A 228,042-nucleotide genomic window follows, 5' to 3' on the forward strand; every position below is an offset into this window, starting at 1 on the left:
CACCGGGGTCTCGCTCTCGAGGCCCCGGAGAACACCCTGCTCGCCTTTCTCGCGGCGGTCGGACTCGGCATCGACCACGTCGAGACCGACGTGCACGCGTCGAAAGACGGCGTCGCGGTCATCAGCCACGACCCCGACCTGAGGCGCGTCGCCGGCGTCGACGGCAGGGTGGGCGACCTCTCGCTCGCGCGGCTGCAGAAGGTCGACCTGGGTAGAGACCAGACCTTCTGCACTCTCGCCGAGGCGCTCGACGCCTTCCCCGACGCCCGCTTCAACATCGATATCAAATCCGCGGATGCCGTGGGCCCGACTGTCCGCGCCATCCGCGACCTCCGCGCGGTCGACCGGGTGCTCGTCACTTCGTTCAGCGAGAGCCGCCGCCGCGCGGCCGTGCGCGAACTGCCGGGCGTCGCGACATCCGCCTCGTCATCGGTCTTTGCCGCGGCTCTCGTCGCCGGCAAGCTGCGGGCCGCTCCCCTGCTGCGCGCCGCGCTACGCGGGGTCGACGCCGTGCAGATCCCCGAAAGCTATCGGGGCGTGTCGATCGTCACCGAACGCATGGTGGAGCTGCTGCACTCCGCTAAGGTCGAGGTGCACGTCTGGACCGTCAACGACGCTCCGGCCATGCACCGGCTCCTCGATATCGGGGTAGACGGCATCGTCACGGATCGCGCCGACATCGCACTCGGCGTCCTGACCACCCGCGCGCGATAGCGCTTCACGCCTCATCCGGCGTGCGCCGATCGAAGCTGTGACTGTCCTGTGAATGGCCCCCGTTCAGGGATCTGTTGGAAGGTTACGTCCAGCCAGCGGGTTTATAAATTCGTATGTATCGCGAGAGTGCAATTCCGTCTCGCGAGTGAAGTTTTTCTAAAGGAGGCCACACAATGGCAGACCGTAGTTTGCGCGGCATGAGGCTCGGCACCCAGAGCCTGCAGAGCGAAGTCGGCGTGGAGTTCTCTCCGCGCAAGAAGAGCGTGTACCGCACCGCCGACGGCGAGACCTTCGAAATGGTTTTCGCCGCCGACGCCGAGGTTCCCGGAGTCTGGGAGTCGGCGAAGAGCGGACTCGAGGGCGTTCTGCTCGACGATGACGGCGTCGCCGTCGTCTCCGAGGCCGTCGAGACGAAGATCCCCCGCAGCCACTGGGACATGCTGCTCGAGCGCCGCACCCGCCCCGAGCTCGAGGAACTGCTCCAGGAGCGCCTCGACTTCCTGCGGGCCCGTCGTGGACAGCAGAAGATCGGCGCGTAACGCGTAGCTCTCGCAAAAAAGGCCGACCCTCGCGGGTCGGCCTTTTTTATGCCCGCGACCTGCCGAAGCGCTCCGCGAGCCCCCACTGGGTGACGCGCACCAACGCTTCGCCGACGATGCCGGCGTGCATTTTCGAGGTGCCGGTGGTGCGCTCGACGAACTCGATCGGGTGCTCGACGACGATGAGGCCGGCCTGCTCGACGCGCCACGCCATCTCGACCTGGAAGCAGTAGCCCTGCGACGAGACGGTGGTCGACGCGAGCCACTCGAGCGCAGTCATGCGGAAGACCCGGAACCCCGAGGTGATGTCGTGGATGCCGGACCGCAGCGCGATGCGCGAGTACGCGTTGCCGGCGCGCGAGATGGCCTGGCGACGACGCGGCCAGTTGCGCACGCTGCCGCCCGGGACCCAGCGCGAACCGAGCACGAGGTCGCCGCCGCCGCGGGCCAGCTGGATCATCACGGGCAACTCGGCCGGGTCGTGCGAGCCGTCCGCGTCGATCTCGACCACGAACGCGTAGCCGCGGCTCGCGGCGATCGCGAAGCCGGCGAGGTAGGCACGGCCGAGACCGTCCTTCTCGGTGCGGTGGAGAACGGTGATCGCGGCGTCCTCGGCCGCGCGCTCGTCGGCGAGGCGCCCGGTGCCGTCGGGGCTGCCGTCGTCGACGACGAGGATGTCGGCTGACGGGACCGCCGCGCGGATGCGATCGAGTATCGGGCCGAGACTCTCGATCTCGTTGTAGGTGGGCACGACGACGAGGACGTCGGCCGCGTCATCCACGGGTCTTCTCCCGGCGGTCGCGGCGCACGAGGACTCCCGCGAGCACCATGCCGAGCAGGCCGATGCCGCTCACGAGCCACTCGAACTGGCGGCCGAGCAGCACGGCGGGGGTAGTGACCGAGCTGAGCGGGACGTCCTCGATCATCGTTCCCGGGGTGAAGGTGGGCAGCTGGACCATGGTCGACCCGTCGGGCGCGATGATCGCGCTCGTGCCGACCGTCGAGATGTTCACGACGCTGCGGCCGAGCTCGATGGCGCGCGCCCGGGCGATGGCGAGCTGCTGCACGCTCTCGTCGGTGCGGCCGAAGTCGGCGTTGTTGGTCTGGGCGAAGATGATCTGCGCGCCCTGGTCGACGGCGTCGGTCATCAGCTGGTCGTCGACGATGTCGAAGCAGATGTTGATGCCCGCGATGATGCCGTCGATGTCGAACACCGCGTCGGTGGTGCCGGGGGTGTACTCGCGGCCGATGAGGTCGATCAGGTCGGGGGCGAACGGACGCCAGAACGCGCGGTCGGGCACGTACTCGCCGAACGGCACGGGGTGCTTCTTGTCGTAGAAGTCCTGCTGGCCCTCACCCGCCTCCCAGAGCATCGAGGTGTTGTAGTAGGTCTCGACGCCGTCGACCTCGCGCGTGGTCACCGCCCAGGAGACGAACGGGGCGTCGAGCTTCTCGCTCACGTAGTCGAAGACCTGCGCGGTGTACCTCGAGTCGAGCGGGCTCGAGTCGGAGCCGCCCTCGGGCCAGACGACCACGTCGACGTCCTCTTCGTCGAGGATCGGCAGGGTCGCGTCGACCTGCGCGGCGAGGAGGTCGCCGGCCTCGTGGGGGTCGAAGTACCCGGCAGGGCCGGAGCCCTGTACCGCGGCGACCTTCATGGTGCCGTCGATCACGGTGGGGAACGCGGGGACGAGCAGCACGAGCAGCGTGAGCCCGACGGCGACGATGCCGCGCAGAGCCCGGTCAGCGCTCCGCAGACGGAGGCACTCGACCACCACGGCCACGAGGAACACCATGATGAAACTCGTGCCGGAGACGCCCACCCAGCCGAACAGTGCGGAGAACGGGCTCTCCGACTGGGAGAGCGAGACGCGGCCCCAGGCGAACCCGCCGTAGGGCCAGACGCTCGCGATCGCCTCGCGCGCGGTCCAGAGGCCGGCGACGACCACCGGGAGGAAGAGCAGGCGTGCCCGGGTCGACCGCCAGACCCGCGGCACCCAGCGGTAGGCGAGCGTGATGGCGATCGCGCCGACGCCGAAGAACAGGGACTCGAGCGTGGAGAGCGCGATCATCGGCAGGAGGCCGAGGAACGTCGAGGCCCACTCGATGTGGATCAGGTAGAAACTGAGGCCCGCGACGAGTCCCACGAGGAAGCCGCCCTTCGCGGTGCGGCCGATGAGGGCCGCGATCACGAGGCCGATACCGACGAAGGTGGCGGGCCAGAATCCGCGGTCCGGGAAGCCCGCGTCGAGGATGGGACCGGCCGCGAGTGCCACGAGGAGCGCCGCCCACGTGGGCAGCGCGCGGCGGGCGGGTGGATGCACGGATCGAGCTTAGGCGACGGAACTGTAGGCGACGATTCCACGGCGGATGGAGTCGAGCGCCTTCCGCGCGGTCGCTCCGACGGGAGAATCGGCGACCACGGAGAGCTGGTCGAGGAGGTCGATCGTCTGCTTGGTCCAGCGCACGAAGTCGCCCGCCGCGAGGTCGGTCTCTTTGAGCACGGCGTCGAGCCGCCCGCCCCTCGCCCACTGGTACATGCCGAGGCACAGGCCGGTGGCGAGCGGGTTGGTGCCGGGCAGGCGCTTGTCGCGCTCGAGGTCGTCGAGGTTGCTCCACAGGTCGCCGGTGGCGTCGAATGCGGCGCGGAACGGCCCGTGCGGCAGGTTGCGCTCGTCGGCCTGGCCCTCGTCGCGGCGGGGCTCGTAGATGAGGGATGCCGCCATCGAGGCGAGCGCCGGGGCGTCGAGGTCGTTCCACAGTCCGAGTCGCAGAGACTCGGCCACGAGCAGGTCACGCTCGCCGTAGATGCGGCGCAGCATACGGCCGGCGGGCGCCAGCGTGACCGTGCCGTTCTCATCGGTCTCGAGGTAGCCGAGGATCGTGAGCACGTCGGTGACGCGGTCGAAGACCTTGGCGACGGCTCCCGTGCGGGTGCGGATCTCGGCGGTCAGCTGGTCGGTCTGCTTCTTCAGCTTCCAGTACCGTTCGGCCCAGCGCGCGTGGTTCTCGCGGTCGGGGCAGAGGTGGCACGGGTGCTGCTTGAGGCGCTTGCGCAGGGAGTTGAGTTGGTTCTGGCGCTTCTCGCGCTCGCCCCGGCTGGAGTACTCCGAGCGTCCGGCGCCCTTCTTCTCCAGGTCGCTGAGCTCGCGCCGGATCGACGAGTACTCGGCGAAGTCGCCGAGGTGGCAGGTCATCGACTTCTTGTAGCCGTCGAGCGACTCCTGTTGGCTGCGCACCTTCTGGGCGAGGTCGACGACGGCGCGGTCGGCCTGAAACTGCGCGAAGCTCGATTCGAGGATCTCGCGCGTGCGCTGGCGGCCGAACTGGTCGATGAGGTTGACGGCCATGTTGTACGTCGGCTTGAAGCTGGAGTTGAGCGGGTAGGTGCGCCGGGAGGCGAGGGAGGCGACGGCCTGCGGGTCGAGGCCGTCGGCCCACTGGATGACCGAGTGCCCCTCGACGTCGATGCCGCGGCGGCCGGCGCGGCCGGTGAGCTGGGTGAACTCGCCGGAGGTGATCGGTACGCGGGCTTCGCCGTTGTACTTCTCGAGCTTCTCGAGCACCACGGTGCGGGCGGGCATGTTGATGCCGAGGGCGAGGGTCTCGGTCGCGAAGACGACCTTCACGAGCTTCTTGCGGAAGAGTTCCTCCACGACCTCCTTGAAGGCGGGAAGCATGCCCGCGTGGTGCGCGGCGACGCCGCGTTCGAGGCCGTCGAGCCACTCGAAGTAGCCGAGCACGCCGAGGTCTTCGTCGAGCAGGGTGCGGCAGCGTTCCTCGACGATCGCGCGGATCTCGTCGCGCTCGTGCTTCTGGGTGAGTCGCACGCCGGCGCGCAGCACCTGCTGCACGGCGGCGTCGCAGCCGACGCGGCTGAAGACGAAGAAGATGGCGGGAAGCAGGTTGCGTCCGTCGAGCAGCTCGACCAGGGCCGCGCGGTCGGTGCGGGCACCGCCGCCTGCCCCGCCGAACCCGTTGCCCTGCGGCTTGCCGTGGGGCTTGTTCGCGCGTCCCCCGCGCTTCGTGCCCTCCCAGCCGTTCGGCTGCTGGCCGCGGCCGCCGGAACCGTACGACAGGCGCACGAGCTCGGGGTTGACGCGTGTGGTGGCGAGACCGGCAACGGGCGGCTGCCCGGAACGCTGACCGGTGCGCTGCCCGTCGCGGGCGCGGCGGTCGCGGTTCTTGCGGTCGCCGTACGACTGCACGGCGGGCTCCGACGCCACCTCGGCGGTGGTCGTCAGCACGGCGGGCATGCGGGAGCGGGCCTCGTTCGGTCCGCCGGCCGCGTCGAACAGGTCGAGCAGTTTGCCGCGCACGAGAACGTGCTGCTCGAGCGGCACCGGACGCTCCTCGGAGACGATCACCTCGGTGTCGCCGCGCACGGCCTGCAGCCAGTCGCCGAACTCCTCGGCGTTCGACACCGTGGCGCTCAACGACACCATCCGCACCGAGCGCGGCAGGTGGATGATGACCTCTTCCCAGACGGCGCCGCGGAACTTGTCGGCGAGGAAGTGCACCTCGTCCATCACGACGTAGGAGAGGTCCTTGAGCAGGTCGGAGTCCGCGTAGAGCATGTTGCGCAGCACCTCGGTGGTCATCACGACGATGCGCGCCTGCGAGTTGACGTTGGTGTCGCCGGTGAGCAGGCCGACCGACTCGGCGCCGTACTCGGCCACGAGCTCTTGGAACTTCTGGTTGCTGAGCGCCTTCATCGGCGCGGTGTAGAAGACCTTGGCGTGGCTCTCCTGCATGGCCTTGAAGATCGCGAACTCGGCGATGATCGTTTTGCCGGCGCCGGTGGGGGCCGCGACGAGCACACTCTTGCCCTGTTCGACGAGAGAGCAGGCCTCGCGCTGGAACGGGTCGAGGTCGATCGCCAGTTTGTCGGTGAATGCGTCGAGGATCGGCAGGTGGCGCTTCGACTTGGCGAGGGCGAACCGCTCGGCCGGGGAGAGCTGTTCAGTCGTCATGGTCAAACCGCCGGTTCGGGATCGGGATTGCTGGAGGGGTGCTCGTACGAGGCGATGCGTCGGGCGACGCTCCGGTCGTGCAGCCAGGCGATGCCGGCGGCGATGTAGTACAGCGCGACCATCGGCACCGCGAGCAGGAGCATCGCGAACGGGTCGGCGGCCGGGGTGGCGAGCGCCGTGAAGATCACGATGCAGAGCACGGCGATGCGCCAGCCCTTGAGGATGCCCTTGGCCGAGAGGATGCCGATGAAGTTGAACAGCACGAGGAACACCGGCAGCACGAACGCGATGCCGACCGCGAGCACGAGTTTGATGAAGAAGTCGAGGAAGTAGCGGGCCGTGAGGAACGTGGAGAAGTCGTCGGGGGCGAAGCTGAGCAGCAGAGTCACGGTGCGCGGGAAGATCAGCGCCCCGAAGGTGGCCCCGGCGAGGAACAGCGGGATGGCGCTGCCGATGAACGACAGGGCGTACCGGCGCTCTTTGCGCAGCAGGGCCGGCACGATGAACGCCCAGATCTGGTACAGCCAGACGGGGCTGGTACCCACGATGCCGACGAGGAACGCGATCTGGAGGTTGGTGTCGAACGCCTCGGTGATGCCGGTGTAGTTGATCGTCGCGTTCTGCGAGTCCGCGATCGCGTTGATCGGCGCGCTGAGCGCCTCCCAGATGTTGGGGGCGAAGATGAAGCCGCCGATGGTGCCCGCGGCGATCGCCAGACCGCTGATTATCAGGCGTTTGCGCAGTTCGATGAGGTGCGCGCCGAGCGACATCCGCCTCTCGTCCACCTTGGGCGTGCGGCGTTTTCTGCCCGTCGGCCTATCCCCTGTCGAAGTCGACTCGGTCACGAAACCTAGGGCTTTGTGGTGGTGTCGCTCGACTCGGCCGGCTTGGTCTCACCGTCGTCGTCTTTGGTCCTCATCTCGCTCTTGAAGATCCGCATCGACTGGCCCATGCTGCGCGCGAGCGCCGGCAGCTTCGGCGCGCCGAACAGCAGCACGACAATGATCAGAATGACCCACCAGTGCGCGCCAAGATTTCCCAAGCTCATGAGGTCACTCCTTTAGAAAGCTGTAGTCCGCCGGGTTGACCTCGGCGGTAGTGATCATTTTAGCCCTCTGGATGCGGGCCTGCCTGCGAACGGCCTTACGATTCGCCCGTCTCTCCATCCGCGCGCCGAACCGCTCCCGCACGACCGCGGCGTCTTCGGCGATCGCGTTCGCCGGCCGCGGGTCGTCGGACTGCGTGACGGCGTCGAGGATCGCCGCTTTGTCGGTGAGCGCCATCAGGTCGTCGAGAAGCGCGAAGAAACGCTTCACGAGCCGCCAGCCGAGCAGCGCGACGACGCCGAGCAGCAGCAGCACGAGGCCGACCCAGATCAGCAGCCACCCCCACCAGGCGATCATCGCGGTGCCTCGTCGTAGCGCGCGGCGCCCGCGGCCGCCCACTCGGCGACGACGCGGCGGGCCTCCGCCGGTTCGACGACGGTCGCGACGCCGGGCATGCTCGCCATCAGCCGTTTGAGGCCGTGGTAGTGCGAGACCCGCACGGTGGTGCGCACGCGTCCCTCGAGCTGCTCGCGGGCAGCGCCATCCGGAATGTAGTCGGCGAGGAGCGCGGCGGCCGAGTTCAGCACGTCCACGGTGACGACGAGGTCGTCGGCCGAGCTCTCGAACAGGGTGTCGGGCAGCGCGACGTCGGACGCGCGGTGGCTGATCGGCTCGGTCGACACGCTCGGGTGCGAGATGCGGTCGAGGCGGAAGGTGCGCACGGCGCTGCGCAGGTGGTCCCAGCCGCGGAGGTACCAGTCGGCGTCCATGGACTCGACGCGCAGGGGGTCGACCCGGCGGCGTTCGCGTTCGCCGCGGGCACCGAGGTAGTCGAACTCGAGCTGCACTCCGGCCGCCACGGACTGACGGATGAGTGCGAGCGTCTCGTCGGACTCGGTGCGCTCGACCGCGAGCGGGCTCGGGCTCGCAGAGGCGCCGCGGGAGAGCTTGGTCATCAGCGAGGCCACGGCGTCGCGGTCGGCGTTCTCGGGCAGCGACGACAGGTACTGCAGGCCGGCTATGAGCGCGGACGCCTCGCGGGCCGAGAAGCGGGGCGAGTCGTCGATCGCGACCTGGTTGGTGAGCACGATCTGGTCGTTCTCTTCGAAGTCGTCCCAGGCGATGTCGAAGAGGTCCTCGTACTGGTAGGTGTTCGTCTCCCCCGGCACGCCGGAGACGGCGATGAGCCGCACGGCCTCGCGGATCTGCTCGGGGTCGACCCGGAAGTGGTCGGCGACCTCGGTGACGCTCACGCGCTCGCGCTCGATCAGGAACGGGACGAGCGAGAGCAGGAAGGTGAGCTTCTCCTGCGCCTGCATCGGCTTCGCCTTCTTCACCCTAGCCATGGTCGGCCGCCGTCCTGATCAGTCGGTCGCGCACCGCGGCGCGCAGTTCGGGCGGGGAGACGACGAGCACTTCGGGGCCGAAACCCGCCAGCTCGTCGGCGACGATGTTGATGTCGGAGTAGTGCAGGCTCAACCGGTCGCCGTCCGCGACGGTGCCGCGGCGTTTGCCCAGACGGGTCGCCGCGTCGGACTCCGGCTCGACCTCGACGACGGCGGTGTGGGCGTCCCAGACCTCGTCGAGTTCGAGGAGCGCGCGGGCCGACTCGTCGCCCGCGGGTGGCTCGAAGGTCTTGCCCGTGGTCTGGATGCGGCCGACGATGCGGCGCAGCAGGAAGGTCTTGCGCACACCGGTGCCCTCCTCCTCGGCGGCGAGGTGCCACCGGCCCTGGTGCTGCACGAGGGCGAGCGGGGCGACGGTGCGCAGCCGCGCCTTCTCCTCCCCCGGCTTGAGGTAGTCGAAGCGCACGTAGGCGTTGCGGCCGAGTGCGGCGTTGAGCGCGTCGAAGGCGGCGTCGCGCACCCGCACGCGCGGGGCGTAGCCGAGCACGGGCTCGTCGGTGCTGACGCCGAGCGAGCGGAGTTTGAGCAGGGCGCGCCGGGACTCGGCGGAGAGCGACCCCTCGCGCCAGACCATGGCGGCGAGGTTGAGCAGGGTGGTCTCCTCGGCCGAGAAGGTGATGTCGGCGGGCAGCTCGTAGGCACCGCGCGGGATCCGGTAGCGCAGGTTCTGGTTGTTGCCGGGGTCGCCGGGCGACTGCACCGTCTCGAGCGGCACGCCGAGTTCGCGCAGGTCGTCCTTGTCGCGCTCGAACTTGCGCTCCAGATTGGCGTTGTCGCCCCCGGTGTCGAAGTCCTGACGGTAACCCTGCACCGTCGAGAGCACCTCGGCCTTGGTCAGGCCGTTCTCGGTCGCGAGCAAGGCGAGGACGAGGCTGAACAGCCTCTCCTCGACGGGGATCCTGGTCTGGCCAGTGACGGGAGTATCGAGCGACACGAATCGATCCTATGGTGAGGACACCCGGCCAGTGTCGGTGGTTGCGAAGCGGGAGTGGCGCGCCGCTACTCGGTGTCGAGCACTCCGAGCACGTCGACCACGTAGACGAGGGTGTCCTCGGCGGTGACGCCGGTGGGCAGCGTGGCGGTCTCGTCGTAGCTGTCGTCTCCCGGCGGGATCACGACGACGAGCTGGCTGCCGATCGTCGCGCCGACGAGGGCGTCGGCGAGGCCGGGCAGCACGCCGCCGGTGGCTCCGGTGCGGTCCGCCGTGGCGAGGACCGTGCTGGGCTGGGTCTCCCACGTCGAACTGAGGATGTCGTCCGCGCCCCAGACGATCGAGGCGGACTGGATGACGACCGCGTCGTCCTCCTTGATCTTCGCGCCGTCGCCCTTTTTCGTGGTCGAGCTGAGCGTCTCGGTGGGTGCGTCGGAGTTCGGGACGACGATGCCGGGCTGGCCGCTGGGCGCGAGTACCACGGCGGGCATGCCGTTCACGGGCAGTTGTGTGGCGCCGGTCGCACGGCCGGGGAAGCCGCGGATGACATCGACGACGGCCACGAGGGTGTCCTCGTTCGCGTAGGCGCTCGAGCCTTCGGCCTGGGCCCCGAAGAGGTCCTGGAACTCGAGGGTCACGGCGACGCGCGAGCCGACGGTGGCGCAGCCGAGGGCGGTACCGAGCTCGTTGGTCTGGGTGTTGCTCTTGCCGGCGGAGGCGCGCAGGAACGAGTCGGGCTCGAGGCCGGTGTCGAGTACTTCGCCGGTGGCCGCGTCGAGCACGGTGAGGTGGAAGTCAGCGACGTCGCCCTCTTCGAGCGTCATGCCGTCGCCGGCGCTGATCGTCGTCGCCTCGAGGCCCTCGGTGATGAGGGGCGTGGGGAACGTGACGCTCAGCTCGGTGCCGGCGTCACCCGTGACGTCGACGAGCGCCGATGCGTCGCCCGACGTCGCCGTCGTGTCGCACGACGCCGCAGCGTCGGTCGAAGCGCAGGCAGACAGTGAAGCTACCAGTCCGACGGTAATGATGGCCGCGGTGAGAGTGCGCACGAATCCTCTTTCTTGGGTGCCCGGGGGTACCGGACGATCTTACCCTTGTCGAAACTGGCCGCTTGCTCCGAGGAGGAAGCTCCCTACTCGGATGCCTCGGCGGAGACGGCCGCGTCGGCCACGGCCTGCGCGTGCCTGGCCGTCTTGCGCAGGCGCTTGTCGCTCGTCGACCGCTCGCCGAGCGACCCGGGGGTCCAGGCCTCGACGTCCTCGTCGCTGAAGTCGCTCTTCGAGGCGCGGCGCTTGAGCTCGGGCAGGACCGCGCCGGGTGCCAGGCGACGGGCGGTGAGCAGGAATCCGGTGTGGCCGATCATGCGGTGGTCAGGGCGTACGGCGAGACCCTCGACGTGCCAGCCGCGGATCATCGTCTCGCTCGATTCGGGATTCGTGAACAGGCCCGTGCGGCGGATCGCCTCGCTGACGCGCGAGAGCTGGGTGACGGTGGCGATGTAGCAGACGATCACGCCTCCGGGGGTGAGGGCGTCGGCCGCGACATCCAAGCACTCCCAGGGGGCGAGCATGTCGAGCACGATGCGGTCGACGGTTCCGGGCTCGGTGACCTCGGGAAGCGTGTCGGCGAGGTCGCCGATAGTGATGTCCCAGTTGGCGGGTGTCGCGCCGAGGAAGGCCGTGACGTTCGCGCTGGCGACGGCGGAGAACTCCTCGCGGCGTTCGAACGAGTGCAGCGTGCCCTCGGGGCCGATCGCGCGCAGCAGCCAGAGCGACAGCGCGCCCGACCCGACGCCAGCCTCGACGACGGTGGCGCCCGGGAAGATGTCGGCGGACGCGAGGATCTGCGCCGCGTCCTTCGGGTAGATGATCGCCGCACCGCGGGGCATCGACATCACGAAGTCGGTGAGCAGCGGGCGCAGCGCCAGATATTCGATCTCGTTCGTCGAGAGCACGACCGAGGCGTCGGGCTGGCCGATGATCGAGTTGTGCGGCAGCACGCCGCGGTGGGTATGGAACTCACCGTCGGTCTCGAGGGTGATCGTGTTCATGCGGCCCTTGGGACCGGTGAGCTGTACGCGGTCGCCCGCACGGAATGGACCGCTCTGGCGGCGGAGGCCGCCGGCGGGGGCGCTGGTTTCGTTAGACATTGCTGGTTCCTGCTTTGCTGGCGGCGAAAACGCCGGAGAGGTCGGAGAGGGTGCGGCCGTCGAGCGTCGGCCAGATGGTGTGACCGTCGGATTCGGCGATCGGCACCATCAGGGGAATGCCGATGGAGACGGCGCCGGAGGCGACGGCAGAGGCGAGGCCGGGCTGCGAGTCTTCGAGGGCGACGCAGTCGGCGATGTCGACGCCGAGTAACGACGCCCCCGTCAGATACGGCTCGGGGTGCGGCTTCGCGTGGGTGACGTCGTCGCCCGAGACGATCGCGTCGAACGCGTCGAACGGGATGGAATCGACCACGAGCTGCGCCATCGTGCGCAACGACATGGTGACGAGGGCGGTGGGCACGCCGGCCTCGCGCAGTTCGGCGAGCAGCTCCATCGCACCGGGACGCCACGGTACGGACGCGCGGATCTGGTCTTTGACGCTCTCGGTGAGCGAGTTGATGATCTCGTCTTCGGTGAGGTCCACTCCCCTCGCCTTGAGCAGGCGGGCCGAGTGCCAGAGGCCCTGGCCGACGAGGCCGAGGGCGTCGTCGTGCGTCCAGGTTCCGCCGTACGACTCGACGAGGAGCGTCTCGGCTCGCATCCAGTACGGTTCGGTGTCGACGATGGTGCCGTCCATGTCCCAGAGAACGGCTGCCGGTTGGAGAGAAGTCACAACGGGCGAGTCTACGCGGCGTCCAGCCGCAGGCCCAGCGCGTGGGGTGCACGGGCCGTGGAGCAAAGTTCTATCCTTGACGTTACGGTTGCCCTCACAGGCAGCCTCGAACGAAGGATGTATCGGTGGCAGACAGCGCGGGCTTTGCAAGAGGGCGTCTCCTCGTCGTGGCCTTCGAAGGCTGGAACGACGCGGGTGAAGCGGCGAGCAACGCCGTGCGCACGCTGCAGGAACAGCTCGAGCTCGCCCCGCTGATGCGGATCGATCCCGAGGACTACTTCGACTACCAGTTCAACCGGCCGACGATGGTCATCGACGACGACGGCAACCGGGTGCTCGAGTGGCCGGGCGTCGCCATGTACGGCCCGGCGGACCCCGACGCCGTCACGCTCGCCGGCCTCGCCGACGACGCGGAACTCGCGGTGACCGGCGACAACGACAGCAACGTCTACATGCTCATCGGCACCGAGCCGTCCCGCGGCTGGAAGACTTTCGTCGCCGAGGTGCTCGAGTCGGTCGAGGCCCACGGCATCACGTCGATGATCTTCCTTGGATCGATGCTCGCCGACGTGCCCCACACCCGTCCCATCTCCGTCTTCGTCAGCAGCGAGAACCCGGGAGTGCGCGACGCGCTCTCGGTCGAACGCTCGACCTACGAGGGACCGGTGGGCATCCTCTCCGCCCTTGCCGACGCGGCCGAGAAGGCCGGCATCCCCACGCTCTCCATCTGGGCCTCGGTGCCGCACTACGTGCACAACGCCCCGTCCCCCAAGGCGACGCTCGCCCTCATCGACAAGCTCGAGGAGATCATCGACGTCGTGATCCCGCGCGGCGAGCTCGTGGACGAAGCGGCGGCGTGGGAGACCGGCATCGACGCCCTCGCCTCGGACGACGACGACATGACGTCGTACATCGAACAGCTCGAGCAGGCCCGCGACACCGTCGACTCCCCCGAGGCGAGCGGCGAGGCGATCGCCCACGAGTTCGAGAAGTACCTGCGCCGCGAAGACGGCAAGCCCGACAGCGGCGGCAAGGCCGGCGGCAGCTAGGTTTCGACACGGCGCCGGCGCGCGTGCTCGATCACCGGGGTACGGGTTAGAGAGCGATGCCCAGTAGCGCGTCGATCGCCGCGATGTCCGTCGCCGTCGCGACCGCTCCCCCGGCGATGTAGTCCTGCACGACCGCGATCGCGCGCGGGGTGTCGAGGTCGTCGGCGACGGCGGCACGCAGGTCGGCCAGTAGCGGGCTCTCCGTCGCGGTTCCCACGGCGGCGGCCCAGGCGTCCCACTCGCCGAGAGTGCACTGCGCGGTGGTCAGTTCGCCCCGCGTCCACTCCCAGTCGGTGCGGTAGTGGTGCGAGAGAAGGGCGAGCCGGATGGCGCGGGGATCCGTGTTCTCGTCGAGCAGCCGTGACACGAGCACGAGGTTGCCGAGCGACTTGCTCATCTTCTCCCCGTCGTACGCGACCATTCCGGCGTGCGCGTACTGGGCAGCCAACGGCAGGCCGGTGAGCGCGGCGGCGTGCCCCGCGCTGAACTCGTGGTGCGGGAAGACCAGGTCGCTCCCGCCGCCCTGCACGGTGATCGGCGTGCCGAGGAACCGCTGTGCGATCACCGAGCACTCGATGTGCCAGCCGGGGCGGCCGCTCCCGCAGGACGCCGTCCACGACGGTTCGCCCTCGCGGGGGCCGCGCCAGAGCAGCGGGTCGAGCGGGTCGCGCTTGCCCGGGCGCTCGGGGTCTCCCCCGCGTTCCGCACTCAGCGCGAGCATGGTCGCGCGGTCGAATCCGCTCTCGTCGCCGAGGGTCCAGGCCGCCGACGCGGCGGCGGTGTTGTCGAAGTAGATGTCGGTATCGACGCGGTAGGCGACGCCGGCATCGAGGAGCCGGCCCACGGCATCCGCCACGTCGTCGATCGTGTCGGTGACGGCGACGTAGTCGTCCGGGGGCACGATGCGGAGAGCCTCCATGTCGCCGCGGAACAGGTCGATCTGGCTGGCGGCGAGCTCGCGCCAGTCGACGCCGGTCGCGGCGGCTCGCTCGAGCAGCGGGTCGTCGATATCCGTGACGTTCTGCGCGTAGCGCACCGTGACTCCGCCGTCGAGCCAGAGGCGCACGAGGGTGTCGAACGCGAGGTACGTGTTGGCGTGCCCCAGGTGGGTCGCGTCGTACGGGGTGATTCCGCAGACGTACAGCTTCGCCTCGTCGGCCGCTCGTGCTTCACGCACGGCGCGGGTGGCGGAGTCGTACAGCCGAGGTACCGGGCCCGTTCCGGGAAGACGGGGGATGACGGGCCGGGTCCACGATTTCACTCCCGTAGTTTAGGCGAGAGCGGCTGGGAGCGGATTCTGATTCCCGCGATCAGTCGAGCCCCGGGTGCTCGCCCGACTCCGAGAAGTCGACCAGGTCGGCCTCGGTGAACGGATGCGCGGTCGTCATGATGCCCGACGATGTCCCGTGCAGCACCGTTACGCCGGAGTCGTCCAGCCCGGTCTCCACGTCGAAAATGACTGCGTCGATGTCGTTTGCGCCGAAATTGTTGGCCATAGTGGCCTCCTCGAGATTCTCACTTGTCGAAAAGTAAGCCGAGGTCTAGGGCCAGATTGTTTAAATGGTAGCGGCTGTCGCTGGGGATTCACAGGGTGATGGAGCGATTCACCACGAGTTCTGCGACATCTCGCAGATTGAGGTTATTGCTGCGCGCGTGGCTGCGCAGCGTGCGGAACGCCTGGTCCATGTCGACGTTGCGCGTGTGCGCTATGACGCCCTTCGCCTGTTCGATCAGCACTCGGCTGTCGAGGGCGTGTTGAAGCTGGTTCTTGGCCGAGTCTGCCTCGCGGATGGCGCGTTCCTGCAGGATGCCGATCGTGGCGACGTCGGCGAGCCCCTGTGCCACCGAGAGGTCTTCGGGGCTCAGGACGCCGGTCTCGGTGCCGAAGAGGTTGAGGGTTCCGATGACGGAGCCGCGCAGTCGCAACGGCACCCCGTGTACGGAGCGGAAGCCCTGCTGGAGGGCGGAGGCGCTGAAGTCCGGCCACTTGTCGACGACGTCGGTGACGTCGCGCACGGTGACCGCCGCGCCTTTCTCGAAGCATTCGACGCACGGGCCGAGGCCCGAGCTGAGCTGCATCATCTCGACGAGACGGCTCCGCTCGCTCGTCGACGCGACGACGGAGAGTTCCCCGGTCGAGTCGGCGAGCATGATACCGGCGGCCGAGGCGTCGAGCAGCTCGGCGCAGGTATCGACGAGGGTCTGCAGGAGGTCGACCACGTCGAATCCCGCTACCAGGGTGTCTGCGAGGGTGACGAACGCTTCGGTGAGTCGTCGCTCTCGGGTTTTGCTCGCCATGGGGTGAGTTTACTCCGTGGTCGTCAGCGTTCGCGATCGGTCGCGAAGTTGAGGCGCCGTTCGACCACGTCGTTGGCTACTTCGGCTACTGTCCGCCCGCTCGCGTAGGCGTGGGCGCGCAGCAGCAGCGACGCCTCCTCCACGGTGACGTCGAGTTGGGCGAGGATCATGCCCGTCGCCTGGTGGACCTCGCTGCGGTTGAATGTGCTGGGTCCTTCCGCGTCGTCGGTCGCGGCATCCCCCAGCACTCGTCTCAGCACCTGCCAGGAGGTGATCGAGGCGAGTTCGGTGGCGAACTCGATCTCTTCGCGGTCGAGTGTGTCGCGGGTCAGCGAGTAGAGGTCGATGGCGCCGATGTCGAGAGAGCCGACGTAGAGCGGGAACGCGAACAGTGCGCTCACCGAGGAGCCGAGCTCGTCGTCGAACACCGCGTGCGAGAACAGCGGCCACGAGCTTGCGCCGTCGAGGCGGAAGTCGGGCGTCAGCACCGGCATCCTCGACCCCATCGCGTCCCAGCACGGGCCTTCGCCGAGGTCGAACTGCATCTCGTCGAGACGGCTCGCCGTCTCGTTCGTCGAGCAGATCGTCGATTGACCCGCGGTCGAGGCGAGGATCGACACCGCGGCGCCCGCCACGGGCAGCACGGAGACGAACGGCGCGCAGAGGCTCGTGTTGCGCTCGTGCGCGTAGAGCAGCTCCCGCTTCGCCTCGCGAAAACTCTTGTTCTTCGGCATAACGCCCACCCTCATCGGTCGCAGGGTCAGGGCGATTCAACGGATCAAGTTAGGGCGAGCCTACTCGTGCAGCGGAACCGCCGCTGGCTTGCGGGGGAATCGTCCGATCAGGAGGGCAGCAGCACGCCGGTCGAGAGCAGCACGATCACGGCGATACCGAGCGCGATGCGGTAGATCACGAAGGGCAGGAAGCTGTGCGTGGAGATGTAGCGCATCAGGAACGCGATGACCACGTAGCCGACGACGAAGGCGATGGCGGTGGCGACCGCGGTCTCCGCGTAGCCGTAGGCGCCCTCGGGCTCGCCGAAGCTGTGCACGAGCTCGTAGAGCCCGCTGCCGAACACCGCCGGGATGGCGAGCAGGAACGCGAAGCGCGCGGTGGCGGGGCGCGAGTAGCCGAGCGCGAGGCCGGCGCTCGTCGTGGCACCCGATCGCGAGACTCCGGGAATCAGCGCGAGCATCTGGGCCAGACCGATGGTGATGCCGCTGCGGTAGCTCATCGCCTCGATCGGCTTTGTCTTTTTACCGAGCCAGTCGGCGATACCGAGGACGATACCGAACACGATCAGCACCGTCGCGGTGATCCAGAGGGAACGCCACTGGTCACGGATGTACGACTGCGCGAAGAACCCGAGCAGCACGATCGGAACGGTGCCGATGATGATGAGCCAGCCGAGGCGCACATCGGGATCGTTCTTCGGGATGCCGGTGGTGTGCGATCCGCCGCGGCTGCCGAACGACCGGAACCACCGCCCGATGATCCGGGTGATGTCCTTCCAGAAGTAGATGATGACCGCGGCCTCCGTGCCGAGCTGGGTGATCGCGGTGAAGGTCGCCCCCGGGTCGGTCTTCGACGGGAGGAACTCGCCGACGATACGCAGGTGGGCGCTCGAGGAGATGGGGAGGAACTCGGTTAGTCCCTGTACAAGGCCAAGGATGATCGCCTCGATAAAGCTCATGGTGCTCCAGCTCAGTAGTTGGTGAGCAGGTTGCCGAGAACCTGCCTGCCAAAGACTAGTGCGTCGAGCGGGACGCGCTCGTCGACACCGTGGAACATTCCGGGGAAGTCGAGTTCGGCCGGCAGCTTGAGCGGGGCGAAGCCGTAGCCGGTGATGCCGAGCAGGCTGAGGGCCTTATTGTCGGTGCCGCCGCTGAGCAGGTACGGCAGCACGGGGATGCCCGGGTCGTGCACACCGAGCGACGCGACCATGGCCTCGACCAGATCGCCCTGGAACGGGTTCTCGAGCCCGATGTCGCGGTGCATGACCTCGATCTCGATGTCCGGCCCGACCAGCTCGCGGATCTCGGCGAGCACGGCCTCCTCCTCGCCGGCCAGGGTGCGGACGTCGACGAGCGCCTCGGCGGTGTCGGGGATCACGTTGTGCTTGTAGCCCGCCTTGAGCAGTGTCGGGTTGGTGGTGGTGCGAAGGGTGCCCTGGATGAAGCCGCCCGCCGATCCGGTGGCGAGCACGATCTCCTCGGGGCCCACGCGCTGCGGGTCGACGTCGAGCAGTCGGGCGAGTTCCACGATCAGCTGCTCGGTGGTGTCGGTGAGGTGCACCGGCCACTCGCGACGACCGACCGCGACGACCGCCTCGGCGAGTTTCGTGACGGCGTTGTTATGCATCACCCGGCTGCCGTGCGCAGCGGTGCCGCGGGCGATGAGCTTGATCCAGACGAGGGCCTTCTCGCCGGTTTGCAGCAGGTAGGCGCGTTGGTCGTTGATGGTGACCGAGTAGCCGCCCACCTCGCTGATCGCCTCGGTGGCGCCGGCGAACAGGTCGGGGCGCTGGGTGACGAGGTGGTGCGACCCGCGCACTCCCCCGGCCTCCTCGTCGGCGAAGAACGCGATGACGAGGTCGCGCTTCGGCTGCTTGCCCGCGCCGAGGATGTCCTGCAGCGCGGTGATGATCATCGCGTCCATGTTCTTCATGTCCACGGCGCCGCGCCCCCAGAGCATGCCGTCCTTGATCTCGCCGCCGAACGGGTCGACGGTCCAGTTGGCCGGATCGGCGGGCACCACGTCGGTGTGGCCGTGCACGACGAGCGCGGGCAGGCTCGGGTCGGAACCAGTGACCCGGGCGACGACGCTCGTGCGGCCGGGATCGGAGTCGACGTACGTCGTTGTCAAACCGAGATCTTCGAGGAGCGAACCCAGATATTCGGCCGCGATTTTTTCTCCGGAAGAAATTCCTTCACCGTAGTTCGAGGTGTCGAACCTAATGAGTTGCTGGGCAATCCGGGCTGTCGCTTCGAGCTCTGGTTCGGTTGTCATGGCTCCACGGTACCCGTCGGATACGGCGTGTCGGGACTCGATGGCGCCAAGTGACAAAAGCACCTCTCAGAGCATGCTATTCTCGTTTCTCGGCGGTCAACGCAGTGTAAAAAACTGCAGAGACGGGCCATGCGCGCGGATGGCGGAATTGGTAGACGCGCTAGCTTGAGGTGCTAGTGCCCGTAAGGGCGTGGGGGTTCAAGTCCCCCTTCGCGCACTGTGGCTATTTCAGTGAAAATAGCAGTCAAAAGGCCCGCCGCACAGAAATGTGCGGCGGGCCTTTTGCGTTCCTTGACTGCGTGTGTCGCCGCGGCCGTCACGACACGGAGAGAAAGCCGCGGTCATCAGGCCATGCGACATTCCCCCCGGGTCGGGAGGCCGGGGATCGAAGGTGTTCGCCCCCGTCGTTTCGAGGGTCACCCGTGTTCGTTATGCCTGGATGAATGCCAGCAGGTCGGGGTTGATCACCTCGGCGTGGGTGGTGAGCATGCCGTGGGGGTAGCCTTCGTAGATCTTGAGGGTCGAGTTGCTGAGCAGTTCGTGCTGCTTCAACGCCGCGTCTTTGTAGGGAACGACTTGGTCGTCGTCGCCCTGCGTGACCAGGACAGGAACGGTGATGGCCCGCAGGTCGTCGGTCTGGTCGGTCTCGGAGAACGCCTTGATACCTTCGTAGTGGGCAAGCGCGCTGCCCGTCATGCCCTGCCGCCACCAGTTGGCGACCACGGGCTCGGACAGCGTGACGCCCTCCCGGTTGTAGCCGTAGAAGGGCCCGGATGCGACGGCCTGGAAGAACTCGGCGCGGTTCGCGGCCAGAGCGCTGCGGAACCCGTCGAAGACCTCGATGGGGGTTCCGTCGGGGTTGGCGTCGGTCTGCACCATCAGCGGGGGCACTGCCGACACCAGGACGGCCTTCGCTACGCGGCCCTGGGGCTCGCCGTACTGGGCAACGTAGCGGGCGACCTGACCGCCGCCGGTGGAGTGTCCGATATGGATGGCAGCATGCAGGTCGAGGTGCTGCACGACGGCGTCGACGTCGCTGGCGTAGTGGTCCATGTCGTGACCGGTGCCCACCTGGGACGAACGGCCGTGACCGCGACGGTCGCTGGCGATAACGCGGTAGCCCTTGGAGAGGAAGTAGAGCATCTGCGCGTCCCAGTCGTCGGACGAGAGCGGCCAGCCGTGGTGGAAGTAGATTGGCTGGGCGTCGACGGCGCCCCAGTCCTTGTAGTAGATCTCGACGCCGTCGGCTGTGGTTACGAATGCCATTTCTCATCTCCCATATTCCTGTTGAACCAAGCGGGTCCTGGCTCGACGATTTGCGTACTTCCGGCTCACGTGCGGGTGAGCCGTCTTCGTGTCGTCTCCGACGCTCGGGCCCATGCGGACCCTCAGCTCGTGGCGGTCACGGATCAGGTGCTAGGCGGTGGCGGTTTCCCGTACCGCGGTTTCGATGACGTCGGCGACTGCGGCAGGGTGCGTGTGCATGACGAGGTGAGGGGCATCAAGTTCGACTACCTCGCGAAGCTGGGCGCGCTGGTAGCCGAAGCGCTCCACCTCGGGGTTGATGGTGTGGTCGGCGGTGGAAACGATTCCCCACCCGGGCGTGGTCTTCCATGCCGCGACGGACGCCGGTTCCCCGAAGGCGGCGCCCGTCAACGGACGTTGGGATACGGCGAGGACCTCGGCGGTGGCGCCGTCGACTCCGTCGGCGAAGATGCGCGGAAATGCATCGATGCGGACCGACACGTCCACTCCGTCGTCGGCACCGTCGATCGGGAACGGGGTGTACACGAGATTCGCGGCGAGATCAGAGTCGGGGAAGCCGCCCTGCAGTTGCCCGAGGCTCTCGCCGACCTCGAGCACGTAGCCCGAAACGAACACGAGACCGACGACGTTCTCGGCTGCGCCGGCGACGCTGATCACAGCCCCGCCATACGAGTGCCCGGCTAACACGACCGGCCCGTCAACCTGCTCCGCGACAGCCCGGATCGACGCGGCGTCAGCCGCAAGGCTGCGGTTGTAGACCGGCGGGACCAGGACGGTGTAGCCGCGGTCCAGCAGCTCGCGGGTGACCGGTGCCCACGACGCGGAATCTGCAAACGCACCGTGTACGAGGATGACGGTTGGAGTTGTAGACAAAGCGGCCTCCATTTTCAGTCGGGGCGCCACGGTTGTGGAGCCTTCACACGACCAGCAACAGAATGGCGCATCGCGGTGTACGGCGCGAGAACTGCGCGCATTGTCACGTTCTCGTTCGTCTCAGAGCGCATGCGAAGACAAACTAGTCGGCGGAAACCGTGGACTCGCCGGCACGCCAGTCCCGAGGGGAACGACCATAGCGTTGGGCGAAAGCCCTGCTGAATGCCGACGCAGACCCGAACCCGCTCCGTTCGGCGATCTCGCGGATGCTGAAAGCCGTCGGTGTCGACCGTTCCAGCATCGTGCGCGCGTGTGTGAGGCGGACACGATGTATCTCCTCAGCGACCGTGGATCCGTCTCGTTCGAACAGCTTCTGCAGGGTTCGAACTGACACGCCTACCCGTTCCGCAACCATCGACGGTGTCGTCGATGGGTTGACGGCCCAGCGGCCGATATAGTCGCGTGCGCGGCCCAGCAGCATCCGCCGCTCGACGGCAGGATCGGTGCGCTGATCGAGGACGTCGTCGACGAAGGCACGAGTCAGATCGATGACAGATTGGGCGAAAGCGGCCTCGGAGGCCGCTCCCAAGGGGTCTCGAAGAGCCATGACATACGACCCCATAGAGCCGAGAAGCCGCGGCGCACCCTCCTGCAGAATGAACGTCGTCGTCGATATCGCCTGCACCTCGGCAGCCGTCAACGGCAGGGCCGTCCGCGCGATGCGGATTGACAGACACCGGAAATCCGGCGTGATCTCGAATCCGGAAACCTGCGGCATATGACTGACCGCGAGATGCCCGGCGTCGCACGGAATCGCCAGCGAACCCCGATGGCTGACTATCGCCCCCGATGTTACGAACGCCCACACGAAGGCATCCTTCGGATCGGTGTAGCCCGCCCCGGCGTCGTCCCTGTCCGCGGGTGCTCTCACCTGCGCCAGTTGTACCGGTCCGAGCGTCTTCGAGCTCACCATGGTGGCTGCAGCAGGAGAAAACCCGTCCGATGTGCGCTGAGCGCGCTGAAGAAAAACCACCTCAACCACCTTTTTCGTGTTCAAGCAGAGCTCACATAACAAAGGATGCCTCACGCGAACCACGGACGGCGACCCCACGCGTCGCGCGGATGCCCACCGGACCCCGCGCGGTCTCGACGGCGACGGCCTGAAAGCCGTCGAAGCAGGTTCGTCGAGCGTCCACAGGGCCCGGAAATCGACCTGTCGACCCCTGCCGGACTCCGTCTCCCGAGGTCTACCCTGTCGGCATGGACGAGCACGGCGCTGAACTCGCAGACACGATCGTCGTCGGGCACGATGGTTCGAAGGACGGGGATGCCGCGTTCGAGGTCGCGCTCGGGCTCGCCGCGCGGCTCGGCTGCGCGCTGCGGCTGGTGCGCGCGTGGTCGGCCGAGACGGCCCCGCACGGGACGCTGATGGCCGGCGGGTACGTAGCGTCGCTCGCCGAGGCGTCGGCGTCGATCGCACGGGTGGTGGAACGGGATGCAGCGTCGCGGGCCGCCGACCACCCCGAGGTGCGGATCGACTATCTCGCGCGATTCGGTCAGGCGGAGGCGGTGCTGATCGCCGCGTCATCCGGAGCCCTCATGCTCGTCGTCGGCGGCCGGGGCCGCGGCGGATTCGCGAGCATGCTGCTCGGGTCGGTGAGCGAGCAGTGCGTGCGGCACGCGCACTGCCCGGTGCTCGTCGTGCGGACCGAGAAACACGGCCGGGCCGACAGGAACAAGGAGAGAGTCACCTCATGACGGGCGACAACCGAGGACGCGTCGTGCGGGACGGGCAGTGGGGGTTCGTCTTCCTGCTCGCCTACATCGGCGCCGCGGTCTACTTTGTATCGGTCTCGGACGGGTCGTTCTGGGGCGTCGTGCTCGGCCTGCTGCAGGCGATCGTCTGGCCGGCGTACGTCGTCTACTACTCGCTGGCGGGGCTCGGCGCATGAACCCGCTCCGCCACGCTAGACTGGACTTTCTGCAAATGAGACAGCAGGACCCGACTGTGTCGGGGCAGGATGACCCTCGGGAGTGCAATCCCAGGGGTCATTTTTGTTTTCCCGGCGGTGACGTATGACTCCCGTCGTCGTCGCCGTCTTCGGCTCGAACAGCCCGTTGGCGGTCGAGCTCGAGGCAGCCCGCTTCCTCGCCGCCGCGATCGCCGCCGAGGGCGCGACCCTGCTCACCGGGGGTGACGGCTCGGACCCGTCCACGGTCAAGGACGCGGCGATCATCATGGCGAAGACCATCCCGGATGCGAGCTGGATCGGCGTGCTCAACGAACCCGAAACCGCCGACCCCGTCGTGGTCGGCTCCTACGGCCTCCTCGTCACCCCCGGCTTCGGCCACCGGCGCAACTTCGTCGAGGCCTGTCTGTGCGACGCCGCCGTCGCGATCGGGCACTCGCCGGGCACCTCGTCGGAGGCGCTGTTCGCCATGTTCCTTCGTCGCCCGGTCGTCCTCGTCGACGCGGATCCGGTCGAGATGCCCGACCTACGGCGAATCGCGCTCGACCGCGTGCCCAAGCCGCACAACCCGGCCACGGCCCTCGACCGCGGCATCGCCCACGCCTACCACTGGGCGAAAACGAGCGATCACACCCCCGAGCGCCGCCGCCTCCCCCTCGACGCCTGGCAGGCCGCGGGACTCGTGCGCGGCCTGATCGACGGCACTGTGCCGGGCGGCCTCGATCCGACCGCGCCGCGGACCGCCGCCGACTGGGACGCGCTGGTCGGCGGCGTGCTCCACTCGCTCTGATCGCTGACACTCCGGTCAGCGGACCGGAGCGCTTGCCCGCCGACAGCGCCCCCGCATGCTTGACTGATCCTCGTTGAGGGCCGACGAGCGACGGGGATCAGGTGACGACAGCGGGGATCGTGATTCACCGATCGCGCAATTCCCTCGCCGTGCTGCTCTCGCTCGCGGTGGTCGTGCTCGTCTCGGCCCTCTCGCTCGCCGCGAGCATCGGCCTCGTCACCGCCGGATCCGCCTCGGGCGCCCGCACCGTGCTCTCCGACGCCGCCCCTCGGGCCGCGGCCGTGCAGCTCACCACGCACCTCGCCGACGACCCGCCGGTTCAGGATGCCGCGGCGCGCACTCTCTTCGACGGGCTGTTCCCCGCGGGCACCGTCGCGGTCGACTACTCGTGGCGCAGCGGCTCCGTTCCGCTCCGCCTGCTCGGCGACGCGGCGGCACCGGCCGACAGCACCGTCGTCGTCGGCGTCGTGCCGGCACTCGACGACCGGGTCTCGTTCACCGCGGGCGACTGGGAAGGGGACGTCGGGACGGTGGCCGTCCAGGCGGATGCCGCGGCCGAGCTCGGCCTCGCCCCCGGGGACTCGCTCACGGTCGGCAGCGACAGCCGACCCGTCACGCTGACCGTCGCCGCCCTCTGGCGCGCGACCGACGCGGGCGACCCCGCCTGGTTCGGCGACTCTGCGGTCGCGTCGGGCCGGTCGGGCGACTCCGTGGGGTTGCTCGTCGTCGACGCGGAGACCGCCCTCACCCTGCGCACCCGGTACACCGCCGCGTGGACGGTCGTCGGGACACCGGCCGCGACTCTGCCTGCGAACCGCGCCGATCTCGTGCGCGGACTCGACCGGCTGGGCGACGACGTGCGTGGCCCGGTCGGCGTGATGGTCGAGTCGTCGGGCGTGAAAGGGTCGCTCGCCGCGACGATCGAGCGCATCGACGTCGCGAGCCGCGCGGCCGCGGCCGTCGCGACATCCGCCGCCTTCATCGTCGGGGTCCTGGCCCTCGTCGCCCTGCTGCAGCTGAGCACGGTACTCGCCACGTCGCGTCGCCGGGAGACCCTGCTACTGCGGGCCCGAGGGCTGTCGACTCTGCAGCTCGCGGCGCTCGCGGTCGGCGAGGCCGCTGTCGTAGCCCTTCCGGCGGGCGTGGCCGGCGTCGGCATCGCCGCGCTCGTTCCCGGGGTGGCGACGGACGTCGTCGTCGCCGCGGCTGTCGTCGGCCTGCTCGCCCTGGCGACCATCGGCGCCGTGGCAGCGACAGCCCTCGTCGACGCCCGATCGGTCGCGCCCGACGCGCCGCCGCGCGACTCCCCCGTCGTGGTGGTCGTCACCGGCGCGCTGCTCGTCGTCGCCGCAGCCCTCGCGGTCTGGCAGCTGCATACCCGCGGAACGCCCGTCGTCGCCGGCGGCGCCCCGGCCGACCTCGTGGCCGCGGCGAGCCCCGCGCTCGCCCTCGTCGCCCTCGCGGTGATCGGGGCGGTGCTGCTCGTCCCCGTCTCGGGATGGTTGGCGGCTGCGGCCGCCCGCCGCGGATCGCTGCCGCTCGTGCTCGCCACCCGCCAGCTCGCGCGTCGCACCGGCCGCTACCTCGTGCCCGTGCTCGCGATCGCGATCGCCCTGGCCGGCGGCGTCTTCGCCGCGGGACTCGCCGCGACCGCGGTCGATACCCAGCGGTCGGCGCTTTTCGTGCGCACGGGAGCCGCCGTCGCCCTCGACCTCGGCCAGCCCCGCCCCGACGACGACGGCACCCGGCCGACGACAGCGGAGACGTACCGGCAGATCGACGGGGTCGACGCTGCCGCGGCCGTCGCGCTCGGTTCGGCCGGGATCGGCGCCGACACCGTCGCGTTCGTCGGTCTGCGTCCGGACGGCGCTTCGGCCGTTCTCGGCGACGACGGGCGGGCATTCGCGGACGCGCTCGCCACGACGTCGACCCCGGACACGTCCCTCGCGCTGGCCGCGGGCGCCTCCACGATCGCCGCCACCGTGACCGTCACGGGGCGCGAGCCGGCCACCACCGAGTTCGCGATCTCCGTCTGGGTGTCCGACGCCGACGGTGCCCTCGCCCGGGTGCCGCTCGTCGCCACGCCCGATCCCGGGGTCCGCGCGGGCGCGCTGCCGGCCGGTGTGCAGCCGTGGCGCCTGCTGGCGCTGGAGAGCGACCGGACCGGACCGGCCGACCCGCGACATCCCACCGTCGTGGTCAGCGACCTGACCCTTGACGGAGCCGCCCTCAACCTCGCGCCCGTCACACTCGCCGTGGCGACGACGGCGGCGACGGCGCGGGAGCCCGTCGGCGAGACCGGCGAGGGCCTGCCGGTCGTCGTCTCCAGCGCCCTCGCCGCCCGCATCGGTCTCTCCGTGGGCGACGAGCTCGAGCTCGAATACGTGCCGACGAACGGCGACTACACCGCCACCGTGACGGCGATCGTCGACCGCGTCCCCGGCTCGGCGTCCCGGCTCGCCGTCGCGACCGACCTCGACACGCTCGGCGCTCGCTCCCTCGCCACCGGCCGCGTCCCCGTCGTCACGACCGGCGTCTGGTACGCCACGGCGACACCGGACGCGGTCGCCGCCGAGGTGCCGCTGCTCGCGACCCGGGACGCCGCCGTCTCCACCGCGTCGACCACGAGCTCGGCGCCGGTCGTCGCCGCGTCGCTGTCGACCTTCTGGATCGCCGCCGGCACCGCCGGGTTGCTCGCGCTCATCGCCCTCGCGGCCTTCCTCCTCGCCGACGCCCGGGCGCGGCGCGACGACCTCGGTGTCCTGCGCGCGCTCGGCCTCACTCCGCGCGAGCAGGGCGCGGTGCGCGGTTGGGAACAGACCGTCGCGATCGGCACGGCCGTCGTCGTCGGTGCGGCGGGCGGCCTCGTCGCGACCCTCGTGACCGTCACCCCGTTCGCCGCGGCCGCCGTGCCGGGGGCGGTCGCGCTCGTACGCATCGACCCGGTTTTCGATATCGTCCCCTGGCTGGTCTTCGCCGGAATCGTCGTAGCCGGGGTGGTCGTGATCGTGGGTCTCGCCCTGCTGCGTGTGCGGCGGGCCGCGGCCGTCGCGCTCGACGAGAGGGGCGCGTGATGCCTCACCGCACGACTCTCGGCCCGGCGCGGATCGCCCGGCGCGCCGCGGGCGCGTTTGCCGGCCTCGCCGCGATGGTCGCGATCGTCACGGTGCTGATGGCGTTGCTCGCCACCGGCCTCCCGCGCGCCGTCGACGGGATTCTCGCCGCCGGTGTGCGCTACGAGACGGAGTCGACCCCCGCGACGCAGATCGATCTGGGCGCCGACTTGCCGCCCGGCAGCGTGGGGTGGTCGTGGTCCTCGCTCGACACCGACCTCGAAGCGCTCCGCGACGGGATGCCCGAGCCGCTGCGGTCGACGCTCTCCCCCGCCGAGTTCCTCACGGTCGCGGCTCCCGCGCCCTACGACGCCGAGACCCAGCCGGACGCCGCGCTCTCCGTCGCCTACGACCCGCGCGTGCTGTCGCGGATCACCCTCGTCGAGGGCGACGAACCGGCGCGGGTGGACTCGCGCGAGCTCCCGTCGGAGGAGCCGCTCGACGTGGTCGCCTCCACCGTCGTCGCCGACCGGCTGGAGTGGGTCGTGGGCGACACACGGCAACTCGCACTTCCCGACCGTCTCACGCAGCTGGTCCGGCTCTCCGGCACCTTCGAGCCCGTCGATGCCGACGACGCGTACTGGGAACACACCAGCGCGACCCTCGAGCCGGCCGTCGACTCGCGCACGCTCCCTCCCGTGATCACCGCGACGGTGTACGCGAACCCCGCCGTCCTGGCCGCGGCGCAGAACTCGCTCGTCACGAACCTGCACACCGCCGTCTGGTACCCGACGGCCACCGACGCCCTCGACGGGGCGTCGGCGGCGGAGGTCGCGCAGCAGACCCGCAAGTTCGTCAGTTCGACCCAACGTGTCGGCGGCGCGGCCGTCACGTTCGAGAGCGGCCTGCCCGAGGTTCTGGATGCCGCGGCGGACCGCACCGCGAGCTCCCAGTCGATTCTCGCCACGATCGTCGCCGGTCCGCTCGGGGTGGCCCTCGCCATCGAGATCCTCATCGCCCGGCTCGCGGCCTCACGCCTCCGTGAGAGCCTCGCGCTCATCGAGGCCAGGGGCGCGTCACTGGCGCAACGGCGGCTCGTTTTGCTCGTCCCCGCTCTCGTCGTCGGCGTCGTGGCCGCTGCGGCGGGGGCCGCGGTCGGCTTCCTCGTGCCCGCGGCACCGCCCGGCGTGCCGGCGATCCTCGCGATCGTCGTCACCGCGGTGCTCCCCGCCGCGCTCATCGCCGCCTTCGCCACCGGGCGCCGGGAACGCGCCGGGAGTGTCACGAGGTCGGGGCTGTGGCGCGTGATCGGCGAGGTGGTGGTCGTTCTCGCGTCCGCGGCCTCGCTCACCGCCATCCTGCAGCGCACGGGCACGACGACGGCCACCGGCTCGATCGACCTGCTCGCCGCGGCCACCCCGCTCGTGCTCACCCTGCTCGGCTGCGTCGTGGCCCTGCGCATCTACCCGCTGCTACTGCGTCGTGTCGTCGCGGCGAGCCACCGCGGCCCGGGCATCAGCGCCTTCTACGGCACGGCGCGCGCCCTCCGCGGCGGCGGCGCCGGTCTCGTCCCCGTGCTCACCGTCGTCGTCGGCGTCTCGGTAGCGGTGTTCTCGGGAGTGCTCTCCGCGACCCTCGCGACCGGGCTCGACGACGCCGCGCGCACCCGGGTCGGTGCCGACGTGTCGGTGCGCGAGGTGCGGCTCGAGGCAGACGCCGTCGACCGGGTGCGGGCCGTCGACGGCGTCGAGGCGGTCGCCGCCGTCGCGCAGCGGCTCAACGACCGGCTCTCGTACGAGGGCGGCAGCCCGGTGACGCTCACCCTGCTGCTCGTCGACGCCGAGGAGCTCGCGGCCGTGCAGCGCGGGGTCCCTGGTGCGCTCGACCTGGGCGCCCTGCGCCGCGACGGCGCCGAGCCCCTGACGATCGCCGTGTCCGCGGGAGTCGCGGCGACAACGCGCGACGCCACCGAGGCGCGACTGGACTTCGTCGACGTCGACATCGTGCCACCCGCGATCGACGCCAACCCGTTCCGTATTCCCGGCCGGTTCGTCGTGGCCGACGACACGGCCGCCGAGACCCTGTCGGTCGCGCAAGCCGGGCTCGCGCAGCAGCTGCTCGTGCGCCTCGACCCCGGCGCCGACGTGGATGCCGTTACCACCGACATCCGGGCTCTCGTCGGCGACGATGCGATCGTGGAGACTCCGGGCGACGCAGCGGCCGTGCTCGCCGAGAACCCGGCCGTCGGCGGTATCCGCACCGCAGCCCTGCTCGCCATCGTCGGCGCGGGAATCCTCACCACGGCCGCGCTCGTGCTGACGACCGTGCTCGACGGGCGCACGCGGCGGGACGACATCGCGCTGCTTTCGACGCTCGGGCTCCGCCGCCGGCAAGCCCGCGCCGCCGTGATCTGGGAACTCGCCCCGCTCTCCGTCGTCGGACTTGTCGTCGGGGTGCTGCTCGGGGCGGGGCTGTCGGCCCTCGTGCTCGGAACCGTCGACCTCCGCCCGTTCACCGCCGGGCTCGTGCAGCCGGCGGTCACCATTGACCCGCTGCTCAGCGCCGTCATCGTCGGCGGCTTCGTCGTCGTGCTCGCGACCACGGCCGTCGCCGCGGCCCAGGCTGCGACCCGCTCTAGAGCCGACACCGGCCAGAAGAACACCCGCAAGAAGAGAGAGAACCCATGACCAGTGCAGACATCGACTGCGTCGACCTCGTGCGCATCTTCCGCAGCAAGGACGTCGAGGTGCAGGCGCTGCAGGGCCTGACCCTGCGCGTGGAGGCCGGGGACATGGTCGCGGTGGTCGGCGCGTCCGGGTCGGGCAAGTCGACGCTGCTCAACGTGCTCTCCGGTCTGGACCGGCCGTCGGCGGGACGCGCCATGGTCGCCGGCCACGACATGCTCGCCATGTCGAGGGCCGAGCGGGTGACGTTCCAGCGCTCGAGCGTCGGCTTCGTCTGGCAGCAGACCTCCCGCAACCTGCTCCCCTACCTCTCGGCCGGCGAGAACATCGCCGCGGTGCTGGCCATCGCCAAGGGACCGCGCGGCACGGCGCGGGAGAAGCGCGTCGACGAACTGCTCGACCTGGTGCAGATCGGCGACCTGCGCGACCGGCGTCCGTCCGAGCTGTCGGGCGGCCAGCAGCAGCGCGTGGCGATCGCCGTCGCGATCGCGAACGACCCTACCGTCCTACTCGCCGACGAACCCACCGGCGAGCTCGACGAGGCGACCAGCGAAGAGGTGCTCGGCGCCATGCGCCGGGTGAACGAGGAGCGCGGGGTCACCACCCTGATCGTGACGCACGACCCCACGGTGGCCACGCAGGTGCGCCGCACCGTGCAGATCCGCGACGGACGGACGTCGACCGAGGTCGTGCGCAGCACGAGGCGCGACGAACTCGGCGACGAGTACGCCGTTGCCGAGGAGTTCGCCGTGCTCGACCGCGTCGGCCGCATGCAGTTGCCCGCCGCGTTCACCGAGGCGCTGGGGCTGCGCGACCGCGTACGCCTCACCCTCGAACCCGACCAGGTGAGTGTAAAACCGGGCAGCGATGCCCCGGTGACCACCGAGGGGCAGGACCAGCCGTGAACGCCCTGCACACCGCCGCCATCGACATCGTCGCCGACCCGGTCCTGCGCGCCGAGGGCCTCGGCCGGGTCTTCCCCTCGCGTGCGGGCGACGTGGTGGCGCTCGACGGCATCGACCTCGAGGTCTACCCCGGCGAACTCGTCGTGGTGCGCGGACCGTCGGGTGCCGGCAAGTCGACGCTGTTGCGTCTGCTCGGCGGCCTCGACTCCCCCACGACCGGCGAGATCTGGGTGCACGGCACCTCGTTCGCCTCGCTCAGCGAAGACGAGGCCGCGCTGCTGCGTCGCGACGACCTCGGCTTCATCTTCCAGTCGTTCGGGCTCATCCCGGTGCTGAGCGCCGCCGAGAACGTCGAACTGCCGTTGAGAATGACGAAGACGGATGCCGCGGCCCGCGCCGCCCGCGTCGCCGAAGTGCTCGCGCTCGTCGGGCTCAGCGACCACGCCGCCCAGCGGCCCGACGAACTCTCGGGCGGCCAGCAGCAGCGCGTGGGCATCGCGCGGGCCTTGGCGGTACCGCCGCGCATCCTCATCGCGGACGAACCCACCGCCCAGCTCGACAGCGTCAACGCCGCGGTCGTGATGGACCTGCTGGCGAGCCTCGTCGACACCGACGGCCTCTCGGTCGTCATCGCGACACACGACCCCGACCTCGCCGCCCGCGCACACCGGGTGATCGAGCTGCACGACGGGCGCCAGCGGCGCCCCGCGGGGCGCCACAAAGCGCAGGGTTAGGCCGCTGCGGCCTTCGCGATCGACGCCGCGTTGACCAGGATCGGCAGGTGGTCGGACGCGCCGATCGGCAGCGTTTCGACGCTCTCGATGGCCATGCCGACGCTCGTGACGAAGTCGAAGTGGCCGGTGAAGATCTTGTAGCGCGTGTAGGTGCGGCGGTCGCTCAGCGACAGGTCGTAGCCCGTCTTGCCGATGTGCTTGCCGAGGCCCTTCTGGAAGAGCGGGTAGTTGTAGTCGCCCACCATCACGGTCGGCAGGTCTTCGCCCATCTCCCTGAGCGACGCGTGTGCCGCCTTGATCTGGTTGCGACGCAGCGAGTTGGTGGCCGTGAGCGGCGCCGCGTGGAATGAGGCGGCGATGAACTCGTGCCCCGTCTCGTCGTCGAAGAAGCGGGTGCCGATGAGGCGCTCGTGGGTCGGCGACGCGATCATGTCGTGCAGCGACTTCTTGAGCATAAAAGTCTTGGTCTCGAGCGGTGTGAAGCGGCTCTCGCGGTAGTAGATCGCGAGACCGAGGCGGTTGAGCTTGGTCGCGTCGGCGAGCTTGAGGTCGCCGAGAACGGCGGGCAGCAGCTTGGTGTCGCACTCTTGGAGGCAGAGCAGGTCGAGGTCGTGGCGTTCGGCCAGACCGCCCAGCTCGGCGCTGGCCATGTTTTTCCGGAGGTTGTAGCTGACGATTTTAATTCTGAGTCCCCACTCTGACAGTCCAGAAAATCCACGATTGACTCGCAAAGTCTACGACGGCTGCGTCGAGTCTCCTCCGAAAACCGGGGCAACGGCGTGGCGTTACCCCGGTGTTCGCTGAAAGTCTGTCGCCCGGCCCGACGGCTCGCGGGCCTCGAGCGCGGGTCTACAGGACGTACTTGCCGATCAGCTTGTTGAACCCCTTGATGTCGAAGCGGGATGTGAACTGGAAGGTGACCTGGCCGAGGCCCGCGAACCAGAGGATCATCTCGGAGTCGAAGTCCAGAAGGCCGGCGGTCTCGACCGAGAAGGCCTGGATCTTGCTGTAGGGCAGCGACGTGAAGTCCTTGCTCGTGCCGGTCACGCCCTTGACGTTGATCGCGATGAGGCGGCGGTTGGTGAAGATGACCTGGTCGCGCACGCTCTTGAAGGCGGCGAAGACGTGCTCGTCGTCGATGAGCATCGGTTCGAGGAGTTTGGCGGCGTCCTCCGCGTCGGCGGGCCCGAGGTTGAAGACCGTGTCGGCCTGGAAGTCGATCATGAGTGTCCTTGCGTGGGAAGCCGGGCCCTCCCTGCGGTGGAAAGGTCACCCGAGGGTAGCAGTGTTAGCCACCCTTGCCGCTCCCCCAGTTCAGGGCTGCTGTCCGGCGGTCTTCTCGACGTTTCTGCTTCTCGTCATGCGCCTGACCGTCTAGCGTGGCGGGATGACCGACCGAATTCGCCGCAGGGCCGTCGTGACCGGCAGTGTGCAGGGCGTGGGCTTCCGCTGGAGCGCCCGGCTCGAGGCCCAGCGCCTCGGGGTGACCGGCTACGCCAGAAACCGGGTGGATGGCGCGGTGCAGGTCGAAGCCGAGGGAGAACCCGCCGCGGTCGACGCCTTCGTCGCGTGGCTGCGCACCGGTCCCCCGAGTGCCGCCGTCGCCGGGGTCGAGGTCGGCGAGCTCGAACCCACGGGCTCGGCCGGGTTCGAGGTGGCCTAGCTGCCCGACGAACCGTCTACTCGACGAACCGTCTACTCGACGAACCGGATGCCGGCGAGCAACCGGGTGCGTACGTCGAAGACCTCGTTGCCGCCGCTGAGCGCGGAGCCGGGCAGGCCCTCGCGCAACAGCGCGGGCAGGTAGGAGTGGCGCACGACCGCGGCCGAGGCGCCGCGCACCTTGCCCAGGTCGATGATCGGCTCGGCGAGGTCGTCGTCGGGCACGACGATGACGAGGCCGGTGAACTTGAGGCGCAGGCCGCGCTGCAGCGCTTTCACGCGGTGACCGAGGTCGTTGACGGGACGTTCGCCGCCCACGGCCTCGCCGATGAGCTCGCCGCCCTTGACGCGCACCTGGCCGCCGAAGTCTTCGGAGAGCACAGCGAAGAGGCCGCTCGCGCCGAGCACGACGTGGTCGATCTTCTCGTCGGGGTACCCGGTGGAGACGTCGTGCCAGACCGTGTACGCGATGCCGAGCGCCGAGATGGTGCGGGCGGTCGCTTCTTCGGCGAGGGCGTCGGCGAGCAGGTGGCGGATCTCGCGCGGGGCACTGCGCACGAGCGCGGGGTCGTACGGGTCGGGCAGCGGTGCGCCGAGTCCGACCCACTCGCGCATCAGGCCGAGGAAGCGTTCACGACGCCAGCCGCCGGGGTGACCGTAGGCGCGGGCCGGCGGGCGGGTGTCCTGGGCGGGCGCGCGACCGCTCGGGGCTGCCCAGGACTCGTGCGGTTCGTCGTAGGCGCGCGTCGTCGGCCGGCCGCGGTCGTACGCGGCACGGTCCTCGGGGGTGCCGATGCGTTCCCAGGCGAGCTGGACCGCGACGAATCGCGCGGCGTTGCCGCCCGTGTCGGGATGGGTCTCGCGGGCGAGCTTGCGGTAGGCGCGCCGGAGCTCGTCGTGGGTCGCGGTGGAGCTCACGCCGAGCACCTCGTAGGGTGTCGCGGAGATCGGGCTGTCGGCCATCCGTTCGCTTTCGGATCCGGTGGAGTGTGGACTCCCGAGAATACCTAACAGAAACTGCGAACCGGCTTCGTGCGTCGGTGGCACCTGTCAGGCTGTAGCGGTGACTGACACCCGAGAATCCGCCCTTGCCGTCCTCCGCACCCTCGTCGGTCGCGAGGACGCCGACTTCCACGAGGGCCAGTTCGAGGCGATCTCGGCCCTCGTCGACGACCGTCGCCGCGCCCTCGTGGTGCAGCGCACCGGATGGGGCAAGTCGGCGGTCTACTTCGTCGCGACCCTGTTGCTGCGGCAGCGCGGCGCCGGTCCGACCATCCTCGTTTCGCCTCTGCTCGCCCTGATGCGCGACCAGGTGGCGGCCGCCGCCCGCGCCGGCGTGCGCGCCGTGTCGATCAACTCGTCGAACGCGCACGAGTGGGCCGAGGTGCAGCAGAAACTGCGCGACGACGAGGTCGACGTGCTGCTCGTCTCGCCCGAGCGGCTGAACAACCCCGGCTTCCGCGACGAGCAGTTGCCCGCCCTCGTCGCGCGGGCCGGCCTGCTCGTGGTCGACGAGGCGCACTGCATCTCCGACTGGGGCCACGACTTCCGTCCCGACTACCGCCGGCTGCGCGACCTCATCGCCGAGCTGCCCGACGGCATCCCGGTGCTCGCCACCACCGCGACCGCCAACAGCCGCGTGGTCGCCGACGTCGCCGAGCAGCTGGCCGGGCATACCACCGACGTCCTCACCATCCGCGGCCCGCTCGCCCGCGCCTCGCTGCGCCTCGGCGTGCTGCGGCTGCCGAACGCGCAGGCGCGACTGGCCTGGCTGCTCAGCCACCTCTCCGAGCTGCCGGGCAGCGGCATCATCTACGCCCTCACCGTCTCCGCCGCCGAGGACACCGCGCGCCTGCTGCGCGAAGCCGGGCACGAAGTGCACGCCTACACCGGCCGCACCGACACGGTCGAACGCGAGCAGCTCGAGGGACGGCTCAAGGCCAACGACCTGAAGGCCCTCGTCGCCACGAGCGCGCTCGGCATGGGGTTCGACAAGCCCGACCTCGGTTTTGTCCTCCACCTCGGAGCGCCCTCGTCCCCCGTCGCCTACTACCAGCAGGTCGGCCGCGCCGGACGTGCCACCGACAATGCCGACGTGCTGCTGCTGCCTGGCAGCGAGGATGCCGCGATCTGGAACTACTTCGCCACGGCGTCGATGCCCAACCAGGCGAAGGCCCTCGCGGTGATCGCCGAGCTCGGCCCCGACCCGCTCTCCACCCCAGCGCTCGAGGCGCGGGTCGACCTCCGCCGCACACCGCTCGAGCTGCTGCTCAAGGTGCTCGACGTCGACGGTGCCGTGCGCAAGGTGCAGGGCGGCTGGATCGCGACCGGCGAACCGTGGGTCTACGACGCCGAGCGCTACGGGCGCATCGCCGCCGCGCGCGAGAACGAGCAGCAGTCGATGCTCGACTACGAGGTCCTGCCGGGCGACGAAACCGGATGCCGCATGGAGTTCCTGCAGCGCGCCCTCGACGACGACACCGCCGTGCCCTGCGGCCGCTGCGACAACTGCGCCGGCGCCTGGTACCCCACCGGCATCGAGACGGATGCCGCGGCCGCCGCCGCGCAGTCGCTCGAGCGCGTCGGAGTGGCCGTCGAACCGCGCGCCCAGTGGCCCAACGGCATGGCGAACCTCGGCGTGCCGGTCAAGGGCAATATCGCCGTCGGCGACCGCAACGAACCGGGCCGCGCCCTCGCCCGTCTCACCGACCTCGGCTGGGGCGGCACGCTGCGCGATGCCTTCGCGCCCGGCGCCGTCGACGCGCCCGCCTCCCCCGCGATGATCGCCGCGTGTGTCCGGGTCCTCGCCGACTGGGGCTGGGCCGATCGCCCCGTCGCCGTCGCGAGTGTGCCGTCGAAGCGGCATCCACTGCTCGTCGAATCGATCGCCCGAGGACTCAGCACCGCCGGCCGGCTGACCTATCTCGGCGAACTCTCCACGCACGGCGGAGGCCCGAGCGGCGAGGCAGGCGGCAACAGCGCCTACCGGCTCGCGAGCGTCTGGGAGAAATTCGGCACCGAGTCGCTCGACGTGCCGCAGGGCCAGCCCGTGCTGCTGGTCGACGACCTCGTCGACAGCCGTTGGACGATCACTGTCGCGGGCCGCGCGCTGCGGCAGGCCGGCGCCTCCGCCGTGCTGCCGTTCGTGCTCGCGCTGCGCGGGTAGCGGGCGCTGCACGGCGGGGCGCGCGCTTCAGCCCCGCTTCAGTTGCCGTGAACCACAATGGGGACATGCGCGTACTGGTAGTCGAAGACGAAACCCGCCTCGCCGAGGGACTGCGCCGCGGGTTCGAGGCCGAGGGGTTCGCCGTCGACGTGGCTGCGAACGGCACCGACGGGCTCTGGTACGCCCGCGAGAACGAGTACTCCGTGATCGTGCTCGACATCATGCTGCCCGGCATCAGCGGCTACCGCATCTGCGAGACGCTCCGCGCCGAGCGCAACTGGACGCCGATCCTGATGCTGACCGCCAAGGACGGCGAGTGGGACCAGGTCGAGGCGCTCGACACTGGTGCCGACGACTACCTGACCAAACCCTTCTCGTACGCGGTGCTGCTCGCCCGGGTGCGCGCGCTGCTGCGGCGGCGCTCGTCCGACCGGCCGAGCGTTCTCGAGGCCGGCGACGTGCGGCTCGACCCCGCGTCGAAGAGCGTCTGGCGCGGCGACGAGCCGATCGACCTCACCGCCCGCGAGTTCTCGGTGCTCGAATACCTGATGCGCCGCAAGGGCGAGGTGGTGTCGAAGCGCGAAGTGCTCGACAACGTCTGGGACTCCGACTTCGAGGGCGATCCCAACATCGTCGAGGTGTACGTGCGCCACCTGCGCAACAAAGTCGACCGCCCGTTCGACCGCGACGCGATCGAGACGCTGCGGGGTTCCGGCTACCGGTTGGCGAGCAACGGTGGCTGAGCGGCGGCGCAGCATCTCGCTCCGGGTGCGGATCACCCTCGTCGCGACGGCGGTGGTGGCTGCCGCGCTCGTCGTGGGGGCCGTGCTGTTCGCCTCGGTGCTGCGGATCTCCCTGCTCGACGGCGCCACCGCCTCCGCCGAGACCTACGCGTCGTCGCTCGCCGCCGCGCTCGACAGCGGAGCCGCGCTCGACGGAGACGTCGACGACCGCTTCTTCCAGGTGCAGAACGACGACGGCCAGGTCACCGCCGCGAGCGAGGACGCCGAACGGCTCGGCGCGATCGCCGAGGACGACTACGACCGCAACAACACCGTGACGGTCGAGGGCGACGCGTACCTGCTCGTCGGCGAAGACTACGACGACGGCGTCGTGGTGGTCGGGCAGAACGTCGACGACGTGACGGAGACCCTCGGCACGGTGACCACCCTGCTGGTCGCGGCCGTGCCGGTCGTGGCTCTGCTCGTCGCGCTCACGACCTGGATCGTCGTCGGCCGCGCCCTGCGCCCGGTCGAGCGTATGCGCCGGGAGGTCGACGACGTGTCGGCGAGCCGGCTCGACAGGAGGCTCGCCGAGCCCGGCAGCGCCGACGAGATCGGCCGCCTCGCCGTCACCCTGAACAGCATGCTCGACCGGCTCGACGAGTCGCAGTCCGCCCAGAAGCGGTTCATCTCGGACGCCTCGCACGAGCTGCGGTCGCCCCTCGCGTCGCTGCGGCAGTTCGCCGAGGTCGCACAGGCGCACCCCGACCGGGTGACGGCGGGCGAGCTGTCCGACGCGATCCTCGACGAGGGCGCCCGGCTGGAGCGTCTCGTCGACGGGATGCTGACGCTCGCGCGCTCCGACGAGCACGGGCTCGTCGTGGTGCCGCGCGCCGTCGACCTCGACGACCTCGTGCTCGCCGAGGCGAAGCGGCTGCGCGCGTCGACGACCCTGACCGTCGACGCCTCGGGGGTCGGCCCTGCTCGGATCTCCGGCGACGCCCCGCTGCTCGCGGGGCTGGTGCGCAACCTGGTCGACAACGCCGCCCGCCACGCGCATACGACCGTCGGGATCTCGCTGACCGAGACCGCCGACGGCATCGTGCTCACGGTGGACGACGACGGCGACGGCATTCCGGCCGACCAGCGCGAGCGCGTGTTCGACCGCTTCGTGCGCCTCGACGACGCCCGTGGACGGGAGAGCGGCGGCAGCGGGCTCGGGCTCTCGATCGTCCGGGAGATCGCCGTCGCCCACGGCGGACGCGTCGCTGCATCGCAGAGTCCGCTGGGCGGCGCCCGCGTCGAAGTGCGTATCCCCGTCTAGAACCGGCTAGCTGAAAACCCCTTCAGCCGGCTTCAGGTTCGCTTCAGTGCCCCTCGCGCACACTGATTCCAGGTCCGAACGGGCCGAGAGAATCAAGGAGAACACCGTGAACAAGAAGACCATCTGGATCGTCGCAGGCGCAGCAGCCGTTCTCGTCATCGGAGGTGCCGGCGTCGCCGTCGCGGCCACCGATCCCTTCGACCAGGACAACGACCGCCTCACCGGATCCGCGCTCACCAGCGCCACCGAGGCAGCCCTCGCCGAGGTTGGAGAAGGAACCGTGTCGGAGGCCGAGCGCTCCGACGACCTCGACCACGCGTACACGGTCGAGGTGCGCCTCGACAACGGCGACGACGTGGACGTCGAGCTCGACGAGGACTTCGACGTCGTGCGGGTCGACGGCGTGGTGCCGGGTACCTCGACCGGCTCCGGCTCGAGCGAGTCGAACACCGCCGCCCCGAGCGACGGCGCGACGAACGACGCGACGAACGGCGTGACGAACGGCGCGGTCGACGACAACGCCCCGATCAGCGACGCCGACCGTGCGAGCGCCGAGCAGGCCGCGCTGGCCGAGATCGGCTCGGGCACCGTGACCGACCTCGACCGTAGCGACGATGCCGACCACGCCTGGGAGGTCGAGATCACGAACGCCGACGGCACCGACGTCGACGTCGAGCTCGACGCCGACTTCACCGTCGTGCGCGTCGACGACGACCAGCGCTAGGCACCGCGGGGGTAACAGGGCGTAGGGTCAGAAGCATGACGATCGCGGACATCCCCCTCACCACCATCCGAGGCGAGCAGACCAGCCTCGCGGATTTCGACGACAAGGTCATCCTCGTCGTCAACGTCGCCTCCCGCTGCGGCCTCGCGCCGCAGTACGAGAAGCTCGAGGCGTTGCAGAAGACCTACGGAGAACGCGGCTTCACCGTGCTCGGATTCCCGAGCAACCAGTTCCTGCAGGAACTCGGCACCGAAGAGAAGATCGCGGAGTACTGTTCGGCGACCTGGGGCGTGACCTTCCCGATGTTCGAGAAGATCCGTGTCAACGGCAAGCAGCAGCACCCGCTCTACGCGGAGCTGACCAAGACGCCCGACTCCGAGGGCAAGGCGGGCAAGGTGAGCTGGAACTTCGAGAAGTTCCTGATCACCCCCGCCGGCAGCATCCACCGGTTCCGCCCGCGGACCGAACCGGATGCCCCCGAGATCATCTCGCTGATCGAGACCTCGCTGCCGATCTAACCTCCTCCCCGGTACTCCCCGTCGGAGACCAGTCGCACTCCGCGGCGGTGGCTGAGCGCCACCGCCCGGAGCGGCACTCCGGCCTGGCGGCATCCGTCGCTCACGAACCGCGCCCAGGCGCGGTCGTTGTCGTTGAGGCGTGTGCCCGCGAACCGTTCGATCACCACGATCAGGCTCGTGGCGCCCGCTGCCTCGGTGGTCTCGGTGATGAAGTAGGACCAGTTGTCCAGATCGTCGGCCGTGGGCGTGGCGGGCAGGTCCGAGATCGGCATCACGAGCGGCGATTGCACCGCGTCGGCGTGCAGGAACAGCAGCCAGACCTGCCGGTTGACCGCGCGGCCGACTAACGACGACACCCGCTGCTCGATCAGCTCGTCGGTGGTGAGGGGCTCGAGATCTGCGATATGCCGGTCGATGGGATCCATGTGCCCAGCGTCCCGCTTCGGCCGATGCGACGGAACGCGAACCCGTCTTCTGTGGACAGATCTGCCCTGTGGACATCGCCGCGCACGCGGTTCACACTGGTTGCACCTGCCGTCTACGTCGAGGGGAAAGACCATGAGCGATATCTACCCGATCGGGCTGCCGTCGAACAACGACCCGTTCAGCGAGGACGATCTGATCAGCGGCGAGGAGTTGACGGAACTCGCCAGCCGCACGGACTCCGACTACGTCGCCGACGACGACGTGGTCGACTACGACGAGGAAGACCTCGAGGAACTCGACCGGGGCCGCGGCAGCGAGTCCGAGTAGTCGTCAGCGGACCGAAAACCAGCGTCCCTTGACGCGCTCGGTCACGGAGTACCGCGCGACCTCCGCCACCGACTGCGTGACGGCGGCGACGTGGTCGGCGATCTGCGTCGCCAGTTCGCCGTCCTCGGCCTCGAACCGCACCCGGATGCGCGCCTCCCCGGCGACGATGGCCAGGTCCGAGGCCTCGACCATTGAGAGTTCGGATGCCGCGGCCGACGCCGTCGGCAGAACCGTGTCCGGCGCGACACCGGGGCGTAGCGCTCCGATGGACAGCGTCACGCGGTAGTCGGGCACTCCCCCACGATAACCGCTGCAGCGCGTCCGGCCGCGGTTACGCGAGCTCGAAGCTCTCCTCCACCGAGCTGTCGCCGCGCGGCGACACCGTGATGCGCAGCTTGGCCGGGATCTGCTCCTTCATCGCCTCGACGTGGCTGATCAGGCCGATCGTGCGGCCACCCTCGCGTAGCCCGTCGAGGGTGCTCATGGCGATGTCGAGCGTTTCGGAGTCGAGCGACCCGAAGCCCTCGTCGATGAAGAGCGTGTCGAGCGTGATGCCGCCGGTCTGGTTGGTGACGACCTCGGCGAGACCGAGGGCCAGCGCGAGCGAGGCGAGGAAGGTCTCGCCGCCGGAGAGCGAGTGCGTCGGCCGGGTGCGGCCGGTGTGCTCGTCACGGATTGCGAGGCCGAGCCCCGACTTCGTATTGCGGTATTGCAGCGCGTCGTCGTGCTCGAGCGAGTAGCGCCCGGCGCTCATCGTTCGTAGGCGGGTGTTCGCCGCCGCGACGATCTCCTCGAGCTGCGCGGCGAGCACGAATGTCTCGAGGCGCATGCGTCGGGTGTTGGGCTCGTCGCCGCGGACGACGCTGGCGAGCTCGCGGAGCTGCTCGAACTCGAGGCGCCGCGTGCGGGTGGACTCGCGGTACACGGCGGCCTCGTCGACGAGGTCGCCGAGGCGGTCGACCCGCTCGGACAGCGCGGCCTGCGCGGCGCGTGCGTCGTCGCGCGCGGCGAGGGCCGCGACGCGGGCGAGCCGCGCCGGTTCGGCGTCGACCGGAGCTTCGGGGGCGTCGGCGATGCCGGGCTCGGCGAGGGTCGCGGACGCCGTGGCGCGCGCCTCGTCGTGCCGGCGGATCTCGGCCTCGAGCGTCGCGATCTCCGACGCGGGACGCCGTGCCGACCGCGCCTCCTCGACGTCGGCGAAGTCGTTCTCGCGGAGCTGGGCGACCAATGCCGCCTCGGCCCGGGCCTGCGCCTCGGCGCGCGTCACCGCGGTGGCTGCAGCGTCGACTGCCGCCCGGGCGACCGTGAGCCGGTCGGAGAGCTGGCGCACACGCGCGGTGACGCTCTCCGCATCGCCACGGCTGGCGTCGACGCGCGCGCTGATCCCGTCGCGCCGGCTCGTCGCCTCGGTGAGCAGCTTGACGGTGGCGTCGCGTCCGGAGCGGAGCGCGGCGACCCGGTCGTCGGCGGAGGCCAGTTCGGCGCGCAGCCGGTCTCGGTCCGCTTCCCGCTCCGCGAGCTCACGGGCGGCGTCGGTGGCCGCCGTGAGCGACTCCTGCGCGGTCCGCAGTTCGGCGTCGAGATCGTCGAGGGTCTTACCCTGTGTGCGACCGCGGGCCTCGGCCAGCGAGGCGGCGATCGTGCCGGCGAGGTCGTGCGCGACATCCATCGCACTGCGTCGTTCGGCGACCGTCTGCCGGGCAGCCTCGATGTCGTCCGCCGTGACCGGTGTGCCGTCGTGGCTGGCCGGGGCGGGATGCTCGAGCGAACCGCAGACCGCGCAGGGTTCGCCCGGCGTGAGTGTCGTCGCGAGTTCTGCCGCGAACCCGCCGAGACGGCGCTCGTACAGCGCGTCGAGCGCGGCGCCGGCTGCGGTGTGGGCGGCGCTCGTCTCCTTCTCGGCGACGCGGGCGAGCTCGAGGCGCACGTCGAGGTCGAGCGCGGACTGTTCCGAATCGCGGGCCTCGCGGATGCGGGCGACCTGCTCGGTGGCCTCGGTGACGCGGGCGGCGCGCACCGCTGTCTCGGTGATCTGCACACCGACGGCGTCGATCTCGGCGGGCAGCGCGTCGCGACGCTCGACCGACGCGGCCAGTGCGGTTTCGTCGAGGTCGAGCGCGACCGCGAGGCGGTCGATGTCGGCGGCGACGGACGGCAGCTGCTTCTCGTCGGCGAGAACGTCGGCGAGGGCGCCGATCGTCGCGGTGAGCGCGTCGACCTCGGCGAGCGGATCGGCATCGGACCCGAACGCGGCACGCGCCGCCTCGTGCCGGGCGGCAGCGCTCTCGAGCGCGGCCGTCGCCTTGTCGAGTTCCCCGATGAGCGGCCAGACCGGAGCGGCCCGTCGGGCGGCTGCGACGACGGCGCGGTGCCCGGCGACGGTCACGGCGGAACCCTCGAGGTCGGCGATTGTCTCGAGCGCGACGCCGCGACGCTCCTGGAGCGCGACGACGGCGAGCACCCCCTGGTAGTCGATGTCGGCGGCGGTGAAGGCGACGTCGGCGGAGCCCGAGATCACCTTCGCGAACGAGCGCTCCCCCGCGAGCGACGCGTACCCGGACTCGAACCAAGCGGCATCGGTCACCGCGGGGACCTCGTCGAGCTCGAGCAGGCGCGCGGCCTCGACCGCGTGCTGCCGCAGTACCGCGTCGGCCTCGGCGAGTTCGGTCTGGAGCAGTTTGCGACGGTCGTCGAGCGCGGTCTCGAGCGAGAGGAAGCGCTGCGAGCCGAACAGGGTGCGCAGCACCGCCTGTCGGTCGTCGTTGCGCGCGAGCAGGAACTGCTGGAAACGGTTCTGCGCGAGCAGCACCACCTGCAGGAACTGGTCTTTGGTGAGTGCGACGATGTCGGCGAGCTCGTGCGCGACGTCGACGGGCTTCGCCGCGATCACCTCGCCCGCGCGGCTGAGCGACGCGTCGTGGGCCTGCTTGGTCGTGCCGGTGCCGCTCTTCTTGGCGCGCAGGTACTCGGGCGTGCGGTGCACGGAGTAGGCGACGCCGCCGACGGTGAACTCCAGCTCGACATAGGTCGGGTCGTCGACCTCGCAGTGGTCGCTGCGCAGCTGGGCCTGCGTGCCGTCGTAGCGCGGCACGCTGCCGTAGAGCGCGAAACAGATGGCGTCGAGGATGCTCGACTTGCCGGCGCCGGTCTTGCCGGTGATGAGGAACAACCCGGCCTCGTCGAACCGGGCGAAGTCGACGACCTGCTGGTTCTTGTACGGGCCGAACCCGGCGAGGGTGAGCTTGGTGATTCTCACGAGGACACCTGCTGTTCGGTCAGCACGCTCGCGACGAGGGCGGTCTCGTACTCGGTCGGCCCCACGCCGTTGCGCACGTGGGTGAGGAAGTCGGCGACGATCTCGGTGTCACTGCGCCCGGCGATGCGTTCGCCGTAGGTCGCCGCGCTGGTCTCGGCCGTGACGCTGGGACGGAACTCGAGGGTGGCGCAGTGCGGGAACCGGTCTTGCAGGCGGCGCATGGCGTCCATCGGCCGCACCTGGTCGGTGATGACGGCAGCGACCCAGTCGTCCTCGAACCCCGCGAAAGCGTCGGAGCCGAGCAGGTCGTCGAGCTCGCCGGTGAGCACCGACAGCCGCCGGGGAATCGGCAGGTCGAGCCAGCCGACCGTATCGAGGCCGCCCGCGTCGAGCTCGACCAGCCACCCGCCGCGCGGTTTGCCCGCCTCGCCGAACGAGTAGTGCAGCGGCGCGCCCGAGTAGCGCACCCGGTCGGAGATCGTGCTGCGTCCGTGGATGTGGCCGAGCGCCACGTAGTCCGGCCCGTCGAACACGCTCGCCGGCACGAGGTTCAGTCCGCCCGAGGTGATGTCGCGCTCCACGTCGCTGGCTTCCTCCTGAGCCGCGACGCCCGAGGCGAAGCAGTGCGAGACGACGACCGACCGCGATTCGCGGGCCGCGGCATCCGCCCGCACCGCCGTCATCGCGAAGGTCAGGGCCTGCTCGTGCGTGCGCAGCTCGGCCTCGGGGTGGTGGTGGCGCAGCATCGAGGGCTCGAGGTACGGGATCCCGTAGAAGTCGACGGGCCCGTATTCGTCGTCGATCGTGACCGGCTCGAGGTACTGGTCGTGACGGGTGAAGATGTGGATGCCGGCGAGGCCGGCCCACTCGGACTGGAATCCGAGGCGCGTGGCAGAGTCGTGGTTGCCGCTCGTCATCACCACGGCGGCGCCGGCGGCACGGATGTCGCGGAGTACACCCGACAGCACCGAGAAGCACTCGGCCGAGGGCATCGACGAGTCGAAGACGTCGCCCGCGACCACCACGACGTCGACGTCGTTCTCGCGCACCAGCTCGACGAGTGCGGCGAACACCTGACGCAGGTGTTCGAGGGTCGAGTGCCCGTGGAAGGTGCGCCCGATGTGCCAGTCGGAGGTGTGCAGGATCTTCATGCTTGCACGCTACCCGCGACCGCCGACGTGGCCGGACACCTCCCCGGCGGGGCGGCCTGTGGAGGAGAAGACCCGCCTAGGCTGGAGGCATCATGCGCCTCATCCTCATTCGCCACGGTCAGACTCCCGCCAACGTCCTCGGACAACTCGACACCGCCCACCCGGGCCCCGGCCTCACCGAACTCGGCTTCGAGCAGGCCGCGCGTATCCCCGAGGCGATCCGCGACGAGAGAATCGACGCCCTGTTCGCATCGACCCTGCTGCGCACCCAGCTGACCATCGCGCCGCTCGCCGCCGACCTCGGCCTCGCGGTCACGATCCTCGGCGGCATCCACGAGATCGAGGCCGGCGACCTCGAGGGCAAGAGCGACCGCGCTTCGGTCATCCGCTACATGGAGACCGCGTTCGCCTGGGGCGCGGGTGACCTCGACGCCGAGATGCCGGGAGGCACCGACGGCCACAACTTCTTCGGACGCTACAACGCCGACATCGCGGAGATCGTCGATTCCGGCGCCGAGACCGCGGTCGTGGTCAGCCACGGTGCTGCGATCCGCGTCTGGGTCGCGGGCACGGTCGGCAACGTTCCGCGCGAATTCGTGGGCGAACGGGACCTGATGAACACCGGCATCGTCATTCTCGAGGGCTCTTTCGACGAGGGCTGGCGACTGATCGAGTGGGAGAGCACGCCTGTCGGCGGTTCAGACCTCGTGGATGCCGCGGCCGACGACCCGACCGGTGAGACCCTCGACGAGGCGACCCGGTAACCACGGCGCTCAGCCTGTCGAAGGGCTTCCGCTCGCTCCCCGCCGCCCCTACCATCGGCCTCACGGAAGCGGAGGTCCTCCATGCATCTCGTCACCTACACAATGGGCGTCTCGCTCGACGGCTACGTCGTCGGTCCCGACGGCACCTTCGACTGGATTCCCCTCGACGACGAGTTCTCACACCACGTCGTCGACGAGATCCGGGATGTCGGCGTCCACCTGCTCGGGCGGAAGCTCTACGACGACATGCTGTACTGGGAGTCTGCCGACGAGGACCCCGAGCTCGACCCGGTGATGCGGGAGTGGAACTCGTACTGGAAGCCGCTGCCGAAGGTGGTCTTCTCTACGACGCTGACCGAGGTGCGCGGCGAGGCCCGCCTCGCCACCGGCGGTCTGGCCGAGGAGATCGAGCGCTTGCGAGCCGAACCGGGCGACGGGGAGATCGCGATCGGCGGTGCGACTCTCGCGGCGGAAGCCGCCGCCCTCGACCTGATCGACGAGTACCGCGTGCGGTTCGCTCCCGTGCTCGTCGGCGGCGGACTCCCCTTCTTCGCGCACGAGGAGCGTCGCGTCGATCTCGAGCTCGTCGACTCGCACACGTTCGCGTCGGGACTCGTCTATCTGCGCTACCGCGTGCGTCGCTAGCGGGCCGTGCTCAGTCGCATTCCACCGTGTACCCGAGCTCGTAGACGTCGAGGCCCCCACTAATACCTTCGTCCGCGAGTTGGTCGAGCGCTGAGAACTGGAGGGCGGTGGCCAGAGCGTAGGTCTCGAACCGCAGGCGGTCGTCGGCGTCGGGGTCGCCGAACTCGTCGCGGAACTCTGTGGCCAGCAGGTCGCGAGCCGCATCGACCTCGTCCGCGGTCGGTTCGGCGGTGCCGAATGCTTCGCGCACGTTCTCGATCGGGCCCTCCTCGGTATCGAGGCTGTTGATGACGACGAGAGTCCAGCGGGTGGTGCAGGCTGCACCGTCGGAGCGGGTCCAGGTCTCCTCGCGCAGCACTTCTGCGCCGTTGAGTCCAGCGAAGATCCGGGCGCACCCCGAGAGCGCGACGACGGTAAGGAGCAGGAGAGCCAGGACACGGGCGGAGCGCATGACTCGACCCTACGAACTGGAGTCGCGCCGGACATCGCCCGCGCGACGGACTCCCGTCATCATTGCGACGGCGATTCTCCCCAGTATCGTGATCCCGTGACCGTCGATCCCGTGCATGCCGCGTATACGAACCGAGCCGGCGAATACATCGAGGCCGTCGGGAAGATCGAGCACGCGGCCGTCGCCGACCGCGACTACGTGCTCGCGTGGGCGCAATCCGTCGACGGCCCGCTGCTCGACGTGGGGTGCGGCCCCGGGCAGTGGACGGAGTTCCTTCGCGAGGCAGGACTCGACGTCGAAGGGGTGGATCTGGTGGAGGCGTTCATCGACGACGCCCGCCAGCGCTATCCGTCGGCACGGTACCGCGTCGGTCGCGCTGAGGCCCTGGGAGTGCCAGCCGGCAGCCTCGGAGGCGTGCTGGCCTGGTACTCGCTCATCCACACCGACCCCGAGAGGCTCGACGAACCGTTGAAAGAGTTCGCCCGCGCCATCCGGCCCGGCGGCAGTCTCGTCATCGGCTTCTTCGACGGCGTGGCCGGTGAGTCATTCGACCACGCCGTCGCGACGGCCTACTACTGGTCGGTCGGATCGCTCGCAGAGTGGCTCGTGCGAGCCGGATTCACGGTGACCGACGCGCGAACGCGCCAGGATCCGGGCGTGCGCCGCCACGGTGTGATCGCGGCGACGAAGGCCTAGCGCCAGCCCGCCGCCGGCGCCACGTGCTTGACGATGCTCTCGAGCAGCGCGGCGTTGTACTCCACGCCCAGCTGGTTCGGAACGGTGATCAGCACCGTATCCGCGGCCTGCACCGCGGCATCCCGAGCAAGCTCTTCGGCGATCACGTCGGGCTCGCCGATGAAGCTGCGCCCGAACCGGGCGAGGCCGCCGTCGAGGTGGCCGACCTGGTCCTTGCCCTCGACCTGGCCGCGCAGCCCGAAGTAGGCGCGGTCGGCGTCGGACACCAGCGGGATGATGCTGCGGCTCACTGAGACGCGCGGCTCGAAGTCGTGGCCGTGCTCCTTCCACTCGTCGCGGAAGATCTGGATCTGCTCGGCCTGCAGCTCGTCGAACGGCACGCCGGTGTCTTCGGTGAGCAGCGTCGAGCTCATCAGGTTCATTCCCTGCTCGGCGGTCCACTTCGCGGTCGCGCGGGTGCCGCTCCCCCACCAGATGCGCTCGTTGAGTCCGGGCGACTGCGGGTCGATCGCGAGCGCGCCGCCCATGCCCCGTGTCATCTGCGGGTTCGCCTGGGCGACGCCGGCGCCGTCGATCGCGGCGCGGAAGATCGCCGTGTGCCGGCGCGCGAGGTCGGCGTCGGTCTCGCCCTCGGCTGCCACGTAGCCGAACGACTCGTAGCCGCGCAGGGCCGTCTCGGGCGAGCCGCGGCTGAGGCCGAGCTGCAGGCGGCGGTTGCTGATCAGGTCGGTGATCGCGGCCTCTTCGGCCATGTACAGCGGATTCTCGTAGCGCATGTCGATCACGCCGGTGCCGAGTTCGATGCGGCTGGTGCGCGCCGCCATCGCCGCGAGCAGCGGGTAGGGCGAGGCGTGCTGCGGTGCGAAGTGGTGCACGCGCAGGTACGCACCGTCGACTCCGACCTCTTCTGCGGCGACGGCGAGCTCGATCGCCTGGACGAGCGCGTCCTGCGCCGTGGTGACGAGAGATCCGGGCACGTCCTGGTAGTGGCCGAAAGAGAGGTATCCGATGCGCTTCATAGTGATTGCAGCGTACCGCGGGCCTCTCGTATTCCCGATGCGAACGCATGGAAAGTGCGGGCCCGCCTGAACCCCGCACGGGGGTCTCGTCGGTATTCATTACGGTGTGTAGCCTTGCGCCGAACGCACGATTCCCCCACTGAGAAAGAAGAACCATGAACTACGTCGTCCTCCAGGTCATTCTGAAAGAAAAGATGTTCGGCACCGGGTCGGGGAACCTCACCGAGCTGGAGGGCGTTCTCAACGAGAAGGCAGCCCTGGGCTACCGCCTCCACACCATCACCACCGCGTCGTCCGGCAGCAAGGGACTCGGCGGCGGCGACCGCATCCAGGCGACGCTCGTGTTCGAGAAGCTGTAATCGCCGAACGAAAGTTCTAGGCTCTAACGTGTGACGAGAACCTTCGAAAACCAGCCCGACTCCAACCGATACGCGCTCCGCGACGGTGACGAGCTGGTCGCGGTTCTCGACTACGCGAGCAACGGCACCGCCATTTCCCTGACGCGCGCGTTCACGACACCCGCGCGTCGGGGAAAAGGGTTCGCGGCGGAACTCGTCGAATACGCGGTCGACGACATCGAGGCGACCAGCGACCTGCGCATCATCCCGATGTGCTGGTACGTCGGCGAGTGGTTCGACAAGCACCCGGAGCGACACGGCCTCCTCGAGAGGTAACTCTCGTGGCACGACCGTTATTCGAAGACCGGGCCGACGCTGGTCGGCAGCTCGCCGCGGTGCTGGTGCAGACACCACGGGCGCCGAAGCCTACCGTGGTGCTCGGCCTCCCCCGAGGCGGAGTGCCTGTCGCGGCCGTGGTCGCCGCCGCGCTGGATGCGCCGCTCGACGTCGTCGCCGTGCGCAAACTCGGCGGCCCGCGCCATCCCGAACTGGCACTCGGAGCCATCGGCGAGGGTGGGGCGCGCGTCGTCGACACCGATCTCCAGCGGCGTACCGGCGTCAGCGACACCGAGCTCGCCGCGGTCGAGGCCGCGGAAATCGCGGAACTCGACCGCCGGCTCGCGGTGTACCGATCGGGACGCCCGCGTCTCGCGCTCGACGGCGCGCGCGCGGTCGTCGTCGATGACGGGGTTGCCACCGGGGCGACCGCCGAGGTCGCGTGCCGGGTGATCCGCCAGCTCGGCGCGGAGGAGATCGTGCTCGCCGTGCCCGTCGCTCCGGCCGACTGGACCCTGCGGCTCGCGGGCGCGGCCGACGAATTCGTCGCCGTCGCCGCACCCAGAGACTTCTGGGCGGTCGGCCAGTGGTACGCCCGCTTCGACCAGACCTCGGACGCGGAGGTCATCGCGCTACTCGGCGGCGCAGACTCCCGGCTGAGTATGCCATGAGAGTTGTTGAGGGAAGCTACGAATGTGAGCGGGTGGCGCGTTCCGGTCGTAGACTGCGGTTTGTGAGCAAGGAGGAGGTGTGACGATGACGCTTCTGGACGACAGCTCCACAATGTCCGGTACTCCCGCCGCCTGGTACCCCTGCCCGCAGTTCGATGGCCTGCTGCGTTGGTGGGACGGCTCCGCCTGGACCGTGCACACCCTTCTGCCGCCACCCTCGGTCGCCGCCGACGCGCTCGCCGCTCAGGCCGCCGCCGCCCAGGCGCGTGTCGCCCAGTTCCCGATCGTTCAGGAGCGAGTCGAGCAGGCCCGCGTTGCCGAGGCCCGCGTCGAGGACAGATTCGCTGCCTACGACTTCAACTCGATGCCGTACGAGCCCATGAAGGACACCGCTCCGCGCTACGGCGACGGCACCCGCCGCTCGGCGATGCTGACGCCCGATCGCGGATCGGTCACGCCCTGGGCGTGGTTCGTCGCCGTGGTGCCGCCGCTGCTCACCGCTGGCCTCGTGCTCATCGCGTTCGAACTCGCCGACCAGTCGGCGGTATGGCAGCTGTACATCTGGGTGCTCGTGACGGTGCTGGTGTCGCTCGTGCTCGCATCGGGCGACGGATACGAGCTGCGTCGCCGCGGCCACCCTGCGCCGGGCTGGGGCTGGGGACTCCTGCCGCCGGTCTACCTCATCGTGCGTGCCGTGATGTTCGGATCGTCGTCGGTGTGGGTCCTGTTCGGCTGGGTCGTGGTGCAGGTGGCGTCGATCGGCGCGGTGCTCGTGCTCGACCCCCTCCTGTAGCCGCGTCACAGGATCGTGCCCGCAGACGTCTGAGACACTGGGGGCATCGATACTTCCTTCTTCACCACCCTGTTCCAGCGCTCGGCGCCGCTCGATGTCTCGACGCCCGTGCTCCTCGTCATCGTCGCGGCGGCCGCTCTGCTGAGCGTGCCCCGCGTCACCTGGCAGTGGTTCGGCCTGTTCGCCACGCTCGTCCACGAGCTCGGGCACGCGGTCGCCGCGATCCTGAGCGGGCGGGTGGTGAACGGCATCCGCATCCGGCGCAACCACTCGGGCGACGCCATGAGCACGGGGCGCGGCGTCTTCGGTACCGTGCTCAGCGGAATCTTCGGCTACCCGGCTCCGGCGATCGTGGGCGCCGCGCTGCTGTGGAGCGTGTTCAACGGCTATACCGCCATCGCCTTTTTCGTCGGCGGCGTCATCCTGATTCTCACGGTCCTGGTGATCCGCAACCTGTTCGGTGTTCTCGTCGTTGTCGTCTCGGCCGGGATCGCGGCGCTGCTCTGGTTCTTCGCGACGCCGGAGGTGCAGGGCTACGCGCTGCTCGTGCTCGGGGTCGCGCTGCTCGTCGGCTCGGTGCGCGGGCTACTCACCGTGGTCGGGGTACACACGTCGCGGCGCGGACAGCTGCAGACGTCGGACGCGTACCTGCTCTACAAGCGCACGGGTGTGCCGTCGCCGTTTTGGCTGCTGCTGTTCGCCGCGCTCATCGCCGCGAGTGTCGTGTTCGCGGCGTGGAGCTACGTCGGCCGCTAGCACTCGTTTGCGGGGTGTGACCATGGCTCGTCGGGCCTTCTGCAGCGGGCGGTTCTGCGGCCTACGGTTCGGGACCCGACATGTACCGCGCGCGAGCTAGGCGGTGGGTAATCGTGCTCGTGGTGACGGCCATCGGGCGCGCATCGTTCAGCCTGCTGTATGCCGTGGGGGTTGCCGAGTAGTCGCGGCCCCCACTCGAGGGCTACTGGTGCTCGAGCAATCCCACTACATTCAGCAAACACGACAAATTGGAGCAAAAGTCAATGAGGCCTCAGCACCTTTCCCGTCAATGGCGCGATGTCGCCGCCGTAGTTCTTCTAGCGTCAGTGGTCGCGACGAGTGCGGGCTGTGCGTCCGCCGAATCCCCATCCGCTGACTCGGCAGACGCCACGACCCAAGAAGTCGCGGACGTTCAGATCACTCCGACGCCGAGTCCGACACCGACGCCGAGCCCGACACCGCGAGTCACGACAAAGGACGAGATAGCGACGACGGAGATCCCGTTTGCTGCACTGACGCAGAACGACGGCAACTTCTACGTGGGTACAAACGTGGTGACGGTCGCCGGCATCAATGGGGTTCAGACGACCACAGTCCGAGTCACCTACACTGACGGTGTGGAGACCGGGCGCACCCAGGTGTCACAGGTGGTCACTACGCCGCCGGTGGATCAGATGACCAACATCGGTGTCACCCCGGTCCCGATTCCCGTTGCCGCACCGGTCGCATCAGGGTGCGACTCCAACTACAGCGGTTGCGTACCCATTTCTAGCGACGTCGACTGTGCGGGCGGCAGCGGAAACGGACCGGCCTATCAGGAGGGCATCGTTCAGGTTCTGGGCAGCGACATCTACGACCTGGACCGCGACGGAGACGGGTGGGGCTGCGACTAGCCCGGATGACGCTGCCGTCCTGCACCCACTGCGACGGCGGCATCGGAAAGGGCGGCTCGGCGTCGCACTGCCCGTGTAGCCCTATCAAGCTGGCAATGGCACTGCAATAGCCGCGCCGCGGTGCGTGTGCCGCGGTACACCGGTTAGCGTGGGGCCATGACCGAATACGACGCGATCATCGTCGGATCTGGCCCCAACGGGCTCTCCGCCGCCGTCACCCTCGCCCGCGCGGGCCTCCGGGTTGCGGTGTACGAGCGCAATCCCACCATCGGTGGCGGCGCCCGCACGGCGGAACTCACCCTCCCCGGTTTCCTCCACGACGCCTGCTCGGCCGTGCACCCGATGGCGCTCGCCTCCGGGTTCTTCCGCCGCTTCGGCCTCGACCGCCGGATCGACCTCCGGGTACCCGAGATCTCGTACGGACACCCGCTCGACGGCGGCCGCGCCGGTATCGCCTGGCGCGACCTCGAGCGCACGGTCGACGGACTCGGCGTCGACGGTCCGGCGTTCCGCAGCCTGATGGCGCCGCTCGTCGCCAACGCGAATCGCGTGGCGCAGTTCACCGGCTCGCAATTGCTGCAGCTTCCGCGTCATCCACTCACCGCCCTCGCTTTCGGACTGCGGTCTCTCGAGCAGGGTTCGCCCGCCTGGAACCTGCGGTTCCGCCAGGACGTGGCGCCCGCGATGCTCAGCGGGGTCGCGGCCCATTCGATCCGGCCGATGCCCAGCCTCGCGACCGCGGGTGCCGCCCTCTCGCTCGGCACCTACGCGCACGCGCACGGCTGGCCGATCCCGGTCGGCGGCAGCCAGTCGATCGTGAACGCGCTCGCCGACGACCTGCGCGCCCACGGCGGCGTGATCCACACCGACACGGAGATCACCTCCCTCGACGAACTGCCGAGCTCGAGGGCCGTGCTGCTCGACGTCAGCGCCAAGGCCATGCTCAAGCTCGCCACCCTGCCCGCCGCGTACCGCGCCAAGGTCGAGCGCTTCCGCTTCGGCAACGCGGTCGCGAAGGTCGATTTCGCGCTCTCCGGCCCCGTGCCGTGGACCAACGACGACCTGCGCCGCGCGGGAACCCTGCACGTCGGCGGCACCCGTGCCGAGATCGCCGGTGCCGAGGCGGATGTCGCGGCCGGCCGTCACAGCGACAACCCCTACGTGCTCGTGGCGCAGCCGTCGTTCGCCGATCCGTCGCGCGCGCCCGAGGGGAAGCACGTTCTCTGGGCGTACACGCACGTGCCGCGCAACTCGACGCTGGACCAGACCGAGGCGATCACCCGGCAGATCGAGCGCTTCGCCCCGGGCTTCCGCGACCAGATCCTCGCCAGTTCGAGCATGACGGCCCGCGACATGGAGAACTACAACCCCAACTACGTGGGCGGCGACATCGCATCGGGCGGGGCGAACCTGCGCCAGCTGCTCGTGCGACCGACGCTCTCGACCGAGCCGTGGCGCACGCCGGCCCGCGGGGTGTACCTGTGCTCGTCGTCGACCCCGCCCGGGCCCGGCGTGCACGGACTGCCCGGCTACTACGCCGCCCGCAGTGCCCTCCGCCACGAGTTCGGCATTCTCACCGCTCCCCCGCTAGCGCCCTAAGGAAACGATGTCTATCAACGTCCGCGAGTTCACCTGTTCACCCGAGGCCGTCTTCGCCGTGCTGGCCGACGGCTGGGTCTTCCCCACCTGGGTGGTGGGTGCGTCGAGAATGCGAGACGTGGATGACGCGTGGCCGGCGGTCGGATCGAAGCTGCAGCACTCCTTCGGTGTCTGGCCGGTTCTGATCAACGACGAGACGCGGGTGCTCGAGTGGGACCCGCCGCGCCGCATGGTGATCCAGCCGCACGGCTGGCCGCTCGGCGAGGCGCGCGTCACGCTCGACGTCAAGCCGCGCGGCGACGGCTGCGTCGTGCGCATCACCGAGAAGGCGGTCAAGGGGCCGGGCGCGCTCGTGCCGCCGTTCCTTCTCGATCCCCCGCTCTACCTCCGCAATGTGGAGACTCTGCGGCGTCTCGCGTACATCGCGGAGGGCAAGCAGGACAACGGCGACGCCTGAGCGTTACTTCTTCTTCGCGACAACGCTGAGCACGGCGGCACCGAGAGCCGCGGCGGTCGCCCCGGCGAGCCCCCAGGCGAGACCGCGGTTGCGGATCGCCCAGACCTGCGGCGACACCGTGTGCGCCTGGTCGCTGAAGATGCCGGTCGACCCCTGGTCGCCGGGAACGGGCTCATAGAGGTTGGTGGGCAGCATCGGCTCGGTCTTCTCCGGAGCCTGCTGGCCGTCGTAGCCGGTCTTCGCCATAAACCAGTCGAGGAATCCGGCACCGAAGCGGTTGCCGAGCACGGTCGCGACGGTCGGCTCGCCGACCCAGGTGCGACGGCGGGGCTTCTCGGCGACGGCGGCGATCGCGCGGGCGCCGACCTCGGGCTCGAAGATCGGGGCCACGGGCATCGGGTGGTGCGGAAGCTGCGACTTCACCCAGTTGAACTGGATGGTGTTGAGGGCCGGCATGTCGACGGTCGAGATCGTCACCGCGCTGCCGTTGTGGATCAGCTCGGTCGTGACCGACTCGGTGAAGCCCTGCACGGCGTGCTTCGACGCGCAGTAGGCGGCCTGGAGCGGGATTCCGCGGTGTGCGAGCGCCGACCCGACCTGGATGACGTGTCCGCTGTTGCGCGGCACCATACGGCTGAGCGCGGCACGGGTGCCGTTGACGAAGCCGAAGTAGTTCACCTGGGTCGCGCGCTCGAAGTCGGCGGGGTCGGTGCTGAGGAACTCGCCGAACACCCCGACCATCGCGCCGTTGACCCAGAGGTCGATCGGTCCGAGTTCGGCCTCGGTGCGGTCGGCGGCGCGCTCGACCGCTTCCCTGTCTGCGACATCGGTCGAAATGCCGATGGCGCGCTGGCCGAGGGCCTCGATGTCGGCGACGGCGCCCGCGAGGCCGTCTTCGCCGCGGGCGAGGACCGCGATGTCCCAGCCCTTGCTGGCGAGCTCTCGGACGACGGCGCGGCCGAGACCCGCTGATCCTCCGGTGACGACTGCGACTCTGGGCATGGTGCTCCTTCGTTGGGTGGAGGCCCCACTCGCGAGAGTGGAGTCCCCACCCTGACTGGGTGGAGTCCCCACCCTACGAAGATGAACCTGAATCGCAGCTTCGCGTGCGGAGGCTTGACCGGCGGGGCGTTAGTGCCTAGGCGTGTGTCGCGGTCGTGCCGGCGTGCTGTCGGCGCCTCGCCCGTGCCGATCGCCGATTCTCGCTTCTACTCGCCGAACGCCTCGATCGACACCGGCTGCCACTCGTTCCACGTCTTCAGGCGCGACTCGTAATCGGCGGTCGCCACCGACAGTGGCGTCTTACCGAAGAAAATGCGCAGCGGCGGGTTCTCGGCGTCGACGATCTTCAGCATCGCGCTGCGAGTGCCGACGGGGTTGCCGCGGTTCTGAGCCGACGGGCGGTTGCGGGACGTCTCATGCTGCTCGGCGTAGGCGTCGAGTTCGGCGCTGTGCGAGGCCGACGGGCCGGCCCAGTCGGTGGAGAACCCGCCCGGCTCGACCAGTGTGACGGAGATGCCGAACGGCGCGACCTCCTGCGCGAGCGCCTGCGAGAAGCCCTCGAGGGCCCACTTCGACGCGTGGTACGCCCCGATGCCGGGGAACGCGCTGATCCCGCCGATACTCGAGATCTGGATGATGTGGCCCGAACCCTGCGCACGCAGGATCGGCAGCGCGGCCTGGGTGATCCAGAGGGCGCCGAACACGTTGGTCTCGAGCTGCGCGCGAACCTCGTCCTCGGTGAGTTCCTCGATCATGCCGAAGTGCCCGTAGCCGGCGTTGTTGATAACGACGTCGAGCGAACCGAAGTGGTCAGCGGCCTGCTGCACGGCGGCGAATCCCGCGTCGCGGTCGGTCACGTCAAGTGCGATGGGCAGGATGGCGCTGCCGAACCGCTCCACGAGGTCGTCGAGCGAGGCCACATTGCGGGCGGTCGCGGCCACACGGTCGCCGCGCTCGAGGGCCGCCTCCGTCCACTCGCGGCCGAAACCCTTGGACGTGCCGGTGATAAACCATGTCTTAGTCATGCCGGGTTCAACGCTCGTGCGGTCCCGGATATGCCCCGTCGTCCACACTCCATCGCCGCACCCGGCACCGTTCGTCCACACTGCCACGCCGCCGGCATTTCTCCACAGTTCCCGCCGTCTGTCCCATCGCGTCGCCGCCGGAGAATACCGTCGCCCGCATGATTATCGAATCCGGAGACGATGTCCTCCAAGTGCTGTGCGGCAACGGCGACGAACCCCCGCGCGGGTTATGGCTGGTGACGATGGACGCGAACCTGCGGCTGCTCGCGGTCGACCCGGTCGCGAAGAACGTCGACGGCGACGTCGAGACCTACATAGACGACATCGTCGCGGAGCTCTCCTCGGCGTTGCGACCGGTCGAGTACTTCGCGATCGCTTGGTCGGTCGACGGCGAGCTCGACCCTGACGGAGCGTGGCTGCCCGAACTCGACGCTCGGCTGAGCTTCCATCCCGATTTCGGCGGCTTCCGGTTCCTCGGCTTCGTCGTGTTCGACCGCACGACGATGTTCGGCAGTATTCCGCGCTGCGAGTTCAGCCTGTACCCGGAGCTCGCGGGCCTCCCCCGCGCGGTGTCGATCCCGGGGCCACACGGCCCGACCTGCCCGTGCCCCGCGTGCGCCGCCGACCGTCGGGAGTTCGGCAGCGAATTCGGACTGTCGGAGGACGAAACGTACGGTACGTCCGCCGATTCGTATGGACGTGACGCGCTCTACGCCGGAATCCCCGGCTACACCGATGTGAGCGACCCCTCGCTGTTCGAGGACCCGGATGCGTCGCGATCACGGCGGTGGGGACCACGCACCCGCCACCTGCGTATCGAGGACTCGCAGTTGCCGTACCTCGAACCCGAGACTCCGGGGGCGGCCCGGTACGACCCGTTCGCGAAGCGCTGGTGGCCCCAGCCGGCGCGTGCCTTCAAGCGCTGGACCGAGGACGAAGAGGAGGCCGTGCTCAAGGCGCACGGCGACGGACTGAGCTGTTTCGACATCTCGCTGATCGTGCAGCGTCAACCCACCGCGATCGCCAAGCGCCTGTACAAGATGGGCTACTCCGCGCGTACCGCGGTGCCGGGGAGGCCGTTCTGACACGTAGTCGCGCTCTACCTGCCCTCGCCTACTCGTCGCCCTCGACCCGGTCGCGGAGCGCGTCGTTCATCGCGTGGAAGGACGGTGCAACCTCGTCGTGCAGCGTGTCGGTGACGAAGAGCACGGTCACGCCGCGGAAGAGCTCGCTCTGCGTGAACCGGGTGCGCCCGTCGGCCAGCTCTTCCAACGTGAAGGTACGTTCCCCGTCGAAGACGCCGATCACGCCGGCGTGGGTCTCCCACCGGAGTTCCTCGTTCTCGACGACCTCGACAACCCTCCCGGTGACGTCCGAGCCATCCTCCTGGTAGACCACGGTGCCGCCCTCCGCCAGGTCGCCGCGGATGCCGCCCACGCTCGGATTCCACTCCGGATAGGCCTCGAGATCGGTCAGGGCCGCCCACACCTCCCGCGGGCTCGCGTCGATGTCGACGCTCGTCTCGATCGAATACGGATGGGTGCGTTGCCAGAGCGCGGCGATGACGAGCACCGCCACGATCGTCGCTCCGCCGACGACCGCTCTCGTCCAGTCGAAGCGCCGCTTCTGTCCCGTCGCGGTCGTCATGCCGTGCCTTCCGCATCGCGCGGGCCGACTACGGCGCGCACGAGTCCACGGGAGTACTCCGCGTCGAGGGTCTCCCCCGTGATCAGCGCCCGGTAGTACACCGCCCCGACCAGCTGGTCGACGATCAGCGCCGAATCGCCGCTCAACGTCCCCGCGCTGACCCCACGCTCGACGACCACTGCGACCGCGTCGCGTCTCCGCGCCCAGAGCCGGTCGACTTCGCTTCGCAGTGCCGGGTCCCGCGAGCTCGCCGCCGCGAGTTCGGCGACCAGCCGGCGCATGGGTGCCGGGTCGAGCGTCGAACACAGCGCGGCTACGGCCGAGGTCAGGTCGCGCACGTCGTCGCCGCTATCGGCAGCCGCCGCGTCCGGTTCCCCATCCTCGAGCACACTCACCACGAGGTGGTTCTTGGTGGGCCAGCGTCGGTACACCGTTGTCTTCGCGACGCCGACGCTCCTCGCGATCTCGTCGACGATGAGTCCGTCGTACCCGCGCTCCCCGAGCACGGCGGATGCCGCCGCCAGGATTGCGGCGTCGGACTCTGCATTGCGTGGACGCGCCATGGGGATCCCTCCGGTAAAGCAACAGAGGTATCGTAAACCGCGTCAGTCTGGGAATGCCCGAGCGCGATTTCGCTCAGGCGTCGACGAGCTCGATGAACGCGCTCAGCTGGGCGAGCGCCGTCGGGTTCGTCGGCAGGTAGTCGACGAGCGCCGGCGAGTAGAGCAGGTACGCCGCCCACTGAGCGCGCGAGATCGCCACGTTCAGCCGGTTCGCGAGGAGCAAAAACTCCAGCCCGCGCGGAACTTCCTCGGCCGAGGACGCTGCGAGTGAGACGATCGCGATCGCGGCCTCCCGTCCCTGGAACTTGTCGACCGTGCCGACCGGTACCGCGCCGAGGCCCGCCGCCGCCAGCTTCTCGCCGATCAACTCCACCTGCGCGTTGTACGGCGCGACCACGATCACGTCGTCCTGCGTGAGCGTCCGTGTCGTTCCGCCCTCGGTCCAGTCGCGGCCGGAGCCGTGCAGATTGAGCGTGTCACGCACGAGGGCGACGACGCGGTCGGCCTCTTCCGGCGAGGATGTCGCGTTGAGCTGGTGGTCGACCGGGATCGGGTGCAGCCCCGGTTCGATGCCGACGAGCAACCGTTGCTCGGCGCGCGACTCGAGTTTTCCCTCGTACGACAGCTTCGACACAGGGGCGCAGACGTCTGGGTGCATGCGCCAGCTCTTAGCGAGGAAGAAGCCGAACTCCGGGGGAAGAACGTCGTGCCCGTCGCTCAACCAGCCGAGCGCCGAGACGTCGACGGGTTCCGGGTGCGACCCCTGGCTCACCTGCGGAAGCTGTTGAGGGTCGCCGAGCAGCAGCAGGCGCTCCGCCGAGACCGCCGCGGCGATCGTCGACGCGAGCGAGAATTGCCCCGCCTCGTCGACGACGAGCAGGTCGAGCGACTCGCGCGGGATCGTCGTCGCGTTCGCGAACGTCCAGGCTGTTCCGCCGATGACCCAGCCGTCCTCCTGCGCGGTGAACTCGGCGGTGTTGCCGGGGGTCAGCGTGACCCAGGGGTGATCCTCGATGTCGCCCTTCTTCGGCCTCTTGCCGATGAGCTTCGGATCGAGGCCGGCCGCGGCGATCGCCCGCATCATGTTCTTGACTGTCTCGTGCGACTGCGCGACGATCCCGACTCTCCATCCGTGGTTCTTCACGAGATCGGCGATCACGCGGGAGCCGGTGTATGTCTTGCCCGTTCCGGGAGGCCCCTGCACGGCGAGGTACGAGTGGTCGAGCGTCAGCAGGGTGTCGCGGATAGCCTCGATCGTCGAACCCGACGCGTCCTCCGCGGCGATGGTGCCGCGCGGTGCCACGCGCCGCAGCACGTCGAGCGCCGCGTTCGGCAGCAGCTCGGGCAGCGCGTTCAGCACGCGCGAGCCCCACTCCTCGATCGCCTCGGGCTGGGGTGTCGCGCGCGGGGGTGCCGGCGGCGTCAGAGCCGCGGGAAGCTGGTAGAACTGGTCGGCTCCCGTCTCCAGCAGCTCTTGGATCACATACGTCACGTGACCGCCCTCGTCGATGACGTCGATGATCTCGCCCTCGCTCGAGGCCCGGGCGCCGGGTGACCGCCGCGCGGAGATCGGCGGCTGCGGGTCGTCGTACACGAGGTACGGGTTCTGCTCGATCTTGAACGAGCTGCCGGGCGACAGCGTGCCCGACACCTCGATGATGCGACGGTCCTTCTTCTGCCGGCCCTCGCGATGCCAGTCTTTGACGACCTCGGCGTGTTCGACGACGAGCACGTTGCGGGTGTCGGCCCACTCGTCGAGCGGCGACACCAGCCGGTCGAAGTGGTCCTGCCAGAATTTCTTGCCCTCGCGACGGTGGTAGTCGATCGCTGCGGACGCGAGTGCGATCGCCGTGTCGTCGGGGGTGCGGTCCCCCGGCGCGACATCGGCGACGTGGGCCGCCAGCGCCAGGTACACCGGGCTCGGCTCGCGCACGACCGGCAGATCGAGCTCGAGGTCGCGGGCGGGAGTCGGCGCGACGCCGTTCTCGGCCGCCCGGGCGAGCAGCCAGTCGCGCAGCCGCAGCGTCGACACGCAGTCGTACTCGTTGTAACTCGCGATGGCGTCGAGCTTGGCCTGCCCGTCGGCGATTAGTCCGTCGCGGATCAGCTGCCGCGCCTCGGCGTACTCGGAAACGGAGTCTGCGGCGTTTGCGACCCCGTCGCGGTGGGTGTCCATGTACAGCGGCTCGAGCTTCTTGATCGAGTAACTGTGCGATCCGACGCGCGTGCTCTTCTTCACGAGCGGGTACAGATCGACGAGCACGTCGTCGCGGAGCAGCTCGTCCACGGCATCCTCGCCCACACCATGCCTCGCCGCGAGCGACAGCAGGTGGGTGCGTTCGTATGCCGCGTAGTGGTAGATGTGCATTGCCGGATGCCGCGTCCGGCGCTCCGCGACGTATGCGAGGAACTGCTCGAGGGCGACGCGCTCTTCGGCATAGTCGTGCGCCCAGAACGTGACGAACGTGGTGTCGGGTTCGACGAGGCCGAAAAGGTAGTCGAGTCCCCACTCTGCGCCGTCCCCGCCGGTGGTCTCGGAATAGAGCGGGTCGCCCTCGAAGTCGAAGAAGATGTCGCCGGCGTCGGGCAGCGGGAGCGCGGCCAGCGCCTGCGGGTTGTACACGTCGAAGGCAGGTGCCTCGCCGTCGTGCGGCGACACCTGAATGCGTGCCTGGGAGCGGAGCCCGGCGAGCGTGGCGGAACTGAGTCCGTCGATCGATTCGGGAGCGACGGCGAGCTGGTCGATCGTCGTGATGCCGGCGGCGTTGAGTTTGCGGCGCTGGGTGAGTTTCATCCCGGCGACGAGCAACACGTCGCGGTGTTCCTCCACCTGGGCAGTGCATGCCGCGCAGCGGCCGCAGACGCTGTATCTCGGGTCTCCCCAGGGTGTGGCCGCGGCATCCGTCAGCCGTTCGTCGAGGATCGACTGCAGTCGTGCCCGGCGCCGTCGATAGACGGGCAGGATGTCGCGAAGTGCGTGTGTGCTCGTGCGGCCGTCGCCGAGGATCAGGTGCACGTTGTCGCCGACCTCGACGCCGAGCGCCATGACCTGGTCGCTGTAGGCGGCGAGCTGGAGCAGCGCGGTGATTTTGGCGCTGCGCGCGAGCTTGGTGTCGTAGACCTCGTAGATGCCGTCGTCGTTCAGCATGATGAAATCGGCGAATCCGAGAAGTCGTCCGTCGAAGAAGGTGGCCTGGAACAGGACGTCTGCTTTGTCGCGCAGCGCTTGGGCGGTCAGGGCCGCCGCCTCGGCGTACTCGCCGAAGGGCGGGTGGTCGAATTCGACGACGTGGCGGGTCTCCTTCAGTGACTCGAGGACGCGCAGTTCATGCGCGGTCCCGAGCAGGCCTGCGCGCACGAGCATGTCGTCTTCGACATCGTCCACGCGTTCGACCCGGCCAAGCTTGGCGTCGAGTTTGCGCATGAGCGCCCACTCGCACTTGGCCGCGGCGGTGAGATCGCTCGCCGAATAGATGACTGTCGTCGGGTCGATCAGAATCACTGTGCTCCCTGCGCTTATGGCACTCGTCAGGCTAGCGCGAGGGTGCGACGTTCGGATCCCGCTGGCGCGCAACGGTGACTTTTCCACAGGTGCGCGTCGAACTGGCGGACTGGTTGTGCGGCGGGTGGCGCTGATGGAGCTCGCGGTCGCCGTGTCATGGGTATCGGGCGCGTGGGCCAGCGGTGTGCTTGCGTGACGTGGCGCGTTGCTTCGCTCTAGAAGGGCATGTCGTCTCCGTCGGTGAGCGGGGTGTCCCAGTTCTGCGGGGCGTCGGCCGCGGTTGCTTCGCCGGTTGGTTCCTTGGCTGCGTCCTTCGCCGCTTCGAGGAAGCCGGGTGCGAGGCGGCGTTGGGGTGGGATGACGTATCGGCGTCCGCAGGGGCTGATCCATTCTTTGTCGCCGTCGGGGAGCCGGTTCATCAGCCACCGGGTGTTGTGGATGAGCCGGTGGTCGGGTGCGCAGGCGAGGGCGGAGTTGGCGAGGGAGGTGTCGTGGCTGTCGGACCATTCGACCGGGTGGTGGCCGTGGGATTCGTTCGCGGTGGCGTCGCACCAGGGTCCGGTGCATTTCCCGTCGATGAGTCTCACCGCCCGTCGGAGGGAGGGTGGGAGGTGTCGGAACCGGTCGTCGAAGGAGACGATGCTGCCGGTGACCGGGTCGGTCAGCAGCCGGTAGAACCCGGGTGCGTCCGCGACCAGGGTGCGGGCGGTGGCCGGGTCGACCGGGATGCTGCCCTCCAGGGTCGCCGGCGCGGTGTCTTTGCCGAGGAGGGTGAGGATGGGGATCTCGATGTGGATCTGGGCGACGACGCCGTGGCCGAGGCGCTTCCCGTCCTTGCCGGTGCCGTCGCCCGGGTCGCCGTCGGCCTCTGCAGAACTACCGCCGGCGCCGGGAGCACCGTCACCGGCGCCCTCGCCGGCCCCGTCGCCGCACAGGTCGCCTTTCAGCAGGATCTCCGTGGCGACATCGGCGCGTCGTTGGGCGAGGGTGCGGTTGTCGTCGGCGGTTTTGGGGAGGGCGATGTCGGTGATCCGGTTGTAGATCCCGGCCAGGTCCTCGTTCGCGGCGTGCAGGGTGAGGTAGCCCATCCCGTTCTCGCCCGGGTCGAAGATCAGAGCCCTGGAGACGACGGCTTTCTGGTGCCGTTCGTCCAACGTCTGCTGGTGCAGGCGTTCCTTCACCTGGACCGCCCGTTTGCGGAATGTCGGGACGATCATCCGTCCGGCGAGCGGCACCAGTTCCCGCTCGAACACGGCCCGGGTCGGGGCGTCCAGATCCGCGGCGGTCGACGCCATGACTTTCGCGTGCTCGTACCGCATCGCCCCGGCCGCCAGCGCGTCCAAGGTGAGGGGCAGGCCGGTGACGAGGGTCTTCGACTCGACGACCAGGTGCTCGGCCATGGTCCGGGTGAGGGTGAACGCGGCCGCGATCTCGGTCGCCAGCTCCGCCTGGGCGCGGTGCTTCACCGTCCAGCCGGAATCGGTCCGGCGGGGACGCCCGAACGCGGCCCTGCGCACGCTTTCTTCTTCGGCTTCTTCGGCGGCGATCTGCTCCGACAGCACCCGCAGCTCGTCGATCCTGCGGGCCCGCCGGGCCGCCGCCACGGCGAGCTGCCGGTCTTCGGTCTCGGCGTCGTCGAGGTAGAGGCCGAACAGGGCCTGCCGGCGCTCCACCGGCGACAGGGACGCATCCAGCAGGGAGGTGTCGACCAAATCCGACGGGAGGACCGTCAGGGGGTCGGGCGGCGGCTCGAACAGCAGCCCGCCGGGCGGGGAAAACTCATCGAAGTTACTCATGGCAGAACCCCAATCCCACCCACCGACATTGGGGTGCACCACAGCGGCCGGCTGTGGAGAACGGCCGAAAGAGCCGATTGTGGAGGAAATGGCACGACGAAAGCGAGTGCACGTGCAGGTGAAGCGGCCCCAAGACGTTCGGTAGTCATAACAAAACCCCAATACCCACCACCGACATTGCGACTCCCACTACTGGCTACCTGTGGAGAACCGGCCCTCACCCGGATTCCAACCGCCCTGTGGAGGAGAAGACCCGAACGGGAATCGCCCACAAACCCCACCCCCACGACTACCCTCTACATCGTGCAGATCACCGTGCGCTCCGCCTCCGAGGTGCCATGGGCCGACGTCGTCACCGTGATGTCGACGCCAGGCGATCCGCGCACGTGCTGGTGCCAGTACTTCAAGGTCACGAACGCGGTATTCGAGTCGACGTCCACCGCGGACAAGACCGAGGCCCTACGCGCCCAGAAAGAGCGCGGCCCGACTCCCGGCCTCATCGCCTACGCCGACGGTGAACCGGCGGGCTGGGTGTCGGTGGAACCGCGGGTCAACTTCCCGCGACTCTTCCGCAGCCGCGTCGCCGCGTCGATGGCGCAGCCGCCGGACGCGGCATCCATCTGGTCGATCGTCTGTTTTGTCGTGGCGAAGGCCCACCGCCGACAGGGTGTGGGCAACGCCCTGCTCGACGCGGCGGTCGAGCACGCGCGGGCATCGGGGGCGACATCCATCGAGGCATACCCGGTGGATGTCGCGGAGATCACGGGCTCGCCCGGTGGCTACCTCTATCACGGCACGGTGTCGATGTTCCGGACGGCCGGGTTCGAGGATGCCGCGGACGAACCGGCGATCCGTCACGTGATGACGCTGTCGCTCTGACCGGGCGCGACGTGCGCCGAAATGCGGGCCACGACAGCGTCGACCTGTTCGTGCGACCAGAAGCGAAGCACGGTCCAGCCGAGCGCCTCGAGCGCCAGCGTCGACTCGGCGTCGCGTTCGACGTTGCGGGCGAGCTTGGGCGTCCAGTACTCGACGTTCGACTTCGGCGTGGTGCCGTGATCCGGGCAGCCGTGCCAGAAGCAGCCGTCGATGTAGACGGCGATGCGGCGCCGGGTGAAGACGATGTCCGCGCGCGTGCGCAGCGCGGACTCGGGCCGCAGATCGACGCGGAACCGCATCCCCCGCGCGTGCAGCGCCCGCCGCACCAGCAGCTCGGGGTGCGTGTCGCGACTGCGGTTGCCGAGCATCGACTTGCGCGTGGCTTCGTTGGTCGCCCAGGACATGCCTCCACGCTAACCGCGCAGAGGTCAGCCGTCGAGCAGCTCCCGGGCCGCGTCGAGATCGCCGCGTAGCTGCAGGGCGTCCTCGTCCGAGAATCGCATATCGAGAATCTCCAGCAGCATTCCGCGGGCCTTCGCGGCATTGCCGGTGCGTGCCTCGAGTTCGGCCCGGTAGACCAGCGCCGGCACCCGCTCGACCGCCGGCGCGTCCGCGTATCGAACCAGTCCTGCCTCGAGGATCTCGATCGCCCGCGCATCGTCGCCGCGGGCATCTCCCTGCCGCGCCGCGCTCTCGAGCACGCGCGGCAGTCCCCGGTCGGTCTCGTGTTGCTCGCTCTCACCGCGGCGGAACACCCGCAGCCAGTTGCCGCCCGGGTCGACCAGGCTGAATCCCCCGGCCGTGCCCTGCTTGCGCCGCGGCCGGGTGATGCGCGGTATGCCCGCGATCGGCAACTTTCCGAGCCCGCTCCGAAGACCGGCGGCGAACTCCTCGAACAGCGACTCGGTGTCGGACGTCATGATGAGGATGCTGCCGTAGGAGTCCTCCGGTACGAATCCGGGAATCTCGAACAGCTGCAGCTCGAGGCCGCCCCGCGTGAGCGCGGCGAGCGGATTCGGGCGATCCTGACGATAGGTCTGCTCGAAGCCGAGAAGCGTGTAGAACGCGAGCGATTCGTCGAGCGAGCGGCACGGCAGGAGCGGAACGGCGGTCTCCGTTGACATGCCTCCACCGTAGTCGCCGGGTTACGACTTATCGACGGTTGTACAGAAGGCCGAGTGGATGCCGCGAGCCGCTGCCGCGCCCGAACACGGCCCGGCGTCAGCGCCGCCGCCGCGCCTCGAGCCAGTAGTTCGTGAACCCCGCGTCCTCGGGGTTGAGGTTGGTGCCGGGCGGCACGATCGCGTCGATGCGGTCGAGTGTCTCGTCGCTGAGCTCGAGCGACGCGGCATCCAACTGGGATTCGAGCTGTTCCATCGTTCGGGGGCCGATGATGGCACTCGTGACACCCGGATGACGCAGCACGAACGCCAGCGCCAGATGCACGAGCGGCACACCGAGGTCGTCGGCCAGCTCGCCGAGGGCCGACGCCGCCTCGAATTTCGCGGCGATGCCCGGCTTGGAGAGGTCGTAGCGGCCCGGATCGCGATCGCTGCGGTGCGTGGCCGGCAGGTCCTGGCCGACGCGGAAGCGCCCGCTCAGCCAGCCGCCGGCGAGCGGGCTCCAGACGAGCGTGCCCATACCGTGGCGGTGCGTGGTCGGCAGCAGGTCGGCCTCGATGCCGCGGGCCAGCATGGAGTATGGCGGCTGCTCGGTGACGAAGTGCGCCGTGTGGTTGCTGCGGGCGCTCCACTGCGCCTCGACCACCTGCGACGGCTGGAACGTCGACGACCCGATGTAGCGCACCTTGCCCTGCGTGACGAGGTCGCTCAGCGCGCCGAGGCTCTCGTCGATGTCGGTGTGCTCGTCGGGACGGTGCATCTGGTAGAGGTCGATGTAGTCCGTGCCCAAACGGCGCAGCGAGTCCTCGACCGCGCGCATGATCCAGCGCCGGGATCCGCCGCGGTAGTTCGGCTGCTGCTTCATCCCGTTGAAAAATTTGGTCGCGAGAACGATGTCGTCGCGGCGCCCCTTGATGGCCTTGCCGACGATCTCCTCCGACTCGCCGAACGAGTAGATGTCGGCGGTGTCGACGAAGTTGATGCCGGCGTCGAGTGCCCGGTGGATGATGCGCACGCTGTCGTCGTGGTCTTTGTTGCCCCAGTCGCCGAACATCATGGTGCCGAGCGCCAGGCGGCTGACCTCGACTCCCGTGCGACCGAGGTGGGTGGTGGGCTGCTGGTTCTGCGCTGAATCCGTCATGCTCTCCACGCTACGCCCGCCGCGCCGCGCGTGCGAAAGCCGCGCACAGATCGATCGGCAATAATCGGGTGTCTCACGCCCGTGGTCGTATGGGTGCTCTAACCGTGGAGGTCCACCCGTGGAACTGACCGTCGTGATCGACGCCGTGCCCGTACTCAGCTACGCCGCAGCACACAACCGCCTTCCCGTCATCAACGGGATCACCATCGCCAACCCCGGCGACGCCCGGCCCGGCGCCGTGCTCCGCGTCGGAGCGCGCAGCGCCCTGGGAGTGCTCAGCGTTCCGTTCGAGCGGCTCATCGACCTCGGAGCAGCCGACACCGTGCGGCTGACCGACGTGCCTCTGGTTCTGGATGCCGCGGCGATGCTGTCGGTCGAAGAACGCCGTCCCGCTTCCATCACCGCGGTCATCGAGCACGACGGTGTCGAGATCGCGAGTTCGCGCGTAGAGGTCGACCTCCTCGCCGCCCACCAGTGGGTGCGCAACCCGCCGAACCTGTCGCTCGAGCTGTTGGCCGCCTACGTGCAGCCGAACCACCCGGCCATCGCGCGGCTGCTCGCCGCGGCATCCGACCGCTTGGAAGCCACGACCGGCAGCGGTTCGCTGCAGGGCTATCAGGCGGGCGAGGAGCGCGTCGACGAGATCGTGCGCGCGGTGTTCGAGAGCATGCAGGCGGTGGGTGTCCGCTACTCGGAGCCGCCCGCGAGTTGGGGCGACGACGGCCAGAAGGTACGGACGCCCGGCGAGGTGCTCGACGGTCGAGTGGGAACCTGCCTCGACACCACCCTCGTGATGGCCGCGGCACTCGAGCAGGCCGGCATCAACCCGCTGCTCTGGCTCGTCGACGGCCACGCGTTCCTCGGCTACTGGCGCACCGAGTCGCACTCCGGCGTCGCCGCGACCACCGAGTACATGGACGCGGTCAACCTCGTCGACCTCGGGTCGATCGGTCTGGTCGAGACGACGATGGTGACCGATGCGGGCGCGACCTTCGAGGCCGCCCGTCGCCGTCCCGTCGTCGAGCACACGCAGGGGCGACCCGAGCACATCCTCGGGATCACGGACGTGGCAGCCGCGCGCCGGTCGACGGTGTTCCCGCTGCCGGCGCGTACGAACAACCCCGACGGCACGGTCACGGTGACCATGTACCAGCCCGCCGCGGCGGCCCAGCGCGAGTACGAGGAGTACGAGCGGCTCGCGGCCGAGTCGCCCGAGCGTGCCACGGTGCCGTACCGGGTGGCGCAGTGGAAAAACGCCCTGCTCGACCTGAGCCTGCGCAACCGGCTGATCAACTTCAGCGACGCGGCCCGGTTGACACTCGCGGTGCCCGACTCCGACGTCGCGTTCCTCGAAGATCTGGTGACCGACGGCAAGCCGATCAGCCTCAAGCCGTCCGACGACCTCGCGGCCATCCAGCAGCAGCGCGGCATCCGCTTCGGGCGCGACCTGCCCGAGGAGGAGCGCACCGAGCTGCTGCGCGACAAGCGCGAGGTCTTCTCCGACATCACCACCGCGGCCTACACCGCCAAGCTGCGTGCCCTCGCCTACAAGGCGAAGACCATCGAGGAGGAGACGGGCGCGAACAACCTGTACCTGGCCTTCGGCACCCTGGTCTGGAACCTCAACGGCAAAGATCTCCGGTCGCCGCTCGTGCTCGTGCCGGTGAAGATCGATCCCGGCCGTGGCGGCCGGTACCGCATCTCGCAGGACGAGTCCGGCACCTCGACACCCAACTACTGCCTGCTCGAGAAGCTCAAGCAGTCGTTCGGGCTCGAGATTCCCGGGCTTGCCGAGCCGGAGGAAGACGCCGCCGGCATCGACCTCGCCGCCGCGTTCCAGGCCACCCGGCTCGCGATCGCGGAGGCCGGGTTGCCGTTCCGCGTCGAGTCGACCATCGACCTGTCGATCCTGCAGTTCGCGAAGTTCCGCCTCTGGAAGGACCTCGACGAGAACTGGGAGGAGTTCGCCAAGAACCCGCTGGTCCGGCACCTGATCGAGTCGCCCACCGAGGAGTTCGTCGACCCCGTCGCGGGGCAGCCCGACCTGGATCTCGACGGGCTCGGCGCCCTCTCGCCGATTCCCGCCGACGCCTCCCAGCTCGGGGCGATCGCCGCCGCCGTCTCCGACCAGACGTTCGTACTCGAGGGCCCTCCCGGCACCGGCAAGTCGCAGACCATCACCAACCTGCTCGTGCGCGCCATCGCCGAGGGCAAAAAGGTCTTGTTCGTCGCCGAGAAGCGCGCCGCCCTGCAGGTGGTGCAGCGCCGCCTCGACGAGGTGGGCCTCGGCGCCTTCACCCTCGACCTGCACGACAAGGGCAGCCGGCCGCTCGCCGTGCGCGCCCAGATCAAGGACGCGCTGCAGCACCGAGTGACAGCCGACCGCGACGGCATCCAGGCCGCCCGCGACACCCTCGACGGCAGCCGCCGCAGCCTCGCCCGCTACGCCACACGCCTGCACGAGAAGAACGCCGCCGGCCTCTCGCTCTACAGCGCGCGCACGCGCCTGCTCGCCGCCGACCCGCTCACCCCGACCATGGACGTTCCCGACGCGATCGTCACGGCGGCGCCGAGCGACTCCCTGCGGGCGCTTTTCCGACTGCTTCCGGATGTCGCCGACAACGCCCGCCCCGCTCCGAACCACCCGTGGTCGCTCGTCGACAGCGCGGTCGGCGTCGACGGCGCGCCGGTCGACCAGGCGCGGCTGCTCGCCGCGCTGGCGGCGGTCGACGAGAGCGTCGCCGCTCTGCCCACGACGGGATTGCTCGCCGCTCCCCTCGACCGTGCGACCTCGCTCGAGGGACTGCGCGCCATCGCCGGGGTGGTGGCGGCGCCGACCGTGCCGCTCGCGGCACTCGACGGATCGCTCGACCCGGCGTGGTCGTCGTCGGCCGCACGCGCGCACGAGCAGCTCGACGCCGTGCTGCAGAGCTACCGCACCACGCTGGGCGGCGTCGCCCCCGGCATCCTCTCGCTCGACCTGACGGCGCTGCACACGGCCGCGGTCGCCGCAGACGAGTCGGGTTTCTTCGGCCGCAAGAAGCGCCGTCTCGCGGTGCGCGCGCCGATCGAGCCGTTCGTCTCCGCGGACGAGTTGCCCAAGCCGCGCGACCTCACCGCGTTCGCGCTGCGGCTGGCCCAGCTGCAGCAGCAGGCCGTCGCGGTGCGCGCGGCATACGGTGCCGTGTCGGGGCTCGAACAGCCGTCCGACTGGAACCCGCTGGTCGAGGCCGACTCGACGCGCCTGCGCGGCCTGTCGGGGTGGATCACCTGGCTCGGTCAGGTGCTTCCGGCATCCGACGAGTCGGGCGCGCGGGCGTACTACGCGCAGCGCGCCGTGCCCGAGCCAGCCGGCCCGGTCACGGCGGTCGTCGACGCCCTCGTGGCCGTGGATGCCGCGCTGACCCCGGATGCCGTCGAGACCTGGTCCGACGGGCGACCGCTGCTGCCGCTCTGGCGGGCGACCGCTCCCGGCCGCGCGGTGAGCACTACCGGACACACGACGCTCGCGAACTGGATCGCGCTGATCGACTACGTCGAGCCGCTGCACCCCGCCGGTCTCGGTGACGCGCGCCGCGACATCCTTACCGGGGTCCTGCCGCCGGAGAACGCGATCGCCTCCTTCGAGAAGGGGGTCGCGACCGCGTCGCTGCGCGAGCGCGCCGCGAGCACCACGCTCGACGCCTTCGATGCGGCGGCCCACGGGTCGGCCGTCGACCGGTTCACCGATTCCTCCGAGCGCACGCGGCAGCTGCTCGTCACCGACATCCCCGCCGACCTGCTCGAGCGGCGCACGTTCGACATCGCCGGCACGACCGGCCAGATCGGCGAGCTCAAGCGCCAGCTCGACCGCCAGCGCGGTGGCCTCGGAGTGCGCTCGCTGCTCGAGAAGTTCGGACCGCTCATCTCCGAGCTCACGCCGTGCACGCTGATGAGCCCCGAATCGGTCGCGCGCTTCTTCGGTGCGACGGCCGACCTGTTCGACATCGTCGTCTTCGACGAGGCGTCGCAGATCCGTGTCGCGGACGCCATCGGCGCGATGGGCCGCGGGCGCTCCGTGGTCATCGTGGGCGACAGCAAGCAGATGCCGCCGACGAGCTTCGCCGAGATCACGGTCGACGTCGACGACACGGACCGCGGCGACGGCCAGTTCGTGCAGGACGAGGAGTCGATCCTGTCGGAGTGCGTGAGCGCGCAGGTGCCGAGCCGCGCCCTCACCTGGCACTACCGCAGCCAGGACGAGTCGCTCATCAGCTTCAGCAACGAGCACTACTACGGCAACCTGTCGTCGTTCCCGTCGCCTCTTCACGGGTCGAGCGACAACGGCATCGCCGGACACGGCATCAGCCTCGTCCGCGTCGACGGTAAGTTCCTCCGCTCGGGCGCCGGCAAGGCGCTGCGCACCAACCCGGTCGAGGCCGAGGCCATCGTCGCCGAGATCGAGCGCCGGTTCGCCGGGTCGCCCGTTCTGCTCCCGTCGCTCGGCGTCGTGACCTTCAACGCCCAGCAGCGGGCGCTCATCGAGTCGCTGCTGCGCGACGCGGGCGACCCGCGCATCGTCGAGGCGCTCGACGACACGGCGGAGGGCATCTTCGTCAAGAACCTCGAGAACGTGCAGGGTGACGAGCGCGACACGATCCTGTTCTCGACCGCGTTCAGCGCCAACGAGAAGGGTACGCTGCCGCTCAACTTCGGACCGGTCGGCCAGGCCGGCGGCGAACGGCGGCTGAATGTGGCGATCACACGCGCGCGGCGCCAGGTCGTGTTGTTCTCCAGCTTCGACCCGGGCGACCTCCGGGCGGAAGAAACGACCTCGATCGGGCTCAAGCACCTCAAGCTGTACCTCGAGCTCGCCGCCGCGGGCTCCCCCACGGCCTCGGCGAAGTTCGGCGAGAACTCGGTCGACCGTCACCGCGAGGAAATCGCCGGAGCGCTGCGCGACCGCGGGCTCGTTGTGACGACCGACGTCGGACTCTCCGACTTCCGCATCGACCTGAGCATCGCCGCCCCCGACGACCCGACCCAGCCGCTCGTCGCCGTGCTGCTCGACAACGAAGCGTGGGCCCGGCGCGCCACGGTCGCCGACCGCGACGGACTGCCCGACTCCGTGCTCCGCCACCTGATGAAGTGGCCGGGCGTCTCCCGGGTCTGGATGCCGGATTGGCTCGAGAACCGTGCCGACGTCGTCGACCGCCTCGTCGCGCAGACCGACGAGGCCCGCGAGAACCTGCTCCTGAGCGAGGTAGCGGTGGAGGTCGAGGCGGCACCGGTCGTCATCGAAGCCGCGCCGACGATTCCGCAGACGGTGCCCGACGACGACGTGTTCGTGCCGTGGGTACCGCGCGTGGCCGGCACGGTCGAGGTGCTCGACCGACTGCCCGATCCGGATGCCGCGGCGCAGGTCACCGGAGTGATCCGCGAGATCGTCGAGACCGAGGGTCCCGTCAACATCGTGCGGTTGGCCAAACTCACAGCGTCGGCGTTCGAGCTCGACAGGGTCGTGCAGGCCCGGGTGCTCCCGATCGTCGAGTGTGTGCCGAACGAGCTGAGGGTGGCCGGCGACACGGGGTATGCCTGGCCGCCGCGGGTGGTTCCGTCGGAGTGGGACCGCGCGCGGCGCACTCCCGCCGACGTCGACCGCGACATCGAGCACGTGCATCCGCGGGAGCTCGTCAACGCGATGGTCGCGATCGCCATCACGAGCGCCGGCCTCTACGAGGACGAGCTGCGACGCGAGACGAGCCGGTTCTTCGGCTACGCGCGCGTCACGCCGAAGGTTGCCGCGGTGCTCGACGCGGCGATCGCGCGCGCCGAGGCCGAGGGCCGGCTCGAGCACACCCCCGCCGGGCTGATCGCGGCGACGGAGGCGGACGCCGAGGGCTAGTGTCCGAAATCGTCCGGGTTGTAGTGGCCGTCGCTGCTGTCGTCGTCGTCGGCGATGTCGGGCCGTTCGATGGTCTCGAACAGCACGGCGACACCGGGGCTGAGGAGGATGCTGATGACCCTGCCCTCGATGCCGGTGAAGTCGATGATGTCGCCACCGCCGCGGACGGCCGCGATCGCGTCAGCCTTCAGCTCGTCGACCTTGGTCTCGGGGGCGAGGTAGAAGTCCTGGCCCTCGATCCTCAGACGGGTGGTCTTCATGCGGTCGTCGTCTTCTGTGAGCCCACTTCGGGAGCCGCGTCAGCGGGTTCGGGAAGGAGTTCCAGTCCGCCGACGGTCGCGCCAGAGGACATCATGACCTCGAGCCACGCGCGGTTGAGAGCCGGGCGTCGACCGCCCAGGTACTCGAAAGCGAGCGGGATGCTCGAGTCGATCCACAGGCTGACCCGGCCGCCGCCGCGCTCGTTGGTGCGCGACCAGGAGAAGAAGAAGTTGTCGCGGTGGCGGAGCTTCGACTGGAACACGATCTGCAGGTGCGCGAGAACGCGGTCGTCGAATTCGTACTCGCGGTTGTTGTGTCCGTAGACGAGTTTCCCCATGGAAATGTCAGCCCTTTCATCCGGCGCGCTGGCGTGCGTGGACGTAGCGCTGGGAGAACAATATCCCACGCCGACGGGGCCCGAACGCAGCCTCGGACGGAGCCGGTCACTTCTTGTTGCGCGACGGCGAGCCGGCCAGCGTCAGACTGGCGAGGGTGTTGTTGGTTTTCGCCCGCGCGAGCGGCTTGCCCTGGTAGTCCTTGCGCCTCTTCAGTTCGGCCTTGAGTTCTTTCGCGGCGGCCTTGCGGCGCTGCGCGGTCTGCTTGCGGTAGCGCTTCATGTCCCGCTTCGTCGGGACGAGTTCGGCGGCGAGGCCCGCGACCGCGTCGCGCTTGCTCCAGAGCAGGGTCGCGGTCGCGACGAGGATCAGAAGGACGACGACGCGGCCTCGTGCTGGGCGGATCTCGGTGGTCATGCGTGACTCTTCTCGTGTAGCCGGAATGTTCGGTTTTCAGCCTGTGCGAATCTGCTGGCCGGGGCAAGGGTCCCGGGCGGACTAGCAGGCTGTGCTAATCAACGGGTGTTGAATAGTGGTACCGGTCGAACGGCCGGACGAATTCAAAGGAGTCATCACCATGGCACGCGTCAGCGGAAAAGTCGCCCTCATCAGCGGTGGAGCACGGGGAATGGGCGCGGCGCACGCGCGCCGTCTCGTCGAGGAGGGCGCACGGGTGGTCATCGGCGACCTGCTCGACGAGGTCGGCGAAGCGACCGCCGCCGAGATCGGCGAGAGCGCACGCTACGTGCACCTCGACGTCACGAAGCCCGAGGACTGGGCGGCGGCGGTGGCCGTCGCGGTCTCCGAATTCGGCGGCCTCGACATCCTCGTCAACAACGCGGGAATCGCGAACTTCGCATCGATCGAGGACTACACGCTCGAGCAGTGGAACCTCATCATCGCGATCAACCTCACCGGCACGTTCAACGGCGTCAAGGCCGCGATCCCCGCGCTCAAGGAGTCGGGTGCCGGTTCGATCATCAACATCTCGTCGACCGCCGGGCTCAAGGGCGTCGCGGCCCTTCCCGGGTATACGGCCGCCAAGTTCGCGGTGCGCGGGCTTACCAAAGAGATCGCGATCGACCTCGGCAAGTACAACATCCGTGCCAACTCGATCCACCCGGGCAACATCCGCACCCCCATGACCGACGGGCTCGACGTCGACCAGAGCTCGGTGCCGCTCGCGCGCATGGGCGAGGTCTCGGAGCTGTCGAACCTGGTGCTGTTCCTCGCCAGTGACGAGTCGAGCTTCTCCACGGGCGCCGAGTTCGTCGCCGACGGCGGAGAGACCGCGGGAATCGTCCCTTCCGCGGCCTAGTCCTGCGCTGTGTAGTCCCGCTCTGTCTCGACCTGGGCCGACTAGTCCTGAACGGGCTCGTCGGCAGCCGGGACCGCGCGCGAGTGCCACAGGCTCGCCGCGGTCTCGGCGACGTCGAGCACGAGCGGCAGCGCCCCGGCGAGCATCGACGCGGCCGGCAGCGAGCTCGCGGCGTGACGGCCGAGCGCGCCCGCGCCCAAGGCCCGCCAGGTCGCGACGATCACGGCGGAGGCCCCGGGCGACGCGGTGAAGCCCTCCACGTAGTCGGCGGCCCGGGTCACGCGCTCGGTGGCGTCCACGTCGAGCACCGTCGGTGCCGGCGTGCGGTTCAGGGCCGCGTCGAGCGCGGCGGCGATGCTCGCGTCCTCGTCGGCGAGTCGCGCGGTCCGACGCTGTCGCTCTGGCTGCTCGTCCGGTTCGAGAAGCCAGACGACGGATGCCGCGGCCTCCAGCGCGTCCCGCAGAGCGGCGAACGCGGGCTCGGTGTAGCCGTGCACCGCCGTCAGGTGTTCGCTCGTCGCCCGCAGAGAGGCGCGGGCGATCGCCGCCGCCGGGGAACCGTCGTCGGCGAGAACGGACCCGGCTTCGACGTCGTAGAACGTCGTCTGGCTCAGCGACGCGAGAAACTCGACGCGGTCGGCGATCTCGGCGGCGGTGTCGCCGGCGGCCGCGGCCGCGCGATCAGCGTCCGCCACCGCCGCCACCTCCCCCGCCACCGCCGGCGAATCCGCCGCCACCGGTGCCGCCGAAGCCACTGCTGAATCCGCTGCCACCGCCGCCCCCGCTCGTCCACGACGATGAGGTGGACGCGGGTACGTACGAAGCGTCCCGCGAGATGCCGCCGAGCGCGTTCGTGAGAGCGAGCGCCGTGAACCCGTTGCGCCCGGTGAACCAGTCGACCTCGGTGTTCTGTGCCGCGACCTTGATCTCGAGTTCCTTGCTCCACTCGTCTTCGACGCCCCAGATGACGGCGAACGGCAGCAGCTTCTCGTAGAGCTTGATGATCTGCGTGGTGTCGCCGACGTCGACGCGCTCGGCGCCGTCGGGACTCTGCAGCATCCGGAAGCGTTCCTGTTCGGCGAGCTTCAGATAGACCTGCATGCCGAGGAGGTAGTCGCGCTGCTCGGCACCGGCGACGGTGAGCAGTCCACGACGCTGCGCCATCAGCGACGAGACGACGATGGAAGCGATCGCGACGGCCATGGAGACGAACGGCCAGGGCGAGAGCGACAGGGCGGCAACGGTTCCGATGATGTTGACCAGCGCCACGACCACGAAAACGACTCCGAGCGCGGCGGGCAGGCAGCCGCCCGGACGCCACTTCTCGCGCAGCCCCGTCGTGGTGACCGCGGTTTTGGCCGCCGCGGAGACTGCGGCGACCGCCGCGCCCAGCACTGCGTCGTTCGGCGCGAGTTCGCGCACCTCACCCGGGGTCTTCTCCGTGCCGAAGAGCGCGGTGAGGAGCTGCGATTCGATCTCGTCCGCGCCGTCCGTCGTCAGAAACTGCAGCGAGTACTCGGCACCGCTCGCCGTCACCGGGTAGTCGACGATGCGGATGTTCTTACGCACCGCGAGACTGACGAGCTGGGCGGGCACCGCGGTCGTCGGCTTGTCGACGAGGTGCGCGGCGACCATCACGTTGAGGTCTTTCGGGACCGAGTACTGCGGGATGATCGTGCCGCGGCCTCGTGCACCGTCGCCGCGACGCACCCGACCGGCGATCGCGATGCCCATCAGGGTGAGCGCGCCGACGATCGTGAGTGCCGCGACGATCGGAGACCAGATCGGGGGTGCGGTGTCGATCGACGGGGGAAGCGGCTGCGTCTTCTCCCCCGGCACGAAGGTGGACGCGGCGAAGCCGACGACCAGGGTCATCGTCTGGTTCGCGGCGAGGTCGGTGGCGCTGGCCGTATAGACGGCCGCCCCGGCGGAATCGCTCGACTGGTCGAGGGCGCAGGTGTCGGTCGCGTTAGTGGCGCCGACGAAGCACGCCGTCTCGCCCGTGAGCGCGGTCGCGATCGCGGGGTCGACGGTGAGCGTTGCCGAGACGGTGCCGAACGGCTGGGCGAAGCCGGTGCCGTTGACGTCCCAGTAGAACTCGTCGTCGTCGGTGTCCTCGAAGTAGCCGACCACGTGCCGCTGGGTGTAGCTGATCACGTAGGTCTGCTCGCCGTAGACGAAGTCGTCGGTGCCGAGGGCCAGCTCGACGAAGTCGTTCGCGACGGTCTCGGTGTAGGGCACGGCGTCGCCGTTCTCGTCGACGACCGACTGCACGCTCGTCTCGAGGTTCACCCTCTGGTTGTAGACCGGGATGGCGCGGATGATGCCGCGGTTCTGGTCGTACTCGGGGAACTCGGCCACGATCGTCTCGACCACGGCGAGCTGCGAGGTGCCGTCGGCAGCCTGGGAGAGCGTGTAGTCGGCGTCGAACAGCGAGAACTCGAAGTCGGAGGTGTCGTAGTCGGCGAACGCGGGGGCGGCCGTGGCTGCCGCTCCGGCCGAGAGGAGACCGACCGTGGCGAGGGTGAGCAGGACTCGAAGACGGGATCGCATGCGTGCGAGCCTAGCCGCCGACGATGAAGCCGACGGTGAAGCCGACGGTGAATGAGGCGCCGGACCGGAGCCTAGACGGCCTCGTACGCGCGGCGCAGCCAGTCGAGGAGCTCGTCGTCGAGCTGGGCCGGGTCGGTGATGCGCACCCGGTGGGTGACCATGCTGTTCCACGATCCCGCGGCCTCGATGCGGTGGGTCGGCTCGGCACCTTTGAGCTTGATTCCGACGTCGAGGCGGTCGGCGGTCACCGCGACGATCGCGAACTTGGCGCGGCCCTTCGTCAGCCCGATGTAGCTGTTCGTCGGTGCGAGGGCGACCGGCCCAAACTCCCCCGCGGAGCTCACCAGGCGGTCGAACGTCGCACGCCAGTGTGACTTCGCGCCGGTGAAGTGCGCGGCGACCGGGTCGTCGCTCTTGTCGGCAGCACGGGTGGGCTTGAGCGTCGCGACGATCGCCATGGCGTGGCCGCGGCCGAGTTCGTAGTCGGCCGCGAGCCAGGCGACGATTTCGCCGGTCTTCACGCCGTCGGCGAGCAGCCCCTTGGCCTCGGCCGCCGCACGGAAGTCGGCGGGGTCCATTCCGGTCTGCTTCTTGACGGTGTCGAGGTAGGCCTGAAAACTCATGGGGACATTATGACCAGTCGGGTGCCGCCGGGCGCACGTTGTGGTTCTGGTCGAACAGGTTGCCCGGGTCGTAGCCGGCCTTGACCTCACGGAGTCGGCGGAGCGTCTCGGGCGGGTACATGAGGGTGGTCGCCTCGTCGCTCGCCAGAGCGGAGAAGTTGCCGTACAGCCCCTGCACGTGCGGCAGCAGCGTGGCCCACTCCGCGTTGTACGCGGCGACCGCCTCGTCGGGTGCATCGGGTGGGAAGAACGCCGCCGAGATGACGAGCACCTCGCTGTCGCGGTAGGCGAGCGCGGTGGCGTCCGGCTCGACCCGGTTGAACGCGCCGCGCAGGTACCGGATCATTAGCACCGAACCGGCCAGGTTCTCGAAGACCCGGGCGAGCGCGGCGACAGCGTCGTCGTCGAAGTCCGCGGCGAAGCCGTTGTTGTTCGCGACGCGGATCCCCTCGGGCGGGTGCGGTGGTTCGCCGAGCACGTCGGCGTACGACATACGCTCGACGCTGCTGCCGGTGACCCCGTCGATCGCGAGCAGCGGGGCGATCGCGGCCGTGGCTGCCGCGTCATCCGTGCCGGCGTAGCAGACGAGCACCTGCGCGCCGGCGGGCATGTCGCCCATGGCCGGCATGGCCAAGAATGTCGAGTTCAGCTCCTCGGGTGCCGCGCGCATCACGTCGCGCCAGGCGCGCAGCAGCCCGCCGATCGAGTTGTGCTCGACCGGGATCGCGCCGAAGTGCACGCCCTCCAGCGGGTGCGCGCGGAAGATGAAGCTTGTGACGACCCCGAAGTTGCCGCCGCCGCCCCGCAGTGCCCAGAACAGGTCGGCGTGGTCGGTGGCGTTGGCGGTGAGGATGTCGCCGTTCGACGTCACCACCTCCGCCTCGACGAGGCTGTCGATCGCGAGCCCGAACTGCCGCACGAGCCAGCCGATTCCGCCGCCGAGCGTGAGACCGCCGACCCCGACCGACGCGGTGTCGCCGGAGGTCAGGGCGAGGTCGTAGCTGCGCAGTGTCTCTGCGACGGCACCCCAGCGCGCTCCACCGCCGATGCGCACGAGGTCGTCGTCGAGCACCTCGACCTCGGCGAGCCGGGACAGGTCGATCACCAGCCCGCCGTCGTTCGTGCTGTGTCCGCTGCCGCTGTGCCCGCCGCTGCGCACCGAGAGCACGAGGCCGTTGTCGCGCGCGAAGGCGACCGCGGCGGCCGTCTCGTGCGCCGACCGGGGCTGTACGACCACGGCGGGATGGCCGGTGCGGGTCCAGGTCTCGCTCGCCCGGTCGTACTCCGCGTCGCCCGCGCGGTAGGCCGGGACGGGCAGGAGCTGGTCGATATCGATCGTGCTCATGGTTCTCCCTCCGCGTTTCGCTCACATTGTTCTCCGGCCCGCCGACACGGGCAACCGGGTCGCGCGGATGCGGCAGAATCGTGAGATGAGTTCGTCCGCCTCGCAACCCGGGTCCGTCGTCGCCGTCAGCCGGTCGGCCAGCCACTCGTTCAGCAAGCCCGCCGCCGAGGCGATCACCCTGATCGAGAACTGGGGCGTCGAGGGCGACGCGCACGCCGGCGTGACGGCGCAGCACCTGTACGTGGTGAAGAAGGACCCGACCCGGGCGAACCTCACCCAGGTGCACCTCATCCAGGAGGAGCTGTTCGCCGAGCTGGCCGACCGGTTCACCGTCGGCCCCGGCGAACTGGGCGAGAACGTGACGACGCGCGGCGTCGACCTGCTGACGCTGCCGCTCGGGACCCGCCTCCACCTCGGTACCACCGCCGTCGTCGAGGTGACGGGGCTCCGCAGTCCGTGTTCGCAGATCAACGCGTACCAGGGCGGACTGATGAAGGCACTCGTCGCGAAGGACGACGACGGCTGCGTCATCCGGAAGTCGGGAATCATGGGGATCGTCGTCGCCGGCGGGGTCGTGGCACCCGGCGACGGGCTGCGCGTCGAACTGCCCGCCGGCGAGCACATAGCGCTCGGTGTCGTTTAGGCGCAGAGTGGGCGTATGAGCCCTGAGGAAGCGGCCGCCCTGTTGGGGGTCTCCGTCGACGCGACGCCGGCGGAGGTCGAGCGAGCGTACCGACGACGGGCGCGTACCGTGCACCCCGACCGGCTGGTCGGCGCGTCCGACGGCCAGATCACCTCCGCGGCGGGCGAGTTCGCCCGATTGACCAGAGCGCACGAGTCGATGCTGCGCCACCTCGCCGACCGCCCCGTCGAGGCGATCCTCGAGCCTGAGTACGGCTCCCGCCCCGCGCCACCACGCTGGGTGATCCTCGGCTGGCTCGGCGTCATCCTCGTCGCCGGTGTGATCTCGTTCTACGGCGGGGTCTTCCCGTATTCCACCGCCGACGTCGTGCTGCGACTGCTGCCGCTCGCCGCCGTCGCTACGGCCTACGCCCTGACCTCGAAGCCCGTGTTCTACGCGGCCACCCTCGCCCTGCTCGCGGTCAGCGTGCTGGTCACGCTCGCGCTCGCGACGTTCGGCTCGCTCATCGCCCTCGGCCTGCTGGTGCTGCCGGTCGTCGGACTGCTCGTGCTCGGTCGTCGCGCGCGGATGTGAGATCTGACGCCGGCCGCGCGTAGGCTTGATCGATGGCTTCGCGAGACAACTTCCTCCCCCGCGGCCGGGCGAGCCTCGAGGTCCTGCGCGCCGAGGCGAACCAGGAGCTCGAGACGATCGTCGAGGAGCGGCTGCTGAGCGGCGAAGACCCGTGGGCGTTTATGGAAGAACTGCCGACGGTCGACGAACTCGTCGTCTACCTGCTGCGCGCGGACGCGATCAACGCGAACGACGGACGCCAGCCTTCCGCGACGCGCGAGTACCGCGTGCTCCGCCAGATCGCGCTCGAGCACCCCGGCCTGACCAAGACCGTGTGGCGGCTGCTCGGCGACAACGGGCCGCTCGCCCGGCAGTACTGGTAGCCGCGCCGCCGCCCGCCGGTCCGCGCGTCAGTGTCGGCGCACCGTGGGAGCATTGACGCATGCCGTCTGAGCTCGCTCCCCTGGTCGACGTGCGCGACATGGTGCGACTGGTCGGGCAGAGCGCGTTCCAGCGCGGCCGAGAGTACGCCCGCGACGGCGCCGTCTCCGAGATCGACTGGGACGACGAGAGCGGCCTGCTGAGCAGCACCGTGCGCGGTTCGGCCGAGAACCCCTACCGCTGCCACATCGAACTCGCCCCGGCGCGCGACGGCTACCACCGCCCGGTCAGCGGCAACTGCTCCTGCCCGCTGATGGCGAACTGCAAGCACGTGGCCGCCACCTTGGTCGAGTGCAACACCATCCACCTGCGCGAACCGGCGAGATCGTCGACCAAGGCCAGCGAGGGCCTGCAGCGTGGCAGCGACCTAGCGAAGACAAACACTCAGACCCGGGATGCCGCGGCGCCGCCGCCGCCCGACTGGAAGACCGTGCTCGGCGCCCTGACCGAGCCGCCCGTAGCGACGGTGCTCGAAGCGCTCAAGAGCGACGTCGAGACCCCGCTCGCGCTGCAGTTCGAACTGCGGGAACAGACGCCGCGCACCCGCGACCGTTGGCGCGGTCCGACCGCCACCGCCGCCACCAGTTGGCAGGACGGGGTCGAGTACCGCCTGGGTGTACGGCCGGCGGTGCTGAGCGGCGCCGGCAACTGGGTGCGCGGCAACGTCACCTGGAACTCGCTCGGTTACCAGAGCAACCGGCTCGCGCTGAACCCCGTCCACCAGCGCTGGTTCGCGCAGTTCGCCGCGCTCTACCGGGCGACCACGCGCGACGTGTACACCGGCCAGGACACCGACTGGATCTACCTCGACGAGTTCCACTCCACACTGCTCTGGCAGCTGCTCGACGAAGCCCGGAGGCTCGGGGTCGAGCTGATCGGGGCCAAGAAGGACGCGGTGGTGACGGTCGGTTCCGCGGCCACCGTCAGCCTCGATGCGGCGCGGGACGCGGCATCCGGCGATCTTTCTCTCGCCCCGGTGCTCGTCATCGACGGCCAGCCGCTGTCGGCTTCGTCGGCCGGCGCCATCGGCGGCCACGGGGTGTACTCGGCCGGCTTCGCGCCGACGACGTTCACGCTCGCCCCCACCGCCGCGCCGCTCACCGACGAGCAGCGGCGCCTGCTCGGGCGCGAGGCGACGGTCGCCATCCCCGCGGCCGACGTCGACGAGTTCCTCGGCGAGTACTTCGCCACGCTGCGCCGGGGTGTATCGATCACGAGCCTGGACGCCTCCGTCGACCTGCCGCAGGTGCTGCCGCCCATCCTCGTGCTGTCGGCGAAGTTCGGCCGCAACCAGTCGCTCGCGCTCGCCTGGGAGTGGGAGTACCAGGCCGGCCCGAAGGTCCGGCGCATCCCGCTCGGGCCCTCGCGCGACGATTCGCGCGACCTCGCCGTCGAGTCCGCCATCCTCGGCCGGGTCGAGGCGCTGCTCGCGGCGCCACCCGCGACCGTGTTGCTCGCCCCGCAGAAGCTGCAGGGGCTCGAGGCCGCCGAGTTCTGCGCCGACGTGCTGCCACTGCTCGAGGCCGTCGAGGGCCTGCGCGTCGACACGACCGGCAAGCGGCCCGACTACCGCGAGCTCACCGAGGTGCCGACGCTGGTCGTGACGACGGTAGAGACCGACAAGCGCGACTGGTTCGACCTCGGCGTCATCGTCACGATCGAGGGTCGCAAGGTGCCGTTCGGCCCGCTCTTCGCTGCCCTGTCGAAGGGGCTGAAGAAACTGATGCTCGTCGACAACTCCTACCTCTCGCTCGAGCAGCCCGTGTTCGACGAACTGCGGGTTCTGCTCGCCGAGGCCTCCGCCCTCGCCGAGTGGGAGCCCGACGCCCCGAAGATCAGCCGCTACCAGGCCAGCCTCTGGGCCGACTTCGAGGACCTCGCCGACGAGACGGAGCAGGCCGTCTCCTGGCGCGCTACCGCCGCGGGGCTCATGGCCGTGGACGGGGTCGAGGCGACTCCCCCGCCCGCCGGCCTCCACGCCACCCTGCGTCCGTACCAGCAGGACGGCTTCGATTGGCTCGCGTTCCTGTGGACACACGGCCTCGGCGGCGTGCTCGCCGACGACATGGGACTCGGCAAGACACTGCAGACGCTCGCGCTGGTGCAGCACGCGAGGTCGGTCGCCGAACCTGCCGAAGCGCCCGGTCGACAGGCCCAGATGCCGTTCCTCGTCGTCGCCCCCACCTCGGTCGTCTCCAACTGGGTGACCGAGGCCCAGCGTTTCACCCCCGGTCTCGTGGTGCGCGGCATCACCGCCACCAATTCGAAGAGCCGGGTGTCGCTCGCCGCGCAGGCCGCGGGCGCCGACATCGTCGTCACCTCGTACGCGCTGTTCCGGCTCGACTTCGACCGCTACCAAGAACTCGGCTGGGCCGGACTGGTGCTCGACGAGGCGCAGTTCGTCAAGAACCCCGCGTCGAAGGCTCATCAGGCCGCGGTCGACCTCGCGGCTCCGTTCAAGCTCGCGATCACCGGCACGCCGATGGAGAACAGCCTCGTCGACCTGTGGTCGCTCTTCCAGATCGTGGCGCCAGGCCTGTTCCCGTCACACCGCCGGTTCACCGACGACTACATCAAGCCGATTACCTCGAGCGCCGCGAACGAGTCGGAGCGTGCGGCCGAACTGCTGGCCCAGTTGCGGCGCCGCATCCGCCCGCTCATGATGCGCCGCACGAAAGACCTCGTCGCCACCGAGCTGCCCGCCAAGCAGGAGCAGGTGCTGACCATCGATCTGGCCCCGCGGCACCGCGCGCTCTACGACACCTTCCTGCAGAAGGAGCGCCAGAAACTGCTCGGTCTCATCGACGACATGGACAAGAACCGGTTCATCGTCTTCCGGTCGCTCACCCTGCTGCGCATGCTCAGCCTCGATGCCTCCCTCGTCGATGACATGTACAGCGACATCCCGTCGTCGAAACTCGACGCGCTCTTCGAACAGCTCGACGACGTCGTGGCCGAGGGGCACCGCGCCCTCGTCTTCAGCCAGTTCACCAGCTTTCTCAAGAAGACCGCGGCCCGCCTCGACGCTCAAGGCATCGCTTACGAGTACCTCGACGGCGCGACACTCAAGCGCGCCGACGTCATCGCGCGGTTCAAGCAGGGCGATGCGCCGCTGTTCCTGATCAGCCTCAAGGCGGGCGGCTTCGGCCTCAACCTCACCGAGGCCGACTATGTCTTTATGCTCGACCCGTGGTGGAATCCCGCGTCGGAGGCGCAGGCGATCGACCGCACCCACCGCATCGGCCAGACCAAAAACGTGATGGTCTACCGCATGGTGGCGAGGGGCACGATCGAGGAGAAGGTCATGGCCCTCAAGGAGCAGAAGTCGCGGCTGTTCGACGCCGTGATGGACGACGACGCGGTCTTCAGCTCGGCGCTGACCGCCGACGACATCCGGGGATTGCTCGAGAGCTAGCGGGTACCCTTGATCGGGTGAACCACAACTACCGCGATGCCCCCGTCGACACGAAGTCCGCAGAATCCCTCGCCACGCAGAACCTGACCCTGGCGACGGTCGATACGACGGATGCCGCGGCATTCGGTTCCTGGCTGCAGGCGGAGTCGCGCGGCTTCCACGACGGCACCGTCGACGACGAGATGATCGCCGCATGGGTCGAGGGTCTCGCCTACCGCCGCACCACGGGTGTCTTCGACGGGACCACGACGGATACCGCGGCCCCCGTCGCCACTGTCAGCTCGTGGATCGCTCCCCTCACCGTGCCCGGGCGACGCACCGTCGACGCGTGGGCGATCAGCGCCGTCACCGTCGCGCCCACCCACCGTCGCCGCGGCGTCGCCCGCGACCTGCTCGAGTCCGAGCTGCGCACCGCGGCCGCGCTCGGCGTGCCGCTGGCCACCCTGACCGTCTCCGAGGCCACGATCTACGGCCGCTTCGGCTTCGCCCCGTCGGTGATGGCCGCCGACTGGACGATCAACACCCGCCGCGCGACCTGGACCGGTACCGTGCCGCACGGCCGCGTGCAGTTCATCAGCATCGATGAGTTCCTCGAGCAGGGACCCGCGATCCTCGAGGCCGCGCGCCTCGCCTCCCCCGGCCAAGTCGAGCCGTGGCCGCTGCTCTGGAAGCGCATCGCCGGCCGCGTGCCCGGCGACAAGGACGCGTCGAAGAACATCCGCGTCGTGCGCTACGACGATGTCGCCGGCGACCCGCAGGGCTTCGCGGTCTACCGCATGATCGAGAACACGGGCGAGATGTTCGGGTTCACGCTCGACGTGCTGTTCCAGACCTCGACGACAGACGACGCCTACGCGGGCCTCTGGCGCTTCCTGGTCGAGATGGACCTCACCACCGAGATCACCGCCAAACTGCGAGCGGTCGACGAGGCGTTCTCCTGGCAGGTCTCCGACTTCCGCTCCGCCCGCAAAACGACGCAGCGAGACCACCTCTGGACGCGCATCATCGACGTGAAGGCCGCGCTCGAGGCCCGCGACTACAGCGCCCACGGCACCATCGTGCTCGAGGTCGCCGACCCGCTCGGATTCGCCGAGGGCCGCTACCTGCTGACGATCGCCGACGACGGCGCGGCCACCGTAGACCTGCTCCTCGGCGATGTGCCGGATGACGCGGCGCACGTCGCGCTGAGCGTCAACGCCCTCAGCGCGATCTACCTCGGCGGCGTCTCCGCGGTCACGCTCACGCGCGCCGGCCGCATCACCGAGGTGCGCGAGGGGTCGTCGAGCGCGCTCGACGCGTCATTCCGCTCAGCGGTGACGCCGTGGTTGAGCATCTGGTTCTAGAGCTTTTCTGTCGCGGCTCTCTGAGGGTGGCCGGCAGACAGACCCGGTCGGGGAGGGGTCAGTCGACCCGCATGAACCACGGCGGGTAGACCGCGACACGGGTGCTGAAACCGGAGCCCTTCACGATCGCCTTGACGGCGTCGCGGGCCTTGTCGTTGGCGACGCCGATGAGCGAGACCAGCTCGAACGGGAACTCGTCCTTGACGAGGTACTCGGCGGCGAGGATCTGTACCGACTCCTCGTCGGCGCGGAGCTTGCGCAGCACGCGGTCGCCGGCCTCACGGGTCGTGGCGAAGCGGGTGAGGGTGTGGGCGGCGTCGCCGTCGGTGACGACGACCGCTGCCTCGCGCTCTGCCTCCTCGGCATCGTGGGCGTCGACGACGCTCTTCACCGAGCTGACCAGGATGACGTAGTCGGATGCCACGGCCTCTCGGGTCGCCGCAGACAATCGCGGGTCGGCGACTCGCTCGCGCACGCTCACCCAGACGCTCGACGTGGGGCTGAGGAAGAACGGTACGTAGCTCGCGACCGAGGCGTCGTTTTCGTCGGAGACGACGATGGTGCGGCGCGATTCGCGGGTCTCGTCGGAGGAGATGTCGACCGTCGGGCGCTTCTCCCAGGCATCGCTCGCGTCGGCAAGCAGGCGGCCGGAGCTGAGGATGTCGGCGAGGTTGCTGACGTGCGTGACGTGGTAGATGCGCTGGTCGCCGACCTCGACGGGAGGGTTGCGCAGCGACGACGCTGTGGCCGGCTTGCGCGGTGCCGTCAGCGACGACGCCCGCGGCCGGGTCACTCGGGTCTTCGCCACAGCGACGGGAATTTCCGGCGCCGCCTTGGGGAAGCAGGCGTCACACAGCCCATAATCGAGCCCGTGGATGCATTCCTCGCCCAAGTCAAAACCTTTCATCAGCGTGGATCTGTCCACCTATCTACGTTACGCGGGTTTCGAGCGACACGCGCACCCGCGCGATGTCGGCGGGCGACCTAAGCTGGCTCAATGAGCACTTCCGCACCCGCCGACCGCGCCCAGTACATCCCCGACGCCGGATCGGTGCTGATGTTCAGCACGACGTGGTGCGGCTACTGCAAGAACCTCAAGTCGCAGCTCGACAAGGCCGGCGTCGCCTACACCGAGGTCAACATCGAAGAGGTCGAGGGCACCGCCGAACTGGTGGCCTCGGTCAACGGGGGCAACCAGACGGTGCCCACCCTCGTCTTCCCCGACGGCAGCACCGCGACCAACCCGTCGCTCGCCGACGTGCAGGCGCGCCTGGGCTAGCAGCGGGACCCGGCACTCGTCCTGGTCATCCGGCGAGGGGGCGCGCCCTCGCGGAAGCGGGCCTCGGCGTGAACGAGAAGCCCGTGGGGGCGAGACGCGGCCAGTCCGCGCCATCCACTCGCTCGATCTCTCTCCAGTCGCCGCTGAGCGGATCCATCCGGATGAAGGCCCCGAGCAGTTCGGCGGTCGCACGCGCGTCCGCGGATGCCCGGTGCTCGCGATCGAGGACGATCCCCATCGCCGCCGCGGTCTCGGCCAGTGATCGACCGGCGTCCGGCAGATAGCGTCGCGCGAGCTGCATCGTGCACAGGGTGGGCTGTGGCACGCGCGTCCGAACCCCGAGCCGTTCGAGTTCGACCGCGAGAAAACGGGTCTCGACGGCCGCGTTATGTGCCACGATGACCCGTCCGGCCAGCAGTTCCAGCAGTTCCGGCGCGATCTGGGCGAAGGTCGGTGCGAGCATCGCGTCGCTCGTGCGGATGCCGTGGCCGGAGGTGGTGCCGAGATCACCGCCGGGGTTGACGAGGGTGTCCCATTCGCCGGTCGCCCGCCCCGCGGCATCCGCGTGCACCACGGCGACTTCGATCACACGGTCGTGCTCGCCGGGTAACGGACCGGTCGTGACGAGGTCGATAACGGCGTAGCCCCGCACGCGTCCCCCATCGCTCCTGCACGCTCCCCGTCGGCGCACCGTAGCAGCGAGGATATGTCACGGCGCAACGGTGGGTGTATCCCCCGTCCGGGGCTGCGTCGCCACCCCATCGGCCGCCGCCGCTGTGTCGCGGGCGGCGGTGTCGCACGCCTCCCGTAGCCTCGGAACCTCGCCCCATCAGGATCAGGACCGCCAGTGACCCAGCAGTACCGCCGCCGCACCCGGCGCACCCGTCTCACCCCGCTCACGACGCTCATCGTCGTCGCCGCTGTCGCGGGAGCCCTGCTCTACACGGCCAGTCAGCAGACGGATGCCGCGCCCGACGCCGCCCCGACGACACAGGCCGCTCCGGCCGCGACGGGCGTCCCTGCCGCGACGGGCTCGTGGGCCGACAGTGCCGCGGTCCTGGCCACGCTGCCGATCAAGGGGCGCGCGCCGAAGACCGGGTACGACCGCGAGGGCCAGTTCGGCACGGCCTGGGTCGACGTGGACCGCAACGGGTGCGACACCCGCAATGACGTGCTCGCCCGCGACCTCACCGCCACCACGCTCAGCGGCCCGTGCCGCGTTCTGACCGGTTCGTTGCTCGACCCGTACACCGGCACGACGATCGCGTTCGTGCGGGGCAACGACACATCGTCACTCGTGCAGATCGACCACGTCGTCGCCCTGCTCAACGCGTGGGAGTCGGGCGCCCAGCAGCTCAGCCCCGAGCGGCGGGTCGAACTGGCGAACGACCCCCTCAACCTGCTGGCGGTCGACGGCCCGACGAACAGCTCGAAGGGTGCGGGCGATGCCGCCACGTGGTTGCCGCCCGACACGGCATTCCGCTGCGAGTACGTGGCCCGGCAGATCGCGGTCAAGGCCGCCTATGCGCTCTGGGTGACCCAGGCGGAGCACGATGCCATGACGCGTGTTCTCGGCGGCTGTTCGTAGTCGCGAGCAATTGTCGCGCAACCATTGGCAGGGGAAGCTACGAGTCGTAACCTGAACGCATGACGACGATGTCTTACCCGCACCACGAGCACGCCGTGCGGTCGCACGCCCAGGCCACCGGGGCCCGCCGGATGTTCGGGCTGCTGCGGCTGGCGGCTGCAGCAGCGGTCGCCGTGGCCCTCAGCGCACAGATCACCGACCTCGTGGTGAACGACGCTCTGGTTCCCGAGAACTATTTCAGCTACTTCACGGTGCAGTCGAGTCTGATCAATATCGTGGTGCTGGCCACCGGCGGCGTCCTCGCCCTGCGCTGGCGCGACGACCCCGAGCGGTTCACCGCGGTGCGGATGACGACGGTCGCGTTCGCGGTCCTCACCGCCGCCGTCTACAACGTGTTGCTGCGCGGGATTCCGCCCGAGGGCTACGTGGGGCCGCAGTGGCCCGGCGAAGTGATGCACGTCGCGATTCCCGTCGTGATCGTGCTCGACTGGCTCCTCTCGCCCGGCAGGCCGGCGTTGCACTGGGACCGGGTCTGGCTCGCGCTCGTCTACCCGTTCGTGTGGCTCGCCTTCACCCTGGTGCGCGGCGTCGTCACCGGGTGGTACCCCTACCCGTTCCTCAACCCCGACGGGCCCGACGGCCCGGTGAGCGTGATCGTCTACGTGGCGGTGCTATTCGCGCTCATCCTCGCGGTGGCGGCCGTCGCCGTGGGCATCAGCCGTCTCGGCGGCAGGCACACGCCTCGGTGACCGCAGTCAGTCCTGCGTCCGCAACTCGTTCTGCACCATGAGCGCGAGTCCGCGCAGCAGCGCCGCGTCGGCTTCGGAGAAGGTGCGCGGGTTGGGGTCGAACACGCTGAGTGTTCCGACTCGCACACCGTTCGGCGCTTCGATCGGGTAGCCCGCGTAGAACCGCAGATACGGTTCCGCGACCACCATCGGGTTGTCGGCGAACCGCGGGTCGGCCGCGGCGTTCTCGATGGCGAAGTGTTCGCGGCGCTGGATAGTGATGTCGCAGAGCGAACTGAACCGGGGCATCTCCGACATGTCGACGCCGAGACGCGACTTGAACCAGTGCCTGTTCTGGTCGACGAAGGTGATCGCTGCAGACGTGGTTCCGAGGAGGTCGCGGGCAGTGAGCGTGATGCGGTCGAACCGTTCCTCCGGAGCCGTGTCGAGAATCTGCAGCGCGTCGAGCGTGCTCTGCCGGGCGAGTTCGTCGAGCGGGCCCATCGACTCCGTGTCGGCATCTGCCGTGGGGATGCCGATCCGTGCCGCGATCGGCGCCGAGATGAGTTCCGCCCAGCGGGAGTAGGTCGACGAGCTGCGGAAGCGGTCGGTGTCGAGCGCGGGCGGCGGTTCGAACGGCAGGAACGAGACCCGCTCCCGCCCATCCGTCTCGACCTCCAACTCGGAATTGAGGAGCCGCGCGTGCCGTCCGGCGAGCGTCGTGATGGCCGCAGGGTATTTCTGCAGGGCGGGAAGCGGAGGGATTCCGACCGCGTAGATCTGCTGTTCCGAATGCCCGAGGATACGCAGCCGGTCGAACACTCGCCCGAGGTTTTCCCGCCAGTGCGAGACGGATATGAATCCGAGGGCTTCGATGAGCCCGACGTTGACGATGACGACGTCGTAGCGGGCCAGCGGCAGCCGCTCGAGTTCGCCGATCATCGTCGCGGCGGTCATCTCCCGGTCGACCACGATGTCCATGTCCACCGCGCGTCCGGAGACGGTGGAGAGCTGGCGGGCGAGGTGGCCCGCCAGCGCGAGTTCGTGTGACAGTACCCCGAACCCGATCGCCGCGCCGCTGCCGATGAGAAGGATGCGCGCCGGATTGGTGCCGGCGGTGTGCACGACGGCTGCGCCGGGTGGTTGGGGAATGGCGGACCGCTCGAGAGCCGTCGACGACAACCAGAGTCGCACTCCTGGTCGCGCCAGAGTTCTCACGATTCCGTCGAGCATTCGGGCTTCCTGATCGACGAAGGAGCTGACGATGGCACGGACGTGTGCCTGAGCATCAGTGTACGTCCAGGAGAGGCCGCTTTACGTCGACGGGTGTCGGAGATCGTCATCGGCAACCGCGGAGCCGGTCGGGCATTCGCGCGCCAGTGCTTCCGCGGTCGCCGGCACGATCAGCGCCGCCCACTCGCGGTAGGTCTCGGTGCTGCGGTAGCGACGCCGGTCGCGGCCGGGTTCCGGCGCGAACGGCACGAAGGTGACCAGGTCGCGCGACCCGCACACCTCGCTCACCACCGAGTTCAACACGGCCGCGTGCCGGTCGACCAACCATTCGACCGAAGGCGGAACCGACGAAATCGACCGCAGCGGCGGGATGCCGACGACGATGATCCGCAGCTTGGGGGCGCGGGGCGACGCGAGGTAGTCGAGAACGCCGGCGCAGGCGCGCCGCACCTGTTCCGCCGATGCGAGCCCCAGCGCCTCGTTGACCCCGACGGTGAGCACGATTGCGTCGTACGGGTCCAGGTGCGCGTCGGGGAGCAGTGCCGCCGCCGACCCCCAGGTCATCGAACCGTCGGCGAGCACCGAGACGTGTGCGGGCCGTCCGTTCGCGACGGTGAGCTGCCGGCCGAGATGACCCGCCAAAGACAGGTCGTGGGTGAGCACGCCGTAGCCGACGGCAGCGCCGTTACCCACCAGAAGCAATCGGTCGGCGTCGTGCTCTGGTTGCGGCGCGCCCGGCCCGTCGGGTCGGGGCAACCACGGCGCCGACATCTCGGCCGACGCGAGCCACACGCGCACGAACGGGCGTCCGAGCGCGTTGACGATCCGGTGCGCGATCGCATCGCGCACCCGTCCGTCGCTTCGGCCCCGCATAATCGCCCCCTGGTCTCCCTAGAACCCTATTGAGTAGATCGCGGTGTGGGCATCCCGTCTCCGGGGTACACGAAAGGCCGCCGGTTCAGACGGGGGTGAGCGAACCGGCGGCCGGGCCGGAGGGCGCTCTGCACAGGAGGCCGTCCGGAGGGTGTTCCGTACGTGGCATCCGCGGGGGACGGATGGCCATGAATAGATAGTGCGGCGGATCCCCATGAGTCAGCCCTGCGGAGGCTGGGAAATCGATGCGAGTCCTACGACGACGCAGCGATGGCCGCCTCGATGGTGCGCGCGTCCGCTCCCGTGATCCGGCGGACATCGTCGGTCACCCGCGAGACTTCGCCGTCGGCGATGGCCGTGTACGTGCTGACCCAGGCGTCCATCTGCCACGGTTCCGCGCCGTAGTGGGCGCGCGACTCGCGGGCCTCCTCCACCGTCTCCGGCTGGTAGGTCAGTGCGCGGCCGAGCGCCGCACCCGCGCGCGCGGCGACCTCGTGCAGCGTGAGCGATTCCGGCCCGGTGAGCTCGTAGATCTGATTTTCGTGCGCGGCCGGGTCGCGGAGGATCGCGACCACGACGTCGGCGACGTCGGCCCGGGCGACCGCGGCGACGCTCCCCTCCCCCGCCGGTCCGCGGATCACGCCCGCGTCGTCGGCGAAGTACGGCAGCAGGTCGGAGTAGAAGTTGTCCCGAAGGATCGTGAAGGCGAGCCCCGATTCACGGATGGCGAGCTCGGCGTCGGCGTGGTCGCGACCGAGGGTGAAGACGGCCTCCGGGTCTGCCCCGAAGAACGACGTGTAGACGATGTGCTTCACGCCGGCGGCGGCCGCTGCGGCGATGAACGAGCGGTGCTGCGCCCGGCGGTCGACGGCCTCGGCGGCGGAGACCATGAACAGCAGGTCGACTCCGTCGAGAGCGGAGACGGCGGCCGCGGCATCCGAATATGACGCTTCGACGATCTCAGCGCCGTCGAGCGCCGGTGCCCGCGAGGCGTCACGAACGACGAGGCGCTGCGGCAGGGGCGCGAGGGAACGAGCGACGAGGCCGCCCACGTGGCCGGTGGAACCGGTGATGGCGATGGTGGTCATGCCCCGACGTTACCCGCGGAGCGCGGGATAGCCTGAGTGCATGTCGCTCCAGCCCCCGATTGCCCCCAAGGTCCCCCTCGAACGCGTGCACCATAACGACGTGGTCGTCGACAACTACGAGTGGTTGCGCGAGAAAGAGAACCCCGACGTCGTCGCGCACCTCGAGGAGGAGAACGCGTATACCGACGCGCAGACGGCCGGGCTCGCGGTGCTGCGCGAGAAACTGTTCGAGGAGATCAAGGGCCGCACCCGCGAAACCGACCTGAGTGTGCCGGTGCGCAACGGCGACTGGTGGTACTACACCCGCACGGTCGAGGGCCAGCAGTACGGCATCCACTGCCGCGCGCCGATCTCAGACCCTGCCGACTGGACTCCCCCGGCCCTCGAGACCCTGGCCGGCGAGCAGATCCTGCTCGACGACAATGTCGAAGCCGAGGGCCTGGACTTCTACTCGCTCGGCAGTTTCGACGTGAACGGCGACGGCACGCTGCTGCTCTACGCGGTCGACACCGAGGGCGACGAGCGCTACACACTCCGTATCCGCGACCTCGCCACCGGTCGGGATCTCGCCGACGTGGTCGAGGGGACCTCCGCCGGGGCCACCTTCGACGCCACCGGCGCGTTCGCCTTCTACACGACCGTCGACGATGCGTGGAGACCCGACACCGTCTGGCGCCACGCCGTCGGCACCGCGGCCTCCGCCGACGTCAGCGTCTTCCACGAACCCGACGAACGCTACTGGGTGGGCGTCGGTCTTATGCGCAGCCGCCGCTACCTCGAGATCGAACTCGGCTCCAAGATCACCAGCGAGGCGCTCATCCTCAGCGCCGACGACCCGACCGGCGAGTTCTCCGTCGTCTGGCCGCGCCGCGAGGGTGTCGAGTACTCGATCGAGCACGCGGTGATCGACGGTGCCGACCGTCTGCTCATCGTCCACAACGACGGTGCCGTCGATTTCGAGGTCGTGGATGTCGCGGCCGACGACCCCGCCGGCGACCGCCGCGCCCTGGTCCCCCACGAGCGCGACACGCGAATCGAGAGCATCGACGCGTTCGCCGGGCACCTCGTACTCGAGTACCGCCGTGACGCCCTGCCGCGCATCGCGGTCGCGCGCCTGGGCGAACCGCGGGTCGAATTCGCCGAAATCCCGTTCGCCGAGACGCTCTTCACCGTCGGCGCAGGCGGCAACCCCGACTGGAACCAGCCCGTCGTCCGTCTGCACTACGGCAGCTTCGTGACACCCGCCACCGTCAACGACTACGACGTCGCGACCGGAGAGCTGCGCCTGCTCAAGCAGCAGGAGGTGCTGGGCGGATACGACCCGTCGCTCTTCGTGCAGCGTCGCGAGTGGGCGACGGCCGACGACGGCACGCGCGTGCCGATCTCGCTGGTCTACCGCGGCGACCTCGTTTCCGCCGATGCGCCCGCCCCGACCGTGCTCTACGGCTACGGCTCCTACGAGACGTCGATCGACCCCTCGTTCACCATCTCGCGGTTGAGCCTCCTCGACCGCGGTGTCGTCTTCGCCGTGGCCCACGTGCGCGGCGGCGGCGAGCTCGGCCGCGACTGGTACGAGCAGGGCAAGACCCTCACCAAGACCAACACGTTCACCGACTTCGTCGCGAGCGCCCGCCACCTTGCCGCCATCGGCCTCACCACCCCGGAGATGCTCGTCGCCGAGGGCGGCAGCGCGGGCGGCCTGCTGATGGGCGCTGTCGCCAACCTCGCCCCGGAGGCGTTCGCCGGAATCCTCGCCGTCGTGCCGTTCGTCGACCCGCTCACCAGCATCCTCGACCCGTCCCTGCCGCTCACCGTCATCGAGTGGGACGAGTGGGGCAACCCGCTCGCCGACGCCGAGGTGTACCGCCTGATGAAGTCGTACTCGCCCTACGAGAACGTGCGCGAGGTCGAGTACCCGCGCATCCTCGCGGTCACCAGCATCAACGACACCCGCGTGCTCTACGTCGAGCCGGCGAAATGGGTGGCGCGGCTGCGTGAGGTCGGCGCCGACGTGCTGCTCAAGACCGAGATGAGCGCCGGCCACGGCGGCGTCAGCGGGCGCTACGAGGCCTGGCGCAAGCGCGCCTTCGAGCTCGCCTGGGTGCTCGATGTGCTGGGTCGGTGCGACCAGGGGTAGACCTCAGTCGGTCAGCGGCCGGTGCATCACGTGCAGGCCGACCAGACCGTGCTCGGGGTGCGCGAAGGCCTCCGGCACCGTCGTGAGGATGCGGAACCCGAGCGACTGCCAGAGCCCGACCGCCCGCGTGTTGGTCTCGACCACCGCGTTGAACTGCATGGCGCGGAACCCGTCGGCCCGCGCACGGTCGATCACGAAGCTGGCGAGGGCACGCCCGATTCCCCGACCGGCGGCGGATGGCGCGACCATAAAGCCCGCGTTCGCCACGTGTGACCCGGCCGCGGGCTGGTTCGGATGCATCTCCGCGGTGCCGAGCACGGTGCCGTCCCCGTCGCGCGCGACGAACACGCTGCCGCCCGGCTTTCCCGTCCACCAGGCCCGTGCGGCCTCTTCCGTGGTGTCGCCGGGCCAGCAGTAGGTCGCCCCCTCCGCCACGATGTCGCGGAGGAACGGCCAGATGGCGCTCCAGTCGTCGGGGGTGGCGTCGCTGATCTGCATGGTGAAAACGCTAGCGCAGCCCGGCGGAGCCTAGACGTCGTTCGCGCGGAAGCGGTTCTCGGGGTCGAGCGTGCGCAACATGCGTCCCATGATCCGGCCGAGGTCTGCGACGTCCGTCTCGGTGAGAGGCTCGATGACGTTCTCACGCACGGTGTCGACGTGTCCGGGAGCGGTCGCGACCACCTTGCGCCAACCCTCCTCGGTGAGGGTGGCGTTGGTCGCGCGACGGTCCTCGGCACACGGTGTGCGCTCGATGTAGTCGCGCTTCTCGAGCCGGGAGACGACGTGCGAAAGACGCGGGAGCGTGGAGTTGGTGGCGGAGGCGAGCGAGGTCATGCGGAGCGTGCGCTCGGGTGCCTCGGAGAGCATGGCCATCGTGAAGTACTCGAAGTGGGTGAGGTCGGCGTCACGCTGCAGCTGGGTGTCGAGCACGCCGGGGAGGATTTCGACGACGGCGACGAATTTCTTCCAGGCACTCAACTGCTCGGGGGTAAGCCAGTGGGTGTCTTCCATTCCCGGAGTTTACCGCCTTGGTTGACACTACAACTAAAGCCGCACCGGCCCTGTCGAGTAAGCGTTATCCGGCCGTAGAATAGCGTGAAAATTTCACCTACGACACAATGTGACGCTACAGTTCCTCAACGCCGTTTTCGGCGTTACAGTGGGTCGCGGGGGAAGCAAACCCGGCGTGGTGTCGGTGGAGTAACTCCACTGACCGCCGGAGGATACAGAATGCGACTCCCTCAACAGATTCTCGCCGAAACGTGTCCCTCGTGCGACACGCTGAACCCGTTGGAGATCGTCTACGGTTTCGCGAGCGCTGAGATGTTCGACTCCGCTCTGGCGGGCCACATCGCGTTGGGCGGCTGCACGTTCACCGACGACAGCCCCGCCTACCGCTGCCGCAAGCCCGACTGCGAGGCCGAGTGGGGCCGCTGGGGCGACGACAACGACTGACCGCCCGTCGTTGCCTGACCGGCCGCTCTACAGCCGGTCGTGTTCCGCGTCGCCGCGCGGGATGAGCGGCACCGCTATCGCCGGGAACAGCGCGGTGGCGGCGAACGCGAGCGGGTAGCCGACCAGGCCGATGAGGGCGCCCATGGCGGGACCCACGACCGAGGCGACGATGAACTGCCCGGTGTTCTGCGCCCCGAGGGCCCGGCCCGCCCAAGACGGTCCGGCCATCTCTGCCACGGAGGTGAAAGCGAGTCCGTTGTCGACGACCGTGGCGGTCGTCGCGATGACGAAGACCACGGCTGCCGCTCCCCAACCGGCGCCGTCGAACACCGCGAGCACGAGCAGGCAGACGCCGGCCGCGACGGCCACCCAGCGCAGCGGCCGGACCCTGCTGCCCACCCGGTCGCTCAGTACGCCGATCGCGATCCGGGCCAATGCCCCGACGAACTGCGAGACGCCGACCAGTACGCCGGCGGCCAGCGCACTCCAGCGCAGCTCGGTCACCAGCCAGACCAGCCCGAAGATCGACAGCGTGAACTGCGGCACCACCAGGAGCGCCGACACGGCGTGGATGCGCCAGAGGAAACCGCTCGACCGGTACGGGTTGTGGGCGACGACGCGGGCGGCCAACGCCGCGCGGGGCGGGTTGCGGATCCCGATTGCACACGCGATACCCAGCACCGCCGTCATCCCGAACGGCAGGAGCAGTGCGGCACCGACTCCGTTCTCCGCGGCGATGAGCGGGATGGTCACCGCCGCGATCGTCACGCCCAGCGGCTGACAGGTCTGGCGGATGCCCATCGCGAGCCCGCGACGGTCCTTGGGGAACCAGCCGACCACCACCCGACCGCTCGCCGCGTTGGTGCTCGCCGACGCCATGCCGCCGAGCAGGAAGAAGATGCCGAGGGCCACATAGCCCTGCGCGGCGATCGCGCCGAGAGCGGCGACGGCGGTCAGGGCGAGCCCGCCGGCGATGACCCAGCGTTCGCCGATGCGGTCGGCGAGGGCACCCCACGCGATGAGCGTCAGAACCATGCCGATCGTGGGCGTCGACGCGAGCAGGCCGGCTTCGGCGAGCGTCAGTCCGCGTTCTGTGTGCAGCAGCGGGATCAGGAACGCCGGCGCACTCACGAACACCGTGCCGGCGGTCTGGGCGGCGACACCGAGACCGAGCACCGACCAGGCACGAACCGCATTGGGCATGGGGGCGCGGGGCGCGCGTCGCACGGCACTCGAGGTCATAGTTCTCCATTCTCGTGCCATCGCGACACGTGGAGTTCACCGCGGACCCCTACACAAGAACCATGGACGAGTTCGTGGATGCCGCTCTCGCTCTGGCCGACGCGCCCGGGATCTACGCCGTGGTCTTCGCGTTCACCCTGCTCGACGCTTTCCTCGTGATCGTGCCGAGCGAGACGCTCGTCGTGGCGCTCGGCGCCCTGGCGATGTCGACCGGCAGTCCCTCCGTCTGGATTCTGGTCCCTGTGGCCGCCGTCGCCGCGGTCGCGGGCGACAGCCTCACCTACGTGATCGGGCGCGGCCTCCGCCGCCGGGGAACCGGCTGGAGCCGACGTCCCCGGGTCGCCGCGGTGCTCGAGTGGGCCCGAACCGCGCTCGACCGGCGCGCCGCCGCCGTGCTGCTCACGGCACGGTTCGTGCCGTTCGGACGCATCGCGGTCAACCTCACAGCGGGTTCGACCGGTTTCCGGTACTCCCGTTTTCTGCCGCTCACCGCCGTCGCCGGTGTCTGCTGGGCCGGGTACAACGTGGCCGTCGGCGGGTTCTTCGGCGTCTGGTTCTCACACAACCCGGCGCTGGCGGTCGTCCTGTCGGTCGTCGTGGCCGTCTGCGCCGGGGTGCTGCTGGACCGCGCCAGCGCGTTCGTCGCCCGTCGCTAACACACGGCGGGTGCGCGAGAAAATTCCTCGCAGACCCTCGCCATTCGGCATCCCACCGGGTAGACCTGAGCGAGTATCGTCGTGGCTCACGGCGAACACACCGCTCGGAAAGGTAACACTGAGTACATGAGCAATACGCTGGAGTGCATTACCGAGTGGATCGGCCGACAGCGGTGGTACGCGGGCAAGGGGCACGTTCCCCGCCTGCGCGAGCTCTCTCGGCAGACCATCGACACCGACGACCCCGACGCCACGATCAGCGTCATCCTTCTGATGGACGACGCAGGTCACGTGCCCACCCTGTACCAGGTGCCCGTGGTCGAGCGGTCGGTACTGCAGCCCGCCGAGCGCCCGAACCTCGTCGGGCAGAACGACGACGGGCTGTTCGTCATCGACGGCCCCCACGACCCCGCCTACACGCGGGCACTGATGCGACTGCTCGCCCCCGACCTCGATCCCGCGACGATCACGGCGACACGCGTGCTCTCGGCCGAGCAGTCCAACACCTCCGTCATCGTCGACATCGACGGTGTGCCCACGATCATCTGCAAGGTCTTCCGAGCACTCCACCACGGTGAGAATCCGGATGTCACACTGCAGGCCGCGCTCAGCGCGGCGGGCTCCACGGCGGTCCCGCGGTTCATCGGACAGCTGTCGAGCGAGTGGGACGACGTCGGTCGTCCCGGCGGACGCGCCACCGGCAACGTCGCCTTCGCCCAAGAGTTCCTCGACGGCGCACAGGACGGCTGGAAAGTCGCGCTCGAGTACGCCGCCGACGGCAGGGACTTCACGGAACTCGCCGCGGCCCTCGGACGACAGACGGCCGAGGTGCACGAGACCCTCGCCCGGGCCCTGCCCACCAACGACACCTCCCCCGCCGACATCGCGGCGGTCGAGGTCTCATGGAAGCGCCGGCTGATGCTGGCCGAGCGCGAGGTTCCCACGCTGATGGAGAGCCGCGAAGCGATCGAGGCGGTCTACGCCGCCGCCGCGGAATGCGACTGGCCCCGGTTGCAGCGCATCCACGGCGACTACCACCTCGGCCAGGCGCTGCTGGTGCCGGAACGCGGCTGGGTGCTCGTCGACTTCGAGGGCGAACCGCTCCGGCCGATGGACGAGCGCGACCGCCCGGATGTCGCCCTGCGCGACGTCGCGGGCATGCTGCGGTCGTTCGACTACGCCGCTGGCGCGACGGACGGCTGGCCCACCGACTGGGCACGCGCGAGCCGTGACGCCTTCTTCGAGGGCTACGTCTCGGCATCCGGCGTCGACCCGCGCGGATTCTCCGCGCTCCTCGACGCGTTCGAACTCGACAAGGCCGTGTACGAAGCGATCTACGAGTCCCGCAACCGACCCGACTGGCTGGGCATTCCGCTGCGCGGTATCGCGCAACTGCTGGCCCAGCGGGCGGACGTTACGCTGGACCGGTGACTCGAAAACTCCTCATCCTGCAGCACGTCCCGTGGGAGCGCCCGGCGCTCCTGGGCGACATCCTCACCGCCCACGGTGTGGAGTGGGAACTGGACAACGTCGTTACAGCGACCTCGCGGGAGGCGCTCCCCCGGCTCGACGAGCTGTCGGGAGTCGTCATCCTCGGCGGGCCGATGGGGGCTCTCGACGCGGGCGCACACCCCGGTCTCGGCCTCGAGGCCGATCTGGTCAGGGAAGCGTTCGACGGAGGCGTGCCGTTGCTCGGCATCTGCCTCGGCCACCAGATCGTCGCGACCGCCCTGGGTGCCGCGCTCCACAGCGGAGCGGCTGACGAGGTCGGTATGGGCGAGGTCACCGTGGCCGCCGACGACGCGGCCTTCGGACGGGCCGGCACCTCGCAGCCCGTCCTGCACTGGCATCACGACGTGGTCGAGGCGCCCGACGGCGCGACCGTCGTCGCCAGCACAGCACAGACTCCGAACCAAGCGTTCCGCATCGGGGACGCGGTCTTCGCCACCCAGTTCCACCCCGAGATCGACGCCCGCATGCTCGGCGAATGGCTCGCCGTACCCGAGATGGCGGAGGACCTCTCCGCAGACGTCGCGCGTACCGTCGCCGCCGACTTCGCGGCCGCCGAAGCGCGCATGCGCCCGCTCGCCGATGCCGCATTCGGCGCCTTCGCCGGGGCGGCGCGCTCGCGCCTCTGAGAGTACAGTTTGCCTGAGATGTCATTCACCCGTCGTACCTTCCTGGCCGGAGCGGGCACCGGAGTTTCCGTCCTCGTGCTCACCGCGTGCACGGTCGACGCGGAGCCGAGCCCCACTCCGACCCCCACGCGCACGGCCACCGGCGTCGTGCCGGTTCCGAGGGCGACGGCCCGCAGCAACTGGGGTGCCGACTCGTTTGCTCGCGGCTCCACCAGCTACATGACGGTCGGGTCGACCCTCGAACACCGCGAAGCCCTGCGGGTTCCGGTCGACGACCGGGTTTTCTTCGCCGGGGAAGCCACCTCCACCGACAACCCCGGAACCGTGGTCGGCGCCCAACGATCCGGCAACCTCGCGGCCGCGGCCCTCGCCGACGCCGGCGACTCGAGCGAGAAGGTCGCGATCATCGGCGCGGGCGCCGCCGGCTCGGAAGCGGCGCGCGTGCTCACCCTGCGCGGCTACTCGGTCTCGGTGATCGAGGCACGCAGCCGGGTGGGCGGGCGCATCCACTCGGTCTCCGGCAAGGCCTGGCCGTTCCCGATCGAACTCGGCGCTTTCCGGCTCTCGCCCCTGCGCGACGCCGACGTGCTCGACGCTCTGGGCCGGCTGGATGTCGCGACCGTCTCCCTCGACAGCGCCGAGGACGGCACGGTCTACCGGTCGGCGACCGGAGAGTCCGCCACCGACCCGGTGAGCCCGGCCGCGCTCGCGACCGCTCTGGACTGGGCACAGTCGCAGTCGCGCGACCAGTCCGTCGACTCGTCGCTCACGGCATCCGGGGCCGAACAGACCGTGATCGGTGCCACCGCCGGCGAACTCGACGGCCCCGGACTGCTCGCCCAGCACCTCGCCTACCTGGCCACCGTCTACGGTGCCGACGGTGCCGATCTCTCCAGCTGGTACACGGCCGACTCGGTCGATACCCCCACCGTCGTCACCGGCGGCTTCTCCGAGATCGTGAGCGACTCGCTCGAGGGCGTCGAGACCTACCTGTCGACGACGGTCGTCGGCGTCTCGTACACCGACGAGCGCGTGAGCCTGCGCCTCGGCACCGGGGAATCGCTCACGGTCGACCGCGTCCTCGTGACCGTGCCGCTCGGAGTGCTGCAGGACGACAGCATCGAATTCGACCCGCTGCTGCCGTTCAGCCACCGCACCGCGATCGCGTCCCTCGCCATGGGCACCGTCGACACCGTCTGGCTGCGGTTCGACGAACCGTTCTGGACCACCGACGCCGTCGTCTGGAACCTCGTCGGCACCGACGACGAGGTCACCACCTGGTACAACCTCGAACCGGTCACCGGCGAGGCGATACTCGTGGGCGTCGTCGGCGGCGAGGCGGCGGAACGAGTACAGCTGCTCGACGACGACGAACTGGTCGACCGGCTGCTGACCACTCTGGCGCCGTTCGCGGGCTAGTCGCCTCTAGGGTGCGACGGAGATCCGTCGGCTGAGCGCGAACACGCCCGTGCCGACGATCGCGAACGCGGAGAGCGCCACGCCGCAGTAGACCGCGAGCTCGACGGGGTCGGTGACCTGCCCGGGATCGAGGAAGAAGTAGGGATACCACCCGACGAACGCCCCGCGGACCAGCGTGATGATGCCCCAGACCACGGGGTACCCGACGACCACGCCGAGGTAGCGCCACTGCGCACGGCCACGGCCGACGCCGAAAACCCACTCCACGAGGGCGGCCGCCGGCAGGTAGAAGTGCAGCACCTGGTCGGACCACGGCACCTCGATCTGGAACTGCCGCTCCCCCGCCTGCTGCACGAGGATCGCGAAGACGATGCCGGCGACCAGGATCCAGCTCAGCACGAGCGCGTGCAGGTTCGTCAGCCAGTGCGGGTCCGTCTCGGTACGCAGCGCGACGATGCCCCCGACGACGCAGACCAGGAGGAACGCGATGTTGCTCTGCATCGTCAGGTAGGCGAAGAAGTTGCCGGCCGTGAACGTCGCCGACCCGAGTCCCCAGAGGAAGCGGAAGATCAGCGCGACGAGACAGACGAGCGCGAAGACGAGGCGCGCAGCACCCACGGCCTTCCGAGCACTCACACAGCCGCCTTCACCCGATCAATTGTACGAATGACCGCTGTGCGTCCTGCATCGACAGAGTCAGAGGAACATTATCGCAGCGCGATTCTCCCTCTCCGTCGAACAGCGGGGAGAATGGGTCGAGTCCGGCCGCGTCGGCCAGCACGTGCGCGCGACCGGCTTTTACCCACAGACCCCGCGAGGAGCCGCATGTCCCACGAATTCGCCACGAGCATCGCCGCCGAACTGCCCGAGTGGCTCGTCGCCGAACTCGACAGCCACACCGAACCGCTCGAGACCCATGAAGACCGGATGACGCTGGTGAACGCCCTCGCCGCCCGCAACTTCCGCGAGGGCAACGGGGGTCCGTTCGCCGCGATCGTCGTCGACCGCACCACCAACCTCGTCGTGTCGATCGGTGTGAACGTCGTGCTCAGCTCGGGACTGAGCGCGGGCCACGCGGAGTTCATGGCGCTGTCGCTCGCCCAGGCACGCGTGGGCAGCTGGGACCTGGGCGCGTCGGCCGAGCAGGATCTCGAGCTGGTCGTCAACTGGCGCCCGTGCATCATGTGCTACGGATCGCTCATCTGGTCGGGCGTCAAGCACCTGGTGATCCCCGGCGACGGCCCCGAACTCGAACAGCTCACCGGGTTCGACGAGGGACCTGTCCCCGGCGCCGACGGCGACTGGCGCGGCGAGCTCGAAGCCCGCGGCATCAGTGTCACCACCGGCATCCTGCGCGACGAGGCCATCGCCGTCTACGCCGATTACGGTCGGTCGAACTCGATCGTCTACAACGCGCGGGGCACGGGCTCGCGCATCTAGTCTGCGGTCGCTGAGCTTGTCGAAGGGCGCTTCGACAGGCTCGGCGACAAGCGGGTTGAGCCTGTCGAGACCTAGCGGCCCTCGCGCTCCGCACGGGCCGCGCGGTTGGCGGCGTCGCTGGCCTCGCGCTCGGCGATGCGCTCCTGCTTCGCGGCCCACTCGATGCGCTCCTTGTCGCGCTGCTTGAGGCGGGCGTTCTCCTCGCGCACGTCGGCCTGGGTGCGGCGCTCGGTGACGAGCCAGCGGGGCGGTGCCGCGAGCAGCTCCTGGATCTGCGCGGTGGTCAGTGCTTCGTCCACGCCGCCACGGGCGAGCCCGGCGTTCGAGACACCGAGCTTGCCGGCCACGATGGGGCGCGGGTGGGGTCCGTTGAGGCGCAGGTCGACGATCCACTGCGGCGGGTTGGCCAGCAGCTCGTTCAGCTCGGTGCGCGAAATGTCGTTGTTCTGGAATTCTTCGGGCGCGGCGGGGAGGTAAATACCCAGCTTCTGCGCGGCCGTCGAAGGCTTCATGGTCTGCGGGGAACGCTCGGTGCTCATCCCTAGAGCGTAGCCTGAGCATGGCACTCGTCAGTGTTTCTCTCATCCACCACCGAAACGGACAGCCCAGCGTGACTCTCACCCTCGCCTTCGTCGCAGGCGTCACCCTCACCAAATGGACCCGGCTCTGGGACGAACGCCGTGCCGAGGTGCCGCTCGCTTTCGTCGCCACCACCGAGCAGTCGCAGGCCGCGGTGCTGCTCGACGGCACCGCCGACGTCGGCTTCGTGCGCCTCCCGCTGAGCGTGGGAGAGGAACGCGAACTGAGCGTCATCCGCCTGTACAGCGAGGTCGTCGTGGCGATGCTGCCCGAAGACCACCCGCTCGCCGACGAGGACTCGGTCGTGCTCGCCGACCTCGAGGGCATGACCCTGCACGACAACCAGGGCTCGCTGAAAGACGCCGTCGACCTCGTCGCCGCCGGAGTCGGCGCGCTCGTCGTGCCGCACGCCCTCGCGCGCCAGTTCAACCGCAAAGACATCGTGTTGCGCGACGTCATCGACGCCGAGGAAACCTGGATCGCGGTCGCCTGGCTCGCAGAGAGGGAGACCGCCGACATCGAGGAGTTCGTCGGCATCGTGCGCGGTCGATCGGCCAATAGCTCGCGCGGGCAGACGATCCCGCGCAAAGAGAAGATCGACCCCGACCTGCAGATCGCCACGGAGAAGCCGCCGCGGGTGAAGCCCGAGAAGCCGCGCGGCAAGTATGTGCACCGCTCGACCGCGCGTCCCCAGGGCAAACGTCGCCGTCAGGGCCGCTGAGTGCCCGAGCTCCAGCGGGTGTCAGGGGCGGATGTCGGTGATCTGCTGACGTTCCTCACCGTCGCCGATCTGAGCGTCGCCGGGCTCGACAGCCCCCACGTGCACCTGTGGGTGAGCCGCGACGGGTCGGGCCGGATCGTCGGGAGTACCGGATACGAGCTGTCCGAGAGCGGGGCTGACGTGCTGATCCGCAGCGTCGCGGTCGACCCCGGGATGCGCGGGGGCGGCCTCGGCAGCGAACTCGCGGCGTTCGCGATCGCGGCGGCCGCGGCATCCGGAGCCCGCAGGGCCTGGCTTTTCAGCCGACGCTCGGGCGGATTCTGGCAGAAGCACGGATTCGAGTCCGCCGACCGCTTCGAACTCGCGGGCGTGCTCGCCGGGACGCACCAAGTGGAGCTGTTCCGGGAAACGGGACGGTTGGAGACCGAGGTCGCCTGGTCGCGGGACCTCGGCTAGAGCGTCGCGATGCCCATGCCGATGATGACCACCCCGAGGAAGAGCAGCGCGGTCGAGGTGATGGTGCCGACGTTGCGCAGGAGCAGGTCGCGCACCTCCTCGAGTTTCGTGGTGATGCGCGGCTGGCCGGTGAAGTAGGCCACGATCGGTGCGGCGATGGCGGCCGCGGCGAAAGCCGTGAAGACGGCCACGGCGATCGACGACGGCACGACGGGCAGGCCCGATCCGCCGATCACGATGCCGGCAGCCAGGGTGATGAGGAGGTTCTTGGGGCGGAACGCGGAGTAGACGAACCCGATGGCGAGGCCCCGCGGCGGGGTCAGCGAGTCGATCGCCCGGAGCCAGCGGGGAATGGGGACCGCCTCGCCCGCGGTCGGCCGGTGCCGCCACTGCCGCACGGCGAGCACGAGCATCAGCGTGCCGACGAGGATTTCGAGCACGCCGGTCAGCACCCGCGGGGTGCTGAAGCCCCCGCGGGGCATGAGGGTGGAGAGCAGAGCGAAGGCGGTGAGGGTGATCGCGATGCCGCAGGTCCAGCCGATGAGGAACGCGAGGCTCGTCGCCTTCGCCCGGGGCGAGAGCAGCATGACGATCGTGGCCATGATCGGCATGGGGCTGATGGCGATGCCGAGTGACAGCGGGAGTATCTCGCCGATCACGGGACCCATCGCCCATTCCTCCCGCCCGTCGGCACCTCTGGACTACCCGCGATTCTTGGATCCCTGCCGCGAGGAAGCGTCACCCCGTACGGATGAGGCCACCCGACGGGTGCCGCTCCATCGTGGTGACGCGGGCCGACGGGCGGCCCGGCGAGAGGACGAGCACCGTGGATACCTGGGACAGTTTCTGGCAGATCATCTGGCTCTTCTTCTGGGGCTTCGTGTTCATCGCCTACCTGATGACGCTCTTTTCGATCATCGCGGACATCTTCCGCGACCACACCCTGAACGGCTGGTTCAAGGCGCTGTGGATCCTCTTCCTCGTCTTCTTCCCCTTCATCACGGCGCTCGTCTACGTCATCGCGCGGGGCCGGGGAATGGCGGAGCGCAGCCAGCGCGACGCGCGGCAGGCGCAGAAGGCAACGGACGACTACATCCGCGGGGTCGCCGGCGGTGGCGGCGGGGCGAGTGCCGCCGACGAGATCGCCAAGGCGAAAACCCTGCTCGACTCGGGCACCATCACGGCCGAGGAGTTCGCCCACCTCAAGTCGCGGGCACTGGGCACGTCGCGGGTGTGACCGGCCCGCGTCATCCACCCCGCCCTGTCTGCGGGCATAGTCTGGAGCAGTGACGAGCGACGGGAACGAGAAGCAGGCGTCCCGCCTCCGTCGGCTGGCCGATCTCGGTCTTGCGCCCGCCCGGTTCGCCCGCGTCCTACAGGTGACCAAGCGCACTCCCCTGCTGCAGGTCGTCAAGACCGCCATCGCCGCGAGCCTCGCCTGGCTGGTCTGCCTGCTCGTGCTGCCGAACGACCTGCCGATCTTCGGCACCATCGCGGCGATCCTCGTGGTGCAGCCGAGCATCAACCAGTCGTTCTCGCGGGCGCTCGAACGCACCGTGGGCGTCATCGCCGGTGTCGTGATCGCGTTCGTCGCCGGGTCGTTGTTCGGTGTGACGAGCTGGCTGATTCTCGGCACGATCCTCGTGGCGCTGCTCGTCGGCTGGGTGTTCCGGCTGAGCCAGTCGACGACGGCGCAGATCCCGATCAGCACGCTGCTCGTTCTGACGATCGGCGCCCAGACCCCCGGCTACGCCGTCGAGCGTGTGGTCGAGACGGCGCTCGGCGCGCTCATCGCGGTGGGCGTGAACGTGATCGTGGTGCCGCCCGTGGGACTCTCGCCCGTTCGCGACGCCATCGCGCGGCTCGGCTCGGAGGCGGCGAACAGCCTCGACGCCCTGGCCCAGCTGATCGAGAAGCCGTCGACACCGGCGGAACGGATGACGGCGCTGGTGAACGCACGACTGCTGCGGCCGATGGAGCTGAAGGCGGTCGCCGCCCTCTCCAGCGCCGAGGACAGCCTGCGGTTCAACCCGCGCCGCTCGGTGCACCGCGCCGAGTTCGCCCGCGACAACGAGCTGCTCGACATGCTGCACGTTCTCGTGCTGCGGGTGCCCGGCATGATCCGGGCGCTCGACGACCGGTACGACGAGAGCATCCACACCGAACCGACCGCAGCCGGGCTCTCGAGCGAGGTCGCGCGAGCCGCCCACGACCTGCGGCTGGTCATCGGAACCGTCGACGCGGACTCGCCGACGGCCTCGGCCGGGGAGGAGCAGCCCGCGCTCACCGAGCCGTTCACGGTGCTCGCGCCGAGCGCCGAGCACTGGATCCTGATCGGGTCGCTGCTCGAAGACCTGCGCCGCGTACGCGAGGAGATCGTGGAGAGCGGGCGTCGGCACCGGGCGTGAAACAATGGGCTGTGACTTCGACCGCCATCGCCCCCATCGGCCTGCTCTTCGACGTTGACGGCCCCATCGCGAGCCCCGTCAGCCGCAGCATCGCCATCCCCAGCATCATCGACGACCTCGTGCTGCTCGCCGCGTCGGGGGTGCCGATCGCCTTCATCACCGGGCGGTCCGACGCGTTCATCCGTGACGAGGTCATCACGCCGCTGCTCGCCGCCGGCCTCGCCGACGCGCTCGCGGTCGAGGGCAACCGCATGTTCGGCGTCTTCGAGAAGGGCGCGGCCTGGACACCGGTGACAGCGGACGGCCTCGGCGACGTCGTGGTCGACGAATCGGTCGCCCTGCCGGACGTCGTGGTTGACGAGGTGCGCCGGCTCGTCGCGGCATCCTTCTCTGACACCATGTTCTTCGACGAGACGAAGCGCGCGATGATCTCGGTCGAACAGCGCACCGATGTGTCGCACGACGACTTCCTCGCCGCCCAGCCCGAGTTCAACGAGGCATCGTTCGCGGCCGTCGCCGCGCACGGACTCGGCGTGCGGTACGGAGACCGTGAAGTGAAGGATGCCGCTGGCCAGGTGCCGTTCCGCCTGGACCCGACGATCATCTCGACCGACATCGAATCGGTGCTGCTCGACAAGGACCGTGGCGCCGAGCGCGCCCTCGAGTACTTCGCCGCGAGCGGCCCGCTCCCCCGCCTCTGGCGCTCGGTGGGCGACTCGCGCAGCGACTACCTCATGGCCGACCACCTCCACTCCGCCGGGTACGACGTGGCCCACGTGGATGTGCGGCCCGCCGACGGCATTCTCGACCGGCCCTACGACATCATCACCGAGGGCGACCTCATCCACGACGAGGCCGGCGCCGCGTTCTTGGGCTACTGGGTCACGAAGCTGGGGCTGCGCTAGCGGGTCTCGGTGGTCGAGTAGGCCGCTCGCGGCCGTATCGAAACCCGGGCCGTGGCAACCTCGGTCAGAGGTCGCGCGTCATTCTGAAGTTGGTCAGGGCGCTGCCGCGCAGCTCGACGAGCTGCTCGGCCACGACGGTGAACCCGTGGCGCTCGAATAGCGGCCGGGCCGTGATGCTGGCGCTGACGGTGAGCTGCGTGGCGCCGTTCGTCCGGGCGACCTCGGTCACTTTTTCCAACAGCGCGCTGGCCACACCGGTGCGCGCGGCTGCCGGATCCACGAACATCATGTCGATGTACCCGCTGTCGTCGACGTCGGAGAACCCGACCAGTCGGCCGTCGCGCTCGGCGACCCAGGTCGCGGTGTTCTCCCGGCGCAGCGCCCACGCGGCCGCGTCGAATTCGTCCGGCGCCCACGACGCCAGCTGCCCGTCGTCGTAGTCGGCCGCGGCGGTACCGTGCACGGCACGGTGAAAGCAGCGCCGAGTCGCTTCCGCGTCTCCGGGCAGGTACGGACGCAGGAGGAGAACGGTCATCATCCGAGGCTACCGGCGGATGCCGCGTCGGGATCAGAATTGACGCATGGCGCAGCATGCCGCACCCCCGCTGCCAGAGGAGCCACCGGGCCAGCCGGAGGTGCCGCTCGCCGTGCGCGCGCAACTGCTCGCCACCGAGCACTGGGGTCTGCTCGCCTCGAGGAGCACCGCGCAGAGCGAGGTGCTGACGCGCATCAGCGTGTTCCTCACTCTGGTCTCCGCGTCGCTGCTGAGCCTCGCGCTCGTGGGGCAGGCGACCGACTTCTCCGAACAGTTCTCCGTCTTCGCCATCCTCGTCCTCGCTGTCGCCGTGCTGGTCGGCGTCCTCACCCAGATCAGGGTCTTCAGCGTGGGAATGGAGGACCTCATGTACGTGCTGGCGATGAACCGGTTACGGGGCGCCTACGTGGAAATCGACCCGGCCATCGCCCGCTACTTCCTGGCCTCGCCCCACGACGACCGGGCCGGATCCGTGCGCACCTACTACTTCTTCGGCGGACGCAGCGATTTCAGCCAGGTCGCGGGCAGCAGCATGGTGTTCATCACCGCGGTGGAGTCGGTGTTGCTGGGGCTGCTGGTCTCGACCGTCGCGGGGGTGGCGTCCGCCCCGTCGTCGCTCTCCGTGGTGCTGGGTGTCGTGGGTGGCATCGGGTGCTTCGCCGTCTCGATGTGGCTGGGGCAGCGCACCTACACGTCGGCGTGGAAAAAGTACCGGTCGGAGTTCCCGACGCCGCCCGTCGACGAGCGGTAGTCGGACTGTCGGAAACGGCCCCTGCGGCGGCTCTGTCGGGCGAGTTCTGAAGCCCGAGTGGATGTCGCGAAACCGACACGCGCGGGCCGTCCACGACACGCCGGGTGAATGTCGGTGGCAATTGACATATTCGAACGTATGTTCGAACATGAAGAGATGCCAGCGGCAGCGTCTTTCCTCTCCTCAGCCGTCCCGGCGCGCCATCCGGCCGTCGGTGAGAACCCCGCGCGCCTGAGAGATGTGGCCGCTGCCGCTAGCACCGCCTCCCCCGCCGACAAGGCGAGCAAGGTGCTCGAACTGCAGTCGCGCATCCGCTCGATGCAGGCGACCAAGCTCGACACCCGCAGCCTGCCCACGCACCCCGCGATCGCCCGGCTGCTCCCCGGCGGCGGGCTGCAGCAGGGGTCGGTCTACTCGGTGGTCGGCTCGGGCACGCTGCTGATGGCGCTGCTCGCCGGACCGAGCGCGGCCGGTTCCTGGTGCGGCATCGTCGGGGTGCCTGAGTTCGGCATCGAGGCGGCGGCGCGCTTCGGCATCGACCTCGAGCGCCTCGTGCTCGTGCCGAACCCGGGCGACCAGTGGCTCGGCGTCACGGCCGCGATCGCCGACGTGATGGGCATCGTGGTGGCGCGCCCGCCCAAGCGCGCGAGCGACACGAGCATCGCCCGGTTGTCCGCGCGCCTCCGCCAGCGCGGCTCGACGCTCATCGTGCTCGGCAACTGGCCGCAGAGCGACGCCATCCTCACCCTCTCGCAGAGCGACTGGAGCGGCATCGGCGACGGTCACGGCTACCTCGAGGCTCGCCAGGCCACCGTCACGGTTACCAGCAGCACGGGCGGCCGGCCGAAGAGCGCCCGGTTGTGGCTGCCCGACAACTCCGAGCAGTTCCGCGAGGTCGTACCGCTGTACGCCGCGGCGCGTGTGCCCGTGCATGCGGGGCCCGTGCCGTCAGAACGACAGGCGGCGACCGGATGAGCGAGTCCACCCGCACCATGGTTCTCTGGAGCCCCGACTGGCCGGTCACCGCGGCGACCCGCGACCTCGGCCTTGCCTCCGGCACCGCGGTCGCGCTCATCGACAAGGGCGTGGTCTTCGCCTGCTCCGAGGCCGCCCGCCGGGAGGGCGTCAAGCGCGGCATCCGCGTGCGCGAGGCCCAGGCCCGCTGCGGCGACCTCCTTGTACTGCCCCACCGTCCCGAGGTCGACAACCGTGAGTTCGAACCCGTGATTGCAGAAGTCGAGCGGATGGCGCCCGGCGTGCAGCTCCTCCGTCCCGGCTCGCTCGCCATCCGGTCGCGGGGGCCCGCGCGGTACTACGGCGGAGAGAAGCCGGCGGCGCTCGCGCTCATCGGCGTGCTCGCCGAGCTCGGCATCGGCGGCGCACGCGTGGGGGTCGCCGACGGCCCGTTCACCGCGGAGCAGGCGGCGCGCAGCGCCGAGACGGTGCGCATCGTCGCCCCGGGCACCTCGGCCGCGTTCCTCGCCCCGCTGCCCCTCGCCGTGTTCGACCAGCCCGAGCTCGCCGTGCTCCTGCAGCGGCTCGGCATCCGCACGCTGGGTGCCTTCGCGACCCTCGAGGGCACCGACGTGCGCGACCGGTTCGGTAGTGAGGGCGCCCGCGCCCACGCGCTGGCCCGCGGCCTCGACGCCCGGCTCGTGTCGCCGCGGGTCCCCCCGAAGCAGCTCGAGCAGAGCGTCGACTTCGAGCCGCCCCTCGACCGCATCGACCAGGTCACGTTCGGGGTGCTCGGCATCGCCGATGCCTTCATCACGGGGCTGATCGCGGCGAAGCTGGTCTGTACCGGCATCCGTATCGACATCGAGTCGGACGCGGGCGAACTGTCGGGCCGCAGCTGGCTGCACCCCCGGTCGTTCACCGCGAGCGAGGTCGTCGACCGCGTGCGCTGGCAGCTGCAGGGCGGCGCGGCCGAGAGCGGCCTCAGCTCGGGCATCATGCGCGTCACGATCACGCCCGAGAGCGTCGACTCGGTCGGCAACCACGAGGAGGGGCTGTGGGGCACCGGCCCCGACGAGCGCATCCACCACGGGCTCTCCCGCGTGCAGGGCATGCTCGGCCACGAGGGTGTGCTCACGGCCGTCGTCGGGGGCGGACGCACCCTCGCCGACCGCGCCACCCTCGTGGCCTGGGGCGACCGCGCCCCGGTGCCCGCCGCGCGCCCGTGGCCCGGCCAGCTGCCGCAACCGGCCCCGGCGACCGTGTTCCCCACCGCGCACCCCGTGCACGTGTTCGCGGCGGGCGGCGACGCCGTGACCGTCGACGAGCGCGGCGCGCTCTCCGCCGCCCCGCTCGAGTTCGGGGCGAGCGGCCGCCTGCGCCGGGTCGCCGCGTGGGCGGGCCCGTGGATCGTCGACGAACGCTGGTGGGACGCGCAGACCCGCCAGCGCGCGAGCCGCTTCCAGCTCGTCGACGACGACGGCATCGCCTGGCTGCTGGCGTTCACCGATCCGCACTGGATCGCCGAAGCCAGGTATGACTGATGAACGCAGACGACTGATGGGCTGGAACAACCCGCCCATCCCCTGGTCGGAACTCGAGCGCTCTCTCTCCGGCCGCACGCGCCCCGGCGACACCCCGGCCGGGGCCGACGGCGGCGACAGCCCGGCGTGGTCGATCCACCGGCACGCCTACCGTGCCCCCGAGCAGCAGCGCACCGACGACGCAGGACTCGTGCCGTACGCCGAGCTGCACGCCCACTCCAACTTCAGTTTCCTCGACGGCGCCTCGAGCCCCGAGAGCCTCGTCGAAGAGGCGAACCGCCTGGGGCTGCACGCCCTCGCACTCACCGACCACGACGGCCTCTACGGCATCGTGCGCATGGCGGAGGCTGCCGGAGCCGCCGCGATCGCCGCCAAGGAGCGCGACGAGTCCGCCACCGCCACGGTCTTCGGCGCCGAACTCTCGCTCGGCCTGCGCACCCCGCAGAACGGCATCGCCGATCCCGAGGGCAGCCACCTGCTCGTGCTCGCCCGCCAGAAAGACGGCTACCACCGCCTCGCCGGCGCCCTCACCAGCGCCCAGCTCACCGGCGACGAGAAGGGCCGCCCGCTCTACGCGCTCGACGAACTCGCCGAGCGCTCCGGTGGCGAGTGGAGCATCCTCACCGGCTGCCGCAAGGGCCGCGTGCGGCAAGCACTCACCGCCGCCGGCGTCAACAGGAGCGACAGAGAGGCGGATGCCGCGGCCGAGGTCGACCGTCTCGTGGCACTCTTCGGCCGCGACAACGTGCTCGTCGAGCTGTTCGACCAGGGCACACCCCTCGACAGCACCTACAACGACGCCCTCGCCGCGATCGCCGCCGAGCGGCGCCTCGGGGTCGTCGCCACCGGCAACGTGCACTTCGCCACCCCGAAGCAGCACCACCTCGCCACCGCCCTCGCCGCGGTACGCGCCCGGCGCAGCCTCGACGAGATGGACGGCTGGCTGCCGGCCTCGGGCTCCGCGCACCTGCGTTCGGGCGCCGAGATGGCCGCGCGCTTCGCCCGCTACCCCGGCGCGGTCGCGCGCACCGTCGAGGTAGCCGACGACCTGAGTTTCGAGCTGCGGCGCGCCAAGCCCGGGCTGCCGAAGCAGCAGGTGCCGGAAGGCCACACGCCGATGAGCTGGCTGCGCCACCTCGTCTGGGAGGGGGTCGAAAAGCGCCACCTCGTGCTCACCGACGACAACCGCGCGCGCATCGAGCGCGAACTCGCCGTGATCGAACAGAAGGATTTTCCCGGCTACTTCCTGATCGTGCACGACATCGTCGCGTTCGCCCGCGGTCGCGGCATCCTCTGCCAGGGTCGTGGCTCGGCGGCCAACTCGGCGGTCTGCTATCTGCTGATGATCACGGCTGTCGACCCGATCTACTACAAGCTGCCGTTCGAACGCTTCCTCTCGAGCATGCGTGACGAGGAACCCGACATCGACGTCGACTTCGACTCCGACCGGCGCGAGGAGGTCATCCAGTACGTCTACGACAAGTACGGCCGGTTGAACGCCGCGCAGGTGGCGAACGTCATCCAGTACCGCCCCAAGTTCGCGGTGCGCGACATGGCGAAGGCGCTCGGCCACAGCCCGGGGCAGCAGGACGCCTGGTCGAAACAGGTGGAGCGCCACGGCGCCCTCACCGAGAGCACCGAGCACGACATCCCCGAGGCGGTCGTCGACCTCGCCCTCGAGGTGATGAAGTTCCCCCGGCACATGGGCATCCACTCGGGCGGCATGGTGCTCACGGACCGCCCGGTGGGCGAGGTGGTTCCGATCGAGAGAGGGCGGATGACGGGCCGGACCGTCGTGCAGTGGGACAAGGAGGACTGCGCCTGGATGGGCCTCGTCAAGTTCGACCTGCTCGGCCTCGGCATGCTGTCGGCGCTGCAGCACGGGTTCGATATCGTGCGCGAGTCGCTCGGCGACGAGATCGGGCTCGACGAGATCCCCAAGGAGGAGGCGGGCGTCTACGACATGCTCTGCCGGGCCGACGCGATCGGCGTGTTCCAGGTGGAGTCGCGCGCGCAGATGGGGCTGCTGCCCCGTCTGCAGCCGCGCCGTTTCTACGACCTCGTGGTCGAGATCGCGCTCGTGCGCCCCGGCCCGATCCAGGGCGGCGCCGTGCACCCGTTCGTGCGGCGCAAGCTCGGCACCGAGCCGATCACCTACCTGCACCCCAAGCTGGAGGAACCGCTCGAGCGCACGCTCGGCATCCCCGTCTTCCAGGAACAGCTGATGCAGGTCGCGATGGCGGTCGGCGGCTGCACGGGCGAAGACGCCGATCTGCTGCGGCGGGCGATGGGGTCGAAGCGCGGCATCGAGCGCATCGAGTCGCTCAGGGAGAAGCTCTACGCGGGTATGGCAGGCAACGGCATCACCGGTGTGGTCGCCGACGAGATCTACGGCAAGATCCAGGCGTTCGCGAGCTTCGGTTTCGCCGAGAGCCACTCGCTCAGCTTCGCGCTGCTCGTCTACGCGAGCGCGTGGATGAAGCTGCACTACCCCGCCGCGTTCCTCGCCTCGCTGCTGCGTGCCCAGCCGATGGGCTTCTACTCGCCGCAGAGCCTGGTCGCCGACGCGCGCAGGCACGGCGTGGAGGTGCTGCGTCCCGACATCCTTCGCTCGGGGGTCGCGGCGGGGCTGGAGGCGCTGGAGGGCGCTTCGGCGGGCTCGGCGAACGGCCGCGACGAGTGCCTGCACCGCGAGCAGCCCGTCGTGCCGCCCGTCTTCGACCGGAGCATCCCGCTCGACTACGACGCGCACCGCCGCGACACCGGGTTCGCGGTGCGCCTTGGGCTCGACGAGGTGAAGGGTATCGGCACGCCCCTCGCCGAACGCATCGTCGCCGAGCGGGAACGCGGCGGGGCCTTCGAGACGATGGCCGACCTCGTGCGCCGGGTGGGTGTCACGACGGCGCAGCTCGAGTTCCTCGCCGCGGCCGGCGCCTTCGACTCGCTCGGGTTGACCCAGCGGGAGGCGCTGTGGAGCGCGGGCAGCGCCGCCCAGGACCGCGCCGAGTTCCTCCCGCACTCCACGGTGACGGTGCAGCCGCCGCTGTTCGCGATGCCGACCGAGGCCGAGCAGCTCAGTTCCGACCTCTGGGCCACGGGCATCTCCCCCGCCGACCACCCGATCCGGCACGTGCGCCGCCGGCTCGATGCGCGCGGGGTGCTCTCGGCGGCGGCACTGCAGACGGCGGAGAGCGGGCGGCGCGTCGAGGTGGGCGGCGTCGTGACGCACCGGCAGCGGCCGGCGACCGCGAGCGGCATCACCTTCGTCAACCTCGAGGACGAGACGGGGCTGGTCAACGTGATCTGTTCGGTCGGCGTGTGGAACCGCTACCGGCGTGTCGCGCGGGACTCCCCCGCGATGATCGTGCGCGGCATCCTGGAGCGGTCGCCCGAGGGGGTCACGAACCTTGTGGCAGACCGGATCGAGGCACTCGGCGTCGGCCAGCAGACCAGTTCCCGCGACTTCCGCTAAATGGGGAGTAAATCTTTTTTTCCCGAGTTTTGCGCGAATTCCCCAATCGCCGCTGTAACTCCTATAGCCTTAGCGTGAACTGGCTAGCTCAATCGAGCTAACCGGTAAGGTTCCGACAATCGGAGCCAAGAAGAACGCTCCTGGAGGAGTTTTACATGGCAATTGGCACCGTAAAGTGGTTTAACGCAGAAAAAGGCTTCGGCTTCATTGCTCCCGAGGATGGTAGCCCGGACGTTTTCGCCCACTACTCAGCAATCGCGAGCGGCGGCTACAAGTCCCTCGATGAGAACCAGAAGGTTGAGTTCGACATCACCCAGGGACCCAAGGGCCCCCAGGCGGAGAACATCCGCTCCCTCTAAGTCTTTTGTAAGACGTATCGCCGTATTTTCAACGAAGAGCCGGTAGATACGGAAGCACAGCAAGACTGCACAACAAGAAAGCCCCCGGTCCTATACCGGGGGCTTTCTTCGTTAAGCGATGGTTCTATTGGCCGCGCACGCGCTTACGCAGGTGGTCGATGCGCGCCTGCAACTGCGACACGCTCGCCTGGGCGACGGCCGGTCCGCCGAGCATGCGCCGCAGTTCGGCGTGGATGATGCCGTGCGGCTCCCCCGTCATCTTCGAGCGGATGCCGACGAGGCTGTTCAGCAGCGTGCGCTGCTCCTTGAGCGTGCGGTACAGCGCCGGCGGGTCGCGCTCCTCCTCGGGCAGGGCCTTCTGGCGCTCGCTCGACCGCTTCGACTGCCGGGCCTGCCGCTGCTTGAGCAGCTCGCGCACCTGCTCGGGCTCGAGCAGACCGGGAATGCCGATGAAGTCCAGCTCCTCGTCGCTCTCGGGCTCGGCGGCGAAACCGAACTCGCCACCCTCGTAGAGCACCTTGTCGAAGTTGGCCTCCGATTCGAGCGCCTCCCAGGTGAACTCGTCCTGCAGCAGGTCGTCGGACGTCTTCTCCTCGCGGTTCTCCGAGTCGAGCAGCCCGTCGTCGAGCAGTCCGTCGTCCTGTGTCTCGCGGTCGAGCGCGTGGTCGCGTTCGAGCTCGAGCGACGACGCGAGCGCCATCAGGTTCGGCACGCTCGGCAGGAAGATCGACGCGGTCTCGCCGCGGCGACGGGTGCGCACGAAGCGGCCGACGGCCTGGGCGAAATACAGGGGCGTCGAGGCGGATGTCGCGTAGACACCCACCGCGAGACGTGGCACGTCGACACCCTCCGACACCATGCGCACGGCGACCATCCAGCGGTCGGTGCCCTTCGAGAACACGTCGATGCGTTCGCTCGACTCCTTCTCGTCCGACAGCACGATCGTGGGCGACTCGCCGGTGAGCTTGTGCAGCAGCGCGGCGTAGGCGCGCGCGGTCGTCTGGTCCGTGGCGATGACCAGGCCGCCGGCATCCGGAATCGCTTGACGTACCTCGCTCAGCCGACGGTTCGCCGCCTTGAGCACGGCGGGGATCCAGTCGCCGCCCGGGTCGAGGGCCGTGCGCCAGGCCTGCGACGTGATGTCCTTGGTGTCGCCCTCCCCGAGGCGGGCCTCCATCTCGTCGCCCATTTTGGTGCGCCACCGCATCTTGCCCGCGTAGGCCATAAAGATGACCGGTCGCACGACGCCGTCGGCGAGGGCTCGGCCGTAGCCGTAGTTGTAGTCGGTGATCGAGGTACGGATGCCCTTGTTGTCGGGCGCGTAGCTGACGAACGGGATCGGCGCGGTGTCGCTGCGGAACGGGGTGCCGGTGAGCGAGAGGCGGCGGGTGGCCGGGCCGAACGCGTCGCGGATGGCGTCGCCCCAGCTGAGCGCGTCGCCGCCGTGGTGAACCTCGTCGAGGATGACGAGGGTGCGCGCCGACTCGGTGATGGTGCGGTGCAGCAGCGGGCGCACGGCGATCTGCGCGTAGGTGACCGCGATGCCGTGGTAGCGGCGCCCGCCGAAGGCCTGCCCGTTGGCGTAGGCCGGGTCGAGACGGATACCGACGCGGTGCGCCGCCTCGGCCCACTGGCGTTTGAGGTGCTCGGTGGGGGCGACGACGGTGATGCGGTCGACCTCGCGGCGCGCGATGAGCTCGGTGGCGAGGCGCAGCGCGAAGGTCGTTTTGCCGGCGCCCGGTGTCGCGGCGGCGAGGAAGTCGCGCGGCTCTTTCTCGAAGTAGAGGTCGAGCGCCTCGGCCTGCCAGGCACGGAGAGCGCTGGCGGTACCGCGGGCGGCGCGTTCCGGGTAGGAGGGCGAGAGGTGTTCTGCGGCGAAGGTTCCGACGTGCGGGTGGAATCCGGTACCGGGGAGCGGGACGGCGGTGCCGTCGGCGTTGCGCGGTTCGCTCGGATTCGCGATCTCCGACGCGGCCAGGACCGGGTTGTCAGAGGGAGTGTTCACTTGATGTAACTTTACCCGCCGATGCGGGCGGCCGCGTTCGACGGGCATCGGTCGGGGGCCGGATCAGCCGTCGCGGGCGAAGCCGCGGGCTTCGCTCTCGCGGCCTCGGTTGTTGCCCAGCAGTGATGCCTGCGTCACGCTCCCCCGCCCAAAACGGGCACTCACGGCGTCCATGACGTCTTCGGCTTCGCGCCATCCGTCGTCGTCGTCCCACAGGCTGACCTGCCCGCCGCCGGCCTCGGAAAGTTGTTCGATCCGGACGCCGACGAGCCGCACCCGGGCGTGTTCCTTTCCGACGGCGGAGTAGATCTCGCTGACCTCGTCGTAGATGCGCCGGCCGAGGTCGGTGGGCTCGCTCAGGGTGCGCGAGCGGGTGATCGTGGTGAAGTCGCCGAACCGCAGCTTGAGAACCACGGTGCGTCCCTCGGCGCCGCCGCTGCGCAGGCGCACCGCGACCATGCCGGAGAGGCGGAGCAGTTCGCGTCGCACGATGGCGGGGTCGGTGACGTCGGTCTCGAAGGTGACCTCGTGTCCGATGCTCTTCTCGACCGCGCGGGGCTGCACCTCGCGCGGGTCGATGCCCCACGACAGGTCGTGCAGCTTGGAGCCGGCCGCCTCGCCCACCATGCGCTTCAGCACGTCGACGGGCGACTGGGCCAGGTCGCCGATCGTGCGCAGGCCGTGACGGGTGAGCGACTCCTCGGTCTTTCCGCCGACGCCCCAGAGTGCGCCGATCGGCAGCGGGTGCAGGAAGGCGATCGTCTCGTCGCGCGGGATGACGAGCAGTCCGTTCGGCTTGGAGCGGCTGGATGCGAGCTTCGCCACGAATTTTGTCGCGGCGGCTCCGACGCTGCAGATGAGTCCGGTTTCCTCCAGCACGCGGCGACGGAGGAGCGTTGCGACCGTGATGGGGCTGCCGATGTGCTTACGCGAGCCCGCGACATCCAGAAATGCCTCGTCGATGCCGAGTCGCTCGACCGACGGTGTCAGCTCGTCGCAGATCGCCATGACCATGGCCGAGTAGTGCGAGTACCGGTCGAAGTGCGGCTCGAGCACGATCGCTTGGGGACAACGGCGCTTGGCGATCGCGAGGGGCATCGCCGAGTTCACGCCGAACTTGCGGGCCTCGTAGGTGGCCGCGGTGACGACGGAGCGTGGGCCGTCGTGCGCGACGATCACGGGCTTGCCGCGCAGGTCGGGGCGGTCGAGCAGCTCGACGGAGGCGAAGAACGCGTCCATGTCGACGTGGAGGACGGTCGCCGTGGAGTCATCGACGTCGACGGCGCTGGTCTGGCGGCCGCTCCCGTCCTGTTTGCTCATACTCCCATCATCCCAGTCACCGCCGACAACGGCGGGGTGGACGCGAAAACGCCCCGCCCGCAGAAGCGGACGGGGCGTTGCAGCGGTCGCGGTTAGGCGCGACGGCTTCCACGTGTAAGGAGACCGTAGATCAGCAGTACGACGATCGAACCGGCGATGGCGACGAGCCAGGTCTGGATCGACCAGAACTCTTCCAGTCCGATGCCGAAGAGCGCGCTCCCGATGAAGCCGCCGACGAGAGCACCAACCACGCCGAGGACGAGCGTGATGAGCCAGCCTCCGCCCTGCGTGCCCGGCAGAATGGCCTTTGCAATAGCTCCAGCGATCAGGCCCAACACAATCCAGCCAATGATTCCCATGACGACCTCCCAGTCGGTCATTATTTCGGTCCCGGGTCTCGGAACCGTCAAACAGCTAAGCAGGTAACCCAATTGGGGGCCAAATGACCTCCCGGTCATTGCTTGTGCGGTCGACCGTGTGCTAGCGGGTAGCGATCCGTCCGAACCTGATGCACTCTTAAGTAATGACTCAGCAGCACCCGTGGACCAGATATGTGGCAATTGGCGACTCATTCACGGAGGGGATCGGCGACCCGGAGCCGGAAAGCCCGGGCGGTTTCCGCGGTTGGGCCGACCGCGTGGCCGAGGTTCTCGCCACCGGGACCGACGATTTCGCCTACGCCAACCTGGCGATCCGCGGGCGCCTGCTGCAGCAGATCATCGACGAACAGATCGAACCGGCGCTCGAGCTGAAGCCCGACCTGATCACCATCTCGGCCGGCGGCAACGACATCATCCGCCCCGGCACCGACCCCGACGAGATCGCGGGCCGGCTCGAGGGCGCCATCGAACGCCTGACCTCCGAGGGAGCGACCGTGGTGCTGTTCAACGGACCGGACATCGGCACGACGCCCGTGCTCGGCCGTCACCGCGGCAAAGTAGCGATCTACAACGAGAACGTGCGCGGCATCGCCCAGCGTCACGACGCGATCGTCGCCGACATGTGGCCGCTGCGTGAGCTGCGTGACACCCGGATGTGGGCGCCCGACCGGCTGCACTTCTCCCCCATCGGCCACCACACCATCGCGCGCATGGTGCTCGCCACCCTCAACGTGGAAAATGACCTCGAGCCCTACGTGCCCGAACCCCTGCCGGCGCGCTCATGGCGGGAGGCACGCGTGGGCGACCTCGGCTGGGCGCGTGAGCACCTGATGCCCTGGGTATTGCGGCGCATCAGGCACCAGTCGTCGGGCGACAACGTGACGGCGAAGCGTCCGGCCTGGCCCGACCGCGACGTCACGCTGGACATGTGAAAAGAGGGACCGAGCTCAGCTCGGTCCCTCTTTTTCGCTCGTTGCTAGCGGCCGAACCGCATCGCGGCCGGGCAATCGAACGGGTCTCCGCCGGCGGAGAGTCCGACGCGGTTGAGGTAGGCGATCACGATCGCGTACGACTCGAGCACGTTGGCTTCCGTGTAGAGGATGTTCTTGCTCTGGCAGTATTCCTTGGTGATCTCGCGGGCACGCTTGAGGTGCGGGCGCGGCATGCTCGGGAACAGGTGGTGCTCGATCTGGTAGTTGAGGCCGCCCATGAAGATGTTCATGTACCAGCCGCCACGGATGTTGCGGCTCGTGAGCACCTGGCGGCGCAGGAAGTCGACCTTGCTGTCTTTGGGGAGAACCGGCATGCCCTTGTGATTGGGAGCGAAGGACGAACCCATGTACAGGCCGAAGACGGCGAGCTGGACACCGAGGAACGCGAAGCCCATGCCGACCGGCATCACGAGGAAGACCGCGGTAATGAAGACGGCGTGGCGCACCGCGAGCAGCACGATCTCGAGCGAACGCTTGTCGACCTTGCCGGGCGAGAAGACCGTCTTGAACGCGTGCTGGTGGAGGTTGATGCCTTCGAAGATCAGCACGGGGAAGAACAGCCAGCCCTGGCGGCGGGCGAGGAAGGTGGTGACGGGGTGCGCGACCTTGGCCGCGTGCTCCTTCGTGAAGACGATGAAGTCCGTCTCGATGTCGGGGTCTTTGCCCATCGTGTTCGGGTTCGCGTGGTGACGCGTGTGCTTGGTCATCCACCACGAGTAGCTGATGCCGACGAACAGGTCGGCGAGTACGCGGCCGGCGAGGTCGTTGGCCTTGCCGGACTCGAAGACCTGACGGTGGCTGGCCTCGTGCGCCATAAAGGCGTACTGGGTGAACAGGATGCCCATCACGCCCGCGAGGATGAGCGTGTACCAGGTACCGCTCAACATCACGGTGCCGACCCACGCCGCTGCCATGAGCAGCGTGATGACGGCGAAGTTGAGGATGTAGAACGTGCGCTTGCGGTGCAGAAGACCGGCGTCACGGATGGTGTGCAGGAGGGCGGAAAATTCCGACACGGGATTGGAGAGTCCGCGCTGTCCCGTTTTGATCACACGGGGAGACGGAGATGCTGCTGAATTCGTCACTGGACCTCGATGGTCTATCGACTTCCCAGTCACGGAGGTTGAGCATGAGCTCTGGCGGATGTTCGTCAGTCTAGGTGGCGACGCTGAGAAACCAATGCACGACGCGACGGCTATTATTCCCGACGGATGTCGGGTATTTAGAAGAGCGCGGCGGGGTTGGTCAGGCGCCAGAACGCTCCGGGATCGTCGATCGTCGAGGCGAGTTCGAGGGGCACCACGATGCGCTCGTCGCCGACGGTGAACGTCACGTCACCGACATCCGCCCCCTTCTTCGCCACGCCGACCTCGTCGGTCTCGATCGCCGAGGTCACGGGGGTGTCGGCCCAGACGACGACGCTCGTGGTCGCCGCGGCAACGAGCGGGGAATCGTCGCCCCACGGCGTGGAATACGTGCCGAACTCCTGGCCCGCCGAGGTGAGCTGCACCTCGTGGAAGCCCGCCTCGACGTCGGCGAGCAGCGCGCGCACGCTCACGTTGAGGCTCTTGTGGTCGGTGCCGCCGAGCACGACTCCGACGATCGTGACGGTCTCGCCGCCGACGACGTAGTCGGCCGCGAAGAGGAGGCAGGCGCCGGCCTCGTCGAGGGTGCCGGTCTTGATGCCGCGGATGCCGTCGATACCGAGTAGCGCGTTGCTGTTGCTGATCTCGCCGAGCACGGGGACCTGTTCGGTGGCGGTGCCGACGATGGCGTTGACGACCGGGTTCGCCAGGGCGAGTTTGCCCAGCTGCACGAGGTCGCTCGCCGTGCTCACGTTCAGCGGCGACATGCCGGTGGGGTCGCTGATGCTCGTCGAGGCGAGACCGTGGTCGGCCAGCCAGGCGTTGGCGACCGGCAGGAACTCGTCCACCGAGCCGAACGCCCAGGTCACGAGGGACTCGGCGTAGTTGTTCGCCGACTCGACGAGCATGACGTCCATGACCTGCCGTTGAGTGAGCACCATGCCCGCCTGCACGGGTTCGGTCGCGCCGTTGACCGCCTGGTAGGCGGCCCGGATTGCGACGTCTTTCGCGGTGAACTCGATGTCGGGGCCGGCGTCGTCGAGCCCGATCGGCTTGGCCTCGAGAACCACGAGGGCCGAGATGATCTTGGTGATGGATGCGATGGGTGCGGCCTGGTCGTTGCCACCGGCTCCCAGCACCCCGTCGTACCCGATCGCGCCGACGGCACTCGCCCCGAGGGCGGGCCAGCCGAGGTCGGCGGCGGGTTGCGCGCCGACGCTGTACGGCTCGATCTCCGCGGCGACCGAGCCGAGCGGGGCGAGCAGCGTCATCGGCAGGTAGAACACCGTGCCGATCAGGACCGCGGCGGCACCGAAGACCGCCACCCGGCGTCGGCGGAGAATCTGTCGTCGGGTGAGTGCCATTGGCTAATCGTAAATCAGGCGAACCCGCCATCGACTGAACGCAGCGGCGGGTGGTCGGTTTCGGGCACGAGGATCGGCGTCTCGCGGTTGAGGCTCTCGCCCCGGAAGAACGGCTTCGACCCGGCGAAGAAGAACCAGAGCACCATCAACACCACGCCGAGGGCGAGCGAGCCGATGCCGACCACGAACACCCCCCCGATGCCCCAGATCACCGTGTAGCCGTAATCGGGATCGAACATGTCGATCGCCGAGAAGACGAAGGCCGCGGTGAGCATCAGCGCGCCCAGCAGCGGGAAGAGGAACTTGAAGACGACGTTGTGCGCGTTCTGGAAGAGCTCGCAGCGGAAGTACCAGACGCACGCATACCCAGTGATGGCGTAGTAGAACGCGATCGCGAGACCGAGCGAGAGGATGGTGTCGGAGAGGAAGTCCTCGCTGATGATCGTCATCCCCACGTAGAACGCCGTCGCGACGACGCCCATCACGATGGTGGAGAACCCCGGCGTCTGGAACTTCGGGTGTACCCGGCCGAACCGCGTGGGCAACGCCTTGTACGCGGCCATCGCCAGGGTGCCCCGCGCCGTCGGCAGGATCGTCGTCTGGGTCGACGACACCGCAGAGACCATCACCGCGATCACCAGCAGCCAGGCCCACGGGCCGAACAGCACGTCCTTGAGGGCGAAGAAGACGTCCTCCGCGTTGGTCTCGTTGCCGAGCCCGACCCCCGAAGTGCCGAGCCCCGCGTAGGCCATCGCCGCGACCGTCACGCCGACATAGGTCACGAGCAGGATGACGGTGGACAGGATGGCGGCCCGCCCGGGGATCCGCTCCGGGTCCTTCGTCTCCTCGTTGAGGGCGAGGCAGGTGTCCCAGCCCCAGTAGATGAACAGCGCGAGCAGCACCGCCTCGACGAAGCCGCTGGTCGAAGTGAAGGCGAACGGGTTGAACCAGTCGAGCGTCGGCGGAGTCGCGCCCTCGGGCGCGGTTCCCGTGGCCACGGAGACCACCGCGGCGATCACGAAAACGGCGAGGGCCAGGTACTGCACGGCGAGCAGCACGTTCTGCAGCTTCTCGCCGATCTCGGTGCCGCGGTAGCTGATGTAGGTCATCACCGCGATGAACAGCACTCCGGTGAGCGTGACCACGAAGCCGTTCTCGGCGAGCTCCGGGTTCACCAGCAGCCAGAAGTACTTGCCTCCGATCTGCGCGAGATTGGCCAGCACGACCATGCCGGCGACGGCCACTCCCCAACCGCCCATCCACCCCACCCAGGGCCCGAACGCCTTGGTCGCCCAGGTGAAGGTCGTGCCGCAGTCGGGCACGGCGCGGTTGAGCTCGCGGTAGGCGAAGGCGATGAGGAACATCGGCACGAACGCGATGATGAAGGCGATCGGCGCCTGCGCCCCGACCGCGAGCACGACGAAGCCGAGGGTTGCGGCGAGCGAGTACACCGGGGCGGTCGAGGCCAGCCCGATGACGGTGGAGCCGACGAGCCCGAGCGTGCCGGTCGCGAGTCCCTTGCCGGCGGCGGCAGTGGTTTTCTGGTCAGACATCGTCGTCTCCCCTCGGGTGGTACCGCGATATTACTTGATGCGCACCGTGTACAGGGCGACGGCGCTGGCGGCCGCGACGTTGAGCGAATCGACGCCGTGCATCATCGGAATCGTCACGACCGTATCGGCGTTCTCGAGGGCGGCCCGGCTCAGTCCGTCACCCTCCGACCCGAGCAGCATGGCCACCTTGTGAGGGGCGGATGCCGCAAAGGCGTCGAGTTCCACGGCATCGTCGGCCAGCGCGAGTGCCGCGATGTGGAAGCCCGCGTCCCGCAGCAGGTCCGCGCCCTCCGGCCACTCGGGCAGGCGGGTCCACGGCACCTGCAGCACGGTGCCCATGCTCACCCGCACGCTGCGGCGGTAGAGCGGGTCGGCGCAGCGCGGGGTGATCAGCACGGCGTCGGCACCGAGGCCCGCGACCGAGCGGAAGATCGCGCCGATGTTCGTGTGGTCGACGATATCCTCGAGCACGACGACGCGGCGGGCGCCCTCGAGCAGCTCGGCCACGGGCAGCAGCTCGGGCCGGTGCATCGACGCGAGCGCTCCGCGGTGCATGTCGAACCCGGTGAGCTGCTTGAGCAGCTCGGGAGCGCCGACGAAGACGGGTACGTCGTCGAATCCGGTGTCGGCGAGCAGCGCTTCGACGTCGGGCAGCCACTGTTCGATCAGCAGGAAGGACCGAGGGCGGTGCCCGGCGGCGAGAGCGCGGCCGATCACCTTCGTCGACTCGGCGATGTACAACCCGCCTGCCGGTTCGCTCACGCGTCGCAGCGCGACATCCGTCAGAGATCTGAAGTCACGCAGTTCGTCGCGCTCGAGGTCGGTGATTCTCTCGATGCGCATACAACGGTGTCCAATTCTGGTCGGGATGTCGGGTGTGGGATGCCGCCGACAGCGAACACTGACAGCTATCGGAAACATAACGGTAAAGCGGAGCGTTTACTCTGGGACTAGCTTCACTACCGGGAAGAGAAAACGCGTGACAATTCCGTACGTCCATTCTCCCGTGTCCCACACCGACACGCAGACGCAGCTCGACGCCGCCGTCGACGTGCTGCGCGGACGGCGGATCGCGTTGCTCACCGGCGCCGGGCTCAGCACCGACTCGGGAATCCCCGACTACCGCGGAGCCGGAGCCCCCGTGCGCACCCCCATGACCTTCTCGCAGTTCCTCGGCGACGTGAACTTCCGCAAGCGCTACTGGGCCGGAAGCCACCTCGGCTGGAAGCGGTTCGCCGCCGCCGCGCCGAACGCCGGGCACACCGCGATCGCCGACCTCGAGGCCGCAGGCCTGGTCAACGGCGTCATCACCCAGAACGTCGACGGCCTGCACCTGCGTGCGGGATCGCAGCGCGTCGTCGACCTGCACGGTTCGATGGACCGCGTGCGCTGCCTCACCTGCGGCCAGTACTACGCGCGCGGCGACATCGCGGCCCGGCTCGCGGCCGCCAACCCGTGGATCGAGGGCGACGACCTGCCCCTCTCCCCCGACGGCGACGTGCAGATCGCCTCGGTGGACGATTTCGTGGTGCCCGAGTGCAGCGTCTGCGGCGGGCTGCTCAAGCCCGACGTGGTGTTCTTCGGCGAGTTCGTGCCGGTCGAGAAGTTCACCGAGGCCTCCGCGCTCGTGCAGCGCGCCGAGGCGTTCGTGGTCGCCGGGTCGTCCCTGATGGTCAACTCGGGTATCCGCCTGCTCGACCAGGCGGTCAAGAAGAAACTCCCGGTCGTCATCATCAACCGCGGTGTCACCAAGGGCGACTCGCGCGCTGTGGTTAAGATCGAAGCAGGAACCTCGGAGACGCTCGTCTCGCTCCTGACGAGGCTCGGCGCCTAGCCCAGCCGTCAGCCCGCCTACGGTTCCCGCTACCGAGGGACCGCTCATGACGTTGATCTACCTCGTCCGCCACGGCGAGACGGACTGGAACCGAGAACGCCGCATTCAGGGCAGTACCGACATCCCGCTGAACGACACCGGCCGCGCGCAGGCCGCGACCACCGGACGGCTGCTCGCCACCCGCGAGTGGGACGGCGTCTACGCCAGTCCGCTTTCGCGCGCCTACGAGACCGGCGCGATCATCGCGCGCGAGCTGGGGCTGCCCGAACCGGGAGTGGTCCCGGACCTGGTCGAGCGCAACTACGGCTTGGCCGAGGGCCTCACCGGCGACGAGATCGACGCGCGCTTCCCCGACGCCGTGCCCGGCCGGGAAACCCGCGAGGAGGTCGCCGCACGCGCGCTGCCCGCGCTCGTCAGTCTCGCCGAGCAGCACCCCGGCGAGTCGATCGTGGTCGTCAGCCACGGCGGCCTCATCCGCACCGTGCTCACCGAGGTCGCAGGGGCCGCGCACACCGAACCGATCCGCAACGGCTCCGTGCACAGCTTCCGGCACACCGACGGCACCCTCGACCTCATCGCGTTCGACGACCCGATCGAGGTCGAATCGCTCGACTGCGCGACCGAGGACATCGAGGACCAGAACGCGGTCGAGTCGCGGGAGTCGCTGGTCTAGGGCGCGCTAGTTCGCCCGCGTCGCGGGCGCTTCGTCGGTCTCGTCGGCGAGCCGGCCCACGCCGAGGAAGTCGACGATCATCCCGGCGGCTTCCCGGGACTTTTCATAGTGGATGAGGTGGCCGACGTCGGGGATGATGTGCAGCGTCGCGTCCGCCATCTGGTCACGCAGCTGCTCCATCTGTTCGACGGTGGTGATCGCGTCGTACTCGGCGCCGATCAGCAGGGTCGGCATGGTGAGACCGTCGGCGACCGACCGCACGTCGTTGCTGATCGAGGCGTCGAAGCCGTCGACCACGGTCTGCCGGTCGGAGAAGCGGCCGAAGTAGGTGTGGTGCTGGTCGTGGACGAAGCGGCGCAGCGTTCTGTCCTTCGTCTTCACGAGCGCGAGGCTCATAAAGCGGATGACGAGCCAGTTGTCGAGCAGCCAGTGCCCGGCCTTCTCGGGCAGGGCCATCGCCAGCCGGTAGTAGAGCACGGTGCCCTTGGTGAGGAACCGGTTGGGTCCTTCGAGAGCGGAGGCGGCGATCGGGTTGACGAGGATGAGCTTCGGGGTGCGTACCAGGCCGGTCGAGACCGCGGTCGCGGTGACCATCGACCCGAAGGAGTGGCCGAGCACGACCGCGCTGCCGTTGAGCCCCAGGGCGTCGAGGAACCCGGCGTACCAGTCGGCGTAGCCGGGGATGTCGTGCTTGCGCTCGGTCATCGCCGTCGACTCGCCGAAACCGGGCAGGTCGGGACCGATGATGCGCACGTCGCGCAGCTGCGCGATCACCGGTTCGAGGCCGTGGTGTTCGCCGCGGTACCCGTGTGAGATCACGATCGTGGTCGCCGCGTCATCCGGCCCGTAGACCCAGTAGTGGGTCTCGCTGCCCAGCACTCTGACGACGTCGCGGCGGATGGGGAGGGCACCGAGCAGGGCCGCGAAAGGGGATTCAACGTTCATCCCGGACAGTCTAAGGTTTCCGGCCGATGCACTCCCCTAGACTCGATCGACGCGGGGTTTTCCGCGCCACGCGTTCGATTCCGAGGAGCCCCGTGACCTTCACCGCCCCTATCCAGCTACCCGGGTTGGCACTCGATCCGCAGTGGTATCGCCGCGCGGTGTTCTACGAGGTGATGGTGCGGTCGTTCCTCGACAGCAACGGCGACGGGGCCGGCGATCTGCAGGGCGTGGTGCAGAAACTCGACTACCTGCAGTGGCTCGGCATCGACGCACTCTGGCTCCCGCCGTTCTTCAACTCGCCGCTCAAAGACGGCGGATACGACGTCCAGGACTTCAAGTCGATCCTCCCAGACTTCGGAACGCTCGATGAGTTCCGCGACCTGGTCACCAAGGTGCACGAGCGCAACATGCGCGTCGTCATCGACCTGCCGGTCAATCACACCTCGGACGCGCACGAGTGGTTCCAGCAGTCGCGATCCGACCCGGACGGCCCGTACGGCGACTACTACGTCTGGCGCGACACCGACGAGGGCTACCCCAACATCCGGGTCATCTTCGTCGACACCGAAGAGTCGAACTGGACGTTCGACGCGGAACGCCGCCAGTTCTTCTTCCACCGTTTCTTCTCGCACCAGCCCGACCTCAACTACGAGAACCCGGCCGTGCATGAAGCCATGTTCGACACCGTGCGGTTCTGGCTCGACCTGGGCGTCGACGGCTTCCGGCTCGACGCCATCCCCTACCTCTACGAGACCGAGGAAGGAAACGGCGAGGGCGAGCCGGCGACCCACGACTTCATCCGCAAGCTGCGGGCGATGGTCGACGCCGAGTACCCCGGCCGCGTCATGATTGCCGAGGCCAACCAGTGGCCGACCGAGGTCGCCGAGTTCCTCGGCACCGAGGAGGACCCCGAGTGCCACATGGCCTTCGACTTCCCGGTCATGCCGCGCATCTTCTACTCGCTCCGCTCGCAGCAGGCCGGCGAGCTCGTGCGCGTTCTCTCCGAGCACACGTCCATCCCGAAGAACGCCGGCTGGGGCGTCTTCCTGCGGAATCACGACGAGCTCACCCTCGAGATGGTCAACGAGGAGTACCGGCAGGCCATGTACGGCTGGTACGCCTACGACCCGCGCATGCGCTCGAACATCGGCATCCGTCGCCGCCTCGCTCCGCTGCTCGACAACTCGCGCGCCGAGCTCGAACTCGCCCATGCGCTGCTGTTCTCGCTGCAGGGCAGCCCGTTCCTGTACTACGGCGACGAGATCGGCATGGGCGACAACATCTGGTTGCCCGACCGCGACAGCTCGCGAACACCGATGCAGTGGACCCCCGACCGCAACGCGGGCTTCTCCACCGCCGACCCCGGCAAGCTCTACCTGCCGATCGTGCAGTCGCTGGTGTACAACTACCAGCAGATCAATGTCGAAGCCCAGCTCGCCCAGTCGCGGTCGCTGCTGCACTGGATCCGCAACGTGATCCACGTGCGCAAGGGCCACCCCACCTTCGGCCTCGGCACGCTGCGGGTGCTGCAGACCAACCACGAGTCGGTGCTCGCGTTCGTGCGCGAGTACGAGGGCAGCGGCACGCACTTCGGCGACATGCCCGAGAAGGTGCTCTGCGTGTTCAGCTTCGCGCACAACCCGGTGGCGGTGACGATCACCGACCCGGAGAACCCCGGGGAGGCACTCTACGACCTGTTCGGCGGCGGACAGTTCCCATCGATCGGCGACGACGGGTCCCTCCACCTCACCCTCGGAACGCAGAGTTTCTACTGGCTGCACGTGGGCGGCGCTCACTTTGCCGGTGGTCGCGTTTAGAGTGACGGCATGAGCAACTCATGGTTTAACACACTCGGCGTCTTCGACCTCGAGACCACCGGTATCGACGTCGAGACGAGCCGCATCGTCTCCGCCCACGTGGGCGTCATCGGACCCGACGGCGCGGTCCTCGAGGAACGCGCGTGGTTGGCCGACCCCGGCATCGAGATCCCGGCTCAGGCGAGCGCCGTGCACGGCATCACAACCGAGCGGGCGCGGGCCGAGGGCCGGCCGGCCGCCGAGGTCGTGGCCGAGATCATCGCCGAGCTCGAGGCGCTCGTCGCCCGCGGCATCGCGATCACGATCTACAACGCGCCCTACGACCTCTCCCTGCTGCACCACGAAGCCGTGCGCCACGGCGTCGCTCCCTTGCACGAGCCCCTCCCGATCATCGACCCGCTCGTTCTCGACCGCGCCGTCGACCGGTACCGCAAGGGCAAGCGCACGCTGGAGGCGGCGGCGTTGGTCTACGGCGTCGACCTCACGGACGCGCACGATGCCGGAGCGGACGCCGTCGCGGCGGGCCGCATCGCCCAGGCGCTGGCCGGCCGCTACGGCGACCAGCTCGACATCGACGGGGCCGACCTGCACGCGCTGCAGGTCGGCTGGTGCGCCGAGCAGTCCGCCAGCTTCCAGGACTATATGCGCCGGACTAAAGACCCGACCTTCACCGCATCGGGGGCGTGGCCGCAGCGCTGAGCACTGCACAGGCGTTGCTCACACAGCGTTGCTACCGTTGATAACGTGGTCGCGCGAAGCGGCCCCGGACGACGGATCAGTACCCGGAGAGCGACAAGACTGGCCACAAGGGAAGAGTCATGTCGTGGATCGTTCTTATCCTGTCGGGCGTACTGGAAGCCGTCTGGGCCACCGCCCTCGGTAAGTCGGAGGGTTTCACCAGACTCTGGCCGTCGGTGGTCTTCGGAGTCGGCCTCGTGCTGAGCATGGCCGGCCTCGCCTTCGCCATGCGCGACATCTCCACCGGCACCGCCTACGCGGTGTGGGTCGGCATCGGCGCCTCGCTCACCGTGCTCTACGCGATGTTCTTCGGTGGCGAGCCCGCCTCGGTGGTGAAGATCCTCCTGGTGCTCGGCATCGTCGCCTGCGTCGTCGGGCTCAAGCTCGTCGGAGGCGAGCACTAGGCGACGGGTGCACGAAAAAGGGCGGCGAGCCGAAGCTCGCCGCCCTTTCGTCTCGTGCTGAGGGACTACTTGTTGAAGCCCTTGTAGCGCGAGTTGAACTTCTCGACGCGGCCCGCGGAGTCCATGATGCGCTGCTTGCCCGTGTAGAACGGGTGCGAAGCGGAGGAGATTTCCACGTCGATGACCGGGTAGGTCTCGCCGTCGAGCTCGATCGTCTTGTCGCTGGACACCGTCGAACGGGTCAGGAACGTCTCACCGGAGGCGAGGTCGCGGAACACAACAGCGTTGTACGTGGGGTGGATGTCGGTCTTCATGGATTTTCCTTGTGGTTTCGTCGAGCGTCAAAATGAAAAAGTCTGTGAGGCGGGCACACGAATATGCCGAGCCAAAGGCCTAGCCTACCAGAACTAGAGTGCGCGGGCCGCGAATCTGCCGTCGTGTCGTTCGACGGTGATGTCCATACCGAAGGTGGCGCTCAGGTTCTCGGCGGTGATCACCTCGTCGAGCGGTCCGGCAGCCTGGATGCGGCCGTCCTTGAGCAGCAGCGCGTGGGTGAAGGCCCGCGGGATCTCTTCCACGTGGTGTGTCACCATCACGATGCCGGGCGCCTGCGGCGAGCTGGCATAGCCGCCGAGCAGCTGCAGGAGCTCTTCGCGCGCTCCGAGGTCGAGGCTCGCGGCCGGCTCGTCGAGCAGCAGCAGTTCGGGGTCGGTCATCACGGCACGCGCGATCTGCACGCGCTTCTGCTCGCCCTCGCTGAGGCTGCCGAAGCGGCGTTCCTCGAGGTGGTCGAGCTTCCACTCCGCGAGCACACGACGCGCGCGGCGTGAGTCGATGTCGTCGTACTCCTCGTTCCAGCGGCCGGTGACCGAGTAGGCGGCGGTGAGTACGACGTCGAGCACCGTCTCGCCGGCGGGCACTTTGCGGGCCAGCGCGGTGGACGCGAATCCGATGCGGGGGCGCAGCTCGAACACGTCGACCTTGCCGAGGGTGTCCTCGAGCACCTTGGCGGTGCCGGAGCTCGGGTGGATCGACGCCGAGGCGATCGACAACAGCGTGGTCTTGCCCGCGCCGTTGGGGCCGAGCACGACCCACCGCTCATCACTATCCACCGCCCACGTGATCGAATCGAGGATGCGATTTCCGTCACGAACGACGGAGACGTCAGAGAGCTCTAGAACGCTTGCCATGATGGCTCCAGCTTAGACGTGGCTCCCCGACGATCAGGTGAGCGCCGCGTAGATTTCTCGAGTTCGGTCGGCAATCCGGTCCCAGCCGAACTCCGATTCGGCGCGGTGACGCCCGGCAGCGCCCATGCGCTTCGCCGCCTCGGGGTCGGAGACCACCTCGGTGAGGGCCGCGGCGAGATCGCGCACGAACTTGTCGGGGTCGGTCGGTGTGCCCGTGCCGTCCTCCAGCTGTTCGATGGGCACCAGGCGGCCGGTCACGCCGTCGTCGATGACCTCCGGGATGCCGCCGGTGGCAGTCCCCACGACGGGTGCACCGCAGGCCATGGCCTCGAGGTTGACGATGCCGAGCGGCTCGTAGATCGACGGGCAGACGAACGTGGTGGCCTGGGTCAGCACGGCGGAGAGGTCGTGGCGGCTCAGCATCCGGTCGATCCAGACGACGCCGGTGCGCTCCTGCTGCAGGGCGGCGACGCCGGCCTCGACCTCGGCGAGGATCTCGGGGGTGTCCGGGGCTCCCGCGCAGAGGATGACCTGCACGTCCTTCGGCAGCAGGGCCGCGGCACGCAACAGGTACGGCAGACCCTTCTGACGCGTGATGCGGCCGACGAAGACGACGGAGGGGCGGCTCGGGTCGATGCCGAGCGAACGCACGAGCTCGGGGTCGTCGACGGGCTTCCACTCCTCGAGGTCGATGCCGTTGTGCACCACGGTCACCTTCTCCTCGTCGAGGAACGGATACGAGCGGAGGATGTCGCGACGCATGCCGTGGCTCACCGCGATGACGGTCGCCGCGCCGGCGAACGCCGTGCTCTCGATCCAGCTCGACACGCGGTAGCCGCCACCGAGCTGTTCGGCCTTCCAGGGGCGCAACGGCTCGAGGCTGTGCGCCGTGACCACGTGCGGAATGCCGTGCAACATCGAGGCGAGATGCCCCGCGGCGTTGGCGTACCAGGTGTGGGAATGCACGAGATCTGCTCCCGCGACATCCTGAGCGATCTGCAGGTCGACACCCAGGGTGGCGAGGGCAGGATTGGCGGTTTTCAGCTCGCCGGGAACCAGATACGAGAAGACGTTTTCCTCGTCGCGGGGCAGCCCGAAGGCCCTCACACGAACGTCGAGCGCGGGGCGCAGGGCGCGGACGAGTTCTGCAACGTGTACGCCGGCGCCGCCGTACACCTCCGGTGGATACTCACGTGAAATTAGATCGACTCGCATGGTCTGACGCTAGTACAGCTACGCTCACTCGCATACTCTGTAGCAATGGCGTCGAAGAAGATCTTTGGAATTGTGCTCGCAGGTGGAGAAGGAAAGCGGCTGATGCCGCTCACCGCAGACCGGGCTAAGCCCGCGGTCCCCTTCGGAGGCGGCTACCGGCTGATCGACTTCGCGCTGAGCAACCTGATCAACTCCGGACTCACCAAGATCGTCGTGCTGACCCAGTACAAGTCACACAGCCTCGACCGTCACATCTCGCAGACCTGGCGTCTCTCCGGCCTGCTCGACGCGTACGTCGCGTCGGTGCCCGCCCAGCAGCGGCTCGGCAAGCGCTGGTTCAGCGGCTCGGCCGACGCGATCCTGCAGAGCCTCAACCTGCTGCGCGACGAGAAGCCCGACATCGTCGTGGTCGTCGGTGCCGACCACGTGTACCGCATGGACTTCAGCCAGATGATCGAGGCGCACATCAACTCCGGCCGCGGTCTCACGGTCGCCGCCATCCGCCAGCCGATCGCACTCGCCGACCAGTTCGGGGTCATCGAACTCGACAAGGACGACCCCACCAAGATCGCGGCGTTCCTCGAGAAGCCGCAGGACGCCGAGGGTCTCGCCGACTCCCCCGGCGAGGTGCTCGCCTCGATGGGCAATTACATCTTCGACGCCGACATCCTCATCGACGCGGTGCTGCGCGACGGCGAACGCAGCGACTCCAACCACGACATGGGCGGCGACATCGTGCCCGACTTCGTGTCGCGCGGCGCCGCGAGCGTCTACGACCTCAACCAGAACGACGTGCCCGGGTCGACCGACCGCGACAAGTACTACTGGCGTGACGTCGGCAGCATCGACTCGTTCTTCGAGGCGCACCAGGACCTGATCTCGGCGCTCCCGATCTTCAACCTGTACAACCGCGAGTGGCCGATCTTCAGCCAGCAGCTCAACTCGCCGCCCGCCAAGTTCGTGCGCGACGCGCGCGGCTACCTCGGCACCACGATCGACTCGATCGTCTCGCTCGGGTCGCTGCTCTCCGGCGCCCACATCGAACGCAGCGTGCTCGGACCGTGGACGACGGTGGAGTCCGGCGCCATGGTCGTCGACTCCATCGTCTTCGAGCGCGCCCGCATCGAACCGAACTCCGTCGTGCGTCGGGCTATTCTGGACAAGGACGTGGTCATCGAAGCCGGCGCCCACGTGGGTGTCGATGCCGATTCCGATCGAGCGCGGGGCCTCACGGTCACCGACTCCGGAATCACGATCGTCGGCAAGGGCGTCCGCGTCTCCCCCTAGTTCCTCACGGCTCGGCCCCGCGGCCACGTCCGTTTTTGAAAGGCCCCAACGCGCCATGGCCCGGTTTCTCGTAGTTCTCGACGTCGACTCCACCCTCATCGAGAACGAGGTGATCGAGCTGCTCGCCGAGGAAGCCGGCACCCTCGACGAGGTCGCGGCCATCACCTTCCAGGCGATGAACGGCGAGCTCGACTTCGAGCAGAGCCTGCGCTCGCGCGTCGCGACCCTGCGCGGCCTTCCCGTGAGCGTGTTCACGGATGCCGCGGCGAAGATCACCATCACGGCCGGCGTGCCCGAGATGGTGGCGGCCGTGCAGCTGAACGGCGGCCGCGTCGCCGTCGTGTCGGGCGGCTTCCACGAGGTGCTCGACCCCATCGCGGAAGCGCTCGGTCTCGACCACTGGCGGGCCAACCGGCTCGAGGTCGCCGAGGGCTACCTGACCGGCGGCCTCGTCGGCCCGATCATCGACGCGAAGGCCAAGGCCGACACCCTGCGGGAGTGGGCCGGCGAGTTCGGCATCCCGCTGAGCCAGACCGTCGCGGTCGGCGACGGTGCGAACGACCTCGAGATGATGGCCATCACCGGCCTCTCCGTCGGGTTCGACGCCAAAGCGCCGGTGCGCGACGAGGCACACGTGCTCATCGACGCGCGCGACCTCAGCCAGATCCTGCCCCTGTTGGGATTGCGGGGCTAGAGCGCTTTCGACAGGCTCGACCCACCTTCTCGCGCTAGTGACCCATCCCGAGACCGCCGTCGACGGGGATGACCGCACCCGAGATGTACGCGGCGTCGTCGCTCGCGAGCCAGGTGATCACCTTGGCGACCTCGGACGGGGTGGAGAAGCGTCCCGCGGGGATCGACTTCTTGTAGGCGGCCTGCGTCTCCTCGGGCAGCACCGAGGTCATGTCCGACTCGATGAAGCCGGGCGCCACGACGTTCGCGGTAATGCCCCGCGAACCGAGCTCGCGCGTCACCGAGCGGGCGAGACCGATGAGGCCGCTCTTCGACGCCGAGTAGTTGATCTGTCCCGACGAGCCGAGCAGCCCGACGACGCTCGACACGAGGATGATGCGCCCGAAGCGGGCCTTCATCATTCCCTTCGAGGCGCGCTTCACCACGCGGAAGGCGCCGGTGAGGTTGGTGTCGATGACGTCGGTGAAGTCTTCCTCGGTCATGCGCACGAGCAGGAGGTCGCGGGTGATACCCGCGTTAGCGACGACCACCTCGACCGGGCCGTAGGCCGCCTCGACCTCGCTGAATGCGGCATCCAAGCTGGCTGCATCGGTCACGTCGGCCGTGACGGTGAGGGATCCCTCGGGACCCTGGCCCGAGCGGGCCGTGACCGCGACGCGGTGGCCGAGGGCGAGGAACTCTTCCGCGATGGCGAGGCCGATGCCGCGGTTGCCTCCCGTGACGAGGACGGTGCGGGGCGTGGGGGGTGCAAAAGTCATGCGCACCAGCCTACTGTCAGCAGGAAAGGACTTAAGATTGAACGATAAGGGTCGTTCGATCCCCCGAGAGCTCAGGCAATGAAGACCACGCAGTCAATCACGACGCTTCCGCCGTCCCCCGCCGACGACCGGCACAAGCGCATGCTCACCTACACGATCGCGATGTCGGTGCGTGTGGTCTGCGTGTTCCTCCTCTTCGTGGTGCACGGCTGGTGGCTGCTCGTGGTGGCCCTCGGCGCGGTGCTGCTCCCCTACTTCGCGGTCGTGCTCGCCAACAACGTGAGCGGCGGCACGCCGGCCGACGTCGTGCGTCCCGGAGCCATCGTGCCGGTGCGTCCTCCGCAGTCGACCACGCGTCGGGATGACGCGGCGCAGAGTTCCGGGAACGACGAGTGATCGGCGGCTCGACCACCGAACTGCGCTGCTCACGGGCGGGTTGCCGGGAGGACGCGACGTTCAACGTGAACTGGCGCAACCCGCGCATCCACACGGTGGACCGCGTCAAGGTCTGGCTCGCCTGCGACGAACACGGCGAATACCTACGCGACTACCTCGACACCCGGGGCTTCCCCGTGGTCGTCACCCCGCTGGGCGTCAGCGTCGGATCCGTGGGAGAGAAGGCATGAACAACTGGAGATTCGCGCTCACCTGGCGCTGGGGCCGCTATCTCGCCCTCGCCGTGGTCTTCGCGATCGTCTGCGTCTGCCTCGGCTTCTGGCAGCTCGCCCGGCGCGATACCGCCCTGGCCGAGCTCGACCGCATCGACACCAACTACTCGGCCGAAGCGGTGCCGCTGACCGGCGTGCTCGACTCGCTCGACGCCTTCGAGATCGACCAGAAGTGGACACCGGTCACCGTCACCGGCACGTACCTCAGCGACGAGGAGCTGCTCGTGCGCAACCGCCCGTACAACGGCGGTCCCGGCTTCGAGGTTCTCACCCCCCTGCGTCTCGAGAACGGCGACATCTTCATCGTCGACCGCGGTTGGCTGCCGACCGGTCGCGACCAGGACTCCCCCGACGAGGTTCCCGCGGCGCCGACCGGTCTTGTGACCGTCGAGGCTCGCCTGAAGCCCGGCGAGCCGACCCTGCGTGGCCGCTCGGCGCCCGAGGGACAGATCGCCACCATCCAGCTCGACGACATCCAGAAGGCTCTCGACGAGCCCACCTACACCGGTGCGTACGGACTGATGGTGACCGAGGACCCGGCTCCGGCCGAGCGTCCGGTCGCCGCGGCAAAGCCCGCACGCGACGAGGGACCGCACCTGTCGTACGCGTTCCAGTGGTTCGTGTTCGCCATCTTCGGCTTCCTCGGGCTCGGCTACGCGCTTCGACAGGAGTACCGCCTGGTCAACGAGGACGACCCCGACGAGATGGAGCGCGCCGAGGCACGCCGGGTCAAAGACGCGGCGCGCACGCGAACCGACGCCGAGGTCGAGGACGCGCTGATCGACGCAGGGCGCTAAGGCCCGTTAAGCGAGCGTGATCAGGTCGAGGTAGTCGGCGTTCCAGTGGTCTTCCACGCCGTCCGGCAGGATGAGCACGCGCTCGGGGTTGAGCGCCTCGACGGCGCCCTCGTCGTGGCTGACCAGGACGACGGCGCCCGAGTAGTTCGCGAGCGCGTCGAGGATCTCGAAGCGGCTGGCCGGGTCGAGGTTGTTGGTCGGTTCGTCGAGCAGCAGCACGTTGGCGCCGGAGACCACGATCATCGCGAGGGCGAGACGGGTCTTCTCTCCGCCGGAGAGCACGCCGGCCAGCTTGTGGCCGTCGTCGCCGGTGAACAGGAACGAGCCGAGGACGCGGCGCGCTTCCATCTCCGTGATGCTCGGCGACGAGGAGACCATGTTCTGCAGCACGGTGCGCTTGACGTCGATCGTCTCGTGCTCCTGCGCGTAGTAGCCCACACGGAGCCCGTGGCCCGGTTCGATCTGGCCCGTGTCGGGCTTGTCCACGCCGGCGAGCATGCGCAGCAGCGTGGTCTTTCCGGCACCGTTGAGACCGAGGATGACGACCTTCGAGCCGCGGTCGATCGCGAGATCGACGGAGGCGAAGATCTCGAGCGAGCCGTAGCTCTTGCTGAGGTTCGACGCCATCAGCGGCGTGCGGCCGCAAGGAGCGGGCTCGGGGAAGCGCAGCTTGGCGACGCGTTCCACCGAGCGCACCTCGTCGAGGCCGGCGAGCAGCTTCTCGGCGCGGGCGACCATCTGGTGCGCGGCGGCGGCCTTCGACGCCTTGGCGCCGAACTTCGCGGCCTGGGTCTGCAACACGGACGCCTTCTTCTCGGCGTTGGCGCGCTCCTTCTTGCGGCGCTCCTCGTCGGAGGCACGCTGGCGCAGGTAGTTCTTCCAGCCCATGTTGTAGACGTCGATGACCTGGCGGTTGCCGTCGAGGTAGAACACCTTGTTGACGGTCTCTTCCACGAGAGCAATATCGTGGGTGATCACGATCAGACCGCCCTGGAAGCTCTTCAGGTAGTCGCGGAGCCAGACGACCGAGTCCGCGTCGAGGTGGTTCGTCGGTTCGTCGAGCAGCATCGTGTCGGCACCCGAGAAGAGGATGCGCGCGAGCTCGATACGGCGGCGCTGTCCGCCGGAGAGGGTGGAGAGCGGCTGGTCGAGGATCCGGTCGGGCAGGCTGAGGTTGCTGGCGATGGAGGCGGCCTCGGCCTCGGCGGCGTATCCGCCGAGGGCCGTGAAACGCTCTTCGAGGTTGCCGTACTTCTTCATCGCGGCCGCGCTGATCGCGGCATCCGGGCTCGCCATGTCTGTCATGGTCTTGTTCATGCCGATGAGCAGCGTTCCCAGACCGCGGGCGTCGAGGATGCGCGTGCGCGCGAGGTCCTCGGGATTGCCCGAACGCGGGTCCTGCGGGAGGTAGCCGATCTCGCCCGAGCGCTCGATACGGCCGCCGGCCGGCTGCAGTTCGCCGGCGAGGGTCTTGGTGAGTGTCGTTTTGCCCGCACCGTTACGCCCGACCAGACCGATCTTGTCGCCCTTGTCAACGCGGAAGTTGACCTCATCCATGAGCACTCTGGCGCCCACGCGTAGTTCGAGATCGTGAACGGAAAGCACAGGCAAAGTCCAATTGTTTAGGCGCGTTGCTACAACGCAGAAGAAGGGGGTGAGACAGATAGTCTACTTGTGCGGAGACAAAAGCTTTCTGCCCCCGCACCGCCTGCTTTTCGACTGCCGCACATTCCCTAGGAGCGTTCATGACGACACTGACCCTGGCCACCGGCCGCCCGACCCTGGCCGACCGCCTGTTCAGCCGCAGCCTCGTCACCGACGCCGTGCTCATCACCGCCGGCGCCGGTCTCACCGCGATCGCCGCCCAGGTCGTCGTCCCGCTCTACCCGGTACCGATCACGGGCCAGACGGCGGCCGTGCTCATCGTCGGCGCCGCTCTCGGCGCCACCCGCGGCGCACTCGCAATGGCGCTGTACGCGGTGCTCGGCCTGTTCCTCCCCGTCTACAGCGAGGGCTCGCAGGGCATCGAGATCGTCCTCGGCCCGACCGGCGGCTACATCGTCGGCTTCATCTTCGCCGCGGCCCTCACCGGCTACCTCTCACAGCGCCAGTGGGAGCACAAAATCGTCGGCGGCATCGCCGCGTTCATCGCCGGCACGGTCGTGACCTTCGTGGTCGGACTCCCCTGGCTCTCCGTCGCCCTCGGCCTGAACCTCGAGCAGACGCTGCAGGCCGGCCTGTACCCGTTCCTCATCGGCGGAATCGTCAAGGCCGTCTTCGCGGCCGCCGTCATGCGCGTCGTCTGGCTCGGTATCCACCGCTCCGACCGCCGCGCGGCGAACGAGACCCGCTAGGTCCGACGCTCGTCCGAAGGCCCCCGTCACGTCGACGGGGGCCTTTTTTCGCCGGCCGGATGACGCGGCGAAACGGTCGCCAAAAAGTGAGTGATTCGTCAGGCAATTGATACGATCGCCTCATGGAAAGCCACACGTCGCCACGGTTTGCGGTGGTCATCGACGATGACGCCGACATCCGTCAGCTGCTCGTGGAGGTGCTCACCCAGGCCGGCTTCCAGGCCATTCCGACGAGCAACGGCCTCGACGGTATCGCGGCGGTCAAGGAGTACGACCCGCTGATCACGACGCTCGACGTGAACATGCCGGGCATGGACGGTTTCGAAACCGCCAAGCGTGTGCGGGCGTTCAGCCCCACCTACATCGTGATGCTCACCGCCCTCGAGGACGAGATCGACACGCTCCAGGGCCTCGAGGCGGGCGCCGACGACTATTTGGTCAAACCCTTCCGCCCCCGGGTACTACGCGCACGCATCGAGGCGATGCTGCGGCGGCCGCGCGGGATCGACAGCTCCGGCAATCTCATCGACGCGACGGGGCCGCAGCCCACGCTGCCTGCCGCACCCGTCATGGCCTCGCGTCCCCCCGTCGAGGACGAGCCCGGGTGGGTCACGCACAACGGGCTGCGCCTGAACGCGGAGATCCGTGTCGTCACCGTCTCGGGCCTCGAGGTCGACCTCACGCGCAGCGAATTCGACCTGCTCGCGGCGCTGCTGCAATCGCAGCGCCGGGTACGAACGAAGCCCGATCTCGCGCTGATCCTGCGAGGTGCGAGCCCCACCGTGAGCGCCGTGGTCAGCGAAGCCGACAAGCGGGCGATCGAGGTGCACATGGGCAACCTGCGCAAGAAGCTCGCCGACAACGTGGCCGCGCCGCGGTGGATCGAGACCGTGCGCGGTGTCGGCTACCGCCTCACCGCGCCCGAAGCGCCGTAACCGCCGGTCAGCTGCGGGTGGTCGCCCGGCGCTCGGCGATCGAGCGGAGTTCGTCGTACTCGTAGCCGGCGCCGTCGGTGGTGACGACCCCGAAGACGGCGACCGGGCGCGCGCCCACGTTCGGGTCGATCGGCGCTTCGGCGAGTGCGGTCAGGACCCGTTCGCCGAGTTGGCGGGGCTCCCCCACCGGCGGCGTCGGCGTCAGGATAGCGAAGCGCCGCGAGGAGATGCGGCCGATGAGACTCGTGGTCGGTACGTGGTCGCGCGCGACCATGCCCACGGCGTCGACGGTGCGGTCGCCGTAGTCGCTCCCGAGAGCGATGTTGACGTGTTCCAGGTTGTCCACCTCGAGCACCACGAGCGCGAGGGACTCGTGGCGCCGCTCGGCACGGCGCAGCCACTGTACGGCCTGGCCCTCGAACTGCGCGCGCGTGGTGAAACCGAGAGCGGGGTCGACCTCCGGTCCCGCGGTGAGCGTGCGGTCGCCACCCCGGGTGGCCTGGAGCACGGACATCGCGATCGACGCGAGGGTGATGAAGACGATGTTGACCAGAGTGGTGTTGGGGGTGCCGAAGTAGACGGTGAAGACGTCGCTGTGCTGGCCGAGAATCAGGATGACGCCGCAGCGCACCAGGTAGAACAGGGAGACCCCCGCGAATACGACGGCGAGGATGCGCCCGTTGACCAGGACCCGAAGCCGAGCGCGAAGGGTCTCCGAACTCGCCAGCCCCGCGAAGACGGCGATCGCGATGAACATCTCGGCCGCGCCGGCCCACGCACCGCCCTCGCTACCGCGGACGAAGGCGGAGGCGAAGACCAGCGCCGACACCAGCGCCACGACCCAGAGCCGGGGTGGCCGCTCGTTGAACGCGCGGCACCCGCTCCACATGGCGCCGAGGGCGAAGACCAGAGCCGCGTTGCCGATTCCGATGACCCACCACGCGCCGGGGCTCGCGGCCCAGATCGCGTAGGCGATGGTGGCGAGCATTCCGGCGACGAAGCCGAGCGACCAGAGCCGCGCGACCAGGTCGGCGCGGTGCACCAGCGTGCTGATGATGAACGAGGTGCCGGAGCTGACGACGATGAGGCCGCTCGCGTAGAGCAGGGTGAGGAGATCGAGCTGCACGGGTCAGTCTTTCTGTTTCACGGGGAGGACGAAGGTGAACGTGCTTCCGACGCCCACCTCGCTGGTGACGGAGAGGCTGCCGCCGTGACGGCGGGCGATGTCGCGGCTGATGCCGAGACCGAGGCCCGTGCCGACGACGGACGAGTCGCGCGCGGTGCCGGCGCGGAAGAACGGGTCGAACAGGTGGGCCTGGTCGTCGAGCGAGACACCCACCCCGGTGTCGGTCACGGCGACGACGACCGTGTCGTCGACCGGCCGCACGTCGACCGAGATCGCCCCGCCCGATCGGTTGTACTTCACCGCGTTCGTCAGCAGGTTGTCGATGACCTGGCCGACACGGACCGGGTCGGCTTCGGTGACCGCGGGCCCGGGGATGTCGACCTCGATCGTGATGTCGCGCTTACGGGCGGCCAGGTTCACGGATTCGATCGCAACCCGCGCGATGGCGGCGACGTCGCACCGCTCCGGAGAGATCGTCAGGGTGCCGTCCTTGTCTCCGGCCGCTTGCAGCAGATCGGTGACGAGGGCGAGCATCCGCTCGGAGTTGCGCGCGGCGATCTCGATCATCCGCTTGGTGTCGTCTTCGAGTTCGGGGGCGTCCACGGCGAGTTCGAGGAATCCGATGATGGACGTGAGCGGGGTGCGCAGCTCGTGGCTGACCGACGCGCCGAGGTTCTCGCGGGCGCTGATCGCCTCGAGTTCGAGCGTGGTGTCGCGGACGACGACGACCCCGCCGTCGGCTTCCCCGGCCAGGTTGGTGATCTGGCGCGCGGTCGCGGAGTAGGCGCCGCGGGCCTCGCCCGGTGCGCCGACCCAGTAGACGACGTTCTCGAACTCTTCGCCGGCGAGGGCACGGTGGTAGGGACGTTCGACCTCGGTGAAGGGGGTCGTGCGGTCGGCGTGGTAGATGACCGGGTGGACGAGGGCGGACTGTGGGGCCCCGAACTCGCGGAGCGACCGGCGGTGCGCGTCGTTCATCAGGGTGGGCGCGCCGTTGCGGTCGAAAGCGATCACGCCGAACTCGACGGCGTTGATAATCTCGTCGAGCACTCGCTCCTGGTTGCGCGCGCGGACGAGCGCCGATTCGACGAGCGCGGACTGCTGCCGCAGGAGGACTCGTTGGCTCGTGCTGCGTCGGCTCGTGGCGTAGGTCGTCGTCGAGATGAAGACGAGGGTCATCGGCAACAGCACCTGCGTACCGAAGTCGGCGCTGCTCAGCGGTTCGCCGCTGACGACACGCAGCGTCCAGAGCAGACCGACCGAGAGCACGACGCCGCCGACGGCGCCCGCCAGCTTGTAGTTGCGGGCGAGCCAGATCACCGGCAGCACCAGGAAGAGCACGGAGCCCAGCTGTGGCTCGGCTTCGCGCACGCCGACGATCGCGACGATGTCGAGAACGGGCAGCAGCGCGGCCCATTTCTTGCGCTCCGGCGTCCAGTGCACGAGAAGTGCCACGCCGGTGAGGACGAAGACGAGCAGGATGGCGCCGAAGAAGAGCGGTTCCTCGAAGGCTGTCGGTTGCACGGCGAATACCACGGCCGCGAACGCGAGCAATGCCGCCGAGATCAGCAGCTGGCTGTTCAGGATGTAGCGTCCCAGTCGCCCGGGAGGTGCGACGACCGTCGCCGATTGTGGTGGAGCCATCGAACGGCGCTACTGTGTCGGGCTACGGAACGGGCTGCACGAAGCTGCCGCCGCCGCCCGGGTCTGACTACATCGCAAAGCCGAGAGCGCGCATCATGTCGCGGCCGTCGTCGGTGATCTTTTCGGGGCCCCACGGCGGCATCCACACCCAGTTGATGCGGAACGCGTCCACGACCCCGTCGAGTGCCTGTGCCGTCTGTTCCTCGAGCACGTCGGTGAGCGGGCAGCCGGCGCTCGTGAGCGTCATGCTGATGATGAGTGCGGTGTTCTCGTCGTCCCAGGTGAGGTCGTAGATCAGACCGAGGTCGACGATGTTGACCCCGAGCTCGGGGTCCATCACGTCTTTCAGCGCCTCTTCGACCTGGTCGAAGAGTGCGGGTGCGAGTGCGGTGGCCATGGCTCTACGCTACGCCGGTCGTCGAGACATAGCGATCGTAGCCCTCGTCTTCGAGGCGGTCGGCGAGCTCGGGCCCGCCTTCTTCGGCGACGCGGCCGTCGACGAAGACGTGCACGAAGTCGGGCTTGATGTAGCGCAGGATGCGCGTGTAGTGCGTGATGAGCAGGAGGCCCAGCCCGGTGTTGTCCTTGGCCCGGTTGACGCCCTCCGACACGATCTTGAGCGCGTCGACGTCGAGGCCGGAGTCGGTCTCGTCGAGGATGGCGAACTTCGGCTTGAGCAGCTCGAGCTGGAGGATCTCGTGGCGCTTCTTCTCGCCGCCGGAGAAGCCCTCGTTGACGTTGCGCTCGGAGAATGCTTTGTCCATGCGCAGGTCGGTCATGGCTTCCTTGACCTCCTTGAGCCACGGGCGGAGCGCCGGGGCCTCGCCGGCGATGGCGGTCTTCGCGGTGCGCAGGAAGTTCGAGACGGTGACGCCGGGGATTTCGACCGGGTACTGCATCGCGAGGAAGAGGCCGGCGCGGGCACGCTCGTCGACACTCATGGTGAGCACCTCGACGCCGTCGAGCGTGACGGAGCCACCCTCGACGTGGTACTTCGGGTGGCCGGCGATCGTGTACGCCAGAGTGGACTTGCCGGAACCGTTGGGTCCCATGATGGCGTGGATCTCGCCCTCGGCGATCGACAGGTCGACGCCCTTGAGGATCTCCTTGGTGCCCTGCTCGGTCTCGACGCTGACGCGGAGGTCTTTTACTTCCAGTACTGACATGGTGTTGTTCCTAAAGCGTGTGGGTTCAGACGGCGAGCGAGTCGCGGTCGATAGGGGTGGGGTCGATGAATACCTCGTCGTCGACGATCGTGACCGTGTAGACGGGTACCGGCTCGTAGGCCGGGAGTGTGAGGGGCTTGCCGGTCGTCAGCTCGAACTTGGAGCCGTGGGCCCAGCACTCGAGGGTGTCGTCTTCGACGAAACCCTCCGCGAGCGAGATGTCGCCGTGGGTGCAGGTATCGCCGAGGGCGTGCACGTCGCCGGCGGAGTCCATCACGACCGCGATCGGCTTGCCGTCGACGACCACGCGCAGCGCGGCACTCGGCGACAGCTCCGATCTCGAGCAGACCTTTGTTGCGGGAGACACTACTGCGCTCCCCCGTTCGCCGACCGGCCGAGCTCCTCGTCGATCGAGATCTGGAGGCGCTGCTCGAGTTCGGGCTTGCCGATCTTCTGGATGATCTCCGTGAGGAAGCCGAGCACGACGAGGCGACGAGCCTCGTGCTCGGTGATTCCGCGGGCCTGCAGGTAGAAGAGCTGCTCGTCGTCGAAGCGGCCGGTGGCACTCGCGTGCCCGGCACCGAGGATGTCGCCGGTCTCGATCTCGAGGTTCGGGATCGAGTCGGCACGCGTGCCCTCGCTGAGCACGAGGTTACGGTTCTGCTCGTAGCTGTCGGTGCCCGCGGCCTGCGCACCGATGAGGACGTCGCCGACCCACACCGTGTGGGCGCCGGTGCCCTGGAGCGCGCCCTTGTAGTTGACGCGGCCCTTGGTGTTCGCACCCTCGTGGTGCATGTAGACACGCTGCTCGAGGTGCTGGCCGGCGTCGGCGAAGTACAGGCCGAAGAGCTCGCCGTCGGCGCCCTCACCGGACAGTGCGACGGACGGGTTGACCCGGACGACCTTGCCGCCGAGGGAGACGACCACGTGACGGAAAGTCGCGTCGCGGCCGACCGTGGCGAAGTGGGTGGCGAGGTGGATCGCGTCGTCGGCCCACTCCTGCACGGAGACGACCGTGAGATGGGCGCCGTCTTCGACGACGATCTCGAGGTTCTCCACCAGTTGGGCATCGCCGGTGTTGAGCAGGATGACGCGTCCGTGGCTGTGCTTCTTCGCCGTGATCACCGTGTGGGCGCCGCGCGCGGCGGTGCCGAGGAGCGAGCGGGAGATGGTGATCTCCGAGGGCTCCTCGCCGGTCACGGTGATGGCGAGAGCCTTCTCGAACGAGTTCCACGCGTTGGCGGAAGACTTCTCTTCCGCCTGCCCGGCGAGCCCGACGCTCGCGTGGGTGCGGTCGATCCACTCGGCGTCGACGCCCTCCGTCTCGGTGGCGAGGAACGCGTACGGCGAGCCGTCGAGCTCGCCGTCGATGAGCGGGCGCACCAGGTCGACGGGAGTGAGCTTCCACTCGGCCTCACGGCCGTTCACCTCGGGGTGCTCGGTGGGAACATTCGACTTGAAGCGGGCCGAGCGGGTCTGGACGGGGACGAAGGCGCCCTCGGGGGCGTCCCAGCCGCCGTCGCTGTGCGCCGTGGCGCCGTGCTGGACTGTGGTTTCGGGTGTGACGACGGCCATTTAGCCTACGGATCCTTCCATGCTCATCTCGATGAGCTTGTTGAGTTCGAGGGCGTACTCCATCGGGAGTTCGCGTGCGATCGGCTCGATGAAGCCGCGCACGATCATGGCCATTGCCTCGTCTTCGGGCATGCCCCGCGACTGCAGGTAGAAGAGCTGTTCCGCGCTCACGCGGGAGACGGTCGCCTCGTGGCCGAGCTGTACGTCGTCGACGCGGATGTCGATCGCCGGGTAGGTGTCGGACCGCGAGATGGTGTCGACCAGGAGTGCGTCACAGCGGACGGTGTTCGCGGAGTGGTGGGCTCCGGCATCCACCCGTACTTCGCCACGGTAACCGGCGCGGCCACCACCGCGGGCGATCGACTTCGAGACGATCGACGACGTCGTGTACGGCGCCATGTGGATCATCTTGGCGCCGGCGTCCTGGTGCTGGCCGGGGCCCGCGAACGCGACGGAGAGGGTCTCGCCCTTGGCGTGCTCGCCCATCAGGTAGATGGACGGGTACTTCATGGTGACCTTGGAACCGATGTTGCCGTCGATCCACTCCATGGTTGCGCCCTCGTGCGCGATGGCGCGCTTCGTGACGAGGTTGTAGACGTTGTTCGACCAGTTCTGGATCGTCGTGTAGCGGACGCGCGCGTTCTTCTTCACGATGATCTCGACCACGGCGGAGTGCAGCGAGTCGCTCTTGTAGATCGGGGCGGTGCAGCCCTCGATGTAGTGCACGTACGAACCCTCGTCGGCGATGATCAGCGTGCGCTCGAACTGGCCCATGTTCTCCGTGTTGATACGGAAGTAGGCCTGCAGCGGGATCTCGACGTGCACGCCCTTGGGGACGTAGACGAACGAGCCGCCGGACCACACGGCCGTGTTCAGAGCGGCGAACTTGTTGTCGCCGGCCGGGATGACGGTGCCGAAGTACTCCTGGAAGATCTCCGGGTACTCCTTGAGGGCGGTGTCGGTGTCGAGGAACAGCACACCCTGCGCTTCGAGCTCGGCGTTGATGGTGTGGTACACCACCTCCGACTCGTACTGCGCGGCGACACCGGAGACGAGACGCTTACGTTCGGCCTCGGGAATACCGAGCTTCTCGTAGGTGTCCTTGATGTCGTCGGGGAGGTCTTCCCACGTCTGCGCCTGCTTCTCGGTGGAGCGGACGAAGTACTTGATGTTGTCGAAGTCGATGCCGGACAGATCGGCACCCCACGTCGGCATCGGCTTCATGCCGAAGAGTTTGAGGCCCTTGAGCCGGTTCTTGAGCATCCACTCGGGTTCGCTCTTCAGATTCGAGATGTCGGTGACGACTTCCTCGTTGATGCCGCGGCGGGCGGATGCGCCAGCAGCGTCGGAGTCGGACCAGCCGAACTCGTACTGTCCAAGACTGTTGAGTTCCGGGCGATCGATCAGCACGTCAGTCATAGTTACCTCTTTCCTACCGGCAGCAACCAAGGTGGTCGCTACGGTATTCCGACACACAGCGAATTACCGGGGACACTCAACGATCGTTGACTGTCGTGTGGGCGATGGTCACGGTACAAATCGACTGACCGGACGGGTGCGATGAGCACCGATCGTCCTGCATAGACTTGACCGAGACAAGCGGGTGTTGACCCCTCGTCTTCATCGACTCCCCTGGCATGGGCTGCGTTCTGCGAACCTGTCAATCTTATAGGGAGAACTCGCGAATAACAGGAGGAAACCGCTGTGAATGCCGCCGCGTCATCGATCACGACGCTCTGGTCGCGTTTCCGCTCGATTCTCCCCGCGGCGGTCGACGCCCGGGTGAAGTTCTTCGCGTGGGCATCGCTCGCCGTTCAGGTGCTGTTGATCGGCACCGGCGGTGCCGTGCGCCTGACCGGTTCCGGGCTCGGCTGCCCGACCTGGCCGCAGTGCGTTCCCGGCTCGTTGACCAACACGCCCGAGATGGGTATCCACGGCCTGATCGAGTTCGCGAACCGAGCCCTCACCGGGGTCGTCGTGATCATCGCGATCCTCGCGTTCCTCTCTGTCATCCGTTTCCGTGCCGAACGGCGCGACCTGTTCGTGCTCACCCTGCTGCAGGGTCTGAGCATCCCGCTCCAGGCGGTCATCGGCGGCATCACCGTGCTCACCGGACTCAACTCCTACATCGTCGGCCTGCACTTCGTCGTGTCGATCGTGCTCGTCGCCCTCACCGCGATGCTCATCTTCCGCGTCTACTACGGGCCGCGTGGCTCGGTGAAGCCGATGCCGGCCTGGTACCTCGCCCTCACCCACGTGACGTCGTTGTTCGTCGCCATCACCGTGGTGGTCGGAATTCTGACCACCGGATCGGGACCGCACGCGGGCGACGCCGACACCCCGCGCAACGGGCTCGACACGGACTTCCTGCAGCACCTGCACTCCTGGCCCGCCTACATCGTGCTCGGCGCGACGGTGCTGCTCGTGCTCGGCGCGTTCACCGTCTCCGGTGCCACCGTCCGGCTGCGACGGTTCACGATCGCGCTGCTCCTCGTCGAGCTCGCGCAGATCACCGTGGGCATCAGCCAGGCGCGCCTCGGCCTGCCCGAGCTGCTGGTCGGCATCCACATGGTGCTCGCCGGGGTGCTGGTCGCCGCGATGACCGCCGTGGTGCTGTCCCTGCGGGTTCCGGCGGAGCTGCCCGCCGCGGCATCCGACTCGGACCTTCTGACGGACGCACGTTAGACAACAGGTGTCGAAGGACACGCCCGGGGCGCGTCCTGGCCGGAGAGTTCTGCGTACTTCTTAGAAATACGTCTTAGAAGGGCAGCAGCGGGTCGACACCGACCGCGATAAACAGCAACGTCAGATAACTGATCGAGCTGTGGAAGACGCGCATCGGCGTCACGGTGTCGTGGCGGATCGCCTGGCTGTAGAGGTGGTGCGATTCGTAGATGAACCAGGCACCGGCGGCCACCGCGACGACCGAGTAGACGACGCCCATGTTCGCCACCGGGATGAGCAGCAGCGAGCAGGCGACGGTTGCCCACGCGTACAGGATGACCTGGAGGCCGACGATCGTGCGGCCGCGCACCACGGCGAGCATCGGCACGCTCGCGGCCGCGTAGTCGTCGCGGTACTTCATCGAGAGCGGCCAGTAGTGCGGCGGCGTCCAGAGGAAGATGACCATAAACAGGATGACGGGGGCCCAGGTGAGCGAACCGGTGACGGCAGCCCAGCCGATGAGCACCGGGAAGCAGCCGGCGATTCCGCCCCAGACGATGTTCTGCTCGGTGCGGCGCTTGAGCCAAAGCGTGTAGACGAAGACGTAGACCAGGATCGCGGCGAGCGAGAGTGCCGCGGCGAGCCAGTTGGTGAACACGGCGAGCCAGGCGATGGATGCCACGCCGATGACCCAGGCGAAGACGAGGGCTTCGCGGTCGGAGAGCTCTCCCGTGACGAGCGGACGCTTCTGCGTGCGCTTCATCAGGCGGTCGATGTCACGGTCGATGTAGCAGTTGAAGGCGCTGGCCGAGCCGGCACTCAGGGATCCGCCGATCAGGGTGGCGATGACGAGCCAGAGGCTGGGCAGTCCGCCCTGCGCGAGGATCATGACCGGAGCGGTCGTGACGAGCAGCAGTTCGACCACGCGCGGTTTCGTCAGGGCCACGTATGCCTTCGCCTTACGGGCGAAACCGATCCTCGTGGTGGCGGGTCGGCTCTCTACGGCTACGTCCATGACTCCTCTAACTCGCAATGTGCACAGGTCCTCCCAATTCTACGTGCACTCGGCCTCGAGACTTGCTGCGCGGTAGCCTCTCCGACCCATTTTCTCGGCGCAAGGGCAAGCACCGACTCCCCCCACACTCCCTATACTTGAATGTGCTTGCCACCCGTCGGCAAGAAATCCCCGGACCCTCAGTTGTTTTGAGTTGCCCATGGGATCCGGCGGCCGTGCCGAAGACGACACAGTGCTGGGTCTGCCTGTTATGGGCTACCAGCAGCACGCGGCAAGCGAACAAACCTCTCCGCAGTGATCGCTGTGATCCGCTGCTGTGCAATATGAAGGGTCATCAAACACGTGGCAGCTTTCCAGTGGGATTCCATTGACAACAAGGCAGTAGACACCGCCCGCATTCTGGCGGCGGACGCCGTGGAGAAGGTTGGAAACGGTCATCCCGGCACCGCAATGAGCCTTGCCCCGGCCGCCTACCTCCTCTTCCAGAAGATCATGCGCCGCGACCCGAGCGACAACGAGTGGATCGGTCGCGACCGCTTCATCCTGTCGGTCGGCCACAGCTCGCTGACCCAGTACATCCAGCTCTACTTCGGCGGCTACGGCCTCGAGCTCGACGACCTCAAGGCGCTCCGCACCTGGGGCTCGCTCACCCCCGGCCACCCCGAGTACGGCCACACCGACGGTGTCGAGATCACCACCGGCCCGCTCGGCCAGGGCCTCGCCTCGGCCGTGGGCTTCGCCTACGCCGCCCGCTACGAGCGTGGCCTGTTCGACCCGGAGGCCGCCCCCGGCACGAGCCCGTTCGACCACTTCATCTACACGATCGCCGGCGACGGCGACCTCCAGGAGGGCGTCACGAGCGAGGCTTCGTCCCTCGCCGGCCACCAGGAGCTCGGCAACCTCATCGCGATCTACGACTCCAACCAGATCTCGATCGAGGACGACACCAACATCGCCTTCACCGAAGACGTGCACGCGCGCTACCTCGCCTACGGCTGGGACGTGCGAGTCGTCGACTGGAAGAAGACCGGCGAATACGTCGAAGACGTCGCCGAGCTGAACGACGCGATCGAGGCCGCCAAGGGCGTCACCGACAAGCCGTCGCTCATCATTCTCAAGACCATCATCGGATGGCCGAGCCCGAAGAAGCAGAACTCCGGCAAGATCCACGGCTCCGCACTCGGCGCCGAAGAGCTCGCCGGCGTCAAGGCCGTCCTCGGCTTCGACCCGGAGCTGTCGTTCGACGTCGACCCCGAGGTCATCGCGCACACCCGCAAGGCGATCGAGCGTGGCCAGGCGCAGCACGCCGAGTGGACCGAGCAGCTCGAAGCATGGGCGACCGCGAACCCCGACAAGAAGGTCCTCCTCGACCGCGTCCTCACGGGCGAACTGCCCGAGGGCGTCGAAGCGGCACTCCCCGTCTTCGAGGCCGGTACCGAGGTCTCGACCCGCGCGGCTTCCGGCAAGGTCATCAACGCCCTCGCCGGCGTGATCCCCGAACTGTGGGGCGGCTCGGCCGACCTCGCGGAGTCGAACCTGACCACCATCAACGGCGCCGGATCGTTCGTGCCCGAGAAGTGGTCGACCCACGAGTGGTCGGCCAGCGCCACCGGCCGTGTGCTCCACTTCGGTATCCGCGAGCACGCCATGGGCGCCATCCTCAACGGCATCGTCCTGCACGGCAACACCCGCCCCTTCGGTGGAACGTTCCTCATCTTCAGCGACTACATGCGGCCCGCCGTGCGTCTCGCCGCGCTGATGAAGGCACCGGCGATCTACGTCTGGACGCACGACTCCGTCGCGCTCGGCGAAGACGGCCCCACCCACCAGCCGATCGAGCAGCTCGCGACCCTTCGCGCCATCCCCGGTCTTGACATCGTGCGCCCCGGCGACGCGAACGAGACCGCGTGGGCCTGGAAGACGATCCTCGAGCGTCGTGAGGGACCGGCCGGTATCGCGCTGACCCGCCAGAACATCCCCGTGTTCGCACGTGGCGAAGGCGAGGCCAGCGGCGAGACCTTCGCGTCGGCCAAGTACGTCGCCCAGGGCGCCTATGTTCTCGCCGAGGCGCCGAACGGCATGCCCGACGTGATCTTCATCGCCACCGGTTCCGAGGTGCAGATCGCCGTCGAGGCCCGTGAGGTACTCAAGGCCGAGGGCATCAACGCCCGCGTCGTATCCGCTCCGAGCCTCGAGTGGTTCGAAGAGCAGACCGCCGAGTACCGCGAGTCGGTCCTCCCCGCCTCGGTCACCGCCCGCGTGTCGATCGAAGCCGGAATCAGCCTGACCTGGGACAAGTACGTCGGCGATGCCGGCCGTAGCGTCTCGATCGAGCACTTCGGTGCATCGGCCGACTACAAGACGCTGTTCCGCGAGTTCGGAATGACCACTGAGGCTGCAGTCGCGGCCGCCAAGGATTCGCTCGCCGCCCTCTAAGCGGCCCAGCAAACAGAGAAGAAGAGATAATAATGACGAACACCACCCCCACCGCCGACCTGTCGGCCGCCGGTGTCAGCATCTGGCTCGACGACCTCTCCCGTGAGCGCATCGCGTCCGGCGGACTCGAGAAGCTGATCGCCGAGCGCAACGTCGTCGGCGTCACCACGAACCCGACGATCTTCGCCGGTGCACTCGCCAAGGGCGAGGCCTACGACGAGCAGGTCGCCCTGCTCGCCAAGGCCGGCACCAACGTGACCGACGCGGTCTTCGAGATCACCACCGACGACGTGGCAGCAGCCAGCGACGTCTTCCGCTCGATCTACGACACCACCGCCGGTTTCGACGGCCGCGTGTCGATCGAGGTCGAGCCCGGCTTCGCGCACGACGCCGCAGCGACAATCGCCCAGGCGAAGCAGCTCTGGGCCAAGGTCGACCGCCCGAACGCGCTCATCAAGATCCCCGCGACGATCGAGGGCCTCGAAGCCATCACCGAGACGATCGGCGCCGGCATCAGCGTCAACGTCACGCTGATCTTCAGCCTCGAGCGCTACCGCGAGGTCATCAACGCGTACCTCTCCGGTCTCGAGAAGGCACAGGCCGCCGGCATCGACATCTCGACCCTGCACTCGGTCGCCTCGTTCTTCGTGTCGCGCGTCGACACCGAGATCGACAAGCGTCTCGACGCTGTCGGGACCGACGAGGCCAAGGCCCTCAAGGGCAAGGCCGGCGTCGCCAACGCGCAGCTCGCCTACGAGGTCTACCAGGGTGCATTCGCCACCGAGCGTGCGCAGGCCCTCCTCGCGGCCGGCGCCAACAAGCAGCGCCCCCTCTGGGCCTCGACCGGCGTCAAGGACCCCGCCGTCCTCGACACCACGTACGTCGTCGAGCTCGTCGCACCCGAGGTCGTCAACACGATGCCCGAGAAGACGCTCGAAGCGACCTTCGACCACGGCGTCATCGCCGGCGACTCGATTACCGGCTCGTACGCGGCGGCCAACGCCGTGCTCGACGCCGTCGCCGCCCAGGGCATCTCCTACGACGAGGTCACCGCACTGCTCGAGAAGGAGGGCGTGGAGAAGTTCATCGTCTCCTGGAACGAACTGCTCGACACCGTTACGGCAGCGCTCGAAGCTGCAAAATGAGCGTCAGAATCGCGGTGAGCGGCGCAGCCAAAGAGGCTGTCGACCGCATCGTGCCCCAGCTGGTGAGCGATCTGATCGCCACCCGCATCACGGGGCTCGACGCGAGCATCTGGGGCGCCGACGCTGAGGAAGAGGCGTCCAAGCGCCTCGGGTGGACCGAGTCTGTCTCGGTCTCCGCTCCGCTGGTGCCACAGATCCTCGCTCTCCGCGAGGAGCTGGTCGCGGCCGGCGTCACCCACTTCGTGCTCGGGGGCATGGGCGGCTCGTCGCTCGCCCCCGAGGTCATCACGAGGACGGCCGGCGTCGAGCTGACCGTGCTCGACGCCACCGACCCCGGCCAGGTGCTCAGCGCGTTGAACGACCGCCTCGAGACGACCGCCGTGGTCATCTCGTCGAAGTCGGGCGGCACGACCGAGACCGACAGCCAGAAGCGCGTCTACGAGAAGGCGTTCCGCGACGCGGGGATCGATCCCGTCGAGCGCATCGTCGTCGTCACCGACCCGGGCTCTCCGCTCGACGTCGCAGCGCGCGCCGACGGCTACCGCGTGTTCAACGCCGACCCGACCGTGGGAGGGCGCTACTCGGCCCTCACCGCGTTCGGACTCGTGCCGTCCGGACTCGCCGGCGTCGACATCCAAGCCTTGCTCGACGAGGCCGACGCCATGTCGTACTCGCTCGCGCTCGACGAGGCCGACAACGCCGGTCTGATCTTGGGCGCCGCGATCGCCGGAGCCGTTCCGCTGAAGGACAAGCTCGGAATCGTGTCCGACGGGACCCACATCGTGGGTCTCGGCGACTGGATCGAGCAGCTGATCGCGGAGTCGACCGGGAAGGACGGCAAGGGAATCCTGCCCGTCGTCCTGTCCACCGACTCCCCCGAACTCGACGAGAACCTCGCAGATCTGCAGATCATCCGCCTCGTCGCGGACTACAAGGCGACCGAGCACCTCAACGAGGGCGACATCGAGATCACCGGCACCCTGGGCGCGCTCCTGCTCACCTGGGAGTACGCGGTGGTCGTGGCGGGACGCCTTCTGGGCATCAACCCCTTCGACCAGCCCGACGTCGAGTCGGCGAAGATCGCCACGCGTGGCCTCCTCGACGCCCGCCCCGAGCCCGTCGCCCCGGCATTCGTCGACGGCGGCATCGAGGTGCGCGGCACGGAGACCGTGCTGGCCGGGGTTTCTGACCTGGCCGGCGCCGTGGCATCCGTCTTGTCGACTCTGGGAACAGACGGTTACGTCTCGATCCAGGCCTACCTGGACCGTGTGAAGTACCCGGAGCTCGAGCAGACGCGCAACCTCGTTGCCGCCCGCGCCGAGCGCCCCGTGACCTTCGGCTGGGGACCTCGGTTCCTGCACTCGACCGGCCAGTTCCACAAGGGCGGCCCGGCGGTCGGCGTCTTCATCCAGATTACCGAGATTCCGGATGTCGACCTCGCGATCCCGGAACGCCCGTTCACCTTCGGCCAACTCATCCAAGCCCAGGCGGCCGGCGACGCGAGTGTTCTCGCCGAGCACGGCCGTCCGGTGCTCACCATCACGCTCACCGACGCGGAAGCGCAGCTTCCCGCGCTCATCGCAGCGCTGAGCTAACCACACACGTAGAAAGCACCAAGGAGCTGCATGTCCCCCGTGGATATCACACCGGAATTCAATCCGCTCAGGATTCCTTCCGACCGCCGTCTGAACCGCATCGCCGGCCCGAGCGCCCTCATCATCTTCGGAGTGACGGGTGACCTGTCGCGCAAGAAGCTGATGCCGGCCGTGTACGACCTCGCCAACCGCGGCCTGCTTCCCCCCGGATTCGCGCTCGTGGGCTTCGCCCGCCGCGACTGGGAAGACCAGGACTTCGAAAAAGAGGTCTACGAAGCCGTCAAGCAGTACGCGCGCACTCCCTTCGACGAGGACGTCTGGCGCCAACTGGCGCTGGGCATCCGTTTCGTCCAGGGCGAATTCGACGACGACGCCGCGTTCGAGCGTCTCAAGGAGACCATCGACGAGCTGGACCGCGACCGCGGAACGATGGGCAACCACGCGTTCTACCTGTCGATCCCGCCGAAGTCCTTCCCGCAGGTGACCGAGCAGCTCCGCCGCTCGGGGCTCGCGGAGCAGCAGGAGGGCCACTGGCGCCGCGTCGTCATCGAGAAGCCGTTCGGTAGCGACCTCAAGACGGCCCGCGAACTGAACGACGTCGTCGAGTCGGTCTTCCCGGCCGACAGCGTCTTCCGCATCGACCACTACCTCGGTAAGGAGACGGTGCAGAACATCCTCGCGCTGCGCTTCGCCAACGAGATGTACGAGCCGATCTGGAACGCCAACTACATCGACCACGTGCAGATCACGATGGCCGAGGACATCGGCGTCGGCGGCCGTGCCGGCTACTACGACGGCATCGGCGCAGCCCGCGACGTCATCCAGAACCACCTCCTGCAGCTCCTCGCCCTCACGGCGATGGAGGAGCCCATCTCGTTCAACGCCGCAGACCTGCGCGCCGAGAAGGAGAAGGTGCTCGCCGCCGTCAAGCTGCCCGCCGACCTGAGCACCTCGACCGCGCGCGGCCAGTACTCCGGCGGTTGGCAGGGCGGCGAAAAGGTCGTCGGCTTCCTCGACGAAGACGGCATGAACCCCGAGTCGCTCACCGAGACCTTCGCGGCGATCCGCCTCGACATCGGTACGCGCCGCTGGGCCGGTGTGCCGTTCTACCTCCGTGCCGGCAAGCGCCTCGGCCGCCGCGTCACCGAGATCGCGGTCGTGTTCAAGCGCGCCCCGCAGAACCTGTTCGCGGAGAGCCAGACCGGCACCCTCGGCCAGAACGCCATCGTGATCCGCGTGCAGCCCGACGAGGGCGTCACGATCCGTTTCGGATCCAAGGTTCCCGGCGCCACCATGCAGGTGCGCGACGTGACCATGGACTTCGGCTACGGCCACGCCTTCACCGAGGCCAGCCCCGAGGCATACGAGCGACTCATCCTCGACGTGCTCCTCGGCGACCCGCCGCTGTTCCCCCGCCACGAAGAGGTCGAACTCTCGTGGAAGATCCTCGACCCGATCGAGGAATTCTGGGAGACGCAGGGCCAGCCCGAACAGTACCGACCGGGCACCTGGGGCCCGCAGTCCGCCGACGACCTTCTAGCCCGCGACGGCAGAGTATGGAGACGACCATGATTGTCGACCTTCCCGACACAACCACCAGCAAGATCTCGAAGACCCTCGTCAAGATCCGCGAGGAGGGCGGCGCTGTCGCCCTCGGCCGCGTGCTGACCCTCGTCATCTCGACCAAGCTCGGTGAAGAAGAAGAGGCCATCGAGGCCGCCAACGACGCATCGCGCGAACACCCGATGCGCGTCATCGTGATCTCGACCGCCCAGGGCGCGGATGACGCCTCCGACGCCCGCATCGACGCCCAGATCCGCGTGGGCGGCGACGCCGGCGCGAGCGAGGTCATCGTGGTCAAGGCCTACGGCGACACCGCGAGCGATCAGGAGGGACTCGTCACAGGGCTCCTCCTGCCCGACGCCCCCGTCGTCGCCTGGTGGCCCGGTGTGGCCCCCGAGAACGCCGCGAAGTCGCCCCTCGGCGTCATCGCCCAGCGTCGCATCACGGATGCCGCGTCGAGCTCGAACCCGGCGGCCGCACTCGTGCACGTCGCCGAGACGTACGCGCCCGGCGACACCGACTTCGCTTGGACCCGCCTCACGCTGTGGCGCGCCCAGCTCGCCGCGGTCCTCGACCAGCCGCCGTACGAGCCGGTCACCGGCGTCACCGTCCACGGTGCTGCCGACTCCCCGTCGACGGTTCTGCTCGCCGCGTGGCTGCAGCTGCAGCTCAAGATCGACGTGAAGCTCGAGGTGACCAACAAGTCCCACGGCTCCAGCGGAATCCAGGGTGTCGTGCTCGAGCGCGCCGGCGGAAACATCGAGCTCGAGCGCACGCTCGTGAACGTGGCGACGCTCGTGCAGCCGAACCAGCCGACGCACGACATCTCGCTGCCGCGTCGCAGCCTGCGCGACTGCCTCTCGGAGGAGCTGCGACGACTCGACCCCGACGATCTGTTCGGCGACGTCATCCAAAGCGGACTCGGCCAGCTCGGCAAGGTCACACCGCACCTGCACACGGGTACGATCGCAGCAGTAGAGATCGACGAAAACGGAGTGGCCACCGCGTGACAGTAGGACGACGGGTGCTCGTGCACCCAGACAAAGCAGCACTCGCAGCATCGGTAGCCGCGAGATTCATGACGAAGATGGTCGACCTGCTCGACGAGTTCGGTGAAGCAACCGTCGTCCTCACGGGCGGGACCATGGGCAGCGCGGTGCTGTCCGAGATCAACAACTCGCCGGCACGCGACACGCTCGACTGGTCGCGCGTGCACTTTTGGTGGGGCGACGAGCGTTGGCTCCCCCGCGGGGACGCCGAGCGCAACGAGACCCAGGCGCGGGAGGCGCTGCTCGACCACCTCGGTCTCGACGGCAGCACCATCCACGCGTTCCCGGCGTCGGACGAGGGCATCGATCTGGATGCCGCGGCCGAGGTCTACGCTCTGGAACTCGCCGCGCACGCCCACGAGGGTGCGACGCTCCCCCGGTTCGACATCACCTTCCTGGGTGTCGGCCCCGACGGGCACGTCGCCTCGCTGTTCCCCGAACAGCCCGGTATCCGCGAGACCGAGGCGACGGTGATCGCCGTGCGCAACGCTCCGAAGCCCCCGCCCGAGCGGCTGTCGCTCACCCTCCCGGTGATCAACTCGTCGACGCGCATCTGGATGGTTCTCGCGGGTGCGGACAAGGCTTCGGCTCTCGGCCTCAGCCTCGCCGGTGCGAGCATCAACGAGGTGCCCGCGGCCGGCGTCGAAGGACGTCGCAGCACTCTCTACTACGTCGACCGTGAAGCCACGGCCGAGGTTCCCGAGAACCTCACCGCGACCGAGATCTTCTGGACCGCGGCAGACGCGACCGACTAGATCCCGCGCATACGCAGAAAGGCCGCTACCTTCGGGTAGCGGCCTTTCTGCGTATGTACCTCTGACGCCTGTATCAGGACGAGGGGGCGCTTCCGCGGCGCGCGCGGAGTTGCGAGAGGGCTTCGCCCAAGAGGGACTCGGCTTCCTCTTCGGTGCGACGTTCCTTCACGTAGGCGAGAGGTGCGTCTTGTAGGGCTCGAGCTTCGCGACGGACGGCGGGTTGTTCTTGTCCCGGCCGGCCGGCAGACCGCTCTGCGGCGAGTCGATGGTCAGGGGGATCTCGTCGTCGGGCAGGTTAGCCGCGAAGTGGCGGACCGTCTCGTTACCGAGTTCGTCCCAGTAGGAGATCTGCACGCGCTCGGCGTGATAGCCCCGGTCCTGCTCCCCCATCGGGCCTGCGCCCACACGCGATCCTCGAATCGCACTGCCACCTGAAGCCACTGTGCCCCCTTGTTGCCTAGTCGGTATTGCCCGATGAGATTGGTTAAGCCCCGTTGAACTTGGTGATGAGGCCAAGCACGACGATCGATGTGATCCAGATCACCGCGAGAATGACGGTGATGCGGTTCAGGTTGCGTTCGGCAACGCCGGATGCACCGAGGTTAGACGTCACTCCGCCGCCGAACATGTCGGAGAGACCGCCTCCGCGTCCACGGTGCAACAGAATGAGGAGCGTCAGCAAGAGACTCGTGATGCCGAGTACAACCTGCAGCGCGACCTGGAGCAGCACTCTCTACTACGTCGACCGTGAAGCCACGGCCGAGGTTCCCGAGAACCTCACCGCGACCGAGATCTTCTGGACCGCGGCAGACGCGACCGACTAGATCCCGCGCATACGCAGAAAGGCCGCTACCTTCGGGTAGCGGCCTTTCTGCGTATGTACCTCTGACGCCTGTATCAGGACGAGGGGGCGCTTCCGCGGCGCGCGCGGAGTTGCGAGAGGGCTTCGCCCAAGAGGGACTCGGCTTCCTCTTCGGTGCGACGTTCCTTCACGTAGGCGAGGTGCGTCTTGTAGGGCTCGAGCTTCGCGACGGACGGCGGGTTGTTCTTGTCCCGGCCGGCCGGCAGACCGCTCTGCGGCGAGTCGATGGTCAGGGGGATCTCGTCGTCGGGCAGGTTAGCCGCGAAGTGGCGGACCGTCTCGTTACCGAGTTCGTCCCAGTAGGAGATCTGCACGCGCTCGGCGTGATAGCCCCGGTCCTGCTCCCCCATCGGGCCTGCGCCCACACGCGATCCTCGAATCGCACTGCCACCTGAAGCCACTGTGCCCCCTTGTTGCCTAGTCGGTATTGCCCGATGAGATTGGTTAAGCCCCGTTGAACTTGGTGATGAGGCCAAGCACGACGATCGATGTGATCCAGATCACCGCGAGAATGACGGTGATGCGGTTCAGGTTGCGTTCGGCAACGCCGGATGCACCGAGGTTAGACGTCACTCCGCCGCCGAACATGTCGGAGAGACCGCCTCCGCGTCCACGGTGCAACAGAATGAGGAGCGTCAGCAAGAGACTCGTGATGCCGAGTACAACCTGCAGCGCGACCTGGAGAATTTCCACGGGTAACCTTTCGAAGCGGCCGGTGGGCCTCAAGTAGTATATCTGCGGCGTGGGGACTCGATCGAGCCCCCACGCTTGTCATATTGACGCAGAATTGTCAGCGAAACAGGCGGATCAGGTGCCGACGTGCTTCTGGAAGCGCGAAATGCTCGCGAATTCGTCGAGATCGAGGCTCGCACCACCGACGAGGGCGCCGTCGACGTTGGACTCGCGCATGAAGCCCGCGATGTTCACCGCCTTCACGGAACCGCCGTAGAGGATGCGGGTCGCCGCGGCGACGTCCTCGCCGAGCAGTTCGACCAGCAGTTCGCGCAGCTTGGCGGCGACCTGTTCGGCCTGCTCGGGAGTCGCGGCCTGGCCGGAACCGATGGCCCAGACGGGCTCGTAGGCGACGACGATGTCGACGGCTCCCGTCACTCCCGCAAGCGCGGCGCGCAGCTGGGCGACGGGGACCGCGCTCGGGCCGTGCTTTTCGAGGTCTTCGGCGGTCTCGCCGACGCAGATCACGGGAACGAGGTTGTGACGGAGGGCGGCGCCGACCTTGGCGGCGACGACCTCGTCGGTCTCGTTGTGCAGGGTGCGTCGTTCGGAGTGGCCGATGATGACGTACTGGCAGTCGAGCGCCTTGAGGAAGGCGCCGGAGATCTCGCCGGTGTAGGCACCGGAGTCGTGGGCCGAGAGGTCCTGCGCGCCGAAGGCGAGATCGAGTTTGTCGGCCGAGATCAGCGTCTGCACGGAGCGCAGATCGGTGAAGGGCGGGAAGACCGCGACCTCGGCCGTGCCGAAGTCGTGCTGGGCGTCCTTGAGGCTCCACGCGAGCTTCTGGGCGAAGGCGATGGCCTGCAGGTGGTCGAGGTTCATCTTCCAGTTGCCGGCGATGAGGGGCACGCGCTTGTGCGCCGTGCCGGGTACTACTGCCATCCGAGGACCTCCAGTCCAGGCAGACGCTTTCCCTCGAGGAACTCGAGGCTGGCGCCGCCACCGGTTGAGATGTGACCGAACTGGTCGTCGTCGAAGCCGAGGGCGCGCACGGCGGCGGCGGAGTCGCCACCGCCGACCACGCCGAGGCCGTCGATCTGGGTGAGTGCCTGCGCTACGGCCTTGGTGCCGGCGGCGAAGGGGGCGAGTTCGAAGACGCCCATGGGGCCGTTCCAGAACACGGTCTTCGACGCGGCGATGACCTCGGCGAACCGGGCGGCCGTGTCGGGACCGATGTCGAGGCCGAGGCCCGACGATCCGAACGGGGTGTCTTCGATGCCCGAGGCGGGCGTCGTGACGAATTCGGCGTCAGCACCGAACTTCGAGGCCACGACGATGTCGGTGGGGACCACGATCTCGACGCCGAGCTTCTCCGCCTCGGCGAGGTAGCCCTTCACGCTTTCGATCTGGTCCGTTTCGAGCAGGCTCGATCCGACCTTGTAGCCGAGGGCCGCGAGGAAGGTGAAGAGCATGCCGCCGCCGATGAGCAGGGTGTTGACCTTGGGGAGCAGGGCGCCGATGACGGCGAGCTTGTCCGAGACCTTCGAGCCGCCGAGGACGACCGTGTAGGGCGCCTCGGGGGTACGGGTGAGGCGCTCGAGCACCTCGAGCTCGGCCTGGATGAGGAGTCCGGCGGCGCTCGGCAACAGGGCGGCGATCTCGAAGACGCTGGCCTGCTTGCGGTGCACGACCCCGAATCCGTCGGACACGTACGCGTCGGCGAAGGCGGCGAGCTTGCCCGCGAACTCCTCGCGCTCGGTATCGACCTTGCTGGTCTCTCCCGGGTTGAAGCGGAGGTTCTCCAGCAGGACGATGTCGCCGTCGGCGAGGCCGGCGACGGCCTCCTCCGCAGCGGAACCGACCGTGTCGCTCGCAAAGACGACGCCCTTGCCGAGGAGCTCGCTCAGTCGCTGGGCGACCGGAGCGAGGCTGTACTTGGCCTCCGGCGCGCCGTCGGGTCGCCCGAGGTGGGAGACGACGACGACGCGGGCGCCGGAGTTGATCAGGGCGTTGAGCGTCGGGAGAGAGGCGCGAATGCGGCCGTCGTCCGTGATCTGTCCGTCTTTCAACGGGACGTTCAGATCACAGCGGACGAGCACGTTCTTGCCGCTCAGGTCACCGAGGCTGTCAATGGTGCGAAGCGACACGGTCGTTGGTTCCTGGTTCTGACTAGAGGCGGTCGGCGACGTACGAGGTCACGTCGACGAGGCGGTTGGAGTAGCCCCACTCGTTGTCGTACCACGAGGCGACCTTGACCTGGTTGCCGATGACCTTGGTCAGGCCGGCGTCGAAGATCGAGGAGTGCGGGTCGCCCTGGATGTCGCTGGAGACGATCGGGTCCTCCGTGTAGCTGAGGATGCCCTTGAGGGGGCCCTCGGCCGCTGCCTTGTAGGCGGCGTTGACTTCGGCGACCGTGACGGGGCGCGAGGCCTCGATGGTGAGGTCGGTGATCGATCCGGTGATCACGGGAACGCGGAGTGCGTAGCCGTCGAGCTTGCCGACGAGCTCGGGGATGACGAGGCCGAGGGCCTTGGCCGCACCGGTCGAGGTCGGGATGATGTTCGCGGCGGCGGCACGTGCGCGGCGGAGGTCGCTGTGCGGGCCGTCCTGCAGGTTCTGGTCGGCGGTGTAGGCGTGGACCGTGGTCATGAGGCCACGCTCGATGCCGAAGTTGTCCATGAAGACCTTGGCGAGGGGCGCGAGGCAGTTCGTGGTGCACGACGCGTTGGAGATGATGTCGTGGATCGCTGCGTCGTAGGTGCCCTCGTTCACGCCGAGAACCAGAGTGGCGACGTCGTCGCCGGTCGCGGGAGCGGAGACGATGACCTTCTTGGCGCCGGCGGTGATGTGCTTGCGCGCGTCCTCCGACTTGGTGAAGCGTCCGGTCGACTCGATGACGACCTCGACACCGAGCTCGCCCCAGGGCAGCAGCTCGGGGTTGCGCTCGGCGAGGACCTTGATCGGCTTGCCGTCGACGAAGATGGTGTCGCCCTCGACGGTGACGGTGGCGTCGAGACGGCCTCCGACGGTGTCGTACTTGAGGAGGTGAGCGAGGGCCGCGGGGTTGTCGAGGTCGTTGACCGCGACGATTTCGAGGTCGCTTCCCTTGGCGAGTGCCGCGCGAAGGAAGTTACGGCCGATTCGGCCGAATCCGTTGATTCCGATTTTGACGCTCAATTGAACTCCATATTTTCAGGCGCCGGATGACGCACAGGTGGTGGATTACTGCGGTAAAAGGGGCGGAACCGTTGTGCGGTTCCGCCCCCGCGAAGTCTCTGGTTTAGGAGAGGAGGAACAGGCCCGGGGTCTGCGCGCGGGCGGCGTCGAAACGAGCCTGTGCGTTCTCCCAGTTGGCGATGTTCCAGAACGCCTTGACGTAGTCGGCGCGCACGTTCTTGTAGTCGAGGTAGTAGGCGTGCTCCCAGACGTCGAGCATCAGGATCGGCACGATGCCCGCGGGGAGGTTGCCCTGCTGGTCGAAGAACTGGACGATGATGAGGCGTTCGCCGAAGGTGTCCCACGCGAGGACGGACCAGCCGGAGCCCTGCACGCCGAGTGCGGTGGCGGTGAAGTGCGCGGTGAACTTGTCGAACGAACCGAAGTTGTCGTCGATGGCGGACGCGAGGTCGCCGGTGGGCTTGTCGCCACCGTTCGGCGAGAGGTTCGTCCAGAAGATCGAGTGGTTGATGTGGCCACCGAGGTTGAAGGCGAGGTCCTTCTCGAGCTTGTTGACATTGGCGAGGTTGCCGGAGTCGCGCGCTTCTGCGAGCTGCGCGATGGCGGTGTTGGCACCGGTGACGTAGGTCTGGTGGTGCTTGCTGTGGTGCAGCTCCATGATGGCGCCGCTGATGCTGGGCTCGAGGGCCGCGTAGTCGTACGGGAGTTCGGGAAGGGTGTAATCAGCCAAAATATTCTCCTAGCGAATAGGCCACGAACAGAGCGTTCGCTGGGGCCGGGGTAACGAATCCAGTGTACTCCCGACAACCATCCAGTCCCGGTGCGGGAACGGATCCAGTCGAGAAACACACAGGTTTCAGGTCGATTCAGGACTCAGGTCCCGATCGTTCAGACATCGTCCATGTCGGGCGGGAGGTTCGCGTCGGTGCCGGGGATGTCCAGGTCGCTCGCGCGCTTGTCGGCCATGGCGAGGAGGCGGCGGATGCGGCCCGCGACGGCGTCCTTCGTCATGGGCGGGTCGGCGTGGTGGCCGAGCTCGTCGAGGCTCGAGTCACGGAATCGCAGTCGCAGCTCCCCCGCGTACCGCAGGTGCTTCGGCGTGGTGTCGTCGAGGATCTCGAGCGCGCGCTCCACCCGGGCGCAGGCGGCGACGGCGGCCTGCGCGCTGCGGCGGAGGTTGGCGTCGTCGAAGTTGACGAGACGGTTCGCGGTGGCGCGCACCTCGCGGCGCTGGCGAAGCTGCTCCCAGGCCTCGACGCTCGCGGTCGCCCCCATGTGCACGAGCATGGTGCCGATCGCTTCGCCGTCGCGGATGACGACGCGGTGCACGCCGCGCACCTCGCGGCTCTTCGCGGCGACGCCGAGACGGCCCGCAGCGCCGACGAGCGCCATCGCCGCCTCGTTGCCGGGGCAGGTGATCTCGAGTGCGGCCGAGCGGCCGGGGTCGGTGAGCGATCCTGCGGCGAGGAACGCCCCGCGCCAGATGGCGGCGACCTCCTCGCGCGAGCCGGTGGTGAGCTTGTTCGGGAGTCCGCGGATGGGACGGCGGCGCGCGTCGAGCAGGCCGGTCTGGCGGGCGAGGGTCTCGCCGCCCTCGACGACGCGGACGACGTACTGGTTGGTGCGGCGCGTGCCGGACGCGGGGATGACCGCGGCTTCGCTGCGGACGCCGTAGAGCTCGGCGAGGTCCTTGCGGACGCGGCGTGCCACGTGCGGCGAGTCGAGCTCCGACTCGACCGCGATGCGGTTGGAGATCATGTGCAGCCCGCCCGAGAACCGCAGGATGGTCGCGAGTTCTGCAGCGCGCACCGTGGTCTTGCTGACCTCGAGCCGCGCGAGTTCGTCTTTGACGTCGGCCGTTAATGCCACTGATTACTCTCTTTTCTCGTTGGAGAATGCTGGGGCGACTGGCGCGCTACTCGCGGCCGAGGTCGCGGTGCTTCACGCTGACGGCAACGCCAGGCAGGCCGCGTAGCAACGTCGCAAGTTCTTCAGCGACGGCCACCGATCGGTGTTTGCCCCCTGTGCATCCAACTGCGATCGTAGCGTGTCTCTTGTTCTCACGCTGATAGCCGGCCAGCACCGGAGCGAGGGCTGCGGCGTAGGAATCGACGAATTCGCGGGCGCCCTCCTGCCCCAGCACGAACTCGCTGACCTCGGCGTCGAGACCGGTGTGGGGCCGCAACTCGGGGATCCAGAACGGGTTCGGAATGAAGCGCGCGTCGGCGACCAGGTCGGCGTCGGCGGGCAGTCCGTACTTGAAACCGAAACTCAGGATGGTGACCTGCGCGCCGGGCGTTTCGGCCTTCGCGAACTTCTCCTGGATGCTCGTCGCCAGCTGGTGGATGTTGAGTTCCGACGTATCGACGACGATGTCGCTGCCGGACCGGAGTTCTTCCATCAGCTTGCGTTCCGCGGTGATGCCGTCGAGCAGTGTGCCGTCGTCTTGCAGAGGGTGCGGTCGCCGCACCTGCTCGAAACGCCGCACCAGAGCGGCATCCGTCGCATCGAGGAAAAGCACGCGCACCTGGGCGTTCTCGCGCAGCGTCTCGACCGCTTCCTGCACGTCGGCGAACAGCTTGCCGCCGCGCACGTCGACGATCGCGGCGATGCGCGGCAGGGCGTTGCCCGCGTGCTGTGCGAGTTCGACCAGTGGGCGCAGCATCTGCGGCGGCAGGTTGTCGACGACGTACCAGCCGAGGTCCTCCAGCGCGTTGCCGACGGTGGAACGGCCGGCGCCGGACATCCCGGTCACGATGAGCAGCTCTTGGGCGTCGCTCGTGGTGGTCATCGGTATCGAACCTTCGTCTGGATAGGCCTATGTGTTCGCATTAGTTATCAAGGATAGCGACAGCGCGCCTCACGGGTTACGCAGACCGTCGACGATCTGCTGCGCGAGCGACGGTCCGATGCCCTTGACCTCGGTGATGGCGGCGGCGTCGGCGGCGCGCAGGCGCGTGACGGAGCCGAAATGCTTGAGCAGTTCGCTGACGCGTGCCGGGCCGAGGCCGGGGATGTCGGCGAGCTTCGACGTGATGTCCGACTTGCGCTTCTGGCGCTGGAACGTGATGGCGAACCGGTGCGCCTCGTCGCGGATGCGCTGGAACAGGAAGAGCGCGTCGCTGTTACGCGGCAGGATCACGGGGTAGTCGGAGTCGGGCAGCCAGATCTCTTCCAGTCGCTTGGCGATGCCGCAGAGCTGGATGCCGGTGACGCCCGAGTCGTCGAGGGCACGCTGGGCGGCCGCGACCTGGGGCTGCCCGCCGTCGACGATCAACAGGTTGGGGCGGTAGGCGAAGCGCTTGCGCTCGACCGTGACGTCGTCTCCCCCGACGACCACCGTGGCGTCGGTCGACAGCGCGATGGCGGCCTCGGCGGCGGCGCCGGCGTCGGGTTCGTCCTCGAGGTGCGCGAGGCGGCGCATGAGCGTCTGGTAGATCGACTCGGTGTCGTCGGTGGAGTCGGCGATCGAGAAGCGGCGGTACTGGTCTTTGCGGGGCAGGCCGTCTTCGAAGACCACCATCGAGGCGACGATGTTGGTGCCGCTGAGGTGGGAGACGTCGTAGCACTCCATGCGGAGCGGCGCGTCGGTCATACCGAGGGCCTCTTGGATGTCGGCGAGGGCCTGTGACCGGGCGACGAAGTCACCGCTGCGGCGGGTCTTGTAGAGCATCAGGGCGTTGCGGGCGTTGGTCGACACCGTGAGCGCGAGTGCGGCCTTGTCGCCGCGCTGGGCGACGCGCAACGCGACCTTGCCGGGCGTGGTGCGGATGTCGGTGAGGAACATCTCGAGCTCGGCGGTGTCGTCGGGCAGCGCCGGAACGTAGATGTCGCGGGGCGGCTCCTGGTCGCCGTACGCGTTCTGCAGCACCGTGTCCACGAGCTCGGGCAGTTCGAGGTCGAGCTCTTTGTCGACGACCCAGCCGCGCACACCGCGGATACGGCCGCCGCGCACGATGAACTGCTGCACAGCAGCGGCGAGTTCGTCGTGGGCGATGCCGAAGATGTCGGCGTCGACCTCGTCGCTGAGCACGACGCTGCTCTTCGACAGGGCGTTCTCGAGCGCGGAGAGCTGGTCGCGGTAGCGGGCCGCGGACTCGTAGTCCATCTCCTGCGACGAGGCCATCATCTTCTTCGAGATCTCGGCCGTGTAGCGGGTGTCGTTTCCGCCCATAAACGAGGCGAAGTCGAGCGCGATCGACTTGTGGTCTTCCTTGCTGATGCGGCCCACGCAGGGTGCGGCGCACTTGCCGATGTCGCCGAGGAGGCACGGGCGGCCGGTCTGCTCCGCGCGCTTGTAGGTCGCGTCGGAACACGAGCGCATCGGGAACGCCTTGAGCATCAGGTCGACAGTCTCGCGGATCGCCCACACCTTCGTGTACGGGCCGAAATACCGGGCGCCCTTAAGGTTCTTGTTGCGTGTGACGAGCACACGCGGCACCGGTTCGCCGAGGGTGATCGCGAGGTACGGGTACGACTTGTCGTCCCGGAACTTCACGTTGAACGGCGGGTCGAACTCCTTGATCCAGGTGTACTCGAGCTGCAGCGCCTCGAACTCGCTGCCGACGACCGTCCACTCGACGCTCGACGCGGAGAGCACCATGCGCCGGGTGCGCTCGTGCAGGCTGCGCAGCGGCTGGAAGTAGTTCGCCAGCCGCGCGCGCAGACTGTTGGCCTTGCCGACGTAGAGCACGCGCCCGCCGTCGTCACGGAAGCGGTAGACGCCGGGAGCGGTAGGGATCTCCCCCGCTTTCGGGCGCCAACTGACGGTTTCACTCATGGGCCGACTCGCACCGCCTAGGCGCGCACGCCCTCCAGCATCTCCCTGAGGAAGAAGCCGGTGTGGCTGCCCTCGATCTTGGCGAGCTGCTCGGGCGTGCCGGTGGAGAGCACCTGGCCGCCGCCCGCGCCACCCTCGGGACCGATGTCGATGATGTGGTCGGCACTCTTGATGACGTCGAGGTTGTGCTCGATGACCAGCACGGTGTTGCCCTTGTCGACGAGGCTGTTCAGCACGAGCAGGAGCTTACGGACGTCTTCGAAGTGCAGACCGGTGGTCGGCTCGTCGAGCACGTAGATGCTGCGCCCGTTGGAGCGCTTCTGCAGCTCGGTGGCCAGCTTGACGCGCTGGGCTTCGCCGCCCGAGAGCGTCGTGGCGCTCTGGCCGAGTCGCACGTAGCCGAGTCCGACCTCGACGAGCGTCTTCAGGAAGCGGTGGATCGCGCCGATCGCCTCGAAGAAGTCGGCCGCCTCGCTGATCGGCATGTCGAGCACCTCGGCGATGTTCTTGCCCTTGTAGCGCACCGCGAGGGTCTCGCGGTTGTACCGGGCGCCGTGGCAGACCTCGCACGCGACGTACACGTCGGGGAGGAAGTTCATCTCGATCTTGATCGTTCCGTCGCCGGAGCAGTTCTCGCAGCGGCCGCCCTTGACGTTGAAGCTGAACCGTCCGGGGAGGTAGCCGCGCGCCTTGGCGTCCTGTGTCTCGGCGAACAGGTTACGGATCTTGTCGAACACGCCGGTGTAGGTGGCGGGGTTCGAGCGCGGGGTGCGGCCGATCGGGTTCTGGTCGACGTGCACCACCTTGTCGAGGTGCTCGAGGCCGGTGACGCGTGTGTGCTTTCCGGGGATCTGGCGGGCGCCGTTGAGCTCGTTGGCGAGCACCTTGTAGAGGATGTCGTTGACGAGGCTCGACTTGCCCGAGCCGCTCACGCCGGTGACCGCGGTGAAGACGCCGAGCGGGAAGTCGACGGTGACGTTGCGGAGGTTGTTCGCCTTGGCGCCCTCGACCCGCACCTGGCGCTTCTTGTCGACCTTGCGACGCTTCTTCGGCGTCGCGATCGAGCGCCGGCCGGCGAGGTAGTCGCCCGTCACGGAGTCGGTGTTGTCGAGCAGCTCTTCGTAGCTTCCCGAGTGCACCACGACGCCGCCGTGCTCGCCGGCGCCCGGTCCGATGTCGACGACCCAGTCGGCGGTGCGGATGGTGTCTTCGTCGTGCTCGACGACGATGAGCGTGTTGCCGAGGTTCTTCAGCTTGACGAGCGTCTCGATCAGACGACGGTTGTCCCGCTGGTGTAGGCCGATGGAGGGCTCGTCGAGCACGTAGAGCACGCCGGTGAGGCCCGATCCGATCTGGGTCGCGAGCCGGATGCGCTGCGCCTCGCCGCCCGAGAGCGTCGCCGCGGCGCGGGAGAGGTTGAGGTAGTTGAGGCCGACCTCGATGAGGAACTCGAGGCGCACCCGGATCTCGCGCAACACCTGCGCGGCGATCTTCGCGTCGCGATCGCTCAGCACCACGGTGTTCATAAACGCGTACGAGTCGGCGAGGCTGAGCTCGCAGACGTCGGAGATGTTCTGGCCGTCGACCGTGACCGCGAGCACCTCCGGCTTGAGACGCTTGCCGTCGCAGACGGGGCACGGGATCTCGCGCAGGTAGTTCGCGAAGCGCTGGCGCTGCACGTCGGTCTCCGCCTCGAGGAACTTGCGCTCGATGTAGGGCATAACGCCCTCGAAGCCGGTCGAGTACTTCATCTCGCGGCCGAAGCGGTTCTTCCACTTGACGGTGACCTCGAAGTTGTTGCCCTTGAGGATCGCGTCCTGCACCTCTTTCGACAGCTCGCCCCACGGGGTGTCGAGCGAGAAATCGAGGTCGAGCGAGAGGCCGAGCAGCAGCTTCTCGAAGTAGTTGAAGAGTCCCTTGCCGGACTGCGCCCAGGGCAGGATGACGCCGTCGGCGAGGCTGACCGTGGGATCGGCGATGAGCAGGTCGGCGTCGACCGACATGCGCGTGCCGAGGCCCGAGCACTCGGGGCAGGCACCGAACGGAGCGTTGAACGAGAAGGTTCGCGGCTCGATCTCGGTGAGTTGGAGCGGGTGGTTATTCGGGCAGGACAGCTTCTCGGAGAAGGTGCGGGTGGCGTCTGGCCCGGTCTCGTCGACGAGGTTGATCGTCACGAGGCCGTCGGTGAGGCGCAGCGCGGTCTCGAGCGAGTCGGTGAGGCGGGTGAGCGCGTCGTCGGAGGCGACGAGGCGGTCGACCACGACGGAGATGTCGTGCTTGACCTGCTTCTTAAGGGTGGGCGGGTCGCTGAGCTGGATGACGTCGCCGTCGACCACCGCACGGGAGTAGCCGGCGGCCGCGAGTTCGCGGAAGGTGTCGACGAATTCGCCCTTCTTCTGCGACACGATGGGGCTGAGCACCTGGTAGCGCGTACCGGTCTCGAGCTCCATCAGCTGGTCGGCGATCTGCTGCACGGTCTGGCGCTGGATCTTCTCGCCGCAGACGGGGCAGTGCGGAACACCGATGCGCGCCCAGAGCAGGCGCATGTAGTCGTAGATCTCGGTGATCGTGCCCACTGTCGAGCGCGGGTTGCGGTTGGTCGACTTCTGGTCGATCGACACGGCGGGGCTGAGGCCCTCGATGAAGTCGACGTCGGGGCGGTCGACCTGGCCGAGGAACTGGCGGGCGTAGGCCGACAGCGACTCGACGTAGCGGCGCTGGCCCTCGGCGAAGATCGTGTCGAACGCGAGGCTCGACTTACCCGACCCCGAGAGGCCGGTGAAGACGACCAGGGAATCACGGGGGATTTCCAGATCGACGTTCTTGAGATTGTGGACCCTGGCACCGCGCACGCTCAGCGTGGGCACACCAGTTACGGGAGAAATCGACACTCTAGCCATTCTATTCGAGCTGGAAAATGTGGGTGGTACTCGGGAGGGTCGTGCTACGAGAGGTGGCCCGCGGCTTCCATCTGCCGCAGTTCCTTCTTCAGATCGGACACCTCGTCGCGCAGCCGGCCGGCGAGCTCGAACTTGAGTTCTCCGGCTGCGAGCAACATCTGGTCGTTGAGGTCGCGGATGATCGCCTCGAGCTCGTTCGCCCCCGCCGCGGCCTTGCCGTGCTGGCGTAGGTTCGGCGTGGGCGACTTCTTGCGGCCGTCGCCGCGGCCGGAGAGCAGCGCCGCGGTGTCGGCGTTCTCGCGCTCGAGCGCGTCGGTGATGTCGGCGATCTTCTTGCGCAGCGGCTGCGGATCGACGCCCTTTTCGAGGTTGTAGGCGATCTGCTTCTCACGGCGGCGGTCGGTCTCCTCGATCGCGCGCTTCATCGAGTCGGTGAGCACGTCGGCGTACATGTGTACCTCGCCCGAGACGTTGCGCGCCGCGCGACCGATCGTCTGGATGAGCGACGTCGACGACCGGAGGAAGCCCTCTTTGTCGGCGTCGAGGATCGCGACGAGCGACACCTCGGGAAGGTCGAGGCCCTCACGCAGCAGGTTGATGCCGACCAGCACGTCGTAGACGCCCTGGCGCAGTTCGGTGAGCAGCTCGACGCGGCGCAGGGTGTCGACGTCGGAGTGCAGGTAACGCACGCGCACGCCCGCCTCGCCGAGGAACTCGGTGAGCTCCTCGGACATCTTCTTGGTGAGGGTCGTCACCAGCACGCGCTCGTTGCGCTCGACGCGCACCTTGATCTGCTCGAGCAGGTCGTCGATCTGGCCCTTGGTCGGCTTGATGACGATCTGCGGGTCGAGAAGGCCGGTCGGGCGGATGATCTGCTCGACGACGGAGTCGGTGATGCCCAGCTCGTACTTGCCGGGGGTCGCCGACAGGTAGACGCGCTGGCCGACCCGGTCGAGGAACTCGGGCCACTTGAGCGGGCGGTTGTCGAGCGCGCTCGGCAGGCGGAACCCGTGCTCGACGAGCGTGCGCTTGCGGCTGGCGTCACCCTCGTACATCGCGCCGATCTGCGGAACGGTGACGTGCGACTCGTCGATGACGACGAGGAAGTCGTCGGGGAAGTAGTCGATGAGGCAGTGCGGCGCTTCGCCGGGCATGCGTCCGTCGATGTGCGCCGAGTAGTTCTCGATGCCGTTGCAGAAGCCGATCTGCTCCATCATCTCGAGGTCGAAGGTGGTGCGCATGCGCAGACGCTGTGCCTCGAGCAGCTTGCCCTGCTTCTCCAGCTCGGCGAGCCGCATGGCCAGCTCTTCTTTGATCGTGCCGATGGCGCGGTGCATAACGTCGGTACCGGCCACGTAGTGCGATCCGGGGAACACCGAAACGGCGTCGAGCTTCTTGACGATGTCGCCGGTGAGCGGGTGGAGCGAGTAGAGCGCCTCGATCTCGTCACCGAACATCTCGATGCGGATCGCGAGTTCTTCGTACATCGGGATGATCTCGATGGTGTCGCCGCGCACGCGGAAGTTGCCTCGGGAGAAATCGACGTCGTTGCGCTGGTACTGCATCGACACGAACTTGCGGATGAGAGTCTCGCGCGGGATCTGCTGGCCCACCTGCAGGGCGACCATCGCCTCGAGGTAGCCCTCGGGCGTGCCGAGGCCGTAGATGCAGGACACGGTCGACACCACGACCACGTCGCGTCGGCTGAGCAGCGAGTTGGTGGTCGAGTGGCGCAGACGCTCGACCTCGGCGTTGATCGACGAGTCCTTCTCGATGAAGGTGTCGGTCTGCGGCACGTAGGCCTCTGGCTGGTAGTAGTCGTAGTACGAGACGAAGTACTCGACGGCATTGTTGGGCATCAGCTCGCGGAACTCGTTGGCGAGCTGGGCCGCGAGGGTCTTGTTGTGCGCGAGTACGAGGGTGGGCCGCTGGACCTGCTCGATGAGCCAGGCCGTCGTCGCGGATTTGCCGGTACCGGTCGCACCGAGCAGCACGACGTCGGTCTCGCCGGCGTTCACACGGCCCGCGAGCTCCCGGATCGCGGTGGGCTGATCGCCGCTCGGGACGTACTCGCTGACAACCTCAAAGGGGCGGACGGCGCGCGTGGGTTCCATTCCACCAGCTTAGGCTCGGCCACCGACATTGCGCTGGACGGTGCCCCGCACCCGCTCGTACAGGGCGTCGGCCTGGTCGAGCGTCTGCTGCAGGGTGCCGTTGCTGTCGATCACGACATCGGCCATCGCGAGCCGTTCGGCATCGCTGGCCTGCGAGTTGATGCGGTGGCCGGCTTCCTCGGGAGTCAGTCCCCTGATCGAGACCAGCCGGTCGAGCCGGGTGGCGGATGACGCGTCCACCACCACCACGAGGTCGAAGGTGATCGGGCGGTCGGCGGCGGCCTCGGCGAGCAGCGGCACGTCGTAGACGACGACCGCGTCCGGGTCTGCGCGCTCGGCGGCCTCGAACAGCTCGCGTGCCCGCCGCCACACCGCGGGGTGCGTGATCGCGTTGAGGGCGAGCCGCTCCCCCGGGTCGGAGAAGATCACGGCGCCGAGGGCCGCTCGGTCGAGAGCTCCGTCGGGCGCGATGACCGCGGGGCCGAACCGTTCTGCGATGGCCGCGAGCCCCGGCGTTCCCGGCTCGACGACCTCGCGCGCCAGTTTGTCGGCATCCACCACCACCGCTCCGAGCTCGCCGAGACGACTGGCCACCGCGGATTTTCCGGACGCGATTCCCCCGGTGAGACCGATCAGATACATGCCCGCAATGCTAGCCTCGCAAGCGGGAGGAATAGGAATGCTCGAGATTCTCACGGGAACGGGACTGGCCGCCGCCGCCGGTCTCAACGCCTACATTCCGCTCCTGTTGCTCGGGCTCGGCGCCCGCTTCCTCGATGTCATCACCCTGCCCGCCGGGTGGGTCTGGCTCGAGAACGAGTGGGTCCTCGGCATTCTCGGGGTGCTGCTCGTCATCGAATTCTTCGCCGATAAGATCCCCGCCGTCGACTCGGTCAACGACGTCATCCAGACGGTCGTGCGGCCGGCGTCGGGCGGCATCGTCTTCGGCAGCGGCTCCGCGAGCGAAACGGCTGCGGTGACCGACCCCGCCGCGTTCTTCGAGTCGAACCAGTGGGTACCGATCGTCACCGGCGTCGTCGTAGCGCTGCTCGTACACGGGGCGAAGACCGCCGTTCGACCGGCACTCAACGTGGCGACCTTCGGCCTCGCCGCGCCCGTCGCGAGCTTCTTCGAGGACGTCAGCAGCGTGTTCCTATCGCTGTTCGCGCTCGTCATCCCGGTGCTCGTCGTCGTGGCGATCGTGGGGCTGGTGGTGCTGTTCGTCGTTCTGATGCGGCGGTACCGGCGGTCGCGGGCGGGCGTCGCTTAACGACGGACGGCCGCCACCCGCGCTGAGCGCGAGTGACGGCCGTCCGTTACTCCGGTGGACTAGGAGTTGTTGCTCAGCTTCTCGCGAAGAGCCGCGAGCGACTCGTCGTCCGCGAGCGTGCCGGCCGAAGCCGAGTCGCTCGAGAAGGTCGACGCGCCCGAGGGGACGTCGCTCGAGGAGGTGTTGTTCTCCTCGAGGGCTGCGGCTGCAACCTGCTTCTTGTGAGACTCCCAACGAGCCTGGGCTGCAGCGTACTGCTGCTCCCATGCCTCGCGAGCGGACTCGAAGCCTTCCTTCCACTCCTGGGTCTCCGGGTCGAATCCGTCCGGGTACTTGTAGTTGCCGGCTTCGTCGTACTCGGTGAGCATTCCGTAGAGTGCGGGGTCGAACTCGGTGCCCTCGGGGTCGACGCCCTCGTTCGCCTGCTTCAGCGAGAGGCTGATGCGGCGACGCTCGAGGTCGATGTCGATGACCTTGACGAACACCTCGTCGCCGACCGAGACAACCTGCTCGGCGAGTTCGACGTGCTTGCCCGAGAGCTCGGAGATGTGGACGAGGCCCTCGATGCCCTCTGCGACGCGGACGAACGCGCCGAAGGGAACGAGCTTCGTGACCTTACCCGGTGCAACCTGTCCGATTGCGTGGGTGCGGGCGAATACCTGCCACGGGTCTTCCTGCGTGGCCTTGAGCGACAGCGACACGCGCTCGCGCTCGAGGTCGACCTCGAGGATCTCGACGGTGACTTCCTGGCCAACCTCGACGACCTCGGAGGCGTGCTCGATGTGCTTCCACGACAGCTCGGACACGTGGACGAGACCGTCCACGCCGCCGAGGTCGACGAACGCACCGAAGTTGACGATCGACGAGACGACACCCTTGCGGACCTGGCCCTTGGCGAGGTTCGCAAGGAACGTGGTGCGGCTTTCGCTCTGCGTCTGCTCGAGCAGGGCGCGGCGCGACAGCACGACGTTGTTGCGGTTCTTGTCGAGCTCGAGGATCTTGGCCTCGATCTCCTGGCCCAGGTACGGGGTCAGGTCGCGAACGCGGCGAAGCTCGATGAGCGAGGCGGGAAGGAAGCCACGGAGACCGATGTCCACGATGAGGCCACCCTTGACGACCTCGATAACGGAACCGGTGACGATGCCGTCCTCGTCCTTGATCTTCTCGACGTCGCCCCATGCACGCTCGTACTGAGCGCGCTTCTTCGACAGGATGAGGCGGCCTTCTTTGTCTTCCTTCTGGAGGACGAGGGCCTCGACGGTGTCGCCGACCTGGACGACCTCGCTCGGGTCGACATCGTGCTTGATGGAGAGTTCGCGGGAGGGGATTACACCCTCGGTCTTGTAACCGACGTCGAGGAGGACCTCGTCACGATCGATCTTGACGACGGTACCTTCGATGAGGTCTCCGTCGTTGAAAAACTTCAGCGTCTTTTCGACCGCTGCAAGGAAGTCTTCTGCGGATCCGATGTCATTGATCGCGACCTGCTTGGGTGCCTTGGCGGGCGTTACGAGTGTCATGTAGTTAGTGCTCCAGTAAGGGCATAAATTAGGCCGTCGGCGAGGGTGATGCGGTTATTTCGCCGAAGGCAGGCGGATAGGTGTCACGAATGTGACATTCCAGCATAGCTAATTCCGCGGAGTGATGCGCAACTACGCGCGGAGAGCCGCTTTCAGCGTGTCGAGGCCGACTCCGCCGATGTCGAGGGCGCGCTTGTGGAACGCCTTGATGTCGAACGCGGCACCCTCGCGCGCGGCCGCTTCGTCGCGTAGCTGCTCCCAGATGCGCTGGCCGACCTTGTACGACGGCGCCTGTCCGGGCCACCCGAGGTAGCGGTTCACCTCGAAGCGCACGAACTCGGGGCTCATGTTGACGTTGCGGCCGAGGAAGCCGAACGCGTACTCCCCCGTCCACGGCCCGGACCCGTCGGGCAGCGGCTTCTCGAGGTGCACGCCGATGTCGAGCACGACGCGGGCGGCGCGCATGCGCTGCCCGTCGAGCATGCCGAGGCGGTCGGCGGGGTCGTCGAGGTAGCCGAGCTGCTCCATCAGGCGCTCGGCGTAGAGCGCCCAGCCCTCGGCGTGGCCGCTGGTGCCCGCGTTGCGGCGCCAGGTGTTGAGCGTCGCCTTGTTGTACACGGCCTGACCGATCTGCAGGTGATGGCCGGGGACCCCCTCGTGGTAGACCGTGGTCAACTCGCGCCAGGTGTCGAACTCGGTGACGCCCTCGGGCACGCTCCACCACATCTGGCCGGGACGGGAGAAGTCGTCGGTGGGGTTGGTGTAGTAGATGCCGCCCTCCTGGGTGGGGGCGATCATGCACTCGAGCCGCTTCACCAGATCGGGGATGTCGAACTGGGTGCGCGACAGTTCTTCGACCGCGCGGTCGCTCGTCTCCTGCATCCAACGCTGTAGCGCGTCGGTGCCGTGCAGCTTGCGGGCCGGGTCGCCGTCGAGGAACGCGATCGCCTCGAGCACGGACGCCCCGGGCTTGATCTCTTTCGCGATGGCTTCCTGCTCGGCCGTCATGCGCGCGAGCTCCTCGATACCCCACTCGTAGGTCTCGTCGAGGTCGACGGTCGCGCCGAGGAACCCGCGCGAGGCGAGGGCGTACAGCTCGCGGCCCACCGCGTCTTTCTGCTGGGCGCGCGGCGCGAGCTCGTCGTTCAGAAAGTCGACGAGCGAACCGTATGCGTCCGCGGAGGCGCGGGCTCCGTCATCCAGCTCGCTCTTCAGGCTTGTCGGGAGTTCGTCGTCGCCGGCCCGTGCGTTCTTCGCCAGTTCGAAGAAGAATCCGGATGTCGCGAGCTGCTTCTTCGCTTGGGCGACGACCTCCACGACCTGGCGGATCGCGGGCGTGTTGCCGGCGCCGATGCCGGACCGGAGCGACTCGATGTAGCCGGCCATGGCTTCGGGCAGGTTTCTCAGCCGGGTGGCGACGTGCGACCAGTCGTCGACGGTGTCGGTGGGCATGAGGTCGAAGATGTCGCGCAGTTCTTGCGCGGGACTCGCGATGACGTTGAGGTCACGCTGGTCGAAGCCGGCCTCGTGCTTGTCGATGGTGAGCTGGAGTTCGCGGGCGAGGTCCATCTTGGTGACCTCGTCGACGGCGTCGACCGGCGTGGCGGCCGTGATCTGCGCGAGCGCGGCCCTCGTGTGAACGATGGCGTTCTCGGCTCCGGCGGGCGAGTAGTCGGCGTACTCGCCCTCGCGTCCGGGACGCCCGAGGTAGACGCCGAGCTCGGGGTAGAGCTCGAGCTGGGTGTCGACCCAGGTCTCCGCGATCTGGTCGACGGTCGTGGGGGTGCGTGGTGTCGCGTCGGTCATCGCTGGCTATTCCTTGTCGAGGTCGGTCTCGAGCACGGCGGCGAGGGCGGCGATCGCCTCGTCGGCTCCGTCTCCCTCGGCGGCCAGGGTCACGACCTCGCCGTGGCCGATGCCCAGGGAGAGCACGCCGAGAATACTCGCGGCGTTGACCGAGCGGCCAGCGGCCGACGTGAGGGTGACCGTGGTGCCGGTCGCGGCGGCGGCCTGGGCGAACAGCGATGCGGGGCGGGCGTGCAGTCCGACGCTCGAGGCGACGGTGACGGTGCGTTCTGGCATGTTCTGCTCCTCGTGTTCAGGGTGGTGGATCGGTCTGCTCAGCGGGCGGGGCCGCCGGCGAGGATGGCGGCGATCTCCGCGGGGGTGGTCGCGGTGCGCAGGGCGGCCGCGGAGTCGGCGTCGAGCAGCACGCTCGCGAGCCGCGAGAGCAGGCCGATGTGTCCCCTGCCCTTGGCGGCGAGGCCGATGACGATGTCGACGCTCTCGCCGTTCCAGTCGACCGGTTCGGCGAGCTGCAGAAGCACGAGGGCGTTGCGCGTCACGGTGCCCTTCGACGCGAGGGTGCCGTGCGGAACCGCGATGCCCTCCCCCACGTAGGTCGACACCGTGCCCTCCCGCTCGAGCATGGCGGCGGTGTACTCGGGACCGACGGCGCCCGCGGCGACGAGCGCGTCGCCCGCCTGGCGGATCGCGTCGTCGCGGTCGGCGGCGCTCGCGCCGAAGCGGATCGAGTCGGCCGGGAGGAGGTCGGACAGGGACGGGGTGTCGGTGGTGGCCATGGTGATCAGTGCGCCGCGGCGTCCCAGTTGGCGCCCGTGCCTACCTGCACCTCGAGCGGCACCCGCAGTTCGGCGGCCCCGCCCATGCGGGCACGGACGATCGCGGTGAGGGTCTCGAGTTCGTCGTCGGCCACCTCGAAGACCAGTTCGTCGTGGACCTGCAGGAGGAGGCGCGACCCGAGTTGCTGGTCGCGCAGGTCGGCTGCGACATCCAGCATCGCGATTTTCAGGATGTCGGCGGCCGAGCCCTGGATCGGCGCATTGAGCGCTGCACGCTCGGCGTTCTCGCGCAGCACCCGGTTGGACGAGTTGAGGTCGCCGAACGGGCGTCGGCGGCCGAAGATCGTCTCGGTGTAGCCGTCGACTTTGGCCTGCTCGACGACATTGCGCAGGTAGTCGCGCACGGCGCCGAAGCGGTCGAAGTAGTCGGTCATCAGCTTGCGGGCCTCGCTGGACTCGATGCGCAGCTGCTTCGAGAGTCCGAACGCGCTCAGACCGTAGGCGAGCCCATACGACATGGCCTTCACCTTGGTGCGCATGAGCGGCGTGACGTCGGCGGGCTCGACGCCGAAGACGCTGGAGCCGACGAACCGGTGGAGGTCTTCGCCCTCGTTGAACGCGGTGATGAGGCCCTCGTCGCCCGACAGATGGGCCATGATGCGCATCTCGATCTGCGAGTAGTCGGCGGTGAGCAGGGTGGTGAAGTTCTCGCCCTTTTCGAACGCCGAACGGATTTCGCGGCCGACGGAGGTCTTCACGGGGATGTTCTGCAGGTTTGGGTCGTTCGACGAGATGCGGCCCGTGCTGGTGCCGGTCTGGTCGTACGTGGTGTGCACGCGGCCGTTCGCGTCGACGGCCTTCTCGAGCGTCTCGACGATCTGCTTGAGCTTGGTGGCGTCGCGGTGCTTGAGCAGCAGGTCGAGGAAGGGGTGCGGTGCCTGTTCCTGCAGGTCGGTGAGGCTCGCGGCATCCGTGGAGAAGCCGGTCTTGTTGGCCCGGGTCTTGGGCATGCCGAGTTCTTCGAACAGCACCTGCTGCAGCTGCTTGGGCGAGCCGAGGTTGACCTCGCGGCCGATCTCCGCGTAGGCGCGGGTGGCGAGGTCGGCGCTCACGTTGGTGAGTTCGCCCGAGAGCTTCGTGAGGATCTGCTGGCTGACCGTGATGCCGTCGAGTTCCATCGTGGCGAGCACGGGCACGAGGGGAAGTTCGATCTCGTCGAGCACCTTGCGGTCGGTCTGGGCGAGCTTCTCGGCCAGGTACTCGGTGACGCGGAGCACGTACCAGGCCTCGGTCGCGATGCTCACTGCGTCGGTGTCGGGCACGAGCTGGTTGGGGTCGGCCTGCGGGAGGCGTTCGCCGAGGAAGTCGTAGACCTGGCTGGCGAGGTCGTCGGCCTTGCCGGCGGGCTTGAGCAGCCAGGCCGCCAGGCTCGTGTCGAAGGCGATGCCGGCGAGATCGAGGCCCGAGCGGCGCAGGGCCTTGAGCTGCTGCTTCGACCCCTGCAGGTACTTGGGCGCGTCGCTGGCCAGCCAGTTCTCGAGGGCGACGTAGTCGGGGCGGTCGGTCTCCCACGGCACGTAGGCGCTGTCGGTGGCCGAGGCGATCCCGAGGCCGGTGACCCTGCCGACGAAGGTCTCGACGCGCAGGCCGAGGGCGATCGTGCCGTGCGCCGACTGGGTGTCGAGCCACTTGGCGAGCTCCTCGTCGACCATGGTGCGCACGGGCGGGATGCCCGTCTCTTCGACCTCGGCGGTGGGAACGGACGAACCGTCGGATTCGCTCAGCTGGCCGTCTTCGCCGGCGAGCTTGATGACGCGCTCGAGCAGGGTCTTGAACTGCAGCTTGTCGAAGACGGCGCGCACGGCGGCCTCGTCGATCGGCTGGCGCTCGAGGTCGGCCGGGCCGAACGGCAGGTCGACGTCGGTCAGCAGGTGGTTGAGCTTGCGGTTGCGGATGGCGCGGTCTTTTTGTTCGCGCAGCTTCTCTCCCACGACGCCCTTGATCTCGTCGGCGTGCTCGAGCACCCCGGCGAGGCTGCCGTACTGCACGATCCACTTGACGGCGGTCTTCTCGCCCACCTTGTCGATGCCGATCAGGTTGTCGCTGGTCTCGCCGACCAGGGCGGCGATGTCGGGGTACTGGTGGGGTTCGATGCCGTACCGCTCGAACACCGTGTCGCGGTCGTAGCGCTTGAGCTCGGAGACGCCGCGGGCATTCGGATAGAGCAGCGTGACGTCGTCGCCGATCATCTGGATAGCGTCGCGGTCGCCGGACACCACGTAGACGTGGAAGCCCTGCTCGGCACCCTCTTTGGCGAGCGTCGCCAGGATGTCGTCGGCTTCGTAGTCTTCCTTCGAGACGGTGGGGATGCCCATGGCCTTGAGCGCCTCTTCGAGCAGCGGGATCTGCCCGATGAACTCGACCGGGGTCTCGCCGCGGGTGCCCTTGTATTCGGGGTACTCGCGGGTGCGGAAGGAGAAGCGGGAGATGTCGAACGCGACGGCGAGGTGGGTGGGCTTCTCGGCCTTGAGCAGGTTGATCAGCATCGCGATGAACCCGTGGATCGCGTTGGTGTGCTGCCCCTCCCGGTTCATAAAGCTGTCGACCGGCAGTGCATAGAAGGCGCGGAACGCCAGAGAATGACCGTCGATTATGAGGAGGGTAGGCTTTTCGTTGTCCGACACGGAAGCCAGCCTAGCCGCGCGCACCGACACGTCGAAGCCCACAGGAAGAGCGCCATGACCACGTTTCCCGAAGATCTCGACCCGACTCTCGTCGAACGACTGGTCAGCTCCGGGGGTGGAGCGCTCGCGAAAAAGATGGGAATCGAGTTTCTCGAACTCTCCGCGTCGCACTCGGTGGCCACGATGCCCGTCGAGGGCAACACCCAGGTCGTCGGGCTGCTGCACGGCGGCGCGCACGTCGTGCTCGCCGAGTCGCTCGGCTCGGTCTCGTCGGCGATCCACGCCGGTCCCGGACGCTACGCCGTCGGCATCGAGATCAACGCCTCGCACAGCCGCTCGGTGACCTCCGGCATCGTGACGGCCACCTGCACGGCGCTGTCGCTCGGCCGCACCCTGGCCACGCACGAGATCGTGATCCGCGACGAGGCGGGAACACGGCTGTCGACCGTGCGCATGACGAACATGCTGCTCGAGCAGCGCTGAGCGCTGCCCCTGTAAACGTCGAAGGGCCCGCCACCGGAGTGACGGGCCCTTGGACGTCGACTGCTACTTCTTGGCGCTCAGCTGCTCGATGATCGCCTGGGCGACGTCGTGCATGGTGAGGCGGCGGTCCATGGAGGCCTTCTGGATCCAGCGGAACGCCTCGGGCTCGGTGAGGCCCATCTTCTCGTTGAGCAGGCCCTTGGCGCGGTCGACGAGCTTGCGGGTCTCGAAGCGCTCGACCAGGTCGGCGACCTCGGCCTCGAGGGTGATGATCTGGGTGTAGCGGCTCAGCGCGATCTCGATCGCGGGCAGCAGGTCGTTCGGTGTGAAGGGCTTCACCACGTAGGCGAGAGCGCCGGCCTCGGACGCGCGCTCGACCAGTTCCTTCTGGCTGAACGCCGTGAGCAGCACGACGGGCGCGATGTGGTTCTTGGTCAGACGCTCGGCGGCGGAGATTCCGTCCAGCTGGGGCATCTTCACGTCCATGATGACGAGGTCGGGGCGTAGCTCGGTCGCCAGGGCGACAGCGGTCTCGCCGTCGCCAGCCTCGCCGACAACTTCGAAGCCGTTGTCGCGGAGGATTTCGACGATGTCCATACGGATCAGGGATTCGTCTTCTGCCACCACTACTCGGCGCGGAGCGGATGGGGTCAATTCTTGGTCAGTCACAATAGTGAGCCTACGGTATTCTTTTCACGGTTGTTGTGCGCCGGATTGGCGGAATGGCAGACGCGGAGCACTCAAAATGCTTTGCTCGAAAGGGCGTGCGAGTTCGAGTCTCGCATCCGGCACAATTGATGGGACGGCAGCGGGCAGGCCGGATTCCGCGTCAGAACGCGGAACTGTAGACCCGATCCCCCGCGCTGTACACCCCCGCGGAGCCGCATTCTGCGGCGCGTAATCTCGACGCGAGCAGATTCGACGGGCATGCCTGGCGGTGTGAATTCCTGAAACTGCTTCGCCACGATGCGCGTCTCGTAGCCACCGTGACGTGGGACGGTGGCGGCCAGCCCCGCCGCCGTCCCTACGCCGCGGTCCAGCGTGCCACCGGCGGACGACAGCGTCGTCGCCCGGAAGTGGTCTCGCACCGGCTGCGGACGCGACAGGGGCGTGACACGGAGAAGGGCCGGGCAACCGATGGTTGCCCGGCCCTTCTCGCGCGCGCGACTAGACGGCGGCGTAAGCCGGAGCCACACCGTTCTTCGCGTCGCCCACGCGGTGCACGCGCAGGTCGTTCGTGAAGCCGGAGATTCCGGGAGGAGAACCGGAGATGACGACGACGACATCGCCGACCTCGGCGAGTCCTTCGCCGAGGAGCACCTCGTCGACCTGGATGTACATCGCGTCGGTGTGGGTGACGCGGTCGACCACGTAGGAGTCGATGCCCCAGATGAGCGACATGCGGCGGCGGATGGCCGGGTCGGGTGTGAATGCCTTCATCGGCACGTTGAAGCGCAGCCGCGACATCCGGCGGGCTGAATCGCCCGACTCGGTGAAGATGCAGACGTACTTGGCCTCGACGAACGTGGCGACCTCGGCGGCGGCCAGCGTGATGGCGCCACCCTGCGTGCGCGGCTTGGTGCCGAGCTCGGGGATGCGCTCGAGTCCGTGCTCCTCGGTGGAGGCGACGATGCGGGCCATGGTCTGCACCGTGATGACGGGGTACTCGCCGACGCTGGTCTCGCCGCTCAGCATGACGGCGTCCGCACCGTCGAGCACCGCGTTCGCGACGTCGGAGGTCTCGGCGCGGGTCGGCACGGGGCTGGAGATCATCGACTCGAGCATCTGCGTCGCGACGATGACCGGCTTGGCCATGCGGCGGGACAGCTCGACGGCGCGCTTCTGCACGATCGGCACGGCCTCGAGGGGCAGCTCGACACCGAGGTCGCCACGGGCCACCATGATCGCGTCGAACGCGTCGATGATGGCCTCGAGGTTGTCGACCGCCTGCGGCTTCTCGATCTTGGCGATGACGGGGACCTTACGGCCCTCCTCCTCCATGATCTCGTGCACGCGGACGATGTCGGTGGCGTCGCGCACGAAGGACAGCGCGATGAGGTCGCAGCCGAGGCGGAGGCCCCAGCGGAGGTCGTCCTCGTCTTTCTCGCTGAGCGCGGGGACGTTGACGGCCACACCGGGCAGGTTGATGCCCTTGTTGTTCGACACGGCGCCGGCGACGATCACGACGGTGGAGACGACGCGATCCTCGACTCCGGTGACCTGCACCTTGACCTTGCCGTCGTCGATGAGCAGGAAGTCGCCGGGGCTCACGTCTTCGGGCAGGCCCTTGAAGGTGGTGCCGGAAAGCTCGCGGGTACCGATGACGTCTTCGGTGGTGATCTTGAAGACGTCTCCGACGGCGAGGTCGTACGGTCCGCCCTCGAACTTGCCGAGGCGGATCTTCGGACCCTGGAGGTCGACCATGACGGCGACCGCACGGCCGGAGTCCTCGGCGGCCTGGCGCACGTTCGCGTACACAGCCTCGTGCACGTCGTATGAGCCGTGGCTGAGGTTCATCCTCGCCACGTCGACACCCGCGTCGATGATCGCGCGGATGTTCTCATAGCTGGAAGTTGCCGGGCCGAGCGTAGCGACGATTTTGGCGCGTCTCATGATTTCCTTTGGTGATTTTGTGGTGGTGGATTCGGTTGAGCGGTGAGCCTAGAAGGTGATGCCGATCGCGTGGTCGGTCGGCTTGACCGGGAACGGCAACTGCGTCTCCCCTTCAAGGTAGCGATCGACGGCGGATGCCGCGGCGCGGCCCTCCGCGATCGCCCAAACGATCAGCGACTGTCCACGTCCGGCATCCCCGGCGACGAAGACGCCCTGCTGGCTGGTCTGGTACTCGCCGTCGCGGTCGATGTTGCCACGACCGTCGAACGGGACGGGCAGCTGGTCGCCCAGCAGCTCGGTCTCGGGGCCGGTGAAGCCCATGGCGAGCAGCACGAGGTCCGCGGGGATCTCGCGCTCGGTGCCGGCCTTGGGCACGCGGCGGCCGTCGAGGTACTCGGTCTCGGCGACACGGATGGCGCGCACCTCGCCGGCCTCGTTGGAGAGGAACTCGATCGTGGAGGCCAGGAAGACCCGCTCGCCACCCTCTTCGTGGGCGCTCGAGACCTCGAACAGCGTCGGGGCCATCGGCCACGGCTGGTGTTCGGGGCGCTCGGTCGACGGCTGCTTGCCGATCGCGAGGTTGGTGACGGAGAGCGCGTGCTGGCGGTGTGCGGTACCGATGCAGTCGGCACCGGTGTCGCCGCCACCGAGGACGACGACGTGCTTGCCCTCCGCGGTGAGCTGGTCGGCGATGGTGTCGCCGGCGCCGACGCGGTTCTGCTGCACGAGGTAGTCCATGGCGAAGTGCACGCCCATGAGGTCGCGGCCGGGGATCGGCAGGTCGCGCGGCACGGTGGCTCCGGTGGCGACGATGACCGCGTCGTAGCGGGCACGCAGGTCGTCCCAGGTGATGTCGACACCGATGTTGACGCCGGCGCGGAAGCGGGTGCCCTCGGCCTGCATCTGCGCGAGGCGCATCTCGATGTGCTTCTTCTCCATTTTGAAGTCCGGGATGCCGTACCGGAGCAGTCCGCCGATCCGGTCGTCGCGCTCGAAGACCGCGACGGTGTGGCCGGCGCGCGTCAGCTGCTGGGCTGCCGCGAGTCCGGCGGGACCGGAACCGACGACCGCGACGGTCTTGCCGGTGAGGCGCTCGGGCGGGTGCGGGGTGACCCAGCCCTTCTGGTACGCCTCGTCGATGATCGACACTTCGACGTTCTTGATCGTCACAGGCGGCTGGTTGATGCCGAGCACGCACGACGACTCGCACGGTGCGGGGCACAAGCGGCCCGTGAACTCCGGGAAGTTGTTCGTCGCGTGCAGGCGCTCGATGGCCTGGTGGCCCTCGCCGCGCCACATGAGGTCGTTCCACTCGGGAATCAGGTTGCCGAGGGGGCAGCCCTGGTGGCAGAACGGCACACCACAGTCCATACAACGACCGGCCTGCTTGCGCACGGTCGCGGTGTCACCCTGCTCGTAGACCTCTTTCCAGTCCATCAGACGCAGTGCGACGGGGCGGCGGGCCGGGAGCTCGCGCTCCTGGACCTTCAGGAATCCCTTCGGATCAGCCACCGGTAACCTCCATGATTCTCGACCAGACGATGTCGCCGTCGGGGTCGAGACCCTCGTCGACTGCAGTCTGGCGTGTTGCAATGACCGCTGCGTAGTCGCGAGGCAAAACCTTCACGAACTTTTCGACGGTCTCGTCTAGGTTGTCGAGCATGCGCCTCGCGACGGCAGACCCGGTTTCGTCGAAGTGACGCTGGAGGAGATCGGTGAGGATCTCCACATCCGCGCTTCCGAGGGGCAGCAGGGTGAGCTCGCCGCTCGCGAGCGAGTCGGGGTTGACCCGCTCGTTGCGCAGGTCGTAGATGTAGGCGGTTCCGCCCGACATTCCGGCACCCAGGTTGCGGCCGGTCTCGCCGAGGATCACGGCCAGGCCGCCGGTCATGTACTCGAGCGCGTGGTCGCCCACGCCCTCCACGACCGCGGTCGCGCCGGAGTTGCGGACGAGGAACCGCTCCCCCACGATGCCGCGCAGGAACATCGAGCCCTGCGTCGCCCCGTAGCCGATGACGTTCCCGGCGATGACGTTGTTCTCGGCCGCGAACGCGCTGCGCGCATCGGGGCGCACGATGATCTCGCCGCCGCACAGGCCCTTGCCCACGTAGTCGTTGCTGTCGCCGACCAGGTTCAACCGGATGCCGTTGGGGAGGAACGCCCCGAGAGACTGCCCCGCCGTTCCGGTGAGGTTGATCTGGATGGTGCCGGCCGGGAGGCCATTCTCGCCGTGGCGCAGGGTGACCGCGTTGCCGAGCATGGTGCCGACGGCGCGCTCGGTGTTCTTGATGGCGAGGTCGATGGAGACGGGCGTGCCGTGCTCCAGCGCGTTCTCGCTCTGGCGGATGAGCTCAACGTCGAAGTGCTTGTCGAGTTCGTGGTCCTGCTGGCGCGAGTTGCTCAGTGGCGCGTCGTCGGGGAAGTCCGGTCCGACGAGCACGGGCGTCAGGTCGAGTCCGTCGGCCTTCCAGTGCTCGATGGCCCCGTTGACGTCGAGCACCTCGTGGTGGCCCACTGCCTCCTCGATCGAGCGGAATCCGAGCGCGGACAGGTACTCGCGTACCTCCTGCGCCAGGAACTCGAAGAAGTTGACGACGAACTCGGGCTTGCCGGAGAAGCGGGCCCGCAGTTCGGGGTTCTGCGTGGCGATACCCACGGGGCAGGTGTCGAGGTGGCAGACGCGCATCATGACGCAGCCCTCGACCACGAGGGGCGCGGTCGCGAAACCGAACTCCTCCGCGCCGAGCAGCGCGCCGACGATGACGTCGCGACCGGTCTTCATCTGGCCGTCGACCTGCACCACCACGCGGTCGCGCATGCCGTTGAGCATCAGCGTCTGCTGGGTCTCGGCGAGGCCGAGCTCCCACGGGGTACCCGCGTGCTTGAGCGAGTTGAGCGGGCTGGCGCCGGTTCCGCCGTCGTGGCCCGAGACGAGCACCACGTCGGCGAGGGCCTTGGTGACACCCGCGGCGACCGCGCCGATACCGGACTGGCTGACCAGCTTCACGTGCACGCGGGCCAGGGGGTTGGCGCGCTTGACGTCGAAGATGAGCTGCTTGAGGTCTTCGATCGAGTAGATGTCGTGGTGCGGGGGCGGCGAGATGAGGCCGACGCCGGCGGTCGCGTGACGGGTGCGCGCGATCCACGGGTAGACCTTGGTCGGGGGCAGCTGGCCGCCCTCGCCCGGCTTCGCACCCTGTGCCATCTTCAGCTGGATGTCGGTGGCATGGGTCAGGTACATGCTCGTGACGCCGAAGCGGCCGGACGCCACCTGCTTGATGGCGCTGCGGCGGGTGGGGTCGAGCAGGCGGTCGGTGTCCTCGCCGCCCTCGCCCGTGTTGCTCTTCGCACCGATGGAGTTCATCGCGATCGCGAGCGTCTCGTGGGCCTCCGCGCTGATCGAGCCGTAGCTCATGGCGCCGGTGGAGAACCGCTTGACGATCGACGCGACCGATTCGACCTCGTCGATCGGCACGACGGGGCGCAGGCCGTGTTTGAACGAGAACAGACCGCGGATGGTCATCAGCTTCTCGGCCTGGTCGTCCACGAGCTTGGTGTACTCGCGGAAGATGTCGTAGCGGCGTGCGCGCGTCGCGTGCTGCAGACGGAACACGGTGTCGGGGTTGAAGAGGTGCGGGGAACCGTCGCGGCGCCACTGGTACTCGCCGCCGGTCGCCAGTCGCTCGTGCACGGTGATCGCCGAGTCGTCGGGGTAGGCCGCGGTGTGACGCGAGGCGCTCTCCGCGGCGATGACCTCCATGCCGACGCCGCCGAGCAGGCTCGACGTCCCGGTGAAATACTGGTCGACGAAGGCCTGGTCGAGACCGACGGCCTCGAACGCCTGCGCTCCCGCGTAGGAGCTGACGACGGAGATGCCCATCTTGCTCATGATCTTGAGCACGCCCTTGCCGAGCGCCTTGATGAGGTTCTTGACGGCCTTCTCGGGCGTGATACCGGTGAGCATGCCGCTGCGTACGAGTTCTTCGGCGCTCTCCATGGCGAGGTACGGGTTGATCGCCGAGGCGCCGTATCCGACGAGCAGCGCGATGTGGTGAACCTCGCGCACGTCGCCCGCCTCGACGATGATGCCGACCTTCATCCGGTTCTCTTTGCGGATGAGGTGGTGGTGGATGGCGGCCAGCATGAGCAGCGACGGAACCGGCGCGTACTCCTTGGTCGAGTCGCGGTCGGAGAGCACGAGGAAGTGCGCCCCGGCCTCGATCGCCTCGTCGACCTCGACGCACATGGCCGCGAGGCGCTTCTCGAGCGCCTTCGGTCCCTTGTCGACTCGGTAGAGGCCCTTGATCGTCGTCGTGAGACGGCTGCCCGGGCGCGGGTCGATGTGCTGGATCTTGGCCAGTTCGTCGTTGTCGATCACCGGGAAGTCGAGGATGACCTGGTGCGCGTGCTCGGGTGTCGCCGCGAGCAGGTTGCGCTCCGGGCCGAGGCCGAGCTTCATCGAGGTGACGACCTCTTCGCGGATGGAGTCCAGCGGCGGGTTCGTGACCTGCGCGAACTGCTGCGTGAAGTAGTCGAAGAGCAGCCGGGGGCGCTCGGAGAGCACCGCGATGGGCGTGTCCGATCCCATGGCGCCGAGCGGCTCCGCGCCGTTCTTCGCCATCGGCATGATCATGATGCGCAGTTCTTCTTCGGTGTAGCCGAAGGTGCGCTGGCGGCGGGTGACCGAGGCGCGGGTGTGCACGATGTGCTCGCGGTCGGGCAGGTCCTTGAGGTGGATGCGACCCTTGTCGAGCCACTCCGAGTAGGGCGCGGCCGCGGCGAGCTCGCCCTTGATGTCGTCGTCCTCGATGATGGCGCCGAGTTCGGTGTCGACGAGGAACATCTTGCCGGGGCGCAGGCGTCCCTTACGGACCACCTTCGCGGGGTCGATGTCGAGCACGCCGATCTCGCTCGCGAGCACGACGAGGCCGTCGTCGGTGACGAGGAAGCGTCCGGGGCGCAGGCCGTTGCGGTCGAGCGTGGCGCCGACGAGCGAGCCGTCGGTGAAGACGAGCGCGGCGGGGCCGTCCCACGGCTCCATGAGCATGGCGTGGTACTCGTAGAAGGCCTTGCGGGCTGCCTCGACGTCGGTCTGGTTCTCCCAGGCCTCCGGCACCATCATCATGATCGAGTGCGGCAGCGACCGGCCGGTCAGGCTGAGCAGCTCCACGACCTCGTCGAACGAGGCGGAGTCGCTGGCACCGGGCGTGTTGATCGGCAGGATGCTCGGGATGTCGCCGAGGAGCTCGGACTCGAGCTGCGACTGGCGCGCGCGCATCCAGTTGCGGTTGCCCTGCACCGTGTTGATCTCGCCGTTGTGCGCGATCATGCGGAACGGCTGGGCGAGCGGCCACGACGGGAACGTGTTGGTGGAGTAGCGCGAGTGCACCAGCGCGAGCTTCGACGCGAAGCGCTCGTCCGACAGGTCGGGGTAGAACGGCTCGAGCTGGAGCGTGGTGACCATTCCCTTGTAGACCAGCGTGCGGCTGGACAGGGACGGGAAGTAGGCGCCGAAGCCGTGCTCGGCGCGCTTGCGCAGGCGGTACACCTGGCGGTCGAGCTCGATGCCGGCGATGGGCTGGCCCGCGTCATCCTGTCTCGTCGACGTCAGGAAGAGCTGTTCGAAGACGGGCATCGCCGCACGCGCCAGGTCGCCGACCTGGTCGGGGCGCACGGGGACCTCGCGCCAGCCGAGGACGGTGAGGCCCTCTTCCTTCGCGATCGTGTCGATGCCGGCCTTCAGCGTCGCGCGGTCGTCGTCCTCGGTGGGGAGGAACGCCATACCGACGGCGTAGCTGCCGACGGGCGGCAGGTCGAAGCCCGCGACGGCGCGCAGGAACTCGTCGGGGATCTGGGTGATGATTCCCGCTCCGTCGCCGGTGCCGGCGTCGGAGCCGATGGCGCCGCGGTGTTCGAGGTGGCGCAGTGCGTTGAGCGCGGCATCGATGATGTCGTGCCCGGCCGTGCCCCGGAGGGTGGCGACCATCGCCAGTCCGCAGGCGTCTTTCTCACGACGGGGGTCGTAGAGGCCTGTCGCCTGCGGAGTTGTGCTGAATCGGTCTAAAGCTGGCGTGAGAGCCATGAGTGTCCGTCCTCACGATGTATTGGTGCGTGTGGGACGCCGGTGGCCCATCGGGTTACAGAGGTGGCCCTATCGTCAGGACTTGGCGCCTTCTCCGCTTGTGGCGGGCCCGCTTGTGGCGAGCTCTTCGGAGGAGGACGGGGCGTCATTGCCCGGTTCGTCGGTATCCGAATAGGTGTCGTCAGATTCTACCCCAGCACCCGGCGCGACCCACTGTCGACCCGGCACGTAGGGGCTCGGCTCGAGTCCCTTGTGGCGGCGGTTCTGCACGGCAATGATGACGATTCCGAGAATCACGGCCAGAATTGCGGCCCAAACGTTACTTCGCAGACCGAGGAAGATCTCGCTCGGGTCGATGCGGATCGACTCGAAGACCGTGCGGCCGAGGCCGTACCAGATGAGGTACAGGCCGAGGACCTTGCCCCACTGCAGGGTGAGCTTGCGCTCGATGACGAGGATGAGCGCGAAGCCGACGATGTTCCAGATGATCTCGTAGAGGAAGGTCGGGTGGAACAGCGTGCCCTCCGGGAGTCCCGGCGGGTAGGCGGCGTTGGTGGTCTCGATCTCGAGGCCCCACGGCAGGTTCGTCGGCAGGCCGAAGAGCTCGTGGTTGAACCAGTTGCCGAAACGGCCGAAAGCCTGGGCGAGCAGCAGCGCGGGCGCGACGGCGTCGGCGAAGGTCCAGAAGCGGATGCCCGAGATGCGGCAGCCGATGTAGGCACCGATAGCTCCGCCGATCAGAGACCCGAAGATGGCGATTCCGCCCTCCCAGACCGCGAAGACGTGCCACCATTCCTGGCCGTTGAAGTAGTCGTCCGGGTGGGTCAGCACGTGGAAGACGCGCGCTCCGATGATTCCCAGCGGCACCGCCCAGATGATGATGTCGAGCACGACGCCCGGCTCGGCGCCGCGGCGCGTCAGCCGGTAGTTGGTGAGGACCGCGGCGGCGACGATGCCCAGCAGGATGCAGATCGCATACGCGTGGATGTTGACGTCGAAGCTGAACCAGGTGAGCCCGATGTCCCTGAGCCACTGGCCGAGGTTGAACACCTGCCACTCATACGAAGGGCTGGGAATGCTGAGGGGTGCGAACACGGGGCAAGTGACCTTTCGAGGGGCTGAAGACTAGGTAATCCTAGTGCCAGCTAGTTTTCTGTTCCTGCGGCGAGGGAGGCAGCGAGGCGGCCGACCGCGTCGACTCCCCCGTCTGTCAGCGCCTTGACGAGTGCGGAACCGACGATGGCGCCGTCGGCGTAGCCGATGACCTCGCGCACCTGTTCGCCGGTGGAGATGCCGATTCCGACGCAGGTGCTCGTGGCGCCGGCGTCGCGCAGGCGGCCGACGAGACCGCGGGCGGCGGAGTCGACGTCCTGGCGGGCACCGGTGATGCCCATGGTGGAGACGGCGTAGACGAATCCGCGGCTCTTCTCGACGGCCTGCTGGAGGCGGGCCGCCGAGGACGACGGTGCGGCCAGGAATACCCGGTCGAGACCCGTGCGGTCGGATGCCGCGAGCCAGTCGCCCGCTTCATCCGGCACCAGGTCGGGCGTGATCAGGCCCGCGCCGCCGGCGGCCAGCAGTTCGTCGGCGAAGCGCTCGACACCGAACTGCACGATGGGGTTCCAGTACGTCATGACCAGGACGGGTGCGTCGACGCGCGCGGTGATGGCCGCGACCGCCTCGATGCCGTGCTTGAGCCGGAAGCCGCCCCGCAACGCGACCTCGGTGGCGTGCTGGATGACGGGGCCGTCCATGACCGGGTCGGAGTACGGGAGGCCGAGCTCGAGAACGTCGACGCCGTTCTCGATCAGCGCGACGGCCGCCTCGATGCTGGTGTCGAGGTCGGGGAACCCGGCGGGCAGGTAGCCGACGAGGGCTCCCGACCCGGCGTCTTTGCGGACGCGGATGGCATTCTCGACGGCGCTCATCGCTCGGTTCCTTCGTCTACGGGGGCGAGGTCTTCGGCGGCCAGAGCTTCGGCATCGAGGATGTCGAAGTACTTGCCGGCGGTTTCCATGTCTTTGTCGCCGCGGCCGCTCAGGTTGACGAGGATGACGGCGTCGGGGCCGAGTTCCTTTCCGAGCGTGATCGTGCCGGCGAGGGCGTGCGCCGACTCGATGGCCGGGATGATGCCCTCGGTGAGGCTGAGCAGACGCAGGGCCTGCATCGCCTCGTCGTCGGTGACCGGCAGGTAGGTGGCGCGGCCGATGTCGTGCAGCCAGGAGTGCTCGGGGCCGACGCCCGGGTAGTCGAGGCCGGCGGAGATCGAGTGGGACTCGACCGTCTGCCCGTCGTCGTCCTGCAGCATATAGCTGCGCGCACCGTGCAGGATGCCGGGGCGGCCGCGGGTCAGGGTCGCGGCGTGGCGCTCGGTGAGGTGGCCCTCGCCGGCTGCCTCGTACCCGTACAGCGCGACATCCGGGTCGTCGAGGAAGGCGTGGAAGATGCCCATCGCGTTGCTGCCGCCGCCGATGCAGGCGGTGACGGCGGTGGGAAGGGCTCCGGTGAGGTCGATGACCTGCTGGCGCGCCTCCTCGCCGATGATCTTCTGGAAGTCGCGGACCATTGCCGGGAACGGGTGCGGGCCGGCGACGGTTCCGAAGATGTAGTTGGTGGTGTCGACGCTGGCGACCCACTCGCGGTACGCCTCGTTGATCGCGTCTTTGAGGGTGCGCGAGCCGGTGGTCACCGAGACGACCTCGGCGCCGAGAAGCCGCATACGGGCGACGTTGAGGGCCTGGCGCTCGGTGTCGACCTCGCCCATGTAGATGACGCACTCGAGGCCGAAGAGGGCCGCGGCGGTGGCGGTGGCCACGCCGTGCTGGCCGGCCCCGGTCTCGGCGATGACGCGGGTCTTGCCGATGCGCTTGGTGAGCAGCGCCTGGCCGAGCACGTTGTTGATCTTGTGCGACCCGGTGTGGTTGAGGTCTTCGCGCTTGAGGATGATGCGCGCGCCGCCGGCGTGCTCGGCGAACCGCGGCACCTCGGTGATGATCGACGGCCGGCCGGTGTACGTCTTGTGCAGGGCGGTGAGCTCGGCGGCGAACGTGGGGTCGGTCTTCGTGGCGTCGTAGGCGGCGCTCAGGTCGTCGAGGGCTGCCACGAGGGACTCGGGGACGAAGCGTCCGCCGAAGTCGCCGAAGTAGGGGCCGATTTCGTCGCGCAGGTGTGTGGTCATCAGGAACCGAGGAATTCTGTGAGGGTGGCGACGGGGTCGCCGGTGACGAGTGCTTCGCCGATGAGGACGACGTCGGCGCCGGCCGCGCGGTAGTGCGCGACGTCGGCGGGCGTCTTGACCGCCGATTCGGCGACACGGATGACGCCGCTCGGGATGCGGTCGGCCAGGGTACCGAAGAGGTTCTGGTCGAGCTCGAAGGTGGACAGGTTACGGGCGTTCACGCCGATCAACCGGGCGCCGAGGTCGATCGCGCGCTCGAGTTCGTCGGCGCTGTGCGTCTCGACGAGCGCGGTCATACCGAGCTCGGTGATGAGGCCGTACAGCTCGGTCAGCAGCGGTTGTTCGAGGGCGGCGACGATGAGCAGCACGAGGTCGGCGCCGGCGGCGCGGGCCTCGAGGACCTGGTACGCCTCGGCGACGAAGTCCTTGCGCAGCACGGGGAGCTTGACCGCGGCACGCACGGCCTCGAGGTCGGCGAGCGAGCCGCCGAACTTACGGCCCTCGGTGAGCACGCTGATGGTGCTCGCTCCGCCCGTCTCGTAGGCGACGGCGAGTGCTGCGGGATCGGGGATCTCGGCGAGGGCTCCGCGCGAGGGGCTGGAACGCTTGACCTCGGCGATGATCTTCACCCGGTCGGCGGGCGCGAGGTGCGCGAGCACGTCGAGCGCCGCCGGGCGTGCGAGGGCGGCCGACTCGACGTCGGCCAGACTGCGGGCAGCACGACGCACCGAAGCGTCTTCGAGGGCTCCGGCTACGAGGGAATCGAGCACCCTAGTTGTGGGCCTTCGAGTTGGCCTTCGCGCCGCCGACGCCGTAGCCGAGAACCGCGAGTACCTTGCCGGTGATGAGACCGAGGACGAGCAGCACGGCGGAGGCGATGACCAGCCAGGGCAGTTCGAACCAGAAGGCGACGGTACCGATCGTGAAGGCGACCAGCATGATGATCACGGCTGTCCAGGCGGCAGGTGAGTTGCCATGTCCGGCTTCAGACTCGATGGTCATGATGCTCCGTTCGTTTGGGGTTTGTTCGACAAGAAACTCTATCGCGACGAGGCAGTGGTCACCGACCTCCCGCCTCGCGCGCCGCTCAGTCGTTGGTGGTGGGGTCGTCGCCGCTGCTCAGCGCATCCCAGTCGTCGACCGAGGTGCGCTCGCGCTTCACCGGCGCGAGCCGGGTGGCGTTGTACTTGCGCGAGGAGCCCGGCCAGCGGCGGCCGGTCACGACGATCGCGAGTCCGGCGACGACGAGGAGCACGCCCACGACGAGCGCGACGGGGGGCCAGATGCTGGGGTCAATGGTCTGCACGAGGTCGGCGATCGACCGCGCGCCGGCGACCCCGGTGGCGTCGGAGACGGCGGACGCGGAGGCCACGACCGGGTCCTGCAGGGCGACGACGGCGGAGAAGACCACCGCGACGCCGATGAGGGCCTCGAGCAGGCCGAAGACGATGCGGAATACCGGCCCGGCGATGCTGAGCGCACCCACGAGCACGAGGCTGGCGAGGGCGAGCGCCGAGAGCGCGGGAGCCGCGACCTCGCCGGCGATCTCGAGGGGCGTGTCGTCGGTGAGGGTGACGCCGAACCAGACTTGGGTCCACGCCACGAGCGTCAGCAGCGAGAGCACGGCCGTGGCGAGCATGATCGTGTTCTTGATCCGGCGGCCCGTGCTGCGCGCCCTGTCGGCCGCGTCCTGCCCGCTCACTACCGGACCCGCCGCATCGCGTTGGCGACGGCGACGGCCCGCAGCGGTGCCGCTGCCTTGTTCTGCGATTCGAGGTGTTCGGCGGCCGGGTCTGAGTCGGCCACGAGTCCCGCTCCGGCCTGCACGCGCGCCATGCCGCCGACGATCGTCGTGGTGCGGATGGCGATGGCGAGGTCGAGGTCGCCGGCGAAGTCGAAGTAGCCGACCACTCCCCCGTAGACGCCGCGCTGGGCGGGCTCGAGCTCGTCGATGATCTCGAGGGCGCGGGGTTTCGGCGCGCCCGAGAGGGTGCCGGCCGGGAAGGTCGCGGTGAAGACCTCGATCGGCGTCGCATCGGGGCGGATGTCGCCCTCCACACTCGACACGAGGTGCATGATGTGGCTGAACCGCTCCACCTGCATGAACTCGGTCACCTCGACCGTGCCCGGCGTGCAGACCTTGAGCAGGTCGTTGCGGGCGAGGTCGACGAGCATGAGGTGCTCGGAGCGCTCCTTCTCGTCGGCGAGCAGCTCGACGGCGAGTTCGGCGTCGCGCTCGACGTTGTCGGAGCGCGGGCGCGATCCGGCGATCGGGTGCATGTGCACGCGGCCGTCCTGCACCTTGACGAGCGCCTCCGGGCTGGAACCGACTATGTGGTACGGCTCGCCGTCGGTGTCGACCAGCGTGAGCAGGTACATGTACGGCGACGGGTTGAGGGTGCGCAGCACGCGGTAGACGTCGATCGCGTCGGCGGTGATCTCGTGGTCGAAGCGCTGCGAGATGACGACCTGGAACACGTCGCCGTCGCGGATGTACTTCTTCGAGGTCTCGATCGACGCCGCGAATTCCTCGGGCGTGGAGCGCGGGATGGGCGAGGACTGGATCGACAGGTCGACCTCGGCCAGCCAGGCCTCGCTCGGGGTGGCCAGCGTCGTCTGCATCGCGTCGAGCCGCGACTGGGCGTCGGCCCACGCGGCATCCGGGGTCTCCACTCCGTCGGCGAGGGCCGTCGCGATCAGCAGCACGGTGCCGTCGCGGTGGTCGATGACGACGAGCTCGGAGACGAAGCTCATCGCCTGGCCGGGAACGTTGAAGTCGGCGGGCGGCACGTTCTGCAGCTTCTCGATCTGGCGGATCGCCTCCCAGCCGATGAAGCCGACGAGGCCGCCCGTGAGGGGCGGGTGTCCGTCGACGTGGGGCGTGCTCCAGCGGGCGTGCAGGTGTGCCAAGGCGTCGAGCGGTGTGCCGGGGTGGTCGGCCCCGAGGGCGCGCTCCTCGTTCATTCCGTAGTCGAGCCATGCCGCGGCATCCCCCACCTGGGTCAGCACGCCGAAGCTGCCGGCGCCGACGAAGGAGAACCTGGACCAGATGCCGCCCTGTTCCGCGGACTCGAGCAGGAAGGTGCCCGGTTTGCCGTCGGCGAGTTTGCGGTAGATGCCGACGGGCGTCTCGCCGTCGGCGAAGAGCTCGCGGATGACGGGGACGACCCGGTGGCCGGCGGCGAGGCGGGCGTCGTAGTCGGCGCGTTCGGTGGTGTTCGTCATTCGGCGTGCCCGATTCGCGGGGTGAGCGGGTCCACGTCGAAGCAGGCGTGGGCGCCGGTGTGGCAGGCGGGACCGATCTGGTCGACCGTCACGAGCAGGGTGTCGGCGTCGCAGTCGAGGGCGGCGCCCCGCACGTACTGCACGTTGCCGCTCGTGTCGCCCTTGCGCCAGTATTCCCCACGGCTGCGCGACCAGTAGGTCACGCGTCCCTCGGTCAGGGTGCGACGCAGCGCCTCGGCGTCCATGTAGCCGAGCATCAGCACGTCTTTGCTGTCCCACTGCTGCACGATCGCCGGGAGCAGGCCGCCGTCCTTGAAGACGGCGCGGTCGACGACGGCACCCACGGTCTCGGCCGTCAGTTCGATGCTGCTCATCTCGTCACCACTCCCGCTTCGGCCAGCGCACGCTTCACGTCGCCGACTGTCAATTCTCCATTGTGGAACACGGATGCCGCGAGCACGGCGTCCGCGCCGGCGGCGATCGCGGGCGCGAAGTGCTCGAGGGCCCCGGCTCCGCCGCTGGCGATCACCGGGACGCGGCTGATCTCGCGCATGGCGGTGACCAGCTCGAGGTCGAATCCGGTCTTCATTCCGTCGGCGTCGATCGAGTTGACGAGCAGCTCGCCGACACCGCGTTCGATCGCCTCGGACGCCCAGGCGAGGGCGTCGATCGTAGTCTCGGTGCGTCCGCCGTGCGTGGTGACGACGAAGCCGCTCGGCACGGCCGCGCTGCGCTTCACGTCGAGGCTGAGCACGAGCACCTGGGCGCCGAACCGGTCGGCGATCTCGCCGATCAGCTCGGGGCGGGCGATCGCGGCGCTGTTGACGCCCACCTTGTCGGCACCGTGGGCCTGCAGCTTCGCCACGTCCTCGGTGGAGCGCACGCCGCCGCCCACGGTGAGCGGGATGAACACCTGCTCGGCCGTGGCGCGCACGACGTCGTACATCGTGTCGCGGTTGTCGACCGTGGCCTTCACGTCGAGGAAGGTGATCTCGTCGGCGCCCTGCTCGTAGTAGGTACGGGCGAGTTCGATCGGGTCCCCGGCGTCACGCAGGTTGAGGAAGTTGACGCCCTTGACGACGCGGCCGGCTGCGACATCCAGACAGGGGATGACACGTACTGCGACGCCCACGGTCAGATCCTCGCGGCGTGGATCGAAGAGACGAGGATGGCACGCGCTCCGATGTCGTAGAGCGAGTCCATCACGTGGTTGGTGTCGGAGCGGTGCACCATGGCGCGCACGGCGACCCAGCCGGAGTCCTGCAGCGGCGAGATCGTCGGGCTCTCGAGGCCGGGGGTGATCGCGGTGGCGCTGTCGAGCAGGGCGACGGGCACGTCGTAGTCCATCAGCACGTACTGGCGGGCCACGAGCACGCCCTGCAGGCGGCGCTGCAGCGTGGCGATCCCGGCGAGGTCCTGCTTGGCACTGATGAGCACGGCGGTCGATTCGAGGATCACCGGGCCGAAGATCTCGAGGCCCTGCGCGCGCAGGGTGGAGCCGGTGCTGACGACGTCGGCCACGGCGTCCGCCACACCGAGGTTGATCGCCGACTCGACGGCGCCGTCCAGGCTGACGAGGGCGGCTGTGACGCCGTGGCGGGCGAGGAAGTCGCCGACGAGGCCGGGGTAGCTGGTGGCGACGCGGACGCCCTCGAGGTCGCCCAACTCGGCGAACTGTCCGGGACGGCCGGCGAAGCGGAAGGTGGAGCCGCCGAAGTCGAGCGTGCCGATCTCGGCCGCCTGCGACCCGGAATCGAGGAGCAGGTCGCGGCCGGTGATGCCGACGTCGAGTGCGCCCGAACCGACGTAGGTGGCGATGTCTCGCGGGCGGAGGTAGAAGAACTCGACGTCGTTACGCGGGTCGACGGCGCTCAGGGCGCGGGGATCGCGGCGGCCGGTGTAGCCCGCCTCGACGAGCATGTCGGCGGCGGTCTCGCTCAGTGAACCCTTGTTGGGCACTGCAATTCTCAGCATGGTGGGGCCTTAAGTACTAGTGATGGATGTCGCGGAGTGGGAGCTGCGCTCACAGATGTCGGTAGACATCGGCGGGGGTCAGGCCCTTCGCGATCATCATCACCTGAAGGTGGTAGAGCAGCTGCGAGATCTCCTCGGCGGTCTCCACGTCGGACTGGTACTCGGCGGCCATCCAAACCTCGGCGGCCTCTTCGACGATCTTCTTACCGATGGCGTGCACCCCGGCGTCGAGCTCGGCGACGGTGCCCGAGCCCTCGGGGCGCGACACGGCCTTGTCGCTCAGCTCGGTAAACAGGTCGTCGAAAGTTTTCACGCGTCAAGGTTACTAGGCGTTCGACGGGCGGATGTGCGCGTGGTGCTAGAAAGACCCGCCACCCGAGTGGCGCGCGCGGGCCGCCGCGGCGGCGGCGCCCATCGCGCGGTTGTGCGAGCCGTCGGGGGCGTCGCGCGGGTCGATGCGGTCTTCGTAGTCGCGAGAGCGGTGGCGGCGCCAGGCGATGCCGGCGATCGACCCGATGGCGACAACGACCGGCAGTACGAAATAGATGATTGCTGACATGGGTGCACCGTCCTTTGACTCCACGCTAGGCGCTGCCCGGCGCGATAGCGAGGAAACCCCGTCTTATCTACACTGGGCGGCATGCTCAACGATCGCGCAACCGGTGTCATGCTGCCCCGGGACCTCCCCGCCTCCCGTTTCGCCGAGTTCGCCCGGTCGGCCGAGGACCTCGGCTTCGACGAACTGTGGGTCGTGGAGGACTGCTTCTTCCGCGGCGGCATCGCGCAGGCCGCCGTCGCCCTCGCCGTCACCTCTCGCATCCACGTGGGCATCGGCATCCTGCCCGCCGCGGCGCGCAATGCGGCGTTCGCCACCCTGGATGCGGCGACGCTGGCCGAGCTGTTCCCGGGGCGCACGACGATCGGCGTCGGCCACGGCATGCCGGGGTGGATGCGTCAGGTCGGCGCGTGGCCCGCCAGCCCGCTGACCCTTCTCGAAGAGACCGTCGACGCGATGAAGGGGCTGCTGGCAGGCGCGAGGGTCAGCACCGAGGGCCGATACGTACGACTGCGGGATGTCGCGTTGGAGACGCCCCCGCAGGCTCCCCCGCTCGTGCTCGCCGGCGTGCGCGGACCGAAGTCGCTCGCCCTCTCGGGCCGGGTCGCGGACGGCACCGTGCTCGCCGAACCCGTCACCCCCGAGTACCTCGCGACGGCGCTGGCGCAGATAGCTCCGGCAGGAGGACACCGGGTCGTCGCGTACAACGTCGGCGCGGTTCATCCCGACCCGGCAATCGCCCGCGACACGGCGCGTTCCGCGCTCGGCTGGATCGGCGAGCCGGACTGGCGGCCGCACATCGAGCCGCTGCCGTTCGCCGCGGAGTTCGCGGCCCTCCGCGCGTCGGTGGCGTCGCCCGAGGAATTCGGTGCGGCGCTGCCGGACGAGTGGGTCGACCGGCTCGCGGTCGTCGGCACGGCCGAGGCCGCGCGCGCCCGTCGCGACGAGCTGTTCGCCGCCGGGGCGCACAGCGTCGTGCTGATCCCGGCGGGGCCGGATCCCTTCGCGGCTCTCGACGGGCTGGCGGCGCTGCTCTGAACTCGAGCAGCGCCGCTGTGTCGCGGGCTAGCGCTGCACCGCCTCGAGCGCGTCGACGAGACCGGCACCGAAGTAGCCGTTGTCGGCCGGGGTGCCGGCACACGCGGTGACGCCGGCCGGGCAGGCGACGTCGTTGGCCTGCGCGTAGAGCAGGTCGGCGAGCTGGCTGCCCGTCGCACGGCGGTGCGTCGACTGCAGCAGCGCGGCCACGCCGGCCACGTGCGGCGAAGCCATCGACGTTCCCGACGACGTGCCGTAGCCGCCGTTCAGCACGGTGGACAGGATCGCCGAACCCGGAGCCGCGATGTCGATGACACCGAGCCCGTAGTTGGAGAAGCTCGAGAGAGCCCCGGTGGAGGTGGTCGACGATACCGTCACGACGCCGTCGAGTTCGGCGGGGATGTCGGTGCAGCCGGCGTCGATCGGACGCACGACGGGCACGGTGTCGTTCGGGCTGGAATCGTCCTCGACCTTGTTGGCCAGATCCATCGCCGAGTTGCCGGCCGCTGCCACGTTCAAAACGCCCTTCTGCTGGGTGTACTGCACGGCGCGGTCGACCGCGGTTTTGACGGCACGCTGGTCGGGGTCGCTGTCGCACCAGAACTGCCACGGGTCGATGTAGTAGCTGTTGTTGGTGATGTCGGCACCGCTGGCTTCGGCGAACATAAAGCCGCAGATCGCGGCCTCCGGGTAGATGAACCCGTCGTCGCTCACGACCTTGACCGCCGAGACCCGCACGGCCGGGGCGACACCGGCGATGCCGACGCCGTTGCGCGCCGCGGCGATGGTGCCGGCGACGTGGGTGCCGTGCGAGCTGGTCGTCGGCTGCCACGACTCGTAGCTGCCGTCGGCGACGCCGCTGAGGCAGCCGGCGGACTTCGACTGGTCGACGTTCGCGGCGAGGTCGGGGTGCGTGGCCTCGATGCCGGAGTCGAGCACTGCGACGAGCACCTTCTTGTCGCCGTCGGTGATCTGGTGCGCCTGGTCGGCGCCGATCGCGGCCATGTCCCACTGGAGCGACTCGGACGGGTCGGGCACGACCTCGCGGTGGCCCTCGACGCCCTCGTCCTTGGTGACCGCGGCGCGGCGTTGCAGGCTGTCGGTCGTCGCGACCGGTTCGACGATGCCGTAGGTCGGGTCGGTGGGTGCGACCGGCGCGGTGCGGGTTGCGCCGACGGACTCGACCCCCTGCTGCCCGGCCAGCCCCTCGCGGAAGAGCGTGTTGTCGGACTGCGCGATGACCACGCCGATCTGCGGATAGCTCGCGATGACGTGCCCGCCGGCGGCGACCACGGCGCGCTCGACCTTCTTGGTCTGGCCGTTGTTGGCGCGCGTGACGTTGACGGCGTAGTTCATCACGTCGCCACGCACGATCTCGACGACCGGGGCGGGTTTGGTGGCCTCCGCGGCCTGGGCGGCCGTCGGCACGAGAATGCCGAACGAGACGACGGCGCCGACCGCCAAACAGGCGGTGAGACGGGCTTTCACGGGGTACAACGACATTGTGCTCCTCATCCAGGGATGTCCGTGCGGAGAGCGACCATGGCGCGGGATCCCCGGGTGAGCGGCGGTTCTGCGCCCGGAAACTCGGGACTTCCTCGGAATCAACGCTAGGGCACCCCCTCTTCGGGGGACAGTCGGCACTTAGGCGGACACGTGCCACTAACGGACGAAGCCCGGCCGTCGCGAGACGGCCGGGCTTCGGGAGGGGTGGTGCTACTTCGTGCCGAGCAGATCGATCACGAAGGTGAGGGTGCGCCCGGAGAGGCGGTGTCCGCCACCGACGGGACCGTAGGCGAGCTCGGGCGGGCAGATGAGCTGGCGGCGTCCGCCGACCTTCATGCCGGGGATGCCCTGCTGCCAGCCGGCGATGAGGCTGCCGAGGGGGAAGTTGATGGACTGGCCACGGCTCCAGCTGGAGTCGAATTCTTCGCCGCTCTCGAAGTCGACGCCGAGGTAGTGCACGTCGACGGTCGCGCCGGGCTGGGCTTCCGCGCCGGTGCCCTCTTCGATGTCAATGATCACGAGCTCGGTGGGCTCGGGGCCCTCGTAGAACTCGACTTCGGGCTTGGTTTTCGGTGAATCTGTCATGCGACCATCCAAGCAGATCGAGGAGCCCCGAAACACGGATGCCGCGGCCGTCCGCCCACGGCGCAATCGGGCCGCGCGGGGGCGGCGGGGCGAGCGGCGGGTTCGGAAATTCAGGAAGTCCGACGCGCACCCGGCCCTGCCGTCGCGGACCTCCGCAGCCGGGCGGCGCTCAGCGTGCAGGAGTTCCTGAATTTCCGACGTGGGGCGGGGGCGCGGGGCGCTCTACGGTGGCGGGCACGCGGGGCTAGGCGGCGACTCCGGCCCGCACGGCGAGGGCGGTGGCCGCGGTGGAGGCGGCGCGGGCGACGGCACGCTCGTCGACGCGGGTGAGCTCGCCGTCCTCCACGACGGTGCGGCCGTGCACGAACGACCGGGTGACCGGCGGCTGGGCGCCGAGGGTGAGCGCGGCGACCGGGTCGGCGATGCCGGCGTGTTCGACCCTGTCGACCTTCCAGAGCACGAGGTCGGCGAGCTTGCCGACCTCGATCGAGCCGAGTTCCGCCGATCGGCCGAGTACGCGCGCGCCGCCCATGGTGGCGATGTAGAGGCCGTGGCGACCGGTCATGCCGTCGGCCCCCGCGCGGAGACGGTTCATCAGCACGGACTGGCGGATCTCGCTACCGAGCTGTCCCGACTCGTTGGAGGCGGCTCCGTCGACGCCGAGTCCGACCGGGACGCCGGCGGCGAGCAGTTGCGGCACCGGGGCGATCCCGGCGGCGAGGCGGGCGTTCGACGACGGGCAGTGCGCGACTCCGGTTCCGGTGGCGGCGAAGCGCCCGATGGCACTGTCGTCGAGGTGCACGCAGTGCGCCATCCACACGTCGTTGCCCAGCCACCCGAGGTCGTCGAGGTACTGCGTGGGGGTCTTGCCCCACTTCTCCAGGCAGAACGCGTCTTCCTCGACGGTCTCGGAACCGTGCGTGTGCAGGCGCACGTCGAGCGACCGGGCGAGCACGGCCGCTTCGGAGAGCAGGTCGGAGGTCACCGAGAACGGCGAGCACGGCGCGATCGCGATCTGCACCATCGCCTCGCGCGAGGGGTCGTGGTAGCGGGCGACGGCGTCCGCGCTGGCCTGGAGGGCCGCGGACGTCGTCTCGACGGCGAAGTCGGGCGGGAGGCCACCCTGCGAGCGGCCGAGGTCCATCGACCCGCGGGTGCCGTGCAGCCGGACGCCGACCCGGGTCGCGGCGGCGATGATGCCGCCGAGGATGTCTCCGGAGTCCTTCGGGAAGACGTAGTGGTGGTCGGCGACGGTCGTGCAGCCCGAGCGGGCGAGCACGGCGATCGCCGCCTCCGCGCCGGACTCGACCAGCTCGGCGTCGATCATCGACCAGGCCGGGTAGAGCGCGACCAGCCAGTCGAACAGGATCGAGTCCTGTGCCCAGCCGCGGGTGAGCCACTGGTAGAGGTGGTGGTGCGTATTGATCAGCCCGGGGGTGAGCAGGTGGCCCGTGCCGTCGACCAGCTCGATCGTGGGCGGCACGGCCGGGGTCTCGCCCGACGGGGTGAGGCCGCGCACGGCCCACTCGGGCGGGACTCCCCCGCCGACGCCGACGATCGTCGCGTCGTCGAAAACGACCCAGCCGTCGGGGTACTCGGTACCGTTCGCGTCGACGGTGGCGACGGTCGCCCCGGAGATGATCGTGCGCTGCATGGTTCTCCTAGGCGGTGAGCAGGCGGGCGAGCAGGACGGGGGCGAAGTCGCTCTCGAGTTCGAGCACGACACGCGTGTGGGCGTTCGACTGCTCGGGGAAGCCGTTGTACGAGCCGCGCAGGTCGCAGATGGTCTGGCCGCGGCCGGGACCGGCGGTGTCGTCGACGAGCACACGGACGACCGGGGCGGTCTTGAGCGCGACCTCGCCGAGTGCGATCGCGACGGCGAGCGGGTCGTGCAGTGCCGAGGCACGGTGGCCGTACACCCCGACGTAGAACTCGAAGTAGTAGTCGAGCATGTGCCCGAGAGCGGTCGCTACCGGGCGGCCCGAGTCGATGAGGGTCTGGCGGTGGTGCTCGAGGAACACGTTGGTCATCGTGACGTCGAGGGGCACCATGGTGATGAACCATTCCGCGGCGAAGACCTCGGCCGCGGCATCCGCGTCGTTGGCGATGTTGGCCTCGGCGACGGGCGTGATGTTGCCGGGCACGCGGGCCGCGCCGCCCATCAGGGTGAGTTCTTTCACCAGGCCGGGCAGTTCGGGGTCGAGGCGCAGCGCCTCGGCGATGTTGGTGAGGGGTCCGATGGCGATGACGCGGAGTTCGCCCTCGTGCTCGTGGGCGAGACGCACGAGCAGCTCGGCGGCCGACTCCGCGGAGACGGCGACGTCGGACTTGTCGATCTCGACGTCGCCGACGCCGTTCGCGCCGTGCACGTGGGGTGCACCGCCACGGAAGCTGCCGCCCTGCGGGTCGTGGGCACCGATCGCGACGGGGATGCCTGCGGCGCCGGCGAGAGCCAGCAGGTCGAGCGTGTTGTACGCGCCGACCGACGCGGAGACGTTGCCGGAGACGGATCCGATGCCGACGATCTCGATGCCGGCGGTCTCGTCGGCGGCGGCGGCGAGCAGGTAGCCGATGGCGAGGGCGTCGTCGATGCCGGTGTCGCAGTCGAGGTAGTAGGGGGCGCGTGCGGTGGTCATGGTGCTCCGGTGTTTCAGTGGGTGATGGATCGATCGTAGGGTGTTGCTGTTTCGCGGCGATTTCGGCGAGTTATGCTCGCGGAGTGGCCAAGTGGTGGAAGTCCGTGCGGGTCCGTGCTCTCGGGCTCCTCGTCGTCGGGCTGCTGGTGGGCGTTCTGGGCCTCCAGCTCGGCCACGACGCCCGGTGGGATCCGCAGTGGGTCTTCTCGGGGTGGGGGTTCGACGTCGTGGCGTGGTTGGCCGTCGGCGCCTGCCTGGTCGTCGGGGTGGCCTGCACTCTCGTCGGAACGGTCTGGGTCGTCTTCGCGGCTCCCGCGGTCAGGACGTCTCCGGGACGCGCGGGGCTGATCTTCGCCGGCTCGATTGCCTTCGGGCTGGTCGCTGTACTCACCGGGGTGTGGACGGATGGGGACATGCTCGCTCTCGTCGGTTCCGGCCGCCGAAGCGCACCCGCGTGGGTTCTGATCGTGCTGAGCCTCGTTCTGGCTCTGCCCGGCACTGTCGCCTCCGTGCGTTCGTACCTGCTCGGCCCGGACGGGTCGAGCCGGGGTTCAGACCCGAAGCCGTGAGCGGTGCGCCGCGTCTTCGACGAGGACGGCAAGCGCATCCGCGACGAGGACTAGTGGGCGTGCGCCGTCGCCGCGGCGCGCAGGGTGGCGATCTGCTCGGCGGGTTCGCCGCGGAAGACGCTGGAGCCCGCGACGAACGTGTCGGCGCCGGCCTCGGCCGCGATGACGATCGTGTCGGCGGTGATGCCGCCGTCGACCTGCAGCCAGACGTCGAGGCCGGTCTTCGTGACCGCTTCGCGCAGCAGTCCGAGCTTCGGCATCGTCGACTCGATGAAGCTCTGGCCGCCGAATCCGGGCTCGACGGTCATCACGAGCACCTGGTCGAACTCGGGCAGCAGCTCGAGGAACGGCTCCACGGGCGTGCCGGGCTTGATGGCGATTCCGGCCCGCGCGCCGATGTCGCGTAGCGTGCGGGCGAGCGAAACGGCGTCCTTCGCCGCTTCCGCGTGGAAGGTGACCGAGTAGGCGCCGAGTTCGGCGTAGCCCGGGGCCCAGCGGTCGGGGTCGTCGATCATCAGGTGCACGTCGAGCGGGATCGCCGAGAGCTCCTGCAGGCGCTCCGTCATGGCGAGACCGAACGTGAGGTTGGGCACGAAGTGGTTGTCCATGATGTCGACGTGCACGAGGTCGGCGGTGGAGATGCGGCCGAGTTCGCGCTCGAAGTTGGCGAAGTCGGCGGCGAGGATGCTGGGGTTGATGCGAACGGGCATTACTCGGCCTTACTGATCAGCTGGATGAACATTGCGTCGGTGCCGTGGCGGTGCGGCCAGAGCTGGGCGTGCAGGGATTCCGGCAGGTCGAGCTGCGACTCGGTGATCGTGCCGAGCACGGCGGGGGTGTCGACCCGCTCGATGGCGGACCCCCACTTCTTGATCGCGCCCTCGACGATGACCTTCGACTCGGCGAGGTGGGGCGAGCAGGTGACGTAGGCGAGGATGCCGCCGGGTTTGAGTGCCGCGATGGCGGCGTTCAGCAGGTTCGACTGCAGGCCGGAGAGATGTGCCACGTCCCGGGGCGACTTGCGCCAGCGGGCCTCGGGGCGGCGACGGAGCGCGCCGAGGCCGGTGCACGGGGCGTCGATGAGGATGCGGTCGAACTCCTCGGCGTGGTCGTCGCCGACGGTCGTGCCGTCGAGTTCCCAGACCACCGGGGCCGGTTCGAAGACGGCGAGGGCCTTGCGCACGAGTTCGGCGCGGGCGGGCACGACCTCGTTCGCGACGAGGGTCGCTCCGCCGACGGCGGCCTCGGCCGCGAGCAGGGCCGCCTTGCCGCCGGGGCCGGCGCACAGGTCGAGCCAGCGCTCGCCGGCGACGATCGGGCGGGAGCGGCTGAGCGCGAGGGCGGCGAGCTGGGATCCCTCGTCCTGCACGCGGGCGCGTCCGGTGCGGACGGCCTCGAGCTGGAGCGGGTCTCCCCCGTCGAGCGTCGCGCCGACCGGCGAGAAGGTGCTGGCGTAGGCGTCGAGTTCCTCGACCGTGGCGTTGCCGGGCAGGGCGACGAGGCTCACCCGCGGGGCGACGTTGTCGGCCTCGACCAGGTCGGCGATCTCGTCGGCGCGGCCCTCGGCGGCCAGCGCCGCGCGGAAGGCCCGGATGATCCAGACGGGGTGCGAGTGCAGGATGGCCAGGTGCTCGTCGTCGTTCTTCGCGGTGGCGAGGGCGCGTTCCTGCCACTCGTCGACGGTGCTGCGCGTGATCGTGCGCAGAACTCCGTTGACGAAGCCCGTGGCGGAGTTGGAACCGACGGTCTTGGCGAGCTGCACCGATTCGTCGACTGCGGCGTGCTGGGCGACCCGCATGCTCAGCAGCTGGTGGCAGGCGAGGCGGAGCACGTCGAGGATGGCGGGGTCGATCTTATCGACCGGGCGCCCGGCCGCGATGGAGATGACGACGTCGTAGTAGCCCTGGCGTCGCAGTGTGCCGTAGGTCAGCTCGGTGGCGAGTCCCGCGTCGGCCTCGGAGAGTTTGGCACGCTGCAGGCGCACGGGCAGGAGGAGGTTCGCGTAGGCGTCGGACTCGCGTACGGCGAGGATCACGTCGAGCGCGATGCGGCGCGCGGGCTGCACGGCGCTCATTCGGCGACCACCGCGGCGTCGGCGGGACGGCCACGCCACCAGTCGCCGGCCGCCATCGCCTTGCGGCCGGCGGGATGGACCGTGACGAGCTGCACGGGGTCGGTTGCGGTGCCTACGAGGATGATCTTGCCTTCCAGGGAAAAACGGCCGGGCTCGAGACGCGGGGCGTCGCGGGCGATGGCGGCGTCGAGGATTTTCAGCCGCGCGCCGTCGAGGGTGGTGAACGCACCGGGCTCGGGGGTGACGCCGCGGATCAGGTTGACCACGTCGTGGGCCGGCCGGGTGAAGTCGACGTTGCCGTCGGCGAGGGTGAGTTTGGGGGCGAGCGTGACGTCGCCGACCTGCGGTTCGGCGCGCGCGTCGCCGTCGGCGATCGCGTCGACCACGCGGGCGAGCAGTTCGGCGCCCGAGTCGGAGAGCGACGCGAGCAGGTGGCCGGCGGTCTCGTGCGACCCGATCGATTGGGTGAACTGGCCGAAGACGTCGCCCGCGTCGAGCTCGGGCACGAGCTGGAAGACCGTGGCACCGGTGAGGTCGTCGCCCGCGATGATGGAGCGCTGCACGGGGGCCGCGCCGCGCCAGCGGGGCAGGAGCGAGAAGTGCAGGTTGATCCAGCCGAGACGCGGTGCGCTGAGCAGGGGCTCGCGCACGAGTCCGCCGTACGCGACGATGACGCCCAGGTCGGGCTGCACCGCGGTGATGGCCTCGGTGGCGTCGCCGGCGAGCCGGTTGGCCTTGATGGTCGCGATACCGAGTTCATCGGCGAGGGCCGCGACGGGCGTGGGGGTGAGGATGCCGCGGCGCCCCTGCGGGGAGTCCTCGCGGGTGACCACGGCCGCCACCTCGTGCCGCGACGCGGCGAGGGTGGCGAGACTGGGCACGGCCGCCGCGGGGCTGCCGGCGAACACGAGGCGCAGGGAAGTCATTGGTTCATTCTCCCCCATCCGCGCATTGAGCTTGTCGAAATGCCGACGGGCGCCGACCGTCGCCGGATTTCGGCAGGCTCATTCCGCTCGCCGCTACTGCTCCAGGAACGGCTCCACGTCGTCGAGCCGCACCCGCAGGCTCACCGGGATCGGCCCGCGCGGCGCCTTGCCGATCGCGCGGCGCCGGTTGGCCGCCGAGCGCACGACTTCGGAGCGCAGGCCGCTCGCGATCTCGGCGCCGTGCGCGTAGTCGAAGCGCACGATCGTGCGCACTCCCCCGCCCTCGACGTCGACCGGCCCCAGGATGTCCGCACCCTCGACGTTGAGGGTGGCGATCGCGCCGGCCACGGCGTCGATCGTTCCGGTGACGGTCGCGACACGGACGGCGGGCGGGAAGCGCAGGGCGCGGCGGTCGGCGAGTTCGGCGCGCGCGAAGTCGGCCTGTCGCCAGGTCACGAAGGCGGAGGCCAGGGCGCCGCCGACCCCGACGAGCACGATCGGGGCGCGTCGGGCGGCGAGGGCGGCCGCGTTCGACCACCAGCGCAGGCAGTCCTCGGCGACGCGCAGGCTCTCGCGGGCGATCATGCTCTCGCCGTCGAGCAGCAGGACTGCCCGGTAGCCGCCCGCGGCGACGGGCTCGGCGCCGCGCGTGGCGATGACGAGCGCCGGTTCCGCGCCGACGGTGAGGATGGGGCGTTCGCCGTCGGCCACGATGATGCGCACGCCGGGGAAGGCCCGGCCCAGGTCTTCGGCCGTGCGCCCGGCGCCGGATCCGACGAAACGCAGGCGCTCGCCCTCGCAGTTGGAGCACTTCCAGTCGACGGCCAGCGCACCGCACCAGCCGCAGGCGGGCGTCGAGCGCGAGGTCTTTTGGCCGAGAGGCCCCTCGCACTTCATACAGCGCGCATTGCGCTTGCAGTCGGCGCAGGCGAGCCGCGGGGCGTACCCGGGGCGGGCGACCTGCACGAGGACGGGCCCGAACTCCAGCGCCGCCCTCGCCTCGCGCCACGCGGTCGACGGGATGCGTGCCTGCGCGGCGAGGCGGTCCTCCGACGACTGCTGGGCCGTCGGCACGATCTTCGGCAGCACGGCGGGCTGCGGGGCGAGCGAGCGCACCCAGCCGAGTTCGACCAGCCGTTCGACCTCGGTGCTGCGGGCGTGGCCGAAGAAGATCAGGGCGCTTCCCTGCAGCTCCTGCCGCACGAGTGCGGCGTCACGGGCGTGCACGTAAGGACTCAGCGGTTCGCTGTGCAGCGGGTCTCCGTCGTCCCAAATGCCGATCAGTCCGAGGTTCGCGGCGGGCGCGTAGACCACCGAGCGGTTGCCGATGATGACGACCGGGTCGTCGGAGAGGCAGCGCAGGAAGGCGCGGTACCGGTCGGGGTTCGACTGTCTGGCGTCGAGGCGCACGATGCGCTCGGCGGGCAGGATCGCGGCAAGGGCGGCGGCGAGCTGTTCCTGGTCGCGGTAGTCGGGGACGGCGAGGATCGCGGTCGCTCCGCCGGCGAGGGTCGCGGCGGCCGACGCTGCCATCGTGACGGCCCACTCGCCGACCCAGACGCCGGGTTCGACCTCGGCCACGAGCGGCACGGCGTCGATCGCGAGGCGGCCGCGCGCGGCGATCACGGTCTCCACCACTCCGCCGCCGTAGCCGTGGATCGGTGCCGGCGGCCTCAGCGCGGCGAGGGGTTCGGGAGACGCCGCGAGGTACGCCTTCTCGACCCGCACCTGACGCCCGGGCACCGCGAGGCGCACGATGTCGTTCGCGTTGCCGGCGGCGCGGTCGGCGGCCTTACGGGCGAGCGCCCAGACCTCGGGGGTGAGCACCGGGATGGTCGAGACGACTTCCTCCAGCTCGCTGAGCACACCCGTGTAGTCGCCGGGAGGCGCGATCTCGACGATGAAGCCGTCGGCGACCCGGCCGGCGGAGCGCAGCGGAACGCGCACGCGCACCCCGGGCACCGCGCTCTCGCGCAGTGACTCGGGAATGCCGTAGTCGAACAACCGGTCGAGCTGGGGCAGCGGTGAATCTATGAGCACCCGGGCCACGGATGCGGGGGTCATGGCTACAGCTTGGCCGCGCGGCGCAGCGCGTCGACGCGATCCAGGCGTTCCCAGGTGAAGTTGGGAAGCTCGCGGCCGAAGTGGCCGTAGGTCGACGTCTCGGCGTAGATGGGGCGCAGCAGGTCGAGTTCGCTGATGATCTTGCTCGGGCGCAGGTCGAAGACCGAGTTGATCGAGTCGATGATGGTGTCTTCGCTGACGTGGGCGGTGCCGAAGCTCTCGACGTAGAGGCCCACGGGCGCCGCCTTGCCGATGGCGTACGCCACCTGCACCTCGAGGCGGTCGGCGAGACCGGCGGCCACGGCGTTCTTGGCGACCCAGCGCAGCGCGTACGCGGCGGAACGGTCGACCTTCGAGGGGTCCTTGCCGCTGAAGGCGCCGCCGCCGTGACGGGATGCCCCGCCGTAGGTGTCGACGATGATCTTGCGGCCGGTGAGGCCGGCGTCGCCCTGCGGTCCGCCGATGTGGAAGACGCCGGTGGGGTTGATCAGGATGCGCACGTTGTTCGAGTCGAGCGCGATGGTCGACAGCACGGGGCGGATGACGAGCTCCTCGATCTGCGCGCGCAGTTCGGTCGTACCGATCGACGGCGAATGCTGCGTGGAGACGACGACCGTCTCGACCGTGCGTGGGACGGCGCCGTCGTAGCCGATGGTGACCTGGGTCTTGCCGTCGGGGCGCAGGTAGTCGACGAGTCCGGACTTGCGCACGAAGGCGAGCCGCTCGGCAAGGCGGTGCGCCAGCCAGATCGGCAGCGGCATGAGCTCGGGGGTCTCGGTCGTGGCGTAGCCGAACATGATCCCCTGGTCGCCGGCACCTTGGAGGTCGTCGAGGTCGCCGCTCGACTCTTCGCGGGTCTCTTGCGCGTGGTCGACACCGGCCGCGATGTCGGGCGACTGTCCGCCGATCGACACCGAGACTCCGCAGGAACGGCCGTCGAACCAGACGTCGGACGAGTTGTAGCCGATGTCGGAGATGCGCTTGCGCACGATCGTGGGGATGTCGACGTAGCCGCTCGTGGTCACCTCGCCGGCGACGTGCACGAGGCCGGTGGTGACCAGGGTCTCGACCGCGACGCGGGCGTGCGGGTCGACCTCGAGGAGGGCGTCGAGAATACTGTCGGAGATCTGGTCGCAGATCTTGTCGGGGTGGCCCTCGGTCACGGATTCCGACGAGAAAAGACGCAGTGCGGTACTCATTGATTAGCCTCTGGCTGGGTGCTGACGGGTATTTACGAGCGGGTGGTGAATGGACGAGAGCGCGCGGCTCAGGTCAACAGATCGAGGATAGGAGCAGCCACCGACGTCTTACTCCCGGCGGCCTCGCCCACTATAACGCCGGCCGCATCGAGGATGATGATGGCGTTACCGTCTGTGGCAAAACCCTCGGTCCAGCCCACCCTGTTGAGGACGAGATAGTCGGCGCCCTTGCGCGCGGCCTTTGCCCGGCCGAGTTCGACGAGCGCCTCGCGGTCCTCGGCGGTCTCGGCCGCGAAGCCGACGATGATCTGGCCTTCACGCCGCGACTCGACCAGCCCGCGCAGGATGTCGGGGTTCTTGACGAGCGTGAGCTGCAGGGTGTCGCCCTGCGTCTCCTTCTTGATCTTGCTCTGCGCCACGGTCTCGGGCCGGTAGTCGGCGACGGCGGCAGCCATGACGACGACGTCGGCGCCGGGGGCCGCAGCGGTGACCGCAGCCTCGAGTTCGAGGGTCGACGACACGTCGACGACGTGGAGACCCGTGGATGCCGCGGGCCGCACTTCGAGGTTGGCGCCGATCAGCGTGACGTCCGCACCGCGCGCGGCAGCCGCCAGGGCGATGGCGAGGCCCTGCTTGCCGCTCGACCGGTTGCCGATGAAGCGCACAGGGTCGAGGGCCTCGCGCGTGCCTCCGGCCGTGACGACGATGCGTTTGCCCGCGAGGTCTTTGACGGTCACCACGGAGAGCGCGGCGGCGACGATATCGTCGGGCTCGCTCATCCGCCCCGGCCCGCTGTCGGCGCCGGTGAGCTGTCCGACCGCCGGGCCGACCACGTGCACGCCGCGGGAGCGCAGCGTGGCGATGTTGGCGGCCGTGGCGGGGTTCTGCCACATCTCGGTGTGCATCGCCGGAGCGATGACGACGGGAGCGGTCGACGCGAGCAGGGTGTTGCCGAGCAGGTCGTCGGCGATGCCGGCCGCGAATTTCGCGATCGAGTTGGCCGTGGCCGGGGCGATGACGATGAGGTCGGCCGCCTGGCCGATGGCCACGTGGCGCACCTGCGCGACACCCTCGTAGAGGTCGGTGTTCACCGGGTTGCGGCTGATCGCCTCGAGTGTGGGCTTGCCGACGAACTTCAGCGCCGCCTCGGTCGCGATGACGTGCACGTCGTGCCCGGCGAGAACCAGGGCACGAACGACAGCGACCGCCTTGTACGCCGCTATACCGCCGGTGATACCGACGACGACGTTCAAGACGGTCACTGGAGGAACGGGCTTATTCGCCGCTGAGGCGCTTGAGCTCGAGCTTGTCGTTGTTGATCTCGCGCAGCGCGACCGACAGGGGCTTGTCCTCGATGGTCGAGTCGACGAGCGGTCCGACGTTGTCGAAGAGGCTTCCTTCGTGCAGGTCGGCGTAGTAGTTGTTGATCTGGCGCGCGCGCTTCGAAGCGAAGATCACGAGCTGGTACTTGGAGTCGACCTTCGACAGCAGTTCGTCGATGGGCGGGTCAATGATTCCGCTGTTCTTGTCAGCCATTAGTGCTCCTTTGTAGGGGAAATAGGGAAAGTGGGCGTGCGCGACCCTCAGTGGGAAATCGGCACTGCCATCAACTCTACGACTTCCCGGGCCGCTTCGCTGACGTCGTGGTTGACGACCTTGACGTCGAACTCGTCCTGCGCGGCCATTTCGACCTTCGCGGTCTCGAGTCGGCGCGACTGTTCGGCGGCGTCCTCGGTGCCCCGGCCGATGAGCCGGCGCACCAGTTCTTCCCACGTCGGAGGGAGCAGGAAGACGAGGATCGCCTCCGGCATCGCCTGCCGCACGAGCCGTGCTCCCTGCAGATCGATCTCGAGCAGTACGCGCCGTCCGGCTGCCAGTGCTTCGTCGATCGGGGGCCGCGGAGTGCCGTATCTGTAGGAGTTATGCACGGTCGCCCACTCGAGCAGTTCTCCCGCGGCGATCTTGCGGTCGAACTCCTCGTCGCTGACGAAGTAGTAGTGCACACCGTCGACCTCGCCGGGGCGGGGCGAGCGCGTTGTCGCCGAGACGCTGAGCAGCACGTCGGGGTAGTTCTCGCGGATATACGCCGAGACCGTGCCCTTGCCGACCGCCGTCGGACCGGCCAGAACGACCAATCTCGCCGGCTCGCCGCCCGCGCGTGTCACGAGGTACTCGCGCAGCTTGACGCGCTGCCGTGAGCCGAGCCCGCCGACGCGCTTGCGGTCGGAGATCGCGAGGGTGTCCATGAGCTTGGCGACCCGGGTCGGGCCGAGCGTGGGGATGCTGGTCAGCAGTTCGGTGACGCGCAGGGTGGCTTCCGCGCTGGCGGGGTCGTTCCAGCCCGTTTCGGCGACGTCGAGCGCGGTGCGCGAGCGGTCGGCGACAGAGTTCTTCACCGCGGCACGGGCACGACGGGCGGCAACGGCCGCCTTGGCCGCCGCGACGCGGTCGACCTCGGGCGGTGCGGGTCGCGGGCTCATGCGAACGCCTCGGCGATCTCGCGGGACTGCGTCTCGACGGCGTCGGCGATTCCGGACGGACCGGCCGCCAGAATGCTGCGCGAGGCGCTCACGATGACATTGCCGGATGCCGCTCCGAACAGCGTGGTCGCGTCGGAGACGAGAGCGCCCTGGTGGCCGAAGCCGGGCGCGAGGATCGGCGTGGTCGACAGCGCTCCGGCGGTGATGCCGTAGTCCGCGAGGCCGACGGTGGCGCCGATGACGACGCCGGTCGATCCGAGGCCGCTGGGGCCCGCAGTGGTTTCAGAAGTGTTCCAGTCGTGCACGTCTCCGACGATACTCGCCGCCACCGACTGTCCGGTATCGACGACAGCACGCTGCAACAGGGCCGCCTCGGGGTTCGAGGTGGCCGCGAGCACGAACAGTCCTTTGCCGCCGGCGAGGGCGAGCTCGTGCGGCGCGCGGATCGAACCCACGCCCTGGAACGCGCTGATCGTCATGGCGTCGGACTCGAGCGGCGACCCGGGCGTGAGCCACGCCTCGCCGTATGCCTCGACGCTCGTGCCGACGTCGCCGCGCTTGACGTCGGCGATCACGAGCAGCCCCGCGGCGCGGGCCGCGGCCAGGACGTCCTCGAGAGCGGCGTACCCCGCGGACCCGTGGCGCTCGTAGAACGCCACCTGCGGCTTGATGATCGCGGCCCGGCCGTGCGCTGCCTCGACCACGCGCAGGCCGAAGTCCCGCACACCGGCGGCGGAGTCGGCGAGCTGCCACTCCCCCAGCAGGTAGCTGTGCGGGTCGATGCCCACGCAGAGCCTGCCGGAGGAGACGAACGCCTCCGCGAGCCGGGTGCCGAAACTCACGGTCATACGTTCGCCAGGCGCTCTGCGCGGTCGATCGCGTAGTCCTGCAGCGATCGCACGTCGAAGGGCTCGCGCACGGCCTCGAACGACGCGACCGCCGCGGCGAGCTGCGCGATGGTGGTGAACAGCGGCTTGTCGGCCGCGACCGTGGCGGTGCGGATCTCGTAGCCGTCCGCGCGCGCGCTGCGTCCGCTCGGCGTATTGATCACGACATCCACTTCGCCCTGGTTGATCAGGTCGACGATGGTCGGTTCGCCCTCGACGTGCACCTGGCCCTGGAAGTACTTCCGCACGATCCGCGCGGGGATGCCGTTGCGGCTGAGGATCTCGGCCGTTCCCTCGGTGGCGAGGATCTCGAAGCCGAGCTGGCTCATGCGCAGCATCGGCAGGATGATCGCGCGCTTGTCGCGGTCGGCGACGGAGACGAAGACACTGCCCGAGTTCGGGAGTCCGCCGTACGCGGCCTCCTGGCTCTTGGCGAACGCCTTGGGGAAGTCGCGGTCGATTCCCATGACCTCGCCGGTGGAGCGCATCTCCGGGCCGAGCACGGAGTCGACGACGTGACCCTCCTTGGTGCGGAAGCGCTTGAAGGGCAGCACGGCCTCCTTGACGGCCACCGGCGAGTCCATCGGCACGACCGAGCCGTCCTGCGCGGGCAGGAGTCCCGAGTCGACGAGCGAGCGGATGCTCTCGCCGACCATCACGAGTGCGGCAGCCTTCGCGAGCGGGATGCCGAGCGCCTTGGAGACGAACGGCACGGTGCGGCTGGCGCGCGGGTTGGCCTCGAGCACGTAGAGGATTCCCTGGCCGATGGCGAACTGCACGTTGAGCAGGCCGCGCACGCCGATGCCCTGGGCGATGCCGAGGGTGGCGGTGCGCACGCGGTCGATGACGTCGCGGCCGAGCGTGACGGGCGGCAGCGTGCAGGCCGAGTCGCCGGAGTGCACACCGGCCTCCTCGATGTGCTCCATGATGCCGCCGATGTACAGCTCTTCGCCGTCGTAGAGGGCGTCGATGTCGATCTCGATGGCGTCGTCGAGGAATCGGTCGACGAGCAGCGGCGAACCGGGCTCGATGATGACGATGTCCTTGACGCGCTCGAAGTAGTCGAACAGCGACTCGGTGTCGTAGACGATCTCCATGCCGCGGCCGCCGAGAACGTGCGACGGACGCACGAGCACCGGGTAGCCGATGTTCTCGGCGATGGCGACGGCCTCGGCCACGTTCGTGGCGGTGCCGTTCTTCGGCGAGATGAGCGAGGCGTCCTCGAGGATCTTCGAGAACAGACCGCGCTCCTCGGCGAGGTCGATCGCCTCGGGCGTCGTGCCGAGGATCGGAACGCCGGCGTCCTTGAGGCCCTGGGCGAGACCGAGGGCGGTCTGGCCGCCGAGCTGCACGACGACGCCGACGAGCTCGCCGCTCTGGCTCTCGGCGTGCACGATCTCGAGCACGTCCTCGAGGGTCAGCGGCTCGAAGTAGAGCCGGTCGCTCGTGTCGTAGTCGGTGGAAACCGTCTCGGGGTTGCAGTTGATCATGATCGTCTCGAACCCGGCGTCGCTGAGAGCGAAGCTCGCGTGCACGCAGGAGTAGTCGAACTCGATGCCCTGGCCGATGCGGTTGGGTCCGGAGCCGAGGATGATGACCTTGCGGCGGTCGCTGGGGCGCACCTCGGTCTCGACGTCGTAGCTCGAGTAGTGGTACGGCGTGAGGGCCGGGAATTCGCCGGCGCAGGTGTCGACCGTCTTGAAGACCGGGCGCACATTCAGGCCGTAGCGGATGGCGCGCACGGCGGCCTCGTCGAGCCCGCGGATCTCGCCGATCTGGGCGTCGCTGAAGCCGTGGTCTTTCGCGTAGCGGAAGGTGGCCTCGTCCAGGTTCTCGGCCGCGTAGACGGCGGCGGCGACCTCGTTGATCAGCACGATCTGGTCGATGAACCAGGGGTCGATCTTGGTGGCCTCGAAGACCTCCTCGGCCGTGGCGCCGGCGACGAGCGCCTGCTGCACGGTGACGATGCGGCCGTCGGTGGGCACGCTGGCGAGTTCGAGCAGGGCGGCTTTGTCGCGCTGCTCGTAGCGCCAGTGGAAGGAGGATCCGCGCTTCTCGAGCGAGCGCAGCGCCTTCTGCAGGGCGGTGGAGAAGTTGCGGCCGAACGCCATCGCCTCGCCGACCGACTTCATGGTGGTGGTGAGCGTGGTGTCGGCGGCGGGGAACTTCTCGAAGGCGAAGCGGGGCACCTTGACGACCACGTAGTCGAGCGTGGGCTCGAAGCTGGCCGGGGTGACCTTGGTGATGTCGTTGTCGATCTCGTCGAGACGGTAGCCGATGGCGAGCTTCGCGGCGATCTTGGCGATCGGGAAGCCCGTCGCCTTCGAGGCGAGGGCCGACGAGCGCGAGACGCGCGGGTTCATCTCGATGACGATGACGCGGCCGTTGGCCGGGTCGATCGCGAACTGGATGTTGCAGCCGCCGGTGTCGACGCCCACGGCACGGATGATGTCGATGCCGATGTCGCGCAGGTTCTGGTACTCGCGGTCGGTGAGGGTGAGGGCGGGGGCGACGGTGATCGAGTCGCCGGTGTGGACTCCCACGGGGTCGACGTTCTCGATCGAGCAGACGACGACCGTGTTGTCGGCGGTGTCGCGCATGAGCTCGAGCTCGTACTCCTTCCAGCCCATGATGCTCTCCTCGAGCAGCACCTCGGTGGTGGGGCTCTGGTGCAGGCCGTCGCCGACCATGCGGACGAGCTCCTCGCGGTCGTAGGCGAAGCCTGACCCGAGTCCGCCCATGGTGAAGGACGGGCGGATCACGAGCGGGTAACCGAGGTCTTCCGCGAACTCGACGGCCTCGTCCACGGTGTGCGCGATGTAGCTCTTCGCGACATCCGCCCCCGCATCGAGCACGAGCTGCTTGAAGATCTGGCGGTCCTCGCCCTTGTTGATCGCCTCGAAGTTGGCGCCGATCAGTTCGACGTCGTACTTCTCGAGGATGCCGTGGTTGTGCAGGTCGATCGCGGCGTTGAGCGCGGTCTGGCCGCCGAGCGTCGGCAGGATCGCGTCGGGCTTCTCCTTGGCGATGATGGTCTCGATGACCTGCCAGGTGATCGGCTCGATGTAGGTGGCGTCGGCGAAGTCCGGGTCGGTCATGATGGTCGCAGGGTTCGAGTTGACGAGGATGACGCGCACGCCCTCTTCGCGGAGGACGCGGCATGCCTGCGTTCCCGAGTAGTCGAACTCGGCCGCCTGGCCGATCACGATGGGGCCGGAACCGATGACCAGTACCGACGTGATGTCTTCCCTCTTGGGCATTAGTTGTTTCCTTCAGTGCTGGTTGCCTGCTTCGCGAGAACGAGGTCGCGGAAGCGGTCGAAGAGGTAGTTGGAGTCGTGGGGGCCGGCGGCGGCCTCCGGGTGGTACTGCACGCTGAACGCGGGGATGTCGAGGGCGTTGAGGCCTTCGACGACGTTGTCGTTGAGGTTGACGTGGCTCACCTCGACGAGCCCGAAGCCGGCGGGCGACTCGGTGGGTTCGCCGATGGGCGCGTCGACCGCGAAACCGTGGTTGTGGCTGGTGATCTCGGTGCGGCCGGTTCCGACGTCGACGACCGGCTGGTTGATTCCGCGGTGGCCGAACGGGAGCTTGTAGGTGCCGAAGCCGAGGGCGCGGCCGAGCAACTGGTTGCCGAAGCAGATGCCGAAGAACGGGAGTCCTTCGCGCAGGATGCCCTGCAGCAGTTCGACGTGCTGGTCGGAGGCACCGGGGTCGCCCGGGCCGTTCGAGTAGAAGGCGCCGACCGGGTTGATGGCGAGCACCTCCTCGAGCGAGACGCTCTGCGGCAGGACGTGCACGTCGAAGCCGCGCTGCGACAGGTAGGTGAGCGTGGAGGTCTTGACGCCGAGGTCGAGGACCGCGAGGTTGCCGATCTTCTCGCCGATGGCCTCGACGACGTACGCCTCCTGGGTGGAGACTTCGCCGGAGAGGTTGAGGCCGCGCATGTCGCGGCCGGCGCGCACGATCTCGAGCTGCTCGTCGTCGCTGAGCTCGAGGTCGGTGCCCGAGAAGATGCCCGAGCGCATGGCGCCCGAGTCACGCAGGCGGCGGGTGATGGCGCGGGTGTCGACGCCGCTGATGCCCACGACGTTCTGCTCGACGAGGTCGTCGTCGAGGGTGCGCTGCGAGCGGAAGTTGGAGACGACGCGGGAGGGGTCGCGCACGATGAATCCGGCGACCCAGATGCGGCTCGACTCGAGGTCTTCGTCGTTCATGCCGGTGTTGCCGATGTGCGGCGCGGTCATGAGCACGATCTGGCCCGCGTAGCTCGGGTCGGTGAGGGTCTCCTGGTAGCCGGTCATGCCGGTGGCGAAGACAGCCTCGCCGAGCGAGCGGCCGAGGGCGCCGTAGGCGCGGCCGGTGTAGCGGGTGCCGTCCTCGAGGACGAAGACGGCGGGGGTGGGAATGCTCGTCACTTCGAGTCCCTTTCTGTTGGTTCCGGACGGAGGGGGCTGAGGGTTGCGAGGGCGGCGATGAAGCCCTCGGGGTCGTTCACGCGGAAGTAGCTTTCGACCGAGGACTCGGCGAGGCCCCAGCGGATCATGGTGAGGCCGTCGGGCTCGACGACGCGGTCGATGGTCCAGGTGGCACGCTCGACGGCGGTGATGTCGCCGGCCGGGATGAAGGTGTCGAGCTGCCCCGCGATCGGGATGACGACCCCGGCGCGAGAGACCTGCACGTCGGTCTTCGCCCGGAAGCCGAGGCCGCGCACGGCCACCCGGTTGAGGCGGTCGCCGGTGAGCGTGGTCGAGACGTAGTAGCCGGGGAACGACCCGAGCCGCTCGCCCAGGTCGGCCGGGGGCTGCTGCGGGGCGGCGAGGGCGCTCTGTCGTCGCTTGCGGGCACGCCAGCCGAGGGCGAGCAGCGCGAGAGCGAGAACCAGGAAGGCGATGACGAGCGTCGCCGAGAGTTGCTTATCCACGCGGCGCACCGGCCTGGGCGGCGACCTCGGCCGCGTCGACGAGTTCGCCGTCGAGCACGGTCGCGTAGCCGTCGTGGATCGTCGCGATGACCTGGCCCGGCAGCGTGCGCGACAGGTAGGGCGAGTTGATGCTCTTGCCGTGCAGGTGCTCGACGCCGAACTCGCGGCTCGCCGAGGCGTCGTACAGGGTGAAGTTCGCGTGGCTGCCGACGGCGAAGGCGGTGTCGTACCCGGCCAGGCGTCCGATCTCTGCCGGCTTCGAGGAGAGCACGCGTGCGACATCCTCGAAAGACAGGTAGCCGGTGTCGACGACCGCCGCCTGCACGACGCTCAGCGCCGACTCGAGTCCGACCATCCCGTTGGCGGCCTCGTCCCAGGCGCACTCCTTGGCTTCGAGCGGGTGCGGGGCGTGGTCGGTGGCGACGATGTCGATGGTCCCGTCGGCGAGGGCCTCGCGCAGGGCGAGCACGTCCTCGTCGCGGCGCAGCGGCGGGTTGACCTTGAAGCGCGAGTCGTAGCCGCGCACGAGCTGCTCGGTGAGCAGCAGGTGGTGGGGGGTGACCTCGGCCGTGACGTCGATGCCGCGGGCCTTCGCCCAGCGGATGACGTCGACGCTGCCGGCGGTGGAGAGGTGGCAGATGTGCAGGCGCGCTCCGACGTGCTGGGCGAGCAGCACGTCGCGGGCGATGATCGACTCTTCGGCGACGGCGGGCCAGCCGGCGAGTCCGAGTTCGCTCGACAGCGCGCCCTCGTTCATCTGGGCGCCCTCGGTGAGGCGCGGGTCCTGCGCGTGCTGGGCGATGACGCCGTCGAAGGTCTTCACGTACTCGAGTGCGCGGCGCATGAGCAGCGGGTCCGAGACGCAGATGCCGTCGTCGGAGAAGACGCGCACGGAGGCGCGCGAACCGGCCATGGCGCCGATCTCGGAGAGGGCTTTTCCGGCGAGGCCGACGGTGACGGCGCCGATGGGGCGCACGGTCACGTAGCCGTGCTCGGCACCGAGCGACGCGACCTGCTCGACGACGCCGGCGGTGTCGGAGACGGGGCTGGTGTTCGCCATCGCGAACACGCTCGTGAAACCGCCGATGGCGGCGGCGCGGGAGCCGGTGAGCACCGTCTCGCTCTGCTCGAACCCGGGCTCGCGGAGGTGGGTGTGCAGGTCGACGAGGCCGGGCAGAGCGGTGAGGCCCGCGGCGTCGACGACGGTGGCGCCCGTCGACGAGAGGCCGGAACCGGTCTCGGTGATGGTGCCGCCCTCGACGAGGAGGTCGGTGGTGGTTCCGTTCGGCAGCGTTGCGCCCTGGATAAGGATGGTCATATTTCTCACAACTCCGCAGTTCCGGACAGCAGCAGGTACAAGACCGCCATCCTTATCGACACCCCGTTGGCAACCTGCTCCAGCACCGTCGACTGTGCGGAGTCGGCGGCCTTCGCAGAGATTTCCAGACCGCGGTTCATCGGTCCGGGATGCATAACCAGACTAGCCGCCGGCAGTGCTTCGAGCCGCGCGTCGTCGAGCCCCCACTGCCGCGCGTACTCGCGGGCGTTGGGGAAGAACGCGGCGTGCATCCGCTCGCCCTGGATGCGCAGCATCATCACCACGTCGGGCTTCGCGGCGATGGCGGCGTCGAGGTCGTAGCCGATGGTGACCGGCCAGTCGGCGATACCGAGCGGCACGAGCGTGGCGGGCGCGACGAGGTGCACCCGGGCACCGAGCGTCGTGAGCAGCCAGACGTTCGAGCGGGCAACACGAGAGTGCAGGATGTCGCCGACGATCGTCACGCTCACACCGTCGAGGTCCTTGCCCCGGGCAGCCGCGCCGTGCAGACGACGGCGGATCGTGAACGCGTCGAGCAGGGCCTGCGTGGGGTGCTCGTGGGTGCCGTCGCCCGCGTTGACGATGCCGGCGTCGATCCAGCCGCTCTGCGCGAGCACGCTCGGTGCGCCCGAGGCGGAGTGGCGGACGACGACCGCGTCGGCGCCCATCGCGGCGAGGGTCTGCGCGGTGTCTTTCAGGCTCTCGCCCTTGGAGACGCTCGAGCCCTTGGCGCTGAAGTTGATCACGTCGGCGCTCAGGCGTTTGGCGGCGGCCTCGAACGAGATGCGCGTGCGCGTGGAGTCTTCGAAGAAGAGGTTGACGACGGTCTTGCCGCGCAGCGCCGGAAGCTTCTTGATCTCGCGTCCGGCGACATCCGCCATGTCTTCGGCGACGTCGAGTATCCCGATCGCCTCGTCGCGGGTCAGGTCCTTGGTGGAGAGGAGGTGCCTCACGCGTCGCTCCCGTCGTCGATGGTGATCTCGTCGATGCCGTCGACCTCGACGAGGCGCACATTGATGCGCTCGCTCGTGGCGGTGGGCAGGTTCTTGCCGACGAAGTCGGCCCGGATGGGCAGCTCGCGGTGGCCCCGGTCGACGAGGGCGGCGAGGCGCACGGCACGCGGGCGGCCGATGTCGTTGAGGGCGTCGAGGGCGGCCCGGATGGTGCGGCCGGAGTAGAGCACGTCGTCGACGAGCACGACCGTCTTGCCGTCGATACCGCCGGCGGGGATCTGCGTGGGGCTCGGCGCGCGGGTGGGGTTCTTCGACAGGTCGTCGCGGTACATGGTGACGTCGAGGAACCCGACGGTGCCGCTGCCCGGCTCGATGCTGTCGAGGATGTCGCCGATGCGACGGGCGAGCACGATGCCGCGCGTCGGGATGCCGAGGAGGACGAGATCGCTGGCTCCGCGATTGGACTCCAGGATCTCGTGGGAGATGCGGGTCAACGCTCGGGTGATGTCAGCCGATTGCAGCACGAGGCGTGCAGTCATTCTGACCTCCTTCCCCGCCTCTCTGGACGGAACTTAAAGGAAATCTGTTTCACCCCAGCATAGCGGGTACGTCGTACACCTCGACGCCCGCCGCGACGGCCGCTTCCCGGTAGGCGGCTCCGAGGGACGCGGCCGTCTCGTGCGCGTTCAGCCCGCTCGGGTTGGGAACCACCCAGAGCCGGGCTCCGCCGAGGGTGTCGTGCTGCGGCCCCACGGCGGTCTTCCTCCGGTCGAACGCGACCCGGTAGGCGGTGACGCCGAGCATGGCGACGACCCTCGGCTGGAGTTCGGCGACCCGGGCCTCGAGCAGCACGGCGCCCTCGCGCAGTTGCTCCGTGGTCAGCTCGTCCGCGCGCCGCGTCGCCGCAGCGACCAAGCTGGTGATGCCCACGCCCCGGTCGTAGAGGTGCCGACGGTCGTCGTCGCTCAGCCCCGCCGACGCGTCGATCACCCGGTCGGTGATGCCGGCGCGGTACAGCGCCGGGTAGAACCGGTTGCCGCGCAGGGCGAACGGCGCCTGGACGGCGACGGTGTGCAGCCCGGGGTTGATGCCGACGAAGAGCAACTTGACCATCGGGCCGACGGTGTCGGGAAGCGTGCGGCCGTAGAGGGCGGCGATTTCTTCCGCCGAATAGCCCATCAGCCGAGCCTCAGCACGGCCTGTACCGGCTCGTGGTCGGAGGGTGCGGCGCCGTCGAAGCGCACGGCGTTGATGCCCATCGCCGTCACCTCGACGCCTCCCCCGACGAGCAGCCAGTCGATGCGCTTGCCGCCGACCTTCGGCGGCCGGTAGTTCGAGAAGGTGGTCCAGTCCTCCGACAGCCGGCGCTGCGGCATCAGCCAAGCGTCGACGAGGCCCGCTTCGTGGGTGAGTTGGCGGTACGGGGCAGAGTGGATGCCCGCGTTGGCGTCGCCCGTGAGGATCACCGGACCGCTCCCCTGCGCTATCAACCGGGTGAGCTGCTTGGCCGACTGCAGCCGGGCCGCGCTGGACTGGTGGTCGAAGTGCGTGTTGAACGAGCGGAAGGCGATGCCCGTGGCACGGTCGCGGAACTCGGCCGCGACCACGAGCCTCGGCACGCGGTTGCCCCACCCGCGGGAACCGGGGACGTCGGGCGTCGCGGACAGCGCGAACTGCCGCCAGCCGAGCAGGTCGAGCCGGCGCGAGTCGTAGAAGACCGGGCACCCCTCGCCGGTCGTGTTGGGGTTGCGGCCGTAGCCGATGCGCCGGTAGTCGGGGCCGAGGGCTTCGCCGACGAACCGCGCCTGGTCGAGCAACGCCTCCTGCACACCGAGCAGCGCGGGTTGTTCGACACGGAGCACGCGGGCGAGGAGGTGCTTGCGGCGGGACCAGTTGTCCCGGCTGCGGGGCGGGAGCCGCGTCATCCGTCGTCTGATGTTGTAGGTCATGACGTGCAGGGCGGGCGGTGGCACGTGGCCGATGAACGCGATGTCCGTCATCTGCCCAGCGTAGGTGCCGTGGCGCGCGGGCGTAGCATTGCGACTCAGGGCGGCCGCGCGGCCGGCCGGACCGGGAGCCGACAGACCATGAGTACCGTCACGCCATCGACAGCCGAGTTCGACGCGTTCGGCCCGTGGATCGACGAGGTGCGCACCGCGGAGGACGTGCCGCCGCTGTACCGGGCGCACCACATCGACTTCGAGACCGCGCGGATGGTGCTCAAGTTCCCCCGTGACATCAGCCGGCGCGACGCCACCCCGCAGATGGACCTGTACGACCACCTGCTGATCGCCGAGACCGACCGGCTCACCGTGCTGAGCCGCACCGCCACTCGCTACTCGCAGACCTCGGTCGACTACGGCGATATCGCGGTCATGACGGAGTGGGCGAATCTGCTGGACGCCGAGCTCCGGATCGACACGGTGCTGGGCGAGACGGTCGTGGTGGCGTTCAACGGGACCTCGCGGGACAGGATCGTCGAGCTCGTCGACCTGCTGCGCGGGCTGGGGCTCGTGACACGCGCGGCGAAGGAGACTCGGCTGCCGCCGATCGCGGGTGCGCTCGAACTGGACGACCTCGGCAAGAAGGACTCGCTGTTCGTGACGTCGTTCCGCGACCGGCAGCGGCGGGAGCCCGGAATCGCTCTGCTCGCCGCACACGGCCGCGTGACGGTGACCCGTCGTGGCGGCTTCCTGTCGAGGATCGCCGACCTGGTGTTCCCCGTCACACTGCACGGGGCGCTCGTCTGCGCCTCCCCCACCGAGCTGCAGATACTGTCGCGCCGACACTGGCTCGTGCGCGGCGGCACGCCGGAGCTGTCGTCGGCCCGCACCGTGCTGCCCCTCGATCTGCTGCACAGCGTGAGGTCGGAAGAGCACCCGCGCTACGCGGGAGCGTCCACCGTCACGCTGCGTGTGGGCGGCGCCATGCTCGCGGTCGTGATGCCGACGGGGTCGCCGGCCGAGAAGACCCTCCGGGCGCTCGGCAGCCGCTGAGGCTTCCCCGGCCCCCTGCCGGTTTCGGAAATTCAGGAAGACCTTACGCACAACGGCCCGTGACCACCCCGATGAGGGGCGGCCACGGGCCGAATTCCTGAATTTCCACCATGCCGCGCGGGGTGGCGACACGGGTGGGGTCAGGCGCGGGTTTGGGCGATGCGGCCGAGCAGGCCGTTGATGAAGCCCGACGAGTCCTCGGTGCTGAGCACCGTGGCGGCCTCGACGGCCTCGGAGATCGCGACGCCGTCGGGGATCTGCTCGTTGAACAGGATCTCCCAGATGCCGATGCGCACGATGGCGCGGTCGACGGCGGGCATGCGGTTGATGGTCCAGCCCTGGGCGTAGGTCTCGATGAGCTCGTCGATCTCGTCGCCGTGCTCGGTGATCCCGACGACGATCTCCCGGGCGTACGGCCACGACGACCCGCGCTTGGGGTCGGCGTCGGCGCGCGCCTGTTCGACGGCGAGGGCCGCGTTGATCGATTCTTCGCGGATGTCTGCCCCGTAGAGCAGGTCGAGGGCGCGCTTGCGCGCCTTGGTACGAGCACTCATGTAACCGGTACCGCCTAGTCGGTGACGCGGCCGAGGTAGCTGCCGTCGCGCGTGTCGACCTTGACCTTGGTGCCGATGTCGAGGAACAGGGGAACCTGGATCTCGTAGCCGGTCTCGACGGTGGCGGGCTTGGTGCCGCCGGTCGAGCGGTCGCCCTGCAGGCCGGGCTCCGTGTAGGTGATGAGAAGAGTGACGGATGCCGGGAGCTCGACGTACAGCGGAGACTCGTTGTGCAGCGCGATCGTGACGTTCTGGTTCTCGAGCATGAAGTTCACCGCGTCGCCGACCTGGGGCGCCGTCAGGGTGATCTGGTCGTAGTTGCCGAGGTCCATAAACACGAAGTTCTCGCCGTCGGCGTACAGGTACTGGAAGTCGGCGCGGTCGACGGTCTCGGTCTCGATCTTCGCACCGGCGTTGAACGTGCGGTCGACGACCTTGCCGCTCATGACGTTCTTGACCTTGGTGCGCACGAAGGCGCCGCCCTTGCCCGGCTTGACGTGCTGGAAGTCGATGACGGTCCACAGCTGGCCATCCATGTTGAGAACGACGCCGTTCTTGATGTCAGAGGTAGAAGCCATGCGAAAACTGTCCGTTCAGATTGGGAGAAAGAATTCGGTCGCGGACCGCGATCTGGCGCGGTCAAACGGAACCGAGCAGCCAGTCTACCGGCAACGCGGCTACCGTGCGCGAGGCTCAGGCCGAGCCGAGGATGCGCGCCCGGGCGGCGGCGTGTTCTGCCTCGCTGATGGCCCCGGCCGCGAGGAGGGTGTCGATCTCGGCGAGGCGCTCGGCCATGGGTCGGTCCGGCGCGAGCATCTCGCTGTTCATCACCTTCGCGGCGAGGTCGGTCTGCAGCGTCAGCGGGTCGAGCCCGGCCTGACGCGCACGCGCCCCGTTGCGGATGACGGAGTAGATGACGAAGACGAATGCCGCCACGATCGCGATGGCGATTACGACGAAAACGACGCTGAACATCGATGGGCTCGAAGAGTTAACCATCATTCGACCCTAGGGCGACGGGCACGAGAACACGAGCGCTTCACAGGAAAGCACAGAAAACCGGGTGGCCGGCCGCGTGCCGGCTACCCGGTCCGGGGTTACGCGCGAGCACTTCCCCGCTTCGGCACGAGCGCCGTGATCGCCCAGCCGAAGAGCGCCACCAGCACGCCGACGCCCATCGCGAAGGCGGCGACGCCGAACGACACCACCGAGGTGAACAGCGACGCGCGCAGGAACGAGGCGTTCATGACCGTCGCCCGCACCGGGTCGTCCTGCTCGAGCTCGGCGTAGGTGAGACCGTCGCTCGCCTCGAGCGCGTGGTGGTTGATGACGGTGGCCTGGGCGTAGGCGCTGAGCGGACCCACGACCGGGGCGCCGGCCATGAAATCGGCGTCGTCGGAGACGGTGATCGACTCCGCGGCGAGCTGACTGCTCACCGCGCCCCAGGCGACGCCACCGCCGATGATCATGACAGCACCGCCGATGATGCCGACGAGTCCGATGAGACGGAGGGCGGTCGCTCGGGGGGCGGTCGCGGGGGCGGTGCGGACGGTGGTGCTGGCTGGTGCGGTCATGGTGAGACCTGACTTCCACGGATCGTGATTCAAGAGAGTTTCTCTCAAATCAAGAATCCCATCGGCGTCCTCCCGCCGACAGGGCATTAGGTCCCGACTATCGGCGACAAAAGTGCCGGTGAGGAAAGGGTTACCTCAGACTCCGACTTCCTGGTAGGCGAGGAACAGCATCGACTCGTCCGGCGCGGTCAGCACCGTCGGCTTCGCGATGTCGTCGAGCACGATGAACCGCAGCATGCCGGCGCGGCTCTTCTTGTCGCGTTGCATGGTGGCGAGGAGGGTCTGCCAGCGGCCGACCGGGTAGTCGATGGGCAGCGTGAGCGAGGAGAGGATGCGACGGTGGCGGTCGACGGCCTCGTCGCCGAGCGAACCGGTGAGGCGGGCGAGCTCCGCGGCGAAGACCATACCGACCGAGATGGCGGCACCGTGACGCCAGCGGTAGCGCTCCGCGTGTTCGATCGCGTGGCCGAGCGTGTGCCCGTAGTTCAGGATCTCGCGCAGGCCCGACTCTTTGAAGTCCTCGCCCACGACGCGGGCCTTGAGCCCGATCGCCAGCTCGACGACCCGACGGAACTCGGGCGTCGTCGGGTCGGTGACCCGGTCGACGTCGGCCTCGACGATGTCGAGGATCTCGGGCTCGGCGATGAATCCGGCCTTCACGATCTCGGCGAACCCGGCGAGGATCTCGTTGCGCGGGATCGTGTCCAGGGTGTCGAAGTCGACGATGACGGCGGCCGGCGCGTAGAACGAACCGACGAGGTTCTTGCCCTCGGCAGTGTTGATGCCCGTCTTGCCGCCGATCGACGCGTCGACCATGCCGAGCACGCTGGTCGGAACCTGGATGAGTGTGACGCCGCGCAGCCAGGTCGCGGCGATGAACCCGGCGATGTCGGTCGTTGCTCCCCCGCCGAGGCCGATGACGGCGTCGGTGCGGGTGAAGTCGGTCTGGCCCATGATGCCCCAGCAGAACGCGGCGACCTCGATGCGCTTGGCGTCCTCGGCGTCGGGCACCTCGGCGAGGAGCACCTCGTAGGTGCCCTGCAGGCTCTCGCGCAGCGCGCTCGCCTTGGCGCCGAGCGTCGGCGGGTGGACGATGAGCACCTTGGCGACGCCGGTGCCGAGCTGGTCGGCGATCTTCGGCAGCAGTCCGCGCCCGATGAGGATGTCGTAGGGCTCGGCGCCGGCGACGGTGATCGTTGTCGTCTCAGTCATGGGGGTTCTCCTGGATCCAGCTGACCACGTC

At 68.8% G+C, this 228,042-nt stretch carries 222 protein-coding genes, 2 tRNA genes, 1 pseudogene and 1 riboswitch (2 of these 226 cut by a window edge); of the genes and pseudogenes, 85 read left to right on the forward strand and 140 right to left on the reverse strand.

The window, feature by feature from the left end; genetic code table 11:
* Together HD599_RS06615 and HD599_RS06620 are read left to right on the forward strand one after the other, a co-directional pair.
* On the forward strand, positions 1–714 hold the 3' portion of the coding sequence (locus HD599_RS06615) for a glycerophosphodiester phosphodiesterase family protein (protein WP_343061932.1). The gene continues 9 nt to the left of window position 1, outside the view; the window shows 714 of its 723 coding nt (coding positions 10–723); the start codon falls outside the window, past its left edge; the stop codon is at positions 712–714.
* Between the two features lie 173 nt (positions 715–887).
* Positions 888–1,253 carry an RNA polymerase-binding protein RbpA gene (locus HD599_RS06620; RefSeq protein ID WP_184234974.1) on the forward strand — a complete coding sequence of 122 codons (366 nt, stop codon included), beginning with the start codon at positions 888–890 and terminating at the stop codon, positions 1,251–1,253.
* A gap of 46 nt (positions 1,254–1,299) precedes the next feature.
* Here HD599_RS06620 and HD599_RS06625 read toward each other — a convergent pair whose 3' ends face one another.
* The 11 genes from HD599_RS06625 to HD599_RS06675 form a co-directional block, all read right to left on the reverse strand.
* On the reverse strand, positions 1,300–2,034 hold the full coding sequence (locus HD599_RS06625) for a glycosyltransferase (protein WP_184234977.1): 735 nt from the start codon (positions 2,032–2,034) through the stop codon (positions 1,300–1,302).
* The gene (lnt, locus tag HD599_RS06630; RefSeq protein WP_184234979.1) at positions 2,027–3,577 is read right to left on the reverse strand and encodes an apolipoprotein N-acyltransferase; all 1,551 of its coding nucleotides are present in this window, start codon (positions 3,575–3,577) and stop codon (positions 2,027–2,029) included. The genes HD599_RS06625 and lnt overlap by 8 nt, the downstream gene beginning before the upstream one ends.
* A gap of 9 nt (positions 3,578–3,586) precedes the next feature.
* The gene (locus tag HD599_RS06635; RefSeq protein ID WP_184234982.1) at positions 3,587–6,226 is read right to left on the reverse strand and encodes a DEAD/DEAH box helicase; all 2,640 of its coding nucleotides are present in this window, start codon (positions 6,224–6,226) and stop codon (positions 3,587–3,589) included.
* A gap of 2 nt (positions 6,227–6,228) precedes the next feature.
* Positions 6,229–6,996 carry a twin-arginine translocase subunit TatC gene (tatC, locus tag HD599_RS06640; RefSeq protein WP_184234985.1) on the reverse strand — a complete coding sequence of 256 codons (768 nt, stop codon included), beginning with the start codon at positions 6,994–6,996 and terminating at the stop codon, positions 6,229–6,231.
* Between the two features lie 80 nt (positions 6,997–7,076).
* A complete protein-coding gene (gene tatA, locus HD599_RS06645) occupies positions 7,077–7,274 on the reverse strand; it encodes a twin-arginine translocase TatA/TatE family subunit (RefSeq protein WP_184234988.1) in 198 nt (65 codons plus the stop codon).
* Positions 7,275–7,278: 4 nt separating this feature from the next.
* A complete protein-coding gene (locus tag HD599_RS06650; protein ID WP_184234991.1) occupies positions 7,279–7,629 on the reverse strand; it encodes a hypothetical protein in 351 nt (116 codons plus the stop codon).
* Positions 7,626–8,618 (reverse strand): helix-turn-helix transcriptional regulator, encoded by a 993-nt coding sequence (locus HD599_RS06655; protein WP_246376116.1) that lies wholly within the window; start codon positions 8,616–8,618, stop codon positions 7,626–7,628. Before HD599_RS06655 ends, HD599_RS06650 begins: the two co-directional genes overlap by 4 nt.
* Positions 8,611–9,612: a helix-turn-helix transcriptional regulator gene (locus HD599_RS06660; RefSeq protein ID WP_343061933.1), complete on the reverse strand. Its 1,002-nt coding sequence runs from the start codon at positions 9,610–9,612 to the stop codon at positions 8,611–8,613. The genes HD599_RS06655 and HD599_RS06660 overlap by 8 nt, the downstream gene beginning before the upstream one ends.
* Positions 9,613–9,677: 65 nt before the next feature.
* Positions 9,678–10,658, reverse strand: coding sequence for an FKBP-type peptidyl-prolyl cis-trans isomerase (locus HD599_RS06665; protein WP_184234994.1), 981 nt, complete (start codon positions 10,656–10,658; stop codon positions 9,678–9,680).
* Between the two features lie 83 nt (positions 10,659–10,741).
* Positions 10,742–11,758, reverse strand: a complete 1,017-nt coding sequence (locus tag HD599_RS06670) for a tRNA (adenine-N1)-methyltransferase (RefSeq protein ID WP_184234996.1) — start codon at positions 11,756–11,758, stop codon at positions 10,742–10,744.
* Positions 11,751–12,431 carry an HAD-IA family hydrolase gene (locus tag HD599_RS06675; RefSeq protein ID WP_184234999.1) on the reverse strand — a complete coding sequence of 227 codons (681 nt, stop codon included), beginning with the start codon at positions 12,429–12,431 and terminating at the stop codon, positions 11,751–11,753. Before HD599_RS06675 ends, HD599_RS06670 begins: the two co-directional genes overlap by 8 nt.
* A 125-nt stretch (positions 12,432–12,556) precedes the next feature.
* On the opposite strand from HD599_RS06675, the gene HD599_RS06680 reads away from it, so the two are divergent.
* On the forward strand, positions 12,557–13,480 hold the full coding sequence (locus tag HD599_RS06680; protein ID WP_184235002.1) for a PAC2 family protein: 924 nt from the start codon (positions 12,557–12,559) through the stop codon (positions 13,478–13,480).
* Between the two features lie 46 nt (positions 13,481–13,526).
* On the opposite strand, the gene mshC is transcribed toward HD599_RS06680, so the two are convergent.
* From mshC to HD599_RS06710, 6 genes are all read right to left on the reverse strand, one after another.
* Positions 13,527–14,741, reverse strand: a complete 1,215-nt coding sequence (gene mshC / locus HD599_RS06685) for a cysteine--1-D-myo-inosityl 2-amino-2-deoxy-alpha-D-glucopyranoside ligase (RefSeq protein ID WP_184235005.1) — start codon at positions 14,739–14,741, stop codon at positions 13,527–13,529.
* Between the two features lie 49 nt (positions 14,742–14,790).
* Positions 14,791–14,976: a hypothetical protein gene (locus HD599_RS06690; protein ID WP_184235008.1), complete on the reverse strand. Its 186-nt coding sequence runs from the start codon at positions 14,974–14,976 to the stop codon at positions 14,791–14,793.
* 88 nt (positions 14,977–15,064) lie between these two features.
* Entirely contained in the window at positions 15,065–15,778 is a 714-nt protein-coding gene (locus HD599_RS06695) for a GAF and ANTAR domain-containing protein (RefSeq protein ID WP_184235011.1), read from the reverse strand.
* 23 nt (positions 15,779–15,801) lie between these two features.
* Entirely contained in the window at positions 15,802–16,512 is a 711-nt protein-coding gene (locus HD599_RS06700) for a GAF and ANTAR domain-containing protein (RefSeq protein ID WP_184235014.1), read from the reverse strand.
* 107 nt (positions 16,513–16,619) lie between these two features.
* Positions 16,620–17,471 carry an undecaprenyl-diphosphate phosphatase gene (locus tag HD599_RS06705; RefSeq protein ID WP_184235018.1) on the reverse strand — a complete coding sequence of 284 codons (852 nt, stop codon included), beginning with the start codon at positions 17,469–17,471 and terminating at the stop codon, positions 16,620–16,622.
* An 11-nt stretch (positions 17,472–17,482) separates the two neighbouring features.
* Positions 17,483–18,787 (reverse strand): M20/M25/M40 family metallo-hydrolase, encoded by a 1,305-nt coding sequence (locus tag HD599_RS06710; RefSeq protein WP_184235021.1) that lies wholly within the window; start codon positions 18,785–18,787, stop codon positions 17,483–17,485.
* Between the two features lie 133 nt (positions 18,788–18,920).
* On the opposite strand from HD599_RS06710, the gene HD599_RS06715 reads away from it, so the two are divergent.
* Positions 18,921–19,004 (forward strand) — tRNA-Leu (locus HD599_RS06715).
* Between the two features lie 212 nt (positions 19,005–19,216).
* Here the strand turns inward: HD599_RS06715 and HD599_RS06720 are convergent.
* The 3 genes from HD599_RS06720 to HD599_RS06730 form a co-directional block, all read right to left on the reverse strand.
* Positions 19,217–20,053, reverse strand: coding sequence for an alpha/beta fold hydrolase (locus tag HD599_RS06720; RefSeq protein ID WP_184235024.1), 837 nt, complete (start codon positions 20,051–20,053; stop codon positions 19,217–19,219).
* A 150-nt stretch (positions 20,054–20,203) separates the two neighbouring features.
* Complete coding sequence (locus tag HD599_RS06725) at positions 20,204–20,926, reverse strand: alpha/beta fold hydrolase (RefSeq protein ID WP_246376117.1); 723 nt, start codon at positions 20,924–20,926, stop codon at positions 20,204–20,206.
* A gap of 142 nt (positions 20,927–21,068) precedes the next feature.
* On the reverse strand, positions 21,069–21,983 hold the full coding sequence (locus HD599_RS06730; RefSeq protein ID WP_184235027.1) for a helix-turn-helix transcriptional regulator: 915 nt from the start codon (positions 21,981–21,983) through the stop codon (positions 21,069–21,071).
* A 203-nt stretch (positions 21,984–22,186) separates the two neighbouring features.
* Between HD599_RS06730 and HD599_RS06735 the strand changes: the two genes are divergently transcribed.
* The 7 genes from HD599_RS06735 to HD599_RS06765 all read left to right on the forward strand — a co-directional run bounded on the left by HD599_RS06735 (position 22,187) and on the right by HD599_RS06765 (position 31,062).
* Entirely contained in the window at positions 22,187–22,684 is a 498-nt protein-coding gene (locus tag HD599_RS06735) for a universal stress protein (RefSeq protein WP_184235030.1), read from the forward strand.
* Positions 22,681–22,878: a hypothetical protein gene (locus HD599_RS06740; protein ID WP_184235032.1), complete on the forward strand. Its 198-nt coding sequence runs from the start codon at positions 22,681–22,683 to the stop codon at positions 22,876–22,878. Before HD599_RS06735 ends, HD599_RS06740 begins: the two co-directional genes overlap by 4 nt.
* A 124-nt stretch (positions 22,879–23,002) precedes the next feature.
* A complete protein-coding gene (locus tag HD599_RS06745) occupies positions 23,003–23,686 on the forward strand; it encodes an SLOG cluster 4 domain-containing protein (protein ID WP_184235035.1) in 684 nt (227 codons plus the stop codon).
* A 119-nt stretch (positions 23,687–23,805) separates the two neighbouring features.
* Positions 23,806–26,760: an FtsX-like permease family protein gene (locus HD599_RS06750; RefSeq protein WP_184235038.1), complete on the forward strand. Its 2,955-nt coding sequence runs from the start codon at positions 23,806–23,808 to the stop codon at positions 26,758–26,760.
* A complete protein-coding gene (locus HD599_RS06755; protein ID WP_184235041.1) occupies positions 26,760–29,426 on the forward strand; it encodes an FtsX-like permease family protein in 2,667 nt (888 codons plus the stop codon). Before HD599_RS06750 ends, HD599_RS06755 begins: the two co-directional genes overlap by 1 nt.
* Positions 29,423–30,328 (forward strand): ABC transporter ATP-binding protein, encoded by a 906-nt coding sequence (locus HD599_RS06760; RefSeq protein ID WP_184235044.1) that lies wholly within the window; start codon positions 29,423–29,425, stop codon positions 30,326–30,328. Before HD599_RS06755 ends, HD599_RS06760 begins: the two co-directional genes overlap by 4 nt.
* Positions 30,325–31,062: an ABC transporter ATP-binding protein gene (locus tag HD599_RS06765; RefSeq protein ID WP_343061936.1), complete on the forward strand. Its 738-nt coding sequence runs from the start codon at positions 30,325–30,327 to the stop codon at positions 31,060–31,062. The genes HD599_RS06760 and HD599_RS06765 overlap by 4 nt, the downstream gene beginning before the upstream one ends.
* Here HD599_RS06765 and HD599_RS06770 read toward each other — a convergent pair.
* Positions 31,059–31,745: an endonuclease/exonuclease/phosphatase family protein gene (locus HD599_RS06770; protein ID WP_184240421.1), complete on the reverse strand. Its 687-nt coding sequence runs from the start codon at positions 31,743–31,745 to the stop codon at positions 31,059–31,061. The genes HD599_RS06765 and HD599_RS06770 overlap by 4 nt on opposite strands.
* A gap of 166 nt (positions 31,746–31,911) precedes the next feature.
* Positions 31,912–32,286, reverse strand: coding sequence for a PH domain-containing protein (locus tag HD599_RS06775; protein ID WP_184235047.1), 375 nt, complete (start codon positions 32,284–32,286; stop codon positions 31,912–31,914).
* 163 nt (positions 32,287–32,449) lie between these two features.
* On the opposite strand from HD599_RS06775, the gene HD599_RS06780 reads away from it, so the two are divergent.
* Entirely contained in the window at positions 32,450–32,725 is a 276-nt protein-coding gene (locus tag HD599_RS06780) for an acylphosphatase (protein ID WP_184235050.1), read from the forward strand.
* Between the two features lie 32 nt (positions 32,726–32,757).
* On the opposite strand, the gene HD599_RS06785 is transcribed toward HD599_RS06780, so the two are convergent.
* The gene (locus HD599_RS06785) at positions 32,758–33,687 is read right to left on the reverse strand and encodes a J domain-containing protein (protein ID WP_184235053.1); all 930 of its coding nucleotides are present in this window, start codon (positions 33,685–33,687) and stop codon (positions 32,758–32,760) included.
* A gap of 100 nt (positions 33,688–33,787) precedes the next feature.
* Between HD599_RS06785 and HD599_RS06790 the strand changes: the two genes are divergently transcribed.
* The 5 genes from HD599_RS06790 (at position 33,788) to HD599_RS06810 (ending at position 39,178) form a co-directional block, all read left to right on the forward strand.
* On the forward strand, positions 33,788–35,890 hold the full coding sequence (locus HD599_RS06790; protein WP_184235056.1) for a RecQ family ATP-dependent DNA helicase: 2,103 nt from the start codon (positions 33,788–33,790) through the stop codon (positions 35,888–35,890).
* Positions 35,891–35,955: 65 nt separating this feature from the next.
* On the forward strand, positions 35,956–36,633 hold the full coding sequence (locus tag HD599_RS06795) for a response regulator transcription factor (protein WP_184235059.1): 678 nt from the start codon (positions 35,956–35,958) through the stop codon (positions 36,631–36,633).
* The gene (locus tag HD599_RS18305; RefSeq protein ID WP_184235062.1) at positions 36,626–37,936 is read left to right on the forward strand and encodes an ATP-binding protein; all 1,311 of its coding nucleotides are present in this window, start codon (positions 36,626–36,628) and stop codon (positions 37,934–37,936) included. The genes HD599_RS06795 and HD599_RS18305 overlap by 8 nt, the downstream gene beginning before the upstream one ends.
* Positions 37,937–38,042: 106 nt before the next feature.
* A complete protein-coding gene (locus HD599_RS06805) occupies positions 38,043–38,660 on the forward strand; it encodes a PepSY domain-containing protein (RefSeq protein WP_184235065.1) in 618 nt (205 codons plus the stop codon).
* Positions 38,661–38,695: 35 nt separating this feature from the next.
* Positions 38,696–39,178: a glutathione peroxidase gene (locus HD599_RS06810; protein WP_184235068.1), complete on the forward strand. Its 483-nt coding sequence runs from the start codon at positions 38,696–38,698 to the stop codon at positions 39,176–39,178.
* Here HD599_RS06810 and HD599_RS06815 read toward each other — a convergent pair.
* Entirely contained in the window at positions 39,175–39,603 is a 429-nt protein-coding gene (locus tag HD599_RS06815) for a hypothetical protein (RefSeq protein ID WP_184235071.1), read from the reverse strand. The genes HD599_RS06810 and HD599_RS06815 overlap by 4 nt on opposite strands.
* Positions 39,604–39,736: 133 nt before the next feature.
* Between HD599_RS06815 and HD599_RS06820 the strand changes: the two genes are divergently transcribed.
* The gene (locus HD599_RS06820; protein WP_184235074.1) at positions 39,737–39,931 is read left to right on the forward strand and encodes a hypothetical protein; all 195 of its coding nucleotides are present in this window, start codon (positions 39,737–39,739) and stop codon (positions 39,929–39,931) included.
* Between the two features lie 3 nt (positions 39,932–39,934).
* On the opposite strand, the gene HD599_RS06825 is transcribed toward HD599_RS06820, so the two are convergent.
* The 3 genes from HD599_RS06825 to HD599_RS06835 are packed head-to-tail and all read right to left on the reverse strand — an operon-like array spanning position 39,935 to position 44,338.
* Complete coding sequence (locus HD599_RS06825) at positions 39,935–40,225, reverse strand: hypothetical protein (RefSeq protein WP_184235077.1); 291 nt, start codon at positions 40,223–40,225, stop codon at positions 39,935–39,937.
* Positions 40,226–40,262: 37 nt separating this feature from the next.
* Positions 40,263–43,187: an AAA family ATPase gene (locus tag HD599_RS18310; RefSeq protein ID WP_184235080.1), complete on the reverse strand. Its 2,925-nt coding sequence runs from the start codon at positions 43,185–43,187 to the stop codon at positions 40,263–40,265.
* Positions 43,184–44,338: an exonuclease SbcCD subunit D gene (locus HD599_RS06835; RefSeq protein WP_184235083.1), complete on the reverse strand. Its 1,155-nt coding sequence runs from the start codon at positions 44,336–44,338 to the stop codon at positions 43,184–43,186. Before HD599_RS06835 ends, HD599_RS18310 begins: the two co-directional genes overlap by 4 nt.
* A 92-nt stretch (positions 44,339–44,430) precedes the next feature.
* On the opposite strand from HD599_RS06835, the gene HD599_RS06840 reads away from it, so the two are divergent.
* Together HD599_RS06840 and HD599_RS06845 are read left to right on the forward strand one after the other, a co-directional pair.
* Positions 44,431–45,102: a histidine phosphatase family protein gene (locus HD599_RS06840; RefSeq protein WP_184235086.1), complete on the forward strand. Its 672-nt coding sequence runs from the start codon at positions 44,431–44,433 to the stop codon at positions 45,100–45,102.
* Between the two features lie 81 nt (positions 45,103–45,183).
* Positions 45,184–45,747, forward strand: a complete 564-nt coding sequence (locus HD599_RS06845; RefSeq protein WP_184235089.1) for a dihydrofolate reductase family protein — start codon at positions 45,184–45,186, stop codon at positions 45,745–45,747.
* 10 nt (positions 45,748–45,757) lie between these two features.
* Here the strand turns inward: HD599_RS06845 and HD599_RS17940 are convergent, their stop codons facing one another.
* Positions 45,758–46,198: a hypothetical protein gene (locus HD599_RS17940; protein WP_184235092.1), complete on the reverse strand. Its 441-nt coding sequence runs from the start codon at positions 46,196–46,198 to the stop codon at positions 45,758–45,760.
* A 96-nt stretch (positions 46,199–46,294) separates the two neighbouring features.
* Here HD599_RS17940 and HD599_RS17945 point away from each other — a divergent pair, with 96 nt between their 5' ends.
* The gene (locus HD599_RS17945) at positions 46,295–46,894 is read left to right on the forward strand and encodes a methyltransferase domain-containing protein (RefSeq protein ID WP_184235095.1); all 600 of its coding nucleotides are present in this window, start codon (positions 46,295–46,297) and stop codon (positions 46,892–46,894) included.
* Here the strand turns inward: HD599_RS17945 and HD599_RS06860 are convergent.
* Positions 46,891–47,913, reverse strand: coding sequence for an LLM class flavin-dependent oxidoreductase (locus tag HD599_RS06860; protein ID WP_184235098.1), 1,023 nt, complete (start codon positions 47,911–47,913; stop codon positions 46,891–46,893). The two genes, HD599_RS17945 and HD599_RS06860, sit on opposite strands and share 4 nt — an antisense overlap.
* 155 nt (positions 47,914–48,068) lie before the next feature.
* Between HD599_RS06860 and HD599_RS06865 the strand changes: the two genes are divergently transcribed.
* The 8 genes from HD599_RS06865 to HD599_RS06900 all read left to right on the forward strand — a co-directional run bounded on the left by HD599_RS06865 (position 48,069) and on the right by HD599_RS06900 (position 53,756).
* Positions 48,069–48,272 carry a DUF4177 domain-containing protein gene (locus HD599_RS06865; RefSeq protein ID WP_184235101.1) on the forward strand — a complete coding sequence of 68 codons (204 nt, stop codon included), beginning with the start codon at positions 48,069–48,071 and terminating at the stop codon, positions 48,270–48,272.
* Positions 48,273–48,302: 30 nt separating this feature from the next.
* Positions 48,303–48,587, forward strand: coding sequence for a GNAT family N-acetyltransferase (locus tag HD599_RS06870; protein WP_184235104.1), 285 nt, complete (start codon positions 48,303–48,305; stop codon positions 48,585–48,587).
* A gap of 5 nt (positions 48,588–48,592) precedes the next feature.
* Positions 48,593–49,258, forward strand: coding sequence for a phosphoribosyltransferase family protein (locus HD599_RS06875; protein ID WP_184235107.1), 666 nt, complete (start codon positions 48,593–48,595; stop codon positions 49,256–49,258).
* Between the two features lie 85 nt (positions 49,259–49,343).
* Complete coding sequence (locus HD599_RS06880) at positions 49,344–50,051, forward strand: DUF2510 domain-containing protein (RefSeq protein WP_184235110.1); 708 nt, start codon at positions 49,344–49,346, stop codon at positions 50,049–50,051.
* 108 nt (positions 50,052–50,159) lie between these two features.
* Positions 50,160–50,807 carry a M50 family metallopeptidase gene (locus tag HD599_RS06885; RefSeq protein WP_343061937.1) on the forward strand — a complete coding sequence of 216 codons (648 nt, stop codon included), beginning with the start codon at positions 50,160–50,162 and terminating at the stop codon, positions 50,805–50,807.
* Positions 50,808–51,133: 326 nt separating this feature from the next.
* A complete protein-coding gene (locus HD599_RS17950) occupies positions 51,134–51,700 on the forward strand; it encodes a G5 domain-containing protein (RefSeq protein ID WP_343061938.1) in 567 nt (188 codons plus the stop codon).
* Between the two features lie 156 nt (positions 51,701–51,856).
* Positions 51,857–53,299 carry a phytoene desaturase family protein gene (locus HD599_RS06895; protein ID WP_184235113.1) on the forward strand — a complete coding sequence of 481 codons (1,443 nt, stop codon included), beginning with the start codon at positions 51,857–51,859 and terminating at the stop codon, positions 53,297–53,299.
* 7 nt (positions 53,300–53,306) lie between these two features.
* Entirely contained in the window at positions 53,307–53,756 is a 450-nt protein-coding gene (locus HD599_RS06900) for an SRPBCC family protein (protein ID WP_184235116.1), read from the forward strand.
* Positions 53,757–53,759: 3 nt separating this feature from the next.
* On the opposite strand, the gene HD599_RS06905 is transcribed toward HD599_RS06900, so the two are convergent.
* Positions 53,760–54,758 carry an SDR family oxidoreductase gene (locus HD599_RS06905; protein ID WP_184235119.1) on the reverse strand — a complete coding sequence of 333 codons (999 nt, stop codon included), beginning with the start codon at positions 54,756–54,758 and terminating at the stop codon, positions 53,760–53,762.
* 206 nt (positions 54,759–54,964) lie between these two features.
* Positions 54,965–55,783, reverse strand: a complete 819-nt coding sequence (locus HD599_RS06910) for an SDR family oxidoreductase (RefSeq protein WP_184235123.1) — start codon at positions 55,781–55,783, stop codon at positions 54,965–54,967.
* Between the two features lie 158 nt (positions 55,784–55,941).
* Here HD599_RS06910 and HD599_RS06915 point away from each other — a divergent pair, with 158 nt between their 5' ends.
* The gene (locus HD599_RS06915; protein WP_184235126.1) at positions 55,942–56,868 is read left to right on the forward strand and encodes a hypothetical protein; all 927 of its coding nucleotides are present in this window, start codon (positions 55,942–55,944) and stop codon (positions 56,866–56,868) included.
* 28 nt (positions 56,869–56,896) lie between these two features.
* Here HD599_RS06915 and HD599_RS06920 read toward each other — a convergent pair whose 3' ends face one another.
* The 4 genes from HD599_RS06920 to HD599_RS06935 all read right to left on the reverse strand — a co-directional run bounded on the left by HD599_RS06920 (position 56,897) and on the right by HD599_RS06935 (position 63,291).
* Positions 56,897–57,430 (reverse strand): SRPBCC domain-containing protein, encoded by a 534-nt coding sequence (locus tag HD599_RS06920; RefSeq protein ID WP_184235129.1) that lies wholly within the window; start codon positions 57,428–57,430, stop codon positions 56,897–56,899.
* A complete protein-coding gene (locus HD599_RS06925; RefSeq protein WP_184235132.1) occupies positions 57,427–57,993 on the reverse strand; it encodes a TetR/AcrR family transcriptional regulator in 567 nt (188 codons plus the stop codon). Before HD599_RS06925 ends, HD599_RS06920 begins: the two co-directional genes overlap by 4 nt.
* A 73-nt stretch (positions 57,994–58,066) precedes the next feature.
* Positions 58,067–61,495 carry a TM0106 family RecB-like putative nuclease gene (locus HD599_RS06930; RefSeq protein ID WP_184235135.1) on the reverse strand — a complete coding sequence of 1,143 codons (3,429 nt, stop codon included), beginning with the start codon at positions 61,493–61,495 and terminating at the stop codon, positions 58,067–58,069.
* 215 nt (positions 61,496–61,710) lie between these two features.
* On the reverse strand, positions 61,711–63,291 hold the full coding sequence (locus tag HD599_RS06935) for an HNH endonuclease signature motif containing protein (protein WP_184235138.1): 1,581 nt from the start codon (positions 63,289–63,291) through the stop codon (positions 61,711–61,713).
* A 303-nt stretch (positions 63,292–63,594) separates the two neighbouring features.
* Between HD599_RS06935 and HD599_RS06940 the strand changes: the two genes are divergently transcribed.
* On the forward strand, positions 63,595–64,170 hold the full coding sequence (locus HD599_RS06940) for a GNAT family N-acetyltransferase (RefSeq protein ID WP_184235141.1): 576 nt from the start codon (positions 63,595–63,597) through the stop codon (positions 64,168–64,170).
* Here HD599_RS06940 and HD599_RS06945 read toward each other — a convergent pair.
* The 3 genes from HD599_RS06945 to HD599_RS06955 all read right to left on the reverse strand — a co-directional run bounded on the left by HD599_RS06945 (position 64,146) and on the right by HD599_RS06955 (position 66,432).
* Positions 64,146–64,574 carry a very short patch repair endonuclease gene (locus tag HD599_RS06945; RefSeq protein ID WP_184235144.1) on the reverse strand — a complete coding sequence of 143 codons (429 nt, stop codon included), beginning with the start codon at positions 64,572–64,574 and terminating at the stop codon, positions 64,146–64,148. The two genes, HD599_RS06940 and HD599_RS06945, sit on opposite strands and share 25 nt — an antisense overlap.
* A gap of 24 nt (positions 64,575–64,598) precedes the next feature.
* Positions 64,599–65,294, reverse strand: coding sequence for a VOC family protein (locus HD599_RS06950; RefSeq protein ID WP_184235147.1), 696 nt, complete (start codon positions 65,292–65,294; stop codon positions 64,599–64,601).
* Positions 65,295–65,391: 97 nt separating this feature from the next.
* Positions 65,392–66,432, reverse strand: a complete 1,041-nt coding sequence (locus HD599_RS06955; RefSeq protein ID WP_184235150.1) for an aldo/keto reductase — start codon at positions 66,430–66,432, stop codon at positions 65,392–65,394.
* Between the two features lie 118 nt (positions 66,433–66,550).
* Between HD599_RS06955 and HD599_RS06960 the strand changes: the two genes are divergently transcribed.
* On the forward strand, positions 66,551–72,316 hold the full coding sequence (locus HD599_RS06960; RefSeq protein ID WP_184235153.1) for a DUF4011 domain-containing protein: 5,766 nt from the start codon (positions 66,551–66,553) through the stop codon (positions 72,314–72,316).
* Here HD599_RS06960 and HD599_RS06965 read toward each other — a convergent pair.
* From HD599_RS06965 to HD599_RS06975, 3 genes are all read right to left on the reverse strand, one after another.
* The gene (locus tag HD599_RS06965) at positions 72,313–72,576 is read right to left on the reverse strand and encodes a hypothetical protein (protein WP_184235155.1); all 264 of its coding nucleotides are present in this window, start codon (positions 72,574–72,576) and stop codon (positions 72,313–72,315) included. The genes HD599_RS06960 and HD599_RS06965 overlap by 4 nt on opposite strands.
* A complete protein-coding gene (locus HD599_RS06970) occupies positions 72,573–72,914 on the reverse strand; it encodes a DUF7882 family protein (RefSeq protein WP_184235158.1) in 342 nt (113 codons plus the stop codon). The genes HD599_RS06965 and HD599_RS06970 overlap by 4 nt, the downstream gene beginning before the upstream one ends.
* A 106-nt stretch (positions 72,915–73,020) precedes the next feature.
* Positions 73,021–73,329: a hypothetical protein gene (locus HD599_RS06975; protein ID WP_184235161.1), complete on the reverse strand. Its 309-nt coding sequence runs from the start codon at positions 73,327–73,329 to the stop codon at positions 73,021–73,023.
* Between the two features lie 160 nt (positions 73,330–73,489).
* Here HD599_RS06975 and HD599_RS06980 point away from each other — a divergent pair, with 160 nt between their 5' ends.
* Positions 73,490–74,230, forward strand: a complete 741-nt coding sequence (locus HD599_RS06980) for an SDR family oxidoreductase (protein ID WP_184235163.1) — start codon at positions 73,490–73,492, stop codon at positions 74,228–74,230.
* Between the two features lie 41 nt (positions 74,231–74,271).
* Here the strand turns inward: HD599_RS06980 and HD599_RS06985 are convergent, their stop codons facing one another.
* The 4 genes from HD599_RS06985 to HD599_RS07000 form a co-directional block, all read right to left on the reverse strand.
* A complete protein-coding gene (locus HD599_RS06985; protein ID WP_184235166.1) occupies positions 74,272–74,925 on the reverse strand; it encodes a hypothetical protein in 654 nt (217 codons plus the stop codon).
* On the reverse strand, positions 74,912–76,783 hold the full coding sequence (locus tag HD599_RS06990; protein ID WP_184235169.1) for a DUF2207 family protein: 1,872 nt from the start codon (positions 76,781–76,783) through the stop codon (positions 74,912–74,914). Before HD599_RS06990 ends, HD599_RS06985 begins: the two co-directional genes overlap by 14 nt.
* A 71-nt stretch (positions 76,784–76,854) precedes the next feature.
* A complete protein-coding gene (locus tag HD599_RS06995) occupies positions 76,855–77,406 on the reverse strand; it encodes a DUF4287 domain-containing protein (protein ID WP_184235172.1) in 552 nt (183 codons plus the stop codon).
* A 7-nt stretch (positions 77,407–77,413) separates the two neighbouring features.
* A complete protein-coding gene (locus HD599_RS07000; RefSeq protein WP_184235175.1) occupies positions 77,414–78,751 on the reverse strand; it encodes an FAD-binding oxidoreductase in 1,338 nt (445 codons plus the stop codon).
* A gap of 85 nt (positions 78,752–78,836) precedes the next feature.
* Between HD599_RS07000 and HD599_RS07005 the strand changes: the two genes are divergently transcribed.
* Genes HD599_RS07005 through HD599_RS07025 form a run of 5 tightly spaced genes read left to right on the forward strand, consistent with a single transcriptional unit; the run spans position 78,837 to position 85,145 of the window.
* Positions 78,837–79,394, forward strand: a complete 558-nt coding sequence (locus HD599_RS07005) for an MOSC domain-containing protein (RefSeq protein ID WP_221420452.1) — start codon at positions 78,837–78,839, stop codon at positions 79,392–79,394.
* A gap of 15 nt (positions 79,395–79,409) precedes the next feature.
* On the forward strand, positions 79,410–79,967 hold the full coding sequence (locus HD599_RS07010; protein ID WP_184235181.1) for a J domain-containing protein: 558 nt from the start codon (positions 79,410–79,412) through the stop codon (positions 79,965–79,967).
* A gap of 32 nt (positions 79,968–79,999) precedes the next feature.
* Positions 80,000–80,329, forward strand: a complete 330-nt coding sequence (locus HD599_RS07015; protein WP_184235184.1) for a tryptophan synthase subunit alpha — start codon at positions 80,000–80,002, stop codon at positions 80,327–80,329.
* Positions 80,330–80,388: 59 nt separating this feature from the next.
* Positions 80,389–83,802 (forward strand): DEAD/DEAH box helicase, encoded by a 3,414-nt coding sequence (locus HD599_RS07020; RefSeq protein ID WP_246376121.1) that lies wholly within the window; start codon positions 80,389–80,391, stop codon positions 83,800–83,802.
* Positions 83,803–83,819: 17 nt separating this feature from the next.
* The gene (locus tag HD599_RS07025; protein ID WP_184235187.1) at positions 83,820–85,145 is read left to right on the forward strand and encodes a GNAT family N-acetyltransferase; all 1,326 of its coding nucleotides are present in this window, start codon (positions 83,820–83,822) and stop codon (positions 85,143–85,145) included.
* Between the two features lie 58 nt (positions 85,146–85,203).
* On the opposite strand, the gene HD599_RS07030 is transcribed toward HD599_RS07025, so the two are convergent.
* Entirely contained in the window at positions 85,204–85,953 is a 750-nt protein-coding gene (locus HD599_RS07030) for a DarT ssDNA thymidine ADP-ribosyltransferase family protein (RefSeq protein WP_184235190.1), read from the reverse strand.
* Positions 85,954–86,142: 189 nt separating this feature from the next.
* Between HD599_RS07030 and HD599_RS07035 the strand changes: the two genes are divergently transcribed.
* The gene (locus HD599_RS07035) at positions 86,143–86,424 is read left to right on the forward strand and encodes a mycoredoxin (protein ID WP_184235193.1); all 282 of its coding nucleotides are present in this window, start codon (positions 86,143–86,145) and stop codon (positions 86,422–86,424) included.
* A 25-nt stretch (positions 86,425–86,449) separates the two neighbouring features.
* Here the strand turns inward: HD599_RS07035 and HD599_RS07040 are convergent, their stop codons facing one another.
* Positions 86,450–87,076 carry an exonuclease domain-containing protein gene (locus HD599_RS07040; RefSeq protein ID WP_184235196.1) on the reverse strand — a complete coding sequence of 209 codons (627 nt, stop codon included), beginning with the start codon at positions 87,074–87,076 and terminating at the stop codon, positions 86,450–86,452.
* A 195-nt stretch (positions 87,077–87,271) separates the two neighbouring features.
* Between HD599_RS07040 and HD599_RS07045 the strand changes: the two genes are divergently transcribed.
* A complete protein-coding gene (locus HD599_RS07045) occupies positions 87,272–88,012 on the forward strand; it encodes a GmrSD restriction endonuclease domain-containing protein (protein ID WP_184235199.1) in 741 nt (246 codons plus the stop codon).
* A 59-nt stretch (positions 88,013–88,071) separates the two neighbouring features.
* Positions 88,072–88,761: a Pr6Pr family membrane protein gene (locus HD599_RS07050; protein WP_184235202.1), complete on the forward strand. Its 690-nt coding sequence runs from the start codon at positions 88,072–88,074 to the stop codon at positions 88,759–88,761.
* A 6-nt stretch (positions 88,762–88,767) separates the two neighbouring features.
* Here the strand turns inward: HD599_RS07050 and HD599_RS07055 are convergent, their stop codons facing one another.
* From HD599_RS07055 to HD599_RS07065, 3 genes are all read right to left on the reverse strand, one after another.
* The gene (locus HD599_RS07055; RefSeq protein WP_184235205.1) at positions 88,768–89,973 is read right to left on the reverse strand and encodes a GAF domain-containing protein; all 1,206 of its coding nucleotides are present in this window, start codon (positions 89,971–89,973) and stop codon (positions 88,768–88,770) included.
* Between the two features lie 81 nt (positions 89,974–90,054).
* A complete protein-coding gene (locus HD599_RS07060) occupies positions 90,055–90,822 on the reverse strand; it encodes an SGNH/GDSL hydrolase family protein (RefSeq protein WP_184235208.1) in 768 nt (255 codons plus the stop codon).
* Positions 90,823–91,100: 278 nt separating this feature from the next.
* Positions 91,101–91,934 (reverse strand): NAD(P)H-binding protein, encoded by an 834-nt coding sequence (locus HD599_RS07065; protein WP_184235212.1) that lies wholly within the window; start codon positions 91,932–91,934, stop codon positions 91,101–91,103.
* A 40-nt stretch (positions 91,935–91,974) separates the two neighbouring features.
* Between HD599_RS07065 and HD599_RS07070 the strand changes: the two genes are divergently transcribed.
* Positions 91,975–94,071: a S9 family peptidase gene (locus tag HD599_RS07070; RefSeq protein WP_184235214.1), complete on the forward strand. Its 2,097-nt coding sequence runs from the start codon at positions 91,975–91,977 to the stop codon at positions 94,069–94,071.
* A 3-nt stretch (positions 94,072–94,074) separates the two neighbouring features.
* Here the strand turns inward: HD599_RS07070 and HD599_RS07075 are convergent, their stop codons facing one another.
* Together HD599_RS07075 and HD599_RS07080 are read right to left on the reverse strand one after the other, a co-directional pair.
* Positions 94,075–94,569 carry a GNAT family N-acetyltransferase gene (locus HD599_RS07075; RefSeq protein WP_184235217.1) on the reverse strand — a complete coding sequence of 165 codons (495 nt, stop codon included), beginning with the start codon at positions 94,567–94,569 and terminating at the stop codon, positions 94,075–94,077.
* A 30-nt stretch (positions 94,570–94,599) separates the two neighbouring features.
* Complete coding sequence (locus HD599_RS07080) at positions 94,600–95,082, reverse strand: MarR family winged helix-turn-helix transcriptional regulator (RefSeq protein ID WP_184235220.1); 483 nt, start codon at positions 95,080–95,082, stop codon at positions 94,600–94,602.
* 279 nt (positions 95,083–95,361) lie between these two features.
* Here HD599_RS07080 and HD599_RS07085 point away from each other — a divergent pair, with 279 nt between their 5' ends.
* Complete coding sequence (locus HD599_RS07085) at positions 95,362–95,526, forward strand: hypothetical protein (RefSeq protein ID WP_184235223.1); 165 nt, start codon at positions 95,362–95,364, stop codon at positions 95,524–95,526.
* A gap of 27 nt (positions 95,527–95,553) precedes the next feature.
* Here HD599_RS07085 and HD599_RS07090 read toward each other — a convergent pair whose 3' ends face one another.
* On the reverse strand, positions 95,554–96,768 hold the full coding sequence (locus HD599_RS07090; protein WP_246376123.1) for an MFS transporter: 1,215 nt from the start codon (positions 96,766–96,768) through the stop codon (positions 95,554–95,556).
* Between the two features lie 62 nt (positions 96,769–96,830).
* Here HD599_RS07090 and HD599_RS07095 point away from each other — a divergent pair, with 62 nt between their 5' ends.
* The 4 genes from HD599_RS07095 (at position 96,831) to HD599_RS07110 (ending at position 100,981) form a co-directional block, all read left to right on the forward strand.
* The gene (locus HD599_RS07095) at positions 96,831–97,424 is read left to right on the forward strand and encodes a DedA family protein (RefSeq protein WP_184235226.1); all 594 of its coding nucleotides are present in this window, start codon (positions 96,831–96,833) and stop codon (positions 97,422–97,424) included.
* A gap of 126 nt (positions 97,425–97,550) precedes the next feature.
* Complete coding sequence (locus HD599_RS07100) at positions 97,551–98,855, forward strand: maltokinase N-terminal cap-like domain-containing protein (protein ID WP_184235229.1); 1,305 nt, start codon at positions 97,551–97,553, stop codon at positions 98,853–98,855.
* A complete protein-coding gene (locus HD599_RS07105; RefSeq protein ID WP_184235232.1) occupies positions 98,852–99,562 on the forward strand; it encodes a glutamine amidotransferase-related protein in 711 nt (236 codons plus the stop codon). The genes HD599_RS07100 and HD599_RS07105 overlap by 4 nt, the downstream gene beginning before the upstream one ends.
* Before the next feature lie 18 nt (positions 99,563–99,580).
* Entirely contained in the window at positions 99,581–100,981 is a 1,401-nt protein-coding gene (locus HD599_RS07110; protein WP_184235236.1) for a flavin monoamine oxidase family protein, read from the forward strand.
* A 6-nt stretch (positions 100,982–100,987) separates the two neighbouring features.
* Here the strand turns inward: HD599_RS07110 and HD599_RS07115 are convergent, their stop codons facing one another.
* Positions 100,988–101,617, reverse strand: coding sequence for a Pr6Pr family membrane protein (locus HD599_RS07115; RefSeq protein WP_184235240.1), 630 nt, complete (start codon positions 101,615–101,617; stop codon positions 100,988–100,990).
* A gap of 189 nt (positions 101,618–101,806) precedes the next feature.
* On the opposite strand from HD599_RS07115, the gene HD599_RS07120 reads away from it, so the two are divergent.
* Positions 101,807–102,421: a nucleoside deaminase gene (locus HD599_RS07120; RefSeq protein ID WP_184235243.1), complete on the forward strand. Its 615-nt coding sequence runs from the start codon at positions 101,807–101,809 to the stop codon at positions 102,419–102,421.
* A 71-nt stretch (positions 102,422–102,492) separates the two neighbouring features.
* Here HD599_RS07120 and HD599_RS07125 read toward each other — a convergent pair whose 3' ends face one another.
* Complete coding sequence (locus tag HD599_RS07125; RefSeq protein WP_184235246.1) at positions 102,493–102,960, reverse strand: DUF5997 family protein; 468 nt, start codon at positions 102,958–102,960, stop codon at positions 102,493–102,495.
* A gap of 20 nt (positions 102,961–102,980) precedes the next feature.
* On the opposite strand from HD599_RS07125, the gene HD599_RS07130 reads away from it, so the two are divergent.
* A complete protein-coding gene (locus tag HD599_RS07130) occupies positions 102,981–103,721 on the forward strand; it encodes a LysR substrate-binding domain-containing protein (RefSeq protein ID WP_184235249.1) in 741 nt (246 codons plus the stop codon).
* Entirely contained in the window at positions 103,722–104,177 is a 456-nt protein-coding gene (locus HD599_RS07135) for a GNAT family N-acetyltransferase (RefSeq protein WP_343061941.1), read from the forward strand. It begins immediately after the preceding gene.
* Here HD599_RS07135 and HD599_RS07140 read toward each other — a convergent pair.
* Complete coding sequence (locus HD599_RS07140; protein ID WP_184235252.1) at positions 104,174–104,845, reverse strand: GAP family protein; 672 nt, start codon at positions 104,843–104,845, stop codon at positions 104,174–104,176. The two genes, HD599_RS07135 and HD599_RS07140, sit on opposite strands and share 4 nt — an antisense overlap.
* Positions 104,846–105,003: 158 nt before the next feature.
* Between HD599_RS07140 and HD599_RS07145 the strand changes: the two genes are divergently transcribed.
* From HD599_RS07145 to HD599_RS07155, 3 genes are read left to right on the forward strand one after another with little or no spacing between them, the layout of a single operon-like run.
* A complete protein-coding gene (locus HD599_RS07145) occupies positions 105,004–105,414 on the forward strand; it encodes an SHOCT domain-containing protein (RefSeq protein ID WP_343061942.1) in 411 nt (136 codons plus the stop codon).
* A gap of 49 nt (positions 105,415–105,463) precedes the next feature.
* Entirely contained in the window at positions 105,464–106,585 is a 1,122-nt protein-coding gene (locus HD599_RS07150) for an FUSC family protein (RefSeq protein WP_343061943.1), read from the forward strand.
* An 11-nt stretch (positions 106,586–106,596) separates the two neighbouring features.
* Positions 106,597–107,490 carry a hypothetical protein gene (locus HD599_RS07155; RefSeq protein ID WP_343061944.1) on the forward strand — a complete coding sequence of 298 codons (894 nt, stop codon included), beginning with the start codon at positions 106,597–106,599 and terminating at the stop codon, positions 107,488–107,490.
* Positions 107,491–107,554: 64 nt separating this feature from the next.
* Here HD599_RS07155 and HD599_RS07160 read toward each other — a convergent pair whose 3' ends face one another.
* Positions 107,555–108,025, reverse strand: a complete 471-nt coding sequence (locus HD599_RS07160) for a GNAT family N-acetyltransferase (protein ID WP_184235258.1) — start codon at positions 108,023–108,025, stop codon at positions 107,555–107,557.
* Positions 108,026–108,071: 46 nt separating this feature from the next.
* On the opposite strand from HD599_RS07160, the gene HD599_RS07165 reads away from it, so the two are divergent.
* From HD599_RS07165 to HD599_RS07185, 5 genes are all read left to right on the forward strand, one after another.
* Complete coding sequence (locus HD599_RS07165; RefSeq protein WP_184235261.1) at positions 108,072–108,776, forward strand: hypothetical protein; 705 nt, start codon at positions 108,072–108,074, stop codon at positions 108,774–108,776.
* A 240-nt stretch (positions 108,777–109,016) separates the two neighbouring features.
* Positions 109,017–109,751: a hypothetical protein gene (locus HD599_RS07170; RefSeq protein ID WP_184235264.1), complete on the forward strand. Its 735-nt coding sequence runs from the start codon at positions 109,017–109,019 to the stop codon at positions 109,749–109,751.
* The gene (locus HD599_RS07175; RefSeq protein WP_184235267.1) at positions 109,748–111,274 is read left to right on the forward strand and encodes a DNA polymerase Y family protein; all 1,527 of its coding nucleotides are present in this window, start codon (positions 109,748–109,750) and stop codon (positions 111,272–111,274) included. The genes HD599_RS07170 and HD599_RS07175 overlap by 4 nt, the downstream gene beginning before the upstream one ends.
* Before the next feature lie 16 nt (positions 111,275–111,290).
* Positions 111,291–114,746 (forward strand): error-prone DNA polymerase, encoded by a 3,456-nt coding sequence (locus HD599_RS07180; protein WP_184240437.1) that lies wholly within the window; start codon positions 111,291–111,293, stop codon positions 114,744–114,746.
* A gap of 155 nt (positions 114,747–114,901) precedes the next feature.
* Entirely contained in the window at positions 114,902–115,105 is a 204-nt protein-coding gene (locus HD599_RS07185) for a cold-shock protein (protein WP_131418413.1), read from the forward strand.
* A gap of 124 nt (positions 115,106–115,229) precedes the next feature.
* Here the strand turns inward: HD599_RS07185 and HD599_RS07190 are convergent, their stop codons facing one another.
* The 3 genes from HD599_RS07190 to HD599_RS07200 all read right to left on the reverse strand — a co-directional run bounded on the left by HD599_RS07190 (position 115,230) and on the right by HD599_RS07200 (position 118,789).
* A complete protein-coding gene (locus HD599_RS07190; protein ID WP_343061945.1) occupies positions 115,230–117,110 on the reverse strand; it encodes a DEAD/DEAH box helicase in 1,881 nt (626 codons plus the stop codon).
* A 63-nt stretch (positions 117,111–117,173) separates the two neighbouring features.
* Positions 117,174–118,430: a DNA polymerase IV gene (gene dinB / locus HD599_RS07195; protein WP_184235273.1), complete on the reverse strand. Its 1,257-nt coding sequence runs from the start codon at positions 118,428–118,430 to the stop codon at positions 117,174–117,176.
* A 92-nt stretch (positions 118,431–118,522) separates the two neighbouring features.
* Positions 118,523–118,789, reverse strand: a complete 267-nt coding sequence (locus HD599_RS07200) for a GlsB/YeaQ/YmgE family stress response membrane protein (protein WP_184235276.1) — start codon at positions 118,787–118,789, stop codon at positions 118,523–118,525.
* A gap of 164 nt (positions 118,790–118,953) precedes the next feature.
* Here HD599_RS07200 and HD599_RS07205 point away from each other — a divergent pair, with 164 nt between their 5' ends.
* Entirely contained in the window at positions 118,954–119,742 is a 789-nt protein-coding gene (locus HD599_RS07205; RefSeq protein ID WP_184235279.1) for an SGNH/GDSL hydrolase family protein, read from the forward strand.
* Between the two features lie 44 nt (positions 119,743–119,786).
* Here the strand turns inward: HD599_RS07205 and HD599_RS07210 are convergent, their stop codons facing one another.
* From HD599_RS07210 to HD599_RS07225, 4 genes are all read right to left on the reverse strand, one after another.
* On the reverse strand, positions 119,787–120,854 hold the full coding sequence (locus HD599_RS07210; RefSeq protein ID WP_343061946.1) for a fatty acid desaturase family protein: 1,068 nt from the start codon (positions 120,852–120,854) through the stop codon (positions 119,787–119,789).
* 170 nt (positions 120,855–121,024) lie between these two features.
* Entirely contained in the window at positions 121,025–122,251 is a 1,227-nt protein-coding gene (locus tag HD599_RS07215) for a D-alanyl-D-alanine carboxypeptidase family protein (protein ID WP_184235285.1), read from the reverse strand.
* A 14-nt stretch (positions 122,252–122,265) separates the two neighbouring features.
* A complete protein-coding gene (locus HD599_RS07220; RefSeq protein WP_184235288.1) occupies positions 122,266–123,804 on the reverse strand; it encodes an APC family permease in 1,539 nt (512 codons plus the stop codon).
* A gap of 30 nt (positions 123,805–123,834) precedes the next feature.
* Positions 123,835–124,647, reverse strand: coding sequence for a TrmH family RNA methyltransferase (locus HD599_RS07225; protein ID WP_184235291.1), 813 nt, complete (start codon positions 124,645–124,647; stop codon positions 123,835–123,837).
* Positions 124,648–124,810: 163 nt separating this feature from the next.
* Here HD599_RS07225 and HD599_RS07230 point away from each other — a divergent pair, with 163 nt between their 5' ends.
* Together HD599_RS07230 and HD599_RS07235 are read left to right on the forward strand one after the other, a co-directional pair.
* Positions 124,811–125,638 carry a Sir2 family NAD-dependent protein deacetylase gene (locus tag HD599_RS07230; RefSeq protein ID WP_343061947.1) on the forward strand — a complete coding sequence of 276 codons (828 nt, stop codon included), beginning with the start codon at positions 124,811–124,813 and terminating at the stop codon, positions 125,636–125,638.
* 46 nt (positions 125,639–125,684) lie between these two features.
* The gene (locus HD599_RS07235) at positions 125,685–126,311 is read left to right on the forward strand and encodes a histidine phosphatase family protein (protein ID WP_184235297.1); all 627 of its coding nucleotides are present in this window, start codon (positions 125,685–125,687) and stop codon (positions 126,309–126,311) included.
* A gap of 6 nt (positions 126,312–126,317) precedes the next feature.
* On the opposite strand, the gene HD599_RS07240 is transcribed toward HD599_RS07235, so the two are convergent.
* Complete coding sequence (locus tag HD599_RS07240; protein WP_184235300.1) at positions 126,318–127,256, reverse strand: alpha/beta fold hydrolase; 939 nt, start codon at positions 127,254–127,256, stop codon at positions 126,318–126,320.
* A gap of 92 nt (positions 127,257–127,348) precedes the next feature.
* Between HD599_RS07240 and treS the strand changes: the two genes are divergently transcribed.
* From treS to HD599_RS07255, 3 genes are all read left to right on the forward strand, one after another.
* Positions 127,349–129,073 carry a maltose alpha-D-glucosyltransferase gene (gene treS, locus HD599_RS07245; RefSeq protein WP_343061949.1) on the forward strand — a complete coding sequence of 575 codons (1,725 nt, stop codon included), beginning with the start codon at positions 127,349–127,351 and terminating at the stop codon, positions 129,071–129,073.
* 9 nt (positions 129,074–129,082) lie between these two features.
* Positions 129,083–129,772, forward strand: a complete 690-nt coding sequence (locus HD599_RS07250) for a 3'-5' exonuclease (protein WP_184235306.1) — start codon at positions 129,083–129,085, stop codon at positions 129,770–129,772.
* Positions 129,773–129,815: 43 nt separating this feature from the next.
* A riboswitch (guanidine-III (ykkC-III) riboswitch) is annotated at positions 129,816–129,880 on the forward strand.
* A gap of 11 nt (positions 129,881–129,891) precedes the next feature.
* Positions 129,892–130,215, forward strand: a complete 324-nt coding sequence (locus HD599_RS07255) for a DMT family transporter (RefSeq protein WP_184235309.1) — start codon at positions 129,892–129,894, stop codon at positions 130,213–130,215.
* Positions 130,216–130,280: 65 nt separating this feature from the next.
* Here the strand turns inward: HD599_RS07255 and HD599_RS07260 are convergent, their stop codons facing one another.
* From HD599_RS07260 to glgA, 3 genes are all read right to left on the reverse strand, one after another.
* Entirely contained in the window at positions 130,281–130,529 is a 249-nt protein-coding gene (locus tag HD599_RS07260; protein WP_184235312.1) for a type B 50S ribosomal protein L31, read from the reverse strand.
* A gap of 93 nt (positions 130,530–130,622) precedes the next feature.
* Positions 130,623–131,405: an ABC transporter ATP-binding protein gene (locus tag HD599_RS07265; protein ID WP_184235315.1), complete on the reverse strand. Its 783-nt coding sequence runs from the start codon at positions 131,403–131,405 to the stop codon at positions 130,623–130,625.
* A 33-nt stretch (positions 131,406–131,438) separates the two neighbouring features.
* A complete protein-coding gene (gene glgA / locus HD599_RS07270; RefSeq protein WP_184235317.1) occupies positions 131,439–132,620 on the reverse strand; it encodes a glycogen synthase in 1,182 nt (393 codons plus the stop codon).
* A 45-nt stretch (positions 132,621–132,665) separates the two neighbouring features.
* Between glgA and HD599_RS07275 the strand changes: the two genes are divergently transcribed.
* Entirely contained in the window at positions 132,666–133,907 is a 1,242-nt protein-coding gene (locus tag HD599_RS07275) for a glucose-1-phosphate adenylyltransferase (RefSeq protein ID WP_184235320.1), read from the forward strand.
* 55 nt (positions 133,908–133,962) lie between these two features.
* The gene (serB, locus tag HD599_RS07280) at positions 133,963–134,601 is read left to right on the forward strand and encodes a phosphoserine phosphatase SerB (protein ID WP_184235323.1); all 639 of its coding nucleotides are present in this window, start codon (positions 133,963–133,965) and stop codon (positions 134,599–134,601) included.
* A gap of 34 nt (positions 134,602–134,635) precedes the next feature.
* On the opposite strand, the gene fabG is transcribed toward serB, so the two are convergent.
* A complete protein-coding gene (fabG, locus tag HD599_RS07285) occupies positions 134,636–135,358 on the reverse strand; it encodes a 3-oxoacyl-ACP reductase FabG (protein ID WP_184235326.1) in 723 nt (240 codons plus the stop codon).
* A 78-nt stretch (positions 135,359–135,436) separates the two neighbouring features.
* Here fabG and HD599_RS07290 point away from each other — a divergent pair, with 78 nt between their 5' ends.
* The 3 genes from HD599_RS07290 (at position 135,437) to HD599_RS07300 (ending at position 136,823) form a co-directional block, all read left to right on the forward strand.
* A complete protein-coding gene (locus HD599_RS07290; RefSeq protein WP_184235329.1) occupies positions 135,437–135,754 on the forward strand; it encodes a DUF3099 domain-containing protein in 318 nt (105 codons plus the stop codon).
* Between the two features lie 65 nt (positions 135,755–135,819).
* The gene (locus tag HD599_RS07295; RefSeq protein WP_425489156.1) at positions 135,820–135,984 is read left to right on the forward strand and encodes a hypothetical protein; all 165 of its coding nucleotides are present in this window, start codon (positions 135,820–135,822) and stop codon (positions 135,982–135,984) included.
* A complete protein-coding gene (locus HD599_RS07300; RefSeq protein ID WP_184235336.1) occupies positions 135,981–136,823 on the forward strand; it encodes an SURF1 family cytochrome oxidase biogenesis protein in 843 nt (280 codons plus the stop codon). The genes HD599_RS07295 and HD599_RS07300 overlap by 4 nt, the downstream gene beginning before the upstream one ends.
* Positions 136,824–136,829: 6 nt before the next feature.
* Here the strand turns inward: HD599_RS07300 and HD599_RS07305 are convergent, their stop codons facing one another.
* The gene (locus tag HD599_RS07305) at positions 136,830–138,428 is read right to left on the reverse strand and encodes an ATP-binding cassette domain-containing protein (RefSeq protein ID WP_184235339.1); all 1,599 of its coding nucleotides are present in this window, start codon (positions 138,426–138,428) and stop codon (positions 136,830–136,832) included.
* 140 nt (positions 138,429–138,568) lie between these two features.
* Between HD599_RS07305 and HD599_RS07310 the strand changes: the two genes are divergently transcribed.
* Together HD599_RS07310 and HD599_RS07315 are read left to right on the forward strand one after the other, a co-directional pair.
* Entirely contained in the window at positions 138,569–139,177 is a 609-nt protein-coding gene (locus tag HD599_RS07310; RefSeq protein ID WP_184235342.1) for a biotin transporter BioY, read from the forward strand.
* Between the two features lie 122 nt (positions 139,178–139,299).
* The gene (locus HD599_RS07315; protein WP_184235345.1) at positions 139,300–140,112 is read left to right on the forward strand and encodes a response regulator transcription factor; all 813 of its coding nucleotides are present in this window, start codon (positions 139,300–139,302) and stop codon (positions 140,110–140,112) included.
* A 7-nt stretch (positions 140,113–140,119) separates the two neighbouring features.
* On the opposite strand, the gene HD599_RS18315 is transcribed toward HD599_RS07315, so the two are convergent.
* From HD599_RS18315 to sufB, 7 genes are all read right to left on the reverse strand, one after another.
* Positions 140,120–141,238 carry a diguanylate cyclase domain-containing protein gene (locus HD599_RS18315; protein ID WP_184235348.1) on the reverse strand — a complete coding sequence of 373 codons (1,119 nt, stop codon included), beginning with the start codon at positions 141,236–141,238 and terminating at the stop codon, positions 140,120–140,122.
* Between the two features lie 3 nt (positions 141,239–141,241).
* Complete coding sequence (locus HD599_RS07325) at positions 141,242–142,882, reverse strand: sensor histidine kinase (RefSeq protein WP_184235351.1); 1,641 nt, start codon at positions 142,880–142,882, stop codon at positions 141,242–141,244.
* A gap of 67 nt (positions 142,883–142,949) precedes the next feature.
* The gene (locus HD599_RS07330) at positions 142,950–143,279 is read right to left on the reverse strand and encodes a metal-sulfur cluster assembly factor (protein ID WP_184235354.1); all 330 of its coding nucleotides are present in this window, start codon (positions 143,277–143,279) and stop codon (positions 142,950–142,952) included.
* A 4-nt stretch (positions 143,280–143,283) separates the two neighbouring features.
* Entirely contained in the window at positions 143,284–144,048 is a 765-nt protein-coding gene (gene sufC, locus HD599_RS07335; RefSeq protein ID WP_184235357.1) for a Fe-S cluster assembly ATPase SufC, read from the reverse strand.
* A 25-nt stretch (positions 144,049–144,073) separates the two neighbouring features.
* Positions 144,074–144,415 carry a Rieske 2Fe-2S domain-containing protein gene (locus tag HD599_RS07340; RefSeq protein WP_184235360.1) on the reverse strand — a complete coding sequence of 114 codons (342 nt, stop codon included), beginning with the start codon at positions 144,413–144,415 and terminating at the stop codon, positions 144,074–144,076.
* Complete coding sequence (gene sufD, locus HD599_RS07345; protein ID WP_184235363.1) at positions 144,415–145,623, reverse strand: Fe-S cluster assembly protein SufD; 1,209 nt, start codon at positions 145,621–145,623, stop codon at positions 144,415–144,417. The genes HD599_RS07340 and sufD overlap by 1 nt, the downstream gene beginning before the upstream one ends.
* Positions 145,624–147,042, reverse strand: a complete 1,419-nt coding sequence (gene sufB / locus HD599_RS07350) for a Fe-S cluster assembly protein SufB (RefSeq protein ID WP_184235366.1) — start codon at positions 147,040–147,042, stop codon at positions 145,624–145,626.
* Positions 147,043–147,327: 285 nt separating this feature from the next.
* Between sufB and HD599_RS07355 the strand changes: the two genes are divergently transcribed.
* Positions 147,328–148,308 (forward strand): COX15/CtaA family protein, encoded by a 981-nt coding sequence (locus HD599_RS07355; RefSeq protein WP_343061950.1) that lies wholly within the window; start codon positions 147,328–147,330, stop codon positions 148,306–148,308.
* A gap of 73 nt (positions 148,309–148,381) precedes the next feature.
* On the opposite strand, the gene HD599_RS07360 is transcribed toward HD599_RS07355, so the two are convergent.
* Positions 148,382–149,302 (reverse strand): heme o synthase, encoded by a 921-nt coding sequence (locus tag HD599_RS07360; protein WP_184235369.1) that lies wholly within the window; start codon positions 149,300–149,302, stop codon positions 148,382–148,384.
* Positions 149,303–149,644: 342 nt separating this feature from the next.
* Here HD599_RS07360 and tkt point away from each other — a divergent pair, with 342 nt between their 5' ends.
* From tkt to pgl, 6 genes are read left to right on the forward strand one after another with little or no spacing between them, the layout of a single operon-like run.
* Positions 149,645–151,738, forward strand: coding sequence for a transketolase (gene tkt, locus HD599_RS07365; RefSeq protein WP_184235373.1), 2,094 nt, complete (start codon positions 149,645–149,647; stop codon positions 151,736–151,738).
* A gap of 32 nt (positions 151,739–151,770) precedes the next feature.
* On the forward strand, positions 151,771–152,883 hold the full coding sequence (gene tal, locus HD599_RS07370; protein ID WP_184235376.1) for a transaldolase: 1,113 nt from the start codon (positions 151,771–151,773) through the stop codon (positions 152,881–152,883).
* A complete protein-coding gene (locus HD599_RS07375) occupies positions 152,880–154,478 on the forward strand; it encodes a glucose-6-phosphate isomerase (RefSeq protein WP_184235379.1) in 1,599 nt (532 codons plus the stop codon). The genes tal and HD599_RS07375 overlap by 4 nt, the downstream gene beginning before the upstream one ends.
* Before the next feature lie 30 nt (positions 154,479–154,508).
* Positions 154,509–156,050, forward strand: coding sequence for a glucose-6-phosphate dehydrogenase (gene zwf / locus HD599_RS07380; protein WP_184235382.1), 1,542 nt, complete (start codon positions 154,509–154,511; stop codon positions 156,048–156,050).
* Entirely contained in the window at positions 156,047–157,051 is a 1,005-nt protein-coding gene (locus HD599_RS07385) for a glucose-6-phosphate dehydrogenase assembly protein OpcA (RefSeq protein WP_184235385.1), read from the forward strand. The genes zwf and HD599_RS07385 overlap by 4 nt, the downstream gene beginning before the upstream one ends.
* Entirely contained in the window at positions 157,048–157,845 is a 798-nt protein-coding gene (gene pgl / locus HD599_RS07390; RefSeq protein ID WP_184235388.1) for a 6-phosphogluconolactonase, read from the forward strand. Before HD599_RS07385 ends, pgl begins: the two co-directional genes overlap by 4 nt.
* A gap of 73 nt (positions 157,846–157,918) precedes the next feature.
* Here pgl and HD599_RS07395 read toward each other — a convergent pair.
* Positions 157,919–158,286, reverse strand: a pseudogene (locus HD599_RS07395) (RNA polymerase-binding protein RbpA).
* Positions 158,287–158,329: 43 nt separating this feature from the next.
* Positions 158,330–158,575, reverse strand: coding sequence for a preprotein translocase subunit SecG (gene secG, locus HD599_RS07400; RefSeq protein WP_184235391.1), 246 nt, complete (start codon positions 158,573–158,575; stop codon positions 158,330–158,332).
* On the opposite strand from secG (HD599_RS07400), the gene HD599_RS18185 reads away from it, so the two are divergent.
* On the forward strand, positions 158,538–158,669 hold the full coding sequence (locus HD599_RS18185; RefSeq protein WP_281381945.1) for a hypothetical protein: 132 nt from the start codon (positions 158,538–158,540) through the stop codon (positions 158,667–158,669). The two genes, secG (HD599_RS07400) and HD599_RS18185, sit on opposite strands and share 38 nt — an antisense overlap.
* A gap of 73 nt (positions 158,670–158,742) precedes the next feature.
* Here HD599_RS18185 and HD599_RS07405 read toward each other — a convergent pair whose 3' ends face one another.
* The 12 genes from HD599_RS07405 to coaE form a co-directional block, all read right to left on the reverse strand.
* Positions 158,743–159,108 (reverse strand): RNA polymerase-binding protein RbpA, encoded by a 366-nt coding sequence (locus HD599_RS07405; RefSeq protein ID WP_184235394.1) that lies wholly within the window; start codon positions 159,106–159,108, stop codon positions 158,743–158,745.
* Positions 159,109–159,151: 43 nt separating this feature from the next.
* Complete coding sequence (secG, locus tag HD599_RS07410) at positions 159,152–159,400, reverse strand: preprotein translocase subunit SecG (RefSeq protein ID WP_184235397.1); 249 nt, start codon at positions 159,398–159,400, stop codon at positions 159,152–159,154.
* A 114-nt stretch (positions 159,401–159,514) separates the two neighbouring features.
* Positions 159,515–160,321 carry a triose-phosphate isomerase gene (gene tpiA, locus HD599_RS07415; RefSeq protein ID WP_184235400.1) on the reverse strand — a complete coding sequence of 269 codons (807 nt, stop codon included), beginning with the start codon at positions 160,319–160,321 and terminating at the stop codon, positions 159,515–159,517.
* Entirely contained in the window at positions 160,312–161,526 is a 1,215-nt protein-coding gene (locus tag HD599_RS07420) for a phosphoglycerate kinase (RefSeq protein WP_184235403.1), read from the reverse strand. The genes tpiA and HD599_RS07420 overlap by 10 nt, the downstream gene beginning before the upstream one ends.
* A gap of 22 nt (positions 161,527–161,548) precedes the next feature.
* Positions 161,549–162,556 carry a type I glyceraldehyde-3-phosphate dehydrogenase gene (gene gap / locus HD599_RS07425; protein ID WP_184235406.1) on the reverse strand — a complete coding sequence of 336 codons (1,008 nt, stop codon included), beginning with the start codon at positions 162,554–162,556 and terminating at the stop codon, positions 161,549–161,551.
* Positions 162,557–162,659: 103 nt separating this feature from the next.
* The gene (locus tag HD599_RS07430) at positions 162,660–163,286 is read right to left on the reverse strand and encodes a superoxide dismutase (RefSeq protein WP_184235409.1); all 627 of its coding nucleotides are present in this window, start codon (positions 163,284–163,286) and stop codon (positions 162,660–162,662) included.
* A 158-nt stretch (positions 163,287–163,444) separates the two neighbouring features.
* Positions 163,445–164,425 (reverse strand): DNA-binding protein WhiA, encoded by a 981-nt coding sequence (gene whiA, locus HD599_RS07435; RefSeq protein ID WP_184235412.1) that lies wholly within the window; start codon positions 164,423–164,425, stop codon positions 163,445–163,447.
* 46 nt (positions 164,426–164,471) lie between these two features.
* Positions 164,472–165,347, reverse strand: a complete 876-nt coding sequence (gene rapZ / locus HD599_RS07440; RefSeq protein WP_184235416.1) for an RNase adapter RapZ — start codon at positions 165,345–165,347, stop codon at positions 164,472–164,474.
* 69 nt (positions 165,348–165,416) lie between these two features.
* Positions 165,417–167,336: an excinuclease ABC subunit UvrC gene (gene uvrC, locus HD599_RS07445; RefSeq protein ID WP_184235419.1), complete on the reverse strand. Its 1,920-nt coding sequence runs from the start codon at positions 167,334–167,336 to the stop codon at positions 165,417–165,419.
* Between the two features lie 17 nt (positions 167,337–167,353).
* A complete protein-coding gene (uvrA, locus tag HD599_RS07450; RefSeq protein WP_184235422.1) occupies positions 167,354–170,236 on the reverse strand; it encodes an excinuclease ABC subunit UvrA in 2,883 nt (960 codons plus the stop codon).
* Positions 170,237–170,280: 44 nt separating this feature from the next.
* Positions 170,281–172,350 carry an excinuclease ABC subunit UvrB gene (gene uvrB / locus HD599_RS07455; RefSeq protein ID WP_184235425.1) on the reverse strand — a complete coding sequence of 690 codons (2,070 nt, stop codon included), beginning with the start codon at positions 172,348–172,350 and terminating at the stop codon, positions 170,281–170,283.
* 9 nt (positions 172,351–172,359) lie between these two features.
* Complete coding sequence (gene coaE / locus HD599_RS07460) at positions 172,360–172,992, reverse strand: dephospho-CoA kinase (protein WP_184235428.1); 633 nt, start codon at positions 172,990–172,992, stop codon at positions 172,360–172,362.
* A 37-nt stretch (positions 172,993–173,029) separates the two neighbouring features.
* Here coaE and HD599_RS07465 point away from each other — a divergent pair, with 37 nt between their 5' ends.
* Positions 173,030–173,620 (forward strand): DUF4126 domain-containing protein, encoded by a 591-nt coding sequence (locus tag HD599_RS07465; RefSeq protein ID WP_184235431.1) that lies wholly within the window; start codon positions 173,030–173,032, stop codon positions 173,618–173,620.
* Between the two features lie 59 nt (positions 173,621–173,679).
* On the opposite strand, the gene rpsA is transcribed toward HD599_RS07465, so the two are convergent.
* The 5 genes from rpsA to polA form a co-directional block, all read right to left on the reverse strand.
* Positions 173,680–175,140: a 30S ribosomal protein S1 gene (gene rpsA, locus HD599_RS07470; RefSeq protein ID WP_184235433.1), complete on the reverse strand. Its 1,461-nt coding sequence runs from the start codon at positions 175,138–175,140 to the stop codon at positions 173,680–173,682.
* Between the two features lie 132 nt (positions 175,141–175,272).
* Entirely contained in the window at positions 175,273–176,946 is a 1,674-nt protein-coding gene (locus HD599_RS07475) for a DUF885 domain-containing protein (RefSeq protein ID WP_184235436.1), read from the reverse strand.
* A gap of 6 nt (positions 176,947–176,952) precedes the next feature.
* Entirely contained in the window at positions 176,953–177,222 is a 270-nt protein-coding gene (locus HD599_RS07480; RefSeq protein WP_184235438.1) for an HPr family phosphocarrier protein, read from the reverse strand.
* Positions 177,223–177,260: 38 nt separating this feature from the next.
* Positions 177,261–177,722, reverse strand: a complete 462-nt coding sequence (locus HD599_RS07485; protein WP_184235441.1) for a PTS mannitol transporter subunit IIA — start codon at positions 177,720–177,722, stop codon at positions 177,261–177,263.
* Positions 177,723–177,727: 5 nt separating this feature from the next.
* Positions 177,728–180,406, reverse strand: a complete 2,679-nt coding sequence (gene polA, locus HD599_RS07490; RefSeq protein WP_184235444.1) for a DNA polymerase I — start codon at positions 180,404–180,406, stop codon at positions 177,728–177,730.
* A 54-nt stretch (positions 180,407–180,460) separates the two neighbouring features.
* Here polA and HD599_RS07495 point away from each other — a divergent pair, with 54 nt between their 5' ends.
* A complete protein-coding gene (locus HD599_RS07495; RefSeq protein ID WP_184235447.1) occupies positions 180,461–180,889 on the forward strand; it encodes a PaaI family thioesterase in 429 nt (142 codons plus the stop codon).
* A 63-nt stretch (positions 180,890–180,952) separates the two neighbouring features.
* Here the strand turns inward: HD599_RS07495 and HD599_RS07500 are convergent, their stop codons facing one another.
* Positions 180,953–181,558 carry a response regulator gene (locus HD599_RS07500; protein WP_184235450.1) on the reverse strand — a complete coding sequence of 202 codons (606 nt, stop codon included), beginning with the start codon at positions 181,556–181,558 and terminating at the stop codon, positions 180,953–180,955.
* A 39-nt stretch (positions 181,559–181,597) separates the two neighbouring features.
* Here HD599_RS07500 and HD599_RS07505 point away from each other — a divergent pair.
* Positions 181,598–181,680, forward strand: a tRNA-Leu gene (locus tag HD599_RS07505).
* A gap of 376 nt (positions 181,681–182,056) precedes the next feature.
* Here the strand turns inward: HD599_RS07505 and pyk are convergent.
* The 15 genes from pyk to HD599_RS07580 all read right to left on the reverse strand — a co-directional run bounded on the left by pyk (position 182,057) and on the right by HD599_RS07580 (position 198,520).
* A complete protein-coding gene (gene pyk / locus HD599_RS07510; protein ID WP_184235453.1) occupies positions 182,057–183,502 on the reverse strand; it encodes a pyruvate kinase in 1,446 nt (481 codons plus the stop codon).
* Between the two features lie 48 nt (positions 183,503–183,550).
* On the reverse strand, positions 183,551–185,014 hold the full coding sequence (locus tag HD599_RS07515) for a glutamate synthase small subunit (protein ID WP_184235457.1): 1,464 nt from the start codon (positions 185,012–185,014) through the stop codon (positions 183,551–183,553).
* The gene (gltB, locus tag HD599_RS07520; protein WP_184235460.1) at positions 185,007–189,584 is read right to left on the reverse strand and encodes a glutamate synthase large subunit; all 4,578 of its coding nucleotides are present in this window, start codon (positions 189,582–189,584) and stop codon (positions 185,007–185,009) included. Before gltB ends, HD599_RS07515 begins: the two co-directional genes overlap by 8 nt.
* 75 nt (positions 189,585–189,659) lie before the next feature.
* A complete protein-coding gene (gene lgt / locus HD599_RS07525; protein ID WP_343061954.1) occupies positions 189,660–190,679 on the reverse strand; it encodes a prolipoprotein diacylglyceryl transferase in 1,020 nt (339 codons plus the stop codon).
* A gap of 50 nt (positions 190,680–190,729) precedes the next feature.
* Positions 190,730–191,512: a tryptophan synthase subunit alpha gene (gene trpA / locus HD599_RS07530; RefSeq protein WP_184235463.1), complete on the reverse strand. Its 783-nt coding sequence runs from the start codon at positions 191,510–191,512 to the stop codon at positions 190,730–190,732.
* A complete protein-coding gene (gene trpB, locus HD599_RS07535; RefSeq protein ID WP_184235466.1) occupies positions 191,509–192,762 on the reverse strand; it encodes a tryptophan synthase subunit beta in 1,254 nt (417 codons plus the stop codon). Before trpB ends, trpA begins: the two co-directional genes overlap by 4 nt.
* Positions 192,762–193,532 carry an indole-3-glycerol phosphate synthase TrpC gene (trpC, locus tag HD599_RS07540; RefSeq protein WP_184235469.1) on the reverse strand — a complete coding sequence of 257 codons (771 nt, stop codon included), beginning with the start codon at positions 193,530–193,532 and terminating at the stop codon, positions 192,762–192,764. Before trpC ends, trpB begins: the two co-directional genes overlap by 1 nt.
* A gap of 1 nt (position 193,533) precedes the next feature.
* The gene (locus tag HD599_RS07545) at positions 193,534–193,764 is read right to left on the reverse strand and encodes a DUF6704 family protein (RefSeq protein WP_184235472.1); all 231 of its coding nucleotides are present in this window, start codon (positions 193,762–193,764) and stop codon (positions 193,534–193,536) included.
* 85 nt (positions 193,765–193,849) lie between these two features.
* Complete coding sequence (locus HD599_RS07550) at positions 193,850–194,464, reverse strand: Trp biosynthesis-associated membrane protein (protein ID WP_343061956.1); 615 nt, start codon at positions 194,462–194,464, stop codon at positions 193,850–193,852.
* Positions 194,464–195,987, reverse strand: coding sequence for an anthranilate synthase component I (locus HD599_RS07555; protein WP_184235476.1), 1,524 nt, complete (start codon positions 195,985–195,987; stop codon positions 194,464–194,466). Before HD599_RS07555 ends, HD599_RS07550 begins: the two co-directional genes overlap by 1 nt.
* Complete coding sequence (hisI, locus tag HD599_RS07560; protein ID WP_184235479.1) at positions 195,984–196,361, reverse strand: phosphoribosyl-AMP cyclohydrolase; 378 nt, start codon at positions 196,359–196,361, stop codon at positions 195,984–195,986. The genes HD599_RS07555 and hisI overlap by 4 nt, the downstream gene beginning before the upstream one ends.
* A complete protein-coding gene (gene hisF / locus HD599_RS07565) occupies positions 196,358–197,119 on the reverse strand; it encodes an imidazole glycerol phosphate synthase subunit HisF (protein ID WP_184235482.1) in 762 nt (253 codons plus the stop codon). Before hisF ends, hisI begins: the two co-directional genes overlap by 4 nt.
* Positions 197,120–197,121: 2 nt before the next feature.
* Positions 197,122–197,961, reverse strand: coding sequence for an ATP phosphoribosyltransferase (gene hisG, locus HD599_RS07570; protein WP_184235485.1), 840 nt, complete (start codon positions 197,959–197,961; stop codon positions 197,122–197,124).
* 49 nt (positions 197,962–198,010) lie between these two features.
* Positions 198,011–198,274: a phosphoribosyl-ATP diphosphatase gene (locus HD599_RS07575; protein ID WP_184235488.1), complete on the reverse strand. Its 264-nt coding sequence runs from the start codon at positions 198,272–198,274 to the stop codon at positions 198,011–198,013.
* Positions 198,275–198,319: 45 nt separating this feature from the next.
* Positions 198,320–198,520, reverse strand: a complete 201-nt coding sequence (locus tag HD599_RS07580; protein ID WP_184235492.1) for a hypothetical protein — start codon at positions 198,518–198,520, stop codon at positions 198,320–198,322.
* Positions 198,521–198,601: 81 nt separating this feature from the next.
* Between HD599_RS07580 and HD599_RS07585 the strand changes: the two genes are divergently transcribed.
* Positions 198,602–199,555, forward strand: a complete 954-nt coding sequence (locus tag HD599_RS07585) for an LLM class flavin-dependent oxidoreductase (RefSeq protein WP_221420455.1) — start codon at positions 198,602–198,604, stop codon at positions 199,553–199,555.
* A 27-nt stretch (positions 199,556–199,582) separates the two neighbouring features.
* Here the strand turns inward: HD599_RS07585 and HD599_RS07590 are convergent, their stop codons facing one another.
* The 4 genes from HD599_RS07590 to HD599_RS07605 all read right to left on the reverse strand — a co-directional run bounded on the left by HD599_RS07590 (position 199,583) and on the right by HD599_RS07605 (position 204,282).
* On the reverse strand, positions 199,583–201,058 hold the full coding sequence (locus tag HD599_RS07590; RefSeq protein WP_184235495.1) for a S8 family serine peptidase: 1,476 nt from the start codon (positions 201,056–201,058) through the stop codon (positions 199,583–199,585).
* Between the two features lie 213 nt (positions 201,059–201,271).
* Positions 201,272–201,646 carry an FKBP-type peptidyl-prolyl cis-trans isomerase gene (locus tag HD599_RS07595; protein ID WP_184235498.1) on the reverse strand — a complete coding sequence of 125 codons (375 nt, stop codon included), beginning with the start codon at positions 201,644–201,646 and terminating at the stop codon, positions 201,272–201,274.
* 244 nt (positions 201,647–201,890) lie between these two features.
* Positions 201,891–203,300 (reverse strand): 8-oxoguanine deaminase, encoded by a 1,410-nt coding sequence (locus HD599_RS07600; protein ID WP_184235501.1) that lies wholly within the window; start codon positions 203,298–203,300, stop codon positions 201,891–201,893.
* A gap of 7 nt (positions 203,301–203,307) precedes the next feature.
* Entirely contained in the window at positions 203,308–204,282 is a 975-nt protein-coding gene (locus HD599_RS07605) for a nucleoside hydrolase (protein ID WP_184235504.1), read from the reverse strand.
* An 83-nt stretch (positions 204,283–204,365) separates the two neighbouring features.
* Here HD599_RS07605 and HD599_RS07610 point away from each other — a divergent pair, with 83 nt between their 5' ends.
* On the forward strand, positions 204,366–204,851 hold the full coding sequence (locus tag HD599_RS07610; RefSeq protein ID WP_184235507.1) for a hypothetical protein: 486 nt from the start codon (positions 204,366–204,368) through the stop codon (positions 204,849–204,851).
* A gap of 50 nt (positions 204,852–204,901) precedes the next feature.
* Here HD599_RS07610 and rpe read toward each other — a convergent pair whose 3' ends face one another.
* From rpe to HD599_RS07695, 17 genes are all read right to left on the reverse strand, one after another.
* The gene (gene rpe / locus HD599_RS07615) at positions 204,902–205,561 is read right to left on the reverse strand and encodes a ribulose-phosphate 3-epimerase (protein ID WP_184235510.1); all 660 of its coding nucleotides are present in this window, start codon (positions 205,559–205,561) and stop codon (positions 204,902–204,904) included.
* The gene (locus HD599_RS07620; protein WP_184235513.1) at positions 205,561–206,925 is read right to left on the reverse strand and encodes an RsmB/NOP family class I SAM-dependent RNA methyltransferase; all 1,365 of its coding nucleotides are present in this window, start codon (positions 206,923–206,925) and stop codon (positions 205,561–205,563) included. Before HD599_RS07620 ends, rpe begins: the two co-directional genes overlap by 1 nt.
* Positions 206,922–207,842, reverse strand: a complete 921-nt coding sequence (gene fmt, locus HD599_RS07625) for a methionyl-tRNA formyltransferase (RefSeq protein ID WP_184240446.1) — start codon at positions 207,840–207,842, stop codon at positions 206,922–206,924. Before fmt ends, HD599_RS07620 begins: the two co-directional genes overlap by 4 nt.
* A gap of 102 nt (positions 207,843–207,944) precedes the next feature.
* The gene (locus HD599_RS07630; RefSeq protein ID WP_184235516.1) at positions 207,945–209,915 is read right to left on the reverse strand and encodes a primosomal protein N' family DNA-binding protein; all 1,971 of its coding nucleotides are present in this window, start codon (positions 209,913–209,915) and stop codon (positions 207,945–207,947) included.
* Positions 209,916–209,917: 2 nt separating this feature from the next.
* A complete protein-coding gene (metK, locus tag HD599_RS07635; RefSeq protein ID WP_184235519.1) occupies positions 209,918–211,114 on the reverse strand; it encodes a methionine adenosyltransferase in 1,197 nt (398 codons plus the stop codon).
* Positions 211,115–211,182: 68 nt separating this feature from the next.
* Positions 211,183–212,367: a bifunctional phosphopantothenoylcysteine decarboxylase/phosphopantothenate--cysteine ligase CoaBC gene (coaBC, locus tag HD599_RS07640; protein WP_184240448.1), complete on the reverse strand. Its 1,185-nt coding sequence runs from the start codon at positions 212,365–212,367 to the stop codon at positions 211,183–211,185.
* A 22-nt stretch (positions 212,368–212,389) separates the two neighbouring features.
* Complete coding sequence (gene rpoZ, locus HD599_RS07645; protein ID WP_184235522.1) at positions 212,390–212,650, reverse strand: DNA-directed RNA polymerase subunit omega; 261 nt, start codon at positions 212,648–212,650, stop codon at positions 212,390–212,392.
* A gap of 47 nt (positions 212,651–212,697) precedes the next feature.
* A complete protein-coding gene (gene gmk / locus HD599_RS07650; protein WP_184235525.1) occupies positions 212,698–213,594 on the reverse strand; it encodes a guanylate kinase in 897 nt (298 codons plus the stop codon).
* On the reverse strand, positions 213,591–214,442 hold the full coding sequence (gene pyrF, locus HD599_RS07655; RefSeq protein WP_184235528.1) for an orotidine-5'-phosphate decarboxylase: 852 nt from the start codon (positions 214,440–214,442) through the stop codon (positions 213,591–213,593). The genes gmk and pyrF overlap by 4 nt, the downstream gene beginning before the upstream one ends.
* Positions 214,439–217,741, reverse strand: coding sequence for a carbamoyl-phosphate synthase large subunit (gene carB, locus HD599_RS07660; RefSeq protein WP_184235531.1), 3,303 nt, complete (start codon positions 217,739–217,741; stop codon positions 214,439–214,441). Before carB ends, pyrF begins: the two co-directional genes overlap by 4 nt.
* A complete protein-coding gene (carA, locus tag HD599_RS07665) occupies positions 217,741–218,898 on the reverse strand; it encodes a glutamine-hydrolyzing carbamoyl-phosphate synthase small subunit (protein WP_184235534.1) in 1,158 nt (385 codons plus the stop codon). Before carA ends, carB begins: the two co-directional genes overlap by 1 nt.
* Positions 218,895–219,404 (reverse strand): PH-like domain-containing protein, encoded by a 510-nt coding sequence (locus tag HD599_RS17960; protein WP_184235537.1) that lies wholly within the window; start codon positions 219,402–219,404, stop codon positions 218,895–218,897. The genes carA and HD599_RS17960 overlap by 4 nt, the downstream gene beginning before the upstream one ends.
* Positions 219,397–220,722: a dihydroorotase gene (locus HD599_RS07675; RefSeq protein WP_184235539.1), complete on the reverse strand. Its 1,326-nt coding sequence runs from the start codon at positions 220,720–220,722 to the stop codon at positions 219,397–219,399. The genes HD599_RS17960 and HD599_RS07675 overlap by 8 nt, the downstream gene beginning before the upstream one ends.
* 5 nt (positions 220,723–220,727) lie before the next feature.
* Positions 220,728–221,675 (reverse strand): aspartate carbamoyltransferase catalytic subunit, encoded by a 948-nt coding sequence (locus HD599_RS07680; RefSeq protein ID WP_184235542.1) that lies wholly within the window; start codon positions 221,673–221,675, stop codon positions 220,728–220,730.
* Positions 221,672–222,214 (reverse strand): bifunctional pyr operon transcriptional regulator/uracil phosphoribosyltransferase PyrR, encoded by a 543-nt coding sequence (pyrR, locus tag HD599_RS07685; RefSeq protein ID WP_184235545.1) that lies wholly within the window; start codon positions 222,212–222,214, stop codon positions 221,672–221,674. The genes HD599_RS07680 and pyrR overlap by 4 nt, the downstream gene beginning before the upstream one ends.
* Before the next feature lie 49 nt (positions 222,215–222,263).
* Positions 222,264–222,854 (reverse strand): mismatch-specific DNA-glycosylase, encoded by a 591-nt coding sequence (locus HD599_RS07690; protein WP_184235548.1) that lies wholly within the window; start codon positions 222,852–222,854, stop codon positions 222,264–222,266.
* Entirely contained in the window at positions 222,854–223,675 is an 822-nt protein-coding gene (locus tag HD599_RS07695; protein ID WP_184235551.1) for an endonuclease/exonuclease/phosphatase family protein, read from the reverse strand. Before HD599_RS07695 ends, HD599_RS07690 begins: the two co-directional genes overlap by 1 nt.
* An 87-nt stretch (positions 223,676–223,762) precedes the next feature.
* Between HD599_RS07695 and HD599_RS07700 the strand changes: the two genes are divergently transcribed.
* Positions 223,763–224,671 carry a hypothetical protein gene (locus HD599_RS07700; RefSeq protein ID WP_184235554.1) on the forward strand — a complete coding sequence of 303 codons (909 nt, stop codon included), beginning with the start codon at positions 223,763–223,765 and terminating at the stop codon, positions 224,669–224,671.
* A gap of 140 nt (positions 224,672–224,811) precedes the next feature.
* Here HD599_RS07700 and nusB read toward each other — a convergent pair whose 3' ends face one another.
* From nusB to HD599_RS07730, 6 genes are all read right to left on the reverse strand, one after another.
* The gene (gene nusB / locus HD599_RS07705; RefSeq protein ID WP_184235557.1) at positions 224,812–225,225 is read right to left on the reverse strand and encodes a transcription antitermination factor NusB; all 414 of its coding nucleotides are present in this window, start codon (positions 225,223–225,225) and stop codon (positions 224,812–224,814) included.
* Between the two features lie 14 nt (positions 225,226–225,239).
* Entirely contained in the window at positions 225,240–225,803 is a 564-nt protein-coding gene (efp, locus tag HD599_RS07710; RefSeq protein ID WP_184235560.1) for an elongation factor P, read from the reverse strand.
* A gap of 115 nt (positions 225,804–225,918) precedes the next feature.
* Positions 225,919–226,224: an SHOCT domain-containing protein gene (locus HD599_RS07715; protein ID WP_184235563.1), complete on the reverse strand. Its 306-nt coding sequence runs from the start codon at positions 226,222–226,224 to the stop codon at positions 225,919–225,921.
* Positions 226,225–226,322: 98 nt separating this feature from the next.
* Positions 226,323–226,799: an aromatic ring-opening dioxygenase LigA gene (locus HD599_RS07720; RefSeq protein ID WP_184235566.1), complete on the reverse strand. Its 477-nt coding sequence runs from the start codon at positions 226,797–226,799 to the stop codon at positions 226,323–226,325.
* 135 nt (positions 226,800–226,934) lie between these two features.
* Entirely contained in the window at positions 226,935–228,011 is a 1,077-nt protein-coding gene (gene aroB / locus HD599_RS07725; protein ID WP_184235569.1) for a 3-dehydroquinate synthase, read from the reverse strand.
* Positions 228,004–228,042 carry the end of a shikimate kinase gene (locus tag HD599_RS07730; RefSeq protein ID WP_343061961.1) on the reverse strand. It continues 477 nt past the right edge of the window, so the window shows 39 of its 516 coding nt (coding positions 478–516); the start codon falls outside the window, past its right edge — the gene reads right to left on this strand; the stop codon is at positions 228,004–228,006. Before HD599_RS07730 ends, aroB begins: the two co-directional genes overlap by 8 nt.

The organism is Conyzicola lurida (assembly GCF_014204935.1).
Lineage (GTDB): Bacteria > Actinomycetota > Actinomycetes > Actinomycetales > Microbacteriaceae > Conyzicola > Conyzicola lurida.

Coding starts and splice junctions, on each gene's coding strand:
- HD599_RS06670 (WP_184234996.1), bottom strand. CDS start 11,758: ATGTCTAACGAAACCAGCGCCCCCGCCGGCGGCCTCCGCCGCCAGAGC.
- HD599_RS07255 (WP_184235309.1), top strand. CDS start 129,892: ATGTCGTGGATCGTTCTTATCCTGTCGGGCGTACTGGAAGCCGTCTGG.
- HD599_RS18185 (WP_281381945.1), top strand. CDS start 158,538: ATGCCGAGTACAACCTGCAGCGCGACCTGGAGCAGCACTCTCTACTAC.
- HD599_RS06695 (WP_184235011.1), bottom strand. CDS start 15,778: ATGGCGAGCAAAACCCGAGAGCGACGACTCACCGAAGCGTTCGTCACC.
- HD599_RS07180 (WP_184240437.1), top strand. CDS start 111,291: ATGGGCTGGAACAACCCGCCCATCCCCTGGTCGGAACTCGAGCGCTCT.
- HD599_RS17940 (WP_184235092.1), bottom strand. CDS start 46,198: ATGCGCTCCGCCCGTGTCCTGGCTCTCCTGCTCCTTACCGTCGTCGCG.
- rpsA (WP_184235433.1), bottom strand. CDS start 175,140: ATGACACTCGTAACGCCCGCCAAGGCACCCAAGCAGGTCGCGATCAAT.
- HD599_RS07375 (WP_184235379.1), top strand. CDS start 152,880: ATGAGCGTCAGAATCGCGGTGAGCGGCGCAGCCAAAGAGGCTGTCGAC.
- HD599_RS07555 (WP_184235476.1), bottom strand. CDS start 195,987: ATGACGAACACCACCGAACGCGCCGACTACGACGCCCGCCTCGCCGCC.
- HD599_RS06955 (WP_184235150.1), bottom strand. CDS start 66,432: ATGACGGATTCAGCGCAGAACCAGCAGCCCACCACCCACCTCGGTCGC.
- HD599_RS07600 (WP_184235501.1), bottom strand. CDS start 203,300: ATGCAGCGCACGATCATCTCCGGGGCGACCGTCGCCACCGTCGACGCG.
- HD599_RS06980 (WP_184235163.1), top strand. CDS start 73,490: ATGGCACGCGTCAGCGGAAAAGTCGCCCTCATCAGCGGTGGAGCACGG.
- HD599_RS07055 (WP_184235205.1), bottom strand. CDS start 89,973: ATGCTCGACGGAATCGTGAGAACTCTGGCGCGACCAGGAGTGCGACTC.
- HD599_RS07715 (WP_184235563.1), bottom strand. CDS start 226,224: ATGGTTAACTCTTCGAGCCCATCGATGTTCAGCGTCGTTTTCGTCGTA.
- nusB (WP_184235557.1), bottom strand. CDS start 225,225: ATGAGTGCTCGTACCAAGGCGCGCAAGCGCGCCCTCGACCTGCTCTAC.
- tatA (WP_184234988.1), bottom strand. CDS start 7,274: ATGAGCTTGGGAAATCTTGGCGCGCACTGGTGGGTCATTCTGATCATT.
- HD599_RS07290 (WP_184235329.1), top strand. CDS start 135,437: ATGAAGACCACGCAGTCAATCACGACGCTTCCGCCGTCCCCCGCCGAC.
- HD599_RS07125 (WP_184235246.1), bottom strand. CDS start 102,960: ATGAGCACCGAGCGTTCCCCGCAGACCATGAAGCCTTCGACGGCCGCG.
- HD599_RS07175 (WP_184235267.1), top strand. CDS start 109,748: ATGAGCGAGTCCACCCGCACCATGGTTCTCTGGAGCCCCGACTGGCCG.
- HD599_RS07050 (WP_184235202.1), top strand. CDS start 88,072: ATGACGACGATGTCTTACCCGCACCACGAGCACGCCGTGCGGTCGCAC.
- HD599_RS06925 (WP_184235132.1), bottom strand. CDS start 57,993: ATGGCGCGTCCACGCAATGCAGAGTCCGACGCCGCAATCCTGGCGGCG.
- HD599_RS06915 (WP_184235126.1), top strand. CDS start 55,942: ATGATTATCGAATCCGGAGACGATGTCCTCCAAGTGCTGTGCGGCAAC.
- HD599_RS06780 (WP_184235050.1), top strand. CDS start 32,450: ATGACCGACCGAATTCGCCGCAGGGCCGTCGTGACCGGCAGTGTGCAG.
- HD599_RS06950 (WP_184235147.1), bottom strand. CDS start 65,294: ATGTCAACGGAGACCGCCGTTCCGCTCCTGCCGTGCCGCTCGCTCGAC.
- tal (WP_184235376.1), top strand. CDS start 151,771: ATGACGAACACCACCCCCACCGCCGACCTGTCGGCCGCCGGTGTCAGC.
- HD599_RS07100 (WP_184235229.1), top strand. CDS start 97,551: ATGAGCAATACGCTGGAGTGCATTACCGAGTGGATCGGCCGACAGCGG.
- HD599_RS06760 (WP_184235044.1), top strand. CDS start 29,423: ATGACCAGTGCAGACATCGACTGCGTCGACCTCGTGCGCATCTTCCGC.
- rpe (WP_184235510.1), bottom strand. CDS start 205,561: ATGCCCGTTCGCATCAACCCCAGCATCCTCGCCGCCGACTTCGCCAAC.
- HD599_RS07065 (WP_184235212.1), bottom strand. CDS start 91,934: ATGACCACCATCGCCATCACCGGTTCCACCGGCCACGTGGGCGGCCTC.
- HD599_RS07300 (WP_184235336.1), top strand. CDS start 135,981: ATGAACAACTGGAGATTCGCGCTCACCTGGCGCTGGGGCCGCTATCTC.
- HD599_RS07475 (WP_184235436.1), bottom strand. CDS start 176,946: ATGACCGACGCGACACCACGCACCCCCACGACCGTCGACCAGATCGCG.
- HD599_RS06720 (WP_184235024.1), bottom strand. CDS start 20,053: ATGGCATTCGTAACCACAGCCGACGGCGTCGAGATCTACTACAAGGAC.
- efp (WP_184235560.1), bottom strand. CDS start 225,803: ATGGCTTCTACCTCTGACATCAAGAACGGCGTCGTTCTCAACATGGAT.
- HD599_RS07010 (WP_184235181.1), top strand. CDS start 79,410: ATGAGCCCTGAGGAAGCGGCCGCCCTGTTGGGGGTCTCCGTCGACGCG.
- HD599_RS06735 (WP_184235030.1), top strand. CDS start 22,187: ATGGACGAGCACGGCGCTGAACTCGCAGACACGATCGTCGTCGGGCAC.
- HD599_RS07080 (WP_184235220.1), bottom strand. CDS start 95,082: ATGGAAGACACCCACTGGCTTACCCCCGAGCAGTTGAGTGCCTGGAAG.
- HD599_RS07385 (WP_184235385.1), top strand. CDS start 156,047: ATGATTGTCGACCTTCCCGACACAACCACCAGCAAGATCTCGAAGACC.
- fabG (WP_184235326.1), bottom strand. CDS start 135,358: ATGACTTTTGCACCCCCCACGCCCCGCACCGTCCTCGTCACGGGAGGC.
- coaE (WP_184235428.1), bottom strand. CDS start 172,992: ATGTATCTGATCGGTCTCACCGGGGGAATCGCGTCCGGAAAATCCGCG.
- rpoZ (WP_184235522.1), bottom strand. CDS start 212,650: ATGGCTGACAAGAACAGCGGAATCATTGACCCGCCCATCGACGAACTG.
- hisI (WP_184235479.1), bottom strand. CDS start 196,361: ATGAGCAGCATCGAACTGACGGCCGAGACCGTGGGTGCCGTCGTCGAC.
- HD599_RS06945 (WP_184235144.1), bottom strand. CDS start 64,574: ATGTCCTGGGCGACCAACGAAGCCACGCGCAAGTCGATGCTCGGCAAC.
- HD599_RS06740 (WP_184235032.1), top strand. CDS start 22,681: ATGACGGGCGACAACCGAGGACGCGTCGTGCGGGACGGGCAGTGGGGG.
- HD599_RS06975 (WP_184235161.1), bottom strand. CDS start 73,329: ATGACCACCGAGATCCGCCCAGCACGAGGCCGCGTCGTCGTCCTTCTG.
- HD599_RS07160 (WP_184235258.1), bottom strand. CDS start 108,025: ATGACCGTTCTCCTCCTGCGTCCGTACCTGCCCGGAGACGCGGAAGCG.
- serB (WP_184235323.1), top strand. CDS start 133,963: ATGGCCCGGTTTCTCGTAGTTCTCGACGTCGACTCCACCCTCATCGAG.
- HD599_RS07095 (WP_184235226.1), top strand. CDS start 96,831: ATGGACGAGTTCGTGGATGCCGCTCTCGCTCTGGCCGACGCGCCCGGG.
- HD599_RS06710 (WP_184235021.1), bottom strand. CDS start 18,787: ATGACAACCGAACCAGAGCTCGAAGCGACAGCCCGGATTGCCCAGCAA.
- rapZ (WP_184235416.1), bottom strand. CDS start 165,347: ATGACCACCACGAGCGACGCCCAAGAGCTGCTCATCGTGACCGGGATG.
- HD599_RS07070 (WP_184235214.1), top strand. CDS start 91,975: ATGTCGCTCCAGCCCCCGATTGCCCCCAAGGTCCCCCTCGAACGCGTG.
- HD599_RS07005 (WP_221420452.1), top strand. CDS start 78,837: ATGAGTTCGTCCGCCTCGCAACCCGGGTCCGTCGTCGCCGTCAGCCGG.
- HD599_RS07260 (WP_184235312.1), bottom strand. CDS start 130,529: ATGAAGACCGACATCCACCCCACGTACAACGCTGTTGTGTTCCGCGAC.
- HD599_RS07690 (WP_184235548.1), bottom strand. CDS start 222,854: ATGGGCTATTCGGCGGAAGAAATCGCCGCCCTCTACGGCCGCACGCTT.
- HD599_RS06905 (WP_184235119.1), bottom strand. CDS start 54,758: ATGCCCAGAGTCGCAGTCGTCACCGGAGGATCAGCGGGTCTCGGCCGC.
- carB (WP_184235531.1), bottom strand. CDS start 217,741: ATGCCCAAGAGGGAAGACATCACGTCGGTACTGGTCATCGGTTCCGGC.
- HD599_RS06810 (WP_184235068.1), top strand. CDS start 38,696: ATGACGATCGCGGACATCCCCCTCACCACCATCCGAGGCGAGCAGACC.
- HD599_RS07325 (WP_184235351.1), bottom strand. CDS start 142,882: ATGGCTCCACCACAATCGGCGACGGTCGTCGCACCTCCCGGGCGACTG.
- HD599_RS07235 (WP_184235297.1), top strand. CDS start 125,685: ATGACGTTGATCTACCTCGTCCGCCACGGCGAGACGGACTGGAACCGA.
- HD599_RS07465 (WP_184235431.1), top strand. CDS start 173,030: ATGCTCGAGATTCTCACGGGAACGGGACTGGCCGCCGCCGCCGGTCTC.
- HD599_RS06910 (WP_184235123.1), bottom strand. CDS start 55,783: ATGACTAAGACATGGTTTATCACCGGCACGTCCAAGGGTTTCGGCCGC.
- aroB (WP_184235569.1), bottom strand. CDS start 228,011: ATGACTGAGACGACAACGATCACCGTCGCCGGCGCCGAGCCCTACGAC.
- HD599_RS07110 (WP_184235236.1), top strand. CDS start 99,581: ATGTCATTCACCCGTCGTACCTTCCTGGCCGGAGCGGGCACCGGAGTT.
- HD599_RS07240 (WP_184235300.1), bottom strand. CDS start 127,256: ATGAACGTTGAATCCCCTTTCGCGGCCCTGCTCGGTGCCCTCCCCATC.
- HD599_RS07220 (WP_184235288.1), bottom strand. CDS start 123,804: ATGTCTGACCAGAAAACCACTGCCGCCGCCGGCAAGGGACTCGCGACC.
- HD599_RS07495 (WP_184235447.1), top strand. CDS start 180,461: ATGACCACGTTTCCCGAAGATCTCGACCCGACTCTCGTCGAACGACTG.
- gmk (WP_184235525.1), bottom strand. CDS start 213,594: ATGAGCCCGCGACCCGCACCGCCCGAGGTCGACCGCGTCGCGGCGGCC.
- HD599_RS07580 (WP_184235492.1), bottom strand. CDS start 198,520: ATGTCAGCAATCATCTATTTCGTACTGCCGGTCGTTGTCGCCATCGGG.
- HD599_RS06920 (WP_184235129.1), bottom strand. CDS start 57,430: ATGACGACCGCGACGGGACAGAAGCGGCGCTTCGACTGGACGAGAGCG.
- HD599_RS06860 (WP_184235098.1), bottom strand. CDS start 47,913: ATGAAGCGCATCGGATACCTCTCTTTCGGCCACTACCAGGACGTGCCC.
- HD599_RS06700 (WP_184235014.1), bottom strand. CDS start 16,512: ATGCCGAAGAACAAGAGTTTTCGCGAGGCGAAGCGGGAGCTGCTCTAC.
- HD599_RS07130 (WP_184235249.1), top strand. CDS start 102,981: ATGGCACTCGTCAGTGTTTCTCTCATCCACCACCGAAACGGACAGCCC.
- HD599_RS07185 (WP_131418413.1), top strand. CDS start 114,902: ATGGCAATTGGCACCGTAAAGTGGTTTAACGCAGAAAAAGGCTTCGGC.
- HD599_RS06785 (WP_184235053.1), bottom strand. CDS start 33,687: ATGGCCGACAGCCCGATCTCCGCGACACCCTACGAGGTGCTCGGCGTG.
- HD599_RS06775 (WP_184235047.1), bottom strand. CDS start 32,286: ATGATCGACTTCCAGGCCGACACGGTCTTCAACCTCGGGCCCGCCGAC.
- HD599_RS06795 (WP_184235059.1), top strand. CDS start 35,956: ATGCGCGTACTGGTAGTCGAAGACGAAACCCGCCTCGCCGAGGGACTG.
- HD599_RS06655 (WP_246376116.1), bottom strand. CDS start 8,618: ATGGCTAGGGTGAAGAAGGCGAAGCCGATGCAGGCGCAGGAGAAGCTC.
- trpB (WP_184235466.1), bottom strand. CDS start 192,762: ATGACCACACACCTGCGCGACGAAATCGGCCCCTACTTCGGCGACTTC.
- HD599_RS06895 (WP_184235113.1), top strand. CDS start 51,857: ATGACCGAATACGACGCGATCATCGTCGGATCTGGCCCCAACGGGCTC.
- gltB (WP_184235460.1), bottom strand. CDS start 189,584: ATGGCTCTCACGCCAGCTTTAGACCGATTCAGCACAACTCCGCAGGCG.
- HD599_RS06635 (WP_184234982.1), bottom strand. CDS start 6,226: ATGACGACTGAACAGCTCTCCCCGGCCGAGCGGTTCGCCCTCGCCAAG.
- pyk (WP_184235453.1), bottom strand. CDS start 183,502: ATGAGACGCGCCAAAATCGTCGCTACGCTCGGCCCGGCAACTTCCAGC.
- dinB (WP_184235273.1), bottom strand. CDS start 118,430: ATGAGCAAACAGGACGGGAGCGGCCGCCAGACCAGCGCCGTCGACGTC.
- HD599_RS07205 (WP_184235279.1), top strand. CDS start 118,954: ATGACTCAGCAGCACCCGTGGACCAGATATGTGGCAATTGGCGACTCA.
- HD599_RS06820 (WP_184235074.1), top strand. CDS start 39,737: ATGAGCGATATCTACCCGATCGGGCTGCCGTCGAACAACGACCCGTTC.
- HD599_RS07630 (WP_184235516.1), bottom strand. CDS start 209,915: ATGACCCCCGCATCCGTGGCCCGGGTGCTCATAGATTCACCGCTGCCC.
- HD599_RS06845 (WP_184235089.1), top strand. CDS start 45,184: ATGCATCTCGTCACCTACACAATGGGCGTCTCGCTCGACGGCTACGTC.
- HD599_RS06990 (WP_184235169.1), bottom strand. CDS start 76,783: ATGCGATCCCGTCTTCGAGTCCTGCTCACCCTCGCCACGGTCGGTCTC.
- HD599_RS07330 (WP_184235354.1), bottom strand. CDS start 143,279: ATGGCCACCGCACTCGCACCCGCACTCTTCGACCAGGTCGAAGAGGCG.
- HD599_RS07605 (WP_184235504.1), bottom strand. CDS start 204,282: ATGACCACCGCACGCGCCCCCTACTACCTCGACTGCGACACCGGCATC.
- HD599_RS07165 (WP_184235261.1), top strand. CDS start 108,072: ATGGCGCAGCATGCCGCACCCCCGCTGCCAGAGGAGCCACCGGGCCAG.
- HD599_RS06995 (WP_184235172.1), bottom strand. CDS start 77,406: ATGAGTTTTCAGGCCTACCTCGACACCGTCAAGAAGCAGACCGGAATG.
- HD599_RS06865 (WP_184235101.1), top strand. CDS start 48,069: ATGAACTACGTCGTCCTCCAGGTCATTCTGAAAGAAAAGATGTTCGGC.
- pyrR (WP_184235545.1), bottom strand. CDS start 222,214: ATGACTGCACGCCTCGTGCTGCAATCGGCTGACATCACCCGAGCGTTG.
- uvrC (WP_184235419.1), bottom strand. CDS start 167,336: ATGAGTGAAACCGTCAGTTGGCGCCCGAAAGCGGGGGAGATCCCTACC.
- HD599_RS06705 (WP_184235018.1), bottom strand. CDS start 17,471: ATGAGCTTTATCGAGGCGATCATCCTTGGCCTTGTACAGGGACTAACC.
- sufC (WP_184235357.1), bottom strand. CDS start 144,048: ATGTCAGTACTGGAAGTAAAAGACCTCCGCGTCAGCGTCGAGACCGAG.
- HD599_RS06880 (WP_184235110.1), top strand. CDS start 49,344: ATGACGCTTCTGGACGACAGCTCCACAATGTCCGGTACTCCCGCCGCC.
- HD599_RS06815 (WP_184235071.1), bottom strand. CDS start 39,603: ATGGATCCCATCGACCGGCATATCGCAGATCTCGAGCCCCTCACCACC.
- HD599_RS07695 (WP_184235551.1), bottom strand. CDS start 223,675: ATGACGGACATCGCGTTCATCGGCCACGTGCCACCGCCCGCCCTGCAC.
- HD599_RS07015 (WP_184235184.1), top strand. CDS start 80,000: ATGGCTTCGCGAGACAACTTCCTCCCCCGCGGCCGGGCGAGCCTCGAG.
- HD599_RS07700 (WP_184235554.1), top strand. CDS start 223,763: ATGAGTACCGTCACGCCATCGACAGCCGAGTTCGACGCGTTCGGCCCG.
- HD599_RS07215 (WP_184235285.1), bottom strand. CDS start 122,251: ATGGCACTCACCCGACGACAGATTCTCCGCCGACGCCGGGTGGCGGTC.
- HD599_RS06935 (WP_184235138.1), bottom strand. CDS start 63,291: ATGAGTAACTTCGATGAGTTTTCCCCGCCCGGCGGGCTGCTGTTCGAG.
- HD599_RS07020 (WP_246376121.1), top strand. CDS start 80,389: ATGCCGTCTGAGCTCGCTCCCCTGGTCGACGTGCGCGACATGGTGCGA.
- HD599_RS07675 (WP_184235539.1), bottom strand. CDS start 220,722: ATGACCATCCTTATCCAGGGCGCAACGCTGCCGAACGGAACCACCACC.
- HD599_RS07545 (WP_184235472.1), bottom strand. CDS start 193,764: ATGACCATCGAGTCTGAAGCCGGACATGGCAACTCACCTGCCGCCTGG.
- HD599_RS06840 (WP_184235086.1), top strand. CDS start 44,431: ATGCGCCTCATCCTCATTCGCCACGGTCAGACTCCCGCCAACGTCCTC.
- tpiA (WP_184235400.1), bottom strand. CDS start 160,321: ATGGCAGTAGTACCCGGCACGGCGCACAAGCGCGTGCCCCTCATCGCC.
- sufB (WP_184235366.1), bottom strand. CDS start 147,042: ATGACTGACGTGCTGATCGATCGCCCGGAACTCAACAGTCTTGGACAG.
- uvrB (WP_184235425.1), bottom strand. CDS start 172,350: ATGGAACCCACGCGCGCCGTCCGCCCCTTTGAGGTTGTCAGCGAGTAC.
- HD599_RS07310 (WP_184235342.1), top strand. CDS start 138,569: ATGACGACACTGACCCTGGCCACCGGCCGCCCGACCCTGGCCGACCGC.
- HD599_RS07360 (WP_184235369.1), bottom strand. CDS start 149,302: ATGGACGTAGCCGTAGAGAGCCGACCCGCCACCACGAGGATCGGTTTC.
- HD599_RS07275 (WP_184235320.1), top strand. CDS start 132,666: ATGGCGTCGAAGAAGATCTTTGGAATTGTGCTCGCAGGTGGAGAAGGA.
- HD599_RS07595 (WP_184235498.1), bottom strand. CDS start 201,646: ATGACAGATTCACCGAAAACCAAGCCCGAAGTCGAGTTCTACGAGGGC.
- HD599_RS06970 (WP_184235158.1), bottom strand. CDS start 72,914: ATGGGGAAACTCGTCTACGGACACAACAACCGCGAGTACGAATTCGAC.
- HD599_RS07000 (WP_184235175.1), bottom strand. CDS start 78,751: ATGAGCACGATCGATATCGACCAGCTCCTGCCCGTCCCGGCCTACCGC.
- HD599_RS07250 (WP_184235306.1), top strand. CDS start 129,083: ATGAGCAACTCATGGTTTAACACACTCGGCGTCTTCGACCTCGAGACC.
- HD599_RS07090 (WP_246376123.1), bottom strand. CDS start 96,768: ATGACCTCGAGTGCCGTGCGACGCGCGCCCCGCGCCCCCATGCCCAAT.
- HD599_RS07315 (WP_184235345.1), top strand. CDS start 139,300: ATGGAAAGCCACACGTCGCCACGGTTTGCGGTGGTCATCGACGATGAC.
- HD599_RS07140 (WP_184235252.1), bottom strand. CDS start 104,845: ATGGGTCCCGTGATCGGCGAGATACTCCCGCTGTCACTCGGCATCGCC.
- zwf (WP_184235382.1), top strand. CDS start 154,509: ATGTCCCCCGTGGATATCACACCGGAATTCAATCCGCTCAGGATTCCT.
- HD599_RS06690 (WP_184235008.1), bottom strand. CDS start 14,976: ATGGCCAACAATTTCGGCGCAAACGACATCGACGCAGTCATTTTCGAC.
- HD599_RS06900 (WP_184235116.1), top strand. CDS start 53,307: ATGTCTATCAACGTCCGCGAGTTCACCTGTTCACCCGAGGCCGTCTTC.
- HD599_RS06650 (WP_184234991.1), bottom strand. CDS start 7,629: ATGATCGCCTGGTGGGGGTGGCTGCTGATCTGGGTCGGCCTCGTGCTG.
- HD599_RS07480 (WP_184235438.1), bottom strand. CDS start 177,222: ATGCCAGAACGCACCGTCACCGTCGCCTCGAGCGTCGGACTGCACGCC.
- HD599_RS06835 (WP_184235083.1), bottom strand. CDS start 44,338: ATGAAGATCCTGCACACCTCCGACTGGCACATCGGGCGCACCTTCCAC.
- HD599_RS07225 (WP_184235291.1), bottom strand. CDS start 124,647: ATGCGCATCGAGAGAATCACCGACCTCGAGCGCGACGAACTGCGTGAC.
- hisG (WP_184235485.1), bottom strand. CDS start 197,961: ATGCTGAGAATTGCAGTGCCCAACAAGGGTTCACTGAGCGAGACCGCC.
- pyrF (WP_184235528.1), bottom strand. CDS start 214,442: ATGACCGTGAGTTTCGGCACCCGGCTCGCGGAGGCGTTCGTCTCCTCC.
- HD599_RS07485 (WP_184235441.1), bottom strand. CDS start 177,722: ATGGCCACCACCGACACCCCGTCCCTGTCCGACCTCCTCCCGGCCGAC.
- HD599_RS07120 (WP_184235243.1), top strand. CDS start 101,807: ATGTCCCACGAATTCGCCACGAGCATCGCCGCCGAACTGCCCGAGTGG.
- HD599_RS06745 (WP_184235035.1), top strand. CDS start 23,003: ATGACTCCCGTCGTCGTCGCCGTCTTCGGCTCGAACAGCCCGTTGGCG.
- sufD (WP_184235363.1), bottom strand. CDS start 145,623: ATGGCCGTCGTCACACCCGAAACCACAGTCCAGCACGGCGCCACGGCG.
- HD599_RS06965 (WP_184235155.1), bottom strand. CDS start 72,576: ATGAAGACCACCCGTCTGAGGATCGAGGGCCAGGACTTCTACCTCGCC.
- HD599_RS07585 (WP_221420455.1), top strand. CDS start 198,602: ATGCTCAACGATCGCGCAACCGGTGTCATGCTGCCCCGGGACCTCCCC.
- HD599_RS07590 (WP_184235495.1), bottom strand. CDS start 201,058: ATGTCGTTGTACCCCGTGAAAGCCCGTCTCACCGCCTGTTTGGCGGTC.
- glgA (WP_184235317.1), bottom strand. CDS start 132,620: ATGCGAGTCGATCTAATTTCACGTGAGTATCCACCGGAGGTGTACGGC.
- trpA (WP_184235463.1), bottom strand. CDS start 191,512: ATGAGCGCCGTCGAGAATGCCATCCGCGTCCGCAAAGACGCCGGGTCG.
- HD599_RS07720 (WP_184235566.1), bottom strand. CDS start 226,799: ATGACCGCACCAGCCAGCACCACCGTCCGCACCGCCCCCGCGACCGCC.
- HD599_RS07620 (WP_184235513.1), bottom strand. CDS start 206,925: ATGAGCGCCGTGCAGCCCGCGCGCCGCATCGCGCTCGACGTGATCCTC.
- uvrA (WP_184235422.1), bottom strand. CDS start 170,236: ATGGCTAGAGTGTCGATTTCTCCCGTAACTGGTGTGCCCACGCTGAGC.
- metK (WP_184235519.1), bottom strand. CDS start 211,114: ATGAGTACCGCACTGCGTCTTTTCTCGTCGGAATCCGTGACCGAGGGC.
- HD599_RS06620 (WP_184234974.1), top strand. CDS start 888: ATGGCAGACCGTAGTTTGCGCGGCATGAGGCTCGGCACCCAGAGCCTG.
- HD599_RS07035 (WP_184235193.1), top strand. CDS start 86,143: ATGAGCACTTCCGCACCCGCCGACCGCGCCCAGTACATCCCCGACGCC.
- HD599_RS07200 (WP_184235276.1), bottom strand. CDS start 118,789: ATGGGAATCATTGGCTGGATTGTGTTGGGCCTGATCGCTGGAGCTATT.
- tatC (WP_184234985.1), bottom strand. CDS start 6,996: ATGTCGCTCGGCGCGCACCTCATCGAACTGCGCAAACGCCTGATAATC.
- HD599_RS07265 (WP_184235315.1), bottom strand. CDS start 131,405: ATGGCAAGCGTTCTAGAGCTCTCTGACGTCTCCGTCGTTCGTGACGGA.
- HD599_RS06755 (WP_184235041.1), top strand. CDS start 26,760: ATGCCTCACCGCACGACTCTCGGCCCGGCGCGGATCGCCCGGCGCGCC.
- HD599_RS07075 (WP_184235217.1), bottom strand. CDS start 94,569: ATGCAGATCAGCGACGCCACCCCCGACGACTGGAGCGCCATCTGGCCG.